The organism is Vibrio sp. B7, assembly GCF_963888765.1.
GTDB lineage: Bacteria > Pseudomonadota > Gammaproteobacteria > Enterobacterales > Vibrionaceae > Vibrio > Vibrio anguillarum.
Genome location: NZ_CAWPKR010000011.1, coordinates 288,356 through 490,758, shown reverse-complemented (window position 1 = coordinate 490,758; position 202,403 = coordinate 288,356). Strand labels below are relative to the sequence as shown.

The following is a 202,403-nucleotide window of genomic DNA, read 5'->3' as shown; positions in this document are numbered from 1 at the left end:
GAGGGGGACGGATTCGAACCATCGAAGGCGGAGCCGGCAGATTTACAGTCTGCTCCCTTTGGCCACTCGGGAACCCCTCCGGGTGTTTTCCTATTCTAAAAATAGGCTTGAATGATGTTTTCCCAACGTATCAATCAAGGTTTCTCTTGCGAGAGAATATGGTGGAGGGGGACGGATTCGAACCATCGAAGGCGGAGCCGGCAGATTTACAGTCTGCTCCCTTTGGCCACTCGGGAACCCCTCCAGAGGGTTTTCATACAATGTGATTTATAGTGCTTATAAGGACACTATTGGCTCACAGTATGCTTAAACAACGTTTTCCCAACGCATTGCTCAAGTGCGGAGCGCATGATAGCAAACTCGCTCTCTCTGTAAAGCCTTTTTCTTATGATTTTGAATTGAATGCTGCCTTTTTGGGCAAAGGGGGGCGGAATGGATAGTTTTGCTCTATTTATACCCTTCCCAGTTGAAGCTGCAGCGGTGTTGGCTACGTTCGCTCACCCCAATCACATAGTTTATCTATGCTCATGGGGATGAACTTACTTGCCGCCTACCTGCAACTTCAAGTTGTTTGGGTATAGCCTGTGTGTGACGCCTAAAAAACAGCTGGAGGAGGCTAAGTTATGACGCACGTTACAGATATTTAATAAGATTTACACTCCTTGACGTTCGAGCGTCGTATAAGCAGTTACAATTCAATCAGTCTATTTATTGTTGAATAAAAACTATGAAAAACACGTCTATTCTTTCGTTAATGATGGTTACCTTGCTTACCACACCTTTAAGTGCGTTCGCTGCGCAAGCACCACAAGCCGTTGCGGTGGTCGCAGAGCGTGTGGCAACTCATCAAGTGTCTCAGTCTCTTTCACTGATTGGTAAATTAGAAGCTGAACGAGCAGTGGAGATCTCATCTGAAGTTTCGGGAAAGGTCAGCCATATTGCGATTAAAGCCAATCAAGAGGTCAAGAAAGGTCAGCTCTTAATTCAGCTTAATGATGATAAAGCCAAAGCCGCACTTTCAGAGGCTCAAGCCTATTTGAACGATGAACAGCGTAAGTTGAAAGAGTTTGAACGTTTGGTCAAACGGAACGCCATTACCCAAACGGAAATCGATGCGCAAAAAGCGAGTGTTGATATTGCTCAAGCACGTTTAGATGCAGCAAACGCAAATTTAAACGATCTGCGCATTAGCGCGCCATTTAATGGCACCGTTGGGTTTATTGATTTTAGTTTGGGCAAAATGGTCAGTGCAGGGACGGAATTGCTGACTTTAGATGACCTATCGGTGATGCAACTCGATATCCAAGTGCCAGAGCGTTACCTTTCGTTAATCAGTAAAGGTATGACGGTGACGGCGAAGAGTAATGCTTGGGCAAAAAACGAGTTTACCGGCAAAGTTGTGGGTATTGATTCACGCATTAACCGTGAAACCTTGAATTTGCGTGTCCGTATCCATTTCGATAACCAAGATGGCAAGCTAAAACCCGGAATGTTGCTTTCTACTAAGTTGAATTTCCCAGCGATTGAAGCGCCCATTATTCCCGTTCAAGCACTCGAATATTCAGGCACTAAACGCTATGTCTATGTGATTGATAGCAATAATAAAGTAATACGCACGGAAGTTTGGCTTGGCGCTCGGATCGACAATCAAGTGGTGATTGATAAAGGTTTAGCCATTGGCGATAAGATTGTGGTGCAAGGTATCGTGAATATGAGAAACGGCATTGTCGTTACTGAAGTCAATGTGGATGGCTCACCGATACAAAAGGATGACAAATAATGTGGTTATCCGATGTTTCAGTGAAGCGCCCTGTGGCGGCGGTGGTATTAAGCTTACTGTTGTGCGTTTTTGGTCTAGTGTCATTTTCTAAGCTTTCGGTCCGGGAAATGCCCGATATTGAAAGCCCGGTGGTTTCAATCAGTACTCGCTATGCAGGGGCTTCAGCTACCATCATTGAAAGCCAAATCACTTCTGTATTGGAAGATCAACTGGCAGGCATTAGCGGGATTGATGAAATTGAATCCACCACGCGTAATGGCATGTCACGGATTACCGTTACATTTGAACTGGGTTACGATCTCAATACTGGTGTGAGCGATATCCGCGACGCCGTTGCGAGAGCACAGCGCTCATTACCCGATGAAGCAGATGATCCAACCGTATTCAAAAATAATGGCTCTGGTGAAGCTTCTTTGTACATTAATCTCAGTTCTTCAGAGATGGATCGAACCCAACTGACCGATTATATCGAACGAGCTTTGATTGACCGTTTTAGTTTAATCTCTGGCGTCAGTTCTGTGGATGTGTCTGGTGGTCTTTATAAGGTGATGTATGTCAAGCTCAAGCCGAATCTGATGGCTGGGCGTGGTGTCACGACTTCTGATATATCAAGTGCATTGCGCAGTGAAAATATTGAAAGCCCGGGCGGGGAAGTGCGTAACGATTCGACAGTAATGTCGGTGCGTACCGACCGAGCGTACAAAACGGCTCAAGATTTTGACTATCTGGTGGTTAAGCGCGCAAGTGACAATTCGCCGATTTACTTAAAAGATGTCGCGGATGTCTTCATCGGCGCTGAGAACGAAAACTCAACCTTCAAAAGCGACGGTGTGGTTAATGTGAGCATGGGCATTGTACCACAGTCAGATGCTAACCCCTTGGATGTGGCGCAGCGTGTCCATCAAGAAGTCGATAATATTCAGCAGTTTCTACCCAAAGGAACGCGCTTGGCCATTGACTACGACTCGACCGTCTTTATTGATCGCTCAATTTCGGAAGTGTATAGCACACTGTTTATCACGGGTGGTTTAGTGATTTTGGTACTGTACATTTTTATCGGCCAAGTTCGGGCAACGCTAATCCCAGCCGTTACTGTGCCAGTATCATTGATCTCTTCTTTTATTGCCGCTTACTATTTCGGATTCTCTATTAACCTTATCACCTTGATGGCGCTGATTCTTTCCATCGGTTTGGTTGTTGATGATGCGATTGTGGTGGTGGAAAATATATTTCATCACATAGAACAGGGAGAGAAGCCACTGCTGGCGGCTTATAAAGGGACGCGCGAAGTCGGCTTTGCCGTGATTGCCACCACATTGGTATTAGTGATGGTCTTTTTACCGATCTCTTTTATGGACGGTATGGTCGGCCTGTTGTTCACCGAGTTCTCTGTACTTTTGGCCATGTCGGTTCTCTTTTCATCGCTAATAGCGTTAACTTTAACGCCCGTTCTCGGTAGTAAGATTTTAAAGGTCAATGTCAAACCAAACCGTTTTAATCGCTTTGTTGATCGTGTTTTTGGCCGTTTAGAAGCGAGTTACAAATCCTCTTTACGTTTTGCTATCAGTTGGAAATGGGCTGCACCGCTCGTCATCCTTACATGCGTTGGTGGCAGTTATTTTCTGATGCAGAAAGTGCCTTCTCAGCTCACGCCTTCAGAAGATCGCGGCGTTATTTTTGCCTTTGTGCGCGGAGCGGATGCGACCAGTTATAACCGGATGTCGGCCAATATGGATCTTGTTGAGCAGCGGTTAATGCCCTTGGTTGGCAAAGGTTTTCTCAAGTCGTTTAGTATTCAATCGCCCGCGTTCGGTGGGCAAGCGGGTGATCAGACGGGTTTTGTTATCATGATTTTGGATGACTGGAACGAACGAAGCATCACCGCTCAACAAGCATTAGGGCAGGTAAAAAAAGCGCTAACGGGAATTCCCGATGTACGAGTTATGCCCTTTATGCCCGGCTTTCGTGGTGGCTCTAACGAGCCTGTTCAGTTTGTGTTGGGTGGGTCAGACTATCCTGAACTCAAAAAATGGGCTGAATTGCTAAAAACGGAAGCTGAAAATTCCCCCTTTATGGAAGGTGCTGACACCAATTATTCCGAAAAGACACCTGAACTGGTGGTGACGATTGATAGGCAGCGTGCCGCGGAATTGGGGATCAGTGTCGCGGATATTTCAGATACGTTAGAAGTGATGCTCGGCGGGAAGAGTGAAACCAGCTTTGTTGAGCGTGGCGAAGAGTATGATGTTTATCTCCGTGGGGACGAAAATAGCTTCAATAACGCCTCCGATTTAAGCCAGATCTACATGAGAACCGCATCCGGTGAGCTTGTTACACTGGATGCACTTGCGAAAGTGGAAGAAGTGGCATCATCAATCCGCTTGTCTCATTACAATAAGCAAAAGGCGATCACGGTTACTGCAAATTTATCAGCTGGTTACACGTTGGGCGAAGCGCTTGATTTTCTGGATCAGAAAGCCATTGAAACGCTACCTAGTGATATTTCCATTAGTTACTCAGGTGAGTCAAAAGATTTTAAAGAAAACCAATCGAGTGTAGCCATTGTATTTGCGTTAGCGCTGCTTGTCGCTTATTTGGTACTAGCCGCCCAATTTGAAAGTTTTATCAACCCGTTAGTGGTGATGTTGACGGTGCCGATGGGTGTGTTTGGCGGCTTTCTTGGTCTATCAATTATGGGACAAGGTATCAACATCTATAGCCAAATTGGGATGATTATGCTGATCGGTATGGTGACCAAAAATGGCATTTTGATCGTTGAATTTGCCAACCAGCTGCGTGACCGAGGGGTTGAGTTTGAAAAAGCAATTATTGATGCTTCAGCGAGGCGCTTACGGCCAATCATGATGACCGCATTTACTACTTTAGCAGGTTCAATCCCATTAATTATCTCGACAGGAGCAGGCTATGAAAGCCGAGTTGCGGTGGGTACGGTGATTTTCTTCGGTATGGGTTTTGCCACTTTAGTCACTCTGTTTGTTATCCCTGCTATGTATCGTTTGGTCTCGGCATCAACACGCTCTCCAGGTCATGTTGAAGCTGAACTTAATCAAGAACTGCTGCATGATGTTAAAACCAGAAGTGTTCACTGATTAACGTATCAAGAGCCTGCGCCCTGCAGGCTCTTCTTTGTTCACCGTTCACACCTATTCCATTCACCGTTATCTATGCCCATTAGATGAACTCACATGCGGCCGGCTTATCACATCAAGTTATTTGAATATACAAGCGAGATATCAAATGGTTAATGCCATTTTCGATAATCCATCAAAATAGCCAGTTCATTTTTCCTATTTAAATCTTAGGTATTAATTATAGATAGACTCAATTTTGAGACACCCATTGCAATGCGCCTTGCGATACTCTATCCACCTCTTTAATACAGAGACAAAATGAAGTGAATGCATCAGTAATGGCCATGGAAAATAAAAAACTCTCTATCCTCATCGTATGCATGGGAAATATATGCCGTTCTCCCCTTGCTGAAGCTGTTTTACGCCAAAAAGCGCAACAATGCGGAATCGATTTAACCGTAGAGAGTGCCGGTACTGTTAACTTTCAAGTTGGCAAAGCGCCTGATCCTAAAGCTGTTTTCGTCGCAAATCAGCGAGGCTTGGTTATGTCTGGCATGCGAGCTCGACAAGTCTGCGTCGAGGATTTTGAGAAATTTGATTTCATCTTTGCCAGTGATAAAGCAAACCTAGCGGATCTTGTTGATATTTGCCCGGCAGAATATCGATACAAACTTTCCCTCTTTTTAGCGCATAGTCATATTGGTGTCACCGAAATTCCAGATCCTTATCAAGGAAATGTTCGTAAGTTTGAGCAAGTTCTTGAACTTATAGATAGCGGGGCTCAAGACATCATTGAGTATATTTCCAAGTACGACCAATTCAAGGAAAGTGAGATGCGGCTTTGTGTAACAACATAGCGGATTTTATATTTCAGATAATATTTTTACTCCCCAACATATAAAGCGGTAGCGGCTTTACAAAATGAATTACTTTCCATGCAGAGCGTATGGGAATAGGTTTTTTGCGCCTTATATAAGGCCAGTTTATTAAAAATAATGGGTTTAAAGACGCAGTCTAGAGGCGACATCTAGTGGCGGTAGCGTACTTAAAATCACCATCAATCAGTTGGGTTTACAAAGAAGTGACATTGACCCTGGTTCTAAAATGTCTCTTGGCTTTAATTATAGGAAATAGAGAAAGTGAAAAAAATTCTAATTGCGTTTGGTACAAGACCTGAAGCGATCAAAATGGCGCCATTGGTCCATCAGTTAAAGCAAGATGAGCGTTTTGAAACAAAAGTTTGTGTCACGGGGCAGCACAGAGAAATGCTTGATCAGGTGCTCGATTTATTTGAAGTCACGCCAGATTTTGACCTCAATATTATGGAACCAGGTCAGACGCTAACCACAGTTACCACCAAAATTTTAGTCGGTATGGAAGGTGTGCTAAAAGAGTTTCAACCGGATGTAGTGTTGGTTCACGGTGATACAGCGACAACTTTTGCTACATCACTAGCCAGCTATTATCAACAAATTGCGGTTGGGCATGTTGAAGCGGGTTTGCGTACCGGAAATATTTATTCTCCTTGGCCAGAAGAAGCAAATCGAAAATTAACAGGCTCGTTAACTCAATATCACTTTGCACCGACAGAAACGTCAAAACAAAACCTATTAGATGAAAATTACGCTGACGAGAATATCTATATCACAGGTAATACCGTCATCGATGCACTGTTTATGATTAGAAATAAAATTCACAGTGAAGCCGATCTCAAAGCAACTTTGGAACACCATTTTCCAATGCTGGATAAAGAGAAAAAATTGATCCTCGTGACAGGCCACCGTCGTGAAAGTTTTGGTGATGGTTTTGAACGTATTTGTGAAGCATTGCTTACAACTGCGAAGAAGCATCCAGATAGCCAAATTCTCTATCCTGTACATCTTAACCCTAATGTTCAAGAACCAGTGAATCGTCTATTACGTGGTGTCGACAATATATTCTTAATCGAACCGCAACAGTATCTACCATTTGTTTACTTGATGGACCGAGCTCACATCATCCTAACCGACTCCGGCGGCATTCAAGAAGAAGCACCATCACTAGGTAAACCGGTACTTGTGATGCGAGATACTACCGAAAGACCAGAAGCAGTGAGCGCAGGTACAGTGAAATTGGTGGGAACCAATACTCAGCTGATTTGCGATGAATTGAGTAAGTTGCTCTCAGATCAAGATGCTTACCAATTGATGAGTCAAGCACATAATCCATACGGTGATGGCCAAGCCTGTCAGCGTATTGCAGACGTTTTAGCACTATAAAGATTTAAGGAAATAAGATGTTTAATAAAGTATCAGTAATTGGTCTAGGTTATATCGGTTTACCAACGGCTGCCGTCATTGCTTCTCGTGGTATTGAAGTTATTGGTGTTGACGTTAATCAACATGCGGTTGATACCATCAACAAAGGTGAAATTCACATTGTTGAACCCGATCTAGATATCGTGGTTCGTAGTGCGGTCATGACCGGCAAACTAAAAGCAACCACAACACCAGAGCCAGCCGATGCATTTATGGTGGCGGTTCCAACCCCATTCAAAGGGGATAATCACGAACCTGATCTTAGCTATATTGAAGCCGCAGCAAAAGCGATTGCTCCTGTGATCGAAAAAGGCAACTTAGTGGTACTTGAAAGTACTTCTCCAGTTGGTGCTACGGAAAAACTTTCCGCTTGGTTAGCAGAAGCACGTCCTGATTTAACCTTCCCACAGCATAAAGGCGATGCGGCCGATATCAAAATTGCGCACTGTCCAGAACGTGTGTTGCCAGGTTATGTCTTACAAGAATTAGTGAGTAATGACCGTGTCATTGGTGGGATGAGCAAATCGTGTAGCGAAAAAGCGATGTCACTGTATAAGACGTTCGTCAAAGGCGAGTGTATTGTCACCAATTCACGTACAGCAGAAATGGCTAAGCTAACAGAAAACTCATTCCGCGATGTTAATATTGCCTTTGCTAACGAGCTATCTCTTATTTGTGAGAAATTAAAAATCAATGTGTGGGAATTGATTAAACTGGCTAATCGCCACCCTCGAGTGAACATTTTGAACCCAGGACCGGGTGTTGGCGGGCACTGTATTGCAGTTGACCCTTGGTTTATTGTTAACAGCTGCCCAGAAGAAGCAAAACTGATTGCTGCTGCTCGTCATGTTAATGATGGTAAACCACACTGGGTCGTTGATCAGGTAAAACAAGCCGCAGATCAGTTCAAAAAACCAGTCATTGCCTGCTTAGGTTTGGCCTTTAAAGCCGATATTGATGATTTACGTGAAAGCCCAGCTTTAGACATCACTTTGCATTTAGCACAAGACAATATTGGACAAATTCTAGCGGTAGAGCCAAATATCCACCAATTACCGGGTAAGTTAACAGAACATGATGTTGAACTAGTCTCGCTAGAGCGTGCTTTAGAGTTAGCCAATATCGTTGTGGTGCTGGTTGATCACCGAGATTTTAAAGAAGCAGATAAAACGGCATTTGCTAAGAAAGTCGTGATTGATACTAGAGGTGTGGTTGCTTGAGTTCAGCATTCGATCTAATTAAAGCTGATCTGTATCGTCATACAGGGAAGTTGTCGACGGGGTTACTCATCAAGAATCTGATGTTTAACCCTGGCTTTAAGTATATGTTTTGGTTCCGATTATGCCGAAGTAAGAATCGTCTCTTACGTTCATTTGCTAGGCTAATGCATAAAAATTTATCCATTAGGTACCAAATACAAATACCGAAAGAAACCGATGTTGGCCCTGGGTTATACCTAGGGCATGGTACTGGGATAATTATCAACAGTACCGCGAAGATTGGCGCCAATTGCAATTTGAGTCCTTTTACTGTGGTTGGCTCTAATCACAGTAAAGCGGCAACAATTGGTGATAATGTTTACATAGGCCCTCACGTTACTATCGTTGAATCAGTGCATATTGCCAATGGTGTTGAAATCGGTGCAGGTAGTGTGGTGGTAAAAGATATACCAGAATATGGCGTTGTTGTCGGTAATCCAGGCCGAGTACTCAATCAAGGAAGTGTTTGCCGTTATATACAAAACCCATATCTGAAAAAGGAAGAATGATGAGGAAAATATTGCTTGTAGTTCCTCTCAGTACGGTTAAATGGGGGAATGATAATGCTGGTGGTGTTGATAGTGTTTGCCAGCAAATTATTCGTTTCTTGGCTGAAAATCCCCCAGACGGCTATATTTATGAAATACTTGCCATTAAGGTTGGAGTCTCAGATGTTGAATTTTTTAAAAAACAAGAGTTGCATGAACGCGTTACATTAACGTTTATTCCTAACAAAGGTAAAGTTAACGGGGTTAAGCTTCCTGGATTTCTTTTCCAAAATTATCATTTAAATAAAATCTGCAAGCGATTCAAGCCGGATATCGTCCATAGCCATCTATTGAGTTTACCTCTGTATCTACAAGCGGGAATCAAATCTGTAGTAACACTTCATTCATATGGAAAAATCGCAAGAACTCCAAGAGGGAAAATGAATGATATCTTGTTTGAACATATACTCCCACGTAGAACATTGCATTTAGCTAATAAGATTACATGTGTTGGTGATATTCTTTGCGATGCAATAAGAGAAATATATCCAAATAAAATAATAAAAATCGGTAATCCTATTGATGATGCGTTTTTTAACGGTTGTAATGACAGGGGGGTAAACAATTCAACTCTCCGGTTAGTGACGTGCTCAATTATCACTCCGAGGAAACAAATTGACAAAATGATAGAGCTTATGAGCGAATTATCTAAACATATAGATATAGAGCTTATTGTCATTGGACCCGGTGGAAGTGCATATTTAGCTGAATTAAAGCGTAAAGCATCCGATTTGATGATTGATAATAAAATTCATTGGTTAGGTTCTATGTCACAACCTGAAATTTTTGAACAGTATAAAAAGTCTGATGCTGCCATTTTTTTATCTAAAGAAGAAACTTTTGGATTAGCACCGTTAGAAATGTTAGCTACAGGTCTCCCCCTCATTTCTACCAGAGTCGGTATTTTAGATGAACAATATGCATTTTTTAAAGAAAGCGGTGTATTGTTTGTAGATCTAGAAAATGTCACTAATTCTGTAAAGGACTGCTTGGGTTTTTTAAATAAACCACATGAAATTGACCGAGAATTATTGGCTAATCGATTTTCTGCAAATAGTATTGTTCAGCAGTATCAGAGTGTGTATCGGGAGTTAGAAAGGTGATCAATAAACTTTTCAAATACGCACCTGTACAACTATTCTCAGCACTAAGTCTATTTGTCCTGATTTCAATTCAAACTCGTTTTTTAACCCCTAAAGAGTATGGCTTATTAGCCATTCTGCTTGTTTTCTCCGAAGGTGCTAGATCCGTACTAATACAGTGGGTAAATAGTTGCCTAATCAGATTTTATTCAACTTCTGATGCGGATGTTAAGCCCAGCTTTCAATCTCAAACCACCCGGTGGCTAATTTATAATTTACTAATATCTAGTGTCGTTATCGCTGGTTGTATGCAGGTGTTTTCTAATTTTTCTTGGGTCAATTTCTCTGCAATTTATGCATTACTTATCAGTAAAAGTATTTATATGTACCTAATCGAGTGTGCCAGAGTTGAAGAGCGAGTGTCGCTATACCGTCGCACAGTATTCTTGCAGGCAATGCTGGTTATGATCACTAGTTTTGTTATTCTAAATTGGCATGCACACATTTTGTCTGCAATTTTCGCATTAGTGTTGAGTTATTTTATCTCAATTATTATCGCTGGTTATAGTGGAAAAATTACTCTTAAATTAGATAAACCGATGCGTAAGGAAGTGCTTAATTATGGTATTCCTTTCATGGTCTCAGGTCTACTCGGCATTTTAGCGTCTCGAAGTGATAGAGTATTGGTAGCCACTCTTGCCAATTTAGAGCAAGCCGGCCTATATGCCGCCATTGCAAATTTACTGCTAGGTATCATGGCGCTTGTTTTTATGATTGTTGCACTACCATTATTTCCAGAGTTAACTAAAGTTGTTGATGATAAAGAGAAGCTCTATCAACAGCATCGCTATTATGGTGGTGTGTTATGCGCCTTAAGTCTACCTGCAACCATTGGAATTTGCTTACTTGCTTCTTCATTTGTGGAAGTGTTTTTGGGTAAATCCTATCATGTAATGGATTTGAAAATATTCTACCTTTTAGCGTTTTCAGCTTGGTTTTTAAATATTAGAGGTCATTTTTTAGATCATGGTTTTCAATTTATATTGAAAACAAAATGGATGCCACTTTTGACATTCTGTACTTTGGTCACTCAAATGGTGCTCTCGTTCATCCTGATTCCCCAATATGGTGCCTTAGGTGCGGCAGGGAGTTTAGCTATAGCATTTTTTATCGGTGCAATATGCAGTCTTTGTATGGGAACATTCTTAGGCTACCGTTATCCATTACCTCAATGTTTACTCCAAACAGTCATTGCATCTAGTATTATGTCATTAAGTATTTTTTGTGCTAAGTACTATGTGGCTGAATTTATTCCAGTAGTTAAATTGTTATTACTCGTTGCTGTTGGTTGTTTATCATATACTGGTGCTCATATCGTACTGAATAGCTTTTCTGTTCGAGGTCATTTCAATGATTGGAGAAGAAAACGTGCGAAGTGTTAATACCTATGTGCCTATTTTAATAGCGATCATAGCTTCTGTTTTTTTAGGTAGCTACCTTCTTGAGAACTTAGGAATTAATTATGTTTCGGATGGTGGTTCTGCGCTACTTAAAATACATTTGTATACATATATTATTTTCGGTATGTTTACTGTTTTAGCAATGAAATTTGGACCAACATGGTTTTGTGAACGACTTGGTTCATTTAATAAAATATGGTGGATTGCTATATTTTCTTTATCATTTGTCATTATATACGGATATTTCAGGCATGGAACGTCTGGAATGGCATACTTGATCAATACATTTCTTGCTCCAATGTTGTTTATTCCTTTGCTTTCTAGCCTAGATGATTTTCAAAAAGATAAAGTTATTAATCTGATTTCATATTTGATATTACTTAACTCAGTGATTGCAATTTTTGAATACTTAACAGGCTCTCGTGTAGTTGATATTGACTTTCAGGCATTTTCATTCTTTCGGTCAAGTGCCCTACTTACTCATCCACTTAACAATGCGCTAATTACGGCTAGCTTAGGGTTATTAATATTTAAACGGACTTTATTGCCTGGTTTTCTTTACATATTGATTACTCTATTAGGTTTATTCGCTTTTGGTGGGAGAGCAGCGTTAGTTATATTCTCATGTATGTTTATTTTGTATTGCATTCCAAGTGGTTGGAAGTTTATAACGACAGGGGTTAGAGGTGATAAAAGAAAGATAGCGTTATTTATGTTTTTAGGATATTTCGCTTTTATGTTCTTTGTCTTTATCATCGTTGGTTCTGGCATTACTGAAAGAATTATGTCTAAACTTTATATTGATGGAAGCGCATCAGCGCGTATCGATGTATTTTTCCTTTTTGATCAATTGACAGTGTCGGAATGGATTTTTGGTGCTAGTCACCGATTACTAGAGTCCATAGAGTTATATATAGGCATAAATGTTATTGAAAATTACTTTATAGGTTGGATTTTTACATTTGGTCTAATGGGGACGATTCCTTTATCAATATGTGTCTTTTTAACACTATATTATTTTGCTAAAAATGGAGATGTAGCATCTAGACTTGTTGTTGTTACATTTATGATTGTCGGTCTTACAAATAATTCATTAACAACGAAGACTCCAGTTCTACTCTTACTTTTTAGTGTGTTGTATTTGAACTCTGTTAGAAAAACACAGGTTAATACTTATTAATAATCAAAATATCAGGAGCTAGACTTTTAATGCCTAATGCTATCTTTTTCTATCGAATTTCTAGGTGGCTCTATCTTAAGAAAGTTCCATTTTTACCAAAGCTACTTCAGCTCGTTATATTCATATTATACAACTCGAAAGTTCCACCAGATGCAGATATTGGTAAAGGATCGTTTCTAGTCGTAAAAGGTGTTGCTGTTGTTATTATTAATGGCGCAAAAATCGGCAAGCGCTGTCGGATAGGTATTGGCTGTAGAGTCGTTGGAAAAGGTCCATATAAAAAGGTTCCAGTTATCGGAAATGATGTTTTCTTAGGTCCAGGTTGTGTAATTGTTGGGCCCGTGATTATTGAAGATAATGTGGTCGTTGCGCCTAACTCTGTTGTCACAAAAAGTGTACCGAAGGGTTCTATTGTTGCTGGTGTTCCAGCCAAAATCATTGGCAATGTGTCTAATTTAGATTATGACATTTTGAAGAATGAGAGCTATTTAGATGACAATGCACCTTTTATGAACTAATTTGAGGTTGTGAGATTATGTTTTTAAGTAAAATATATAGAAATTCCCCTTTATTAATTCAGAACCTTCTTCTTAGTTGCCGGGCTATTATTAGGAAGTTTATTAGAGAAAATGGACATCAACAGTCATTAACTCGAGAATTATTACAGCATGATTATAATAATGATCTTTTGAAACGATATAGCGAACTTCAATTGGAATTAGCGTTAAAAAATGCATTGAAAGCTAAGTTTTATAAAGATCGTGTAAAAACCATTTCAGAAAGTGAAGGGTTAGCACATTTTCCAATGATTAATAAAAATGAAGTTAGAAATTGTGCTGAAGATTTTATTAATTCCACAGAAAAAACGACACCGATTAAAGGTGCAACCAGTGGGACGACTGGTACACCTTTGTCAATTAGTCAAAATATGGAATCCGTGATTCGTGAGCAAGCTTTTGTTGCAAGGCATCTTCAGTGGGCCGGATATAAAAAAGGTGACAAACGTGCTTGGATCCGTGGTGATATGATCGTGCCAATGGAGCAAAAAGGAGCCCCTTTCTGGCGTTATTCATGGTTTGAAAATATGATCATGTTATCTTCATTTCATATGACTCAACAAGCTTTACCGCTATACATCAAGGCAATGGTTGATTTTGGAGTAGACATAATTCAAGCCTATCCATCGTCGATTGTTGCTTTGGCTAAATATTTAGAGTCTAAGAATGAATATTATCCTTCCAATATTAAATCAGTGATTACATCGTCAGAATCTTTGTCTGATGATGACCGTAAAGTCATTGAGGAACGATTTAAATGCAAAGTGTTCGATTGGTATGGACTTTTTGAAAGGGTTGCTGCAATTGCTAATTGTGAGCATGGTCGTTACCACGTTCTCACCGATTACTCGCAGGTTGAATTTTTAGATGCAGGAAATGGTACTCATGAAATTGTTGGCACTAATTTCAATAATAGCTACTTTCCTCTAGTTAGATACAAAACTGGTGACCATGTCGTACTGTCTGACGAGAAGCTGTGTCCATGTGGGAGATTCTACCCAATAATTGAACATATTAAGGGACGGGTTGGTGATTATCTCGTCGGCGAAGATGGTCAAAAAGTGCATATCCTGAACCATATACCTAAAGGTGTCGCTGGGATTATAGCATGCCAATTTGTTCAGAGTGAACATGAGCAGATTGTAGTGAAAGTGGTGGCGGATGCTGAGCAATTTAATGAAGAGCAGCAACAAAAGTTAATCAGTAATACTCAAGCTCGCTTAGGAAGCTCGTTCAATGTCACGATAGACATAGTGTCAGCACTTAAGCGCACGGCAAACGGTAAGATTCGCCAAGCGATTTGTACTATCAAGGATGTATTGTGAGAAAAGCGATTAATCTAATGGTTGCCACCGATCGCAAAGGTCAAGGTGGTGTGGCAACAGTGGTCTCAACCTACGCGGATTGTGGTTTTCTAGAAGAAAACCACATTAAGTTGATTGCCTCACACTCAAGTTTGGACCACGGGCAGAAATGGCGAATGACATTGCGTTTTATGCTGGCACTCTGCGAATTGTTGTACTGCTTTATGCGTTACCGAGTCGGCATAGTGCATATTCACATGTCATCAAGGGGAAGCTATCGACGTAAGTCTGTGATTGTGCGTCTGGTTAATATTTTGAAAGGTAAGGTTATTTTGCATTTGCATGGTGCTGAGTTTCGTGATTTCTATCGAGATGAGTGCAATGTGGATCAGCAAACTCACATTCGACGTACTTTTGCTCTAGCTGATCATGTACTGGTACTATCCACTCAATGGCTGACATGGCTACAAGAGGTGATAGGACGAACACAAGGTGTTTCTGTGCTGTATAACGCTGTACCCAGTTTGGCTTTAGATCGCCATCTTGCTCAACCAGGTCGTATTGCCTTCCTTGGTCGTTTAGGCACGCGCAAAGGTGTGGGTGACCTGATTCAAGCTTTTGCGTTAGTCAAACAGCGTTGTCCTGAGGCGCAGCTTTATCTCGCTGGCGATGGCGATATTGAAATTTATCAAGCTATGGCTAATAAAATGGGGCTCGCTGACTCTGTGTACTGTTTAGGCTGGATTGCTGGTGAGGCGAAGACCAACTTATTGACTCAAACGGATATTTATTGCTTACCCAGCTATAACGAAGGCTTTCCAATGGGAGTGATAGAAGCCATGTCGGCAGGCATTCCTGTGGTAGCAAGCCGAGCGGGCGGGATTCCTGATGCAATTAGTAATGGTGAAGAAGGGCGTTTAATTGAGGCTGGCGATGTGGTTGCTTTAGCGCAAGCACTAGGAGATTTGATTGAGCAACGTGCGGAAAATCGACGTATTGCTACGGCCGCTAAACAAAAGTTTGCCGAAAACTTCTCTTTGCAGGCGGTGATCCCGCGTCTACAAACACTCTACGATGAGCTATTAAAATCATGAAATCGACGACTGTAGCTGACATTAGCCAATGTTTATTGAATAAAGCTCGTACAGAACAATTCGCTGGATATGACCCTTTTGATGGACTCAATTCAAGCTGGTTCAAGCGCTTGCCGATAAGCAAAGACTCGACTTTCGGCTTAGCATGGATCCAGTTGTTCAAACGCTCTCCCCTTAATCTTCGGCCATGGCTAGGTGTGCCCAAAGCGCGAAACCCTAAAGGCGTGGCTCTGTTTATTCTCGGATTAATCGAAGAGTATCAAGTGACAAAAGATCCCGCTTTGCTCACAGAAGCGGAGCAACTTGCGCTGTGGCTAGTGGCTCAGCGTTGTGATGAGCAAATCTGGCATGGTGCCTGTTGGGGGTATCATTTTGATTGGAAAGCGCGTGCATTCTTTGTTCCTAAGGGGAAGCCAAATGTGATCACGACAGTCTATGTCAGCCGTGCCTTACACCAATTGGGGCAACTGACGGGGCGAGCTGACTGGGTCGAGTTGGCGCTGCGCAGTGGTGATTTTATTGCTGGCCATTTATTGACTCAAAATGAGAGCGGGGAGTTTTTTGCGTATATCCCCGGGGAAACGGCGTTTGTGCACAACGCCAGTTTGTGGGCGGCAGCTTGGCTGGCCGTGGTCGGTCGAGAAACGTCTCGCCCAGACTACACTGAGTTGGCATTACGCATTGCGCGTAACAGTGCTCAGGCTCAGGCAGACGATGGCAGTTGGGCTTATGGTACTCGTCATCACCACGGATTTATTGACGGATTTCATACGGGCTACAACTTAGAAGCGCTACATCTCATACGAACTACTTTAGCGACAAAGGAATTTGATGAGGTGATTGCACGCGGTTTTTATTTTTACAAGCAGCATCTATTTGAAGCCGATGGAACAGCGAAATATTACCACAACAATCCTTATCCACTGGATCCGCACTCAGTATCACAGGCAATTATTACCTTACTCAGTGTTGGAGGTGAGGAGAGTGATGTTGTTTTGGTTAAACGCGTCATTCAGCGTGCTATTCAAACGCTGTACATGCCCGAGCGGGATCAGTTTGTTTATCAACGTAACAAACGTTTGGTTAATCGAATTCACTACGCGCGCTGGACACAGGCGTGGATGTACTTTTCATTCCGTTTTTATTTAAGAATTACCAATGAGGAATAACCGATTGAAACGCATTAATTTTCTTGGTAGCCCAATGGATGTGGCTTCGATGAGTGAAACTGTTGCTCTGATCCGCGATCGCATTTTGCGACAAGAGTTTACCCAGCATGTGGTCGTCAATGTTGCTAAGTTAGTCAATATGCGTAAGGATTCTGAATTGGCTCAGTCCGTGACCGAGTGTGACATTATCAATATCGATGGTATGGGTGTGGTTTGGGGCGCGCGCTTTTTAGGTCACCAAGTTCCCGAACGAGTGGCGGGTGTTGACTTGTTTCTAGAGCTCAATGCGATGGCTGCACAAGAACAAATGCCAGTGTTCTACCTAGGCGCAAAGTCGGAGATTGTTGAAAAAACGGCTGCGGCCATGCAGGCAAAGCATCCACAATTAGTGATTGCGGGTTATCACCATGGCTATTTTTGGGATGATGAGCACGCGATAGTTGAAAAGATCCGTCAATCAGGGGCGAAACTACTGTTTGTGGCGATCACGTCGCCGAAAAAGGAAAATTTTATCAACCGCTGGCAAGAGCAGTTGGGCGTGTTATTTGTGATGGGGGTAGGGGGAACATTTGATGTTGTCGCAGGTCATGTTTCTCGTGCACCCTTATGGATGCAAAAGTCTGGCTTGGAATGGTTATATCGTGTATTACAAGAACCTGGAAGAATGTGGAAGCGTTATTTAGTGACTAATAGTCGTTATGCTTGGCTACTACTTAATGAAAAAATAAAACGAAAGAATTAAATTGACTGTATTAAAGTAAACCTTAGTTTATTTTTAGGGAGCTTATTAGTTGAATAAATTTTGTTTATTATTATTAATACTTAGTCAATGTAATTGTCTTAGATTTGATAAAATCTGATCCTTTAATAAAAAGCGGATGTATTTTCTATAGTTATCAATTAGCCTTAGCGCCAGTTGTAAAAACAAATGGTTGTCTAACTTTAAAGGATCTATCATGAACAAACGTCATTATTATCTGGCCTCATGCTTGGCATTGTTATTTTCAACTGCTTCTTATGCGGAAGTGGATTGTGAGTTACAGCCAGTGATTGAAGCAAACCTTTCATTAAATCAAAACCAGTTGGCAAGTAGCGGTGGATACATTTCTAGCCAGCTAGGGATTCATAATGAAAGCTGTGAAACAGTGAAGTTCAATTACTGGCTATCTATTAAAGGTCCAGAAGGTATCTACTTCCCAGCCAAAGCGGTAGTTGGAGTTGATACAGCGCAGCAAGAGTCTGATGCTCTTACTGATGGTCGCATGTTGAATGTTACACGTGGTTTCTGGGTTCCAGAGTATATGGCTGATGGTAAATATACTGTTTCTCTTCAAGTCGTTGCAGAAAATGGAGAAGTATTTAAAGCTAACCAAGAATTTGTGAAAGGGGTCGATTTAAATAGCCTACCTGAACTCAATGGTTTGACTATTGATATCAAAAATCAATTTGGTATTAATAGTGTGGAAAGTACCGGCGGTTTTGTTCCATTCACCATTGATTTAAATAATGGCCGTGAGGGAGAAGCTAACGTCGAGTTCTGGATGACAGCGGTAGGTCCTGATGGTTTGATTATTCCTGTCAACGCGAGAGAGAAATGGGTTATTGCTTCAGGTGATACTTATTCAAAAGTGCGTGGAATTAATTTCGATAAAAGCTATCCCGAAGGTGAATATACCATTAATGCTCAGGTTGTAGATACTGTCTCTGGTGAGCGAGTTGAGCAGTCAATGGTAGTGGTAAAAAAATAGTTTTATCTAGTGACCTAACCTTATGTGTATAAAAACCGCCTTTGGCGGTTTTTATTGTATTATTTGAATGGTATAAGCAATATATTCTTAACGTTGAATTGCATAGTGGTCGCTTACTCTTGAACTCGATTAAATAGTTGCATCTTGCTGGTGGTGTCACTTATCAATCTTTAATAACATCCTGTATATGACAATTTCCATTATAAAGTTGTTCATTGTTTTTAATGTTAATAAGCTTGCTTTTATCGTCAATTGAGATGAATTTACTATATGGTGTTAATTGATACTGATTTCCAGTAATGTTGACATTTTCAAATGAAACCAAATCATCTTGGCTGTTAGTTCGGATAATCGATTTATATTTTTTTTCTATTTCAGAACCAAAGTAAATCCTTTCAAATGTATTATTGCTAATTTGAATGTTTTTAATGGATTGATTGGTCGGGTTATTTTTACTAAAGCTTTGTAAGCGTATTCCTTGTTGAGCAGTATCAAAAAAATTGCCAATAATTGAAATATTACCCCATTGAATGTTTTGCTCTGTTCTAGAGTTAGGGTAAATATTTATGGCAAATCCATTTATGTTATGAAAAGTGTTTCCTGAATAATAAACATCAGAATAATAACTGACTTCATTTGAAGTACCATTAATATTTTCAAATTGGTTATTAATGACTTTGGCGCTTTTGGTATCGGCCCGTGCTGATAATTTTAATTTACACGCATTAAATTGATTATTGTCAATAATAATATCTTGCGTGCCTGGCCTTTCTGTTCCCACAGCCGCTTGCGTTGTGGTTACTTGAGCACAATGTTCAAAGCGATTGTGGCTAACTCTGATTGACATCGACCCGGGTGGTATAGAGTAGTCCTGGCTTGCTGTGGTCATACGCAATGCTGCGTCACCAAAGTTGATAAACTGATTTTGAACCACTAAAGATCCTTTGGTGCTACCAAGGTAAACCCCCTGTTCTCCCCACATAGGTTTTAGATCGCCATTATAAAGTCCCTCAAAACTAAGACCTTGTAGCTTGAAGTTTTGTGTATATGTTATATGGAGTAAATATTCACCATTAAATGGACTACATTTCTTTAATTTACTGTGTATGGAGCCAATAATTTCAATGTTATTCTTTTCCTTTAAATAAAGGGTTTTACAAATCTGATATTCGCCAGAGGGAATAATCAGTACATTATTATCATTTAATTGATTCAGTGCATTTTGAAATGCGGATGAATCATCCTCTCCATCATTTGCGATGGCACCATATTCTATTACATTATGAGAAACGACTTCAGCGATAATAGCTGGGCTTAGGCTGAGTAAGATAAGTGAAATAAATATGTAACGCAAGATGCCACCCTCTTTATCTAATTGCTTTAAGTATAACAGCACCTATAAAACGCTTCTTGAAAAAACAGAGAGATATTCACTGTAGTCGGTTCGTTTCTCAATTTTGAGATGTCTCATTAGTGAGGCGTAAAAATAGGCGTGTTGTGTTGAAATATCCCTTCCATTTACTGATAATTCCGTCGGATTTTTATTGGCAATTCACGATACCAGTTCACCAGTTCCTAGGTTTGAAAAATAATAATTACAAAAAAATCAACCAGATGCATATCGTTTCTGGCTTTGAAAAAATTAACCCCAAGTAAAGGGAGTCTTACAGATGACGTCTCAATATATTGCACTTGCTGTCAGTCTTTTGTCGCTAAGTAGCACCGTGGCTCAAGCCACAACGAATGAAGCCGAAGGGTGTATTATCAGCCGCCTGAATGGCGAAAAATATTGTTTGAATGTAGGAGAGCGCTCGGGATACTCCCTACCTAGCTGGATTTATGCTCATCCAGTCGATGTACAGGCTCCGAGTGGTGTCTCTGTCATGCTGAGTGATTGGGACAACCTGTCTTATAACCGTTTGGCTGTGTTCAATCGTTATACTGGCAACGAAGATCTTAAGAATGTTAAGGCCTACAACGGCGCTTATTTAGATTTTTCTAAACCACGCTCAATGCGAGTGCTGGCTTCTGAAACTTATCCTGAGGCTTGTATCGTTAGCCGCCAAACGGGTGAGCGTTTCTGTTTGAAAGAGGGTGAGCGCTCAGGCTACTCATTGCCTGCTTATATCTATGCTCATGAAGTGGATGTGGAAGCGCCACAAGGTTTAGGTGTCATGCTGAGTGATTGGGATAACCTCTCTTATAACCGTTTAGCGGTATTTGGTGGTCATACTCAAAATGAGCAGATGCGAGCAGTCACAGCCTACAATGGCGAAACTCTTGATTTCTCAAAGCCTCGTTCAATGCGTGTTGTTCCTTATGAAGGTGACAGCTCTGCACTCAATATGAAGCTTAAGTGGTCTTGGCAAGGCAGTGCTTTCCAACCTAATTCTAACCAAGTGATGGTTACGCCGGTTGCCGCGCAACTGAATGATGACAATGGCGATGGCAAGATTGATGAAAAAGATGTCGCAGATTTGATCGTAGTGACATTTGAAGGAAACAAATATGCCAATGGCGGTTTAGTGCGTGCTTTAAGTGGTGTGGATGGTTCTGAGTTGTGGAGTTATGCGAATGGTGGTGTGATCGCGGATGCGCGTTATTCTCCTGCCGTAGGCGATCTGGATGGTGACGGAATCGTTGAAATTGTTACAACCAACAATCGCGATCAATTCATCACGATTTTGGATAACCAAGGCAACATCAAAAAACAGATCCCAACCACAGAAAGTGGCTGGCGTATTGTTGGTGATATCACGTTGGCTGATTTAGACCATGATGGCAGCGTCGAAATTCTGGCTGCAGATGGTGTGTATAACTACCACACAGGGCTGATTTTTAACCACCCTTGGGCACCGTCATCGATCAACGTTGATGTCGATGGCGATCAGCAACAAGAAGTCTTTTCAGGTGGTACTCTATTTCAAAATAACGGCGCGATCAATTGGCAATATCATGCCAATGATGCAGTTTGGTTCTCTTCGCTGGTTAACCTAGATAATGATGCTGAGCCAGAGATTATCGCTTCAGTTCCTGCTTCTGCATCAACTGGGCATAACGCACGTTTTGCTGTGCTAGAACACGATGGCACCATTAAGTGGGAAATCAACAATACTGCCAATCCAGGCGGTGGCGTGCAGGCGGTATCTAACTTTTTAGGCAAAGCTCAAGCAGTTGAAACGACTGAGTTCTCAAAAATCTACGGTTATCAACCTAATAGCAATCCTGCTTCTATTGTTTTGGCGGTCGATGGTAAAATCTCTGTTCGTTCAGGATTCGCGATTGATGCGATTGGTGCCTCTGCTTCGACTTTAGTCGGTGGTACGGGAGGCAATCTTAATGCCGCAGTTAACGTCAAAGATATTAAAGCGATTGATCTGACTTGGGGTAAATACTATTGGGGTGGTTATCATTTATTGGCGCTCGATTTTAGAATGAGCAACGGTAGCGTGATTTCTATGGGCTCTAAAAACCATGCTTATTCCAAGCAGACCGAGCGCTTTACTGTACCAGCAGGTAGTCGTATTAAAGGCATTAAAGCTTGGAGCGCTGGTTGGCTGTTGGACGGTGTTCAGTTTGAGTTAGCTACGCTAAATGGTACCAATGATCTGGATGTAAAAGGGATTGTTTACGCGGGTTATGCCGCTGTCGATATGTATAACAGCAAAGGTGAGCGCGTTTGGTCTGTTGCGAACGATGATACTGGCAGCGGCAAAATTGGTGTGTCTGCCTATGACTTTGATAATGATGGTATCGATGAAGTACTCGTGCAAGACCATGCTCGTGTACGTGTGTTAGATGGCAAAACGGGTAAAGAACGTGCTTCGTTAGCGCACTCAACGGCGACACTTTGGGAATATCCTATCGTGGTCGATCTGGAAGGTGACAATAATGCAGAGCTGATTGTTGTTGCTAATGATTTTGATAAAAACTATGTCGTTAACCATGGTGTGTTTGTTTATGAATCGGCGGACAGTGCAAAACCTTGGAAGAATGCGACTCGTATTTGGAACCAGCACGCTTTCCACCTGACCAACATCAATCAAGATGGCACTTTACCTACTTTTGTTGAGCCAAGTTGGTTGAGCCATAATACATACCGTTCGAGTACATTACGTGCAATGGTGGGTGGTGAGTCTCCAATTTTTGGTTACTCAAATACTCAGCAATCGCAACGTGTCGTGACGGCGGATAACCAGATGTATCTGCGTTCTGGTTTTGCGATCGATGCGATCGGCACGACGGCCAGCAACTTGGTGGGCGGCCCGGTACAAGGTACTAACGGTGGTGCGTTAAGAGCACCGATTGCTCTTGAGCAATTGCAATCCGTGGAAGTTACCTCTGGTCTTTATAACTGGGGTGGTTACCACATAGTGGCGATTAAGTTCACGATGAAGGATGGCTCTAGCGTGTTATTGGGTTCAACCCACTATGCGAGCAACAAAAAAGTTGAAACGTACACTGTGCCGCAAGGTAAACGCATCAAGCAGATTAATGTTTGGACTGGTGGTTGGTTAGTGGAAGGCTTACAGTTTGTATTCGATTAATTGATATCGTTTTAATTTAATAATTGAAAATCCCTCGAGATAATCGAGGGATTTTTTTATTAATAAGAATGGAGTGGGAATTGTTCTGGACGTATAGCATTCCTACTTGAAGCTGCGCGGTCTTGGATACATTCGTTTACCTGCAACTTATATATCAGGAATATTTTGAACGAGTGACTAGACTCGGCATTGAATTTGACCAGTGTCCCATCAATAAACACAGCAAGAAATAAAGTGTTGTTGCGGGAGCTTGAAGTGGGAAATCAACACTCATGTGTATCAACATACCAATAATAGCCATCATGGATGATAATCCGATTCCTTTCATCAATCTATTTCTGCGGTTTTTAAACGCATAAAATGCGCGTTGGGCGGCGACTAAGATCATTACACCTAATATCGAAACCATGACAAGGCCTGATTCTAATGTGAATTGGATGTAGTCATTATGAGCATGATCGTAAAACAGTTTTACTTTTCCTTGATTGTAGGAAGGAAAAGTGGAGTAGAAAGTACCAGCCCCAAAGCCAGTCAGAGGCCTTTCTTGTATTGCAACTAGGGAATATCTGACAACATCATCTCTTGATTCACTTTCCAAGCTAGTTTCAATAAGACGTTGTTTGACTTTCTCCAATCCAAACCATTGGCTCACGATGAACGTATCAATGATGAATAAACTGATTATGAGCACATAAACACTTTTGGGTTTCGGTTTGTAAAACAATAGTAACAGCACACAACCTACGGTTAGGGCGATAAAGAAAGCCATATTTCCCATTCTTGAGCGTGTTAAGACTAATGCAATCACCATGATCACGAGCCCTAAACGTACAAAGGCTTTATCAGACAGCAACACGGCTAAAAACTGTTTAGTGATATTTCTAAATCCGGTTTTGTGTGAGCTATCGAGTTTTGCAATTAATAAGCCAAATCCAATGCAGAGATTCAGCATCAAGAAGTTTGCCAGATGATTATGATAGACAAAGCTTCCGGAGGCTCTATTTCCTAGTGGCAGCTTGAAAATTATCGAATGATCTAGGTTGAGTAGCAAAATCACGCCAGCGTAAAAGCCTTGGCAAATTCCACTGCTAACCATGACTACTGCGAGAAGTTTTAATTTTTTAGGTGTATCGATGAGGACAAGAGCAATAAGACAAAACTGGAAATAGTGGAGCGATTTGATTGCAGAGACAAAGACTAAACTAGGATCCTGAGTTATACCAAGTTGTGGAATACTTTGGATGAATGACCAGCAAGTGATAAGTGCGATGGGAATGATGACTAATTTTCCCCTTATCAGACAGTTTTTCCAATGCTCAAAAGAGTAGTTGAATAAACAGGCAATAAGCAGCAATGCAATCCAGATTTCATTGAATGACCATGCTAATGGGCGATTACTACCTAAAGGTATGGGCAGCCAAAATACAAAAATGAGAAATATTGGGAAAATGGATTTTTCTATTAGACGCATACTATTAATATCAATTAAGAAGGGCAGGAATATACCTGCCCTAAACTGGATGAAAGTATCGAATTAAACGATCAGTTTGGTGAAGCGGTACCACCACCACTGCCATTGCCGGTTCCAAGTGTGGTGGTGTTACCTGGCACCGTTGCGACTGGAGGTAAGCCACCAGGTAAAGCCGATGGAGTACCTGCCGCTGTCGGTTCAGTAATGGTCGCTGGGTCAGCGCCACCGGAGATTGCAGCAACAATCACATCGGTTGAGTCCATTAAATCCATTGCAACAACAGCATCAACGATAGCTTGAGCTGACTCTGGTGATTTAGTGACAGCAAGCTGAATGACTTCAGAACGCATCTCTTGAGGTGCATTTTTAACGAGTATTGCAGTCAAAGCTGCGACTTGGTCACTCGATATATGGTCAAATACTGTATTGAAGATATCGAGTGCTAGTTGTGGGTGTAGAGTAGACGCTAGGTCCGCCATTTCTAGTGCCATGCTTGGGCATAGTTTCATTAAAGCTTGCAGAGAAATAATGGCGTCGTCTGCTTGTTCTAGGCTGGCTCTTATTGTGTCTGTGGCCACTTTATGGTTTTTATAAAGTGAACAAGTAATTTCTGTTTCGGCATATAACCTTGAACTAGCCAGCAAAGCTGAAATAGCAATCCAAAATATCCATAGTGATTTTTTCATTGGTAAGTCCTAAAAGCCTACGATTTACTGTTGCGATGATTATAAGTGAAGTAGTACATCCAGTGATATCGTACTTCTGTTAATAAGGGTTCGATTCTCATTCTTAAGGCGTTTTTATGCGCGAGGTTGTCTTAGTTTGGAGCATAAGTTTGAAGATTGAAGTCTGCTAGTAACGTAATAGATTATTGAGGCCATTGTTATACCAAGTAAGCTTGCCCCTAAATCGAGCAAAGAGAATGATCGTGAACTCGATAACATTTGTAAACTTTCATCAATTACGCAACAGGTCGAGACGATAACTATGGCGAGAAAGATGCTCTGTATAGGGGAAAGAGTGGCGGAAATTACTCGGATAAAAACCAAGGTAATGAATAGCGCAAGTGTAAAGTGGAGATAAATATCACCGCCGAGTGACTTTTCCAAAAATATCGGTATCTCAGCATGAATATTCAGTGTTTTTGCCAGTGATAGCGAAGCCGTACCAAGAGAAAGCAAGGCTAACATGAACAAGGCGATAGGCCGGTTTATTGAATAATGTTTTATCATCGAGATCACTCTAGCGCTCTCTTGCAGAGACTATTTTTCTCAGTATAACGTTGAGGGTTATAAATAATAGCTGCACAGGTAAATTTTAAGAGACCGTTTGATTTTAGATACTGGTAGGCTTCTCCTCGGCTTTGAGGATGAGCTAATGCTCTTGCGGCGTGATCAATAATGATAGTTCGCTGCGGCACTGAAAAAATAGACCAATGGTTAAGGCCAATCTGGGAAAGTGTGTTGTTCACTTTGGGTGTAAAAGGCCCATATCTGTTGGCTTGTGCAAAATAGAGATCAATATTTTCCCCTTTCAACTGAGTTTCAATCACCAATAAATCAGCCCATGTGTCTGACCAAGTGGGTCTCAATAATGCACTTTCCAAGTAGGCCTTTTTTGCATTGAGCAAGCGGCTCTCTTTATCTACATCATCGCCCAAATAGGCTTCCCACTCATACACCTTACCCAGTAAATTGTGGTAATGAGGATGGTCGCTGTGGTGTTGTAGGGCCTTTAGTATCATGAGTTTTGTCTCATTCACTTGCTCTAAAGTTACACCATCACTGTGCTTTGTCCAGTAGTCGATATTTCTTTCTGTTGCTAGAGCGTAAATGGACGCCGTCAAAAAATGAAATGCAAAATAGAGAGTCACGAGTGCAGTTAGCCCAATGCTCAAACGCAAAGCATGGGCTAAAAAAGGGTGATTCGCGACCTTCATGGTTATTTTTCTGGGCCGTAATAGGATTGATATTGATGATAACCGCTATAATTAGAGGCTTTTTTGGTGTTCAGTTTGTTCAATATGACGCCATCAATTCTCGCTCCTTGCTGCGTTAAGCGTCCGACCACATCTCTAGCCACTTTAGTACGTGTGTGTGGAGCATTGATCACGAGTATGGTCGAGTCCACGTACTGCGACAGCATAAATGCATCGCTAACGGCTAAACATGGAGGTGTATCAATCACAATTCTGCTATAGCGTGTCTTTAGCTCTTCGAGTAGTGAGGCAAACTTAGGCGAGGAGATAAGTTCAAGAGGATTGTCTGTCACGACTCCTGCTGCCAAAACATCAAGCCCTGATTCTTCATCGGTATAGAGACACTCTTCTATGGTATGCGTACCTATGAGCAAGTTGCTCATTCCTGGCTGTGAACCAGAGATGCCAAAACGGTGTGCAACCGACGGTTTTCTCAAATCGCAGTCAATCAGCAGTGTTTTTTCCATTTGTGCCAGTGAAAAAGCCAAATTGATACTCGAGGTTGTTTTTCCTTCCTCAGGTAGTGAAGAAGTAACCATTACCACATGATGATCTTTGTTGGTGTTGGCAAGTAAATAACCAGTCCGAACGGTTCTAATCGCTTCTGTGAGCTCTCGATGTTTCGAATCAAAATAGGTTTTTAGCGTTAGGGGGCCTCGAGTTTTAATTGCCGGTATAATACCGAGCAAGCTTAGTGATAACTGTTTTTCGACCTGTTTTACATCAAGGAATGTATCGTTTACCGCATCAGCAATGAAAGCAACAACACATGCCAAACCAAACGAAGCGACGAACGCTAATAATACAATCAGTTTACGGTTCGGTTTACTTGGGGCGAGGGGCGGATTGGCAAAATCGGTAAAACGAGCAATCGTAGCATTAAAGTCGCTCGATGCACTGGTCTCTTTTTGACGACTTAAAAAGAGATCAAACAGCTCTCGGTTTGTTTGGACTTCGCGCTTTAGCTCTGAATATCGTGCATTTTTTACGGAGAGGCTTTGAAACTCTGATTTGCGTTTCTCAAGTTCCCTGTGTAAAGAACTCTCTGCTTGCTTAGCAGCCTGTAACTCATTGTTGATCCCGTTTAGTAGCTGTTTTAGTTCGGAATTTAAATTGCGTTTAACAGAGGCTAGTTCGGCTTGAGCTGATTTTAGCTTTGGGTGTTTGTCACCATAACGTTTTGATAGTTCCGAGACTTTCTTTTCAGCTTGCACTTCAGCCAATTTGACATCTCGTATCGTCGGGTGGTTAGATATCTCTGGGATAGATGCAAGGGCAGAGAGGTCACCATCTTGACGGCTGTACGTTTGAGCGACCAAATACAGAGTCTCAGCTGCAACGCGTCTGTCTCTCGTTTTATTCAATTGAGAGGTCAGTTCTTCAAGTTCTTGAGATGCTAGGCTTTCAACGCCTTGGATATCAACCAGTCCTTCAGATTTTAAAAATGTTTGTAGTTGAGCTTCTGACTTTTTTAGTTGTTCGCGCAAATCACCCATGCGGTTGTTGAGCCAGCTATTCGCCTTCAGTTCAACTTGAAGTTTGTCTTCGATATGACTATCCATAAAGACGTTACCAATCTCATTGGCAATTTGAGCCGATAATTTAGGGTCTTTACTGGTGTAGAAAATATTCACTAGTTGAGTTTTTCTTATTGGGCTAACTTCTAGCCCACGCTTAAACTTAGCCAGAACCAATCGGCTAGTTCGATAGTTTTGGTCTTCCTGTGATATTTCCGCTGGCTCTTTCTTGAACGATTTTAGAACAGGAAACCATTCCAATACATCGAATTTAAACCCAGTTTTTTGATTATTTTCTACAGTAGGGTCAAATTCTGGGTGGCTGGCAAGGTTAAGGCGTTTAATGACTTCCTCTGCGACTCGGTCTGATTTCAAGATCTCTATTTGAGTCAAATAGTATTCTTGGCTTTTGGTATCTAAACCATAGATGTCTTCAATCGAAACAGCTTTTGCTTGCTTCGATTCGATGATCAGTGAGGCGCGAGCGGTATATTGCGAAGGAATTGATAATGCAATCAATACGGCGATGGCGGTAACCATTGTAGAAAAAAGTAGAATACGCCATTTATAGTTGAGAAGAACATGAAAATACTGACGAATATCAATAACTTCATCTGAGTTCAAGTGATTTTTAATTAAAGAGTTTTCCATACAACTAAGTTACCTAAAAAAAGCTTTCTTCTACGGTGAGAATGTCACCAGGCTGAATTTTATGAAGCAATGTTACTTTTACTGGCTTGGCCTCAGGAGCATCACTTGATGATATATAGATCTTAGTTTTAGAGGCTCGCTCAGTGAATCCACCCGCAATCGTAATGGCTTTGTTTACGGTTAACCCCGGATGATACGGATAACTCCCGGATATTTTCACTTGTCCGTTGATAAAATAGGGACGATATTCGACTATGCTGACAAAAACATTGGGGTTAACCAGATACCCATCGATTAAACCATTGTGGATAGCAGTTTTTACTTCCTCAATCGTTTTTCCTTTCAGTTTAATTCGTCCCAAAAAAGGGTAATCAATGTTACCACTGTCACCCACACGCGTTTCAATAGATAACTCTGGTTCATCATAAACTTGAATCCGAATTTGATCCCCAACGCCTAACTTATAAAAACTCTCATTGGCCAATGTTGACCAGGAAAGACAACTCAATAGAATGACTAAGAAGTACTTCATCGTAAGTTACATCACACCTTCAATAGCAAAGTAATAAACATTTTGATCGTAGCTTAACGAACTGATGCTGGAATCTCTTGATTCAAGTTGGTAGCCGACTTTGAATGTTAGCCAACGACGAAAATCGTAGCTTAATGAAAGTGTTACCTTACTGGTGTCATCGTCGCGAGCAGTGCTGGTGTAATTCTCGCTTAATAGAGAATAATCGACGTTAGAAGAGATGATGTCACTCCAATTGTGTGTCCAATTTGCGTTATACACTTTGGTATCGATTGAATCACCTGTACCGTCAGTATCGGTTGATTTACGATTTGTTTTCAACTGCACTGCAGAGTATGTGCGGATGAGATAAGTGACATCAATATCCCATGAAAAAGAGTCGAAATCTTCCCTAGAAGAGGATTCAAAATCTTTATGTTGCATACCGACCTTGGCATTTCCCTGCAGTTTCCCTGTTGCGTCCCACGAGGTACCAACATATCCCATATAATGGGTGCTGTCTTTGAGAGTTGAGCCTGGGGCTATATCACTATAATGCCTATCATTAACGATAATTTGGAAAACCAACGATGTTTTTGGCAGCGCTTTATAGTATAGAGAGCTGTTGAATCGTAATTCATCCCAATTTTGGTATTGAGTAATATTTTGGTTGTTTTTATAGTCCAAATTGCCCCAACCAAGGTTGGTTTCTATTCGACCTTTGGCGTCTTCACCACCAAAACCGTAACCGAGGTTGACGTTATTGGTGTTGTATTCGTTGTACGACAAATTGAGTGTCGTATCGTTATCACCACGCTGTTCATGAGTTAATGCAAGAGCATAGCTGAAGTCAAATCGATGCTTGGAATTGAGCTCCCAGTCACTGGCTAAATCAAAGAAATGGTCAGTGTAGTTATCTTTGCTAGAGCTGAAAAAATCGCCTCTTTGTAGTCGATAACCTACGCGATGTTTCTGGCCACTTGTCGGCTCTATTGCTAAACCGATACCAGGTTCGAACACTGAATATTGGGAATGTTCGAGATCTTGTGACGCTTTTGCTAAGTTGTCGTTATAACCCGTTGATAAGTTTAAAAACGGTACAATAGCAATCCCTGACTCAGTCATAATTGGGTTGGGTTGCGGTTTTGCTTGTACGGCTGATAACGCAAAAAAAGCCAAACCAAAGGACGCGATTCTATTTAAATTAGTTGTTTTCATATGAGTATGCTTTATCCATTCTAGTAAGCATTCTTGCCTACAAATCCTTTAAATACGGTAAGAAATACGATTTTGATGTCGAACCACAACGACCATCTGTGTATATAGTCCAAATCAAATTGGACACGTTTTTCCATTTTATCTAGCGTATCGGTTTCACCACGCCAGCCATTAATTTGTGCCCAGCCAGTAATTCCTGGTTTTACTTTATGTCTCAGCATGTAGCGGTTAACTATCGTTCGATACTCTTCGTTGTGCGCTACGGCATGAGGGCGAGGGCCGACAATAGACATTCGACCTTGAAGCACATTAATAAACTGTGGTAGCTCATCTAGTGATGTCTTCCGAATAAACGCACCAAAAGGAGTCACTCGGGGATCATTTTTTGTGGCTTGTGTTACTTTGTTCCCATTGTCCATGGCACGCATGCTTCTGAATTTCCATACTTTGATAGACTTTCCATCCAGCCCATAACGCATCTGTTTGAAAATAATAGGGCCGGGCGAGCTGAGTTTTACGCCTACTGCAACCGCAATAAGGACAGGACTGATTAAAATCAAGATAAGACTACTTAAGACTAAATCTTCAAAACGTTTTAGCCACGTACCTAACCCATTGAACGGTGTATCAAAAATACTAAAAGCATTAACATCGCCGATGGTATACCAACGCGAATGCAGTAAATTGAAGGTGAAAAAATCCGGCACAATATAGGTATTCACTGTGCTATCCGAAAAGGCCTCTAGAATCTTGCTGATTCGATGCTGGGCTTGCATTGGTAGTGCTATGTACACACTTTTTACTTCACCGTTTTTGGCAAGTGTTAATGCATCATTAACTTTACCGAGCACTGGAATATCACTTGCGATACGTTCATCACCCCTATCATCGTAAAAGCCAGTCAGTTTAATACCTAACTCAGGGTTATTGATGAGATTTTTCGATAGTTCTAGGCCCTGCGGTGTCATGCCGATAATGACAGCTTTAGTGGTGTGATAACCTTTTTTATGTAGATAGTAAATGACTGTAAATGCGACGAAGCGCCAAAGCAGTAATAAAATAAATGATCCGACAAACCAAAAACCTAAAATTAAACGTGAGAAATCGCTTCCAGTTTTTGTGAAATAACCAACTAAAGTTAAGCAACCAACAGTTGAAGCCCAACAAAAAGCAGTGTGTAGAGTTAAAACTCTAAGTTTTGTGGTTCGCCAACCGCTGTATATATCAAGGCTTTCAGCAATAAATGAATAAAAAATAACCCCTAAAAGTCCCACAGATATATAAGACATCGTAACGATATGTGAGTGAAACTTTAGTGTAATATACATTGTGATCAGTATTACTAAGCAATCTATCAGGCGGTAGAAAAATTTACCTTGATAGTTAGAAATACGGATCCTTCCTCTTTCACCCATTGTAGAAGCTCCTAACCGCTCAATTATTAAGGTAACGAATAATAATTATTTTTTAGCAGTGCATTCTCATATTAAGCTCCGACGACTTCAACTGATCAGGTGCATCAAAAATAAGACGCGATGTGTGATATACGGAATGGGTGACTGTATTTTGGGTTTTTCAATTTGAGATAGAGTACGGAGAGTCGGATAAGGTGATGTAATCACTTACTATTACTGCATTAACTTAATGTGGTCACCTTGTTAGACGACCTTTATATAAGAGCTAGCTAATGTTTAAATGAAAATAATGGAGGGTATTTACGGTGTAAGAATTAAAGCTAAATTTGATTGTGTTTTTATCTCTTCTTAATCTTATGGATATTGCGACAGCTTAAGGGTAAGTCACGCTATATCGTGTGGGTTTATGATTCATTGCTAACACAAGGTTAAGTGAGACAGCCCCGAGCACAGACAGTGTGGCAATGGAAAACGAAACAAAAAAGGCAGAAGCAGCTAAAATTGAGCAATCTATAACCAACTGACTTTTGCCAACAGGGATCCCAAATTTATCTTGAATAAACAAACACAAGACATTAAAGCCACCCAAGCTGGAACGGTGACGAAAGAGAATTAACATGCCAAGACCCATTAATAATCCCCCGGCAATGGCGCAGTAAATTTCATTGACCATTTCCAAAGAAATTACCAAATAAAGATGGTCTGCAAAAATAGAGACTAATGCGCCGGATAGCGCGCTGTTGATGGCAAAGCGATGACCGAATCGTTTCCAAGCCAAAATGTAAAAAGGGGTGTTAGCCAAAAAATAAATGCTACCAAATGAGGCTGGGACTAACTGGCTGATCAGCAGTGCTAAACCAGCGGTTCCACCTGTTAGTAAATGAGCGGACTGGAGAAAGAAGACGCCTTGTGCGACCAAAAAGGTTCCCGTTAAAATGGCAACCCAATCTTCTTTACGTGTGTGTGTTCGCATCGATAAATAATTTTAATAGCTAAGAATGGCGAGCATAGTAAAGAAAAAGTAATATTTTCGGTAGATAGAGAGTGAAAATTGAGGTAAACCTATGTAATTGCAGCTTTACAAGGTGTAAAGCAGAATGGTTGACATACTAACTCATCATTATCCAACTTACTGTTTAGCATGAGTTACCTCACTATCCATTATGACAAAACTGCATGATTATTTCTGTAATTTGTTCTTTATGACCCAGATCAAATTATGTAGAATGTGCGCCATATTACGGTGACGAAAACGTTTGCTTTTAGTCGTTGTGTGGTTTTTTTGAAACTTTCAGTAAAATCTGAGTCAGGAGATACAGATGCTTAAGCGTGATATGAACATCGCAGATTACGATGCGGACCTGTTCGCAGCTATTCAAGAAGAGACTCTTCGTCAGGAAGAACACATTGAACTTATCGCTTCGGAAAACTACACAAGCCCACGTGTAATGGAAGCACAAGGTTCACAGCTCACCAATAAATACGCTGAAGGTTACCCAGGTAAACGCTATTACGGTGGTTGTGAGTTTGTCGATAAAGTAGAAACACTGGCGATTGAACGTGCGTGTGAACTGTTTGGTGCAGACTATGCGAACGTGCAGCCGCATTCAGGCTCACAAGCAAACAACGCGGTTTATATGGCTTTGCTTAACGCAGGTGATACCGTATTAGGAATGAGCTTGGCACACGGTGGCCATTTGACTCACGGTTCTCCTGTCAACTTTTCTGGTAAGCTGTACAACATCATTCCTTATGGCATTGATGCAAAAGGTCAAATTAACTACGAAGAGATGGAAGCATTAGCGGTTGAGCATCAGCCAAAAATGATCATCGGTGGCTTCTCTGCTTATTCACAAGTTTGCGACTGGAAAAGAATGCGTGAAATTGCTGATAAAGTGGGCGCTTACTTGTTCGTTGATATGGCGCATGTAGCTGGTTTGATTGCGGCGGGTGTTTACCCTAACCCAGTTCCTCATGCCCACGTAGTGACGACCACTACCCACAAAACACTGGCAGGTCCTCGTGGTGGGCTTATTCTTTCGAATGCAGGTGAAGACTTATATAAGAAGCTTAACTCAGCCGTATTCCCTGGTGGTCAAGGTGGTCCTTTAATGCACGTTATCGCAGGTAAAGCGGTTGCGTTCAAAGAAGCTCTAGAACCAGAGTTCAAAGAGTATCAAAAACGCGTAGTCGCCAATGCGAAAGCGATGGTGGCCGAGTTTTTGGCTCGTGGTTACAACATTGTTTCAGGTTCCACAGAAAATCACCTGTTCCTTGTCGATTTGATCGATAAAAATATTACAGGTAAAGATGCTGATGCGGCATTGGGTGCGGCTAACATTACAGTGAACAAAAACTCTGTACCGAATGATCCGCGTAGCCCATTTGTCACCTCTGGCATCCGCGTGGGTTCTCCATCAATTACTCGCCGTGGTTTTACTGAAGCTGATGCGAAAGCACTAGCTGGATGGATGTGTGATATTTTGGACAACATGGGTGATGAATCTGTGATTCAAGCAACGAAGGCAAAAGTGTTAGAAATTTGTAAGCGTTTGCCTGTATACGCGTAGTTTTACGCACAATAAAATAAAAGCTCCTAATATTCAGGAGCTTTTTTATTTGGTCATTATTTATTTTATTGAGCACCAATAAGAAGAGTGGCCTCTCGCTGTTGAATGTGCTCTGCAGAACTATTTTGCAATGCTGAGCAATGTGCCTGACTTACATTGAAAAGAGTAATATTTAGTGCTCTCGTTAAATTTGCCTAAACCTTCACCATCACAATACTCAATATTAATATTGCGCATAGTATCAAGTGTCTTTTCGCTATTTAAGGCAAACTTAGAGCCGTCAGCGCAGACAATACGAACGCGGCCATCATCACTCACAGAGTAAATGTTGACTTCAGTATTACAAAGCTCAAAGGAGGCTTCACGATAGTTATCTTGCTGAGTATTAGACGCACAACCGGCCATTAAAGTGGCTGTAACAAGTGCTAATGTACTGATCGTTTTCATATTAATAAATCCCTAGCTTTGTTATCTATTTTCTATGTCGTTAGCCTATAGAACATAGAATCAATATTCAAGCTTCAATCATTAACCGAGCAGAGTCTCAAAAACCGATGAGTGAACATCGGCTTGATTGAACTTGTTCTGTGTGGTTATTTCACTTCTAGCCCTTTGGCTTGCATATCCGCATGATAGGAGGAACGTACGAACGGACCACAGGCGGCGTGAGTAAATCCAAGCTCTAGTGCGATCTCTTTAAGTTCGTCAAATTCAGACGGTGGAACGTAGCGTTCAACTGGCAGGTGATGGCGACTCGGTGCTAAATATTGGCCAAGAGTAAGCATTGTGACGTCGTGAGCTCGAAGATCTTTCAATACTTCCACGATCTCTTCTTTTGTTTCACCAAGCCCCATCATGATGCCTGATTTGGTAGGGATACTTGGATGTTGTTGCTTGAATTTCTTCAACAGTTCCAGTGACCATTTATAGTTTGCCCCAGGACGCGCCTTACGATATAGGCGTGGCGCGGTTTCTAAGTTGTGGTTAAACACATCCGGTGGGTTATCTTTGAGTAGTTCAAGGGCGATATCCATTCGGCCACGAAAATCCGGTACTAACGTTTCGATACGGATCTCTGGGTTTAATGCTCGAATTTCACGGTTACAGTCGGCAAAATGTTGGGCACCACCATCACGTAGGTCATCACGGTCAACTGAGGTGATAACCACGTATTTCAACTTCATATCCTTAATGGTTTGCGCCAGTTTTTGTGGTTCGTTTGTCTCTGGGGCATTTGGCCGTCCATGAGCAACGTCACAAAATGGGCACCGTCTTGTGCAGATGGCGCCTAAAATCATAAAGGTGGCGGTTCCGTGGTTAAAGCATTCTGCTAGGTTAGGGCAAGACGCTTCTTCACACACCGAATGGAGATTATTTTTACGCATTGCCGATTTGATCTCTTGGATGCGTTGGCTATCACTCGGCAGCTTAATTTTCATCCACTCGGGCTTACGCAAAACTTCTTTTTGTTCGGCGGCTGGCATATTTTTTACAGGAATTAATGCCATTTTATCAGCGTCGCGGTATTTAACGCCTTTTTCCATTTGGATCGGTTTGCTCATGCTTTTTACCTTTGAAGAGGTGCTTCTGTGCTGAATTCTACTTGCTCGTAAGCCAATATGTTAACGAGTTCTATTATAAGTTGTTTTTCTACGGTTTGTAGTTCTGTCGGGCCGCCCAGTTCACTGACTTGGGCCATTTCTAAACCCTGATAACCACAAGGGTTAATGCGTAGGAAAGGGGAGAGATCCATGTTGACGTTTAGCGCTAAACCATGAAACGAACAACCTTTACGGATCCGTAACCCAAGAGAGCAGATTTTTTTCCCTTTGACATAGACACCAGGGGCATCTGGTCTTGCGGCTGAGTCAATACGGTATGCTTGCAAGGTATTGATCACGATCTGTTCAATTTTGGTCACTAACTCTCTTACACCTAATTTTTTGCGGCGTAAATCGATCAAGAAATAAGCCACTAGTTGGCCTGGACCATGGTAGGTAACTTGGCCGCCTCGGTCACTTTGTACCACTGGAATATCGCCAGTATTGAGAAGATGCTCAGCTTTACCTGCTTGGCCTTGGGTAAAAACTGGTTGATGTTCGACAAGCCAAATCTGATCCGGTGTGCTTTCGGTTCTTGTATCGGTAAATTCATGCATAGCTTCCCATACAGGAAGGTATTCTTGGCGCCCCAGACGTTTTACAACAAGCGAATTTAACATCAGCGTGACTCATCTACCGTATAAATAAAGTTTTTGGATTATAAACTTCTTCCAGCGAATGGACTACTAATGAGGACGATAAATTTGTCCTTAGTGTGATGGGGTATATGCTAGCTATATGATTTATATTAAAAAAGCAGCCTAAGCTGCTTTCAAAAAAAATTGAATAAATCAAAAAATGAGAGGCTAGGCATCTCAATCACGGTTTTTGGGCTACAGAACCATACGTACGATATCGATCTCGCCTAGCTCTTTGTACAGTATTTCAACTTGCTCGATAGAGGTGGCGGTAATGTTAATCGATAAGGAGTGATAAGTCCCTTTTGCACTGGGTTTAACTCGTGGGCTGTAATCACCTGGAGCGTGACGTTGGATAACTTCAAGAACCTTCTCTGGAAGTTCGGGCTTTGCGTGGCCCATCACCTTGTAGGTAAATGAACAAGGAAACTCGAGTAAGTCTTTGAGTTTTGCATCAGAGTTGATAGTCAGCATAATGGAAACTCCCGTTGATAATTCGATTAGCGGTGGCGAATACTACAGCGAATGTTGATGGAACTCAATAATCACAAAGCCGCGGTAAGGCGGCTTTGTTTTATCTTCTACAAGGGATATCAGAATAATCCTTTGAAAAGTAATACAATGTAGTCCCAAAGACGGCTAAATATGCTGCCTTCATCAACATTTTCTAATGCCAAAAGAGGGTATTCAGCCACGTCTTTGCCATCAAGCTGGTAGTAAAGCTTACCGACCACATCGCCTTGGCTTATTGGCGCTCTGAGCTCTTTTTCAAGAACAAAGCTTGCGCTGAGATCCTTCGCTTGACCGCGAGGGAGTGTAACGTAAGTATCTTCATTGACACCAAGCGCCACTTTATCCTTGTCACCCATCCAGATTTTTTCTTCGACGAATGTTTCACCTGCTTTGTGTGGCGCAACGGTTTCGAAGAATCTAAAGCCATAGCTCAGAAGTTTTTTACTTTCTGATTTACGAGCATTTTCATCTTTGGTACCCATAACCACAGCAACGAGGCGCATTTTCCCTTCCGTTGCAGAGCTAACTAAACTGTACCCAGCATTACTCGTATGACCGGTTTTAATACCATCTACGTTCATACTTTTATCCCACAGCAAACCATTTCGGTTGTACTGGGTAATCCCGTTATAGGTATATTTCTGCTCTGAATAAATACGGTACTCGTTTGGTACATCACGAATCAACGCTTGACCTAGTAGCGCCATGTCATATGGAGTTGAATAGAGATTTGGGTTATCTAGACCGTGTACGTTAGCAAAGTGCGTATTGCTCATTTTTAGTGAACTTGCCCACGCATTCATTAGGTCAACAAAAGCGTCTTCTGAGCCAGCAATGTGTTCAGCCATCGCCACGCAAGCGTCATTACCAGACTGAATGATGATACCTTTGTTCAGTTCTTCTACGGTAACTGTAGTGCCGACTTCAATAAACATTTTAGACGAGTCAGGGAAGTTTTTAGCCCACGCATTTTTACTGACCACCACTTTATCTTGTGGAGAGATATTGCCACGTTTAAGTTCTTGGCCAATCACGTAGCTGGTCATCATTTTCGTCAAACTTGCAGGTGAAAGTTTGGTGTTCATCTCTTTTTCTGCCAGCACTTTACCTGAATGGTAGTCCATCAACACATAGCCTTTAGCGGCAATTTGAGGAGCATCAGGTATCACGATAGGCGCAGAAAATACTGAGCTAGTAAAGGTTGCAGAAAGCGCAATAGAAGACGCTAGAATCGGTTTTAAGAATGTGTGTTTTTTCATGAGGAATGCAAATTATCTTATTAACTGTCCATATCTTAACAGAAACGACCTATCAAACCAGAGCTTGAATCAAGATCACTGGATTTGATAAGTCACTGAGTGACGGGTTGCGCTTTGATGAAGGCGGTCTCGTAACCGAGTAATTTAACTTTTTCTAGCGTTTGTTGAGTCAGGGCATCGTCATTAAATGGCCCTAAAAATACGCGATGACTGCCATTCACACTGTCTACAAAGCTTTCAACCGTCAATGTTTGACTCAATTGTTCGGATAAAGTTCGTATTCTTTGCTCTGATTTTGCAGAGGCAACTTGGATGAGATATTGAACCTTCTTTTTCTGTGGTGACGTCGTGATGGGTTTATCGATGGTGATGACTTCGATAGCCACATTCGCAGTCCCGGTTTGAACTACACCTAATTTGTAAGCGGCAGCGTAACTTAAATCAATAATTCGTCCCTCATGAAAGGGACCGCGATCGTTTACCCGAACGATCGCGGTTTTTTTGTTATCTAAATTCGTTACTTTAACGTAGCTGGGTAACGGCAACGTTTTATGGGCGGCCGTCATCGAATACATGTCGTAGATTTCACCGTTGGATGTCAGATGTCCATGAAACTTTTTTCCATACCACGAGGCTTGGCCTTTCTCTGTAAATCCTTTGGCCTCTTTGACAATGGTGTAGTTTATGCCTCTCAAAGTGTAATTCTTGTTGCCGCCCAAACTATAGGGTTCGTATTGCGGATGTGCATCTTCAATATGCTCAACCGAGAGTGGCGTGTTAGGGGCCACGTCGTCTGTTATTGAATAGCGGCTTGAAGAGCTACAACCGATGAGAAATAGACTCGTTAATATAAAGATAAATAGGGAGTTTCTCATGCTTAGGTTGCCTTAGAAAATGCTTTTCGGTGAGTGTGGATAGACATCAGTATGCCAAAGCCAGCCATGAGAGTGACCATGGAAGTGCCACCATAGCTGATGAGGGCTAAGGGAACACCAACCACGGGTAAAATACCACTGACCATACCTATATTTACAAAAACGTAAACAAAGAAGCTGAGTACAATACTTCCAGCCATCATTCGCCCGAAAGCTGTTTGTGCGTTGCTCGCGAGGTATAGACCACGTCCGATGATAAAGAGATAAATAGCGAGTAAACACAAGATGCCAATCATGCCCCACTCTTCAGCAATGACGGCAAAAATGAAGTCGGTGTGCCGCTCAGGTAAGAATTCAAGTTGCGACTGTGTACCGTGTAGCCATCCTTTTCCTGACAACCCACCAGACCCAATGGCTATTTTACTCTGAATGATATGATAACCTGCACCGAGAGGATCGGATTCCGGATTGAAAAGTGTTCTGACTCGGGTTTTTTGATATTCACGCATCAGAAAGAACCAAAGCACAGGTATGAAGCCACCCAAAGCCACGGCGGCAGAAAAAATGATTCGCCAGCTTATTCCAGATAAGAAAATGACAAAAATGCCGGAGGCTGCAATCAATATTGAAGTGCCAAGATCGGGCTGCTTCGCGATTAGCACGGTAGGGATAAACACCATTAACAGCGAAACGACTAGGGTTTTAAAGGTGGGTGGAAGAGAACGTTTCCCTATGTAGCGAGCGACCATGAGAGGCACTGCGAGTTTAAGCAATTCTGAGGGCTGAAAACGAACAAAGCCTAAATTTAACCAGCGCTGAGCTCCCTTGGACGATTCGCCAAAAAACAGCACGCCGAGCAACAGCAGTACGCCGCAGAAAAACATAAAGGGTGCAAGAGACTCATAAGTTCTTGGGGAAATTTGAGCAAGAAAGATCATCACACCGAGAGCCAGTACCATGCGCATGGCTTGGCGATCCATCATAGTTAAGCTCTGACCGCTGGCGCTGTACATCACGACCAGCCCAAACCCCATCAATAACAAAATACCCAGCAGTAATGGCAAGTCGATGTGCAAACGCTCAAAAAGCGCTCGATTTTGTCCTGTTGAAGGATCCAGTTCCATTATTTTTCAGCCTCTTTACCTAGAATGGCGCGATCAAATATTTTCCTAACAACGGGTCCACCATTGCCAGAACCTCCCCCTGCGTTTTCGAGTACCAGAGTGACAATAAGCTGCGGGTCATCTACAGGCGCAAAGCCTGTGAATAGGGCATGGTCACGAAGGTGTTCGGCTAATTCATCGGCCTTATACACTTGGTTTTCTGCCAAGCCAAACACTTGCGCAGTTCCAGATTTTCCAGCGCTGACATATTTCATATTGGTAAATGAGCGCCGTGCGGTTCCTTTTTTGCCGTGGTTTACAAGACGCATGCCATTGATTGCGATGTCCCAATAGCGTTTCGGCACCCCTTCGATCGGTGGCGAAGTTTCTAATTCTGAAAGCTCTTGCCTGCTAAACTCTTCACCATTTTTGAGCGTCGAACGCAATAAATGCGGCGCAATCACTTTGCCGTGATTAACCAGCACGGAAGTCGCTTTGGCAATTTGCATCGGTGTTGATGTCCAATACCCTTGGCCAATGCCGACCGGAATCGTATCACCTTGATACCAAGGGGTTCGGTGACGTGCCATTTTCCACTCACGCGTTGGCATGTTCGCTTTGCCTTCTTCATAAATGTCTAAACCTGTATAGTCACCAAAGCCAAATTTCATCATCCAACTAGAGAGACGATCAATACCCAAATCGTAGGCGATTTGGTAAAAGAAGGTATCGACAGACTCTTCGAGCGCCTTATTAATGTCCACTCGACCATGCCCCCAGCGCAACCAGTCTCGGAAGGGCCGCGTTTTGGAGTTTGGTATCACCCAATAACCAGGATCATTACGTGTTGTTGTTGGGGTTATAACCCCTTCTTGAAGTGCAGCGACGGCAATAAAAGGTTTAATCGTTGAGCCGGGAGGGTAAATACCAAGTGTCGCTCGATTGACTAACGGGCGGTCTGGGTCATTGAGAAGTTCGTTGTAGGCGGCGCTAGAAATACCATGTACGAATGGGTTTGGATCGTAGCTTGGACTTGATGCCATGGTAAGGACACCGTTATCTTTTGGATCGAGCACTACAATTGAACCTCGACGGCCATCCAACAACTTGTGCACATAAAGCTGCAGATCAATGTCCAAGCTTAATACAATGTCTTTCCCTGCCACGGGAGGGACGTATTTTAAGGTGCGAATGATGCGTCCTCGGCTATTGACCTCAACTTCTTGGTAGCCAGCCGTGCCGTGCAGCACATCCTCATAAAAGCGTTCAATCCCCAGTTTGCCAATATCACGAGTGGCTTGGTAATTGGCTGAGCGCTCTTCGCGTTCTAGACGTTCCATATCTCGGTCATTGATCCTGGATACATAACCGATAACATGAGTGAGAACTTCACCATAGGGGTAGTAGCGCTTTAAGCTTGCGCTTACTGATACACCGGGAAACTTGTGCTGATTGACCGAAAAAATAGCCACTTCTTCCGGTGTTAACTGTGTCAAAAGCGGCACTGAATTAAACCGGCGTGTCTGACGACGCTCTTTTTCAAAGGTGGCAATTTTTTCTGGTGAGATGGTCAGGTATTGCTGTAAGCGCGTGATCGTATCATCCATATCGCGCACTTGCTCAGGTGTGATCTCTAAGTTGAATACTGGGCGGTTTTCCGCTAGTAGCACACCATTGCGGTCATAAATTAACCCTCGATTAGGCGCAATCGGGACGATTTTGATTCGGTTATCATTGGATCGCGTTTTGTAATCTTGATATTGGTTAATTTGAATATGGTACAAATTGGTAAGCAGAACGCCCACCAGCATGATGATCGCAATAAAAGAGACAATTGCTCGGTTGCGAAACAGCCGAGCTTCTGATTGGTAGTCACGAATTTGGCTACGCTTACGTAACATGAATAGTTATTCTCGGTGATAAGGGTGATTAGCCGTAATACTCCAAGCGCGGTACAAACTCTCTGCCATGACCACTCGAACCAAAGGGTGAGGAAGTGTCAACGGCGAAAGCGACCAGCTCTGCTCTGCGGCGGCTTTGCATGCAGGAGAGAGCCCTTCAGGGCCACCAATTAAAATCGATACATCACGGGCATCGAGCTTCCAACTTTCAAGTTGTTCCGCCAGTTGTTCGGTATCCCAACGCTTACCTGGAATATCGAGAGTAACAATTCGATTGCTTTTTGGCACGGCCGCGAGCATAGCTTCGCCTTCTTTTTGCAAAATTCTTGCAATATCCGCATTTTTGCCACGTTTGCCCGCTTGTATCTCCACTAATTCAAGCGGCATATCGTGTGGAAAACGTCGGCGGTACTCTTGAAAGCCTTCTTCTACCCATTTAGGCATTTTGGTACCAACGGCAATCAACTGAATTTTCAAAACTTAACTCCAAAGTTTTTCAAGCTGGTACAGATCACGATGCTCTTCTTGCATAACATGCAACATGCTGCTGCCCATGTCTAGCACGACCCATTCGCCTTCACTTTCGCCATCCATACCCAGTGGTTCCATGCCCACTTTTTTGACTTCAGTTGCGACATGTTCGGCAATCGAGGCTACATGTCGTTTTGATGTGCCTGTGCAAATGATCATGTAATCGGTGATGCTAGATTTTCCCTTAACATCTAAGGTTTTGATATCAATGGCTTTCATATCGTCGGCTTTATCGGCAAGAAAGCCTTTCAATTCGTGGTGTTGCAAGCGTCATCTCCTTTAAAAATTGGTCTGGTTACTGACAAAATGGCGCGGAGTATAACACGCCTTCAAGCCAACTTTGATACAACGGACTGTGGCAAGCAAAATTCGACACTGATTTGCTGCAATATTGGCCAAGTTGAGGTTTCATACTGAGTTTTAGTTACTCTTTCGGCTTGGGTGAGTAATGCAATCAGCTGTTTGAGTTTATCTCTCGATAGTCTTTTTAAGCTTGCCGCGTACCAAGGTCGCTTGGATTGCCAAATTCGGTACTTATCAAAGATTGAGCCAATCGGCATCTGGGTTAAATCTTGATGCATTTGCAGCAGCAGCAGCAGCTCTTTTTGTAGGCTACGTATCAGAATCACAGGCTCAGTGCCTTCGGTAATGAGCTGGCGTAAAATACGTTGTGACCGATTCGCTTGCCCTTCGAGCAGCGCATCGACCCAGTGAAAGACAGTGAAGTGGTTATGTCGGCTTAATGACTCTTCTAAGCGGATCAGCGTCAGTAAGCCATCTGGATAGAGTAGCGCGAGTTTTTCTAAGCTTTGAGATAGTGCGAACAGATTGCCTTCATGCCATTGCGCCAGCATCTGCACTGCTTCTTGATCAGGTTTTAGCCCCAATGCGCGGCAGCGCATCATGACAAATTGTGGCAGTTTGCTGATGTCCGGGGTTAAGCAACTCACCCAACATCCTAGGCTTGAGAGTGTCTTAAACCATTTAGTGCTTTCTTGTGCTTTGGTCAATTTCTCACCGATGATCACAAGTAGTACGTCAGGATGAAGCGATTGACCTAGGGCGACGAGCTCTTTCGCTGTTGCCGCATTTGCACCCGTTTCAGGTAATTCAATTTCAATGATTTTTTTGCTGGAAAATAAACTTAAAGCTTGGCAGCAGTCATAGACTTGATCCCAGTTTAAATGGGCATCGGCACTGAAACGATGGCGTTCTTCAAATCCTTGTTCTAATGCTTTTTTCTCTATCGCCACGCGTGATTCTTGCAGCAATAGCGGTTCGTTGCCAAACAGTAAGTAAAGCCCCATCAAGGGCTTGTTTAAGTGATCGGCCAGCTTGTCAGCAAATATTCTCATTACTCGCCTTTAGTTTGTCGCAGGAGCCGTGAATTGTGACGGTTCACTTTCCACGGTGTTTATCTCATAGGCCTGCTGGTCTGTTTGCTGCTGTTCATTTTCTTGTTGTTCAAGTTGATGTTCATTCGCTGCAATATCGGCTTTTAGACGTGCCATTTGGCGTAGAATTTGAGTTGCAGCTAGTTTACGCATCTCATCTTCAATCATGTCTCGCTCTACCGATTTGGCGAGAGCGGTTAATGGGTTATCAAGATAGCTACGAGTCACACTGGTTGAAAACGTTTTTATCCCCACTTCAGGTAGGGTGACGCTATAGGAGGCGTTGAACGTCAATTCCAATTCAGCAGCACGAGTATTTTGATAAAGCGAAAGCGTCCGTTCACCAACACTCTCGTTTATTAGATAGATGTTTGGCACCGTCTCTGAGGGGGAAACAATCTCAATGTCACTCATTCGTAATTGATTTTTTACCATACGAGTGAAGGTACTGTATTGGTCGTAGCTGGTGACAGAGACTCGATTGAGTTCTTCTGGAACGGAGTAATCGCCACGAAGATGAAAGCCGCAAGCGGAGAGTAGGCTGCTCATAATAACAATTAACGATAATTTCAGAGAGTAAGACGAAATTTGGCGCATTGGGGTTAAGTTCTCATATATTTAGGTGACTTATCTTAGCGCTCTATAGCTCTGTGGGTAAGAACGCTAAGATAAATCAACAGGGCAGCGAGCTACCCTGTTGATAAACCAGTTATTACGACATTAGGCTGCGATATTAGTTCGCAACGATGTTCAGTAACTTACCTGGTACATAGATAACTTTACGAACGGTTAAGCCATCCGTAAATTTCATGACGTTCTCGTCCGCTAAACCGAGTACTTCAACCTGATCTTTACTTGCATCAGCGGCTACGGTCAGCTTACCACGAAGTTTTCCGTTAACTTGTAGGACGATCAGTTTTTCATCTTCCACTAGGGCGGATTCGTCGTAGGTCGGCCACACGGTATTATCTACATCACTCTCACCCAGTGCATTCCACAGTTCAAAGCTGATATGAGGAGTGATTGGGTAAAGCATGCTGACAACCGCTTTTAAAGCCTCGTCGAGAATGGCCCGATCTTGCACGGATTCTTGTGACGCTTTAGTGAGTTTATTCATCAACTCCATAATCGCAGCAATGGCGGTATTGAACGTCTGGCGGCGTGCAATATCGTCAGTCACTTTGGCGATGGTTTTATGCACATCACGACGCAGCGCTTTTTGTTCACCAGTAAGAGAGGCGCTATCTACCGCTTCAGCCACACCTTTAGCGCTATGTTCTGCAACCAGTTTCCAGACGCGTTTTAGGAAGCGGTTAGCACCTTCTACACCAGACTCTTGCCATTCAAGCGTCATGTCAGCCGGAGAGGCAAACATCATGAATAGACGAACCGTATCGGCGCCATACTTATCAACCATCTCTTGCGGGTCGATACCGTTGTTTTTCGACTTAGACATTTTGATCATGCCTGAGTGCTCAACGTTGCGGCCTTGGTTGTCTACGGCTTGAGTGATGCGACCTTTACCGTCGCGTTCCACTTTTACGTCAGTTGGCGCTACCCACTCTTTGGTGCCTTTCTCGTTCGTGTGGTAGAACGCATCTGCCAATACCATGCCTTGGCAAAGTAGTTGCTTGAAAGGTTCATCTGAAGTGACATAGCCTGCATCACGCAGTAGCTTATGGAAGAAGCGTGAGTAGAGCAGGTGCATACAAGCATGCTCAATACCACCGATGTATTGGTCTACTGGTAACCAGTAGTTTGCCTTCGCTGGGTCTAAAATATCGTCCGCTTGTGGTGAACAGTAACGAGCGTAATACCAAGACGACTCCATAAACGTATCGAAGGTATCGGTTTCACGTAGTGCAGGCTCGCCATTAAAGGTGGTTTTGGCCCACTCTTTGTCGGCTTTGATTGGGCTAGTTACACCATCCATCACAACATCTTCTGGTAGAATGACGGGCAGTTGATCAATTGGCACTGGGTGAACTTGGCCATCTTCAGTGGTCACCATAGGAATCGGCGCGCCCCAGTAACGTTGGCGAGAAACCCCCCAGTCACGTAGACGGAAATTAACGGTTTTCTTGCCTTTACCTTCAGCCTCCAGCTTGGCTGCAATAGCATCAAATGCTGCTTGGAAGGCTAAACCATCAAATTCGCCAGAACCAAACAGGACTCCTTTTTCAGTGTACGCAGCGCTAGACACATCGACTTCAGAGCCATCTTCTGGTTTGATGACTGGAATGATGTCTAGGCCATATTTGGTGGCGAACTCAAAGTCACGTTGGTCATGAGCAGGTACGGCCATCACCGCGCCTGTACCGTAATCCATCAGCACAAAGTTGGCGATATAAATAGGCACTTCACGACCATTTAAAGGATGAATGGCCGTTAAGCCTGTATCCATGCCTTTCTTTTCCATGGTCGCCAGTTCAGCTTCTGCAACTTTAGTGTTCTTACATTCGTCAATAAAAGAAGCTAAAGCAGGGTTATTTTGCGCTGCAATGGTCGCTAATGGATGACCAGCCGCAATGCCCACATAAGTGACACCCATCAAGGTATCAGGGCGAGTGGTATAGACGTCGAGATCTGAATGACCGTTGACACCAAACTTGAGCTCTACGCCTTCTGAGCGACCAATCCAGTTACGCTGCATGGTTTTGACCATTTCAGGCCAACCTTCTAAGTTCTCTAAATCGTCCAACAGTTCTTGTGCGTACGCGGTGATCTTAATAAACCATTGTGGGATCTCTTTTTGTTCTACTGGTGTATCACAACGCCAGCAGCAGCCATCTTCAACTTGCTCGTTAGCGAGAACGGTTTGGTCGTTTGGACACCAGTTAACGGAAGAGGTTTTCTTGTAGACTAAGCCTTTTTGATACAGCTTAGTGAAGAACTCTTGTTCCCAGCGGTAATATTCTGGCGTGCAAGTGGCGAATTCACGGCTCCAATCGTAGCCAAAACCCAGCAGTTTTAACTGGTTTTTCATGTACTGAATATTTTCGTAGGTCCAAGGTGCTGGTGCCGTTTTGTTTTTTACAGCCGCATTTTCAGCGGGTAGGCCAAATGCGTCCCAACCAATGGGCTGCATGACGTTTTTACCTTGCAGACGTTGAAAACGAGAGACTACATCACCGATAGTATAGTTACGCACGTGACCCATGTGCAGTCGGCCACTTGGGTATGGGAACATAGAAAGACAGTAGAATTTTTCTTTATTTGGGTCTTCACTTACAACAAAGGTCTTGTTGTCATCCCAGTGCTGTTGAACTTTTTGTTCAATATCTTGCGGGTTATATTGCTCTTGCATCGATGATATCCGGTTATCTTGGAATTTGTGAGTTCGGTTAGAACAGAGTCTAATAGATCGACATAGAATACCTAAAGCAGGGGTACACAACAATAGCCAATCTGGTTTGATGGAGGTGGGTGATGCCAAAACGTAAAACAAGTTACGAAGAGATTGTGGATGACGTGATTGAAACGCTCAAACATAGTCCTGATGAAATGTCCCAAGTTTTGCAGACATCAGGTAAGGTTGTTGATGCTGCCAATAATCTCACTAAAGATGAATTGGCGCTTATTTCTGCCTATGTAAAAGCGGATCTCAAAGAATTCGCGGATAGTTTTGAAGAGAGTAGAAGCAGCCTATTTTCATTGATGATTACCAATTCAATTTGGCAGGGGCTTTTTGAAATCACTGATAAAACAAAAGTGGAATGGGTGGAATTGTTTCAAGATTTAGAACGACAAGGTTTGTATCAAGCGGGGGAGATGATAGGCCTTGGGATGTTAGTGTGTGACCATTGTGGGCATAAAACCCAGTATAATCATCCAACTGAAATTATGCCTTGTATTCAATGTGGGCAAACGGCTTTTACTCGTCAGCCATTAAAACCTTAAGTGTTGCTGATAGAAAACCTCAAAAAGGCGCTGAAATGCGCCTTTTTGAGGTTAAGAGTGAGGTGAGTGACGTCTTGTCCATCCGACGATAAAACTGAGTAACACCCAGACGTAGAGCGGCCAAGTGCCGACAGCGTGATACGGCGTCTCTCCTTTGGTCGACGTGATGGTTGCTTTCAATACGGCCGTTTCAAATTGTGGGATCTGCTGCGTTATTTTACCTTTGTGATCCGTCACGGCGGTGACACCATTGTTGGTTGAACGAATGAGCGGTTTACCCAGCTCTAAAGCTCTCATCCGAGCAATCTCCATATGTTGCAATGGGCCATTTGAATGCCCAAACCACGCATCGTTAGAGAGGGTTAAGATAAAATCTGTTTCATCGGTGACATTCGCTCTGACTTGTTCATTGAAGATGATTTCATAGCACAGTGCCGCGGTTAGGTGTCTACCCTTGGCAATCAGATTCGGTTGAATATAGTCACCACGGCTAAATGAAGACATCGGCAAGTTGAAAAAGGGTGCGATGGGCCTGAGCCAATCTTCAAATGGCACAAACTCACCAAATGGCAATAAATGATGCTTATGGTAGCGAGCGTCAGAGTCATAACGGTAGTCGCCATAAGGGTTGGTGCCAAGTACCAGAATGCTGTTGTAAAAAGATCGCTCTGGGCTTTGGTTGAGCACGCCTGTGACAATCGCACTGTCGTTCATTTTTGCCGCAGAATCTAAGTTACTCAAATAGGAAGGGATCTCGAATTCAAATGCGGGAATCGCTGCCTCTGGCCATACGATAATATCTGCGTCCCAGTTTTCTCGACTGAGATCGGTGTAGGCCATGATGGTTGGCCAGCGCTGATTGGGAAGCCATTTTTCCGCTTGCTTAATATTACCTTGAATCAGTGCAACGCGAGTTTGTGTGCTGGGATCGGGAGTGACCCAATCGAAATTGCGTAGTCCAAACCCCGTCGCCAATATGGTCAGAGGAATGAGCACGAGTATCCAAGAGCGCTTAAGCCACGTCATGGCTAGAGCGCTAGAACAGAGGAGCGTGAAAAAGGTGACCAGCTCAACGCCTCCCAGTGGTGCGAAACTGGCGAGCGGGCTATCAATTTGGCTATAACCAAGCCATAACCAAGGAAAGCCGGTCATTACCCAGCCTCGAAGCCAATCGGTAATTAGCCAAAGCGCAGGGGTGGCTAATAAAAAATGGCTGATGGTGTTATGATGGAAAAAACGGTTGAGTAAGCCAGCGAAAAGCCCAGAATAAAGGGCTAAATAACCGACCAATAATGACATCAGGAACAGGCTGGCAATTTTGGGCATACCACCAAAGGTATCAATACTGACGTGTACCCAACTGATGCCAAAAGCAAAAAAACCTAAGCCCCAGCAGTAACCGATCCACGCTGCTTTTTTAGCTGGTTGCTGATTAATGAGCAACAATAGCAACATGGGGGTGAGTATGGCCAGCGGCCAAAACTGATAAGGAGCAAAAGCGAGTGGGGTTAATGCGCCAACAAAAGCGGCCGCAAGCGGCCGCATTAGGCGATGAAAAAGTGTTTTAATCATCTATCTCATTCTGCTGATGTGAATGGGGTTATGTCACTCTTCTGCTATCACTGAAAGTGATTCAAGATCAGGAATAGTGACTTGCAGTTGAACCACTCGGCGGTTATCTGCTGCGGTGACTTTAAAGCTGTATTTGTCGATCTCTACAACTTCGCCACGGCTTGGCAGGTGGCCAAAGGCCGTCATCACCAATCCCCCTACAGTATCCACTTCTTCATCGCTGAACTTAGTACCAAAGGTTTCGTTAAACTCTTCGATGGTGGTCAGCGCTTTAACTGCAAAAGTATGTTTGCTGAGCTTACGGATATCCAATTGTTCTTCATCATCGAACTCGTCTTCAATGTCGCCAACGATTTCTTCCAAAATATCTTCAATGGTCACTAAGCCAGACACGCCACCGAATTCATCCACGACGATCGCCATGTGGTAACGCTCCTCTCGGAACTCCTTCAATAAGCGATCAACCCGTTTACTTTCTGGTACCACGACTGCCGGGCGGATCACTTCTAAAATGTTAAAAGGTGCACTGTCTGAACCTAAATATTTGAGTAAGTCCTTCGCTAGTAGAATGCCTTCAACATGGTCTTTATCTTCACTGATCACTGGGTAACGTGAGTGCTGAGCATCGGTGATCAGCGCAATTAAGGTATCCAAGTCATCGTTTTTATCGATAGTGACCATTTGTGAGCGTGGGATCATAATATCACGCACGCGCATCTCAGAAATCTCCATCACACCTTCAAGCATATCTCTTGTGTCATGGTCGATAAGGTCATTGATTTCAGAGTCGCGGATCACATCCACAAGCTCTTGGCGATCTCTCGGATCACCTTGAAATAATTGGCCTAGGCGTTCAAAGAAGGACTTTCTACTCGGACCTTCAGAATTCTGGGGGTTATCTTCGTTCATTGTTTCTCTAATTTTCCTCGCTATCAGATGTGTGATAGCACACGTATCGTACCGACTTTAGCGGTACTAGCTTCATTGTCTGGAGCTATTCCTTCTCAGCAATATACGGGTCTTCAAAGCCCATTTTTTGCAGAATTTCAGTTTCAAGAGATTCCATCTCTTCGGCTTCATCATCATCGATATGATCATAACCTAGCAGATGTAGACTGCCGTGTACAACCATATGAGCCCAGTGTGCCATCAACGGTTTTTGTTGCTCATCGGCTTCTTGTTCCACCACTTGACGGCAAATAACAAGGTCACCGAGCAGATCCAACTCTATGCCCGGAGGCATCTCAAAAGGGAAGGATAGCACGTTGGTCGGCTTATCTTTTCCTCGATAATCGCGATTGAGCTGTTGACTCTCTTCGGAATCAACAATTCGCACAGTGACTTCCGCTTGTTCCTGAAATGGGGTCACCGCGTGAGTTAACCAATGGCTGATATCATCAAAAGTAGGTAACCCTTGCTCATTTTTGACCGCTAATTGTAAATCTAGTTCGATACTCATTATTCACCAACGTTTTTTGTTGCGGTTACTGTATTCACTTCAGTAGAAACATCCACAGACTTTACTTCTCGCTCTTCACGACGACGTTGCTCTTGAGCTTTATGCTCTTTTTGGTCCTGAGCTTCCCATTTTTCGTAAGCGTTGACGATACGAGCAACCACTGGATGACGTACGACATCATCAGACAAAAAGAAGTTGAAGCTGATTTCGTCAACTTCATTGAGCACTTCAATGGCATGGCGAAGACCTGAACGAGCGCCACGTGGCAAATCGATTTGTGTCACATCACCCGTAATAACGGCTCTTGAATTAAACCCAATCCGTGTCAGGAACATTTTCATTTGTTCAACGGTAGTGTTTTGACTTTCATCTAAAATAATAAAAGCATCGTTGAGCGTACGTCCGCGCATGTAAGCGAGTGGCGCAACTTCAATCACATTGCGTTCAATGAGCTTTTCTACTCGCTCAAAGCCAAGCATTTCAAACAACGCGTCATAAAGCGGTCGTAGGTACGGGTCGACTTTTTGGCTTAAATCACCGGGTAGGAAGCCCAATTTTTCACCTGCTTCAACCGCCGGGCGTGTTAACAAAATTCGACGAACTTCTTGGCGCTCTAGCGCATCAACTGCAGCGGCAACGGCTAAGTAGGTTTTACCTGTCCCTGCAGGGCCAATACCAAAGCTGATGTCGTGCGCCACCATGTTAACGAGATACTGAGCTTGGTTAGGCGTACGCGGCTTTATCAGCCCTTTCTTGGTCTTAATGAAGACTTCTTTGCCATGTTGAATACTTGATTCAGACGGCTGCTCAAGGATCCCTGAATCTTTGATGGCTAGATGAATTTGCTCTGGTTCGATATCAGGAATTTGACCACGTATGGGTGAGGTATTAACGTACAAAGATTTGATAATATCCAACGCAGCAGCGGCAGTGTGTGGTTTACCGACTATGGTGAAAAACTGGCTGCGGTGATTAATTTCAACACCAAGACGGCGTTCTAATTGTTTGATGTTGTCATCGAATGGACCGCACAGGCTAGCAAGACGGCGGTTGTCTGAAGGTTCTAGATCTATCTCTAGCGTAACAATTTTATTGCTCAATGTTGCCTCTCAGTTTGCCATGGTACAGTGCCCGATTATGATCGAGCACTGTATGACATTATGCTTAAACCTAAGGTGTAAAAGTGGCTACCCCTAGCTCATTTTCTCGACGTGTTTTCGCCATCATTTGCGTTGGTGAAATCACGGTGCGAAGATCCATATCTTGTTCAGTGCGAACCAGTTCACCACGCAGTGAGTTGGCAAACACATCGACAATTTTTACATCGACAAATTGGCCAATCAGATCGGCGGAGCCTTCAAAGTTAACGACACGGTTATTTTCGGTACGGGCGCGAAGCTCCATTAGATTTTTCTTAGATGGGCCTTCGACTAATACGCGTTGTTCTGTACCTAACATCAAACGTGAGTAACGCATCGCTTGTGCGTTGATTGTTTGCTGCAGTTCATATAAGCGCTCTTTTTTGGCGTCTTCTGATAAATCACATGGGTAATCAGCGGCTGGCGTACCCGGGCGAGGGGAGAAGATAAAGCTGAAGCTCATATCAAAATCAACGTCTTTAATCAGCTTCATTGTATCTTGAAAGTCTTTATCTGTTTCACCGGGGAAACCGACAATAAAGTCAGAACTAATTTGGATCTCTGGGCGCGCCTTACGCAGTTTGCGAATAATGGATTTGTACTCAATCGCGGTGTGTGGGCGCTTCATCATGGTTAAGATTCGATCTGAACCACTTTGTACCGGAAGATGCAGGAAACTCACCAGTTCAGGTGTGTCTTCATAAACGGCAATAATATCGTCGGTAAATTCGAGTGGGTGGCTGGTGGTGAATCGAATGCGATCAATGCCATCAATGGAGGCGACTAAGCGTAACAGATTGGCAAATGAACAGATTTCACCATCGTGCATAGGGCCACGGTATGCGTTAACGTTTTGTCCTAAAAGATTGACTTCGCGTACACCTTGCGCCGCGAGTTGCGCGATTTCATACAACACATCATCCATCGGGCGACTGACTTCTTCACCGCGAGTGTAAGGTACTACGCAGTAAGTGCAGTATTTTGAACACCCTTCCATAATAGAGACGAATGCAGTTGCGCCGTCTGCTTTTGGTTCTGGTAAACGGTCGAATTTTTCAATCTCTGGGAACGAAATGTCCATGACTGGCGCATCGTTGGTTTGCGATTGTTTTATCATTTCTGGCAAGCGGTGTAGGGTCTGCGGGCCAAAAATAACATCAACAAAGGGAGCGCGTTCACGAATGTGATCACCTTCTTGGGTTGCAACACAGCCGCCAACGCCAATCACGACGCCTGGTTTTTTATCTTTCAATGTTTTCCAACGACCCAGTTGGTGAAAGACTTTCTCTTGTGCTTTTTCTCGGATCGAACAGGTGTTAAGTAATAATACATCTGCTTCCTCTGGCTCTTCCGTTAGCTCGTAGCCGTTTGCAGCGTTAAGCAGGTCGGCCATTTTTGATGAATCGTATTCGTTCATCTGGCAGCCCCAGGTTTTAATTAGCAGTTTCTTACTCATCTCACTTTCGCTCGTCTTATTGGTCTAAATTGGTTGAACTAATGCTCAAATTGTAGCCGCCATCTCGGCGGTAAGCCGCGTATTGTACTGCTTTAAAAAGTCACTGACTAGTCATCCAATAAAATCTCTCGCATGTTCCGTCATCTCTAGATTTTTACCATAGAAAGTGCAGGGTTTTTGTGTAAAAAAATTCGCAAAAAAGAGCTGAAAACGTACAATGAAAATCGACTCAAAACTCAGACGATTAAGTGTAAACAATGAACAATTTTGACGTGGTGGTGATTGGCGGTGGCATGGTTGGGGCGGCAGTGGCTATAGGCTTTGCTAAGCAAGGTCGCACGGTTGCTCTGGTCGAAGGTATAGAGCCTGAAGCGTTTACAATAAACCAAGCAATGGATCTGCGCGTTTCAGCCATTTCGCAAACTTCGGTTCAGTTACTTACTGACTTAGGCGCATGGGATGAAATTATGCAAATGCGTGTTTGCCCTTATCGCCGCCTAGAAACCTGGGAGCACCCAGAGTGCCGTACTCGTTTTCATAGCGATGCATTGGGCCTCCCTCAGCTGGGTTATATGGTCGAAAATCGTCTTATTCAGATCGGATTGTGGGGGCAATTTGTGCACTATCCGAATTTGCAGGTTTTTTGTCCTGATAAGCTCAAGCACATTGTGTTTGGCCAACAAAATAGCGTGCTTTTAGAGTCAGGCGCAACTCTTACTGCAACTTGGGTGATTGGTGCGGATGGTGCAAATTCTCTTGTGCGGCAGCTGGCGGGAATTGGTATTACCGCGTGGGATTATCGACACCATTGCATGTTGATCAATGTCGAAACTCATCAGCCTCAGCAAGATATTACTTGGCAGCAATTTTTTCCATCCGGCCCGCGCTCGTTTCTTCCTTTGCCGGGTAATCAAGCTTCTTTGGTATGGTATGACTCACCAAAACGAATTCGCCAATTGTGTGCGATGAACAAGCAGCAGTTAAGGGAGCAAGTGTTGGCCTCTTTTCCTGAGGAACTAGGCGATATTAACGTGTTGCAGTGTGGGGCATTTCCCCTCACTCGTCGTCATGCTCAGACGTATGCGAAACGGCAATGTGTTTTGGTTGGCGATTCAGCACACACGATTAACCCTCTGGCTGGGCAAGGGGTGAATTTAGGGTTTAAAGATGTAAAAGCGTTATTAGCTGTGACACAAAATCAAGAAGCTTTAACACAAGCGCAATTACGGAATTATGAAACATGCAGAAGGCCGGATAACTTAGTGATGCAATCAGGAATGGATCTGTTTTATAAAACGTTCAGCAACGAGGTTTTGCCAGCAAAGTTGGTGCGCAACGCGGTATTGAAGTTGGCCGAACATTCAGGCCCAGTGAAGGAAAAACTGTTGAAATACGCGTTAGGTTTGTAGTGCGATTTGAGCTGTTTTTGTAGAAACAAAAAACGCTGCAAATCAGCAGCGTTTTTTACGTAAAAAAATTTTAACGAATTACTTAGTTACACGTAGAACCGGTGTTTCACCAACAACGACAGTGCCAGAAAGCTTGTTCAGCTCTTTGATTTCGTCCATGTTAGAGATAACAACAGGTGTTAGTGTTGATTTTGCTTTCTCTTCAAGAAGCGCTAGGTCGAATTCGATAACAGTATCGCCTGCTTTAACCGCTTGGCCTTCTTGAGCGATACGAGTAAAACCTTCACCTTTTAGCTCAACTGTGTCGATACCAAAGTGAACGAATAACTCAACACCGTCATCAGACTCGATTGAAAACGCATGGTTAGTTTCGAAAATCTTACCGATAGTGCCGTTAACTGGAGCTACCATTTTGTTGCCTGATGGTTTAATCGCAATACCATCACCAACAATTTTCTCAGCGAAAACAACATCTGGCACATCTTCGATATTGACGATTTCACCAGAAAGAGGGGCAATAATTTCAATCGCACCTGCATCTGAGCTGTCGTCAGATACTAGCTTCTTAAGTTTATCAAACAGACCCATTGTGTCATGCTCCTAACGTTTAATTTTATTCTGTCGAATTATAGTATACCAATCGCCAACAATAGACGACCTATTTTTAGTCGTCTATTTCATTGGTATTAGCGAATTATTGCGTTTTCTCTGCGATGAATTTTTCCACACAAGCTTCGATTTCAGCTGCGGTTGGGAAAGAGAGTGCTTCTTCTGCCATCGCTTTAACTTCGGCGAAGTTTGAGTTGCGGATCACTTTCTTCACTTTAGGGATAGAGATACCGCTCATAGAGAATTCATCGAGTCCCATACCAAGTAGAAGTAGCGTTGCACGTTCATCACCCGCTAACTCGCCACACATACCCGTCCATTTACCTTCAGCGTGTGAAGCATCAATCACTTGCTTAATCACGGTTAAAACCGCTGGAGAAAGTGGGTTATACAGGTGTGAAATCATTTCGTTACCACGGTCAACCGCAAGAGTGTATTGGGTTAAATCATTGGTACCGATAGAGAAAAATGACACTTCTTTTGCCAAGTGGTGCGCAATTGCCGCTGCCGCTGGTGTTTCAACCATAACGCCGATTTCGATATTTTCATCGAACGCTAAGCCTTCAGTGCGAAGTTCTTCTTTGTATTCTTCAATAGCGTTTTTAAGCTCACGAATTTCTTCTACAGAGATGATCATCGGGAACATAATACGCAGTTTACCATGCGCAGATGCACGCAGAATGCCACGAAGCTGATCTCGTAAGATGTCACGACGGTCTAAGCTGATGCGAATCGCGCGCCAGCCCAAAAATGGGTTCATCTCTTTTGGTAGATCCATGTACGGAAGATCTTTATCACCACCGATATCCATGGTACGGATAATCACCGCTTCACCACTCATCGCTTCTGCAACTTCTTTATAAGCTTGGTATTGCTCATCTTCAGTTGGTAGCGCGCTGCGGTCCATGAATAAAAACTCAGTACGATATAAGCCAACGCCTTCACCACCGTTGCGTAAAATACCATCGCAGTCTTTTACTGTGCCGATGTTACCGCATACTTCAACTTGGTGGCCATCGAGTGTGATAGCAGGTAGGTCTTTTAGTTTTGCGAGCTCTTCTTTTTCCGCAGCAAAATCATCACGAATTTTTTTCGCTTCTTCAAGCTGTGCTTCTGAAGGATTAATGATGATTTTGTTGTTCATGGCGTCAAGAACAAGCATGTCGCCATTCTTTACTTTCTTAGTGATGTCGTTAGTACCAACAATCGCTGGAAGCTCAAGTGAACGTGCCATGATTGAAGTATGAGATGTACGACCACCGATATCACAAGCAAAACCCAGCACGTAATCAAGATTGATTTGTGCAGTTTCAGAAGGCGTTAAATCATAAGCAACAAGAATTACTTGTTCGTTAATATCACTCAGTGAAACGATATTGATGCCGAGAGCATTTTTAACAAAGCGCGTACCGATATCGCGGATGTCTGTCGCGCGTTCTTTTAGATATTCATCATCAAGAGATTCTAGGGCAGCAGCCTGCTCTTCGATCACGGTATAGATCGCGTTGTCTGCATGCATTTTGTCATTTTTGATGAGTGCTAAAATTTCTTCTTCTAGCTCTTCATCTTCAAGCAACATGATGTGGCCTTCAAAGATGGCTTCTTTTTCTTCACCAAATGTTTCAAGTGCTTTTTGTTTGATCACTTCTAGCTGAGCAGAAGATTTGTTACGAGCGTCATAAAAACACTGAACTTCTGCTTCTACTTGGTCATCTGAAATAGAGTGAGTATTTAGGACAATTTCATCTTCTTGAAGTAGCAGTGCTTTACCAAAAGCAATGCCTGGAGATGCTAGGATGCCTGAAATCATAGCGTTACCTTAAATTGGTCAACTGTAAACGGGAGAATGTGGACTATTGCGCTAACGGTAATTAGTAGCTCAAAATGTAGACTATTTCCAACAAAGCCATTTTGTTTTGACAAAATGGCTTTGAAAATAGTGGACCGGATTAATGTAGTTGGTCCATGAGAGCAACTAGGTGATCTACCGCTTGCTTAGCTTGAGGGCCTTCAGCAGAAATAGTCACAACGGTACCTTTTACTAGGCCAAGAGTTTGAAGTTTGAATAGGCTCTTAGCACTTGCGCTTTTGCCGTTAGAAGTCACTGTGATGTCTGCATCGAATACTTTTGCTTCTTTAACGAACTGCGCAGCAGGACGAGTGTGAAGGCCGTTTTCTGCAGTGATTTCTACTTGCTTCTCGTACATGTTATATACCCCAATTGATTTATTTTTTGTTAGTTTCTTCACCAGAACAGCTTAACTGCTAATCAACGGTTCTGCTAGCAGAGTAACGCTGTTTTAGTGTCATAGCTGATACTGATTTAAATTTCATAATCACGATTTCAATCTATGTTGTCATTCGTCATTATAGTTAATACGTTTCTGACTTCTTTATTTTGAAGCTTAAAATAAAACGAGGTGATATTACCAAAGGTGAGGCAAGGATCAACAAAAAAGCCCCTGCATGGGGCTTTTTTAAACGAAAATTTGATTTAACCACCTATTACTGTTGGTTCTCTTTCTCGGTAAATAGGCCAGAAAATAGTGCGGTGCTCAGATAACGCTCACCTGAGCTTGGTAGTACCGCTACAATCGTTTTTCCTTCAAATTCAGGTAGTTCTGCTAATCTATTCGCGGCTACAATCGCTGCGCCTGATGAAATTCCAGCCAAGATTCCTTCCTCTTCCATGAGGCGTCTTGCCATTTCAATCGCTTCTTCTGAAGTGACGGCTTCAACACGATCAATGAGGGATAAATCGAGGTTGCCAGGAATAAATCCCGCTCCTATACCTTGGATTTTGTGTGGCGCAGGTTTGATTTCATCTCCAGCAAGTGCTTGAGCAATGACTGGCGACTCCGCAGGTTCAACCGCAACTGAGATGATAGCCTTGCCTTTTTGGCCCTTAATGTAGCGGCTTGTGCCCGTTAAAGTACCACCGGTTCCGACACCTGCAACGAACACGTCAATCTCACCATCAGTTGCATCCCAGATTTCCGGCCCTGTTGTTTTTTCGTGGATTTGTGGGTTGGCTGGGTTATTGAATTGCTGCAGCAACAAGTATTTTTCAGGGTTGCTGGCAACAATTTCTTCTGCTTTAGCAATTGCGCCTTTCATGCCTTTCGCCGCTTCGGTGAGTTCAAGGTTGGCTCCTAAAGCTTTAAGCAGTTTACGGCGCTCTAAACTCATTGATTCAGGCATAGTAAGTGTCAACTTATAACCACGAGCAGCTGCAACAAATGCAAGAGCAACACCGGTGTTACCGCTGGTTGGCTCTACAAGTTCAACGCCAGGTTTCAGTGTGCCAGCTTTTTCTGCTTCCCAAATCATGTTGGCACCGATACGGCACTTCACGCTAAAGCTTGGGTTGCGCGCTTCAATTTTCGCCAGTACCTTACCTTTGCTGACTTTGTTTAAGCGAACAAGAGGAGTGTTACCAATAGTCAGAGAGTTGTCTTCGTAAATTTTGCTCATTGCGATATTCCTTTATTACACACGTTATATGTGCCTGGCGGTCTGATAAGACACGTGAGTGGATACAGATGCAGAATAGGTGTTAACCTTAAAACGTAAAAGGATTAAAAAGTTATAACTTATAGAGGGATATGCAGGTTGAATCTCCCTCGCACCATCACTGCAGTTTGTTTTTAAATTCACCAACCCACATGGCTGTTGCCCCGCATACAGCAACCGGCATGACGATTAAGTTAACAATGGGTATGGTGGTAAAAATCGACACTAAAACACCAAAGCTATACGCCTTGGTCTGTTTTTGTTTCAAATTGTGTCTCATCTGGTTAAAGCTCACTTTGTGGTTGTCAAATGGGTAGTCACAGTATTGGATGGCTAACATCCATGCAGTGAAAATGAACCACAGCAAAGGGCCTAAGGTTTGTCCTAAGGCAGGAATTAGGAGCAATAAGAACAAACCGATTGCTTTGGGTAAGGTATAGATTAATTTTCGCCACTCTCTTGCGAGGATACGTGGGATATCTTTGACCATAGACCAGATGCCATCGCTGTTGATTGGAGCGCCAATTAATCTTTCTTCCACTTTTTCTGCGAGTAGCCCATTAAATGGTGCAGCGACGAAGTTAGCCAGCGTACTGAAGAAATAGGAGAACGTGGCTAAGATAGTGATCGCGAGCAATGGCCATAAAACGTAACTTAGCCAAGATAAAAAATCAGGGATTTGACCAATAAACTGTTCTATCCACGTATTGAGATGATTGAATAAGTAAAAAAGAGCGCTGCCGACGAGAATGATGTTGATGAGTAATGGCAGAATCACAAAGCGTCGAATGCCGGGGGTGAGTGCTAGCTCTAGACCAAAAAAGAAGTATCCAAAACCTGAACGTTGCTTAAGTGTCATACCGTTATCCATGTGAATATCTGTTAATCAATGCTAAAAAGCTATTCTACTCAACCTGCCGAAGAAGAAAAGCGTGGTGAAAATCACATCATGTATTGAACTTCTCACATTAAGTTGTTCTAAATCGGTACAAACTTTTGGTAAAGTACCCCGATAGACCGATATAACCCACGTTGGTGACACGTTCAATTCAAGCTGGTAAAGCTGAGAATAACCATGCATCGAGAAACTGAGAGTGAAACATGCAGGAATTGCGATTCGTACTCATAATTGTTGGCGCGCTAGCGATAGCCGCGTTGCTATTTCATGGTCTTTGGACCAGTAAGAAAGAAGGGAAGTCCAAGTTTGAGGATAAGCCTCTTGGTAAAATTGATGTTGATCACGATGATACACAATCTGCGACCCAGCGTTCATTTGCTCCGGAAGATGATTTCGAAATTATTCGCAAAGTACGTAAAGAGCCAGATTTTAGTGAAGCGGTTGACCCTCTCATTGACGGTTATTCACCAAGCTTTGAACCTGAAAATGTGCTTGATGAACTCGATGATGTGCCCTCAATATCGATGAAAACCGAATCCCCAAGTCTCAGTGAACAAGATGATGTCATTGCTGACGATAATCAAAAATCCGACGTTCAAGAAGCCGAAATGGAAGTGATTGTGCTGAATGTGCATTGTGCGGGAAATGATCCCTTTGTCGGCACTAAGCTTTTTGACAGTATGCAGCAAAACGGCCTTCTTTATGGTGAGATGGATATTTTCCACCGGCATGCCGATCTGTCAGGTACAGGGAAAGTGCTGTTTAGTGTTGCCAACATGATGCAACCCGGTACATTGGCACATCATGATCCTGCGGAGTTTACTACTCGCGGTATCTCATTCTTCATGACACTGCCTTGCTACGGCGAGCCTGATCAAAATTTCAAATTAATGCTTAAAACCGCTCAACAAATCGCTGATGATTTAGGTGGCAATGTATTGGATGATGCGCGTAATTTAATGACGCCAGATCGATTGGCTGCCTACCGACGCCAAATCCAAGAGTTTAAAAGCGCACGCAACGCGTAGACGCGTAGAATAAACATCGACCATTAAGGGCTCCTAGTCGGAGCCTTTTTTCATGATCCGAGAGAATTATGATGCAAACAATAGAACACAAATTAAGCCAACTTCGTGAGACGCTGCATTATCATGCTGTACGTTATTATGTAGAAGATAACCCTGAAATTCCTGACGCTGAGTATGATCGTTTGATGCGTGAGCTGCTTGAGTTGGAATCGCAGTATCCGGAGTTAGTCACAGCGGATTCACCCAGCTTGCGTGTTGGAGGTAAGCCTTTAGAGGGTTTTGCCCAGGTGACTCATGAAATTCCAATGCTCTCTTTAGATAATGTGTTTGATGAGAATGAGCTTGATGCCTTTCACAAGCGGATGCAAGACCGGATACCGAGTGCCCACTTTAACGCTTTTTGCTGCGAACCTAAGCTTGATGGTTTAGCCGTGAGTTTGCTTTACGAAAATGGTGTGTTAGTACAGGCCGCCACGCGTGGGGATGGCGCGGTCGGTGAAAACATTACGGAAAACGTGCGAACGATCAGTGCTATTCCACTGAAGTTACAGGGAAAAGGGTGGCCCGTTCGTTTAGAAGTTCGTGGTGAAGTGTTCATGCCTAAAGCCGGTTTTGAGCGATTGAACCAACAAGCACTCAAAAAAGGTGAAAAAACCTTTGTTAACCCAAGAAATGCAGCCGCAGGGAGCTTGAGACAGCTCGACTCAAAAATCACAGCTCAAAGGCCGTTGAATTTTTATGCTTACAGTGTTGGTGTGATTGAAGGCGCTGAGTTAGCAAGCAGTCATTATCAGCGCTTTTTGCAGTTAAAAGGGTGGGGGCTGCCGATGTGCCCTGAAACACGTCTAGTCTCTTCAATGGATGAAGTGAAAGAGTACTACCAAAGTATCTTAACTCGTCGCGCCCAACTAGCGTATGAGATTGATGGTGTGGTAATTAAAGTTGATGATATTGAACTGCAACAAAAGCTCGGTTTTGTCGCGCGGGCGCCTCGCTGGGCGATTGCTTATAAATTTCCTGCCCAAGAAGAAATAACGCTCCTGAACGATGTTGAATTTCAAGTGGGCCGTACCGGGGCTATTACACCTGTTGCGAAGTTAGAACCTGTATTTGTGGGGGGAGTCACCGTCAGCAATGCGACATTACACAACGCTGATGAAATTGAGCGCCTAGGCGTGAAAATTGGTGATAGCGTTATTATTCGTCGAGCAGGCGACGTTATCCCACAGATTGTTTCTGTGTTGTTAGACAGACGCTCTGATACAGTGGTCGATATTGTTTTCCCGCAGTACTGCCCGGTGTGCAACTCTGACATTGAGCGTGTTGAAGGTGAAGCTGTCGCCCGTTGTACAGGGGGGTTAGTGTGTCAAGCTCAGCGCAAAGAAGCATTAAAGCACTTTGTCTCTCGCAAAGCGTTAGACGTGGATGGTTTAGGCGAAAAAGTGATTGAGCAGCTTGTTGATAAAGAGATGGTGAGCACGCCCGCGGACCTCTTCCGTCTAAAAGCAGGGCAGCTAACGGTGTTAGAGCGTATGGGACCAAAATCAGCACAAAATATCGTTAATGCACTGAATGCCGCCAAAATGACCACATTACCCCGTTTTTTGTATTCATTGGGCATACGTGAAGTCGGGGAAGCGACGGCGGCGAATCTTGCGCTCCATTTCGGGTCATTAGACAAAATTCGCCAAGCGACCCATAAAGAACTACTTGAAGTTCAAGATGTTGGAGTTATCGTTGCGAGTCATATCACATCTTTTTTTGAGCAAGATAAAAACCAACAAGTGATTAATGAATTGATCGAACTCGGTATCCAGTGGCCTAATATCGAAAAGCCGAGCCAAGATGCGATTCTCCCTTTACTTGGTAAAGTGGTGGTTTTGACGGGGAGCTTGTCGAAACTCTCTAGAAGTGATGCGAAAGCGGCGCTACAAGAGCTTGGCGCAAAAGTAACGGGAAGCGTCTCTAAAAACACCGATATACTATTTGCCGGAGAAGCGGCCGGTTCAAAATTAGTAAAAGCGCAAGAACTAGGGATCGAAATTCGCAGCGAACAAGATTTGCTTGAGTTAATGAAAAGCTAATTTTTTAAGCATCCCTTCTTTCATAAAGCCTCAAAATTAATTTTGAGGCTTTATTTTTATCTCAAACCGCCACATTAAAATGTCCAGTAATTAGAAAAAAAGCTCTCATTTTCTTCGATACCAATCAAGAAGAACTTTACTCTCTTTCAATTTATTATTGCGATGCACTTCAAGCTATTAGTGTAATTGTTTTTTTATCGTTTTGAAAATTAATGAGTTTTTTGTTTTTATATTTTGTTTTATGACTTATTAGATCTTGATCACTTACTTGGTCAAAGTTTGCCGTAGCTCATATTTTTTTAGATAAAAATTAAGTTCTCATTGATGTTTTCTGTTGCGAAGTTAGTCTAGTGAACATGGATACACGATGTGTATGCAGGAAAAGAGAAAATCAGAAAATTAATGACTAATTTAGGTTTTCAACATAGGAAATGATTTCTCCCTTCGGCGGCCAACTTAAGGGGGAAATAAAAAACAGCTATATCTATTTTTAGGAGTTTTTCCATGGACAAAATGTTTAAACGTACTCTTTTAGGCGCTGCAGTTGCTATGGCGTCAACTGGTGCATTCGCAGCGTCTGAAACAGGTGCAATTGGTGTGCTGTCTGATTTTAACGTGCAAGCGTACGGCGTTGCTGCTATTTCTGCTTTTTATCAAGAAGATAGTAATGGTTACGATTATGAAAATGAATCACGCATAGGTTTCCGTGCTAGCAAAGATATGTTTGATAATGTGAACGTATTTATGCAAATTGAATCAGGTTATGTTGGCGAAGATGGTAAAGGTAACACTTTAGGTGCCCGTGATACTTTCCTTGGTTTGCAAGGAGATTGGGGTAAAATTCGTTTTGGTCGCATGCTTACCCCTCTATATGAAATCGTTGACTGGCCATACTCTAACCCAGGTTTAGGTCGTGTATTCGATTGGGGTGGCGATGTTGCAGGCCATTATGATCGTAAAGGTGATATTGCTCGCTACGACTCACCAGCCTTCGGTGGTCTAACATTTAACATTTCTGCTGGTCGTGGTGATGTAGGCACTAAGGGTTCAAATCACTTTGGTGCAGCTGTTCACTATAATGCAGCTGATATCGTAACTTTCCATGTCGGTTACGAAAATAACTCAAAATACCAATTAACTTTAACAGAAGACAAAAAAGATGATATTAAAGCTGCTGCTGACGCAACAGCGTATATCGTAGGTTTTGAACTTCCACTGCCAGCAGGCTTCGGCTTAGCTGGGGCTTATAAGTATACGGAAGGTGTTTCTAAACACTATAGCAATGCTGGTAAAGAAGGTGAGCAAGGTCAATACTCTCTGATCGGCCAATACTGGAATGGTCCATGGGGCTTCAAAGTAGGCTATGCAGCTAACCTTGATTCTGAAGTGAACGGTGTAGATCAAAATGATGATGATGAAGTATTGTCTGCACAGCTGATGTACGTGAAAAATGGTTTCGTGCCATACATTCGTGTTGGTCAGCACGATGCATACAACTCTGATGATAAGAAAGGATTTGTACGTGTAGGCTTGGAATACGGCTTCTAATTTGACAAACCTCGCCTTTCTTTAATAAAACGCCGGCCTTGTGCCGGTGTTTTTACTCCATAAACAAGGACATAAATGATGAATTTATTTAAAACGACCATATTATTTTCAACCATCACAATGGCCGTTGGATGCAGTAATTTAGACAGTTCTAGTGTGTTCAATGATGTGGCGAAGAATGTCAAAGAAAGGCACAACTATGTTCAAGTTGTAGCAAAAGACATTACACCAGGAGCTAAGGCAATTTTAGGACCTGATATTGTAAAATCTGAGCTAAGCTATGTCGGTAATTTCCCTAAATCTGAAGGGGTAAATATTGAATATTCATATGTTGATATGAATGTCACTTATTTTAAAAATTATGACCAATTTGACACAGTTACTTACTCATCACAGAAGTTTCAAGTAGAAACATATCGTCCATTGGCTGAGACTTGTACCGAGCATTGTACTACGACGCAATGGTTTAAGTTTCCATTATCTCAAGAATATATTCATCAGCTGAGCTCGGATTCGGTTGTGTTTACGCTGACTTCATCAACAGGCAAAAGCCAAGTAGAATTTTCGGTGCCTAAAGCCTACTTCTTAGCCGTGATTGACGAGGCGAATTTCACCTTAGGCAGTTCAACTATACCTTCCAGTATCACTCACTCGGTGCAAGAGCAAGCGACTAAACCTATTGAAATGGTTCAATATTGGTTTGCTGAAGCTGATGTTAACGATCGGAAAATATTTGAAAACTGGGCATTTAGCAATCGAGATAACATTAGCCAACCTCTGACGGCAGAAAATAAGCCATTAGATATGCTAGGGTACTGGTATGAGAAAGCGAATAAAGCTGAGAAGTCTCAGATTCTGAGCTGGTTACTAAATCAATAATCAAGCTTGCGATTTATCGTTATAAAAGGCATGGTTAAACCATGCCTTTTAAGTATTACACTTACTATGAATATTAGCCAAGTTTCTCAGTTAACAGCACTTACTGCTAAGTCCATTCGTCTTTATGAAGAGAAGGGGCTGATATCGCCGCCCCTTCGTTCAGAGAATGGTTACCGTCATTATCAACAAGCGCATATTGATGATCTTTTACTTATTGCGCGATGCAAGCGCGTTGGTTTTAGTTTAGAGGAATGTAAATCTTTACTCGCCCTTGCCAACGATCCGTCCCGGACCAGTTTTGCAGTCAAAGAGAAAGCGCAAGAGAAGTTGAAACAAGTATCACAGAAGCTGGCAGAGCTTTCATTGATTAAGTTGCAACTAGAAGAGTGGATTACCGAATGTCCAGGCGACGGCGGTAGTGAATGCCCGATCATAGATAATTTGAAGGGGCAGTGTTGCCATAACGACTTGAACAAGTCAGTGTGAAAATGAGCTCATTAGCTAATGAGCTGTCGAGGCACACACTACAATTGGGCTGCCCATAAATGAAAAAACCAAAAGCAATTCATCACTTTTGGTTTTTATGTACTTTCTTACTGATGTTTACTCAATGAAGCTAGCTCTCTTTAGGCTCAACAATCAACACTATTCCTTCGACATCTACGACTTTAACCACAACATCAGCTTCTAGGTTTTGCTGGCATTTTGCTGTCCACGTCGTATCGCCGAGCTGCAATCGAAAAGTTGCCCCTTCTTGAACGCTCTCTTTAAGACGAGCTGTTTGTCCGATCAGCTGTTTCTGTTTCTGGTTCAGATCACGAGTCTCGTCACCATCGTGGTCTGATTTAAATTGTTTACGCCACCATAACCAAGTCGTGACGAGTGATAAACTTGCAAAAGCCATCCACTGCAGTTGCCAACTGATGGGGAGCATCGCAAAGATAAGGCCAACGATGAGTGCGGAAATACCTAACCAAAGAAAATACCCAGCAGTTCCAAGCAGTTCCAATGCAACAAGCACTAAGCCTAATGCGAGCCAGTGCCAATAATTCATTTGTTGTATTAGCTCAATCACGTTAGGCCTACTTATCTTGTGAGGATTTCAGGTTGAACATTTCAGCAATGCCAGCAACCGAACCCATCAACCCAGTTGCTTCTAATGGCAGCATGATGATTTTGCTGTTTTCTGCTTGACCAATGGCTTTAAGTGCTTCGGTATATCCTTGAGCGATAAAGTAGTTAACCGCTTGCATGTCACCTTGCGCAATCGCATTCGAAACCATCTCTGTCGCTTTAGCTTCCGCTTCGGCAGCGCGTTCACGTGCTTCTGCTTGAAGAATAGCCGCCTGCTTTTCACCTTCAGCTTTAAGTATTTCAGACTGCTTTTGGCCTTCGGCGCGTAAAATTTGTGCTTGACGTACGCCTTCGGCTTCTAACACTTCAGCACGTTTATTTCTCTCCGCTTTCATTTGCGCGTTCATCGCCGCGGTTAAATCCGCTGGTGGTTGTACATCTTTAATTTCGATGCGAGTGACTTTTACACCCCAAGGGTTAGTCGCCTGATCGACTATCGATAACAATTTAGTGTTGATCATGTCACGCTGGCTGAGCATTTCATCCAGCTCCATCGAGCCCAGTACGGTACGCATATTCGTTAGAGTTAAGTTGCGAATGGCGTGTTGTAGTTCGCTAACTTCATAGGCGGCTTTCGCAGCATCAATCACTTGCACGAAGCAAACCGCGTCGATAACAACATTGGCGTTATCTTTGGATATCACTTCTTGTGCTGGGATATCAAGAACCTGTTCCATCATATTAATTTTTTGTCCGACACGATCAATGAACGGAATAATGATATTTAAACCGGGGCGTAGGGTGTGTGTGTAACGTCCAAAACGCTCTACTGTCCAATTGCTCCCTTGTGAAACGGTTTTCACTGCAGAAAAGATAAATGAAATAACGACGAATACAAATATGCCAACGGCGACGAGTGAATCAATAGCCATAACGGTTCCTTTTTAGTATTAAATAATCCTAATGTTGATGTTCCTTTCTCTATTGAAACGGCCGCTGTGTTAGCTAAGTTCGTTCACCCCAATCATAGAGCTTATTGTGCTCATAGGGATGAACTCACTTGCCGACTGCCGGTATCTCCAAGTCATTTGGATATAGGAGCGATTCTCATCAACGTTTGAGCTTTGCTATTGATCATTCTCTATCAGTTATCGATATGGAACAAATGAAATAATGAGATTTGATACTGGTTTTTTAAACAATCAAAGCAGAACGTTTCCAGTTTAATTGCTTGATATTATTAATATAATAGTGAATACAGCTTTCTGCGATAGAGATTTGCCACACTATTTCCTTGTCCAAGAGCACTTAAGATGTCCATAAACACTTTTTTGAGCCCGCCATCGAGGCAATTGAGGTCGCTTTGTAAAAATGACCATAACAGCTCGAGAGCTTCTTCATTACGGTTAACTTGATGATATTGAAGCGCTAACTCACTTGCTATGTGAGCGTTGTTTGGCTCAGCGGAAAAAATCTCTTCTAATGCTTGAATCTCTGGGCTGTCAGCGGCTTGCTTGTGCAGCTCCAGTTTGGCGATTAAGCCTTTGTAGTAACCATCTTGATACTCTAGTGGGATGCGTTCCAGTTCTGTTTCTGCCGCTTCATACTGCTGAGTTTCCAGAAACACATCAGCGAGGGCCAGTTTGACCTCTGCTTTTGCTTTCATATCGTCAGGTAGACTTAGTAGCAAGGGTAGTGCTTGTGAATGTTGTGTTTGCTCTATCAGTGTTAAGGCTTGCTGTAGCGCAACTTCATCGTGGCTTGGCAAATGTTTGCTTAACATTGCATTCACTGTTTCTATGGTCTGAGCACCTGCTAAACCGTCGACCGCTTGACCATTAATAAACAGAGCGATTGTTGGCAGGGCTTGAACACCAAATTGTGCTGCCACTTGCTGTTCTTGTTGGCAGTTGAGAAGAGCCAATGTGAATGCGCCACTGTGCTGTTGCGCTACGCTTTGTAATTCAGGAATGAGTTGTACGCTCTCTTGATTCATGGGTGCCCAAAAATAAAAGAGAATAGGAGCCTCAACTGAGCGTTCGAACACCTCTCGAAAGTTGTGCTGATTGACCTCAACGATGTAAGGTGATTGCATGATATTTTCCTTGCGATAATCAAGTTTATAGTCTTAGAAATAGGGGTGAAAATTGGAATATCAAGGGCAAATGAAAAACGCTACCGTTAAAGTAGCGTTTTTTATCTCTCAAAGAGAGGGCAAGCAAAGGTGTCTATAATATTAAAAATAGTGTCAGCGCAACACCGACACTGAGCCAATTTAATTGGTGTAATGTCATATTCGTCGTACCACATGTAACGCTTTATATTAGATTAACTGGGATATCCAGAGTTGTATCATGTCACATGAATGTTACGAATTAATGACAATTGAGTTGATTGTGCTACTTTATGCAACCGTCGGTTTATCCACTGATAAGTATCGCTTTTGTCATTATCGTATACCTTGCTATTCACAAAAAATATAGGCCAGTTTTGGTTAAGCACGATGTTGTAATATATTTTTCAACGCAGGTTCTAGGTGTGAAAACTGGAAGTGAAATCCTAGCTCGGTTAGCTTTTTAGGTTTTGCTCTAATACTATCAAACAGTAAAACAGCCGCTTCACCCATTGCAAGGTTTAGAACCCATTTGGGAGTGAATAGTATATGTGGTCGACGTAATGTTTTCGCCAATAGCTGGCTAAAATGCTTATTAGGTACGGGATGTGGAGCACAGAGGTTAAAAGCACCTTGTGCATGTGGCGTGTCTAATAAATAGGCTATCGCTCGTGCCATATCTAATAAGTGGATCCATGGCATATACTGTTCACCCTTACCAAGAGGGCCGCCCAAGCCTAAACGGTAAGGTGGCAGCATTTTCTTTAAAGCACCACCATCGCTAGCGAGCACGATCCCCGTACGCAATAGGCACACTCGAGTTTTTTCTGATTGCGCTTGGAGGGCGATGCGTTCCCATTTTTCGCAAACGTGATGAGGAAAACTTTGTTGGTGCACATGTAATGTTTCATCAAACGGATGAGACTGTTGGTCACCATAATAGCCGACGGCCGAGCCACTGATGAAAACGGAGGGTGGTTCAGTACTGGCATGGATGAGTTCAACTAACCGCTCTGTTATTTCCCATCGACTAGCGCAAATGATCGCTTTTTGCTGTTTGCTCCAACGTTTGTCGGCGATCGGTTCTCCTGCAAGATTGATAATGGCGTCAAATTGATTCGCGTCTTTTAAACTCGCTAGGGAAGTCAGGTAGGTGATACTACCTTTGTCTACATGGGCGAGCTGCTGCTTAGCTCGCTCTATATCGCGCGTGAGGAGGTAGATATTGTGCGTGAAAATCTGTTTCATCAGCTCTTTACCGATAAAGCCAGTCCCTCCCGTTAATAGTATTTTCATGTTTCTACCTCATTGGTCTGTGCGATATCACCTAAATGGTGGTGATGAGAACGATAGCCATGTTAGTTAAGTGGCGATGCTTGTTTGCCATCTAACCTAATATAGGAAACTTATTTAGCATACGTGAATTGTTCGTGGTGATAAATGACAATGTTTATCCATAACTAAAGATGACGAAGTGTGCTGAAATTCGTACAATCTGTAGCTCCAAAATACGGAGATAAAAGTATGAAGTTGTTTTTTGCTTCGGATTTACACGGTTCACTGCCTGCTACTGAAAAAGTACTCAGTCTATTTGAACAGTCAGGTGCAGACACTTTAGTACTGCTAGGAGACCTTTTAAATCATGGTCCACGTAATCCTATTCCCGATGGGTATAATCCGACCGCAGTTGCGGAGTGCTTGAATCGATGGGCGCCGCATATTGTGGCGGTCAGAGGCAATTGTGATAGCGAAGTCGACCAAATGCTGCTCGACTTTCCGATGATGATGGATTTTTGTTGGGTAGTTTTGGAGTCAGGAACTCGTTTTTTCTTAACGCATGGCCATCAATATAATGCTCAAAATAGGCCACCATTAAAAAAAGGTGATGTTTTGATCCATGGCCACTCGCACATCCCTATGGTGCAAGGTCAAGATGATGTCATTATTGTCAACCCGGGGTCCGCGACCTTTCCACGTAATGAATTTCCCCCAAGCTACGCTATTTATACGGATGGATTATTTCAAGTAATGGGGCTAGAGGGGCAAGGACTAGCGCAATATCGTTTAGCGACTAGCTCTTAAACCGGTCGCTATCTGATTTACCTGTTGTCTGAATGACCCAGATCTCGCTCTGGGTCAATGATATCTCTGACTCGTTGCTTAAGAACTTTTGCTTCAGGGAAACCACCATCATGTTTACGTTCCCAAATACGTTGCCCATTGCACATGATTTCAAATCGTCCCCCTGTATCAGGGTAGAGACGCACAGATTCAATTTCTTCACTAAAAGTATGCAGTAACTCTTGGCTTAGCCAAGTGGCTCGAAGCATCCAATTACACTGGCGGCAATAGTAGATCTCAATATTGGCTTTTTCCATGGTGTACCTTTTGTGAAGAAGTAAGGGCCATTCGCAACAAAGGACCTTTCGACCCTTCAGTAAAGTTACAGATTACTCGATGGCTAATTGATAAACAGCACTGTCGAACCATGGCTTAGGCTGGTGAGCAATAATGTTTTTTCATTGACGACATCAATACGTCGGCTTTGTTGAGCATCCATCTTGAAAAATTGAGTAATCAGTTCTAATTGCTCAGGGGTAAAGTCCTTACTTTGACTAGAACTAATGTTTTTAAATTCGCTAGGCGATATCAATAAGTAGCTATCACTGATATCCCAGGTGCCGGTTTCTGAGATATTAATGAAACTTTCACTTTCACCACCCACGGCGAATAACTTCACATTTGACATTCTAATATAAGTACCGTTAGGTAAATATTTTACATTCGAATTGACATCAACCCGACGGATTGGCCCAACAGAATCATTCTGTTGACTGCGTTTTACCACAGTGACCATTTTAGATTGCCATTCTTGCGCCGTTAGGATTTGTTCTATTTTTAAATCACTGCCCCAGTATAACCAACTACTGAATAGTGCAGAGATAGCTAAGATGAGGGTTGCCACTTTTGGATTCATATTTATGCCCTTATTTACACACGTTGGCCAAATCATCTTGGTTAGCTAAAATTCGTAAAGTGACATTTTCACCCGAGAACTCAGAACTATGGATGTAATTCAATACGAGCTGATTATTTTGACCACCAGTCGCAATCACCTGCTTAGGTGCCAGTTCTCCAGTATGTGATTCATTGTATTTTTTTACGCATTTTTCAATAGAAGGTAACCATTTGTTTAGGTCTGGATGATTGATGGGCGTATTCACAACTATGTTGTTATAAACCGCAATCTGTTTAAATTTTGATTGTGCAGGGCTAGTCAATAGGAGAGCCAGAATAGGTAAGAAAAGAGCCACAACCAACATCAATTTGCTTTGCAGTGTTAACTTTTCTTTCCCTATTTTTACTTTCGCGAGTGGATCTGTCGTCACGGTTTGGGATGTTGTCTCTTCGGGTTGCGAAGTGGTATCCGCGTCAATGTCTTGGATAGACTCACTGGCCAGTAACGGTTCCTCTTCAGGCTCGTTGGTGGTGTTTTTTTGTGAGTAGGGGGTTGCTCGAGTCACCGAGGCGATCATTTGATAACCTCGTTTCGGCACGGTTTTGACGAATTCTGGTGATTTGGTTTGATCTTTCAACATCTTACGAAGTGTTGAAATCGCTTGAGTTAAGCTTGAGTCATCAACTTCAAAACCTTGTTCACGCCACACAAACTCATGCAGTTCATGGCGTGTAATGACTTCATTTGGGCGTTCACAAAGTAGAAGTAGAATTCGACTTTCGTTACTACCAAGGCGAACAGCCTCTTGTTCGTTTTCTTGTTCAAGCAAAGAGTTACTATTGGGATCAAACGTGAATCGGTTAGCAAGGATGAATTTTGTGCCTATGTTACTCATGATAATCTTCTTATTGTTGGCATGTTTAACCGTCCATCAACCTAGCCTGCTTGGGGAAGCAATTGATGAAACATTATGCTAGTTTTTATTTTCTTTGATAAAAATTACGGCAAGCATAATCAAAATAAATGAAAAAAACAGTGTTTTTATGATTATTGACCTTGAATTTACAATTGCCAGCCTCATCTTACTAGCAAATCATCCTTGGTTGCACACTCTGTGTGTGAATGAAAATAACTCAGATGTTATGGAGCTAGTATGAGCGAAACGGCTACTACCAATAAAGAAACTCGTGGTTTTCAATCTGAAGTCAAACAGTTACTTCATCTTATGATTCACTCTCTTTATTCCAATAAAGAGATCTTCCTTCGCGAATTAATTTCAAATGCCTCTGATGCTGCGGATAAACTTCGTTTTCAAGCGTTGTCTAATGCCGATTTATATCAAGGTGATGCCAACTTAGGCGTTAAATTATCGTTTGATACCCAAGCGAATACGCTGACCATTTCAGATAACGGTATTGGTATGAGCCGCGAAGATGTCATTGAACATCTCGGTACGATTGCAAAATCCGGCACAGCGGAGTTTTTCTCTAAACTATCCCAAGATCAATCTAAAGACTCTCAGCTTATCGGTCAGTTTGGGGTGGGTTTTTACTCGGCCTTCATCGTCGCTGATGCGGTCACTGTAAGAACTCGCGCTGCGGGTTTACCCGCTAACGAAGCGGTTCAATGGTATTCACAAGGTGAAGGTGAATATACAGTCGAAAGCATTAATAAAGAGTCTCGTGGAACCGATATCATTTTGCACATGCGAGAGGAAGGCAAAGAGTTCCTTTCTGAATGGCGTCTGCGTGATGTGATTTCTAAATATTCAGACCACATTGGAATTCCAGTTTCTATCCAAACCAAGGTTCGTGATGACGAAGGTAATGAGGCTGAAGAGACCCAGTGGGAACAAATCAACAAAGCACAGGCGTTGTGGACGCGTTCTAAGTCAGAAATCAGTGATGAAGAGTATCAAGAGTTCTATAAACACGTTTCCCATGATTATGCTGACCCACTGGTGTGGAGCCATAACCGTGTAGAAGGTAAAAACGATTATACCAGCCTACTTTATATTCCAGCGAAAGCACCTTGGGATATGATGAATCGTGATCATAAATCAGGCTTGAAACTTTATGTTCAGCGTGTATTTATCATGGATGATGCTGCGCAATTTATGCCGTCCTACTTGCGCTTTGTCCGTGGTTTAATCGACTCAAACGATTTACCGCTTAATGTTTCACGCGAGATTTTACAAGATAACAAGGTGACTCAATCATTGCGTAATGCTTGTACCAAGCGTGTATTGACCATGCTTGAACGTATGGCGAGCAATGATGCTGATAAATATCAAACCTTCTGGAAAGAGTTTGGTTTGGTACTCAAAGAGGGGCCTGCAGAAGATTTTGCTAATAAAGAGAAGATCGCCAGCCTATTGCGCTTCGCCTCGACCGAGGTTGACTCAGCAGAGCAAACGGTTAGTTTAGCGGCTTATGTTGAACGGATGAAAGAGGGGCAGGATAAAATCTACTACCTCACCGCCGATAGCTATGCAGCGGCCAAAAATAGCCCGCACCTAGAGCAGTTTAAAGCCAAAGGTATCGAAGTTATTTTAATGTTTGATCGCATTGATGAGTGGTTGATGAATTACCTCACTGAGTTTGATGGAAAAATGTTCCAATCCATCACCAAAGCAGGGCTAGATCTGAGCCAGTTCGAAGATGAAGCGGAAAAAGAGAAGCATAAAGAGACTGAAGAAGAGTTTAAATCGGTGGTTGAACGTACGAAGCAGTACCTTGGCGATCGTGTCAAAGAGGTTCGAACTACCTTTAAACTGGCAAGTACTCCAGCGGTTGTTGTGACCGACGATTATGAGATGGGTACGCAGATGGCAAAATTGCTTGCTGCGGCTGGTCAACCGGTACCAGAGGTGAAGTATATTTTGGAACTTAACCCTGAACATGCGTTAGTGAAACGGATGGCCGATGAAGCGGATGAGCAAGTATTTGGTCGCTGGGTTGAAGTTTTACTAGGTCAAGCGACGCTCGCTGAGCGTGGTTCGATGGAAGATCCGTCACAATTCTTAACCGCAATTAATCAGCTTTTGACTAAGGTTGAATAGCTAACTGGCTAACAAAAAGCTCGCAACTGCGAGCTTTTTGCTTTGAATAGCGATTCTCTGCTGAGAACGAGCGATATTTTAGGCAAACTTGCAGCGAACATCCGGCCAAGATTATATTCTTTAGTCTTAATCTGGTTAGTCGCTTAAATTTGTATGTTAGAATGCATCGCTTGAATGCGATCGGTAAGCTGTGTATGTTGCTTGCCGAATTATTATTCACTCATCTCATTACCGTTATACCGAAACTTACCGTTGGTTTTAAGTCTCATCTGGTTGTGAGCTTCGGTATAAATCATAATTTTCTAAAGAGGATTAAACATGCGCATCATTCTTCTAGGTGCTCCCGGTGCAGGTAAAGGCACTCAAGCTCAATTCATCATGGAGAAGTACGGTATTCCACAAATCTCTACTGGTGATATGTTACGTGCTGCGATTAAAGCAGGTACTGAACTTGGCAAAAAAGCGAAATCAGTGATTGATGCTGGTCAACTTGTTTCTGATGAAATCATCCTTGGCTTAATCAAAGAACGCATCACCCAAGCTGATTGTGAAAAGGGCTTTTTACTCGATGGTTTTCCTCGCACGATTCCTCAAGCTGATGGCTTAAAAGCAATGGGTATTAATGTTGACTATGTTATTGAGTTTGATGTTGCCGATGACGTTATTGTTGAGCGTATGGCGGGACGTCGTGCTCACTTGGCTTCTGGTCGTACCTACCACGCCATTTACAACCCGCCAAAAGTGGAAGGTAAAGATGACGTAACAGGTGAAGATCTTGTCGTTCGTGATGATGACAAAGAAGAAACCGTTCGTGCTCGTTTAGGTGTTTACCACGAGCAAACAGCGCCACTGATCACTTACTACGGTAAAGAAGCACAAATGGGTAATACGAAATACCTAAAATTTGATGGCACTAAGCCAGTTGCTCAAGTTAGCGCTGATATTGAGAAAGCATTAGCATAATTGGCTCAGTATAGGCTTGTTAACTTTGTTATAGTGAAAGCGACCTAAAGGTCGCTTTTTTTATGAACTTTCCTGCCGCGAATTCGTACTCAATAATTAACAATGAAATGGATGAATGGAAGTAATGCAAAATAATCAAAAACAGGGTGTGCTATTAGTTAACTTGGGAACGCCGAGTGAACCGACGGCATCGGCAGTAAAACGATTTTTAAGCCAATTTTTACATGACCAGCGTGTGGTTGATATGAGTCGTTGGATCTGGTGTCCATTATTACATGGTGTGATTCTTCCGCTGCGAGCTCCCAAGGTTGCTAAGTTATATCAATCTGTCTGGATGGAAGAAGGCTCTCCTTTGATGGTGTACTCTAAACGCCAAGTGCAAGCGTTAGAACAGTATCTCGGTACACCAGTGGAACTTGGTATGACCTATGGTTCACCAAGCCTTTTAGAGGGTATCAACGCATTATTGGAGCGTGGTGTTGAAGAGATTGTAGTGCTGCCTCTGTACCCTCAATATTCTGGTACTACTACGGCTGCCGTGTTTGATGGCCTTGCCAAAGCGATGAAACGTATCCCTGTGACGCCCAATTTACGTTTTATTCGTGATTATCATAATCACCCTGCTTATATACGATCTTTGGCGAGTAAAGTCCGTGACTCTTGGCAACGTAACGGGCAAGGTGACTATTTGCTTTGTTCCTACCACGGTATCCCTAAGCGATACGCCGATAACGGTGATATCTACCCACAGCACTGCCAAAAAACCACAGAACTTTTGGCACAAGAACTTGGTTTGAATGCTGACCAAATCGGCATGACTTATCAGTCTATTTTTGGACGTGAAGAGTGGCTACAGCCTTATACGGATAAAACATTAGAGGCTCTGCCAAGCCGCGGTATTAAAAAGTTGGATATCATCACACCCGCCTTCTCGGTGGATTGTTTAGAAACCCTAGAAGAGATAGCTGAGCAAGGTAAAGAAACTTTTATTCACGCTGGTGGAGAATTGTTTACCTACATTGAGTGCCTAAATGATTCGGCAATGCATATAGAAATGATGGCTTCCTTAGTTAAGCGCTGATGAGTTGAATTCTTTTCTGGTACAAAAACGGTCACTATAGCGTGACCGTTTGTCATTATTATTCTTGAATTACTACTAGGTGAATTTGAAGCTAAACCAACTGAGCTTGTTGCTCTTCAATTTCTTCAGCGTAGCTTGTGGTTCTTTCTGCACCGTGCATCCAACGAACGAGCGTGTTAGAGCACAACAGTAAAATGACGCCGCCAATGGTTGCTGTTACTGCAATACCGCTGAAGATAGCCATCGCACCAAGCTCTCCAACATGAGAACCTACATGGCCTGCTACATAATTCGCGATTGCGTTACAACCGAACCATGCTCCCATCATTAATGAAGCAAGGCGTAGTGGGGCTAGTTTAGTGACAAGCGATAGACCAATTGGTGATAGACACAGTTCACCCAAGGTATGGAAGAAGAAGGCACCGACAAGCCATAGCATTGATGTTTTTACGGTAGTGTCACCACCTTGCTCCATAACCGCACCAACCATACATAGGAAGCCTAGGGCTAAGAAGAACATCGCTAATGCAAACTTCATTGGAGAGTTTGGTTCACGCTTACCTAATTTTACCCATAATACGGCTAATACAGGGGCAAGAGTAATAATGAAAAATGGATTTAACGATTGGAACCAAGCCGCAGGTATCTCAAAACCGCCCATCATACGATCAGTGTATTGCTGCGTGTAAATGTTCATTAAACCACCAGCTTGTTCGAAACCCGCCCAGAAAACAATAGTAAACAAACTCATCACAAGGATAACTTTGATACGATCTACTTCTGCTTTCGTTAGTGGTTCTTTATTTGCTGATTTTTTCAGTTTTAGATCGCGCTTAGCTGCTGGTTCGCGGCCAATATTACCAAGCCATGATTGAGCCATTGCCATTTGCATCACAAGGCTGATCAGCATACCAATACCAGCGGCCACAAAACCGGCTCTCCAACCAAATGAGTTAGTAACAGAACCAGAGATCACACCAGCAAGTAGCGCACCTAAATTGATCCCCATATAGAAGATGGTGAACGCGCCATCACGACGGTTATCACCCTCATTATATAGGTCACCAACCATTGTTGAGATATTGGGCTTAAATAGACCGTTACCACAGATAAGCAGTGCAAGGCCTAAATAGAAAGTGTGTAGAGAGCCAATGCCTAGCACATCTGCAGGCAGTGCTAGCGTAAATTGGCCAATGGCCATTAACGCTCCACCCAATAAAATAGAACGGCGTTGCCCAAGGTAGTTATCTGCAAGGTAACCACCAATAAGCGGTGTGATGTAGACTAGCCCTGTATAGGTGCCGTAAAGATCGAGAGCATCTTTAGTCGACCAACCTAGACCGCCATTCATCGTTGCGTCTGTAAGATAAAGTACCAAAATGGCGCGCATCGCATAATACGAAAAACGCTCCCATAGCTCTGTGCCAAAAAGTAAAAATAGGCCCCTTGGGTGCCCAAAGTATTGATGTTGGTTTGTCATAAGAATTATTAGTATTTGAGATGAGAAAAATTGTGCTTTAGATATACATGGGCTTTTAGCGTATCGCAATGAGTAAAATCAGTATTTTATTCTGGTATTATTAACTAACTCATTGTTTTTAAAATGCATGTCTATCAATGCTCAAAGTTTTGTTGCGTTATGAAAACTTATCTTTCATTACTGATTATTTGAATTTGCCTTGTTCGGACATTAAGGGTTTATTTTTGTGTTCAGTTTATTAGCCGTTTATTGAGGAGGAGGATGGTGTTAGGATTCAAGAAAAAGAAAAGCAGTAGCTAGGAATAAAATGAAACGTTGGTATTTGTTGTATTGTAAACGTGGCGATCAGAGGCGTGCTAAAGCACACCTTGAAAACCAAGGTGTCGAATGTTTCTACCCAGAAATTGAACTGGAGAGAATTCTTCGGGGTAAGCGGCAAGTCGTCAAAGAGCCACTTTTTCCCTCCTATATGTTCATTTACTTTGATTTTGAAATTGGCCCAACCTTTACCAGTGTGCGCTCTACTCGCGGTGTGGTTGATTTCATCCGATTTGGTTCACATCCGAAGGAGTTGGACAGTGATTTGATCGAGGAATTGAAGTTACTCGACCAGTTAAAATTACCGGTAGCATCGTTCAATATTCCAGAAAAAGGGCAGGTAGTTCGACTTAAGGGTGGGCAGTTCTCAGGAATTGATGCCATTTACCAAGAGCCCGATGGTGAGACGCGATCGATTATGCTGGTTAAAATGATCAGCCAAGTGATACCGATGAGCATTGATAATAAGCATTTAGAATTAGATTCGTGATTGACTCTCTACAGTAAGCTCTTTAGACAAATAAAAGGCGCATTTTGCGCCTTTTATTTGCTTTATTAGCCAGCGTTTTGGTTAGTACGCTTCATTATGCACCGCTTTGACAGCTCGGCCTGACGGGTCAATACAATTTTTAAAGGATTCATCCCACTCAATTGCTTTGGCGGAAGAACAAGCTACAGAAGGACCTCCAGGAACGCATTGTGCAGCAGACTCTAACGGGAACAGCTCTTCGAAGATCTCGCGGTAAACATACCCTTCTTTTGTCGCTGGAGTATTATATGGGAAGCGGTATTTTGCTGTTTCCATCTGTTGATCGGTAACTTTTTCTTCAGCAACACTCTTTAGTGTGTCAATCCAGCTATAGCCCACACCATCGGAAAATTGCTCTTTTTGACGCCAAGCAATCGAGGCTGGCAGATAATCTTCAAAGCACTCACGTAGAATGTGTTTTTCCATCTTGCCATTGCCACACATTTTGTCAGCAGGGTTAAGCCTCATTGCAACATCAATAAACTCTTTGTCTAGGAAAGGAACGCGTCCTTCCACTCCCCAAGCCGCTAAAGATTTATTAGCGCGAGCACAGTCAAACAAGTTCAACGCCAGCAGTTTACGCACAGTTTCTTCGTGGAATTCTTGCGCGTTTGGTGCTTTGTGGAAGTATAAGTAACCACCGAAGATCTCATCCGCTCCTTCGCCGGAAAGTACCATTTTGATACCCATAGCTTTGATTTTCCGCCCCATCAAATACATCGGAGTAGAGGCTCGAATTGTCGTCACGTCATATGTTTCAATATGGTAAATAACATCACGAATAGCATCTAAACCCTCTTGGATGGTATAAGTCATTTCGTGGTGTACAGTGCCAATTTTTTCAGCCACTTCACGAGCCGCTTTAAGGTCTGGAGCACCGTCTAAACCCACCGCAAAAGAGTGAAGCTGTGGCCACCATGCTTCTGATTGTTCATCATCTTCAATTCGCATTGCGGCGTAACGTTTCGCAATGGCTGACGTAATTGAAGAGTCCAATCCTCCAGAAAGCAAAACACCGTAAGGTACATCTGTCATCAGTTGGCGCTTAACGGCCGCTTCTAATGCTTGTTTTAGCTCTTCTTTACTGCTGCTATTGCCTTGAACTGCCGCATATTCATTCCAATCTCGAATATAGTAGCGCTGTGCGCCTGCCTCTTTCGAGCTGTAGTAACTACCAGGAGGAAATTCACTGATAGTTTTGCAAATGCTTACCAAAGCTTTCATTTCGGATGCAATGTAGTAGTTACCGTGTTCGTCATGGCCTTGGTAAAGAGGAATGATACCAATATGGTCACGCCCGATGAGGTACTCATCTTTTTCTTCATCATAGAGCACAAAGGCAAAGATGCCGTTGAGTTCTTCAAGTAGCGCGGCACCCATGTCTGCATAAAGCGCTAATATCACTTCGCAGTCAGAGTCGGTTTGAAAATCGTATTTGCCTTGGTAACGAGCACGAATTTCTTTGTGGTTATAAATCTCACCATTGACCGCTAATATGTGCTTTTTATTTGGGCTGTAAAGTGGTTGTGCGCCGCTGTTTAAACCGACAATAGAAAGGCGCTCATGAGCCAAGATTGCTTTTTCTGAAGCATAGATGCCAGACCAGTCAGGGCCGCGGTGACGCATTTTTTTAGACATCTCTAGCGCTATTGGGCGTAACGCTGTTGCATCACTTTTAATATCAAGAATGCCAAATATAGAACACATACAACTTCCTTTTGATGATTTTTAATCTGTTGGACCTAATTTGCCATTCTGGTTAAAAAAAGCAACCATATGGTGTCGTTAGTATCACATAAGACGCATCTTGGTGAATTTTATTTAAATAATACGCACTTTGTGTGAATTTTTTCTATTTGTTTTCTGTTTTTGAGCGATGGTGGGTAAATTATGCCCAACTAAGCTCTGGGGCCGTATTGAGTTGGGCATAGAAATGACAATGTTTTACCTAAAAATTGCGATGGCTTACCTAGACATTATTACGGTTTAGTAAAATTAGGTTGGAGCTGTTTACATACGTGACGGGCAAAACCGCTACCCGCTTCGCTATAGATGTTGAATGCCGCATCAACACCACTTTCCAATAGTGATTCCAATTGGTCTGGGTATTCGGCGATGGCTGCGATTTGACCTTTAAAATTACGGTGTTGTAACTGCGATAGCGCGATTTGGTTACCCTGATGATGCGGCATAGCAAGCAGTACGAGTTTTACATTACCAGTGTCTAGAATGCGCTCCCAAAAATCAGGGTCGGTTGCATCACCAGCAATAACATTGCGCCCTTGTGAGCGGTGATCATGAGCAACTTCTTCTCGGACTTCTATGCCTAAACTTATTTTGCCATAACGAGAGCGCAACTCATCATATGCACCGGTACCGATGCGGCCCATCCCTAATATGAGTACCTGGGCATGGCCTGGATTAATTAATTGATCTTTGGTGTTGAGTTTTTCAGCGGCATGTTCTTTTAGCCATTGCCGTGAATGTTGATAGAGTTCATGGCCTTTACGGCTTATTGGGGCTGCGATTACAAATGAAATGGATACCGCAATGGCCAGTGCGACCAATATATCACCCGACATCCATCCCATTTTGAAAGCAAGCCCCCCCACAATCAGTCCGAATTCACTGAAATTGAATAAAGACAAGGTGGCTAACAGTGAGGTTCTCACTCGGAATTTAAAGCGGTTGAGTACCCAAAAATAGAGGATACCTTTGATGGGAAGCAGCAGTAAGAGCAACAATGCGAGCGCAAACCCAGTCATTGTGGGCTGTTCTGATAGTCCAATATTGAGGAAAAAGCAGACGAGAAACAGCTCTTTTAGATTAAAGAGTGATTTTAACAGCTCAGATGCTTTGCGATGGCCTGCTAGCAGCATGCCTAAAATCAGAGCACCAAGATCGGGTTTCATCCCAACCAATTCAAATGATCCTGCTCCGACCACTAAGGCAAAAAATATACCAAACAGAACAAGCATTTCACCGTGACCAACCCAGTCGAGCAGTTTGTAAAATAGTGGCCGCATAAAGGGTAGGATCAATAAAGTGGCAGCGTACCAATAAGGAAGTTTTCCTGTCGAGACGGTTAAAAATATGACAGCAAAGATATCTTGCATCACAAGAATACCGATGGCGATAGTGGCGTATGTCGCGTTCATTTCTCCTTTCTCTTGCAGTGATTTCACCGCAAAAACAGTACTGGAGAATGACAAAGCAAAACCAAGCAGAACTAATTGTTCAATTGACATGGAGGCCAGAGAGCTAACCCCTAAATATTTGAATATCAATAAAGCAATGCTGAAAATCCCTGTCGAAAGGAGGTTATGAACCGTGGCACCAGCCCAAATCTCTCTCGCAAGTAAGGTTTTAATCTCTAGCTTAAGTCCAATTGTGAACAGCAATAAGGTAACCCCTAGATCGGCTAGGGTCAGAATGGTATCGCTGCTGTGGTAGCCAGCAGCATTAAGGCCAAACCCAGCAACTAAAAAGCCAACCAACGGAGGTAAATTGCATTTCAAGGCAATAAACCCTGCGAAAAAAGCCGTTGAAATTAGGATAAGTTCCATAAATTCCTTTAGTAATGCTTTGGTTTAAAAATAATGTTTTGGTTGTAAAAAAGGCTGTGTCATGACGACACAGCCTTTTATTATAATTCAATCGGTTGCTTAATCGCCAAGTAATTTTTGAAGTAAAACACCATTTAACATTGCCCGTTTAATCATAGCAAATGCACCTATGGTTGGTTGTTTATCAATCTGCGACGCGACTATGGGTAAATTGGTGTGGAAAGTTTTGAGTGATTGATTCTCTACATTTCGTCGAATCGCGGGGAATACGATCTCTTGAGCGGCTGTAATTTGACCTGCAATTACCACTTTTTGTGGGTTAAACAAGTTGATGGTCATCGCAATGGCTTTACCGAGTTGATTACCCACTCGAATTAAGCTCTGTTTTGCTAGCTCATCACCGAGATTGGCGTGCTCACATACATCATTGATGGTAATGCTCTCTATATTCGCTAGGCTAGATTCATAGCCCTGAGCAATCAGTTTTTTAACACGAGATATAATAGCCGGGTTTGCGGCTACCGTTTCTAAACAGCCGAAATTTCCGCATTGACACTGTTCGCCGAGTGGGTCGATTTGGATATGACCAATTTCACCCACGTTACGGTTATAGCCTAGGAATACTTGACCATTGACGATAATGCCAGCCCCAGTTCCTCGGTGAACGCTGACTAGGATAGAGTCTTGACAGTCTTTGCTGGCACCAAAATAATGTTCGGCAAGCGCCATACCGCGCACGTCGTTGCCAACAAAACATTCAACATGAAAATTATCACGAATGATGTCACCTAAAGCGAGTGCATCAATAGCAATGTTGGGCATGTATTCTACGACACCCGTTTCTGGGTTGACTAAGCCGGGTAGGGCAATACCAATGGCAATGAACTGTTCGATTCGCTCTTGCTGTTGTTTGATAAAGGTATTGAGGTGGAAAAGGAGTCCCTCAATTAATTGTGTTTGGTGAGAATAGTGAAACTCGTGATAGTCCGACGCGAGTTCTTTGCCCCCTAAATTATACAGGCTGAGCTGAATGTAATCTCGACCTAAACGTACGGCGACAGAGTGAAAAGGGGCGACTTCGGTTGTTAAGGAGATGGCTCTACGTCCGCCAGTAGAGGCTTGTTGTGCGACCTCTTTAATGAGGCCGCGTTCTAGAAGTTGGCGGGTTATTTTTGTAACACTTGCTGGAGCAAGTTGGCTCACATCGGCAACTTGAATACGAGATATCGGACCTTGTAGGTCGATCAATCGGTACACTGCTGCGCTGTTGAGTTGTTTGACTAAATCTACGTTACCTATTTGTCCGCCATTCATTATCAATTGTGCTCGTATTGTCCGTTAACAACCGTCGCCTGAACATTGAAGTCTCTATCAAATGCAGTGAGGTTCGCCACCATGCCTTTTTTAACTCGGCCTAGTTTGTGATCCACACCAATTGCTTTTGCCGGATATAGAGTCGCCATCCGCAGAGCTTCGTCCAATGCGATACCAACGTGCTCAACAGTGTTTTGCACTGCCTCAATCATAGTGAGTGCTGAGCCGCCCAGTGTGCCGTTTTCATCAACACACTTACCATCACGGTAATATACTTTCTTACCGACAAAAATAAAGTAATCCATGTTAGCGCCTGCAGGAGCTGTGGCATCGGTCACTAATACAAGCTTTTCGCCTTTGATTTTGTGAGCAATTCTGATGTTAGCATAATCAACATGAAAGCCATCAGCAATAATGCCAGCATAAACTTCTGGGGTGTCATAAATTGCACCAACGACACCGGGTTCACGTCCAACCATCGGCGTCATGGCATTAAATAAGTGTGTGGCAAAGGTGATGCCTGATTCAAAGCTTTTACGTGCTTCAGTATAAGTTGCGTTAGTGTGACCAATCGATACCACAATGCCAGCTTTCACCAAACGTTCAATGTGTTCTGGATTGTTGTGCTCTGGCGCCAATGTCACTTTAGCAATCACATCGCTATTTTCACACATAGTGGCGATCATGTTGTCATCTGAAGGGCGGATGAAATCGACACTGTGAATGCCCTTTTTCATCACATTAAGATATGGCCCTTCAAGGTGTAAACCCAGTGATTGGTTTTTATATTGAGAGTGATATTCACGTGCGGCAGAAATCGCTTTGCGCATGTCTTCGTCTGAAGAGGTGATTAACGTTGGCAAAAAGCTTGTGCATCCTGATTTTAGGTTGGCTTTATGCATGATCTGCATCGTAGTCGCCGTTACTTCATCATTCAGCATCACACCGCCACAACCATTCAATTGCAGGTCGATAAAGCCTGGGCTTAGGTTTGCACCATTTAAATCTTGTGTCGCTATATCTTGTGGTAAATCCGCAATAGGACAGACCGCTTCAATCAACTCGTTGTTGATAATCACAGCATGGTCAACTAGCACATCATTGCCAGTGTAGATTTTACAGTTAGTTAGTGCGTACATAATCATCAAATCCTTATCTATCAATGCTTTATAAATTTGGCGAGGCGACGAAATGAAAGGTGGAATGTGCCAGTACGGTGCTTTCTTTTCTTACTTCAATTAGGTCGCGAATTATCTTGCTAGCAAACAGCCAATGCTGGATGACATTAAAATTAAGTGCTCGTTTTGACTGGGTTATTTGATGGTTATAGTTTGCATTTTATACGAAAAAAGCCAGTCAGGGTTGTTTAGCTTACATGCTATTCGACGATGAAATAGGCAAATATTATCGCCTAATTTCCATTTTTTTTAATTGTAAAATAAGTTTTATGATCTCGCTAGCAAAAACCTTGGTATTTGGCAGATTGTGGTGATTATGATCACAAATGATAAGGTTTTAATTTGCGGAGCAAAATTAATATCATAAACTGAGTTTGACTAAATTGAGCGACTAAAATAAGTGGCTCAACCAAATACAAAAAATCCTAAATCCTATAGGGGGAACTTAAGGTGAATATTCTTGGATACTTTCAAAAAGTAGGCAAGGCGTTGATGGTACCAGTTGCCACATTGCCAGCTGCCGCGATACTAATGGGTATTGGTTATTGGATCGACCCAAATGGGTGGGGTTCAAACAGTGCCTTGGCTGCATTCCTGATTAAAGCAGGTGCTGCAATCATTGATAACATGTCTGTACTGTTTGCTGTTGGTGTGGCTTACGGTATGTCTAAAGATAAAGACGGTGCTGCTGCATTGTCGGGGTTTGTTGGTTTCTTAGTCGTGACGACTTTGCTTTCTCCAGGAGCCGTTGCACAGATCCAAGGTATTGATCCAAGCGCAGTTCCTGCTGCTTTTGGTAAAATCAACAACCAGTTTGTTGGTATTTTAGTAGGTATTGTTTCTGCTGAAATCTACAATCGCTTCTCTACTGTAGAATTGCATAAAGCATTAGCCTTCTTCTCTGGCAAACGTCTAGTACCTATTTTGACGTCGTTTGCTGGTATTTTTATCGCCTTCGTTCTGATGTATGTATGGCCGCATGTTTATGGTGGTCTAGTATCGTTTGGTGAATCGATTCAAGGTCTAGGTTCTGCGGGTGCAGGTATCTATGCGTTCTTTAACCGCTTGCTAATCCCTGTTGGTCTTCATCACGCACTGAACTCAGTATTCTGGTTTGACGTTGCGGGTATTAACGACATTCCTAACTTCTTAGGTGGTGCAAAATCTATCGCTGAGGGTACTGGTATCCCAGGCGTAACGGGTATGTACCAAGCAGGCTTCTTCCCTATTATGATGTTCGGTCTACCTGGTGCGGCATTGGCTATTTACCACACATCTACAGCGAAGAATAAAGAGAAAGTTGCTTCTATTATGATTGCAGCTGGTTTTGCTTCATTCTTTACCGGTGTAACTGAACCTCTAGAATTCTCGTTCATGTTCCTTGCTCCTGCACTATATGTACTGCATGCAGCATTGACGGGTCTATCAGTATTCATTGCTGCTTCAATGCAGTGGATTGCGGGTTTCGGTTTCTCTGCAGGCCTTGTGGATATGGTATTGTCATCACGTAACCCACTGGCGGTTAATTGGTACATGCTAATAGTTCAAGGTATTGTGTTCTTTGCTCTCTACTATGTGATTTTCCGTACCGTTATTTTGAAATTTGGCCTTAAAACACCAGGTCGCGAAGATGACGACAGCGATAGCAAAGTATCAGGCGCGAAAGAGTCTTCTGAGCTCGCTAAACAATACCTTAAAGCTCTAGGCGGTCACAGCAACCTATCTAACATCGATGCTTGTATCACTCGCTTACGTTTATCTGTCAATGACATGAGCATTATCGACGAGAAAACATTAAAAGCATTGGGTGCAATGGGTGTGGTGAAACTGGGTACTAATAACCTACAAGTTATCTTAGGCCCTCTTGCTGAAATCGTTGCTGGTGAGATGAAGTCTATCAATGCAAACGAAGATCTTTCTAGCGTGAAACTTCCTTAGTCTTAATCGCAACGGATGATTAGGTTATTTTAAAGCCTCTGCTTCATGCAGAGGTTTTTCTTATTCATCAAATGAGCGCTATTCAAATTTAAGGCTGCCCACAACGGTAGCTTTTGCCTATTTCTTACGCCCTTTGCCTGAAATTTTGCTTAGCCTAGCCAGACAAAAGGCAATGTCTTGAAATAATCGCAGGAAATGCCCACTTTTTATTGTGCAAGAGCGGATAATTGTGGATCATTAGCGACAAACTTTCTGTTTCTGCAAGCATTACTGCTCTTACATACAGAAAAATCTTCTGACGATACTAAATAATTTTGAGGTGCTATAGATGAGTGAAGCTGAGGCTCGTCCATCGAATTTTATTCGCCAAATCATTGATAAAGATTTAGCGGATGGCAAACACACAAGTGTGCATACTCGTTTTCCGCCTGAGCCAAATGGTTACCTGCACATCGGTCATGCTAAATCTATCTGCTTAAACTTTGGTATTGCTCAGGACTATCAGGGACAGTGTAATTTACGTTTTGACGATACAAACCCTGAAAAAGAAGATATGGAGTACGTTGAGTCAATCAAAGCCGACGTGAAATGGCTCGGCTTCCAATGGTCTGGTGATGTTTGTTATTCGTCAGATTATTTTGACAAATTATACCAATACGCGGTTGAGCTGATCCAAAAAGGTCTGGCTTATGTTGAAGAGCTCAGTCCAGAAGAGATCCGTGAATATCGAGGTACATTGACTCAAGCAGGTAAGCCAAGTCCGTACCGCGATCGCAGCATTGAAGAAAACCTAGCGCTATTTGAGAAAATGCGCGCTGGTGGTTTCGAAGAAGGCAAAGCGTGTTTACGTGCCAAGATTGACATGGCGTCATCCTTTATGGTGATGCGCGATCCTGTGCTTTACCGTGTCCGTTTCGCTGAGCATCACCAAACGGGTAACAAATGGTGCATTTATCCAATGTACGATTTTACCCACTGTATCTCGGATGCCTTGGAAGGGATCACGCACTCAATTTGTACCCTAGAGTTTCAAGATAACCGCCGTCTGTACGATTGGGTGTTGGAAAATATCACGATTGATTGTCGACCACATCAGTATGAGTTTAGCCGTTTAAACCTTGAATACACGGTAATGTCTAAGCGTAAACTAAACCAGCTGGTTACGGAAAAATTAGTGGATGGTTGGGATGACCCACGTATGCCGACGATTTCAGGTTTACGCCGCCGTGGATTCACACCAGCATCGATTCGTGAGTTTTGCAAACGCATAGGTGTGACAAAACAGGAAAATATGATCGAATTCAGTTCGTTAGAGTCTTGTATCCGTGAAGACTTAAACGAACATGCGCCTCGCGCCATGGCGGTTCTTGACCCTGTAAAAGTGGTGATAGAAAACTTTGAGGTGGGTAAAGTCGAGACGTTAACGCTGGCAAATCATCCAAACAAGCCTGAAATGGGCGAGCGTGAAGTTCCATTCACTCGCGAATTGTGGATTGAACGTGAAGATTTCCGTGAAGAAGGAAACAAGAAATACAAACGTTTAGTGCTAGGCAAAGAAGTTCGCTTACGCGGCGCTTATGTAATAAAAGCAGAGCGCATTGAAAAAGATGCACAAGGCAATATTACGACAATATTCTGCACTTACGATGTGGATACTCTGGGTAAAAACCCGGCTGATGGACGCAAAGTGAAAGGTGTTATTCACTGGGTATCTGCCGATAAAGCCTTGCCAGCTGAAATTCGTTTGTATGATCGCCTATTTACCGTTCCCAACCCGGCGGCGGCTGACAACTTTGCTGAAACCATTAACCCAGATTCATTGGTTAAAATTAATGGTTTTGTAGAGCCTAGTTTGGTGGCGGCACACGCGGAGCAAGGTTATCAGTTTGAGCGCATGGGTTATTTCTGTGCTGACTCGAAAGATTCTAAACCAGAGGCGTTGGTTTTTAACCGCACAGTGGGTCTACGTGACACTTGGACAAAAATAGACGCAGAGTAAGCTTAAGTACTATTTAAAAAGGTCAGCCAATGCTGGCCTTTCTTTTTATTATGGTACTGTTTTTGTCTGAGCAAGCTCACTTAGCGGGGAAAAATGTGTGAGATTCCTGCGATTATCGTAGTCGTGACACATTTTTTACCTTGCGTCCTATAGTTTTGCTAGCGTTATCCGATATATTAAACAGATCATCGTATTTATTTATTCCAAGCACATAGCTGAGCCTTATATGCGTCAAATTTTTCAGCGTCTACTGTTGCCGATAGCAATGGTTGCCGTGACTCAGACTTCTATCGTTAGTGCCGAGAGCATTCGCCTGGTTGGGCCGAATGGTGAGATCCAGTCTTCTCCTCAATTTTCAGAAAATCTCACTCAAACTCGTAATCTTCAGCAGGCTAATAGCCAACCATCGACGTTTTTTGGGCCAACCTTAGACAGCGACACTTTGTGGTCTATTGCCACTCGACTACGTCCATCGAATAACGTCACTGTACAACAAACCCTGCTGGCCATTTATCGGCTAAACCCTCAGGCGTTCGAAAATCAAAATATTCACAGTTTGATCCCAGGTAGCAACTTACGTGTTCCATCATTGGCACAGGTAAATAGTGCGCCCACCCAAGAAGCGGTCAATATCATGGCCGCGCATCAAGCCAAATTGAATGCTAATACGGCGCAGCCAACAGCGCCTGTTACTGCTGCTTCTACAGCTTTGCCTGAAAAAACAATTGCCTCTACTGTCGCTCAACCAGTTGTTGAAAAGACGAAGAGTGAACCTGTGCTAAAAGATATTGGCACACAAGTTGCGAAATCTGATACTGAATTACTGGCGCTTGAAGAGAAAAATCATAAGTTACGTTTGATGCTGGCAGATGTTCAATCTGAAGTCGATGCACTCAAAGGAGAACTCGGTGACGAAAACCGCATTCGCTCTGAAGTTGAAAAGCTACTTGATGAAGAACGTAGAAAAGCATTAGAGGCGCAAAAGCTTGCACCAAGTGCACTTGATCAACTGCTTTCCAACTCTTGGTTGGTCGCCGCTCTCGCCCTTATTCCTGGTCTGTTAATTGGTTTACTGGTTGTGATGTTGCTTGGCCGCCGATCCAAGCCAACGGAGCAGCCTGTTGTCACTCAAGGTAATCAAGAGCCCATAACGCCAATGGCTGCTGGCAGCCTTGAAGATATTGACGATGATTTAATGCTGGATGATGACTTGTTTGGTGAGTCTGATGATAGTGAGAAGTTATTTGGTGACGACATCACACTGGATGATGAAATCGATGACAATGCTGAGCAAGAATCGGACATTTTTGCCGATTTAGACGATACAGATTTAGACTTCAACCTCGAAGGTGAAGATGGCGAAGACCCATTTTCGAGTATCGGCGATGATGGTGATCTTGCTGCGGATTTAGAAGATTTGACCGCTAGCAGTAACGGCATCAGTGTTGGTGCTGACGAAAAAGCTGTCGGTCTCGATGAGATGGCGCGAGCTTTAGACGAAGCGTTATTAGATGAAGATGATAGCGAAACAGAATTTGATTTATCCGATGATGATGATTCCATTTCTGAAGACGACATTGACGCGTTATTGGCTGGAGATGATAAAGCTGAAGATCTCGGAAGCGATACTTTAGATCAATCGCTACTTGACGATTTGTTTGCCGCCAATAGTGATGACGATCATCATGATAGTTTTGACTTTGATTCATTATTGGATGAGTCCGAAGATGATTTCAACTTGGATTCAGAAGAGCCCGAGCTAGCAAAAACCGGCGGTAACTTCGATTTAAAAGAAGCAGAGCTAGCGTCGGATAGTGAACTTGATGATCTATTCGCAACGATTGAAGCGCAATCTGACCTCACCTCAATAGAAACTGATTCCTCCACTGAAACAGCGCTGCTGGATGAATTATTAGAAGAGCAAGATGAAGACGTCCTAGCAATTGATAGTGACAGTGTCGAACTGCTCGATGAGCTACTCGGTGATGATGAAGAGAACGAGACAGACTTATCGGAAAGCACCGACTTACTTGAAGAACTTGTGCAGCCCGATAAAGACATCGCTTCGAGCGAAGAAGATATTGATGATGTTGACTTCACTGGTGATCAAACTCTGTATGAGTTATTGGGTGAAGAAGCTACGGAATCCGACATTGAAACCGAGCTGGATGAGAATAGTACAGAGCTATTGGACGAACTATTTACTGACAATGGTTCTGAATCACTTGAGTTTGAAAAGGCAGACCAAGAGCAAGAAGGTGCTGAAGATAAGGATAGTCTCGCTGAAGAAGATGGTACGGCATTATTTGAAGAGTTGCTGGAAATCGAGCAGCATGCTCAGAATATCGAAGAGACCGAACAGAAAAATAGCGAGTTGTTGGATAATGAAAACGATAGCGTTGAAGATTCCGAGTTTAACAGCGACATCTTCATTGACGATCTGCTAAGTGCCGCTCCTGAAAAAGATCCTCTACTGGATGATGAACAGATGGGAGTGGTTGATGGCGACATCGATGAAGAATTTATCGACGACTCATTTGATTTTAACCCAGAAATTGAAGGGGCAAGTTATCCGGATCTGAAGCCGAATGAGGAGCAACCTCTAGGCAGCTCGACATCCCCGGAAAAAATAGAACCCGCACAGGTTAGCAAACCAGAAGTCAGCCCTAACGAATTTGGAGTTCCACAAGATGAAGACTGGGACATTGGTGAGCTAGAAGACGAAGAACCAAGCCAAGCTGATGTTGAGCCGCTTCAAACCAATTCAGCAGAATCATCGGCAAAGGACCATGTTGATGATCTCCACGATGACAAGTTAGTGGAGTTCGAAGAAGAAGATCTCCTTGCTTCCTTTAATGAGCCATCGCTAGAAGAACAGTCACAGAGCGAGCTTTCCGAAGTCCAACTGCCAGAGCAGTCAGAAGAAGACGCGCTAGCGGATGCGATAGCTGAGCCTCAAGAGACGGCGTCAGAGCCTGTTGCTCAAGAAAGTTTTGAAGCGATTGACGAACAAGCCTTACCTGAATTTAGTGAAGAAGATGCACTTGCTTCAATTAACGAGCCTTCTCTAGAAGAAAAGGAAGACGAGAGCGAACTTACGGATCTTGAGCTGCCAGAGTACACAGAAGAAGAGGCGCTGGCGGATGCGATAGCTGAGCCTCAAGAGGCGGAGTCAGAGCCTGTTGCTCAAGAAAGTTTTGAAGCGATTGATGAAGAGGCGTTGCCTGAGTTCAGCGAAGAAGATGCGCTTGCTTCAATTAACGAGCCTCCTCTAGAAGAAGAAAAGGAAGACGAGAGCGACCTTACGGATCTTGAGCTTCCAGAGTACACAGAAGAAGACGCGCTGGCGGATGCGATAGCCGAGCCTCAAGAAGCGGCGTCAGAGCCTGTTGCTCAAGAAAGTTTTGAAGCGATTGATGAGCAAGCCTTGCCTGAATTCAGTGAAGAAGATGCACTTGCTTCAATTAGCGAGCCTTCTCTAGAAGAAGAAAAGGAAGACGAGAGCGACCTTACGGATCTTGAGCTTCCAGAATACACAGAAGAAGACGCGCTGGCGGATGCGATAGCTGAGCCTCAAGAGGCGGCGTCAGAGCCTGTTGCTCAAGAAAGTTTTGAAGCGATTGACGAGCAAGCCTTACCTGAATTTAGTGAAGAAGATGCACTTGCTTCAATCAACGAGCCTCCTCTAGATGAAAAGGAAGACGAGAGCGAACTTACGGATCTTGAGCTGCCAGAATACACAGAAGAAGACGCGCTGGTGGATGCGATAGCCGAGCCTCAAGAAGCGGCGTCAGAGCCTGTTGCTCAAGAAAATTTTGAAGCGATTGACGAGCAATCCTTACCTGAATTTAGTGAAGAAGATGCGCTTGCTTCAATTAGCGAGCCTTCTCTAGATGAAAAGGAAGACGAGAGCGAACTTACGGATCTTGAGCTGCCAGAATACACAGAAGAAGACGCGCTGGCGGATGCGATAGCCGAGCCTCAAGATGCGGCGTCAGAGCCTGTTGCTCAAGAAAGTTTTGAAGCGATTGACGAGCAAGCCTTGCCTGAATTCAGTGAAGAAGATGCACTCGCTTCAATTAACGAACCAGCACTAGAAACAGATCAACAGCCGCTTTTAGAAGATGATGACGCAGACCAATTGCAGAGTGTTTCAAAACAGGAGTTCGATGAGAAAGCCTTAAAAGATTGGCTAGATGAGGAAAGTGTATCTTCTGCGCCATTCTCTTTTGATCGACCATTAGATGCTCGTACCATAGATAGTGCTGGTATGAATATTGATGCAATGTTAGAGGTAGGCGGTGAAGATTGGAACGGTTTTAATTTAACGCCAGATCAACAAGCTTCCATCCCAGATGACGTGCCTGAAGAAGAGCTTGCCGTTTGGAACGATGATATCCAAACCGACGAGCCTCAAATTCTTGATGAAAACTGGGGAATTCAAGATGAACTCGATGATTTTGAAGCCCAAAAGAGCCAGTACATGACCATCGATGAGCTAATGGCTCAAGTTGAGGGTGAAGAGGGGATTAGCCCTGAAGATGAAGAACTCAAGTTAGATGTTGGTTTAAGTGAATTTCCGGATGTGATTGGTGACATTGGTGATATCGATGTAGACAATAACTCTGAGGCGGCGGGTAAGCTTGACCTCGCCAAAATTTACATCGAGATGAACGATGATAAAGGGGCGATAAAACTGTTAGAGGAAGCCATTGTTGATGGTAGTGATGATATTCGACGAGAAGCGAAATCCTTGATTGACAGCATTAATCGCCGAGCTTAAAAACAAACGAGGCCGTGAATATACGGCCTCGTTGTTATTGAATAGCCTTTTCTGACTTGCAGATGACCTGAACTTCACATTGAAAGTTGTCGGGGTAGATGGCTTGTCGATTAGAATTTTTTTTTGATTGCGATTATACTGCCCGACCCATTTTCAAAGAGAATCAGATGATGAGAATCGCTTTAGGTATTGAGTACAATGGTTCTCAATACTATGGTTGGCAGCGACAACGTGACGTTAAAAGTGTCCAAGAAGAATTAGAAAAAGCACTCACAGTTGTGGCGAACCATCCGGTTGAAGTATTGTGTGCGGGGCGCACCGATGCCGGGGTTCACGGCACAGGGCAGGTGATACATTTTGATACTACGGCTTGCCGAAAAATGGTCGCTTGGACAATGGGTGTCAATGCTCATTTACCAAAAGATATCGCTGTTCGTTGGGCAACTGAGGTTTCAAGCGATTTTCACGCTCGCTTTTCGGCTACAGCACGCCGTTATCGCTACATCATTTATAATCATGCTTATCGCCCTGGCATATTATCTTCAGGTGTCAGTCATTATCATGGCGATTTAGACGTTGAGAAAATGCAGCAAGCAGGGCAGCTTTTATTGGGCGAAAATGATTTCACCTCTTTTCGCGCTGTGCATTGTCAATCGAATAGTCCTTGGCGAAACGTCATGCATTTGAATGTGACTCGGCATGGCAACTATGTCGTCATCGACATTAAAGCAAATGCTTTTGTCCATCATATGGTGCGAAATATTACCGGTAGCCTCATCGTTGTCGGCCGTGGTGAGCAGCCTCCCGAATGGATAAAATGGTTGCTTGAAGCCAAAGATAGAAAACTGGCGGGTGCAACAGCCAAAGCGGAAGGATTATATTTGGTTGCTGTTGATTATCCAGAAGAATTTTCTTTACCAAAAGAGTCGCTTGGGCCGCTATTTTTAGCTGATAATTTGAACTAATAACGCGTAAAGTGTTCAAAACAGAGTCGTGACGTGTGTGAAAATGACAGCCAGAAAATAGGTACAACCAGTTTTTTGTCTACACTAAGCATTTTATATGTTTTAATCCTCACGCATAAATCCCAAATTTGTATCTTTCGCAATCACGCGAGAGAGTTAAGAGTAAAGGTCTTCCATGAGTTGGCTTGAAAAGATTTTAGAAAAAAGCAATATCGTAACTTCGCGTAAAGCATCCATCCCTGAAGGGGTTTGGACTAAATGTACTTCTTGTGAGCAAGTGTTATATCACGCTGAGCTTGAGCGTAACTTGGAAGTGTGCCCTAAATGTGATCATCACATGCGCATGAAAGCACGTCGCCGCTTAGAGACTTTTCTTGATGAACAGAATCGTGTCGAGATTGGTGACGAGTTAGAGCCGCAGGATAAACTCAAGTTTAAAGACTCAAAACGTTATAAAGAACGCCTTTCAGCCGCTCAAAAAAGCAGTGGTGAGAAAGACGCTCTTGTGGTGATGCAAGGCGAACTATTGGGTATGCCTTTGGTTGCTTGTGCTTTTGAGTTTTCTTTCATGGGTGGTTCAATGGGGTCTGTAGTTGGTGCGCGTTTCGTACGAGCTGTTGATGCCGCTATAGAAAACAACTGTGGTTTGGTTTGCTTTTCTGCCAGTGGCGGCGCGCGTATGCAAGAAGCGTTAATGTCATTGATGCAGATGGCAAAAACCAGTGCGGCGCTTGAACGTTTATCAAGCAAAGGCTTACCTTATATCTCAGTGATGACGGACCCGACCATGGGTGGCGTATCTGCAAGTTTAGCGATGCTTGGTGACATCAATATTGGAGAACCTAAAGCACTGATTGGTTTTGCAGGTCGTCGAGTTATCGAACAAACGGTACGTGAAGATCTACCTGAAGGTTTCCAACGCAGCGAATTCCTAATTGAGCATGGTGCGATTGATATGATTGTCGATCGCCGTGAAATGCGTCAACGCGTAGGTGGATTGATCGCTAAATTGACCAATCACAGCTCACCATTGGTCGTTTCTGTTGACGATTCACCGACTGAACCTGATTACGCTGTACCAGAAGCGCACGAAAAAGGGTAAAGTAGGCACTAACACACTAACTGCTTAATGGTTATAAACGTTAGATGACTCAAAACCTTATCCCACAAGCCACATCCTCTCTTGCGATGTGGCTTGATTATTTAGCGAATATTCATACCTCCGCTATCGACCTTGGCTTGGATCGTGTTCAAGCTGTGGCTCAAAAAGCGAATCTTATTAAACCTGCACCTACCGTAATCACCGTGGCTGGAACGAATGGCAAAGGCTCGACCTGTGCATTGATGGAAGCCATTTTATTGGATGCAGGTTATCGCGTGGGCGTTTATAGCTCACCTCATCTTATCCGTTATAACGAACGCGTGCGTATTAATGCGCTTGAGCTCAGCGATGAACAGCATACGCAAGCCTTCGCTTTTGTTGAAGCGCAACGGGGTGACATCAGTCTAAGCCTATTTGAGTTCGGTACATTGGCGGCGCTGCGTTTATTTCAAACGCAAGCGGTGGATGTCATTTTATTGGAAGTTGGGCTAGGTGGCCGACTTGATGCGACCAATATCGTGGATCACGATGTTTCTGTGATCACCAGCTTGGCGATTGATCACGTGGATTGGCTCGGCGATGACATCAATGTTATTGGCTATGAGAAAGCGGGGATTTATCGCGCAGGTAAACCCGCCATTTGCGGCCAGCCTAAGCCACCACCAACGGTTGCAGCGCATGCCGATGATATTGGTGCGGAGATGTACCAAGTCGGTATTCAGTTTTCCTATGAACTGGCCTCTGAAACAACGTGGAATTGGCGAAGTGGTCCATTTGAGTTATCTGATTTACCGCTCCCTCGCTTGCCCTTGCCTAATGCGGCTACGGCATTAATGGCACTCGGCTGCTCCGGTTTGGCTGTGAGTGATGTCAATATCGTCAATGGGCTTAGCAACGCAACACTTGCTGGGCGGATGCAAAAAATCAGTGATAGCCCAGAAATCATTCTTGATGTTGCACATAATCCCCATTCGGCCGAATATTTGGTGGCGCAGCTCAAACAGCGTTACGCACACAAAAAGGTCCATGTGGTGATTGGCATGCTGCACGATAAAGATGTGAAGGCCACGCTTCATCAACTGAAATCAATCGCTAACGTTTGGTATCCTGCTTCATTAAGTGGCCCTAGAGCCGCGCAAGCGAATGAACTGTGTCAGTACCTTGAGCCTGGCGTTAAACCGTTTGCTAACCCAGTAAGCGCTTTTGAAGCCGCGATGACACAAGCCGATAGCAATGATGTCATTATCGTGGTTGGGTCGTTTCATACTGTGGGTGAAGTATTAGAGCACTGGCAGAACAAAGGAGTATAAATGGCAAGTAAGTTTCAGAGCCGCTTGGTAGGAACAATTATATTGGTGGCGATAGGGGTGATAGTGTTGCCTGATGTATTGGATGGCAAAAAGACCCACTACAAAGAAGATATTGCCAGCATTCCAATTAAGCCTGAATTAGACAGCGACGTAGAGAAGTTTGAAATTCTCGACCCCGTTGAAGATCAAGTCGCGTTGCCCGATTCGCCTGTTGAAGTGATCGCACAAACTAACCAGAGCGACGCAGCAACGCAGAGCAAGCCACTCACTGTGAAAGTGAAAGAAACTGCGGAAAGAAATGATTACCAAGATAGTGCTTGGCTCATTCAGTTGATGGCATTAAAGAATGCCGAAAATGCAAAAACCGTGGTTAAAGATCTGCAAAAACGGGGTTATCAAGCTCATACTAAGCAAGAAAATGGCTTCACTCGGATCATTATTGGCCCAGATGTTTCCAAAACCAAGCTTGAGCGTCAACTCTTAGAACTGGAAAAAATTACCGGTGCAAAAGGTCAATTGCTCAAATTTAAACCACTAAACCCATAAGAAAACGTTTGCGTCGCGTTTTTTTCTGTTAAAATGCGCGCCAACTTAAGATGTAGAACTCATGAATTGGTTAGATATTGTCATTTTAAGTGTGATCGGCCTATCGGCATTGATCAGTTTAGTCCGTGGCTTTGCTAAAGAAGCGTTGTCATTAGTGATATGGTTCGGTGCATTTTTTATTGCCAGCCAATACTACGCAAAACTTGCGGTGTATTTTTCAAATATCAAAGATGACATGTTTCGTAATGGCGCGGCCATCGCAGCACTGTTTGTTGCAACACTCATTGTCGGAGCGATCATTAACTATGTGATTGCTCAATTGGTACAAAAAACGGGCCTATCAGGAACTGATCGGGTACTGGGCATTGTTTTTGGAGCATTGCGTGGTGTGTTGATTGTTTCAGCTGCCTTGTTTTTTATGGATGCGTTTACCGCATTTCCAAATTCAGAGTGGTGGAAGAGCTCGCAATTGGTACCGGAATTTAGCCGTATCATTGCGCCGTTCTTTGAGCACTTACAAGCAACATCAAGTTTTCTCTCTGGCGCGATTTAGCGCCAGTTACTGTCGCAAATCGAGGATCAGGACATGTGTGGTATTGTTGGAATCGTGGGTACAACGCTGGTAAACCAGTCAATTTATGACGCGTTAACGGTATTGCAGCATCGTGGCCAAGATGCCGCTGGTATTTGTACCATAGAAAGCAATCGTTTCCGTCTGCGTAAGGCGAACGGTTTAGTGAAAGATGTCTTTGAAGCAAAACACATGCAGCGTCTTCAAGGAACGGTGGGTATTGGGCATGTGCGTTATCCTACTGCGGGTAGTTCGAGTGCCTCAGAAGCTCAACCTTTCTACGTTAACTCCCCGTTCGGTATCACGCTTGCTCATAACGGCAACCTCACCAATGCCAACGAAGTACGCCAGAAGTTGTTTGAAAAAGATCGTCGCCATATCAATACCACTTCAGATTCCGAAGTGCTGCTTAACGTCTTGGCGCATGAAATTGATACAGTCAGAGGCAATGTAACCGCAGAAGATGTGTTTCGCGCTGTCGCTAATGTACATCGCACCATTCGCGGTGCTTATGCTGTTGTCGCGATGATCATTGGGCATGGGATGATCGCGTTTCGTGACCCGCATGGTATTCGTCCTATCTGCTTAGGTAAACGTGAAGTCGATGGCCGTACTGAATATATGGCCGCTTCGGAGTCGGTGGCGCTAGATGCTGTCGGCTTTGATTTTGTGCGTGACCTTGCCCCCGGGGAAGCGGTGTATGCGACCTTTGATGGCCAGCTATTTACTAAACAATGTGCCGATAATCCAACACTTAACCCATGCATTTTTGAATTTGTCTACTTCGCCCGCCCAGATTCGTTTATCGACAAAATTTCGGTTTACAGCGCGCGCGTAGAAATGGGTAAAAAGTTGGGTGAGCGCATCAAGAACGAATTTGCTGACTTAGATATTGATGTCGTGATCCCCATTCCTGAGACTTCGTGTGATATCGCATTGCAAATTGCACAAGCGATTGATATTCCATATCGCCAAGGTTTTGTTAAAAACCGCTACGTTGGCCGCACATTTATTATGCCGGGCCAGCAACAGCGTAAAAAGTCAGTGCGACGTAAACTCAATGCGATTCGTTCTGAATTTAAGGGCAAAAACGTGTTGCTAGTGGATGACTCGATAGTGCGTGGAACTACGTCAGAGCAAATTATTGAGATGGCTCGTGATTCTGGTGCAAACAAGGTGTACATGGTGTCAGCCGCGCCTGAGATCCGTTTCCCTAACGTTTATGGCATTGATATGCCAAGTGCTAACGAGTTGATTGCTCATGGCCGAGATGCCGATGAAATTGCGCAGCGAATTGGTGCCGATGCTCTGATTTTCCAAAATCTGGAAGATTTGGTGGATGCCGTCGGTATGGGTAACCGCGATATTGCAAAATTTGAAGCATCTGTATTTAACGGCGAATACGTCACGGGCGATATTGATCAGCAGTATCTTGATTTTCTTGAATCGATGCGCAGCGACGATGCAAAAACGGTTCGAGAAATCCAGCAAGATCTCGCCAACCTAGAGATTTATAACGAAGGCGCGTAATCGAGCGCATCTCCCCAAATAGGCTGCAAAGAAAAAGGCTTCCATCTAGGAAGCCTTTTTTGTGCTCGTTAACAGGGTTTGACTAAAGGATCATTGCCGCAATCCAGCCAAACACAATCAGTGGAATATTATAATGGATGAAGGTTGGAACCACTGTTTCCCAAATATGTTCGTGCTGGCCATCTGCATTTAGGCCTGACGTTGGCCCCAAGGTGGAATCTGACGCTGGAGAGCCAGCATCGCCCAACGCAGCAGCGGTACCCACTAGCGCAATGGTCGCCATAGGCGAAAAGCCAAAGGCGAGGGCAAGGGGCACGTAAATGGTTGCGATGATTGGAATCGTTGAGAAGGATGAACCAATGCCCATAGTGACCAACAAACCGACGATCAGCATTAATAAAGCGGATAAAGCTTTATTGTCGCCGATGCTTACTGATAAGGCTTCTACCAGAGACTCAACGCCACCGGTGGCTTTCATCACGGCGGCAAATCCGGCCGCTGAAATCATAATAAAGCCAATCATTGCCATCATATGTACACCTTTGGTGAATACATCGTGCGTCTCTTTCCATGCAATCACACCACCAAAAGTGAAGACCATAAAACCAGCCAGTGCGCCGATGATCATCGAACCTGTGGACAGTTGCACGGCAAGTGCCGTGATAATACCGAGCGCGGCAATCAAAATATGCTTTTTGTTGATCGCTTTTGGTTCGGTATTAATGACAGTATGTTCCGTCTCTTGATACTGGCGAGGTTTACGATAGGTAAAGAAAATGGCGACCAGTAAGCCAAAAATCATCCCAGCGGCGGGTAGCAGCATGGCTATCGGCACTTGGCTTGCCGTCACGTTTTCAAGGCCATTATCGCGTAAATTCTTGAGTAAGATGTTATTGAGGAAAATCCCACCAAAGCCGACAGGCAAGACCATATAGGGCGTGATAAGGCCAAAAGTGAGCACGCAAGCAATCAGCCTGCGGTCAAGCTTCAGCTTGGCAAAGACGCCCAATAGCGGTGGAATTAAAATCGGAATAAAGGCGATATGGACAGGAATGATATTTTGCGATGACATGGTAACTAGAACCAGCGCGACCAGAACCGCATACTTCAAACCTGTGGTGGCCGCACCATGCTCTTTGCCATGGATACGCTTAATCACGCTTTGCGCCAGTAAGTCAGTAATACCAGATTTAGAAATCGCGACGGCAAAGGTGCCTAGCATCGCATAACTTAGTGCGATGGTTGCACCACCACCTAAGCCACTTTCAAATGCAGAAACAGCGTCATTTAAACTCATCCCTGCAACTAAACCACCGACGATCGCACTAAATGTCAGTGCGACGACGACATTGACCCGCATCAGCGCAAGAAGCAGCATGATGCATACAGAAATTACTACAGGATTCATATATTTCTCGGTTAGTTGTGTTTACTTGTTATTGTTTTCTGAAGGTTCAACAAGTGGCCATCCGCCAAGGGCCTTCCATTTGTTGACGATACCGCAAAAAAGTTCGGCTGTTTTTTGCGTATCGTATAGCGCTGAATGCGCTTCTCTATTGTCAAATTCCATCCCAGCGGATTTGCACGCTTTGGCCAAAACGGTTTGGCCATAGGCTAAACCACTTAGCGCAGCGGTATCAAAAGTCGCAAAAGGGTGGAAAGGGACTCGTTTTAGCTTGCAGCGTTCACTGGCTGCCATCACGAAATTCAAGTCAAAGGTAGCATTGTGCGCCACCATGATCGCGCGGCTACAGTCATTGTCGCGTTGCTCTTTTCGGACTAGCTTATAAATTTCTCTGAGTGCTTCGGCTTCGCTGACGGCACCGCGTAATGGGCTAAATGGGTCACGAATGCCATTAAACTCAAGCGCCTCTTTTTCAAGGTTGGCACCTTCAAAAGGCTCAACATGAAAGTGAATCGTCGATGCTGGGTGCAGATCACCTTGTTCATCCATACGCAACGTAATCGCGCAGATTTCTAATAGTGCATCGGTCTTTGCATTGAAACCGGCTGTTTCGACGTCGATGACGACGGGAAAATAACCGCGGAAACGCTTTTTCAGTGTCAATGCTTCATTTACTTCAGTCATGCTAGCTCTTGGTTGTGTGACAGGGCTGGCATTATTACAGATTCTTTCTACGATAAAAACCAAACACGTTAATAAATGCAGGTTTCACTATGCGTTGGATAGTGCGGTGATGTGGCTAGATTTTTGCATTAACTTAGTCAATAGAAAGCGAAGCGGCAATTTTCCGCCATCGTTTTAGTATCGCTCGGAGAATAAAATCGTTATGAATAAATGGGTTACTGCCACTATTGTGATGACCAGCATACTGACATCCTTTGCCCCTATGGCGATGGATAAACGTTATGTGGCAACACCACAGCAGTCTACGTGGCAGATGGTGACGAATACCCCTTTAGAGTGCCGTTTGGTCCATCCGATCCCCAATTACGGTGACGCTGAATTCTCTTCACGTGCGAATAAGAAGATTAACCTCGATTTCGAACTCAAAATGCGTCGTCCAATGGGTGAAACTCGCAACGTAAGTTTAGTGTCATTACCACCGAGTTGGCGTCCGGGTGAGAGTGCAGACCGCATTACCAATTTGCAATTCTTCAAACAGTTCGATGGTTACATCGGTGGTCAAACCGCTTGGAGCCTACTCAGTGAATTGGAAAAAGGACGCTATCCAACCTTTAGCTACCAAGATTGGCAAAGCCGAGATCAGCGCATTGAAGTGGCTCTCTCGTCGGTTCTTTTTCAAGAGAAGTACAACGTGTTTAGCGATTGTGTGAGCAATTTACTGACGTACAGTTTTGAAGATATCTCATTTACGATTCTGCATTACGACCGCGATAATGTACAACTTAATAAAGCTTCGCAAAAACGGCTTGCGCAAATTGCCGACTATATTCGCTATAACCAAGATATTGATTTGGTGTTGGTTTCTACCTATACCGACTCTGTTGATAGTCGAGGAGTGAGTCAGGATCTTTCTGAGCGTAGGGCTGAGGTATTAAGAGATTACTTTAAATCACTGGGGTTACCTGAGGATCGTATCCAAGTGCAAGGCTATGGTAAACGCAGGCCGATTGCCGACAATGCATCACCAATTGGCAAAGATAAAAACCGTCGCGTGGTTATTTCACTGGGTCGAACAATTATCTAATAACGTTAGAGTAAAAAAGCAGCCCATTTCAAAGGCTGCTTTTTGTGATGTTATCCGGGAAACCGTACGCATCTAGTTTATATAACTAGCCGATGCCGCAAAGAGACTTATCCTTCTAAACCTGCTGATGCTTGTTTGTTTTGGATAAGTTCAATCATGTAACCATCAGGATCTTTCACAAAAGCGATATGCGTGGTGCCCCCTTTTACTGGGCCAGCTTCACGGGTCACATTACCTCCAGCCGCTTTAATCGCGTCACAGGTGGTATACACATCTTCAACACCAATGGCGATGTGGCCAAAAGCATTACCTAGGTCATAGCTTGTGGTGCCCCAGTTATAGGTCAGTTCGATCACCGCACCCTGAGATTCATCGCCATAACCCAGAAATGCCAATGTGTATTTGTATTCTGTATTTTCATTAGTACGAAGCAGTTGCATACCCATGACCTTGGTGTAAAACGCGATCGATTTTTCTAAATCGCCTACGCGTAGCATGGTGTGCAAAATACGACTATTTGACATGTTGAGCTCCTAACTTTCTGATGAAATATCTATCCCCACCCGACCACTGTGGCGATGATGTTGGCTTACGTTCACCCACTCCAATCACAGAGTTTATCTATGTTCAAAGGAATTCGTTTACTTACTGCCTACTTGCAGAGTTGAGTCTTTTGGGGATCTGGTTAAATTTTATAGGTCAGTTTTATCAGAGAATTCGCAAAGATCTTCAATGATACAACTGCCACAACGCGGCTTTCTTGCGACACAGGTGTAGCGACCATGTAAGATCAACCAGTGATGAACATCAACTTTGAATTCTTTAGGGACGACTTTGAGCAGCTTTTGTTCCACTTCATCAACGTTTTTACCCACCGCAAACTTGGTTCTATTTGAAACTCGGAAAATATGCGTGTCAACGGCGATGGTTGGCCACCCGAAAGCGGTGTTCAATACCACATTGGCCGTTTTTCTGCCAACGCCGGGCAGCGATTCTAATGCTTCACGGCTCTCAGGTACTTCTCCTGCGTATTGATCCAATAAGATGCGGCAAGTTTTGATAACGTTTTCTGCTTTGGAATTGAATAAACCAATGGTTTTGATGTATTGCTTTAGCCCATCAACGCCAAGCTCAAAGATGGCTTGTGGCGTATTAGCAATAGGGTAAAGTTTGTCAGTGGCCTTATTAACGCTGACGTCAGTCGCTTGAGCAGAAAGCAGTACTGAGATCAGTAACTCAAACGGTGTGCTCCATTTAAGCTCGGTTTCTGGCTTCGGGTTATTGGCCCGTAAACGTTCGAGGATCTCGACTCGTTTGACATTATTCATCGTTTGGAAAACTTCCTTATGATTTCGTTAAGCGTTAGTGACGCGTGCTCGTTCTATGACGGGCTTTTGTTCTTTAGGTTGGCGAGCAGCCAGATTTTTATCGATGATATTTTTAGCTGCAATCAAAAAGCCAACACCAATAAACGCTCCAGGCGGCAAGAGCGCAAGCAAGAAGCTGTTGTCAAAATGGAAGACCTCAATGCGTAAAATGGTTGCCCAATGACCCAGTAATAAATCAGCACCATCAAACAGTGTGCCATTGCCAATTACTTCACGCAGTGCGCCCAAAATGACCAGAATAGTGGTCATTCCCATGCCCATCCAAAATCCATCTTGTGCTGAAGGCAACACTGCATTTTTTGAGGCAAATGCTTCGGCGCGACCGATGATGATACAGTTGGTCACAATCAGAGGAATGAAGATCCCTAGCGATAGGTACAGGCCGTAAGCGTAGGCATTCATTAACAGTTGTACGCAAGTTACTAGTGCGGCGATGATCATCACAAACACAGGGATACGAACTTCTTTGGGGACATAATCTCGTACTAATGAGATGGTGACATTTGAACAGACGAGAACCAGCAATGTCGCAACGCCTAAACCTAGCGCATTCGTGACAGTGGAAGAAACCGCTAGTAAAGGGCACAGTCCAAGTTGTTGAACGAGCGCAGGGTTGTTGCTCCACATCCCGTTTTTAATCAGTGTCTTATGATCACTCATTGCTGGCTCCTTTACAGTCAAAAGGTTGTGCTAACAGTGCTTCTCGATGTTGATTCACAAACTGAGCGGTATTTTTCACCGCTTTGACGACGGCTCGCGGCGTAATCGTCGCTCCAGTAAACTGATCAAATTGTCCCCCATCTTTGCGCACTTTCCAAGTCTCGATATTTTGCTCAGTGACTTGCTTGCCAGTAAAGCTCAATATCCAATCAGTGACGCGTAAATCTATTTTGTCACCTAACCCCGGTGTTTCTTGATGAGACAGAACGCGAGTCCCTGTGATGGTGCCATCGTGCTTGATGCCAATAATTACCTTGATCGCGCCGTTATAGCCATCAGGTGCGATGGCTTCAATAGCCAGTCCACTCGGTTCACCGTTTTGTGTGGCAATATAAGCGTGCATAGGTTGGTCTGTACCAAGTGCAGGATCAGTCACCAGTGTACAGGATTTGTACAGTTCGTTGTCGTGCAAACTGTGCGGGATCACTTGGTTTAAAATCGATTGCAGTTGAACCTGCTCTTGCTTGGTTATTTGATCTTTTGTTAGGTATTGGGTTAACGCTACAACACCTGTTGAAGCACAGGCAAAGATAGCGAGAATCAAACCGTTATTGCGAATGGCGGTTAACATAGCGCTCCTTAATGCCCGTAGGTTCGAGGTTTAGTGTAGTAATCAATCAGTGGAACACACATGTTGGCAAGTAATACAGCGAATGCTACCCCGTCAGGGAAGCCTCCCCAACTGCGGATAATGAAAATCATCATGCCAATAAATGCGCCGTAAATTAAGCGACCTTTGACGGTTGTGGAAGCGGTGACTGGATCGGTTGCGATGAAAAAAGCGCCGAGCATAGTCGCGCCCGAGAGCAAATGAAACAAGGGTGAGGCGGTTGCTCCCGGTTCAATAAGCGCAGTGAAAGCACTTGCCATTACTAAACCACACAGCACCGCAATCGGGATATGCCAGTTGATCACACGTAGTTTGATCAATAATAAGCCGCCAGCTAAATAGGCAAGGTTAACCCATTCCCAGCCAAGCCCAGCTAGCCCACTAAATTGAGGGTGGCTCATCGCTTCATGCAGAGTCTCACCATTATGTAATCCGGTTTTTACGGCGTCCAATGGAGTGGCCATAGTGACACCATCGATACCCGTTCGGATTTGTTGTAGTGATAAACCTTCTACGTTGAAGCCACTGAAAATAAGTGAAAATGCATCACTAAACGAGATTGGATCCGGGGCTAATTCCGTTGGAGCAATCCAACTGGTCATCTGCACAGGGAAAGAGATAAGCAAAACCACATAAGCAATCATGGCGGGGTTGAATGGGTTTTGTCCTAGTCCGCCGTATAAGTGTTTTGCAATAATGATGGCAAAAATAAGGCCAATAAAGATAACCCACCAAGGGGACATCGGAGGAATGGCAATGGCCAGAAGCCAAGCGGTGACCACGGCGCTGTAATCTTTGATTGCCAACAGTGGTGAGCGCTTACGCAGTAGCATAACGGCAGATTCAAAAGCCAAAGCGATGATGATAGCGAGCATCAGTTGAATGAGAGTACCCCAACCAAAGAAGTAGCTTTGCGCGATAAGCCCCGGTAAGGCGCACAAGGCGACCCACTTCATCAGCTCTGATGTGTTGCGTTTGCTGTGTGCATGGGGGGAGCTGGCAATAAAAAAGGCCACTAATTATTCTCCTCAGAATTATGATTGTTTTTCGCTTGTGCCGTTTGCTGCTCTGCTTTGCGCGCTTTTGCGCGAGCAATGGCGGCAGCGACTGCCGCTTTTTTGGCATCCTCAGGTTGAGCAGGCACAGGTTCAAGCGTTGGCTGAGGTTCACTCTGCGCCGTTTGCTGCTCTGCTTTGCGTGCTTTTGCGCGAGCAATGGCAGCAGCGACTGCCGCTTTTTTGGCATCCTCAGGTTGAGTAGGCGCAGGTTCAAGCATTGGCTGAGGTTCACTCTGCGCCATTTGCTGCTCTGCTTTGCGCGCTTTGGCGCGAGCAATGGCGGCAGCGACTGCCGCTTTTTTGGCATCCTCAGGTTGAGCAGGCACAGGTTCAAGCATTGGCTGGGGTTCACTCTGCGCCGTTTGTTGCTCTGCTTTGCGCGCTTTTGCGCGAGCAATGGCGGCAGCGACTGCCGCTTTTTTGGCATCCTCAGGTTGAGTTGGTGCAGGTTCAAGCGTTGGCTGGGGTTCACTCGGCGCCGTTTGCTGCTCTGCCTTGCGTGCTTTCTCTCGGGCAATGGCAGCCGCGACTGCCGCTTTTTTATCATCACCAGTTTCTGCTGGTGGCGCATCAGCACTGGTTTGCTGCGCTTTTTTCTCGCGAGCTTGACGTTTGCGCTCTTCGCGCAATTTAACCATTTCAGCGTTATCAGGCTCGACTTGACCTGCTTGCAGTGCTTCGGCTTGCTTGGCTTTAGCGCGAGCAATAGCCGCAGCAACGGCGGGTTTTACGGTGCTTGGGTTGTTTTCTGTTTGTGCTTTTTGCGCTTGAACGCGAGCAATGGCCGCTGCAATCGCATCGTCGCCGCCTGTGTGTTTCATCTCTTGACGACGTTCATCGGCTGCTTTTTTGAAGCGATTCTCGCGATCGGCTTTATCGCGTTCTAAACGTGCTTTTTTCTCTTCGAAACGTACTCTGGCACGTTCAGCGGCTTCTGATTCTTGCTGGCGAGTTTTTATCTCGGCCTTGGCTTGACGATAGTATTGCACCAATGGAATTTCACTGGGGCAAACATAAGCACAAGCCCCGCACTCAATGCAATCTTTGAGGTTCAGTTCTTCACACTTATCATATTCTTCCGCTTTCGCGTGCCAGAACAGTTGCTGAGGCAATAAGGAGGCCGGGCAGGCTTCCGCGCACTGACCACAGCGAATGCAGGCCATTTCATGTTGTGAAGAGGCAATCTCTTTACGAGTGGGTGCCAGAATGCAGTTGGTGGTTTTGGTGATCGGAACTTGCGAATGAGGCAGGGTGAACCCCATCATCGGGCCGCCCATGATAAGACGCGGTAATTTTTTATCTGCCTTATAGCCAAATTGTTCGAGTAAATATTGTACGGGTGTGCCTAATAAAACCCAGACATTCCGGGGCTGTTTAAACGTATTGCCCGTTAAGGTGACTACGCGGTTAATCAGGGGTTCGCCATCCATGACGGCGCGTTTAATCGCGTAGATAGAGCCAACATTTTGTACCATCAAGCCAATATCGGCTGGAATTTTACCCGCAGGCACTTCTTGGTTGGTCAGCAATTTAATTAACTGCTTTTCACCACCTGAAGGGTATTTGGTTGGGATCACGCGGATCACGATGTCTTTATGTATTGCGGCGGCTTCTAACGCTTGAATTGCTTCTGGTTTGTTATCTTCAATACCGATGATGGTTAATTTGGGCTTAAGAATGTGCTCTACAATACTGATCCCATCGATGATCTCTGCGGCATGGTGCTGCATGAGTACATCATCGGCCGTGATGTAAGGTTCACATTCGGCGGCGTTGATGATCAAAATATCAGTGCGAGCGAGGCCTGATTGCATTTTTTTTGCAGTAGGAAAACCGGCGCCGCCCAACCCAGAGATGCCAGCTTGACGAATGATTTCAATCAATTGCTCTGGGGAGTGTTGTCGATAATTAGCCAGTGGTGCGCGCACTGCCCACTCATCTTGTTGATCAGGCGTGATGACAATACACATTTCACTTAACCCAGAAGGGTGCGCCGTAGTGCGCGGTTCAATGGCGGTAATGGTGCCAGAGGTTGAAGCGTGTACAGGCAACATGAAGGTTGAGGTGTATTGTGTTAGTGGTTGGCCTTTGAGTACTTTATCGCCAACGCTGACCAATAAATCACCGGCTCGGCCAATATGCTGTTTGAGTGGCAATACAATTTCTTGCGGTATACCGGCATGAGTCAGTGCCGTTTGATTTGATTGCTGTTTATTTTCTGGCGGGTGAATGCCTCCTGGGAAGTTCCAGAGAGTGCCAGCTTTGATTTGTTCTATTAATGACAACATACCAATCCTTAATTCACGCTTTTCTGCGCACGTGAGGCAGAGTCGGTAACATCAACAACAGGAATCGCGTTCATTTGCCACTTCCAAGTATCGGTCGTAGTTTCTACCGGGATCATTTCAATACAGTCCGTTGGGCAGGGAGCAACACACAGATCACAGCCAGTACATTCTGACTTGATCACGGTATGCAGAGCCTTAGTTCCACCAACAATGGCATCTACGGGACAAGCTTGAATGCATTTTGTACAACCGATGCACATATCTTCATGAATGAAGGCAACGGTTTTGACCTTATTATCAAGATCATGCGCAGACTCTTCAGCTTCAACGCCCATTAAGTCAGCCAATTTTTCAATGGTTGCTTGGCCGCCGGGCGGGCATTTATTGATTTTATCGCCATTGGCAATGGCTTGTGCATAAGGGCGACAGCCCGGATAGCCACATTGACCGCATTGTGTCTGCGGTAAAATCGCATCAATCTGATCGACGATAGGATCGGCTTCTACTTTAAAGCGGATAGAGGCAAAACCTAAGATAGCGCCAAACACAGCGGCCAATGCGACAAGTGCAAGAATAGCGATGAGTATTGTGCTCATATTACAACTTCACCAATCCTGTAAAACCCATGAAGGCGAGTGACATAAGACCTGCGGTTATCATAGCAATTGATGCGCCTTTGAAGGGCGTTGGTACGTCGGCTACGCCGATGCGTTCGCGCATGGAAGCAAACAGAATCAATACCAATGAGAACCCAACCGCGGCACCAAAACCATAAATAATGGATTGAATGAAGTTATGATTTTCGTTGATGTTGAGAAGCGCAACCCCAAGTACCGCACAGTTGGTGGTGATAAGAGGAAGGAAAATCCCGAGCAGGCGATATAACGTTGGGCTGGTTTTGTGTACCACCATTTCGGTGAACTGCACCACCACGGCGATCACTAAAATAAAGCTCATGGTGCGTAAGTACTCAATACCTAATGGTTTAAGAACATAGCTTTCTACTAAATACGCACACACTGACGCTAGAGTTAGCACGAAAGTCGTCGCTAACCCCATCCCTATTGCGGTTTCTAGTTTTTTTGATACGCCCATGAAAGGACATAGCCCTAGAAACTTTACCAGTACAAAGTTATTGACCAGCACAGTGCCGATTAATAACAAAAAATATTCGGTCATAGTTATATAAGTCTTAAGTTCCGATCTGGTGATTATCGTGCTTTGCCAAGCGAATAACAACCAAGGAAAGATAAGGTTTTATACCTTTGACGGAATTTTGTACGCTGCTACGCCAGTATTAGGTTGATATGGGGCGTTATAAAGCAGTGTCAGCCGGCTATTTTTTATGTGTCGAAAAATGGGCTTGACTTAAATAACACCAAGTCAGTACATACTCACTGTCAGGCCAGTGGTAACCAACGCTGATTGTGCATGACGGGTTTAAAAAAGGATGAAGATCAGTGTGAATCTGAAAAATGAGTCGTTTGGCGTGTTTGTCAACATGGATCAGTTCTACCACGTGAAAATCAAGAACCTGTTCAACCCATGGATAAATGGCTTTATAAATCGATTCCTTCGCGGAAAAAATCAACGTAATAAAGCTCGCTAATTGGGCAAAGTGATGAGCAAAAATGTGCTCTGCGGGTGTCATTACTTGCTGGCGAATATCACTGAGCCATTCATCTCGTATGAGTTGTTCAATATCAATACCAAGAGCGGCACACGCTTTAGTCTGGTGAGTGGCGGCTGCGATAGCGTAGCCATGGCAATGGGATATTGAGCCTACGATATTTTGCGGCCAAACCGCTTGATTCCCCTTGCCAATCTCCAACGTTAGCGACTGTGATTGATCCAGTTTGGTTAGGCAGTGTTTTGCACACATCCTGCCAGCTAAAAATTCACAATGGCGCTTTAGCACGGCTTGGTTTAAAGAAGAGGGCAGGGAGATCCCTTGCTCTTCAAGTTTATTTTTGTATTCAGGCAGGTACTTCACTTCAAGCTGGTGGTATTGGATGAAAGATGGCCAGTTTGGAATGATGAGCATGCCTATTTTACCTATCGAGTGAGTGAACTTGTTCGATGCGTCGCCTGCGTGGTGACGTTTATCTCAGATTGAGTGAAAAATCACTCCCCCAGTCAAAAACAAAGTGTTGATGTCTAGGAGAGTGAGTCAGAGTGACTAACTAGAACTGGTAATCAGCGACTATGCCAAAGGTGCGTGGACCGCCGACTTCGTAGAGATCACTTTTCTGGCGAATCACGTACTCTTCATCAGTGACGTTTTTCACGTAAGCGCGAATAGTCAAATCGTTGAGAGTGTAACCTGCATTCAGATTGAACACGGTGTAATCGCCAGCCGTTTTACTCTCTGTGTTGGCTAAATCGGTATAGTAATCGGAAACGTGGTTAACACGAGCACCAAAAAATAGACCAGAATCTAAGTGTTGAGTAAAGCCCGCACCTGCAGACAGTTTAGGAGCGTAACTGAACTCATTGCCTGAGAGATTGGTAGAGGTACCGGTTGGTCCTTCGCTGATGTCCGTTTTAAGAAGACCGACAAACGCAAACAGGTCGAGCCCAGAATCAAACCAGTAAGAGGCTTCAACTTCCGTACCGTAAGTTTTCCCTTTCGGTATATTGGTGATATAGGTGTCGAAGCGTTTTCCGCTGTCACCTGAGACCGAAGTTTGATAATTTTTGTAGTCGTTGTAGAACAGGTTAGCGGTCAGATCCAGCTTGTCATCCAGGAAGCTTGAACGAGAACTTAGCTCGTAGCTCCAGACTTTTTCTTGTTCAAAAACAAAAACTTCTTCTTTGTACTCGTTATAGCCTAATCCACCGGCATTGTAGCCTTTACGGGCCGTAAGACCGAGGGTGGAGTGATCTGAGACATCAAGTAATAGACCAATCTTAGGCAATAGGATGCCGTCATCTTCATCGGCTTTAAAATCGAGTGGTAGGGTAGCGTGATCGAAATCTCGCTTCAGTTCATCTCTTTCATAACGTGCACCTAATAATAGCTGCCAACGATTATCCAAACGAATTCTTGAGTCAAAGTAGATTGAGTTGGTTAAAACTTCATCTTTACGTTTTAATGAATCTGTTTCGGTGTATTGATCTTTGAAGAAGCTGGCTAGGCCTAGAATCGCATTGTACTTTTCATCAAGTGATTGATATGTAAGCTTTGCTTCTGCAGTGTAGTTATCTTCATCCACATCACCATACCAATTAGTATCAGGATAAGCTTTGAACTTGGTGGTGTAGTTACGATGGGCGACTAAAATATCCGTTGTCAGTTCATCATTAATCACATAATTGACGTCTAGGTTGATATTCCAGCTTTTGGTTTCTTGGCGACGCGTGCCACTTTTGCTATGCAGTTCAAGTGTGCCCGGCTTGGTAACGAAGTTGGTGTATTGTCCCTCTTCATTACGGCTACCAACCGTTAGCTTGGCTGTTAGCTTGTCATTTCCTTGAGGTTTCCACAATAATTTACCACGGACATTATAGGATTCGAGCTCGGAAGGATCCCAAGGGTACTGATCGCCGTTAGGCAGAGAGTAATCGATAGGGGTATTGCCTTTGGTACCTTCGGCGGCAAGACGAAACGCTAAAGTATCTTCAACCAGAGGTGCCGACACGACCCCTGCGAGATGATATTTACTGTCTTCATTTTCATAACCAGCGCGAACTTTACCCTCACGGTGGAACGTTGGATCCTTAGTTTTGATCACAACTGCACCAGCAATACTATTGCGGCCTTGGTTGGTGGATTGCGGCCCTTTATAGACTTCCACTTGTTCTGTATCCCACAGTCCAGCTTTACCAAACGCTTCTCCAGACCAAGATTCAGACACGCCGTCTACCGTGGTATTGACGCGCGGTGTTGCGCCTGTCATGAAGGTCAGAAAACCTTCGCCAGGGCCACGTCCATCGACCCCACGAATGTGTGGAATGCCCGAAGGTGCATTGAGTACGTTTGGTACGCGGTCGAGCAGATCGTAGTAATCTCGGCTTTCACCATCATCCACTTCATCGGTGAATAGGGTGAGCGAACTGGTGTTTTCGGCCAGTGTTCCTCCCAATTTCTCACCCACCACAACCACAGTATCCTGCTTTTTCTGTGGCTCTTTTTTTTCGAGCTGTTCCGCGACAACATTTGCGCTAGTACTAACGCAGAGGATGCCAATCAGTGTGGCGAGTTGAGTCTTATTGATATTTCTGACTGCCTTACCGTTATTCATATCCATGGGCTTCATGACCTAAAAGTTCCTTAATAGAAAAAATGATGTTGCTGCAACCATTATCAAATCAACTGTTGCTGGTTGTAATGTTAATGATAATTGTTATTATTTGCAATATCATCAATGCGGTTTTATGCTACTTAGTTTCTATGTTTCAAAAATACTAGGCTTGATATGGGGTGGTTTTAGTAATGATTGTTAATCAGGAGAGCTCACAAGAGAGGGCTGAGCTCAATGGGGTATTGGCCCGTTTTATTCAAGAGGGCGGCTCTATTGGTGACGAGCTTTGGTGGGCACATGTGCAATCGATCGGCATGCCTTATGTAATTGAAATAAATGGCGAATATGCAAAAGTGCTTTTTTTATGGCGTGGGTCGAAGCCGAGTGTGGCCGCAAATCAAGCGATCTACGTTGATATTAATGGTGTCACCGATCATCACAGTTTTTCGATGGCGAAGTTTACTCATATCGATAATACCGATGTGTGGTTTTATATCGGTAGCGTCAAACAGAGTTGGCGAGGAGGGTACTCTTTTATTCCTGTCCCAGAAGCGTTAGTGCAGCCGAGTTACCAAGGTTCATACGATGCAATGCGCCACCAACATCGGCAATGGCTACGCTCCATTTTTCCACTGAGTTGCGCTGATCCACTGGCTCAAAATGATTTGTCAAAATGCGAGTGGGGGCGCGCGAAAACACCTTGTCATATGCCTAAAGCGCTTACGCAAACAGAGTGGCTCGGTTTCGATTCAGCGCAAGGTCAGTGCTTCAAAAGTGCTGATTCGACCTTTACTTGGAGCAGCACTTTGCTCGGTACATCGCGCGAGATTTGGCTTTATTCGACCGCGCAAAGACCCACCACTGAGCCGTTACCTTTGGTGTTGATGCTGGATGGCCGTTTTTGGTCTCAATCGATGCCGGTTTATGAGGCTCTTTCACAGGCGACCCACAGTGGAAAGCTTCCAGTGGCGCTCTATGTGTTGATTGATGAAATTAGCGCTCAACAACGCAGTGATGATCTCAGCTGTAATCCGCTGTTTTGGCAAGCCGTGATGGAAGAGTTACTCCCCTCGATTAACGAGCGCGTCAGAGTAACCCGCGATGCAGACCAAACGGTGATCGTAGGCCAGAGTTTAGGAGGCTTAGCGGCAATGTACGCAGCATTACACTGGCCGCAGCGATTCGGTTCTGTGGTTTGTCAATCGGGTTCATTTTGGTGGCCCGATTTCTCGATCGTTAAACCCCCCAGTGAATATTGTCCACCGAAAAGCGACTCGCGATTAAGCAAAATGAGCCAAGAGGTACATCAAGGTTTAGGTGCCAATTCACGTCTTGCGCTTTTCCTCGAAGTGGGTAGCGGCGAAGACATCATGATCGATTTAAGTCGAGATCTATACCAACAGTTGGCTTCACAACAGCATCGGATTCAATTTCGTCTGTTTGACGGCGGTCATGATCGACTCTGTTGGCGCGGCGGGATCATCGATGGCTTGTCATATGTTTTAGAACCTTATCTTTAATTTTCATCGGTAGAGAGAAATATGTCAGAAAAATACACCAACCCTTTTGATGAATCTAAGCATCAATTTTTAGTGCTGATCAATTCGCATAATCAATACAGTTTATGGCCAGAATTCAAAGCCATTCCCGCTGGTTGGCAAGCCATCCTTGGACCGAGGTCAAAACAAGAGTGTTGCAACTACATCGAAGCTCAGTGGTTAGATATTCGAGCTTAAACCAAACGAGTTTTGACTCCTGCAATAGCGGCGCTGTTCATTCATGCTTGTTAAGCGGGGTAACAAAAAGGGACATAGGCAATGACTTTTGTTAGGAATAAAGAGATGTACAACTCATCAGTGCAAGAGGATCAGTGGCCTCTTATCGGCACACAGCAAGGTATTTGGTTTGCCGAGCAGATGATGACCAATCCAGAGCAATTTAATGTTGCCCACTACGTGGTTATTCAAGGTCAAATCGATATTGAGTTATTTTCAAACGCGGTAGCCATCGGCTTGCAAGGCGTTGATTCCCTCCACTGCCATTATCTAGAGAGCGATGGCAGCGTGAGGCAGCAGTTTTATCCAGCGGATGAAGAAGGGCAGAGGCTTGAGATTCTCGACTTTTCACAAGCCGCCTTGCCAGAAGAGTCGGCTCGGGAGTGGATGAAGCACGATCTTGCGCAGCGGTTGGACATTTCATCAAGAAAGAGGCGTTTCCGACACTGTTTAATTGATGTTGGTTCAAGCAATGTACCGCAATGGTTTTGGTATCAACGTTACCATCATATTGACGTGGATGGGTTCAGCGTGAATGCCATCAGTCAATACATCTGCCAACTATATAACCATTGGCGGATTGGCGCTGCGAAACCTCAAGAGTTCAGCGCTTTTAGTGATGTAATTCAAGAATATCAGCAATTTTTAGACTCAGCAGCGCGCCAGCAGGCGTATGACTTTTGGCAAACGCAAGCGGATCATTTACCCAATGTTATTTCGCTCACCACAGGTAGCGCAGCCAATACATCCTCGAGCACGATCACTCACACCGAGCCATTAATCGGTGGAGAGTGGTTAACTCGCTATAGTCCACAGTTGTTACCCGCCGAGCTTGCGATGGCGATGGTATTTGCTTATCTCCATTTACATTCTGGGCAAGAGCAAGTGTGTGTGGGTGTCCCCTTTATGCGCCGAATGGGCAATGCCGCCACTTGTGCCGCTGGTGCGGTAGTGAATGTACTGCCGGTGGCGCTGTCACTTCATCCACAAATGAGCATTATTGATGTGGCGCGAGAGATGAATAAAACTATCCGCCAAGTTCGTCGCCACCAGATGTATGACGCTGAGCAGATCCAGCGTGATTTGGGATTAGTAGGCCAGCCGCTCTATGGCCCGATACTCAACTTTAAACCCTTTGAAGCTGCACTGAATTTATCTGGCGTAGAGACTGAGACACATATCCTCTCGGCAGGTCCGATTGATGAGATTGAATTTTCGCCAGTGCTCGATGGTCAGACACTGAGTGTTAATATCACGGCCAACCGCACCAAATATAGCCAAGAGTCATTAGAACTTCATGCCGCTCGTTTCGTTGCGATGGTAGAGCAGATTGCCAACCATCCAACACAGCCACTTGATTTGGTAGAGTTAATCCCGCCGAGCGAGAAGCAGCAGATTGCTTTGTGGTCGGTGGGGCCACAACATGAATATGAAACAGAGCAAACTGTGCTGGATGTATGGCAGCAGACTGTTGAGAGCAAGCCAAACGAAGATGCCTTGGTGTTTAAACAGCAGCGTTGGACATTTGATGCCTTCAATCACCGCATTGAAACTCGAGCGGATCAACTGATTACCGCAGGCTTGCGCCAAGGCGATATTGCCGGTGTCGCGTTACGACGTGGGCCTGAAAGCGTCGTGACTATGCTAGCCATTTTGCGAGCGGGTGCGATTTACCTGCCTATCGATCTTGATTATCCCGTTGAACGTATTGAATCGATTGTTGAACAAGCACGTCCTTGGTGCTTAGTTGTGGAGGAGGATGAGCAAAACATGGCTTATTCATCGATAAGCTACGTTCCTAGGTTTATTGCTCTTCCTGAATTGGCTCGCATTCACACAGCGCCACAACCCAAACCGACGATCAGTCACAGCGACGTGGCTTATATCATTTTTACTTCAGGGTCGACTGGCCACCCCAAAGGGGTCATGAATACACATGGAGCGCTGTTGAATTTACTGCGCTCTCATCAAGGTTCGATTTTTTCTGCGGCCATCAGAAAACTGGCGACACGTCGTCAGTTACCAGAACAAGCTATTACTGTTCGTGCGGCGCATACGACGTCATTCTCCTTCGATGCTTCTTGGGAGCAAGTACTCTGGATGTTGTCTGGCCATACTATGTATTTGTATGACGATGAACAACGGAAAGACGCCTACGAACTGGTTCAGTGTGTTGCTGAAGATAATATTGATGCTCTTGATTTACCGCCTTTACTGTTTGATCAAATGCTCGATAGTGGATTAATGACGAACGATCACGTGCCGACGTTAGTTTTGATTGGTAGTGAAGCCATACCACAAAAGCTTTGGTCCCGTGTGAGTGAGTTTCCCGAACTGCTGGTGGAAAACTTTTATGGACCAACAGAATTTACGGTTGATGCGATCAGCGCTTCGCTTGATGCAGATGCATCGCCTGTCATTGGTCGACCGATTGCCGGTGCTTGTGTTTACGTGCTTGATGAAAATTTAGAGTCTGTCGCTATTGGTGAGGTGGGTGAGCTTTATTTATCGGGTGCGGGGTTAGCAAAGGGCTACCTCAACCAGCCAAGTATGACAGCAGAACGTTTTGTGGCGAACCCCTTTGCGTATGGCAAGATAATGTACCGCACTGGTGATTTGGTGAAGTGGCGAGACAATGGGTTACTGGATTTTGTTGGCCGGTGTGATCACCAAATCAAAATTCGCGGTTTTCGTATTGAATTGGGCGATGTAGAAAGTGCTATTAATGCGATTGATGGTGTCAATACAACGGTAGTCGTGGCAGAGCCTGTTCGCGATACTCATCGTTTATTGGCTTACTGTACTTTAGAGAAAGGGGCTCAGGGTGAGTCAGTTCAACCCGCGTTCACAGAGCAAAGACTGCAAAGTCTTATCGCACAGGCGCTGCCTGACTATATGCAGCCAGCCAATGTGATGATCTTGGATGCTTTCTCTTTGAATGTGAATGGGAAAATCGATAGAAAAGCGCTCCCTAAGTACTCGGCAGGCACGCGTAGCGAACGCGTGGCCCCAATAACCCAACCAGAGCAGCTGTTATGTGATGCGATCACCGAGCTACTCGGTGTCAGTGACGTAGGAATGTCAGATGACTTCTTTAACCTAGGCGGGGACAGTATTTCGGCAATGAGCCTTGGGACGCGATTGCGAACGGCGGGCTATGATCTACGACCCAAAGCTATTTTTGCAGCCCGTCAACTGGGTATGATGGCGGGCCAAATGGTGCCACTACAGCAACAACAGCGCGAGAAACAAGAAGGCATTATTCGGCCTCTACCTATGTGGCAATGGTTTGAGGAGACATTTTCTAATACAACCAGTTATGTGCAAAGTGTGCTTGTTGAGGTGGAAAGCGAAACCCAATTAGCGCACTTGCAAGCCAGTTTAGTGCAACTGGTCGCCAACCATTCCGTATGTCGCTTGGTCCAAAAAGAACAGCAATACCATATTGAGGCGCTGCAAAATCTTGATGTAAAAAACTGGGTTGAATCGGTTTCGGTTGAGAGGCTAGATGGCAACGTGTTGGACGGTCTGTTTAGCCAGCGAAGTCAGTCGATGTCAATATCATCGGGTCAGCTATTACGCTTGGTGATGATAACGGAGCGCAGTGGGCGTAAAAGTCTCATGATCCTTGCTCACCATTTCCTTATCGATGGTGTCTCTTGGCGAATATTGCTTCCGCAGTTGCAGGCATTAACTCAAGCACAAGTCACAGGTGAAGTGGCGGTGATTTCTGAGGAGGTTACCGGTATCCATTGTTGGTCAAAAGCGCTGTATCAACATTTAGCGGTCGCTGCTGCGCAAATGCCATTTTGGCGAGCGCAGGCACAGCGTGCTGTTGCTCCCATCAAGGATCCTGTCGATAAAATACGCATGACGCATTGGCGTATGCCACTCTCTCATGCCGTTACGCAGCCGTTATTGGAATTACCCACACACCAGACGAATCTCGATATTGAAGAGATGCTATTAGCCGCGGTCACGGGGGCGATCGCAGGACTTTATGGGTGTGAAGAGATTAAAGTGAACGTCGAATCTCATGGCCGTGAAGAGTGTAAAGAGGAGATCGATCTCAATCAAACCCTAGGGTGGTTTACCACCGAATATCCGTTGATCATTAGCGTGCCAAAGCAGGGTGATTACCGCGAGCGGTTACGTGAAGTGAAGCAAAGTAAGCGCAGTGTGAAAGATAAAGGGCTAGGTTATATGGTGCTGCGCTATCTTGATAATCCGTATCGAGATGAGTTACGCACGTTGGCGAATACACGCCAACCGTCATTGCTGTTTAATTACCTTGGCCGTTTCCAAAGCAGCGATGGTCAGTGGTCACCACAGCAATATAGTGGGCAGTTTGCCGATACATTTGCCGTCACCTTAAACAGTGAACGGGCTTTGCAGCATCCCTTAGAACTAAATATTTTCGTCGAAGAATCGGCAACGCCACGATTGGTGCTCAACTGGTCTTGGAATGCTCACCTGTTCAGCCAACAGGAAATGGTGTCGCTGAGCCAACAGATTGAAAGTGAGCTGCTCAAAATACAGCAAGCGCTACAAGTTGGCGATAGTGCTGAGTTGGACCTCTCTGTACCTGCTGACTATACCGAGCCGGGAATCACACTGAGACAAGCGAGCCTATTGCAACACCACTATGGCAAGTTAGCGGATGTACTGCCAGCATTGCCTTTGCAAGAAGGATTACTGTTCCAATCTCAATTAGGGGATAAAAATAGCAGTTATAACTCCACCACGCGTCTTACCTTCCAAGGTCAACTGTCTGAGCATTGCGTGAGCGAAGCGCTTAATGCGGTGATTAGGCGTCATCCGCAGTTGCTCGCTCGATTTGATAGTTCGATATTAGGGCGCACTGTACAGGTGATGACGCAGGTTAACCCAAGCTGGCCACTGACACGTTATGACATAACAAATATGAGTGGTGATGAGCAAAGCGCGTTGATTGATCAGTTAGAGAAGCAAGAGCTAAGCCGCCAGTTTGACCTTAACGATCCTACCCACAGCCTGTTGCAGGCCCAGTTGATTTTTCATGGCGATCAGCAAAGCACACTGCTCCTTTCAGCACATCATCTGGTGGTCGATGGCTGGTCAACGCCGATTTTATTGAATGATTTTCTTAGTGCATACGCCCAAGGGGTCTCGAACTTACCTCCGGTAACCGTCGGTTATGCTCACGTTGTGAGCCAGCTAACGCAGCGCGATAAAACTGTTGCGACCGAGCTTTGGCGCAAAGTATTAGCTGATGTTCAGCCGTGTATGGCTTTTGATGATATTCCACTTAGCGAGGAAGTTAACGAGCATCAGTTATGGCTATCAAAGCATAAAACGGATCAGTTAAATCAGTGTTTACGACATCATGGCTTAACCATGAGCACCTTAATGCAAGGCCTTTGGGCGAGTATTCTCGCCAGCATGACGGGCCGTGAAGAGGTGGTTTTTGGTACGCCAATCTCTGGTCGGTTCAGCCGTATTGCCGGTATTGATGAACAGATAGGGTTATTCAGTAATACCGTGCCTGTCCGTGTGACACTGCAACCTCACCTTAGTTTGAGTGAGCAATTAAAATCGCACCAAGCGATCCAAATCCAATTACTGGAGCACGATGAACTTGGCTTGGGTGAGATCCAGCAACTGGTGGGGGGAAAAACACTCTTTGATACCTTGATGGTGGTCGAAAACTATCCAGATCATAGCCGTTGGTACCAGCAAGACTTTAGCGGCGCGAAATTAATGGCTATCCACAATCGTGGCTATACCCATTATCCATTAACCATTCTCGTCTTACCGGGAGAGCAACTGCATATCCTGTTTGAATATCGAGACCGAGTCGGCGTAGTAAAACAGATCGTACAACGATTTGAGCAAATGCTGGATGAGTTTATGGTTTCGAGTGATAAGCCTTTCGCTGAATGGGATCTGCGGTTAAGTGGCGAAATTGAATTGCAGCAACGCGTCAACCAGACCAAAACCGCCGTTGAACGCACGACACTGCGTGATTTGATGATCACGCAGCAACAACGTTCTCCACATCAGTTGGCTTTAATTGATAGTGAGCACCGTTTTACCTATCAAGCACTGGCTGAGCAGGTGGCCGCTATTGCCGATTTGCTGCTTCAGCAAGGTGTTAAGGCCGGGGATATTGTTGCAGTTGCCTTGCCACGCAGCACAACCTTGAGCTTGGCGATCTACAGTATTATTGAATGCGGTGCGGCTTATTTACCGTTGGATGTTGGTTATCCAGATGAGCGCTTGGCCTACATGATCAATGATGCTAAGCCTGCGCTGATCATCACTTGCTCTTCATTCACCTCACGTTTTGAAGGTTTAGCGACACTATTGTTGTTGGATAAGTTACCAGCCCCCGTACGCGCAGAGCGGCAGAACCGCGCAGATGGGCTTACTCCCTCAAATGCGGCCTACTTGCTTTACACTTCAGGTTCAACAGGTAACCCCAAAGGGGTGTTGGTTTCTCATCAAGCGATTGTCAACCGATTGAAGTGGATGCAGCACCAATATCCCTTGAGCTCTGAGGATGTGGTATTGCAAAAAACGCCGTGCAGTTTTGATGTCTCCGTGTGGGAGTTTTTCTGGCCCTTACTGGAAGGGGCGAGCTTAGTGATGGCTCCGGCTGAAGCGCATAAAGACCCTGAATGGTTATTGCAAATAATTGACGATTATCACGTGACCACGATGCATTTTGTACCTTCAATGCTGGCAGCTTTCATGGCCTCAATTGAAGCGAATCAGCCAACGGGTTTCACCGTAGCACCAAGCCTCAAGCAAGTATTTTGCTCAGGAGAAGCGCTTGCGAAAGAGCTCTGCCATCAGTACGCACGTAGAATTAATGCACCGCTGCATAACTTGTACGGCCCGACGGAAGCGGCGGTTGACGTGACTTATTATCCAGCTTACGGCGAGGCATTAAACGCAAGCGTTGGCCGTAGTGCACCGATTGGTTTACCGGTATGGAACACCCAAGTTTATGTGCTCGATAGCTTTTTAAGAGCTGTACCAATCGGTGTGCCGGGCGAGCTCTATCTTGCTGGCGAGCAATTAGCCATCGGTTACTTTAATCGCAGTGCGTTAACGGCGGATCGGTTTATCGCCAATCCATTTACTTGTGGCGAGCGAATGTACCGCACTGGTGATGTCGTACGTTGGTTAGCGTGTGGCTCGATTGAGTATTTAGGACGCAGTGATGATCAGATAAAAATTCGCGGGCAGCGTGTGGAACTGGGTGAAATTGAAAGCGCATTACAGGCACTTCCTGCGGTAAAACAAGCGGTGGTCTGTGCTCAGACGCTCTCTACTCATTCAGGTATGTTAGGCGCTGATGAACGGCAAATTATCGGTTACGTCATCGCGCATGATATGAGCGTAACGAATGGCGAGAAGCTACGCGCTGAACTTTCCGAACATTTACCAGCCCATATGGTTCCGGCGGCTATCGTGTTACTGGATCACTACCCGCTGAGCGCCAACGGTAAGCTAGATAAAAAAGCATTACCGCGGCCAAATGACGTCGCAGCACGGGTAGGGCGCAAGGCTCATCCGGGCCTTGAAACACAATTGGTGACGCTATTTGCTCAAGTATTGGCTGTCGAAACACTGTTTGCTGATGATGACTTCTTTACGCTCGGCGGGCATTCACTGCTGGCGATGAAATTAGCGGCAGATATTCGAAGAGCGCTAAACCTACCTGTCACAGTTGGTCAAATCATGGTCAATCCTACGGTGGAGAAACTGGCGAGTTTGTTGCTGGATGAAGATGCTTTTAACGACCCCACCTTAGCTGGTTTTGGTGAAGTGCTGCCTATCCGTGCCGGAAGTGGCCCAGCACTTTTTTGCGTCAACTCTGCTTCTGGCTTTGCTTGGCAATACACAGGGCTACCTAAATATCTGACAGGACATTATCCCATTTATGGTTTGCAATCACCTCGGCCCGGCGGAGCGATGGCGACCAGTGAAACGATGGAAGAAGTGTGTGATCGTTTATTACCCGTCTTAAGAGAGGTACAGCCATTTGGACCTTACCATCTATTAGGCTATTCATTTGGCGGAATTGTGGCACAAAAATTGGCCGCGAAGCTTCAACAGCAGGGTGAAGAGGTGCACTTTTTAGGGTTATTGGATACCTATCCACCGGAAGGTCAGAGCTGGGATGGCCCGATGGATGAAGAAGAGCAGTACGAAATTGAGCGTGAAAAAGAGCAGTTTCTGGCCATCAATGAGCTAACCGATATTGAATTAGATGAGCAACGTTTGGCGATGTTCAATGAGATTACCGCTAACTATGAAGATGCGGTACGTCTACTTGCACAGGCACAAACGTCTGATTATCAAGGTCCGGCCCACCTTTTTGTGGCGCAACGTACGGTGCCAGATGGTTATGATATTGATGCTCATTGGCAATCTTTTGTCGGCCAGTTGATTAAGCATCAGTTTGATTGTTCACATGAAGATATCTTGGCCCCAGAAAATGTACGCCAGATTGGCGAATGTTTAAATACGCTGCTGGAGTCGACGGCTGCACTGAAAAAATAACAAAAACCACCATCGACGAAACCAGTGCTTATCAAGGCTGGTTTCGTCTTAATTTTCGCGATGTTTTGAAAGCATTACATTCTGGTTTGAATAGATAATAGTATGAATATAAAGAATATATTTTTAGATTTTAGCCTACTGAAAAACAACCCACATTTCCGAATGGTCTTTATGGCCCGCATGATGTCAGTGCTTGCTCTTGGCATGATGACGGTCGCGGTGCCGATACAGATACATCAAATGACCGGTTCGACCTTGCAGGTAGGTCTTATCATGGCATTGGATGGTATCGGGATGTTTGTTGGCCTGCTGCTAGGAGGCGTATTGGCCGATAAGTACGATCGCCGTCGATTGATTTTGTTCGCACGCGCGACCTGTGGTATTGGGTTTGCTGCATTAGCATTGAATAGCATAGTCGCGCAATCCTCCTTAGTGGCTCTCTATATACTCTCGGTGTGGGATGGTTTTTTTGGCGCTATGGGTATGACGGCCTTGATGGCTGCTTTACCGACCATTGTTGGGCGACAAAAATTACCTGAAGCTGCCGCATTGAGCATGCTAACGGTTCGATTGGGTATGGTTCTTTCGCCAGCGATTGGCGGCTTACTGATCACTGTCGGTGATGTCAGTTGGAACTATATTGCGGCTTCTGTTGGAACGCTTTGTACGCTGATCCCACTGTTTAGATTACCTTCGATGAAACCGCAACATCATACGCCAGAGAATCCATTTCAATCACTGTATGAAGGTGTTCAATTTCTATTTTCAAACAAAGTGGTTGGTTGTGTGGTGCTGTTTGGCACACTCGAAACATTAGCAACTGCGATTAGAGTGATGTTCCCTGCGTTAGCTTTAGTCTCATTTCAGGGCACCGCCGCTAACGCAGGTGTGATGTATTCGGCCATTCCGTTAGGGGCGATGTGTGGCGCATTGACTTCAGGTTGGGTGAAACAGTCGCAAAAGCCAGGAATGGTCTTAATCTACGCGACGTTAGGCTCATTTTTAGCGATTGTGGCTATGGGGCTTGTGAATAATTTTTGGTGGTTTGCTCTCATCTTAGTTGGCTATGGTTATTTGGGTTCGGTCGCTTCTTTGATTCAATATTCGATCGTACAAGGACACACTCCAGATCACCTGTTAGGCCGCGTAAGTAGCTTATGGACGGCGCAAGATGTATCGGGAGACTCGATAGGAGCACTCGGTTTAGGGGCGTTGGGTAAAGTGCTAGCACCAACGATGTCGATCCTCACTTTTGGTTTGGGTGCAACGGGAATTGGTGCGTTGATGGTGATGGCATTTCGCTCATTACGCCAAGCGACTCTGTTTGATCCAGCGCTTATCGTTAACACAAGCTCAGAACCTAACGTCTCCTCAGATGAGGTCACTTCCCAACCTGCGGCGCAAACGATGAATTAGCTATTCGTTTTGCGGTGGGCTCTTGTTGCGTTGCCGTGAGTCGAGAGCGACATGTTACGCACATAATTGAGAATTAATCTCATTAACAATTGATTTTTATGCGTAGACTGCTTTAGTATTAATGAAATGATAATTGTTACCATTTATGTGGCGGTTGTCGACGAATACGAGCCTCTTATTTCTGAAGTCGTTATTGGCTTTAAGGCATCACGAACGAGAAAAGCCTCTTTTAACAAGGATTACATTTATGGCGATTCCCAAAATAGCCAGCTACTCCATTCCGTTGGCTGAAACATTTCCGAAAAACAAAGTTCATTGGCATGTCCAAGCGGATAGAGCGGTACTGCTCATTCACGATATGCAAAAGTACTTTATCAACTTTTTTGATCATTCTCAGGCACCCGTTCCTGAGTTATTAGCGAATATTTCAGAGCTGAAATCACTGGCTCGTCAGGCAAATATCCCCGTGGTGTACACAGCACAACCTCCTAACCAAGACCCAGTAGAGAGAGCGCTGCTGACTGATTTTTGGGGAACAGGGCTGACAAAAGATACTGAGATTGTGTCTGAGCTTTCACCTGAAGACGGGGATATCCAATACACCAAATGGCGTTATAGCGCGTTTAAGAAAACGCCGTTGCTGGAGTGGATGAAAGAGACACAGCGTGACCAGTTGATCATTGTGGGTGTCTATGCACATATAGGTATCTTATCTACGGCGTTAGATGCCTTTATGTTGGATATACAGCCTTTTGTGGTCGGTGATGCTGTGGCTGATTTCTCTTTGGAAGATCATCATCATACGTTGAAATACATCACGGAGCGTGTTGGTTGCGTGACTTCGCTTGAGGCATTAAAACCACAAATGATCCACAGTCAAGAAACCAGATTATTAAGCCTTGAACAGATGCGTCAGCAAGTGGCTGAGCTATTGGATCTCGATTTAGATGAAGTGGATGTAGATGAGAAGCTCACTTTTCTTGGCTTAGATTCTATCCGCGCGGTTACCTTATTTGAATCATGGCGCAAGATGGGCATAGAGTGCGCCTTTTCAGAGATGATTAAATATTCAACTTTAAGAGAGTGGTGGCATGTGATGGAGCCTAGTGTTGTTGCTCAGTCGTCACATCAAGTAACGGACATGCGTTCTACTGAAGAGCAACCAGTTTGAGTATACTGGACCACTAGAATAGGGAAAGAGAACGCATCGCCCAGCAAAAGCCGATATCGACGATATCGGCTTTTTCATCTTCACGTTATTTTGAGCGCCTGTGTTGCCATGATTAGTGAGAGTATTGCGTTCTTAACCATTTTTTGTTGACTTTGCCCACAGGGGTTTTGGGTAATTCATCGACGAAATGGATGTGATCAGGGATCTTAAATTCTGCTAATCCTTGAGCATGTAAAAATCGTTTGAGAGTAATGGGTTTGAGCGTTTTACCGTTATCTGGAACGACAATGGCGCAACTGCGTTCACCAAGAAACTCATCAGCAATAGCAACCAAAGCCACATCATGAACATCCTGATGTTGAAGTAGCAGGTTTTCAACCTCTTCGGCTGCGATTTTTTCACCACCACGATTGATCTGATCTTTCTCTCGTCCCGTGACGATAATATTGCCTTCAGCCGTCCTACGCACTCTGTCACCTGTGATATAGAAGCCTTGGTCGGTGAATGAGCGTTGGTTATGTTCTGGAGCTTGGTAATAACCTCGAATCGTATAAGGGCCTCTGGTCATGAGCAAGCCTTCCTCACCCACCGCAGCGGGCTCACCCTCATCGTTGATTATCATCACTTCATCATCAGTTGAAATTGGGCGTCCTTGAGTAGTAACAATCACGCTGAGTGGGTCATCAAGTCGTGTGTAATTAACCAACCCTTCAGCCATTCCAAACACTTGCTGTAATTGACAGTGGAGAGTCGTCGGTAAGCGCATTGCTGCGGCCTCACTAAACTTCGCTCCGCCGACTTGTACCAGAGTGAGGCTCGCGATGTTTTCTGTAGCGGACTCGGCGTATTTCATCCACAGTAGCGCTAACGGTGGCACTAGCGCTGCGACAGTAATGTGGTGCTTCTCAATTAAACGGAAAGCGGTGTGCGGTGTGGTATCGGAAGCGAGCACGACACAACCGCCAGCGTAAAAGACGCCCAATGCGCCGGGTGAGCTGAGTGGAAAGTTATGCGCAACGGGAAGAACACACAAATACCTCGTTTGTGAACCAAACTGACAAATTTGAATGCTACCAAGTACGCTATAAGCGTAGTCATTGTGCGTACGAGGGATCAATTTGGGAGTGCCAGTTGTTCCGCCGGAAAGCTGGAAAAAAGCCACTTGATCAGCCAAGACCGAATCAGTAACAGGATCGTCTCCCGCGCAGTGGTAAAGCGTATCTAACTCCTGAATTTGCTCGTGTGAGGATTGACCGCAAACAATGGTATGCAAGAGAGAAGGGCAATTACTTCGTAGTTTCTGCGCGGTTTGCTGCGCTTCAAAGCCCACGATATCGTCTGAAAAAATATAGGCTTTGGCGTGAGTATGTTGGCAAAAATAGCTCAGTTCTAGATAGCGGTGCGCTGGCAGAGCTAGAACCGGTTTAATGCCCCGCATGGTCAAGGCAAAAAAGCAGAGATAGAATTCAGCACGATTGGCCATTTGTAGTACGACATTATCACCCCGCTGCAGACCTAGGGAGCTCAAGCCAGCCGCAAGGCTGATCATTTTCTGATATAAATTTTGATAGCTGTACTGGCCGAAATCATCAATCAGTGCGATGGCGTCAGGGCTTTTTTTTACGGAATCACTGAAATAATCAAATAAGGTTCTTTGTTGCCAGTAGCCTTGTTCACGATAGCGCTGGCTGAATTGCTCTGGCCAAGGGGTAAAATCGGTCGGGTTAAGATTATTCATGACCACTCCTTAGGCGGTAAGTAATTCATCAATTTCAATACCAGCGGCTTTCAAAATGGTACTCATTTTTGCCCCTGTTTCATCGAGTTCACTCTGCGGTGAGGATTCATTCACAATGCCAGCTCCAGCGAACACACTCATCTCATTTTGGCTCACTTCCGCGCAGCGTATCGTGACAACCCACTCGCCATTCCCCCGAGCGTCGCACCAACCGATCATGCCAGTGAAGTAGCCGCGGTCGAAGGTTTCGATCTGCTTAATCGCTTGGTAAGCCGATAATCTTGGATAACCACACACTGCGGGTGTGGGGTGTAACTCTGCTGCAATGCGCAGCGAGTTAATCATCGGATCATCGGCTTGTCCTTCAAGCACTGTTGATAAATGCAGCATCGTTTCGGTTTCAATCACTGATGGAACCATAGGGGTAAATAAGTTATGGCAGTAGCGGCTGAGTACTTTCTCGACTTCCTCGACGACGAAGGCATGTTCATTCAGATCTTTTTGCGTATCAAGTAATGAAGCGGAGCGCTGTTGGTTTTGCACCGCGTTGTTTGATTTAGGCCGCGAGCCCGCTAGGGGGTTAGAAACGATAAACCCGCCTTTCTTCGCCAACAACAACTCGGGACTGGCTCCCATTAACTTGGCGTTAGGGCCAATTTCAGTAGAAAAAGTGTAGCCATTGCGATTGATGGACAACAGATTACGCAATAAACGAGTTTGATCGATGTGTTGTGGAGTCGAGAGTTTCACTAAACGTGATAGCACCACTTTTGATAGTTCGGTGGTATTAAACAGCTCAAGTAAGGTTGTGACTCCTTGTTTGTAGTCGTTGCCCGTTGGCGGTGAAACAATGGTCGCTTTGTGGCTCTGCTGCCCTTCTTTTTCACTGGCACGTGGGCTACCAGAAACATAAAGCTTTTCTGGAATAAAGAAACGCGTCGCCGTCTCTTCATTAAAAGGAATCGTCGCAAATAAAATAGGATTGTCGTACTCATCTGTTTTTGCTGCTTCTAGCATCTTTGTTGCTTGATCCGCCAGCTCACAGAATGGGATTGCTTGATTGAACTGATGAGCAATTCCCACGCCAAGCATGGTGTTGTGAGGCGAAGCAAAAAAGAAGGGAGATTCTTTTAAGTGCTCATCCAATAGCTGATTAGCCATTTTTGAAAACCCAATAACTTCACGTTTCATCACCAAAACTCCATTAATAACGTGTTACGCCTAATTGCTTATTATTTTACAAACCACTAAAGTACGCAGATTATATATGATAATAATTATCAATAACAAATGATAATTAATGTTATTAACTAAGGCTGAGATTCAGTTATGGCTATGGTTTAGTGTGGATTTAACGGAGTAAAGTTAGGAAAATGATGAAATTAGACGAAACGGTTTTATTGACTGGAGCCGGGCAGGGGATTGGTTATGCCGTATTGGAATCTTTACTAGCGAGCGGTTATCGAGTTGTAGCGACGGATAAAAATCACCACCAATTAACTCAGCAATTAGCGAGTTTGAACGAGCGCTATACCGAGCAGCTTCATTGCTATGAGCTTGATTTACAGCATCATGACGACGTAAAAAAAAGGGTACAAGAACTGAATGAGCGCTATCAGTTTGATCATTTCATCAGCTGCGCGGGCATATTGCACCTTGGTTCAATCACCGAATTATCGATGTCAGAGATCAAAGCGATGTTTGATGTCAATACGTTTGGCACCTTAGCCGCTTTGCAAGGGGTTGCGATAGGAATGAAAGTGCGCCAGCGTGGCAATGTTATTGTGATTGGCTCTAATTCAGCGAATACGCCTCGGCTCAATATTGGAGCATATGCGGCATCTAAATCGGCTTTGCATATGTTGGTCAAGTGCGCAGCTCTTGAGCTTGCAAACGATGGAATTCGATGCAATATCGTTAGCCCAGGCTCAACACGCACCGAAATGCAAACGCAGTTATGGAACAGCGAATATGGTGAAAGAGAAGTGATAAAAGGTAATCTTGAACAGTACCGTTTGGGGATACCCCTTGGCAAAATGGCGGAGCCCGAAGACATTGCTGGGGTTGTTATGTTTTTGATGTCGAATGCAGCAAGTCAAATCACCATGCATGATTTGAGAGTGGATGGCGGCGCTACGCTCGATAATTAGGTGAAGGCCACTGACGATAGGCAAGGTGAAGCAAACGGGAGCTTCACCTTAGTGGTCGTTTACACTGGAGCGTGACAATATTGCTGCTGTTGAAGTGTTGCAACCGCATCATCGAGCGTATTTAAAAAGCACATTGTATCCTCCCAACTTAAGCACTCATCAGTGATGGATTGGCCGTAGCAGAGCGGACTTTTATTCAAAGCTTGGCTACCGCCTTGCAAAAAGCTTTCGCACATTACCCCCGCAATGCGGCGCTCTCCAGACAGCAGTTGCTGGGCAATGTTATTTATTACATCCAATTGATTCTTAGCGATTTTTCCGCTATTGCCGTGGCTGCAGTCAATTACTAGCCTACTGTTGAGCTGGCTATGGTGTAATTGATAAGCCGCACTTTTAACACTGTGACTTGCATAGTTTGGCGTGACACCACCACGTAAAATGATATGGCAATATGGATTACCTTGAGTTTGCACCGCAACCGGTTGCCCATTCTCACCCGCCATAATCAACAGATGTGAATCGTTAGCGGCATGAATCGCATCGATTGCAATTGTCGTATTGCCGTCAGTACCATTTTTAAAACCAATAGGGCAGTGCAATGCTGACGCGAGTTGGCGATGTGGTTGTGATTCAGTGGTTCTTGCGCCAACCGCACCCCAACAAATAAGGTCCGCGATATACGGTGCGATATGCGTATCTAAAAACTCAGTTGCTGTTGGTACACCCAGCGCTAAGACTGACTTGAGTAATTCACGGCTAGAGCTTAGCCCTTTGAGTAAGTTAAATTGACCGTTGAGATCAGGGTCAACCATGTATCCTTTCCAGCCAGTCCGCGTTCTCGGTTTTTCAAAATAAGTTCTCATCACCAACTTGAGAGTGCTGCTGAACTGTTTTTGTGCCTTTGCGAGTCGTTGTGCATAGTCAATTGCAGCCTCAGGGTCGTGGATTGAACATGGCCCAGTAATCACCAACATCCTTGAGTCACGACCCGACAAGATATTTTGAATGTCTTGGCGGTGTTGGTGAACGGCCATTGATCGTTGATTATCGGTTTCTGATGATTGGTCTAGAAGGTATAGATTGGGTAAAGGAGTGATTGATGAAGCGTTCATCACATTATGTAGAGATTTCATGGGCACTATCCGCATAAACATTACGACGTAATGATAATTATTATCATTAATTATTTTCGATAGTGTGAAACATTTGTACAATTGTCAATATGTAAACAGATTTAAATCAAAATGGGGGAACGCGTTTAAAATGAGCTGTTAGCAATGATCAATCACTATTACGTTTGTGATGATTGTGCTTTTTGATCTCCTGCCGTAGATCAATACATTAATGCCCACGGTGATTGGTGAGCGTTTGGGGTTACCAATAGAAGATTTTTACCATGGTCGTTTAGTCCAAGAGTACAAGCTGGTCTTATGCTCATATCAAAGGTCTAGATAGTTAGCCGGGCTCAAGAGCATGTTGTAAAGGCCATAAAGTTAGTTTACCCCCCGATTGATATAATTGTTCGCTAGAGCACAAGTCAATTTATCGATGAGATTTCCTTGAAACAGATTCATCACCTTAGAGGTAAGTGCTAGCAGTATCACGAAGAGAGAAATAGGCGTTTTTAGAACGGTTCTTTTGTGCTCAGACATCTACTTATTAGCCATGAAAATCGCTTAATTTCAATGGTGTTGTAATTTATATGTCTAGGAGTAAATATGCATAAATTCAAACTATCATTGGCAACAATACTCATTCTTTCATCGTGTTTTGCTTATGCAAATGAGCAAATTAAGAACGGCAAATTTAACGGGAATATGGATGGTTGGTGGAATGCTGGTGCAGATGTAAAAATCAAAAATGGCGAAGCATGTCTTGAGATTAGAAGTCCAGGAGAGAACCCTTGGAATGTGATTTTAGGACAGGGCGGGATTGGGTTGGCAAACAAAGCAGATTATGAAGTTTCATTTGATGCTTATGCAACCGTTGATACTCAAATGAGAACGCTTATTCAGCATGAAGGTCCTCCTTATACCAACTATTTTGTGGATGATACAAAAGTCTCACTGAAGAAGAAGAGCTATAAGTTTAAGTTCAGCCATGATGTTGAAAGCGATGCTAAAACTGAGTTCCAGTTTCAAATGGGCGCCCAGAAAAAGGGAACCGTATGCGTTAGCAATGTTTCAGTCGTCGGTGAGAAATACATTGAAGAGCTGAAGATAAATTCTGTTCGTGCTAACCAAGTCGGTTACCTTCCTCAAGCAGATAAGTTTGTGTTTGTCGCGAATGAATCTAAAGAGCCATTAAAGTGGGTGCTAACAAACAACAGCAATATCAATGTCGATTTAGGTAAAACGGAAGTTTTTGGTCTTAATAAGGCATCAGGCGAGTTTATTCACCGTATTGACCTATCGAACTACAGATCAGATATGAGTGGCTTGAAAGTAAAAGTCGGTGAAGACGAGAGCTTGCCATTTAGCATTAGCAAAGATATCTACAGTCAGTTGAAGTACGATGCATTGTCTTACTTCTACCAAAACCGTAGTGGTATTGAGATTGATAAGGCTCTGGTACAGCGTGACGATCTAGCGCGTCCCGGCGGGCATATGAGCGATGTGGTTACCTGTTTTAATAAGACTGACAGCTGGGGTAATAAATGGCCAGGCTGTGATTTTTCTGTCGATGTAACTGGCGGTTGGTATGACGCTGGCGACCATGGTAAGTATACGGTTAACAGCGGTATCTCGACTTGGACCCTTTTGAACCTGTTTGAAAGAGGTAAATGGCTAGATAACGCACCAATTCCTTTTGCAGAAGGGAAAGTGAAAATTCCAGAAGCTGGAAATGGCGTTAATCCTTTGTTGTCTGAGGCTCGTTGGAATATCGAATTTATATTGGCAATGCAGATCCATAGTGACCAACCTGTAGCGGCTCCTGTTGGTGACCAGTCTGAAGACAAAACACTTAAACTGACTAAGATTGACGCAAAAGGTATGGCTTTCCATAAAGTTGCTGATGAAGCTTGGACAGGTATGCCACTGCCACCTCATATGGACACCCAAAAGCGATATGTGGGTTATCCAACCACTGCGGCTACGTTGAACTTGTCAGCAATTGGTGCTCAATGTGCGCGAATTTGGAAAGAGATTGATCCTGCGTTCTCAAAAAACTGTTTGAATGCGGCGCAAGAGGCTTGGGAAGCCGCGAGCAAAAATCCTCATATTCTTGCCTATGATAACTTCACAGGGTCGGGCCCATATGATGATAAAGAGCTTTCAGACGAGTTCTACTGGGCTGCAAGTGAACTTTATATCACCACTGGTGACAGCAAGTACCTTAAAGCACTGAAAGCTTCTCCTCATTATCTAGAGACACCAAAAGGTAACATTGAAGCAGATGGCGAAATGTTCTGGGGGTACACAGCGCCTTTAGCAACAATAAGCTTGGCCGTTGTGCCTAATGGATTGGGTGATGATCAAATTAAAGTTGCAAGGAAAAACTTAATCGCAACCTCTGATAACTTTGTGGGCCAGATTAATAACGAGGGTTATCATATTCCTTACACGGTAGAAGAGTATCCGTGGGGATCGAACTCGAGTTTTGTAAATAGAGCTATCTTCTTAATCTATGCGAATGATTTCACCGGCGATATTAAGTATGTAAAAGCGGCTGCAAATGCGATGGATTACTTACTAGGCGCGAACCCAATGAACCTGTCTTATATTACAGGTTACGGCACCAATGCGGCTAAAAGTCCACATCACCGTTTTTGGGCACATGCTGCGGATGAAAAGTCGCCAGCTCCAGCACCTGGCGCACTAGTAGGTGGACCCAACTCAGTGAGTTACAGTGATCCAGTCGCTGCGACATTGAAGGGGCAGTGTGTTGGCCAAACCTGTTATAGAGATAACATTAATGCATGGTCGTTTAATGAGATCACGATTAATTGGAATGCTCCTCTCGTTTGGGTTTCTTCTGCTTTGGATGAAGGGCAATTATATTGATTAACGGGTCACTTTTTTGGGGAAAATATTTATGTACCTAAACTTCTAAGCCAGTACGAGTCAGGAAAAGACGTTAAGAGAATACAATCCCTTGAAATAGCTAGGTTTAGATACAAAAAAAGACGTCCTAGGACGTCTTTTTTCTTGAATTTGGCTCCCCCTGCAAGACTTGAACTTGCGACATACGGATTAACAGTCCGCCGTTCTACCGACTGAACTAAGGGGGAATTGCTTTGAGCGGTGCGAATGGTAGCGAGTGGGGTGTCCAGTGTCAACCTTTCCAGCCGAAGAAAAAGTAAAAATATTTCCCTGAAAATACTTTACTTTTCTGTACCCCTTATCGGCATTAGGCTAGGTTTAGTTATCCACCAAAATTGTGGATAAGTGTGTTGACGAATCCTGAGCAATTCGTTTCATCAATGAATGTTGAGTTATTACTCTACTCATTTTTTGAGTTTATTTTTTATATAACACTATGTTTTTTATTTTATTTTTTGATTTATCAACTGAAATTATCAATAAGAAATGAAAATGAATGGCGATGAGAAAAAGGGAGTCATTTTGAAATTTTGGGGAAAACAAGTGGATTATTTTTGAAAGTTAGGAGTGGTTTTTTACGAATCAGGCCCAAGATGGTAGCAAACGTATGGAGAAGAAACTAGCATTTTTTCAAAACAGGGGTGATTTACGACGCAACTATTTTGAACAATTACTTGCAACAAAACATGGCTAACAGCGAGAATGCCTATTCAGTTATAGAGGACAACGGCATTATGAGCAAAACGTTTGAATTGGTATCGGGTTATCAACCGTCAGGCGATCAACCTACGGCGATCAAGCAATTGTTTGATGGGCTAGATGCAGGTCTTGCTCATCAAACCTTATTGGGTGTGACGGGTTCAGGGAAAACATTCACCTTGGCTAATGTGATCGCCAAGGCGCAGCGTCCGGTTATCTTGTTGGCACCGAATAAAACGCTCGCAGCACAGCTGTATGGTGAGATGAAGTCATTTTTCCCCAATAATGCGGTTGAGTATTTCGTCTCTTATTACGACTACTATCAGCCAGAGGCGTATGTGCCGACCACGGACACATTTATAGAAAAAGATTCCTCGATTAACTCACACATAGAACAAATGCGACTCTCCGCGACTAAAGCGCTGCTTGAGCGTACAGATGCGATTATTGTGGCTTCTGTATCGGCGATCTACGGTTTGGGTGATCCTGATTCTTATCTGAAAATGATGCTGCATGTTCGCCGTGGCGATGTAATGGATCAGCGCGACATTATCCGCCGTTTAGCCGAGCTCCAATACACACGTAACGATATGGCGTTTGAACGTGGTCAATTTAGAGTTCGTGGAGAGGTGATCGATATCTTTCCCGCGGAATCGGATTATGCGGCCGTGCGTGTTGAAATGTTTGATGACGAGGTAGATTGCATCAGTTTGTTTGACCCATTGACGGGCGCAATGATTCAGCGAGATCTTCCTCGCTATACCATCTATCCTAAAACGCACTATGTTACGCCAAGAGAGCGCATTGTCGATGCGATAGAGCACATCAAAGAGGAGCTGCGAACTCGCCAAGCCTACCTGTTGGAAAACAATAAACTACTCGAAGAGCAGCGCATATCGCAGCGTACTCAATTTGATATTGAAATGATGAATGAGCTCGGTTTTTGTTCAGGTATTGAAAACTATTCACGTTATCTTAGTGGGCGAAAAGAGGGAGAGCCGCCTCCGACCCTGTTTGACTATCTACCGCATGACGGTTTATTGATTATCGACGAATCACACGTAACCGTGCCGCAAATTGGCGCGATGTTCAAAGGCGATCGTTCACGCAAAGAAACGTTAGTGGAGTTTGGTTTCCGGTTGCCTTCCGCTTTAGATAACCGTCCATTAAAGTTTGAAGAGTTCGAATCACTTGCGCCGCAGACGATTTTTGTTTCTGCTACCCCGGGCAACTATGAGCTAGAAAAATCAGCCGGACAAATTGTGGATCAAGTGGTGCGCCCAACCGGATTACTGGACCCCGTGCTGGAAGTTCGACCAGTTGCAACACAAGTGGATGATGTGCTGTCAGAGATCCGCATTCGCTCAGCGAAAGATGAACGTGTGCTGATCACGACATTGACTAAACGCATGGCTGAAGACTTAACTGAGTATCTTCATGAACATGGGGTTAAGGTCAGATATCTGCACTCAGATATTGATACTGTTGAGCGGGTTGAGATTATTCGCGACCTTCGCCTAGGCGAATTTGATGTGTTAGTGGGTATTAACTTACTGCGTGAAGGTTTGGATATGCCTGAAGTCTCTCTCGTCGCAATTCTTGATGCGGATAAAGAAGGCTTTCTACGTTCAGAACGTTCATTAATTCAGACCATTGGCCGTGCGGCACGTAACATTGAAGGTAAAGCGATTCTCTATGCTGATCGCATTACTAACTCAATGAAGAAAGCGATGGATGAGACCGATCGTCGCCGTGAAAAGCAGCAAGCACATAATGAAGAACAAGGGATAACACCTCAGGCGCTGAAACGTAATGTCAAAGATATTATGGAGTTAGGTGATATTACTAAGTCCAAGCAGCAGAGGATGAGCAAACAAGTACCTTTGTCGAAGGTGGCAGAAAGCTCGCAAACTTATGAAATATTCACGCCGCTACAACTGGAAAAAGAGATCGCCAAACTAGAAGGGTTAATGTACAAACACGCACAAAACCTAGAATTTGAATTGGCTGCCGAAAAGCGTGACCAAATTGAAAAACTGCGTCAGCAGTTCATTACCAACAGTTAAAAAAATAGCCAATAGAAAAAGGTCTATTGGCTGTTATTTGTGAACACTTTATTCACTAACAACGTCAGTTGGCTAGGTGACCCCTAAGGGTCATATTGAATAGAGCACATATCGTGCCAATTAATTTTATGCAAAAAGGGCTATTAACTAACGAATTAGTGCCTTTTTGTTATTTTATTTTGCAAAATGCGAACCTTAATGCAATAGTTAAGGCAAAGTGCAAAATAATAATGGCTAGAATATGCAACCTGACTTTTCTCTACAAAAGGCTAAATACCTTTTGATGGTGGAAGATACGGCTTCCGTTGCGGCGCTGTATCGTTCATACCTCACCCCCCTTGAAATCGATATCAATATTGTTGGTACAGGTCGTGATGCGATAGAGAGTTTAGCTTACCGAGAGCCGGACCTCATATTGCTGGATCTTCGATTACCCGATATGACGGGCATGGACGTTTTACATGCTGTGAAAAGTCACTACCCCAATGTGCCAGTGATATTCATGACCGCTCATGGTTCGATCGATACCGCAGTGGAAGCGATGCGTCACGGTGCCCAAGATTTCTTGATCAAACCTTGTGAAGCAGACCGCTTGCGCGTCACGGTTAACAACGCCATACGTAAAGCTAGCAAACTAAAAAATGAGGCTGGTAACCCGGGTAATCAGAACTACCAAGGTTTTATCGGCAGCAGTCAAACCATGCAATCAGTCTATCGAACCATTGACTCAGCGGCCTCCAGTAAAGCCAGTATTTTTATTACTGGCGAAAGTGGTACGGGTAAAGAGGTGTGCGCAGAAGCGATTCATGCGGCCAGTAAACGTGGCGATAAACCCTTCATTGCGATTAACTGCGCCGCCATTCCTAAAGACTTAATAGAGAGTGAACTCTTTGGCCACGTGAAAGGCGCATTTACTGGCGCAGCGACCGATCGCCAAGGCGCAGCCGAGTTGGCTGATGGCGGCACACTGTTTTTGGATGAACTGTGTGAAATGGATTTGGATTTGCAGACCAAGCTGTTGCGCTTTATCCAAACGGGCACATTCCAGAAAGTGGGCTCATCGAAGATGAAAAGTGTCGATGTTCGTTTTGTCTGCGCTACCAACCGCGATCCATGGAAAGAGGTACAAGAGGGCCGTTTTCGTGAAGATTTGTACTATCGTCTTTATGTGATCCCATTGCATTTACCACCGCTACGCGAGCGAGGCGATGACGTTATTGAAATTGCTTACTCTTTGCTCGGCTTTATGTCTAAAGAAGAAGGCAAAGGTTTTGTCCGCTTAGCGCCAGAGGTTGTGGAGCGTTTTACGCGCTATGAATGGCCGGGTAATGTGCGTCAACTGCAAAACGTGTTGCGGAATGTGGTGGTATTGAACCACGGCAACGAGATCGAACTGAGCATGTTACCCCCACCGCTAAATCAAGTCGTGGATAACAAGATCCGATTAGCAAACCTAACGACGGATACGCGCAAGGAAAATATAACCGTGCACGATATTTTTCCTTTATGGATGACGGAAAAACAAGCCATCGAACAAGCGATAGAAGCGTGTGATGGTAATATTCCTAAAGCAGCCAGTTATTTAGACGTTAGCCCTTCAACGATCTACCGCAAGCTTCAAGCGTGGAACAGTAGAGAGAACTCATAGAGATATGGAACTGATCAATAAAAACAAAATTGCGCATTTGGCCCAAGAAATTGGAGAAGAGAATGTGCCAATATTGCTCGATATTTTTCTCAGCGAGCTGAGCGCCTATACACAGAAGCTAGCTGATCAAAATCTGCCGGATAAAATCGAATATTTAAAAGATATCAGCCATGCTCTAAAAAGCAGTGCCGCCAGCTTTGGTGCGGATAGATTGTGCGCTAAAGCGGTGGATATCGATAGCAAAGGAAAGGCAAACTGCATTTTTGATGAGGCTGAAGAAGTGGCGGCGATGCGCGCTCTTATCGAAGAGACGCATCGTTGCTACTGCCACTTGATGGATTAGCTTGTGAGTTGATTCTCAATGGCTTTTTGAAGTTTAACTCGGTCGTGCCGCCAGTCACGATTGGATGATGCTAGCTCTGTAGTGACACAATGCCAGTGTTCAGCCAGCTCCGGATGTGGTGTATCGCCGATCACCACATCGATTTTTCGCGCGTGGCAGGCGCGCTCACACCATTCCAATTTCTGCCGTAGCGACATGCGACCAGCAGGTCCTTGCTCGGGAGACAAGTTCTCAACAAAAATCAGCTTTGCTTTTACGTTTTGCTCAATGGCATTGCCAATTTCGGGCAGCAGTAGTGGTGGCATCACACTGGTGAGAAAGCTTCCCGGGCCAAGGATGATGCAGTCTGCTGCACTGATGGCGAGTATGGCTTCTTTGGTTGCTGGCACTTCAGGTGATAAATCTAAGCGCCTTAAATCTTCCGTCATCTCGTCCACGTTCGTTTCACCCGTGACCCAGTGACCATCCATAGAAAGTGCACTAAGATCAGAAGGATGCTCTGACATAGGTAAAATATTAACATCGACTTTGAGCATGTTTCGGATCAAGTTGATCGCGTCTAAAGGGCGCACAGATAGGTTATCTAATGCAGTCAGCATCAAATTACCGAGATTATGGCCATTGAGTTCTCCCGCACCTTTAAAGCGATATTCAAACATCATCGAACTGATTGAAGGCTCAGTGATCAACTGGTTGATACAGTTACGTGTATCGCCCCATGCAATGCCACCTTGGCAGTGGCGAATGCGCCCAGTGGAACCGCCGTTATCTGTGGTGGTTACAATCCCTGTCGCATTGGAGCCAAAATCTTTTAACGCCGCTAGCATGCGTCCAAGCCCATGTCCTCCGCCAATGGCGACGACTTTCTTTGAAGTGTATAGAGTCATCTGTTCTTCTTATTTTTTAATAATTAACTACAATTTAAATCAGCTTGTTCACAACCCATACTCATTAGGAGGTAAATTGGGTAATGGACTCTTTTTTTTTACGATAAGGGTAGAATCACTTACTAATATTAAGTATTTTACTTATCAGCTGCTGTAGAGATAGTTAATTATACTACCTCAACGGCTGCCATAGCTCCGAGCTTAACTGGCTAAGTCTCATTTTTGTGAGATAGGGTGGTTAAGCCAGTGGTCTAATACCACAAGGGCATAATTGGAAATGATTATGCCTCCCGTATTTGGAAAGGTGTTCCGTGGCGCAACAGTTCGAAGATAGATTCCAACGTAAATTTTATTATTTACGTTTATCTGTTACAGATGTCTGTAACTTTAAATGCACATATTGCCTGCCTGATGGTTATCAACCTTCGGGGCAGAAAAACTCGTCTTTTTTAACCCTTCCTGAAATACAACGCGTCGTGCGAGCCTTTGCCGACTGTGGTACGTCGAAAGTACGCATCACAGGGGGGGAGCCGACTTTGCGTAAAGACTTTAACGACATTATTGCTTGTGTGGCGAATACCGCTGGTATAGAGAAAGTGGCGACCACCACCAACGGTTACCGTATGGCCAAACAAGTAGAAGGTTGGCAATCGGCCGGGTTAACGCATATCAATGTCAGTGTCGATAGTCTTGATCCAAGAATGTTCCACCAAATCACGGGTGAAAACAAATTTACGCAAGTGATGGCGGGGATTGATCGCGCTTTTGAAGTCGGTTACCAGCAAGTTAAAGTCAACGTTGTGCTGCTAAAAGACCTTAATCATCAGCAGTTACCTGCTTTTTTAGATTGGATTAAACATCGCCCTATTCAACTTCGTTTTATTGAACTAATGCAAACTGGTGAAATGGACTCGCTGTTTGAGCGTCACCATATTTCAGGTGTTGCCATTCGTAATCAACTGATTGCCAATGGTTGGGTGCTGAAAACCCGAGCTCACAATGATGGGCCAGCGCAAGTATTTGTTCATGCCGATTACCAAGGTGAAATCGGCCTTATCATGCCGTATGAGAAAAACTTTTGCCATAGCTGCAACCGCTTACGTGTTTCGGCAAAGGGGAAGTTACACCTGTGCCTTTTCGGTGAGCAAGGCGTTGAATTACGCGATCTGCTCGCCCAAGATAATCAACAGCAAGCCTTAATTGAGCGAATTCAAGCGCAATTACAGACCAAGTCGGTCAGCCACTTTTTACAAGATGGCAATACGGGTATGACACCTAATCTCGCCTCCATTGGCGGCTAAATTCTTTTTGTCACTGGCTATTGTTTAGCGGGTGATGTTGGTACACATTTGAACAGTAGGTGAACACATGGGTCACGCAGAAAGCGCATTTCAACCAGCACATATTGCCGTACTGACGGTTTCCGATACTCGTACTGAAGAAAACGATACTTCAGGCGGTTACTTAGCTGAGCAACTTCAACAAGCGGGACACATTCTGGCCGATAAGCAGATTGTTATTGATGATCAGTATAAAATTCGCGCGATTGTTTCTCAGTGGATCGCGGATGAAAACGTGCAAGCCGTGCTGATCACGGGTGGAACGGGTTTTACCTCACGCGACAGCACACCAGAGGCATTAAAGCCCTTGTTTGATAAAGAAGTTGAAGGTTTTGGCGAGCTGTTCCGATTGGTCTCTTACGATGAAATTGGCACTTCAACCATTCAGTCTCGCGCCATTGCAGGTTTTGCCAACCATACGGTTATTTTTGCCATGCCAGGTTCAACAGGAGCGTGCAAAACCGGTTGGACGAAAATCATCAAACAGCAGTTAGATGCCAGCCATCGCCCATGCAACTTTATGCCACATCTTTCGGTTTAACGGGGTTTCAATGAGCGAATTTACTCATATTAATGCCTCAGGCGAAGCCAATATGGTCGATGTCTCTGCCAAGGCTGAAACCGTACGTGAAGCACGTGCGGAAGCCTTTGTGAAGATGTCACCACAAACGCTGCAACTGATCCTTTCTGGGCAACACCACAAAGGTGATGTGTTTGCCACCGCAAGAATTGCGGGCATTCAAGCGGCGAAGAAAACGTGGGATTTAATCCCACTGTGCCACCCATTGCTGCTTACTAAAGTAGAAGTGCAGCTTGAAGCCATCGAAGCACAAAGCAAAGTTCGAATTGAATCATTGTGTAAATTAACCGGTAAAACAGGGGTTGAAATGGAAGCCTTAACCGCGGCATCGGTGGCGGCGTTAACCATTTACGACATGTGTAAAGCAGTACAAAAAGATATCGTGATTGAACAAGTGCGCTTACTTGAAAAAAGCGGCGGGAAATCTGGTTACTTTAGCGCTCAGCCACAACAAAAGGTCACGCATGATTAATGTCCTCTTTTTTGCTCAAACTCGTGAGTTGATCGGCCAAGACAGCATTCAACTCAAGGCACAGTTTGCTACGGTTGAAGCACTGCGTAGCCACTTAGCCTCGCAGCCTGGGAAATGGGATTTAGCCTTACGACCGGGAAAACTGCTGGTGGCAGTCAATCAAACCATCGTTGCCTTTGATTACCCGTTAAGTGATGGTGATGAGGTGGCTTTTTTTCCTCCAGTAACCGGAGGCTAGTGATGGATAGCCGTATTTCCGTTCAAATATCAGATTTCTCGGTAGACGCAGAATACCGTGATTTGTCGCAAGGTACTTCCGCTGGCGCTGTGGTTACCTTTATTGGCAAAGTTCGTGATATGAATTTAGGTGATAATGTTATTGGCTTAACGCTTGAGCACTATCCGGGAATGACAGAAAAAGCTTTGAGTGATATTTGTGATCAGGCTCAGGCACGTTGGCCGGTGCAAAAAATCCGTGTGATCCACCGAATCGGTGATTTAGATATTGGCGATCAAATCGTGTTTGTAGGCGTGTCGAGCTCACATCGTGGTGCGGCTTTTGAGGCGTGCGAATTCGTTATGGATTACCTTAAAGCCAAAGCACCGTTTTGGAAGAAAGAGCGCACCACCGAACAAACACGCTGGGTGGAGTCTCGAGATTCAGATGCCCAAGCCGCGCAACGTTGGGCTAATCATCACACCATCGACTAAGCCTTGTGTAGTATATGAATAGTTCCGCGCTGTTGATTCTTCGCGTGAAACAGCGCTTTATCGGCCGTTGATACAAACTGTTCTGGCGTCATGCCAGTCGGTATGTGTTCGCAATATTGGATGCCGATAGTAATCGATACATACAATGAGACACGAGAATAGCGGTGAGGGATTTGCAGCTCTCTCACTTCACTAAGTAGTTGTAATGCTTTTTGCTCGCACTGTTTAATATCAATATCCGCAATAAATAGTAGAAATTCATCTCCTCCATAGCGAAAGCAGAGGTCATCTTTACGTTTCCAATGCTGCAGAGTGCTCGCTATCTTGCGCAGCACAGTATCGCCATTCACATGGCCATAGTGGTCGTTATATTCTTTGAAGCAATCTAAGTCGATCATGAAAATTGCAGCACTACTTTGCTCACGTTTGATCTTATCTAACGCTTTGGGCAGCAATGAGTCCATCGCATAACGGTTATAGACCTGAGTTAAATGATCCACATTGGTCAGTTTTTCTAACTCAAGTTGGTGTATAGAAAGCCGCTCTAACGTGCGCTTATAAGCGGTAATATTTCTCACAATCCATAGCACGTACTCAGTATTTTTCAGCGGGATGACCAATGCGTTAAAAAACTGAATATCGATAGGGCCAGAGCTGCCTTTAAATTGAGCTATCACCCTTAGGTCGAGATCGTATTCAAACTCTCGCATTTGTCCGTTATCAATGACTTCTTGGATAATTTGATGAAACCAAGCGGCTTTTTTTTCGGGTAATACCTGGTATAGATTGAGACCAATGAGAACTCTTGGGTCGTGGTGTCGGCTGCGATCCGTGCCTCCTAAGGCCTCCACATATACGCCATCGCGGTTAATCAGAAAAGTGGGTTCGGGTAATGACTCCAACAAGCTGCGCATCAGTGCTGGGTTTTCTATAATCTCGGAAAACAGTGGCGAATTCACCATGCCCAGTCCTTATTAATAAAACGGTCAATGTTTAAGATATAAATGATATTAACTGTAAAATCTTGCGAGACATCGTGTTCTTAACGTGTTGTTTGATTCAAAAATGAGACGTTTTGATAAAAGATTTTGCCATTTACCCTTGATAAAAATTAACTATTTGTAATATCGATAGTTTGTGCCGATGAGCAAAATCGATTTTTTCCATTTAGTAAAACGGTGAAATTAGTCAACACTTAACTTAAGGCAGCATACCGTTGCAACTAAGGAGACAGATATGCAATCGCTAATAGTTAAAGATTATATGACATTACAAGCCATCACCTTCAAACCGGACATGCCGATGACAGCGGCTTTAGAAAAAGTGATGCGTTCGGAGCATCTTGGTGGTCCTGTTATTAACGACCAAGAACAAGTGATTGGCTTTCTATCAGAGCAGGATTTGCTCGATAAATTGGTGAAGGTGAGTTATTTCTGTGAAGACACCCATTTAGTCCGTGACTGCATGCACCCTGAAGTGCTGTCCGTTTCATCAGACACCTCTATTATTGAGCTTGCTGACATGATGAAAGTAGGAAAACCGAAAGTTTATCCCGTGATCGATCAAGGTAAATTGGTTGGCATTATTACGCGCAGAGATGTACTGAGAGCATTAGGGAAAAACTTAACGCATTGTTTTAAAAAACCAACATAGCAAACTATACCCTTCCTACTTGAAGCTGCAGCAGTGTTGGCTACGTTCGTTCACCCCAATCACATAGTTTGCCTATGCTCATGGGGACTCACTCACTTGCCGCCTACCTGCAACTCCAAGTTGTTTGGGTATATCAGCAGGAATAAATAAAATTCTAGAGGTGCAGTGCACCTCTTTTCCATCTAATCAAGGTGAATGTGCGTTAAGTTCAGGTTTGATAAAAATGCGCTTGACCTTGGAGTTAACTCTAGGGTTTAAGCTTTGTGCATCAGAGAAGGAGAATCCTATGTGCACAAAACATGAAGCTTGCAGTACTACAAAAAATAGCATGGCAAACCCGCAGGCGGTGTCATGCTCTAGTCTTAAAATTACCGCGATTAGGGCTGCGGGCGTTGATTCAAATGAAGAGGGGTGCTGCGGGTCACGAGAGTGCGCAAGCAATGATCCTGATGATGAACCCGCGCAGCTCACATCCGTTAAAACACAGTTTAACCAAAGCTGGAAAATTGAAGGGATGGATTGCCCATCTTGCGCACGTAAGGTTGAAACGGCGCTTAAAAAAGTGGGTAATGTGATCGACGCCAAAGTGCTGTTTGCCACTGAAAAATTGGTGGTCAAGTTTAATACCGAAGAGGCAGCGCTTGAAATAGAGCAAGCGGTTCGTAACGCAGGTTTTACGGCTCACCGCATTGATGCGGCTAATCCAGTTTCTGCCCCCATTCGTAGCGATTGGAAGTCAGTCATAAAACAGAACGCGCAGATCCTCTCCATTGCTGGCGCCATGGTACTCGCCGCTATTGTGCAGCCTTATTTCCCTCAAATCAGCGATGGGATGTTCATTTTGACCTGCCTTGCCGGTTTGTATCCTATCGGTAAAAAAGCGATTCAACTGGCACGCTCAGGCACACCTTTTGCGATTGAAACCTTAATGAGCGTTGCGGCGCTCGGAGCGCTCTATCTTGGTGAAACGGTTGAAGCAGCGATGGTGCTATTACTCTTCCTCATCGGAGAGCGGCTAGAAGCTTTTGCCGCTTCTAAAGCGCGTAGCGGTGTACAAGCTTTAATGGCACTGGTGCCTGAAACGGCAACAAAAATTGTGGCAGGAGAACGCATCACGGTGGCGGCACATGAGCTAAAACCGGGGGATGTAGTGGAAGTTTCTCCCGGCTCTCGGCTACCCGCGGATGGTCAATTGCACGAAGCGTCGGCCAGTTTTGATGAGAGCGCGTTAACGGGCGAATCACTGCCTGTCGAACGCTATCAAGGTGACAGTGTCATGGCGGGTGCTGTGGTCGCGGATCAGGTGGTGTGTTTCACCATCACCTCCAAACAGGGTGAAAACGCGATTGATCGCATTTTGCATCTGATTGAAGAAGCGGAATCTCGCAAAGCGCCGTTAGAACGTTTTCTTGATAAATTTAGTCGTTGGTATACCCCATTAATGATGTTGGTTTCATTAGCCGTGGTTGTGATACCGCCGACACTGTTTGCGCAGCCATGGGAAACATGGGTTTACCGTGGCTTAGCCTTACTGCTGATTGCTTGTCCATGTGCGTTGGTTATCTCAACTCCGGCGGCCATTACTTCTGGCCTTGCCGCAGCGGCGCGTCGTGGTGCACTGATCAAAGGGGGCGCGGCGCTCGAACAGCTTGGAAAAATAGAGAGTATTGCTTTTGATAAAACGGGTACTTTGACCAAAGGTAAACCGGAAGTTGCGGATGTGGTTGCGCTCAATGGCTGGGATGAAGAGCAATTGTTGCGCTATGTCGCAGCGGTTGAAATGGGCTCGAGCCATCCTCTGGCAACCTCTTTAGTGAAAAAAGTGCAAGCGATGGCTTTGCCCATTCCAGAAGCGATAGAGAAGCGAGCGTTAGTTGGCAGTGGGGTTTCGGGGGTTGTGGAGGGGAAATCACTGCGCGTATTAGCGCCAAGCAAAGCGAATGTTCCGTTTTCTGATGCATTTAGCGCGCAAGTGGAAGCGCTAGAGATGCAAGGCAAAACAGTGGTGGTGGTTTTTGAGCAAGAGAACATTGTCGGTTTAATCGCATGGCAAGATACCTTGCGTGAAGATGCCAAAGCCGCCATTGAAGCACTGCGCCGTTTGGGGATCGACACTATTATGCTCACTGGCGATAACCCTAGAAGCGCTGCGACGATGAGTGCTCAATTAGGGATAGATTTCAAAGCCAGTTTATTACCGCAAGATAAAGTGGAATACATTCAACAGTTGGCGCAACAAAAACAAGTGGCGATGGTCGGGGATGGCATTAATGATGCACCAGCAATGAAAGCAGCCAGCATTGGTATTGCGATGGGGGGGGGGACCGATGTTGCGTTGGAAACGGCCGATGCGGCAATTACTCATAATCGATTGGTCGAGCTCGCCACCATGATCGAGCTATCACAAGCTACCCTCGCCAATATTCGCCAGAATGTCACGCTAGCGCTAGGCTTAAAAAGTATCTTTTTAGTCACGAGTTTACTCGGTATTACGGGCTTATGGGTGGCGGTGCTGGCTGATAGTGGAGCTACCGCGTTAGTGACGCTCAATGCGTTGCGTCTATTGAAATTTAAAAAATAGTCCGAGACTAAAACCCAAAAAGCTCAGCAAGGCATGGCGGGTCGTTATCTCTCATGCCTGTTGGGTTTGCACCCTATTGTGGTAATAGTGTGAAATGCGTCGATATTGCGCTTGTATTTTGTTATGCAGTGTTGGAAATCATCTTTTAGGGTTGGGTGTTATTTCATCAATCTTGCTGTTTTTTGTGATGCAAACCGTTTTTATGAGAATGTATTCGTTACATTGCGTCATTCATTGTGAATTTGATCACTCTTTGTTGGTGCGTGGTTCGCTAGAGTAGCTGCATACCCGATGTATATCTATGAGCTGAACAAGCCGCAATAAGGAGTCACTTATGTCTCAAGCCGTTTTCCATCTAGGTGTTACCGAAGCCGATCTGAATGGTGCTACTTTGGCCATTATCCCTGGGGATCCAGCCCGCGTACAAAAAATCGCTGAAGAGATGGAAAATCCAGTCTTTCTTGCTAGCCACCGTGAATACACTGTGTACCGCGCAGAGTTAGACGGTAAGCCAGTCGTTGTTTGTTCTACTGGTATCGGTGGTCCTTCTACGTCTATTGCGGTTGAAGAGCTTGCTCAACTTGGCGTGCGTACTTTCCTACGCGTAGGTACTACTGGTGCAATCCAACCTCATGTCAATGTGGGTGATATGATTGTCAGCACAGGTTCGGTTCGCCTTGACGGTGCAAGTTTGCACTTTGCGCCAATGGAATTCCCTGCTGTGGCTGATTTCGATGTCGCCACTGCAATGAAAGCGGCTGTAGTTGAAAGTGGTGCAACCGTGCACATGGGTGTTACCGCATCAAGTGATACTTTCTACCCAGGTCAAGAGCGTTATGACACCTTCACGGGTCGTGTTGTGCGTCGTTTCCAAGGCTCGATGAAAGAGTGGCAAGACATGGGCGTATTGAACTTTGAGATGGAATCCGCCACTTTGCTAACCATGTGTGCGAGCTCAGGTTTGAAAGCAGGTTGTGTGGCGGGTGTGATCATCAACCGTACTCAAAAAGAGATCCCAGATCACGCGACACTCAAAGAGACCGAGGCTCGTTCAATCAAAGTGGTTGTCGAAGCTGCGCGTAAAATGCTGTAATTGAGTTCTGAATTTACACTGATGTATCTATGTACACGGTGAGTGATTAGGCCACTTTTGAATAAAGTGGCCTTTTTACTTTCTAAATAATCACCAGTCAAACAGTCACCAGCTAAACAATTACTCACTAAGCAATCGCCAATTTAGGCAACGGAATGTACAAGCTCTCGGTTAAGTCGCTGAGCATCTGGTCGTAAACGTGAGAGATGCTGAGTGAAATATCCGAAGTGATTTGGTACATCGCGCCAGCTTCTATTTGAAAGGCAGGATGATCATGCAGTTCGCTCAGGCTATGCAGCGCGGCTGAGCAGCTTGGCGAAGCTACCGTTAAAGGGCTGATTAAGGCGAGTTGATTCATCCTACGCCTGACAACCTCACTATAATGCTGCAAGCGTATGCGGCCATCTTGAGTATCCATTTCATCAATGCTGATGCGTAACTGAGTTAGCGCGTCCATCGCATCAATGACCTGTTGCCAATTAACATGGTATTCATCGCTGAGATCTTCGCGGTTGGATTCCACCAACCAAGCCAGTATCACCTCATCCATTAAGAACATACAGTGACGAATTATTTTACCATGCATCATTTGGTTACGAGCCACAGAGCGCTCTGGCCACTCCTTCATGAGTGCTTTAAGCTTAATTTGCAGCACACGGTACATTGGTTTGTTGTCAAAGTGTGCGATAGCAATTAAGTGATTACTTTTTTCGTATAGCGTATCTTGCAATTCATTCAACTCAGTGTCGCGTCTTTGACCAGAGGCTAGTGTTTGATGGGTAATGTTACGGTGCTGACGGCATAAAAACAGTAGCTGGCGAAGGTCGATCAGCAGTTGATATTTACGTTGTAATGTGGATTCACGCTGTTTTGCCAGATAAAACATCAGCCACAATATACCGATAGAGATAAGCATTGAGATAAAAACAAACATAACCAACTCCTTGTTAATGTTATACCAATCTAGAGTTAGCAGGGTTAATGCCAGTTTTTTGTTTGTTTAAATTCAATGGGTTATGTATTTTCGCGTTGAAGTGATGCATCTTATTGGTGCATTTTGAACTAAAAGTGTGAGCTGGATCGATTTTGAGCAGTATGGTGATAAAAAATCCCCAACACACTCTGTGTTGGGGATGCTATCGTGAAGATTGATGTATTACAGGATGCGCATGCCAGCTTGAGCACCTTCATGTGGCTCAAGAATCCATAACTCGCTGCCACCAGGGCCTGCGGCTAAGATCATGCCTTCTGACATACCAAACTTCATTTTACGCGGTTTGAGGTTCGCTACCATGACAGTGTACTTGCCTACTAACTCTTCGGGTGAATAAGCGGCTTTAATACCTGAAAACACTTGGCGAGTTTCGCCACCAATATCCAATTGGAATTTAAGCAATTTGTCCGCTTTTGGCACCGCTTCGCAAGCGATGATCTTAGCAACGCGTAAGTCCACTTTAGCAAAATCATCAAATTCGATTTCAGCTGCAATAGGGTCTTTACTTAGCTCAGTTTCAACTGTGGTTGGTTGCGCGCTCTCAATCGCAGCTTTTTCTGCTGCCGCTTCTTCTTTAGACGCTTCAATCATCGCTTCAACGTGTTTCGGATCAATGCGATTAAACAGCGCTTTGAATGGCGTGAGTGTATGGCTTGTTAATGGTGTTTGTACGCCTTCCCAAGTGAGTTCTTGGTTTAAGAATGCTTCGGTGCGCGCCGCTAGTGCTGGCATTACAGGTTTTAAGTAAGTCATTAACACGCTGAATAGGTTGATACCCACTGAGCAAATGTCTTGTAGCTCTTGCTCTTGACCTTCTTGTTTAGCCACAACCCAAGGCGCTTTTTCATCCACGTATTGGTTCGCTTTGTCCGCCAATGCGGTGATTTCACGAATGGCACGGTTAAATTCACGGCTTTCGTAAAGATCAGCAATGCGATCCGCTGCAGCGGCAAATTCTGCGTACAGCTCTGGTTCGGCAAAGGTTGCAGACAACTGATTTTCAAAACGTTTGGTGATGAAGCCTGCATTACGCGATGCAAGGTTGACGATTTTATTGACCACATCGGCGTTCACACGTTGGGTGAAATCCTCAAGGTTTAAATCAAGATCGTCGATGCGGCTATTGAGTTTTGCGGCGTAGTAGTAGCGTAAGCATTCTGGGTCTAGGTGGTTTAAGTAAGTGCTTGCTTTGACAAACGTTCCTTTAGACTTCGACATCTTCGCGCCATTGACTGTGACATAACCGTGCACGAAGACGTTATTAGGCTTACGGAAACCACTGCCATCAAGCATCGCTGGCCAGAATAGGCTGTGGAAGTAAACAATATCTTTACCGATGAAATGGTACAGTTCGGTTTTACTGTCTTTATTCCAGTATTCGTCAAAGTCTAAGTCATCGCGTTTGTTACATAGGTTTTTAAATGAACCCATGTAGCCGATAGGCGCGTCTAACCACACGTAGAAGAATTTGTTCTTTTCGCCGGGGATTTCAAAGCCAAAGTATGGCGCATCACGTGAAATATCCCACTGTTGCAGGCCGCCTTCGAACCACTCTTGCATTTTATTGGCGGTTTCTGTTTGTAGCGAGCCAGAGCGAGTCCACTCTTTGAGCATGCTTTCAAATTGAGGAAGGTCAAAGAAGAAATGCTCGGAATCCTTCATTACTGGCGTCGCGCCAGAAACGGCCGATTTCGGGTTGATAAGCTCTGTTGGGCTATAGGTTTCGCCACACGCATCGCAGTTATCACCGTATTGATCTTCTGACTTACATTTTGGGCAAGTGCCTTTCACGAAGCGATCAGGCAAGAACATCTCTTTTTCTGGGTCAAACAGCTGAGAAATGGTGCGGCTTGAAATGAAGCCATTTTTTTTCAGCTCAAGATAAATGTGAGAAGCCAGTTCGCGGTTCTCTTCGCTGTGAGTGCTGTGATAATTGTCAAAGCTGATATCAAAACCTGCAAAATCTTTTTGGTGCTCTTCACTTACTGCGGCGATCATCTCTTCAGGTGTAATACCCATCTGTTGTGCTTTAAGCATAATTGGCGTGCCGTGAGCATCGTCTGCACAGATGAAGTTTACAGTGTTGCCGCGTAGGCGTTGGTAACGAACCCAAATGTCAGCTTGGATATGCTCAAGCATATGACCAAGGTGGATCGAACCGTTAGCGTACGGAAGGGCACAAGTTACCAGCAGTTTCCTTGAAGAAACGTTTCTTGGGTCAGTCGCCATACTTAATATTCGCTTTTTTGATAGGTATGAAAAATAGAGACCAATACTACCTTATGCAGCGAGCGACTCCAAGGCGTGAGCCTAAGGAATCCCGCAACTTTTTTGGGGTTCAGTCTGACAATAGAGAGTGATAGCATGAGCAAAAAGGAGAAGCTATGCAGCCGTTCACATCTAAACAAGATTTTTGCGATTGGTTAAACCAATTTGAACACCCTCATCTTATTGCGGGGTGGGCAAACCAACCGCATTGGGTTTCGGTTACAACAGCGGGGCGTTTGACGGTTCATATTCCATTTGCCGCTAAAAATCTGCTGAATGAGCTTTCCGAATGGGTCGTCTCCAAGCAGCAAACCGATGCGCTTGCTCCATTCAGTGTTGAGATCATTATTGCGCCGAAAGCGCTAGCGACGACGGTGGCTCATAGTGTTAATGGTGTTAAAAATATTATTGCGGTGACTTCAGCCAAAGGGGGCGTCGGCAAATCAACCACAGCCGTCAATCTTGCTCTAGCCATTGCTCAATCTGGGGCGAAAGTTGGCTTGTTGGATGCGGATATTTATGGCCCTTCAGTGCCGATGATGCTTGGCAAGCAAGAAGCAAAGCCAGATGTGCGTGATAATAAGTGGATGCAGCCCGTTGAGGCATTTGGCATTTTCAGCCATTCGATTGGCTATCTGGTTGATAAATCTGAAGCGGCGATTTGGCGCGGGCCGATGGCATCGAAAGCACTGGCGCAATTGCTCAATGAAACCGAGTGGCCAGATGTGGATTATCTGGTCATCGACATGCCACCGGGGACAGGTGATATTCAACTCACCTTGTCACAACAAATTCCGGTAACGGGCGCGGTGATCGTCACCACTCCGCAAGATCTGGCACTAGCGGATGCGCGCAAAGGGGCGGCCATGTTCGAAAAAGTCGACGTTCCGGTTATCGGGCTTATTGAAAATATGAGCTATCACATCTGCAGTCATTGTGGAGAGAAAGAGCATATCTTTGGTGTCGGTGGCGCGCAGAAACTGGCCAGTGAATATGGGTTGGCGCTGCTTGCACAAATTCCTCTGCACATTGCCCTGCGTGAAGACATCGACCAAGGTCGTCCTACCGTGGTTGCTCAACCAGAAAGTGAGCATACACAGCGTTATCTTCAACTGGCGGAACGAGTCTGTTCAAGCCTATATTGGCAAGGAAAGCCTAAGCCAGATGCAATCAGTTTTACATTGGTAGACTAGTGTTGGTCCACAGTGCTGTGAAAGTAGCACTGTGGTGATCTCTTCTGAAATGCGACGAAAACGTTTGCTTGGTAGTTTGTTATTCAAACCTCTTCCAAAGTCTAAATCGAGACTGGTATCAGGTGGTTGAAGTCCCTATAATCGGGCAGTTTATCTATTTTCATCACCAAACCATCACCGGGTGCAAAAATAATGTCTGAGAATAATCAATGCGTCATCGTAGGTATTGCTGGCGCTTCAGCTTCTGGAAAAAGCCTGATTGCAAGCACGATTTATAACGAACTTCGTGCCAAAGTAGGCGACCACCAAATTGGTGTGATTACGGAAGATTGCTATTACAACGACCAAAGCCATCTCAGCATGGAAGAGCGCGTTAAGACAAACTACGACCACCCGAATGCACTTGACCATGATCTACTTTGCCAACATTTAGAACAATTAACCCGTGGCGAAGCGGTTGAAGTGCCAGAGTACAGCTACACTGAGCATACTCGCACCGCGAATACAACGCTATTAACACCCAAGAAAGTGATTATTTTAGAAGGTATTTTACTGCTGACAGACCCACGTTTACGTGACTTAATGCATGCGACCGTATTTATGGACACTCCGCTGGATATCTGTTTATTACGCCGAGTGAAGCGTGATGTAGAAGAGCGCGGCCGCACCATGGATTCGGTATTGAAGCAATACCAAAAAACGGTTCGCCCTATGTTTATGCAGTTTATCGAACCGTCAAAACAGTACGCGGACATCATCGTTCCTCGTGGCGGTAAAAACCGTATCGCCATTGATGTATTAAAAGCCCACATCGCGAAATTGTTGAAATCTTAACTTTTGTGGTCTTTATTTTTAAGCAGACAAGTGGCACTTTAGGTGCCACTTTCTTTTTCTAATTAAGCAAGGAAAAAGCTGATGAAAAAACTGTTTCTTTTCATTGCCATTATTATCGGTGCGTTAATCGCTGCCGCGCTCGCACTTGTCCTGTTGGTCAATCCTAACCAATTTAAGCCCTTGATTGTAGAACAAGCCAAACAGAAAACGGGGTTGGACTTAGTCATTGAAGGAGATATCAGTTGGAGTTTCTTCCCTTCGCTTGGCTTTGAGTTGGGCAAAACTGAACTCAGAAACCCACAAGGTTTCAGCGCTCCAAACCTGTTTAAAGTCGATCAAGTTGGTATTGAAATTTCGGTGATGCCATTGCTGGATAAGCAACTGGAAATTGGCAACATCCGCCTAAATGGTGCTGAGTTCCATCTTGAAACCCTTAAAGATGGCCGTTCAAACTTAGATAGCTTAACTCAAGCCGCGCCTCAACCAGCCGCCTCTTCCGCCGTAAACGAAACAAAACCAGAACAAGAAGAGACAAGCAGCGTCAATGCGAGCAACCCTGTTCAAGAGTGGACGATTAACTTAGCGGGCGTTAGCGTCGAAAACGCATTACTGGAAATACAAGACCGTAAAGCCGGTACACATACCAAGCTGTATGACGTGGCGGTAAATCTTTCAGAGTTTGCGGTGGACAAATGGACGTCAGCAACTTTTGCCGCCAAAGGTAAAAATAACCAACAAAACTTTGCCGCAGAAGGGCGAGCTGAATTCAAATTAGCCGCTGGTTTCAAGGATTATACGGTGAAGAACGTTGTGTTTGATGCGAGCTTTAGTGACCCATCAAACCAGATTGATTCTGCGAAGATTGAATTAGCCACGTTCGAGTTTGATAAGAAGAATGCGCTGTCATTCAGCGTGAAAGGAAAGGCGGCTGATCTAAAACTCGATGCGAAGGGGAGTGCGCAACTGACTCTCGATAAAGCCATGAGCTTGGTGAAGATTGATACGCTGGTGTTGGATACTAATCTAGAAGGAACCAGTTTGCCACAAAGCCCAATGCAGATTGGTTTAACTTCGAACATTCGTTTTGATCTCTCTAAAAACCAACTGGATGTCTTACTCAGTAAATTAACCGCAAATGCATTAGAATTTGATGGTGATGTCAAAGTGACGTTGGCTGAGATCCCTAAAATCCGCTTCAATATGCATAGCCCAAATATCGATTTGGATGAATTTTTAGGGCTTGCGAATCCAGCAACGGCAAGCAGTGCCGTGAGTGAAAGTAAGGCATCGTCAGGTTCAACGTCAGCTGCGCCTGCTACAGTGAGTGCTGAAGTGGAACCGGATCTCAGTGCATTAAAAACGTTGGATGTGCAAGGCAAGGTCACCATAGACAAGTTCAAAGCCAATAATGCTCGATTACAGAATGTACAAACCAGCTTTAGCGTCGATCGTGGCATCGTGAATTTAACCTCATTCAGTGCCAACCTTTACCAAGGTACTATTCAGGCGACCGCTCAACTAGATGCAACCAAAGTACCTGCCACTTATAGCGCTAAAAAAAGCGTTAAGGGAGTACAGGTGCTGCCGCTATTAAAAGATGTACTCAATAATGAGATGTTACAAGGCACGGGTAACATCGATGTGGACGTAAAAGGGCGCAGTTTGACGCCAACGGGCATTCAACAAAACCTTGTCGGAACCGTGAACATCAACTTTGCCGATGGTGCCGTCAATGGTATTAACGTTGCTCACCTTATCCGTAGCAATTACGCCAAAATTAAAGGTAAGAAAGTTGATGACGACCCAGTGAAGAAAACCGATTTTAGCGCCATGACCGCTACGCTGAAATTGAACAAAGGGGAAGTCACCACCAATAACCTCGCCATGCAATCACCACTGTTGCGTATTCGTGGTGAGGGTAAAGCGAATTATCTGCAACAAACGGTTGATTTCTTGGTGAGCACTTCTGTGGTGGGAACACTAGAGGGGCAAGGTGGCAAAGACATTGATGAGCTGCGAGACGTCACGATTCCTATCAACATCTCAGGGCAATGGAGCGATCCTAAATTCAAATTGGTTTTTGATGATGTGTTAAGACAAAAAGCGGAAAAAGAGATTGACCGTGGCTTGGAAAAGCTCGGCGTTGAGATAAAAGACGAGAAAACCAAGAAAGCGGTTGATGGCTTATTAAAAAGTCTTTTTAAGTAATTTACTGGGTTGATTTCATTATGATTGATCAAGCCTCCTCGATTTAGAGGAGGCTTTTTTATCACCAGTCGATGCCTTTTCGTGCTTTGATGCCCGACTCAAAGGCGTGTTTCACATTTTTGACTTCCGACACCGTATCGGCGATTTCAATCAAGCTGCGGTGTGCTCCTCGGCCCGTGATCACCACCGACTGCATTGTTGGCCGTGTTGTTAAGGCTTCAATCACTTCGTCTAATTCGATATAGCCATAGCTCACCATGTAGGTCAGCTCATCAAACAACACCACATCAATCGACTCATCTTTAAGCATGCGTTTGCATTCTTGCCAAACCCCTTGCGCCGCTGCGGTATCGGCTTCTTTGTTTTGTGTTTCCCAAGTAAAGCCCGTCGCCATGACTTGAAATTCGACGCCCAGTTTTTCAAGCAGATTACGTTCACCGTTTTCCCAGGTTCCTTTAATGAACTGGGCTACCGAACATTTCAAACCGTGCCCTACAGCGCGCGCAATGGTGCCAAAACCTGAGGTAGATTTCCCTTTGCCATTGCCGGTAATGATCAATAACAACCCTTTCTCTTGCTGGGCCGCGGCAATTCGTGCATCGACTTGCTCTTTTACTTTCTGTTGTCTCGCTTTATGGCGTTCATTTTTAATTTCTTCAGTCGACATGCTCAATCCTGTTCATTAATAGCGTTGCCGCTATCATAGCTCAACTACTCGGCAGCAAAAACCATCGAAATTACAAGGAATAAAAAAGCCAGAGCAGTGCTCTGGCCTTCTGGAGTGTTTCTAATGAGTTTAGAAGCGGTAATTGGCTTGTGCGCCGATAAGCCAAACATTACCCGTCGTTGTACCAGAAAATTGGCCTCCAACGGCTTGCGCTGCATCATCTGAAGCATAACCACGAGATTCCACAATGTTGGCATCTTTGGCAAAAATGTAAGTAAAGCCAGTGTCTACGGTGAATTGTTCCGTGAAGGCATACTCCGCACCAACGCTTAACCAAGTTCGATCAGTTTCAGGGATGGTAATGGTACGGTTTTTATCGTTAACTGCCGCCATATCGTAAGCAATGCCTGTACGCAGTGCTAATTTTGCATCGACTTGGTAAGTAGCACCCAGAGCAAAACGGTAATTGTCTTCCCAGTTTTCTTCTTTAACCATCACTGAGCCAAGAGTGTTTAAATCCGCTTCAAGCTTTTCGAAACTGCTCCAATCGGTCCAGTTAATACTGGCATGTAGTGCCAACTGTTCACTTAGTTGGTGGTAGCTAGCCAGTTCAGCGGTGGCAGGCATAGTGAGCATCATTGAACCTGTATCATTCACTACCTTGCCCGATTCTTTCGAAAATATATTCGCTGTGCCAGTAAGCTTTAGGTCAACTTCGGATTTATAAGTAAAGCCAATGCGATTGCTATCATTGATCTGCCATGTCGTACCCACTTGCCAACCCCAAGCTTTATCTTCACCTTCCATGTACTTTAGTGTTGTACCTTGTGGAAGAGGCTTAGTTTGAGCTGGAGAGGTCGCACCGAAATGGCCTTCTCCAATCACATAACGAATGCCACCGCCAACGGTAACCGCATCAGTAAGTTGGTAGCCGATGTTGGCATTGACTTCCATTGTTTTAACCATCGCTTGATTACCAAAGTGGCTCGCGCTGAAATTACGGTCAAGCTCGGTCTCCATGCCATAGTTAGTACCGAGTGCTAAACCTAGCACCATTTTATCGTTCACTTGATGTGAGAGGTAAAAATTGGGGATGACGGCATCATTTGCGAAGTCATTTGAGCTTGCTTCTAATGCGCCGTTGATTTTTCCATTCACATCAACATTCGGATTAACGTAAATTGCACCAACAGAAATTTGCGTACCTTTCAAATAAGTCAGCATGGCAGGGTTACGCCATTGTGCACTGGCGTTATCAGCCATAGCCGCTTCACCGGCGTAAGCACGCCCAAGGCCCGTTGCAGAGTATTCTGCCAATTGGAAACCGGCGGCTTGAGATGCGTTTGATATGCTGAATAGTCCACATGCCACTGCAAGTGAAAGAAGAGTTTTATTTGATTTCATTATAATGTTCGCTGAAATATTTGAATTCGGTGTGGGGATTTTAAGGTTAGAGCTAATGCTTTAAAAATATAAAGCAGTGAATTTGTTGTTTTTGAAATTAAAATCTATTAAAGGTTTAATTATAAGCGGAATGCTCTGCTTGTTATGAAAGTGTTTCTGATTTTTGGCGAACACTTGTAGTGTGGTTTAAGGCCCAAAAGGTACAGTTGTTAGCTGAATTAGGCGAGGAGATGATATTACAAGCATTAAAAAGGGCTGGAAAACCAGCCCTTTTTAATGCTATGCTAATAAACGTTGCGCTTAGAAGCTGCGGCTATATTGTAAGCCGACTAGGATTGCATCTGCGTGAGTCGTTGCCGTCAGAGTTGAAAGATATTGAGGTGAACCAAGAGGATTAGGTGTTCCTTCAGATACTTGTACATCATCACCCAGTAAGTAGGTGAAACCAAAATCAATATTTGATTTTTCATCTAGGTTATAAGTAAAGCCAGCAGAGAACCATTGGCGGTCAGAGTCAGGTACTGATACTGACGTTAATGAATCTTGAGCGCTGGTGTCATACATATAACCAGCACGTAAAGTCCAATCTGTATTTAAATAATACGTTCCGCCAATAGCATAATGCCATCCATCTTGCCATTTATATGGTTTGTTGTAAGTAGAACCTAGTGGGGAGTTTTTGAGGTCACTAAATTCAATTTGATCAAATGTGCTCCAGCCGATCCATTGTACGCTGTAATGAACTGCAAAATTGGTATCTTTTATTTTATGGAATCCAGAAAACTCAAAAAGGTCAGGCAATGGTAAATTGATTTTTTGTCCTTTATCATCTTTTGCTTCCATTTCAGGACTGTAATGATATGCGGCACCGAAACGGTTATTTTCGTCTAGCTCAAAGACAGTACCAAAGTTGAATCCGATAGCCCAAACATCAGCACCATCTACGTTGACTAAATCTTTACCACCCAAACTTGCGACATCAGAACTAGCCGTACGTTTCATGGTTCCTTTACCATAGATTAAATCTAGTCCAGCGCCAACACTCCATTGAGAATCTATTCTGTAAGAACCAGCAAGGCCTAAGTTAAAGCTCTTGACGTCTGTTAAACCGCCATATTCACTAGCAGAGTAACTATCTGAAAATTCAGTTTTTGTACCAAAGTTAGAATAGGCATTGACGCCCCACGCAAACTTATCATTGAGAGGGACAATGAGATGGATATTTGGAGCAATAGATGTACCGCCTGCTTCATCATAATTTGCGTTTTTTGGAGCCGATAGCTGTGGTGCAACTTGGCAAGTTGTACCACAGTATTTCGCATCCTTGACTTTAATTTTTGTCGTTATGGATTCAAAGCCCAAAGAGAGTGAGGTCTCGTCAAACAGTGCCATTGCGGCAGGGTTACGAGCCATCACCGATGCGTTATCGGCAATAACAGCATCACCAGCAAATGCACGACCTAGGCCAGTCGCAGATTGTGCATTGAGCTGAAAGCCCGCTGCCAGTGCTTGTTGTGAAGCGAGAGCTACCGTTACGGCAAGTAACGATTTTTTAAACAGACGCGTCTTGTTCATGGTGCTTTTCCTTTTTGATTTCATCGCCTCTAATGGACGTTGTTTTTGAGCAAATGCTCAATTGGTGGCTGATACTAGAGGCAAGTATAGAAGATAGAAATCCGACCATTGTCTAATTGAATGATAAAATTGCAGAAATGATGTCTATTTGGCAGGAAAAAGGCGGAAAATGCTTGTTTATAGAGTTTAAGCTCTATTTTTGTCTAGGGAACCTGGCCCGCATTATATACAGGCCAGGAATGGTTTTAATGGGAAGGTTTTAGCATAGGCATTAGTTTTTTAGCGATGTTCGTGACATCTTCGCCATTTTCACCGACAAGGATCAGGCTAGCATCACCGACGGGTTCGATGATTCCTGCCATGCCTTGCTCATTAAAGTTCACGGCTTGTTCACTGGCAATGCCTGTGAAAAAGAGCGTCACTTTCCCGCTTTCACCTTGAAAAACCATGTGCAGAGCGTTTGCCTTGCCAAAACCACAGTGGTTTAGGTAATAAACGTGGTAAGGGAAGTTACTGCTTAACTGATAAGCGAATGGCAGCATTTTGGCGTTGATCTGCGTTGAATTCACTTGTTCATCCAGTTGGTTGACAAAGCCTTCTTCATCAATGACGTGTTTGATGGCGGTGTCCATTAGGCTTGCCTGCGCCGGTGGAATGAGCACATTTCGCCAATTGATTTGGCCAACCAATAAACCAAACACAAAAGCAATCGATGCAGCCAATGTCATCGCTTGCTTGGCAAAAGTAGGTCGGATGACATTGCTTGCCATTGTGGTTTGACTAAATAGAATACGGTCTGCGAGATCGTCAGGCACGTCTACATTCATTGCAGTAGCAATCGTTGTATCTAAGCTCAATATGTCCTCTAGGAACTGACGATTAGTATCACTAGTGGATGCCGCTTGGATAATCTCTTGGTCATGCTGTTTTGGATCGGACATAACTCGGCGGCGAAATTCTAATTCATCCATTTTGCTGCCCCTTATACGCTTCTGATGAATCCAATTGTTCTTTTAATTGATTACGAGCTCGAAACAGACGAGTCATGACCGTGTTCTTATTGAGTTCGAGGATCTCGCCAATTTCATCACCACTAAAACCACCAATGACTTGTAGGAAAAGAGGTTCGCGGTATTCAATATCCAGCTTCATTATCTGTGCCTGCAACCACTCTTGTTGATGATGAGGATCATCGTTGACTTTTACGTCACCGCTGTAGTCATCAATATCGACCAACTCAAACTGCTTGCGCTCAAAGCGGCGCGCGTTCTCGCGACGAAGAATAGTTATAAGCCACGATTTGGCCGCTTTCTCGTCGAGCAAACTATCGAGAGATTTCCAAGCCCTCAAGCAGGTTTCTTGGACTAAATCTTCAGCAATGCTTTTATCTTTACATAGCCAATAGGCATAACGAAAAAGATCTCGGTGATAAGCACGCACAAGCGTTTCATATTTTCTCTGTCTGTCAATATTACTATTGACCGGGCTGCTGGACTTTTTCTTTCCAAACATGGTTATTATCGACACATGAGTCTCCGTTTGCTCTGTGATTTCTTCTTTGTTTAGGCCATTTTATGGTCGTCTTGCGATGAACGCTTCGCGTATTCGTTCGCTTTCGATCCGTTCAAGTTGTTCGGTAACATCAATTCAAGCGTCGACGGCTTTTTAATTTCATAGTATGGAATAAATCAATATAAAATTGATCTACTTCAAAATCTCATAGCACGAAGTGGCTATAGTACACCTTGTCATCTCGTTAGTCATTGCGACTAACATGTTGAGCAAGATGACACTTCCTTTTGAAGGCTGACTTTACTTTCTCCTAATCAGGAAACTGATTATTTCAATTGGCGTAAGTTAATTGCTTTATATATTCCGACCACACATTATTGTGTGGTTTTTTTTTTGCTTATATACCCTTCCTACTTGAAGCCGCAGCGGTATTGGCTACGTTCGTTCGTTTGCCTATGCTTATTGGGACTCACTCACTTGCCGCCTACCTGCAACTCCAAGTTGTTTGGGTATAACTCCGTTATTCATTTAAAGATTAAGTGATTATCCATCTCCTTTACCTACATTACTTTCTTCGATTCGATGCGAATATCACGTTTATTTAAACACTTGTTTGATTGTTTTAACAACCTCGTTACAATGTGCCAGGTCAGACCTCTATTCTAAGGAGAAACAATGGGCAAACAGGAAGTCAAAACGCGCTCTGGTGAGCGTGTGGCTATCGTCGCGGGATTGCGTACCCCTTTTGCGCGTCAAAGTACCGAATTTAGTCAAGTTCCTGCAGTCGATTTAGGCAAGATGGTGGTGAGTGAACTGCTTGCGCGAACGGAACTCGATCCTAAATTGATCGAACAACTCGTCTTTGGACAAGTCGTGCAAATGCCTGAGGCACCAAACATCGCGCGTGAGATCGTTTTAGGCACAGGAATGAGCATCCATACCGATGCGTACAGCGTCACACGAGCGTGCGCTACCAGTTTTCAGGCGGCGGTGAATGTGGCTGAAAGCATAATGGCTGGCACGATTGATATTGGTATGGCTGGTGGTGCCGATTCGTCTTCCGTTTTGCCGATTGGAGTGTCTAAAAAATTAGCCGCTAGCTTACTCGCTTTAAGTAAAACCAAAACCGTTGCTCAGAAACTCAGTATCTTAAAATCATTATCTTTTAAAGATTTAATGCCAGTCCCCCCCGCGGTCGCTGAATATTCAACGGGCCTTTCGATGGGGCAAACGGCTGAGCAGATGGCAAAATCTCATCACATAAGCCGACTGGATCAAGATGCTTTGGCACATCGTTCTCACTCTCTAGCTTCACAAGCTTGGAAAGAGGGCAAAATCCAAGGCGAAGTCATGACGGCATTCCCAGAGCCCTATAAAAAGTGGATCGCTGAAGATAACAATATTCGTCATGACTCGACTCTGGAAGGTTATGCCAAGTTACGTCCAGCGTTTGATAGGCAATATGGTAGCGTGACGGCCGCCAACAGCACACCACTAACCGATGGCGCTGCCGCTATTCTATTAATGCGTGAAGGCCGTGCTAAAGAGCTTGGTTTGGAGATTATGGGTTATATCCGTTCTTACGCTTTTTCAGCGATTGGTGTTGAACACGATATGTTAATGGGACCGTCTTATGCGACACCGTTAGCCTTACAACGTGCAGGTATTGAGCTTTCCGATCTCACATTGATTGACATGCATGAAGCGTTTGCCGCGCAAACCCTCTCTAATATGAAAATGTTCGCCAGTGATAAGTTTGCACAGGAACATCTTGGTCGAGCAAAAGCGATTGGCGAAATTGATATGGATAAATTTAATGTGCTAGGTGGTTCTATTGCGTATGGTCACCCCTTTGCGGCGACGGGTGCGCGCATGATCACACAAACACTGCGTGAACTAAAACGACGTGGTGGTGGTTTAGGGCTGAATACCGCTTGTGCAGCGGGTGGTTTGGGCGCGGCAATGATTTTGGAGGTTGAATAATGAGCACAGAGAGAGCTTTTCATTTAACAATTGATGAACAAAATATTGCGTGGCTGGCGATTGATGTTCCCGGCGAAAAAATGAATACGCTACAAGCGGCGTTTGCCCAAGAGATGCAAGAGGTTTTTGCGACCTTGGAGGCTCAAAAAACCAGCCTAAAGGGGATGGTGATTCACTCGCTTAAGCCAGATAATTTCATTGCTGGAGCGGATGTCCGTATGCTGAACGCTTGCCAATCGGCCAGCGAAGCACAAGCATTGGCCAAGCAAGGTCAGGAGATGTTTCAAACCTTATCGGATTTGCCATTCCCAGTGGTTGCCGCGATTCATGGCCCATGCTTAGGTGGTGGTTTAGAGCTAGCGCTGGCTTGTCACTACCGGGTGTGCAGCGACGCGGATATCACGCGTTTGGGTTTGCCCGAAGTGCAATTAGGCTTGCTACCAGGCTCCGGTGGAACGCAGCGGTTGCCACGTTTGATTGGTTTGTTACCTTCTCTTGATTTGATTTTGACGGGTAAACAGCTGCGCGCAAAAAAAGCAAAACAGCTGGGTGTTATTGATGCTTGCGTAGCAGAGACTATCTTGCTGGATGTGGCCAAGAAGTATGTGCTCGATAATTCTGGAAAAAAACGTCATCAGGCCAATACGTCGGCCAAAGAGAAATTAATTTCTCATACGCAGCTTGGTCGCAAATTAATTTTTGATCAGGCCGCTAAAAAGACTAAGCAAAAAACACGAGGTAATTACCCAGCCGCAGACGCGATTTTAGAGGTGATCCGTCACGGTTTAGATCGTGGTTTTAAAGCCGGGTTAGAGCTTGAAGCGAAGCGATTTGGTGATTTGGTGATGAGCTCGGAATCCAAAGCACTGCGCTCGATTTTCTTTGCCACCACCGAAATGAAAAAAGAGACGGGCAGCGACGCAAAACCTCAAACCGTGAAACGTATCGGCGTATTGGGCGGTGGTTTAATGGGGGCAGGGATCAGCCATGTTAGCGTTGCAAAAGCCAAGGTTCCCGTACGAATCAAAGATGTTTCGAATGATGGAGTATTAAACGCGCTCAATTACAACTACAAATTATTCGATAAACAGCGCAAGCGTCGCATTTTATCCAAAGCGCAGATGCAGACAAAAATGGCGCAATTGTCTGGCGGGATTGATTTTACCAGTTATCAGCATATCGATGTTGTCATTGAAGCGGTATTTGAAGATCTCACGCTTAAGCAGCAAATGGTGGCTGATGTTGAAGCGAATGCCAAAACCAGCACCATTTTTGCGACGAATACTTCCTCGCTTCCAATCCAGAAAATTGCAGCGAAGGCGGCGCGTCCAGAGAATGTGATTGGATTGCACTATTTCAGTCCTGTTGAAAAAATGCCTCTGGTGGAAGTGATCCCTCATCAAACCACATCGCAAGAGACGATAGCCACAGTGGTGGCCTTGGCGAAAAAACAGGGCAAAACGCCGATTGTGGTCAAAGATTGCGCTGGTTTTTATGTTAACCGTATCCTTGCACCTTACATGAATGAAGCGGCGCAGATCCTGATGGCGGGTGAGTCGATTGAAAAGATAGATACGGCTTTGCTCGATTTCGGTTTCCCAGTCGGCCCTATCACGTTATTGGACGAAGTGGGCATTGATGTTGGCTCGAAAATCATGCCAATTCTAGTGCAAGAACTCGGCCCACGTTTTCAAGGACCAGACGTATTTGATTTGCTGCTCAATGACAATCGCAAAGGGCGTAAAAGTGGTAAGGGATTCTATACCTATAAAGGTAAGAAAAAAGAAATCGACAAATCTATCTATAAATTGCTGAAAATAACGCCAGATGCCAAACAGAGTGATAAGGAGATCGCGCTGCGTTGCGTGCTACTTATGCTGAATGAAGCCGTACGTTGTTTGGATGAGGGCGTAATTCGTTGTGCGCGAGATGGCGATATTGGTGCGATTTTCGGTATCGGTTTCCCGCCGTTTTTGGGCGGCCCATTCCGTTACATAGACCAAATTGGTATCAAGAAATTAGTGGAAATGATGAATCAACATGCTGAGAAGTATGGCGATAAGTTCGCTCCTTGTGATAGGCTACTGACTCGCGCTGGGGTTGAAGCACGTTTTTATCCGTAGTCATCTCGGCTGTTTTCATTCATATGTTTGCTTAAATTAGGCGAGGGAATATCCTCGCTTTTTTTCATTTATAGCCAATGAGGTCATCTCTTTATGCGAGTTATTCTCAGTTTGGTATAAGATTATGGAAAATCATCAATAAGGAATCGAAATGGATGCACTAGAGTTGCTGCTTAACCGTCGTTCAATCGCCAATCTCACATCGCCTGCACCTGAAGGTCTGGTCTTGGAAAATATTATTAGAGCAGGCTTGCGAGCGCCCGATCATGGCGGTTTAACCCCTTGGCGTTTCGTGATTGCTCAGGGAGCGGGTTTGCAAAAGTTGTCGGGTATTTTGGCGTCTGCTGTGCGAGCGGATAGCGGCAGTGATGCTGAGATAGAAAAAGCGAAAAATGCACCGTTTCGAGCACCCATGGTAGTCACAGTGATCGCGAAAGTTACGGAGCATGAAAAGGTGCCAGCGATTGAACAGCATCTCTCTGCGGGATGCGCAGTACAAGCGATGCAAATGGCTGCGGTAGCCCAAGGTTTTCAAGGTTTCTGGCGTTCGGGAAGCTGGATGTTCCACTCTCACGTTCGGCAAGCATTAGGTGCTAAGGGCGACGATCAAATCGTTGGTTTCTTATACCTAGGAACTGCAGGGTGCACGCCAATGAAAGTGCCTGAACGTGATTTGAGTAAATTTATTGAGTTTCTATAGCGAGTTTATTGACTATCTGCCGCTGCGATAACTCATGGCCCAGCAATGCTGGGCCTAAAATCTAGTGGATGTGATAGGCAATCACAAAATCAATAAATAGCCTGACTTTTTCAGGTAGATGATCCTTGTGGTTATACAGCATATAAATATCACGAGGGTTGGAAACCCAGTCTTCCAGTACTCTGACTAAGCTGCCTTCTTCGATAAATTCTTTAATCATCACATCTGGCATTAAGGTGATACCCAGCCCCTCAGAGCAAGCGCTGCGCACTACGTTTAAAGCGTTGGCCTGAAAACGACCAGTATCACAATTGACCACGCATTCCCCTTTATTGTTGGTCAACTGCCATTTTACTAGAGGATATCCCTTCAATAATGAATGATTGCTGAGCTCTTCGGCATGAGTTGGTGCAGGGTGTTTCGCTAAATACCCTGGGCTTGCGACTAACACATCTTTCACTTCATTAATTTTTCGCGCAATCAAACTGGAGTCTCGTTGAGGGCCAACTCTAAAAATGACATCCCATTCGGTTGGGTCGAGTTGATCGGCCTGATTGCTGGTGGTCAGTTCTATGTTGATATCTGGGTACTGCATCATGAAGGCATTGAAGATAGGCATCATCATGCGTTTCGTGACATTAGATGGTGACGATATTCTTAGTTTGCCTGAAGCGCCACGACATTCATCGGTGAGCTCTTCTGCTGTTGCAGCTAAGCGATGCAGCAACGGTGAGCACTCTTGAAAAAAACGTTCACCCGCTTCAGTCAGCGAAAGTTTTCGAGCATGGCGATTCAACAACCTAAGATTCAGAGAATCTTCCAATGCTTGAATGCGTCGGGTAATGGTCGCAACGGGGATCATTGTTTTACGAGAAGTTGCGGTATAGCTTCCATTTTCGACAACCAGTCGAAAGAGGTTTAGGTCATCTAATTTCATTGTTCCTGACACATTATTTTTCGAATTTGAGTAATTTATACGTATATCATTTGTCAAATCTTGAGTCATATCAACTTGTTTGACGAAAGTAACATTCCGTACAATCCATACATAGCCCATATATATAGTATGCAACCGAGTTACAAAGTGGAACATTTGTATAAATCTTATTTTGCGACTACTTTATAAAGTAACCTATCAATTTATCCTATAACAATAAAATGACTGCTTTTTAAAAGCATTGTGAGGCAGGATTATGTATAAATCTCACATTCAGGCTAGTGAGTTCTTGGCGAAAAAACCTTCAGATAATCAGCACGTCGAGCAAAAACTGATCATGCTCGTTGATGATGACCCAATTTTTAGGCGAATAACCAGTGGTTATTTGTCGGCTCAAGGCTATAAAGTGCTTGAAGCTGAAAATGGCTTAGAGGGGTTGCGCAAGTTAAAAGATGCGGAGCCTGACCTTGTTGTGTGTGACTTAGCAATGCCAGTACTGAATGGCATTGAGTTTGTTGAAGAGGTGAGCCTTGAGTATCCCTCGCTGCCACTGATTGTGGTCTCTGCAACTGATGAAATGGCTGATGTTGCAAAAGTGCTGCGATTTGGTGTTAAGGATTTTCTTCCTAAACCGATTGGTAACCACCAGTATTTAAGCAGTGCAATAGAAAGTACGCTCGAAGATACGTTTAGCCGTTTATCTGATCAGCGTGATTTTTCGACGCAATGGTTCCGGGTCGATGATGGTGGTGATATTCCAGAAGAACAAGAGTTGCATTGGCATCTGGAGTATTTACGAGAAAACCCCAGTACCGCGAAAGATTTGCTGCACGCGTTATTACCAGAAAAGGATACTTCACAAGGCAGTTGGAAGTGTAGTTACCGTCTTTTACAATCGGCGGATGTGATGCCGCTGGTATTTGACTATGCATGGTTGATGAACGGGCAGTTTGCCTTTTACTTGGTCGATTCAGATGCCCATTATGAAAATAGTGTGGCTTCAACATTGCTCGTTCGTGCTCTGTTTCACGATTATCTTCGCAACTTAAAAAGCTTCAGTGCCGATCTGAAAGACCTTGCCGACATACTGGAAAAAGGTATTGAATGCTCAGAGTGTGCTAATCCAATCAACGCGGTATTCGGTATTGCGGATTTAAGCGAAGGTACACTCTCTATCCTGCCGGCTGGGCTCGACAGTCAATGGTCAAATGGCTACTTAACTCAACATATTGCCGCGGGTGTTAGCCTTGGGCAGAACTGTTTAAAAAACTTTATCACTAAAGATTTACCGATCAACTCAACTTGTCAGCTATCAACTAATCGCTTAGGTTCGAGTAGTTTCAAACTCAATATTTACCAAGGTGGCAGCAGTTAATAACCTTATCTTTAGTCGGTGTTTGCGGTGATTTGTTTGAGGTATAGTTCGCGTCTAGAACAACAATCACCCAATTCGTTTACGTTACATTAACTTTGTTTATGGTGCCAAAACGAACGGAGTCATCCAACACTAGAGAAGTTATGATGGAAGAGCAGAATTTTAAAGAACCTTACAACATTTTTTATTTTTTAGGCTTTATTGCCGTACTTTCGATCCCTACATTGCCAGCAATACTGACTTGGATCCGTGTGTTTAATGGTTATTCAACTTTCTGAGTTGGATAGTACGTTGGGAGTTCACCATCAATATTCGTCATTTTCTTCTTACGGTGGCTGGTGGGCTCTGCCTTCTGTTAGGCGTGATAGGCATATTCTTACCGCTACTCCCCACAACCCCTTTCATACTTCTTGCTAGCGCTTGCTTCTTACGAAGTAGCCCTCGTTTTCATGCTTGGTTGCATCAACATCAGACGCTAGGCCCAATACTGGATAATTGGCAGCAACATGGCGCTGTTTCGCGGCAAGTGAAACAACGGGGATGTTTGTGGATTATTCTAAGCTTTATTTTTTCCATCTGGGTTGTCCCACACTTTTGGCTCAAAATTATGTTGTTTACTATGCTTGTGGTCCTGATCACTTGGTTTATTCGACTTCCCACTCATGAGCAGGTTGCTAACCAACAAGAAAATCACTAGCATTATGGGGAAGTGTGCCCATTCTTCGAATGGGCGTTTGTTTTTTCAGCGGCTAAGATATTGTGGCTTATCTATGTTGCTGAGAGCTCACGCTCTATCATTCTGATACGTAAATGTATCGTGAGAAATGAAGAGCCAATCTAAGTAAATGTAAGTTATGACAACCGAAACTATCTCTTTGATCAAATCGAGCATTCAAAGCATCCCTAACTACCCAAAACCTGGCATTTTGTTTCGTGATGTAACTAGCCTGCTAGAGGATGCAAAAGCCTATCAAGCAACCATTGCTTTATTAGTCGAAAAATATAAAGACATGGGCTTTACCAAAGTTGTGGGTACAGAAGCGCGTGGTTTCCTATTTGGTGCGCCATTGGCTTTAGAGCTTGGTTTGGGGTTTGTACCTGTACGTAAGCCGGGTAAGTTACCACGCGAAACGTTAGCCCAATCTTACGAATTGGAATACGGTACTGACACATTAGAAATTCACGTTGATGCGATCAAACAAGGTGATAAAGTGCTGGTGGTGGATGATCTACTGGCAACGGGTGGTACGATTGAAGCGACGACTAAATTGATCCGCCAGCTTGGTGGTGAAGTTGAGCACGCGGCTTTTGTCATCAACCTGCCTGAAATTGGCGGAGACAAACGTTTACAAGGTTTGGGCCTGAACGTTTATAGTATTTGTGAATTTGAAGGTCACTAAGCTAATCAACTGGACGTACTCATGAGTTATCTTGCCTTAGCGCGAAAATGGCGACCAACAAAATTTAATGAGGTGGTGGGACAAGCACATGTCTTAACTGCACTAGAAAATGCGTTGGCCCAAAATAGATTGCACCATGCGTATTTATTCAGCGGTACACGTGGTGTCGGCAAGACGACGATTGGTCGCTTGTTTGCCAAGGGGTTAAACTGTGAAACCGGTATTACGGCCACACCTTGTGGCCAATGTGATACTTGCCGAGAGATTGACCAAGGCCGTTTTGTTGATCTTTTAGAAATAGATGCGGCATCACGAACCAAAGTCGAAGATACGCGCGAATTACTTGATAACGTGCAGTACAAGCCTGCTCGCGGTCGCTTCAAGGTGTACTTAATCGATGAAGTACACATGCTGTCGCGCCACAGTTTTAACGCTTTGCTTAAAACGTTGGAAGAGCCGCCTGAGTATGTGAAATTCTTGCTCGCTACGACAGATCCGCAAAAGCTGCCGGTTACGATTTTATCGCGCTGCTTACAGTTTCATCTTAAGCCGATCAGTGTTGAAAATATCCACGATCAGCTTGAGCATGTTTTAGCGGCAGAGCAGATCCCTTGTGAAGCGAGAGCATTAAGAATGATCGCGCATGCTGCCGATGGCAGTATGCGTGATGCACTTAGCTTAACTGATCAAGCGATTGCACTAGGTAATAACCAGGTGATGGCCGATGTAGTCGCCCCAATGCTTGGCACGCTAGACACAGATCAAGCACTCCATTTACTGCAAGCCATTAGCAGTAAACAGCCTCAAACGGCGATGGATAGCGTTGCACATTTAGCACAAAATGGTGTGGATTGGGATGGATTACTACAACAACTCGCGGCGCAGTTACACCGTATTGCGATGTATCAAGCGTTGCCAGCAACACTGGACAAAACCCAACCCGATGCAGAGAAGGTACAACTGCTTAGCAAAGCGCTGAGCCCACAAGATGTGCAGCTCTATTATCAAATTGCTTTAAAAGGGCGTGAAGATTTAGCACTCTCGCCAACCGCTCGAACGGGGCTGGAAATGATTGTGCTACGTATGATGGCGTTTCGTCCTGCTTCTGTATCGTTGGTGAATACGTTCAGTACTGAAGTGAGTTCAGATGTCGCAGTGCCAAGCCACGGCACTCCTTCACTACAACCCGCATCAGCGGCAACGCCTCTAACTGAACCTAAGCAAACATCGGCGGCTCCCGTATCGGACAGTCAGGTTAATGAGCCACAAAGGCATGAGGATACTCAGCCTGATTATGGCATCGTTCAAGATTACGATAACCGCTATGCGGATATGAATGATGACATGTCCAGTGCAATGGAATATGCCCCAGAATCGTATGAGCCTGCACCAGTTCCTCAACCACCGGCACCTTCTTCAGCTCCACGTCCCTCACCGATTGCAGGGCTGCGACACCAGTTGCGTTCACAGCGCCAAGGAGTTGCTCAGCCAGCAAAAGGAGTGAATGAAACAAAGAGCAACGGGACAAAAAAGCCTAATGCGGCATCGACTAAATCTGAATCTGTGCTTGAGCGTGTTGCCTCGCATGGAAAATCAGCTCGAGTGTCGCCTTTGTCAACATCCGCTCCTGAAGCTGCCCCAACCTTGGACAACGAGCCTTATCAGTGGCGTCCAACGCTGCAACCTGTGGTGGTTGAACAACAAAAAACAGAGCTGACACCGACACAAATTAAGCAAGCGCTAGAACATATTAAAACGCCAGAGATGGCAGAAAAGTTACTTGCAGAATCGATAGAACAAAATGAGTGGGCAGCTCTGATCCACCAGCTCGATATTGCCAAGTTAGTGGAACAATTAGCACTTAATTCTGTCTACCACAAATCGGGCTCATCAATTGAGCTAGTGCTGCGGCCAAGTCAGGCCCATCTTAATACCGATAAAGCACAAAGCGAGTTGTTAGAAGCGCTCAATGAGACATTAGCTGAAGAGTGCCACCTTAGCGTGACAATTGGTGAGCAAGGTGAGACTCCATTGGAGCTTAGAGAGCGTCTTTACCAACTCAAATTAGAGCAAGCATTGAACAGCTTGGAGGCCGACCCTCACGTAATGTTCTTCAAGCGACGTTTTGATGCGGAACTTGATCGCGACAGTGTGCGGCCGATTTAATCAATTAAGCGAGTGTGGGGTTGAATCTATATGTTATGACCCCACCTTATGTGAAACACTCAATTCAACCAGAGAGATAAACATGTTTGGTAAAGGCGGTATGGGCAACCTAATGAAGCAAGCCCAACAAATGCAAGAGCGCATGCAAAAGCTACAAGAAGAAATTGCGAATATGGAAGTGGTTGGTGAGTCTGGTGCTGGTCTGGTCAAAGTGACCATTACTGGTAGCCACAGCGTACGCCGTGTAGAGATTGATGAAAGCTTAATGGAAGACGACAAAGAGATGCTAGAAGATCTGATTGCCGCCGCTTTCAATGATGCTGCACGCCGCGTGGAAGAGACTCAAAAAGAAAAAATGGCTTCTGTCACTGGCGGTATGCAATTACCACCAGGTATGAAGATGCCGTTTTAACGAACGACTTTTTTAACAAACAACCTTTTTAACAAACAAAATAGGTTACTAATGCGTACCAGTCATATGCTGGAGCATTTGATGGAGGCCTTACGTTGTCTGCCTGGGGTGGGTCCCAAGTCAGCACAGCGTATGGCCTTTCATTTGTTACAGCGCGATAGAAAAGGCGGCTTACAGCTCGCCGATGCTTTAAGCCAAGCCATGACAGAAATTGGACATTGCAGTGAATGTCGAACTTTCACTGAAGAAGAAACTTGTCATATTTGTAGCAACCCTAAGCGGCAGGATAACGGCCAACTCTGTGTAGTCGAAAGCCCTGCTGATATTGCGGCCATTGAAGCTACAGGCCAATATTCTGGACGTTATTTTGTTCTGATGGGGCACTTATCACCTTTAGATGGTATCGGCCCGAGTGATATTGGTTTAGATACGCTGGATTACCGTTTGCAACGTGGTGGCATTGCCGAAGTCATTCTTGCTACTAACCCAACCGTTGAAGGTGAAGCCACCGCGCACTACATTGCGGAATTATGTCGCGCCCATCAAGTCTCTGCGAGCCGTATTGCTCATGGTGTGCCTGTTGGCGGTGAGCTTGAGCTTGTTGATGGCACGACGCTATCACACTCTTTGCTTGGCAGACAAAAGCTGTAGTACCTTTCGAATCATTGCCCTAGCTGCTGGGGCAATTTTGAGTGACGCCATCAATTAAGGCAAACAAAGCAGTGCCATCAAGTGATTTTTTCGAGTTCGGTAATGTTGCTCAAAGCTTCTTGGTTCGTGTTGCCACAGACCATCGGGCAAGGCTTAAATTCGTGGCATACTTTTGGACGTTCAGGCTTACCAAATAACTTGCACAAATTAGCGTCATTAAGTTGAATGCAACGTACACCTGCTGGCTTTCCTTGCTCCATACCCGGGATGGAGGAAGAAATACTAGGGGCGATACAACACGCACCACAACCAAGTCTGCATTCCATAATTGAGTACCAGTAAAAAGAAAAGGGTGACGATCCTAGCAGATGTGACCGAAGTGTACAGCAATAGCTTCCTAAATTAACAAGCCGTTTTTATCCTTGAACTTTGCTTGGTGTGGAGGTATAACACGCACCCCATTCGTTAAGTAAGATAGAGACTCATGAGCACACCATTCTGGCAAAATAAGAAATTAGAACAAATGACGGAATCGGAGTGGGAGTCGCTTTGTGATGGATGCGGTAAGTGCTGCTTACACAAGTTAATGGATGAAGATAGTGATGAGGTCTATTACACCAATGTCGCTTGCAGTTGGTTAAACAGCGATACCTGCTCATGCAAGGATTATCCAAACCGTTTCAATTCTGGTGAGGAGTGCTTAAAACTGACGCGTGATAAAATTGATGAATTTAACTGGTTGCCGGATACGTGCGCCTATCGTGTACTGTCAGAAGGCAAAACATTGCCGCAATGGCATCCTTTGATTACCGGCTCCAAAGAGGCGATGCACGCCGCGCAAGAAAGTGTTCGCAACAAAGTCGTTTATGAGATTGATGTTATCGACTGGGAGGACCACATCATCAATCATCCAAACCGCAATTAATATCCAATAGAAATCTAAAAGACTAGAGAAGCAGTAACAAACCTCCTACTGTTGCCGCGGCGGAAAAATATTTCCCTGCGGAATAGGAGCTATCGTCTTCTTCTGGTTTTTTATCTGGATGATCTAACCCCAAAGCACCATGAGCAAATGACTCCACTTTGCCTGTCACGGTTTTCTCTTTGTTTTCTAACTTACTCTCTTTGTCGAGTTGTTGCAGCGCTGCGAGCAAGGCTTTGCCTTCATCAGACAAAGTGACGGTATTCTGCTCCACTTTGAGCGGGGCAGAGGGGGGGGATGCCGCTGTAGAATTTGCTTGAGCTTTAACTTGCTGGAGTGAATGCAGTTGCGCTGAGCTTGTCCCTACCGGTGTCATACTTCTCTCCTATAAATGCCATCAGTTAATGTATCGACAGATTTATGAAAAACTTGTGCAAAAAATTCGCAATTTGTATGAGGTATGTACAAGCAAAAAGCGCGCCTACTTTATATGAAAAGAATAAGCAGGCCCGTTATTCACCGCTAATTAGTCGCAAGTGAGATCTGTATTGCGATTCTTTATCTGTTGATAGGCTTGCATGCGATGCTCTGCTTGAACATAGGCGGTGGGAATTGGCAGTACAGTGAGTTGGAAATCAGGATACGACGTCTGGGTATCCTCTACGGGCGTGATGATGGCAATCTTTAAATCAGGATTTCGACGAAGGATAGAATGCGCCGTGCCTAAACCCTGCTCGGTGTGGAACTTGCCTGCGATGTGCATCACCTGATCTGTCGGGTGGTTTTGTAAATAATCCACCATGCTTTCTGCCATCGTTTCATCCCAAGTGAGCTGAGCTGCGTACTGTTTTTCAGTTTGCTCTTTTGAACCGTGGTGCATTGATTCCATGAACTTCGCTTTGTAGGGAGAGGCTGAGGTGTCAATTTGGTGTGCAACCTGAGCCCGCTCTACTGGCGTTAATTTATCAAGGTATTTGATTCCCACTTTGCCGATACAACGTACGAAAGGTTTAGGCGCATTAGCGGCAATGACATTCAACTGCTGTGATTTTGCAAATTCAACCAGTGGGCGGTAGTCACTTTGGTAGTTTGGCCACGCTCTGGTCTGAGAAATAAGGTATTGTTCGCCGATTTCTCCTGCTAGATAGCGGTTCAGTATCTCTTGTTCATCGCGTGAAAATTGTTCCATAGACAAGGCTACATGGGTGTTTTCGCGGCTGAGTTGTGCCAATAGCTCGGTTTGGAAGCGATGAATGGCTGGGTGTGTATGCCACTCACCGACTAAAATGATATCGGCATTTTTTATCTCATTCGGCAGCGAATTGAGATTCAATGGTTTGCCGCTAGAGGTGGATAATTGGTAATCATAAAAGTGAGCAATGGGCTTCGGCTGGTGCGAAGCACAGCCAAAAAGTGGTAATAGTAGAGCCAGAGAAGTAACTAAGCGCATGAGGGTCTCCATTTTGAATTTGGCATAATAATGGAGACACTGTGGATTTGCAATATAATGAGAATTATTATCAACTAACTTTGCGATAAACGCTGATCATAAAATCGGCCTCACAATTAAATTGCTCAGCTTGCTTTAATTGCGCTCTTAGCTCGTCACTGGCCCGCCATGCAAACGGCGTCATCTGTAATAAATCAAAAGCATCGTTACCGCTTAATGCCATGGTGTAGTGCAGTTTTTGTTGCTCTACTAATGTAAACCCAGCTATCTCTTCTGCGGTTTCATCATGCAGTTGAACATTAGGATAGATCCCTTCTTTTAACTGATAGAGGTGCCTTGCCGCGGGTGTAACGGTAATCACCACTCCTTGCTTTTGAATGCAGCGGTAAAGCTCTTGTGCTTTACAGGGCGCATAAATTCGTAATATACCGGCTAGGGAAGCATCGTCAAAGGGCAAGCGGTGGCTGGAGGCAACGACAAAGTTGACCATAGGGTAGCGCTTTGCTGCATAACGGACGGCGATTTTAGAGATATCTAACCCATAGGTGACCGATTGTGTCGAGTGTTGTGCAAGCGTTTGAGCGACAAATTGGGTGTAGTAACCTTCGCCGCAGCCGATGTCTAAAAACTGATAAGAAGAATCTTGCAGATACTTACTGCACAACTGAGCGACCGTCTGACGCATCAGATCGTAATGTCCACCTTCAAGAAAACGGCGACGAGCTTGCATCATCTCTTTATTATCACCCGGATCTTTTGAGCGTTTATGATGTGCAGGCATCAAATTGACGTAGCCCTCTTTGGCTATATCAAATTGATGATTATTTTCACATTTCAATATTTGCTGCTGTTGCAACAGAGGTTGCTGGCAAAGGGGGCACAGATACGCCATGAAAATCTCGCTTGAAAAACAAAGGCGCCAGTTTAGCGTCTGCGGCTAGAAATAAAAAGGACAGCGTGATTTCACTGCCCTCAGCATGAGTATGATGACGGAAAATTCGCCAAAAAAGCTTAGTTGGAAAAAACCGTCGTGACGAGCTGATGGCTTTCACCTGGTTGCAAGGTTTTTCCTGCGGACAAGCAAGGGGCATGCAGTGTAGATTCAACACACAGCATCGTTTGATAACCATCGTCAGGCATATCTGCCATTGATTGAGCGCCTTGAGCCCATGGGTTCCACAAGACGGCAGAGTTGTGTCCAGTGTTTTCAACCACTAACGTGCGATTCAAAACAGGATCTTGGACCTGAATTTGTGCTTCAGGCGCGGTATAGACGCGATCAATCGTATCGGTGAGGACCAGTGTTGAACCACCTTGACACATTTTTGCATCTTGTAAGCTGTCTATATATTCAACGCCCATACCTGTAGTAGTGGTCTGGGTAATATTACCAACCTTGAGGTAGCTGTGCAGCGCTGCAGAAAACGTCCATGCTTTCTCATCCGTATTGGTCGTTTCTAAAGTGACTTTTAACTTGTCACCGATTTCAACATAAAGACGGGTTTGGAATTGAAATGGCCAAATAGCCAGTGTTTGGGGCGAATGGTCGAGCCCTAGCACGATAATGACGCCCTGCTCGTTTTCTCTATGTTCAATCAATGCCCATTCACTGGTGCGTGCGAAACCATGGGCTGGTGCAGCAATACGGCCAAACCATGGCCAACAAACAGGGATCCCGCCTCTTAGAGCGGCTTTACCGTCAAAAATGGCCGTGTCACTCATCCAAATGAGCTCATCTTGTCCTTTAGGAGTGAATGAGATGACATGGCCGCCATGCAGTGTAATTCCGGCGGTCGCTTTGTCATGAATAACGCGAACAATTTTAACGCCCTCTTTCTCAACGATGGTGACGTTGTCAGAAAGATAAGTCAGGGTAGGGAGAGATTGCAGATCCATAAATTCGATACCTCATACCATTCCTACCGGATAAATAAGTGAGGAACGGCTCGGATTGTCTAACGCAGTCCCATTAATGAAAGGGACAGATACTAAAAAGGCGACACAATGGCCGCCTTTTTGTTCTCAACGAATTTCTTCGCTAAACACTACGATTATTTAGAAACGTGAGCGATTAGGTCTAGAACTTTGTTTGAGTAACCGATTTCGTTGTCGTACCAAGATACAACTTTAACGAATTTGTCAGTTAGTGCGATACCAGCTTTAGCATCGAATACAGATGTGTTGATCTCGCCGATGAAGTCTTGAGAAACAACTGCATCTTCAGTGTAACCTAGAACGCCAGCGAATTCGTTTTCAGAAGCGCGCTTCATTTCAGCACAAATTTCTGCGTAAGATGCTGGGTTTTGTAGGTTAACAGTTAGGTCAACTACAGAAACGTTCGCTGTAGGTACGCGGAAAGCCATACCAGTCAGTTTGCCGTTTAGTTCTGGGATTACAACGCCAACCGCTTTAGCTGCGCCAGTTGAAGATGGGATGATGTTTTGAGAAGCACCACGACCACCACGCCAGTCTTTCGCAGAAGGACCATCTACAGTTTTTTGAGTCGCTGTAGTTGCGTGAACAGTAGTCATAAGACCAGACTCGATGCCCCACTTGTCGTTAAGAACTTTAGCGATAGGTGCTAGGCAGTTTGTAGTACAAGAAGCGTTAGAAACGATGTCTTGGCCAGCGTAAGAAGCGTGGTTAACACCCATTACGAACATTGGAGTCGCGTCTTTTGAAGGACCAGTTAGAACAACTTTTTTCGCGCCAGCAGTGATGTGCTTACGAGCGGTTGCATCGTCTAGGAATAGACCTGTTGCTTCAGCAACCACGTCAACACCGATTGCATCCCATTTTAGATCTTCTGGGTTACGCTCAGCTGTTACACGTACAGTTTTGCCGTTTACAACTAGGTTGCCAGCTTCAACTTCAACAGTACCGTTGAAACGGCCATGAGTTGAGTCATACTTTAACATGTATGCCATATAATCTACGTCGATAAGGTCGTTAATACCTACAACTTCGATGTCGTTGCGCTCTTGCGCTGCACGGAATACGAAACGACCGATACGGCCAAAACCGTTAATACCTACTTTGATAGTCATTATAGTTGCTCCACAACTTAATTTCTGATTAAAGATAACTGGTAGTAAAATTACAGAATCCAGTAAATGTCTGCAACAGATAATCGGACTTAACTTGTTTAAAGTCAAAAAAAAGCGACGCTTTTTTTCACAATTAATCGTAAGTGATTAAATTTTAAACTTTATACCGCTTCTGTTTACTTTCAGTTGGCGTAAAATACTTTAGCCTTCTAAGGCAGTTAGAAATCACATACCTACCATTTCATGGTGAGAAAGTATGTGCTACAAAGAGTGGAGTATGCAAGTTTTTGGCATAAAAAGTACCAGTGCAATATTGAGAAGAAGGGAAGTTTTGTAAGTGAAATCGAAGATTGAGAATAATGTTAAGCCTGATGAATACTGGCGTGAAAGACTAACGGATGATGAGTTTTATGTTTGCCGTCAACGCGGTACAGAAGCCCCGTTTAGTGGCAAGTTATTACATAATCGTGACACAGGTGTGTACGCGTGTGCCTGTTGCAGCAGCCCGTTATTTGTCTCCAACAATAAGTATGATTCGGGGTGTGGTTGGCCAAGTTTTGATGCACCGATCAATGATACTGCAATCCGCTATCTTGAAGATTTAACGCATGGAATGATTCGAACTGAGATCCGTTGTGCGGTGTGTGATAGCCATCTAGGGCATGTTTTTCCTGATGGACCTCAAACAACAGGTGAACGATTTTGTGTCAATTCAGTGTCGTTAATTTTCAACAAAAAGTGAAAAAGCGGTGAACTTATCACCGCTCTTTGTTTTATGATTACATTTTGTTAGTTGGCAAAGTCGAGAGGAATGAGCTCTGGTTTAAACTGTCCATTTTTGATAGCGTCAACGATTTTTTCGGCGATATCGTCGAGTGCATCAAATTTTTCTTGATCAAACCCATACAGCAATTTGAGTTCTGTCTCTGAAGCAACCGGCACATTGAATGTTTTTCCTACCATCGCCCAAATGTAAGCTTTTTCTTTCTGTTTGAGAATTTGGTTGGTACTGGCAAGAGATTTGATAGCATCAAGGTTGATACTGCCTTTTGGGCTGAGTTCTAAGGTTCGATGGAGCAAATAGATTGCTTTTTCTCGATCCCGTTGAACATAAAAAGTAGCGAGAGCGTATTGCATTTCTGCTGTATCTAGCTCGGGTTTACCTTCACGTTGTAAGAATTTTCTTTGTGCACTTTTATCACCAATCTGACTCCAGAGAAAGTATAAGGTTTCCGCGGAGCTGGATGACTGAAGCTCTTTTTCAATCTGCTCTAAATCTTTCCCTGTATTGACGAGTGCTGAAAATCGACGTTGTTTCAGTTCCGTTTGATCAATAGCTTGAATTTGTGAAGCGAGCTCGAGACATTTTCGATAAGCTTGAACTAATCCGTATTCTTTAATCTTGTTGCTATCGCTTGGATTTTTAAGTACTTCAAATCGATGCCAGATGAGGTCCGTGCGTGGAACTCTACATTGCCCATCATTTATATTGAGCCTTTCACAGCGCAAATTAGGATTATCTGCACATAGCTTGTCGGTATCTCTGTTATTCTCAAAGCAGCCACTTATAAGAAGTGATAGGCTGAGAATCATGGGCACTTTTATCAAATTCATAATATTAGCTTGTGATCAAATACACTTATTTATTGGGCTTGTCTTGACTCAATATCATGGCAAGTTATGTTTGTGACGAATTCGTTAATTAAGGATAGACCATGGATGCCGATCAACTCATTAACGCCATCACCCCCGAAGCTTACAAGCGATTAATGCACGCTGTTGAAACGGGTAAGTGGCCCGAAGGTACACCACTTTCACAAACACAGCGAGATTCATGCATGCAAGCTGTGATGTTGTATCAATCTAAGCATAATGTAGAAGCGGACCATATGACAGTTGCCGCCGGTGGAGAAATCAGTTTTAAGTCAAAAAATGAGCTTAAAAAGCGCTTTCAAAACGGACAAGACGATATTGTTCGAGTCAATCCAAACCACGAATGAGTCTATTTGACTTGTACAGAATACAAAAATCCCCAATTCATTGAGTTGGGGATTTTGTTAATGAAGGGAAAATATATTGTGGGTGCTTAAAGCTATAAGCTCATTTCACCACGTAATACTTCCTGCATTTTCTGCTTCACTTCTTCATAAGAAAGATTCTGGCTCAGTAAATAGTGAAGCTTGGCTAAAGCGGCTTCGGGTGTCATGTCGTAGCCGCTGATCACGCCTGCTTCTGCAAGGGCACAGCCTGTCGCGTAACCACCCATGTTGACTTTACCTGCTAAGCATTGAGTTAAGTTCATGACGATGACGCCACGTTCTGAGGCTTCTTTTAAATGCGCTAATAGTTGCGCATTTTGAGGTGCATTTCCCACACCAAAAGTCAGCAAAATCATCGCGTTGACTGGCTGTAATAAGGTATTGCGGATCACTTCGTGAGAGATGCCAGGGTACATGGTAATCACACCGATCGGTTGTGGTGTAATGTTATGGACTCGGAAGGCTCCTTGCGGCTGTTCGCCAACTTTAACGTTACTGCTGATTTGAATATTGATCCCAGCTTCTAACAGCGGAGGAAGGTTCGGCGAGGTAAACGCATTAAAACCATCGGCGTGTGATTTGACACTGCGGTTACCCCGCATCAACTGATTATTGAAGAATAACGTCACTTCATTGATGGGGTAATTAGCGGCGATGTGCAATGCATTAAGTAAATTCGCTTGTCCGTCAGAGCGCAATTCGGCCAACGGAATTTGTGAGCCTGTCACAATGACGGGTTTACCCAAGTTTTCCAGCATGAAAGAGAGTGCCGATGCCGTGTAAGCCATGGTATCCGTACCATGTAAAATCACAAAGCCATCGTATTTATCATAATTATCTCGAATATCGTTGGCGATTTGTTGCCAATCTTCAGGTGTCATGTCCGAGGAGTCAATCAGAGGGTCATATTCATGAATGGTGAACTCAGGCATTTCAGGGCGCTGAAACTCAGGCATACCTGCGAGTTGTTTTTCCATGAAGCCCGCAATAGGGACATAACCATGGTCGGATTTTAGCATGCCGATAGTACCGCCAGTGTAGGCGATGTAGATATGTTTTCTTGCCATAGCTAGAAATCACTCGTGTAGGGGAACAGAGCGGGGGATTATAGCGTATTCACTTAATATAAAAAGGGGCGCTCAACACAAAGCGCCCCAATGGTTTTTAGTCATTACAGATTGATATTGCTACTGAACTTGGCAGTTTAGGCAGAATGCATATTGCCCTTTCGGATCATTAAAATGGTTGAGTAAGCTGGCATCTTGCACCCATTGTTTTGCTACAGGTTGCAGCGACGCTGGCACTAGTGTTGATACATCAAAACCGAAGCGAACTTGCACTTGATTCATGATGTCTTGCAAGAACTGCTCAGCGGGTGAAAGGGGTTCTTCTACCCAATAAATATTGTAGGTCTCTAATTTTGCCAGTTGTGCTGCGAGCTTAATGGCATCATCAAAGTCACCCATTTGATCGACTAAACCATGATCCATCGCATCTTGTCCTGTCCATACGCGGCCTTGCGCGACCTGATCGACTTGTGCCAATGAAAGGCCACGGTTCTCTCCCACCAAACTGATGAAACGCTGGTAACCATGGTTAATGCCCAGTTGCAGTGCGTCGGCCACGCCTTTTGTTAGCCCTGTGGTGACACCGACACCAGAAAAAGGTGAGGTTCCTACGCCATCGGTATAAACCCCCAATTTATTGAGTCCTTTTTCGAATGTGGTGATGACACTAAAAATACCAATTGAACCGGTTAACGTGGTTGGCTGCGCGACAATTTTATCTGCACTCATTGAAATCCAATAACCGCCAGATGCTGCAAGGCTCGACATTGAGACGACAACCGGTTTGCCTGCGTCTTTTAACGCTTGAATTTCATTACGAATAACTTCGGAGGCAAAGGCGCTGCCTCCTGGGCTGTCCACACGCAATACGACGGCTTTGACTTTATCATCGTTACGCGCTTGGCGAAGTAATGCGGCGGTGGTATCACCACCGACTGTGCCTCGTGGGTGATCTCCATCCATGATGGTACCACTAGCCACGATTACGGCTACATCGTCCATATCAGCGTTAAACTGTGGCCTAATGGTGGCTTGATATTCGTAGTAACCTACGGCGTTGTAGCTATCTTCTCCATTGCTGCCAAATGTTTCGGCGAGCGATAGGCGCATTTGTTGGCGAGTGGCCAATTCATCCACTAACCCTAATTTTAATGATAAAGCAGCGAGATCACCCTCGGTCGCTTTTAATTGCGTCAGAAATTCATCCATTGATGGGTTTAACGTTTTCCCATCAATCTTACGGTTGGTCGCTACGTCATCAACGTACGCTCCCCACAACTGCGTTAACCAGCGAGAGGCGGACTCTTTCGCCGCGTCGGACATATCGTCACGAATAAATGGCTCAATGGCTGATTTATAAGTCCCGACACGGAAAACGTGCGTATTGACATCCAGCTTTTCCAGCAAAGTTTTGTAGTACATTGAATAGGCACTGTAGCCTTTTAGCATCACTGCGCCATCCGGTGCCAAATAGACTTTATCGGCGTAGCTTGCCAAGTAATATTGGCTTTGATTATAGAAATCTCCCACCGCGTAGATGGGTTTGCCCGTGGCTTTAAATTCGTTCAGCGCTTTAGCAATGTAACGTAGCTTAGTGAGGTTGGTTTCAGGCATTTCTCCGAGAGCGAGCACAAGGCCTGTGATTTTCGCATCGTCTTTCGCATGGCGAATGGTCTCTACTACATCAAATAATACATTTTCTTTGGGTAAGTCTTTGCCAAAAAATGAACCTGTCATTGAATCCATCGGATTGATGTAAGAACTCTGTTCAACAATCGGTCCCGATAAGTTCATTACTAATGCGGACTCTTTTTCTATGGTAGGCAGGGGAGAATCGGCATGCACATACAAGAAATAAATCAGTGCAATACTGAGCAAAAAGAACAGGTTGGTTAAGGCTAAACGAATAAAGGTAATGATTTTCCAAAAACCTTTAAATATCAAACCGATAAATCGAAATAGTGATTTCATTGTTTCTCCACTGCGGTTATTCGCAAGCGTGTTTAAATGAATCAAGGGATTAACCTTGAGATATTAATGGCTTACATCCTACGTGATCTAGTATACCCAAACAACCGCAAGATTGATCGGTGTTACAAAAATGTAAACACTTGTTTGATTTTTTTTGTGGGCAATAATATTCTGGTCAGACCATAACGCATAATTATAAAAGTGAAGTCGCCATGTACCCACATCTGTTAGAGCCTTTGGATTTAGGATTTACTCAGTTACGCAACCGTGTATTGATGGGATCAATGCACACGGGATTAGAAGAGCACAAGGAAGGGCTCCATAAGCTGGCCGCTTTTTATGAAGAGCGCGCAAAAGGTGGGGTTGGGCTGATTGTGACGGGCGGGTTTTCGCCTAATTTGCGCGGTCGACTGCACCCTTTCAGTGCTGAATTTAGCAAGGCAAAACATGCGCGTGCACACCAAGTTGTGACTGAGGCAGTGCATCGCCAAGGTGGAAAAATCGCCTTGCAATTGCTGCACGCAGGCCGATACGCAATGCACCCTTTTGCCCAAAGTGCTTCGGCGATTAAAGCACCTATTGCGCGTTTTGCACCGAGTGAAATGAGTGCCCGTCAGATAAAAAAAACCATTGATGCCTTTGCCAGTAGTGCTGAATTAGCTCACCTTGCAGGATACGATGGTGTGGAAGTGATGGGCTCGGAAGGGTATTTGATCAACCAATTTATCTGTAAACGTACCAACATGCGTTACGACGATTGGGGCGGTAGCTACGAAAATCGTATCCGTTTACCCATTGAGATAGTGAAAGCGATTCGCGCAGTGGTTGGTAAAGAGTTCATCATCATTTTCCGCCTTTCAATGCTGGATTTAGTCGAAGAGGGCAGTACTTTTGAAGAGGTTTTAATGCTCGCTAAGGCACTTGAACAAGCTGGCGTGACCATTATCAATACGGGCATCGGTTGGCATGAAGCGCGCGTTCCAACGATAGCGACTCAAGTACCCCGTGCTGCTTTTACTTGGGTAACGGAAAAAATCCGCCCACATCTTTCTGTGCCCGTCGTGACCTGTAATCGCATCAACACTCCAGAAGAAGCAGAAAAAATATTAGCAACGGGTCAAGCGGATATGGTGTCGATGGCGCGTCCGTTTCTTGCCGATCCAGAATTTGTTGCCAAAGCCGAGCAAGGAAAAGCCGCGCTGATCAATACGTGTATCGGCTGTAACCAAGCCTGTTTAGATAACGTATTTAAAGGCAAACGGGCCAGTTGCCTCGTCAACCCGCGGGCCTGCTATGAAACGGAAATGGTTATTCGCCCTGCGGCTCAGCCGAAAAAAATGGCGGTGATTGGCGCAGGTCCGGCGGGGCTTGCTTGCGCGACTACCTTGGCTGAGCGTGGGCATCATGTTGATCTGTTTGAAAAAAATGATCGCATTGGTGGCCAGTTCCGTTTGGCGATGCAAATTCCCGGCAAAGAAGAGTTTAGAGAAACCATTCGCTACTTTGCAAATCGTATTGATCAAACCGGTGTGCATCTGCATTTAGATACTGACGTCAATTTTGAGATGCTCGAACCGTACGATGAAGTGGTGATGGCGTCGGGTGTCGAGCCGAGAAAAGTAAAAATTGATGGTATTGATAACCTAGAAAAGGTGGTGGATTACCAAACGCTGATCCGTGAAAAAACACCCGTTGGCGAAAAAGTCGCGATTGTTGGTGCTGGCGGAATTGGTGTCGACGTCGCCACTATGTTGACTGAGCCGACAGAGCATACGCTTGATGATTGGCTGCATGATTGGGGCATCGATAAAGAGATTGCTTATCCCGGAGGTTTGTACCCATTTCCCGATTGTATGAGTGAGAAAACGGTATGGCTATTGCAGCGTCGCAAAGGACGAGTAGGTAAAGGCCCCGGTAAGACCACAGGTTGGATCCATAAACGCACCTTAGAAAAGCGTGGAGTGAATCTACTGGGTGGTGTCGGTTATGAAAAAATTGCCGCTGACGGTTTACATATCACGCTTGACGGTAATCCTTTGCTGTTAGACGCCGATAAAATTGTGATTTGTGCCGGGCAAGAATCGGTACGTCCTTTTGAAGATAAATGGGCATCATTGGGTGAGAAGATGCATGTGATTGGTGGTGCCGATTATGCTGGTGAGCTTGATGCTGTGCGTGCGATTCGTCAGGGGGTCGAACTGGCGATTAAGTTATAATCTATGGTCCAAGCTAGCCGGTGGTGTTATCACTTGAAGTGATCAACCAGCAATCGTAAAACAACAAAAGGCGCAAATCGCGCCTTTTGTCTTTCCTACGTTCGTGAAGAACAGTCTTCGCTTTGCTATAAAATGACCGTTTTGTTGCCATAAACAAAAACGTGATCGTTGATGACTTTGTTCAAGGCTTTACTCAGCACATTTTTCTCAACATCCCGTCCAGCTTGCGCCATGTTTTGCGCGCTGAATGTGTGATCAACCGGGATCACATCTTGCTTAATAATCGGGCCTTCATCTAAATCATTAGTGACAAAGTGCGCCGTCGCACCAATGATTTTTACACCGCGCTCGTATGCTTGCTGGTAAGGTTTTGCACCAATGAATGCCGGTAAAAAGCTGTGGTGAATATTAATAATTTTGTGATGGTACTTATCGACAAACCCAGGAGTGAGTACCCGCATGTATTTGGCGAGGACCAAATAGTCGGCGTGATATTGGTCCAGCACTTCTAACAATTTCTGCTCATGTTCCTCGCGGTTTAGCCCTTCATGAGAGACATGGTGATACGGGATATCAAACTTTTCGGTCAGATTTTGCAGGGTATCGTAATTGCCAATCACTGCAGCAATATCGACATCCAAGCTGCCATCATAATTCTTAATCAAAATATCACCCAAGCAATGTGCTTCTTTAGTCACCAAAATAACGATGCGTTTGCGCGAAGAATCAATCAGTTTACGTTTTGCGTGTGCAGGCAAGGCTTGGTCAAGGTCGGCTAAAAGGGTGGTGTCGTTAAAGTAGCCTTCCAATTCAGTACGCATAAAAAAGTGACCACTGATGTTATCAACATACTCATTATTATGAATAATATTGAGTTGATGTTTATAACAAATGTTCGTGATTTTAGAGATAAGTCCGGGCGCATCACTACAATGAGTGAGCAGTGTTTTTCTTTCCATTATTAATTACTTCCGTGCATGATTTTTTTCGTTCTAAAAACTAATTCGTGAGCGTGTGAACGGTGAGGCGCCCCGCAATATAAGGGCTATAATTAATCTATTATCAAGTTGGTTTCAATATATAAACGGGTTCACCGTTAGGCTTTTACTAATTTTCTTCCTCACAGAGTGTCTTAAGGCGGTATTTATGGATAGAGAACTCCTCGCACGAAAGCTGTATATGGAAAGAGTGAGTGCATTGATGGGAGACCATCAAATTGACGAAATCATTTTGGAAGACATGTGGGAGAACCGAGCGTCACCCGCCGAGGCGGCAAAAGCAATGACCCAAACGGAGAATGGGTACGAAGGACCAGCTTGGTTATCTCGTTACCTCAATCGCAAATAGAACACACCTAACTGGCGCGGGTTGCACTTGGATTCGCGCCAGCTCATCAAACCTGACATAATGCCCCGCAACGAATACTGATACCCACTTTTTGATGATTGCAAAAACCTTCTCTTCACAAGGCGCATTAGGTAAAGCCATTGCTGGTTTTCAAGCGCGGCAGGCGCAAATTGACATGGCTGAAGCGGTCGCTAAAGCGATTGCCCAGCAATCGCAATTAGTGGTTGAAGCAGGAACTGGTACAGGCAAAACCTTTGCGTATCTGGTACCGGCGCTGCTCAGTGGTAAAAAAGTCATTATCAGCACGGGTTCTAAAAACCTGCAAGAGCAGCTTTTTCATCGTGATTTACCCTTGATGATTGATGCGCTCGGTTTCTATGGCAATGTCGCGCTATTGAAAGGTCGAGCAAACTATCTGTGCCTTGATAGGCTGAGCCGCCAGATGGTAGAAAGCCACACCAACCAATCTGATCCACAGCTGCTGACTCAATTAGTGAAAGTGCGTCGTTGGTCATCGGAAACCAAAAGCGGTGATTTAGGCGAATGTGAAGAACTGCCTGAAGACAGTGCCATTATTCCAACGATTACCTCGACCAACGACAATTGCCTTGGCAAAGAGTGCCCAAGTTACGTCGATTGTTTTGTCTCGAAAGCGCGCAAAAAGGCGATGGACGCTGATGTGGTGGTGGTCAACCATCACCTTTTTCTGGCCGATCTGGCGATCAAAGAAACCGGGTTTGGTGAGTTGATCCCCGAAGCCGAGGTCTTTATCTTCGACGAAGCGCATCAGTTGCCGGATATCGCCAGCCAATATTTTGGTCAATCAGTCTCCAGTCGCCAAGTTCAAGAGCTGGCGAAAGATATTGAAATCGGCTATCGCACTGAAGCAAAAGACATGCGCCAATTGCAGAAAGTGGGCGATAAACTGGTGCAGTCAGCGATGGATTTACGCATTGTGTTGGGTGAACCCAGTTTTCGAGGCAACTGGCGTGAGGCGTTAGCTTCACCATCGATTTCGCGAGAATTAGCGCGTTTGCGAGACAGCTTAGATTTTGCTATCGATGTGTTAAAGCTTGCGTTAGGTCGCAGTCAGTTATTGGATACCGCATTTGAGCGCGCTAACTTAATTAAAGGACGAATTGATCGAGTGTGTGATGTCTCCATTACCGGTTATTCCTACTGGTATGACACCACGCCGCGCCATTTTAGTTTACACATCACCCCACTTTCGGTGGCCGATAAATTTCACGAACAGGTGCAACAAAAGCAGGGCGCATGGATTTTCACCTCCGCAACTTTGGCTGTAAACGACGATTTTAGCCATTTCACTCAGCGTTTAGGGCTAAAGCCCCAAGCTCAGTTTTCATTACCAAGCCCGTTTGACTATCAGCAGCAGGCGCGGCTGTGTGTGCCACGCTATTTACCCGAACCCAATAGCCCTGGCCTTGCCGATAAATTGGTGCGTATTTTGTCGCCAGTGATTGAGCAAAACCAAGGCCGCTGCTTCTTTTTATGTACTTCCCACAGCATGATGCGCGAGTTAGGTGAACGTTTTCGAGAAGTGTTAACCGTGCCAGTGCTGATGCAAGGGGAGACGAGTAAACAAAAAACGTTGGCCGAATTTATGGAATTAGGTAATGCCTTATTGGTCGCGACAGGGGCGTTTTGGGAAGGGATAGATGTTAGAGGTGACGCATTAAGCTGTGTTATTATCGACAAACTTCCATTTACCGCGCCGGATGATCCGCTGTTGAAAGCGCGAATTGAAGATTGCCGAATGCGCGGTGGCGATCCATTTGCGCAAGTACAACTACCCGATGCCGTCATCACCTTGAAACAAGGGGTCGGGCGTTTGATCCGCGATAAACATGACAAAGGTGTACTGATCATTTGTGATAACCGTTTAGTCACCCGTGACTACGGTGGGCTATTTCTTGCCAGTTTACCGCCCATTCCACGCACGCGGGATTTGGACAAAGTAAAAGATTTCTTAAGTCAAATTTCAGTCACGACACCCGTAACTATTAACAACAATTAGAGACAGTAATGAGCGCAAAGATCCTTGCCTTAGACACAGCAACAGAGAACTGTTCTGTTGCTTTAATGATGAACGGCAAACTGTACGTTCGCAGTGAAGTTGCCCCTCGCGATCACACCAAGAAAATTCTACCCATGGTGGATTCCGTCCTCAAAGAAGCGGGCATCACCTTACAGGAACTAGACGCGCTAGCCTTTGGCCGTGGTCCGGGCAGTTTTACCGGAGTACGGATTGGCATTGGAATTGCACAAGGTTTAGCATTCGGCGCTGATTTACCTATGATAGGTATTTCGACCCTGGCAGCGATGGCGCAAGGCAGTTATCGTTTACAGGGTTACCAGCAGGTGGCGTGTGCAATTGACGCCAGAATGAGTGAGATTTACTGGGGTCGTTATACACGTCAAGAAGATGGCTCTTGGCAAGAGATAGATGCAGAGTGCGTCATTGCTCCTAATACTCTTGCTGAGCAAATCAAAGCTGACAGCATCACTTGGGGCTGCGCTGGAACGGGTTGGGCGGCTTATAAAGAAGAGTTAGATACGTTGCCTATCTCGTGTCAAATGGGGGAAGTATTGTACCCAGATGCACAGGATATGGTGTTTCTTGCTCAGTATGAGTTTGCTAAAGGAAACACGCTAACAGTGGAAGAGTCGAGCCCTGTTTACCTGCGTGATAACGTGGCTTGGAAGAAGTTACCGGGCCGAGAATAATCAGTGAAAGGCAAGGCGTTGCATTCGTCTTGCTCTAATTGAATAGGAACAGTATGGTTTCAATTAACGGTTTACCTCCTGCGATAGTGCCCGGTAGCAATAGGGCTAATCGCGCAAATAAGAACAATGGGGTAAAGAAAGGTGATGTCAAAACCGGAGTAGGCCAACCTACTAAGGTGGCGAATGCTGTTTCTCATTCAATTCGTCATGTTGATCCATCAGAGATTCATCGGGCTAATCTGGAATACGATCTTCCTGAAGGCCGATCAAGAAAGGCGATGGAAGAGTACATGGACGTGATGAACCAAGCAAAAAAAGAGGAACTTGCTCAACTGCTTGGAGTCGATATCTACATCTAATCCAACAAGGTCATTATGATGCGATCTTTTTCCACTTCTAAAACGCTACTGCTGTTATCGTCCACATTGTTGCTTGGTGCATGCTCAAGCTTACCGGATGATCTTCGTGCCAGTAGTGAGGCCGTGATCACCGATTACGCCACTTGGGTCAATACGCCAACCAATGAACAAGATGAAGTCCGGCTGGGCGGCGTCATCGCCAGTGTGACTAATTTGGCGGATAAAACACGGATTGAAATAGTCAATTTGCAGATTAGCTCATCAGGCCGACCGGATATCGACCGTGAACCGCAAGGGCGTTTTGTTGGCTATGTTGACGGGTTTGTTGACCCAGTGGCTTATGCGAAAGATCGTTTGGTGACGCTAGTGGGAACTAGCCTTGCTCCAGAAAAAGCCAAAGTGGGTGAGTTTGAATACACTTTCCCAACCATGTCCGTAAAAGGGCTACATTTGTGGCGAGTTGAAGAAAGAGTGGTCGTGAATGATCTCGGTACTTATATGTACCCTTGCCACAGCTTATATTGTCGTCAAATGTACATTGGTGCTCGTGAAGGGCGCGTGGTACAAGAAGTGAAATAGCGATGCAACAAAAACAGTACTCTCTTGTGCAAGGAATGATTGCGACTCAAGAGTTGGGAAACGCACAAACGGCCGACTTATCGGTCGTTTTTTTGCATGGTTGGTTAGACAATTCATCCAGTTTTCTTACCGTTATCAAAGCGTTAAGTCACCTTAATCCACAGTTACACCTTTGCGCAATCGATTTACCGGGACATGGCCTTTCAAGCCATAAAGCCGACGGTCATTTTTACCCATTTCATGACTATATTGATGATATTTACTCATTTTTGCTCAACTTATCACCAAACAGGTTAGTGATCGTAGGGCATTCCCTTGGTGCTTTAATCGCAAGTTGCTATAGTGCCGCCTTTCCTGAGCAAGTCGCAGGATTAGTTCAAATCGAAGGAATGGCTCCATTGGCTGAATCGCCACTAGAGAGTGTGGCCAGGCTGCGCAATGGCGTACTCAGCCGCCAGCGGATCCGGCGTAAGCCTCGTCGTAGGTTACCGAATTTAGAATACGCTGTTGCTCGCCGAGCCGAAGTCAACCAGTTAGAAGCAGCCTTGATCCAACCCATCGTTATTCGAGGGGTTGAGCGGCGCAATGACGAGTGGTATTGGCGTCATGACCCACAGTTAAACAGCGATTCCTTGTATCGCATGTCGTATGAGCATGCTCAGCACATCATGGCGCACATCCAATGCCCACAACGTGTGATTCTCGGTACACACGGTTTTTCTGAGTTACGAGCCGCTCGAGGCTATTTCGCCGATGATCGGCAAGAGATGTTCACTATTTCTGGTGGTCATCATTGCCATCTTGAGCAACCTTCGCAAGTCGCCGAACTAATTTTTGGCTTAGTTAACAAAATTTAAACAAGTGTTTGAGTGTTTCGTGCTCAAGCGCTTTGGCTGTGCTGTAATAGCGAGCATTAAAATATCGCCGTAGAGCAGCCGCCAATAACGAGGAGTATTACCGTGGAGAAACCTTGGCTTTCACGCTATCCAACTGACGTACCTGAATTCATCAACCCTGATCAGTACCTCTCTTTGGTCGAAATGTTTGAGCAATCGGTTCATAAATATGCCGATCAACCAGCCTTTATGAATATGGGTTCGGTCATGACTTTTCGTAAACTGGAAGAGCGCAGCCGAGCATTTGCCGCCTATTTGCAAAATGAGCTGAAGCTGAAAAAAGGTGATCGTGTCGCCTTAATGATGCCTAACCTATTGCAGTATCCGGTCGCGTTATTTGGCGTATTACGAGCCGGGTTGATTGCGGTGAATGTTAACCCGTTGTACACCCCGCGAGAGCTTGAACATCAACTGAATGACGCCGATGCAAAGGCGATCGTCATCGTCTCGAATTTTGCCAATACCTTAGAGCAAATTGTTGAAAATACCTCGGTAAAACATGTGGTATTGACCAGCCTTGGACAGATGTTACCTAGAGCAAAAGGGACGTTGGTTGATTTCGTTGTGAAATATGTGAAAGGGATGGTGCCAAAATATGACTTACCAGGTGCCATTTCCATGCGTAAGGCGTTGCACAAAGGTCGCCGTTTACAGTATGTGAAGCCTTTTATGTCTGGCGACGACATTGCATTTTTGCAATATACCGGTGGTACAACCGGTGTGGCAAAAGGGGCAATTCTGACCCACCGCAACATGATTGCGAATGTGCTCCAAGCAAAAGGGGCATATGGCCCAGTATTGGCCGAAGGCCGCGAACTGGTTGTGACGGCATTACCGCTTTATCACGTATTTGCACTGACCGTAAACTGTTTACTGTTCGTCGAAATGGGTGGGCGTAACCTATTGATTACTAATCCACGCGATATTCCAGGCTTTGTTAAAGAGTTGCAAAAGTACCCATTTACTGCCATTACGGGGGTGAATACGCTGTTTAATGCGTTGGTCAACAACGAAGATTTCCATGAACTTGATTTCAAAAATCTTAAGCTTTCTGTTGGTGGTGGCATGGCGGTACAGCGCGCGGTGGCCGATCAGTGGAAAAAAGTGACGGGTATCCACCTGCTTGAAGGTTACGGTTTGACTGAATGTGCACCACTGGTGACAGGTAATCCTTATGATTTAAGTGATTATTCGGGAGCAATTGGTTTACCCGTTCCTTCAACCGAAGTGCGTATCGTTGATGATGAAGGCAAAGTGTTGGCTTATGATCAAGTCGGTGAGTTGCAAGTGCGTGGCCCACAAGTGATGCAAGGTTATTGGCAAAGACCGGAAGCGACGAAAGAAGTGATTGATGCCGATGGTTGGCTCTCTACAGGCGATATCGTCAAGTTTGATGAGCAAGGAATGGTCTATATTGTCGATCGCAAGAAAGACATGATTTTAGTCTCTGGATTCAACGTCTATCCTAATGAGATTGAAGATGTGGTTGCACTGCATGGCAAAGTATTAGAAGTGGCCGCTATCGGCCAGCCTCATGAAGTGTCGGGTGAAATCGTCAAGATTTATGTGGTTAAGCGTGATCCGAGCTTAACCAAAGATGAAATCATTGCCCATTGCCGTAAACATTTGACTGGCTATAAAGTGCCTAAGTTGATTGAGTTTAGGGAAGATTTACCAAAAAGTAATGTGGGTAAAATTTTACGCCGCGTACTTCGTGAAGAAAATGATGCGGCAATTGAACAAACAAAACGTGCCTAAGCATCAACTCAGTATGAAAAAATAGTGCTAGAATGCCGACTCAAACCGTCGGCATTTTTATGTCCCCTCTAGTAGGGTTGCCCAAAGTGAGCCATTAGTGAACTACCAAATAATTACCCAGCCTAACGACCTACAACGTGTATGCCTTGCCGCGCGAGATGCCGATGTGGTGATGCTCGATACCGAGTTTGTCCGAGTGCGTACCTTTTACCCACAGCTCGGATTGATCCAGCTTTATGATGGTGAAAACCTCTCTTTAATCGACCCACTTGCCTTTGATGACATGGCCCCTTTTGTCGAGCTACTGCAAGACACCTCCGTGCTCAAAGTGCTGCATGCGTGTGGTGAAGATCTCGAAGTGTTTCATAATGCATTTGGCTGCACACCGTTTCCAATGGTCGATACACAAGTAATGGCAGCCTTTCTCGGCCATGGACTGTCTACCGGATTTGCCGCATTGGTCAATGAATTCTTAGGGATTGAAATTGATAAAAGTGAATCGCGTACTGATTGGTTAGCAAGGCCTTTATCGCAAAAGCAGTTGGATTACGCTGCCGCCGATGTGTTTTATTTGCTGCCGATTTACGAGAAATTACTCGATAAAGTGACGCAGGCGGGCTGGTGGCAAGCGGCGCAGCAAGAATCTGAACTATTGAGCGTCAAACGCATTAAACAGACTAATCCCGATTTGGCCTATTTGGATATCAAAGGGGCATGGCAACTAACACCGCAAGAATTAGCGATTCTCAAACCCTTAGCTACTTGGCGCTACGAAGAGGCGGTACGCCGTGATTTGGCGCTCAATTTTGTGGTCAAAGAGACAGATTTGCTGACTATCGCTCGTTTGGGATTGACGAGTGCAAGCCGTATGATTGATGAAGGGGCCGATCCGAGATCGATTCAACGTCACAGTGCCAAAATCATTGCATTGGTGAAAGCGGGCCAGCAGACTCCGGCTGATCAATACCCACCTAAAATCGACCCTTTGATGGACTATCCCGGCTATAAACAGTTGTTTAAACGGTTGAAAGATGAAGTTAAATCAGTGTCTCAAACCACGGGTTTAGCGACTGAATTTTTAGCCTCTAAAAAACAGCTCAACCAGCTATTGAGTTGGGTGTGGAAGAAAGAGAGAGATCCCGCGCAATTGCCGGATGTGATGCAGAGCTGGCGCTTACCTATTCTCGGTGAACGGCTCAACAAATTGGTTTAGTAAAGAGAAAGAGCCTGCAATTTTGCAGGCTCTTTTATCATAAGAATTACTTTTCTTCGTCTGGCAGTTTCACGTTCAATTCCAGCACAGAGATATCATCATCTTTGTGCTCAAAAGAGACTTCAACCATCGAAGGGTCAACCGCGACGTATTTGGCGATCACCTTGAGAATGTCTTCTTTCAATTGAGGCAAATAGGTCGGTGCAGGGTCATTTTCACTACGACGTTCGGCGACGATAATTTGCAAACGCTCTTTGGCAAGGCTTGCTGAGGTCGTTTTCTTTTGTGGTCGGAAAAACTCAAGTAGAGACATAATATTAACCCCCGAAAAGTCGTTTAAAGATGCCCTTTTTCTGCTCCGTTAGAAAACGAAACTCGACTTCTTGCCCTAATAAGCGCTCGACAGCGTCAGCATAAGCTTGGCCTGCGTCTGATTGATCGTCAAAAATAACCGGAACACCTTTGTTGGAGGCATTAAGCACCGCTTGGCTTTCTGGGATCACGCCAAGTAAAGAGATATGTAAAATCTCTTCAACATCTTCCACGCTCAACATTTCACCTTGTGTCACGCGAGTAGGGTTATAACGAGTCAATAAAAGGTGCTGTTTAACAGGCTCTAACCCTTGCTCTGAGCGCATTGATTTGGAATCCAAAATCCCTAAAATGCGGTCCGAGTCGCGTACGGAAGAGACTTCAGGGTTCGTCGTTACAATCGCTTCATCAGCAAAGTACAAAGCCATCAATGCGCCTTGCTCAATACCTGCTGGTGAGTCGCAAATGACGAAATCAAAGCCCATCGTATCGAGTTCATCCAAAACGCGCTTTACGCCCTCTTTGGTGAGCGCATCTTTATCACGGGTTTGTGAGGCAGGCAGAATAAACAAGTTTTCGGTGCGTTTATCTTTGATCATCGCTTGGTTAAGCGTCGCCTCACCGTTGATGACGTTAACAAAGTCGTACACCACGCGGCGCTCACAACCCATGATTAAGTCAAGGTTACGCAGACCGATATCAAAATCGATGACCGCTGTCTTTTTACCTTTTAAAGCCAAGCCAGAAGCAATTGCTGCGCTTGAGGTTGTTTTACCAACGCCGCCTTTTCCTGACGTTACAACAATAATGCGTGCCATTATGTTTTCCTTGTTAATTTTAAATCGTGAGCGTTTCAAAATGCAGTGAATCATCAACCATGCTGAGCATCACTTTCTTCTGCCAAAACTCACTTTCAATTTGATCGCTAAGCCAATAATTTCCAGCAATGGAGACCAGCTCTGCTTGTAAATCGTGACAAATAATTTTTGCTTCCGTTTGGCCGCTGGCACCGGCAATGGCCCTTCCGCGCAGTGAACCATGAATGTGAATTGAACCATCGGCGATCACTTCGGCCCCCGCGCTGACGTGATTGAGGATCACTAAATCGCTATCTTTGGCATACACTTGCTGGCCAGAGCGAATGGGCGTGCGAATCACCTTGGTTGGCGCGATTTGAGCGGGAGCTTGAGAAGGCGACTTGCTTGCCGCCATCACGGCAAAGCCAGCTTCTGAGGCTAAGTTTTGGCTGCGTTTATCACGGCAACCTGTCACACCGACCGGGATCATTCCCGCTTCAGTGATGCCTTGTTTAAGTATCGCAAAATCAATATCGCCAATCACTTTAGCAATATTGATCACCACAGGTGCAGAGGCAAAAAAAGCAGGAGCTTGGGCGACTTTTTCCTTGAGAAACTCAACGGTATTGGCAACTTCACTGTCGCAAAGGTGTAACACTGACAAAGTAAAACTGCTACCTTTTAGGTCAGGAGTATTCGACATCTTATATTGACCTCAATAACTAATGGCTTCACTAGAAAGGGCGTTGCCTGAAACTAGGGTTGTCATGTTATATTCCCTGACTTAGCTCAGCAAGTTATCTTGCGGTCAAATGTTTGTTTTAATCTCAAATTTGGTAAAAGTTTAACGTTTCTAACTTAATTGGCTCGAAAAGCCAGTTTATTACAATAAAAGGTTTGTCATGCTTTGCTCTATCTACAAAAGCTCTAAAAAAGAAGGTACCTATCTCTATATCCCCAAAAAGGATGACTTTTCACAGGTTCCTGACACATTAATGGCGATGTTCGGTAAACCTACTTTAGTCATGGTAGTGAAACTGGAAGGGCGTACACTTGCCCAAGTGAACATTGAAAAAGTAAAAGAGTCTCTAGAAAATGAGGGCTTTTTCCTACAGTTACCGCCACCGCCACAAAATTTATTAGAACAATATAAGCAGCAAAAGGCTCAGCAAAAAGATAGCTAAGTTTTCAGCTCAAGGAGGACGATTTGAGAAAGTTATTGTCAGTCGTATTGGGATTAAGCCTCTCCACGCCATTGATGGCGAATGAGGTTAGTTTTGAACACTATGTCGAAGGCTTGAAGCAGCAAGCACGAAATGAAGGCATTTCAGAGCAAATTTTAATCGATGCGTTTAAAAATGTGGAGTACAAGCCACGTGCTGTGACGGCCGATCGCAATCAACCAGAAAAGAAACTAACGCTGGATGAATATATCCCACGCGCGGTTCCAGAATGGAAAGTGAACCAAGCAAAGGCGCTGTATGAAAAGCACTATGCAGAGCTTAGCCGCATTGGCGAACAATATGGCGTACAGCCGCGCTTTATCGTGGCTTTGTGGGGCGTAGAAAGTAATTTTGGTGCGTTGACCGGTGGTTTTAGTGTTATTGATGCGCTGACGACTATGGCTTATGACGGTCGTCGAGAAGAATTTTTCCGCAAGGAGACGATGGCCGCGTTGCAAATTCTACAGCAAGGTCATATCCAAGCTGATGAGATGAAAGGGTCTTGGGCTGGCGCGATGGGACAATGCCAGTTTATGCCGAGTTCGTTTTTGGCGTTCGCTTCCGATGGTAACGGCGATGGCAAAAAAGACATTTGGCGCTCAAAGGAAGATGTATTCGCGTCGACGGCCAATTATCTCAGCCAATCGGGATGGGATGATAAATACACTTGGGGCCGTCAAGTTAAAGTTCCGCATGGGTTTGACCGAACTCTAGAAGGGCGACAGCCCGAAAAAGGGAAATCACTGAGAGAGTGGAACAAGCTCGGTATTACTCGTTACGAAGGTAAACCACTTCCTAATTTAGACAACGTTCAAGCTTGGCTTATCATGCCAGATGATGAAAATGGCCGCGTTTACTTGGTATACAACAACTATAATGTGTTGATGAAGTGGAACCGTTCATATTATTTCGCCCTCGCGGTGAGCCATTTGGCGGATAGAATTACCTATTGATTTGAACCTTAATTGAACGCAAAGGGCTCATCATGAGCCCTTTGCTATTTCTGGAGAGCGTGTGCTAGTTGAACGTGCAGGGCAAATGGTGATATTTGCTGCGTTAATCAAACATCAAGGCTTTACCGCTGCGGCCAAAAGCTTAGGCGTATCAGTATCGCATGTTAGTAAGCAGTTGGCCTTACTGGAAGCCTCGCTCGGGGTGAAGCTCGTTCAGCGAACCACCCGCAGCTTCACCACAACCGAGGCTGGAGAGGCTTTTTATCGCCATTGTATTGCGGTCGTTGGGTTGATGGATGCTGCGCAGTCTGAAATGGAAAGCCAGCGTGATGAGGTGTCTGGGCTAATTAAGCTTGGTCTTTCACAGTCGTTTGGTTCTTTGCACATTTTGCCAGCACTGGAGGCGCTTCGTCAGCGTTATCCAAAACTGCAAGTGGAAGTGCATTTGTTCGATTATCGAGTCGATATGCTCGAAGAAGGGCTTGATTTGTGGGTGACCAACAACGAACATTTGCCGGAAGGGTACGTGGCGCAACGTCTCGCCGATTGCCAATTTGTGCTGGCGGCGTCACCGGAATACTTATTAAACCATTCACCCCCTCAGACACCCAGTGATCTGTTAGGTCACAACTATCTTATCTACCGTAGTTGGGAGCGAGATTACACCAGTTGGTCGTTTGCCAATCCAGAGCAAAAGGTCAACATCAATGTGTCGGGTAACTATTCGGTGGATTTAGCCGAAGCCGTGCGTGACGCCGCCGTGGCAGGGTGGGGTGTTGCTTACTTGGCGACTTATTTAATTCGAGATGAATTTCGAACTGGTAAACTGATCCAGTTGTTGCCAGATTGGCACGCAAATCAAAGCATGCCTTTTTATGCGGTTTACCCGAGCCGACAACATATGCCGAAGAAAACCTCAGCCGTGATTGAATTTATCAAGGCTTTAATCGGTACACCTTGCTACTGGGATACTCAGTTAGAGCCTTACATCCGTTTGACAAAAGTGTAATGAGCACGGTTTATTATTTCCAAACTCAGAAACATCTTTTCTATATGGAAAAGATAAGCCTAGGCAATCGTTTAGCTTGTTACAAATCAACAGCTTGAAACAAGAGGCTTAAGGCTGCTATTTTTAAGCACACCTCTGTAACATTTGCGACTTGCGCATTCGTTTTCGCACGATAGAATGCGCGCCTTTCCTATCCCCGTTATCTGGATTGACAGCAAATGAACTCATTACTTGGCGTCGTCGCCATCTTATTTACGGCTTGGCTACTTTCTACCAATAGAAAAAACATCCAACTTAGAACCGTGTCGCTCGCTTTTTTATTGCAAGTAGGCTTTGCACTATTGGTTCTGTATGTCCCTATGGGGAAAGAAGTACTCAACAGTGTCACGGGTGCGGTATCGAATTTGATCAATTATGGGCAAGAGGGAATTGGCTTTCTCTTTGGCGGTTTAGCCAATGGTAGCGTTGGTTTTGTGTTTGCGATTAATGTGCTTGGCATCATCATTTTCTTCTCCGCTTTGATCTCCGGTTTGTACCACATTGGTTTGATGCCTAAAGTGATTAATTTGATTGGCGGTGGTTTGCAAAAATTATTGGGTACGGGGCGTGCAGAGTCACTGTCAGCCACGGCGAACATTTTTGTCGGCATGATTGAAGCGCCGTTAGTCGTTAAGCCTTATTTAAAGCACATGAGTGATTCGCAATTTTTTGCGGTGATGACGTGTGGCTTAGCCTCGGTTGCGGGCGGTACGTTAGTCGGCTATGCCTCACTGGGCGTTAACCTTAACTATCTTATTGCGGCGGCATTTATGTCAGCTCCAGCCGGTTTGTTGATGGCGAAAATTTTGCTGCCGGAAACCGAAGCGCAAAGTCAGCAGGTGGCCAATGAAGAGGTTGAGATACCAAAAGCAACCAATGTGGTTGAAGCCGTAGCTGATGGTGCAATGTCTGGGCTTCGTATCGCGGTTGCGGTTGGGGCAACGTTACTGGCCTTTATCAGTGTGATTGCGCTACTCAACGGCCTATTGGGCTGGGTGGGCGGTCTGTTTGGCTTAACCCTTAGTTTTGAGTTGATTTTAGGCTACCTATTTGCTCCAGTTGCGTGGCTGGTGGGCATTCCATGGAGCGAAGCGATGACGGCAGGCTCACTGATTGGTAATAAAATTGTCGTGAACGAGTTTGTCGCTTTCATCCAATTGATGGACGTAAAAGATTCGCTCAGTGAACATTCTCAAGCGATTGTAACTTTTGCTCTGTGCGGCTTTGCCAATATTTCGACCATGGCAGTATTGATCGGTGGTTTGGGCAGTTTGGTGCCAGAGCGTCGCAGCTTCATCTCTCAATATGGTTTTCGAGCGATCAGCGCTGGCGTGTTGGCTAACTTGATGAGCGCTGCGCTTGCTGGGGTTATTTTGTCGCTATAAACGTAGCGTTTCTATTGGTTACGAAAACCCACCATACATTTTGTATCTTCGATGCCGGCTAACAGAGCTGGCATTTTTATCCATCCATCTCACCAAAATAATATTGACCATATCAATTTCTCAACGACGTGTGATTAGGTAAGTTCGTGAAGTCCGCCGAAAAAGATTTGCAAGCGGTGTTGATGTTGAAATCATGCCGTGATTTTGAGCTGAGATAATTAAAATTATCAGTTATTTAGAGTGCAATTCTCGTCCTCTAGCTTATTAGTTATATACCCTGCCTACTTGATGTTGCCTTGTCTTTATCTCGCGTATTGCAGGCCACCACGTCAAGTTACTTGGGAACGGGTTAATTATTCATAAGCAAAGGAGAGAACAATGAGTTCTTATCTACTCAGAGCTGCCATCATTACAACGTTAGGGATAAGCTACCAAGCTCAAGCCTATAACTGTGATGGCTTGGGCTCTTGGGATACGGCCGCCATTTATACGTCCGGCGATAAAGTGACGCAATCTAACGCAGCCTATCAAGCTAACTATTGGACGCAGGGAAATGATCCTGCAAGCAATAACGGCCCCTGGGCATTTTGGCTATCACTCGGGCAGTGTGACAGCGGTGGTGGCAATGTTCCACCCACGCTAAATCTCGTTTCTCCTGCCAATAATGCACAAATCCCACAAGGCAGCTTAATCACGCTGCAAGCCACCGCGTCTGATAGCGATGGTAGCGTGGCACAGGTTGAATTTTTGATTAATGGCGTGTCGATCGCCGTCATCACACAAGCGCCTTTCCAAACCGATTGGACTGCCGCTTTAGGCGCAACCCAAGTGACTGCAATTGCCACTGATAATCAGGGTGCGACTACGTCAACAGAGTCAACCATCTCGGTTACGCCTGTTGGTGGTTTAGTGCCTCCTTCCATCTCCTTAACCAGCCCAACAGGTGCTGAGCAGCTAGCGGCTGGTGACTCATTGACGCTAAGCGCTAATACCACCGATTCGGATGGAACCGTCACGCAAGTTGATTTTTATGTGGATGGACAACTCGTCGCTTCAGATACTTCAGAACCTTATGCCCACGATTGGACTGCTGTCTCAGGCTCTCACACCTTTAAAGCCAAAGCGACGGATAATGATAACCAAACGACTCATAGCCAAGAGGTCGCCTTGGTTGTATCTGGAGGCTCAAGTGGTGGTTGTGCAGGTTTAGCAACCTATGTGGCGGGTAGCAGTTACGCTGCGGGCGAACTGGTGCAAAACAATAATCAAAAGTTCCGTTGTGATATCGCAGGTTGGTGCTCTTCCAGCTCAGCGTGGGCCTATGAGCCGGGCAAAGGAAGTTATTGGCAAGAAGCGTGGACAGGAATGGGCGCGTGCGCCACGCCACCTACCGTTTCATTGACGAGCCCTGCTGACAATGAAGTGATTCTGGCTGGTTCTACCATCCTGCTCAGCGCACAAGCTAATGATGCCGATGGCAGTGTAGTACAAGTGGAATTTCTTGTTGATGGCACGAGCCTTGGCGTAGTAAACCAAGCGCCTTATTCGGTTGAGTGGGTTGCGAGCAAGGTCGGAAGTACCACACTCAAAGCCATCGCAACCGATAATGACAATAATAGCGCTGAAAGTCAGATTAACGTTTCAGTAAGCGATCAAGCGTTAGTGGTGTCGTTAACATCGCCAACGCCAGGGCAAACCGTCGGTTTAGGTAAACCAGTCAATATTGCTGCCAATGCGACGTCACTCACTGGTGCTGTTTCTAAAGTCGATTTCTTAGTGAATGGAGCGGTGGTCGCAACTGATACCAGTGCGCCTTATGCCTACACTTGGACACCTACGGCTATCGGCGAATACACAGTGGCTGCGCAAGCTTATGATGCAGGCAGTAGTGTATTGTCAGACGCGGCTGCCGTGAAGGTGGTTGAACAGACACAGAAAAAGCACAAATTGATCGGTTACTGGCATAATTTTGTCAATGCTGCTGGCTGCCCAATGCGTCTCGCTGATATGTCTGATGCGTGGGATGTGATCGATATTGCATTTGCCGACAATGACCGCAACAGTAATGGAACCGTGCATTTCAATCTTTTCGCAGGCGATGCGCATAGTAGCTGTCCCGCCTTAGATGCTACCC

The 202,403-nt window shown here is 44.5% G+C and carries 168 protein-coding genes, 2 tRNA genes and 1 riboswitch (1 of these 171 cut by a window edge); of the genes, 86 read left to right on the top strand and 84 right to left on the bottom strand.

Annotated elements, in window-relative coordinates:
• Nucleotides 1-159: 159 nt before the first annotated feature.
• Nucleotides 160-244, bottom strand: a tRNA-Tyr gene (locus AACV32_RS07190).
• Nucleotides 245-727: 483 nt separating this feature from the next.
• Here AACV32_RS07190 and AACV32_RS07185 point away from each other — a divergent pair.
• The 15 genes from AACV32_RS07185 to AACV32_RS07115 all read left to right on the top strand — a co-directional run bounded on the left by AACV32_RS07185 (nt 728) and on the right by AACV32_RS07115 (nt 18,570).
• Nucleotides 728-1,780, top strand: a complete 1,053-nt coding sequence (locus AACV32_RS07185; RefSeq protein ID WP_094127336.1) for an efflux RND transporter periplasmic adaptor subunit — start codon at nt 728-730, stop codon at nt 1,778-1,780.
• Nucleotides 1,780-4,890 carry a vibriobactin export RND transporter permease subunit VexH gene (gene vexH / locus AACV32_RS07180; protein ID WP_170894833.1) on the top strand — a complete coding sequence of 1,037 codons (3,111 nt, stop codon included), beginning with the start codon at nt 1,780-1,782 and terminating at the stop codon, nt 4,888-4,890. Before AACV32_RS07185 ends, vexH begins: the two co-directional genes overlap by 1 nt.
• A gap of 326 nt (nt 4,891-5,216) precedes the next feature.
• Nucleotides 5,217-5,729, top strand: a complete 513-nt coding sequence (locus tag AACV32_RS07175; RefSeq protein ID WP_373568402.1) for a low molecular weight protein-tyrosine-phosphatase — start codon at nt 5,217-5,219, stop codon at nt 5,727-5,729.
• A 282-nt stretch (nt 5,730-6,011) separates the two neighbouring features.
• Entirely contained in the window at nt 6,012-7,130 is a 1,119-nt protein-coding gene (gene wecB / locus AACV32_RS07170; RefSeq protein ID WP_080996335.1) for a non-hydrolyzing UDP-N-acetylglucosamine 2-epimerase, read from the top strand.
• A gap of 17 nt (nt 7,131-7,147) precedes the next feature.
• Entirely contained in the window at nt 7,148-8,389 is a 1,242-nt protein-coding gene (vpsB, locus tag AACV32_RS07165) for a UDP-N-acetyl-D-mannosamine dehydrogenase VpsB (protein WP_170894831.1), read from the top strand.
• Entirely contained in the window at nt 8,386-8,937 is a 552-nt protein-coding gene (gene vpsC / locus AACV32_RS07160) for an exopolysaccharide biosynthesis acetyltransferase VpsC (RefSeq protein WP_170894830.1), read from the top strand. Before vpsB ends, vpsC begins: the two co-directional genes overlap by 4 nt.
• The gene (locus AACV32_RS07155; RefSeq protein ID WP_249339475.1) at nt 8,895-10,079 is read left to right on the top strand and encodes a VpsD family glycosyltransferase; all 1,185 of its coding nucleotides are present in this window, start codon (nt 8,895-8,897) and stop codon (nt 10,077-10,079) included. The genes vpsC and AACV32_RS07155 overlap by 43 nt, the downstream gene beginning before the upstream one ends.
• A complete protein-coding gene (locus AACV32_RS07150) occupies nt 10,076-11,500 on the top strand; it encodes a lipopolysaccharide biosynthesis protein (protein WP_170894829.1) in 1,425 nt (474 codons plus the stop codon). Before AACV32_RS07155 ends, AACV32_RS07150 begins: the two co-directional genes overlap by 4 nt.
• Nucleotides 11,469-12,698, top strand: a complete 1,230-nt coding sequence (locus AACV32_RS07145; RefSeq protein WP_212752671.1) for a VpsF family polysaccharide biosynthesis protein — start codon at nt 11,469-11,471, stop codon at nt 12,696-12,698. The genes AACV32_RS07150 and AACV32_RS07145 overlap by 32 nt, the downstream gene beginning before the upstream one ends.
• Nucleotides 12,699-12,727: 29 nt before the next feature.
• Nucleotides 12,728-13,216 (top strand): serine O-acetyltransferase, encoded by a 489-nt coding sequence (locus AACV32_RS07140; RefSeq protein WP_053310299.1) that lies wholly within the window; start codon nt 12,728-12,730, stop codon nt 13,214-13,216.
• Nucleotides 13,217-13,233: 17 nt separating this feature from the next.
• The gene (locus AACV32_RS07135) at nt 13,234-14,580 is read left to right on the top strand and encodes a phenylacetate--CoA ligase family protein (RefSeq protein WP_170894828.1); all 1,347 of its coding nucleotides are present in this window, start codon (nt 13,234-13,236) and stop codon (nt 14,578-14,580) included.
• Nucleotides 14,577-15,653, top strand: coding sequence for an exopolysaccharide biosynthesis glycosyltransferase VpsI (vpsI, locus tag AACV32_RS07130; protein WP_306690442.1), 1,077 nt, complete (start codon nt 14,577-14,579; stop codon nt 15,651-15,653). Before AACV32_RS07135 ends, vpsI begins: the two co-directional genes overlap by 4 nt.
• A complete protein-coding gene (gene vpsj / locus AACV32_RS07125; protein WP_017045446.1) occupies nt 15,650-16,822 on the top strand; it encodes an exopolysaccharide biosynthesis protein VpsJ in 1,173 nt (390 codons plus the stop codon). The genes vpsI and vpsj overlap by 4 nt, the downstream gene beginning before the upstream one ends.
• Nucleotides 16,812-17,564, top strand: a complete 753-nt coding sequence (gene vpsK, locus AACV32_RS07120; protein WP_017045445.1) for an exopolysaccharide biosynthesis glycosyltransferase VpsK — start codon at nt 16,812-16,814, stop codon at nt 17,562-17,564. The genes vpsj and vpsK overlap by 11 nt, the downstream gene beginning before the upstream one ends.
• 214 nt (nt 17,565-17,778) lie before the next feature.
• Nucleotides 17,779-18,570, top strand: a complete 792-nt coding sequence (locus AACV32_RS07115) for an RbmA family biofilm matrix protein (RefSeq protein ID WP_017049474.1) — start codon at nt 17,779-17,781, stop codon at nt 18,568-18,570.
• 163 nt (nt 18,571-18,733) lie between these two features.
• Here the strand turns inward: AACV32_RS07115 and AACV32_RS07110 are convergent, their stop codons facing one another.
• A complete protein-coding gene (locus tag AACV32_RS07110; protein ID WP_017045837.1) occupies nt 18,734-19,966 on the bottom strand; it encodes a glycosyl hydrolase family 28-related protein in 1,233 nt (410 codons plus the stop codon).
• A gap of 274 nt (nt 19,967-20,240) precedes the next feature.
• Here AACV32_RS07110 and AACV32_RS07105 point away from each other — a divergent pair, with 274 nt between their 5' ends.
• Nucleotides 20,241-23,117: a beta-prism lectin domain-containing protein gene (locus AACV32_RS07105; protein ID WP_170894827.1), complete on the top strand. Its 2,877-nt coding sequence runs from the start codon at nt 20,241-20,243 to the stop codon at nt 23,115-23,117.
• A 154-nt stretch (nt 23,118-23,271) separates the two neighbouring features.
• Here the strand turns inward: AACV32_RS07105 and AACV32_RS07100 are convergent, their stop codons facing one another.
• The 8 genes from AACV32_RS07100 to AACV32_RS07065 form a co-directional block, all read right to left on the bottom strand.
• Nucleotides 23,272-24,588 carry an O-antigen ligase family protein gene (locus tag AACV32_RS07100; protein ID WP_017048002.1) on the bottom strand — a complete coding sequence of 439 codons (1,317 nt, stop codon included), beginning with the start codon at nt 24,586-24,588 and terminating at the stop codon, nt 23,272-23,274.
• A 71-nt stretch (nt 24,589-24,659) separates the two neighbouring features.
• The gene (locus AACV32_RS07095; protein ID WP_017048003.1) at nt 24,660-25,274 is read right to left on the bottom strand and encodes a hypothetical protein; all 615 of its coding nucleotides are present in this window, start codon (nt 25,272-25,274) and stop codon (nt 24,660-24,662) included.
• A 551-nt stretch (nt 25,275-25,825) separates the two neighbouring features.
• On the bottom strand, nt 25,826-26,527 hold the full coding sequence (locus AACV32_RS07090) for a VpsP family polysaccharide biosynthesis protein (protein ID WP_170894826.1): 702 nt from the start codon (nt 26,525-26,527) through the stop codon (nt 25,826-25,828).
• A gap of 2 nt (nt 26,528-26,529) precedes the next feature.
• On the bottom strand, nt 26,530-28,734 hold the full coding sequence (gene vpsO, locus AACV32_RS07085; protein ID WP_088721035.1) for an exopolysaccharide regulatory tyrosine autokinase VpsO: 2,205 nt from the start codon (nt 28,732-28,734) through the stop codon (nt 26,530-26,532).
• Nucleotides 28,735-28,747: 13 nt separating this feature from the next.
• Complete coding sequence (gene vpsN, locus AACV32_RS07080) at nt 28,748-29,266, bottom strand: exopolysaccharide export protein VpsN (RefSeq protein ID WP_017045832.1); 519 nt, start codon at nt 29,264-29,266, stop codon at nt 28,748-28,750.
• Between the two features lie 6 nt (nt 29,267-29,272).
• Nucleotides 29,273-30,463, bottom strand: coding sequence for an outer membrane beta-barrel protein (locus tag AACV32_RS07075; RefSeq protein WP_170894825.1), 1,191 nt, complete (start codon nt 30,461-30,463; stop codon nt 29,273-29,275).
• Between the two features lie 20 nt (nt 30,464-30,483).
• Nucleotides 30,484-31,878, bottom strand: coding sequence for an exopolysaccharide biosynthesis glycosyltransferase VpsL (vpsL, locus tag AACV32_RS07070; protein ID WP_069211921.1), 1,395 nt, complete (start codon nt 31,876-31,878; stop codon nt 30,484-30,486).
• A 373-nt stretch (nt 31,879-32,251) separates the two neighbouring features.
• Nucleotides 32,252-32,851 (bottom strand): YitT family protein, encoded by a 600-nt coding sequence (locus AACV32_RS07065; protein WP_013857347.1) that lies wholly within the window; start codon nt 32,849-32,851, stop codon nt 32,252-32,254.
• 346 nt (nt 32,852-33,197) lie between these two features.
• Here AACV32_RS07065 and glyA point away from each other — a divergent pair, with 346 nt between their 5' ends.
• Nucleotides 33,198-34,448: a serine hydroxymethyltransferase gene (gene glyA, locus AACV32_RS07060; protein WP_013857345.1), complete on the top strand. Its 1,251-nt coding sequence runs from the start codon at nt 33,198-33,200 to the stop codon at nt 34,446-34,448.
• 120 nt (nt 34,449-34,568) lie between these two features.
• Here glyA and AACV32_RS07055 read toward each other — a convergent pair whose 3' ends face one another.
• The 13 genes from AACV32_RS07055 to leuS form a co-directional block, all read right to left on the bottom strand.
• The gene (locus tag AACV32_RS07055; RefSeq protein ID WP_013857344.1) at nt 34,569-34,895 is read right to left on the bottom strand and encodes a hypothetical protein; all 327 of its coding nucleotides are present in this window, start codon (nt 34,893-34,895) and stop codon (nt 34,569-34,571) included.
• Between the two features lie 146 nt (nt 34,896-35,041).
• On the bottom strand, nt 35,042-36,010 hold the full coding sequence (gene lipA / locus AACV32_RS07050) for a lipoyl synthase (RefSeq protein ID WP_013857343.1): 969 nt from the start codon (nt 36,008-36,010) through the stop codon (nt 35,042-35,044).
• Between the two features lie 5 nt (nt 36,011-36,015).
• Entirely contained in the window at nt 36,016-36,669 is a 654-nt protein-coding gene (gene lipB, locus AACV32_RS07045; protein ID WP_013857342.1) for a lipoyl(octanoyl) transferase LipB, read from the bottom strand.
• Nucleotides 36,670-36,882: 213 nt separating this feature from the next.
• Nucleotides 36,883-37,161: a DUF493 family protein YbeD gene (gene ybeD / locus AACV32_RS07040; RefSeq protein WP_010317329.1), complete on the bottom strand. Its 279-nt coding sequence runs from the start codon at nt 37,159-37,161 to the stop codon at nt 36,883-36,885.
• Between the two features lie 119 nt (nt 37,162-37,280).
• Nucleotides 37,281-38,459, bottom strand: a complete 1,179-nt coding sequence (locus AACV32_RS07035; RefSeq protein ID WP_088728720.1) for a serine hydrolase — start codon at nt 38,457-38,459, stop codon at nt 37,281-37,283.
• 92 nt (nt 38,460-38,551) lie between these two features.
• Nucleotides 38,552-39,334 carry a septal ring lytic transglycosylase RlpA family protein gene (locus AACV32_RS07030; protein WP_017045827.1) on the bottom strand — a complete coding sequence of 261 codons (783 nt, stop codon included), beginning with the start codon at nt 39,332-39,334 and terminating at the stop codon, nt 38,552-38,554.
• A 2-nt stretch (nt 39,335-39,336) separates the two neighbouring features.
• Nucleotides 39,337-40,458: a rod shape-determining protein RodA gene (gene rodA, locus AACV32_RS07025; protein WP_013857338.1), complete on the bottom strand. Its 1,122-nt coding sequence runs from the start codon at nt 40,456-40,458 to the stop codon at nt 39,337-39,339.
• Entirely contained in the window at nt 40,458-42,338 is a 1,881-nt protein-coding gene (gene mrdA, locus AACV32_RS07020; protein ID WP_013857337.1) for a penicillin-binding protein 2, read from the bottom strand. The genes rodA and mrdA overlap by 1 nt, the downstream gene beginning before the upstream one ends.
• A gap of 6 nt (nt 42,339-42,344) precedes the next feature.
• Nucleotides 42,345-42,815 (bottom strand): 23S rRNA (pseudouridine(1915)-N(3))-methyltransferase RlmH, encoded by a 471-nt coding sequence (rlmH, locus tag AACV32_RS07015; protein ID WP_013857336.1) that lies wholly within the window; start codon nt 42,813-42,815, stop codon nt 42,345-42,347.
• A 3-nt stretch (nt 42,816-42,818) separates the two neighbouring features.
• Nucleotides 42,819-43,136, bottom strand: coding sequence for a ribosome silencing factor (gene rsfS / locus AACV32_RS07010; protein WP_017049482.1), 318 nt, complete (start codon nt 43,134-43,136; stop codon nt 42,819-42,821).
• 62 nt (nt 43,137-43,198) lie between these two features.
• Entirely contained in the window at nt 43,199-44,224 is a 1,026-nt protein-coding gene (gene holA, locus AACV32_RS07005) for a DNA polymerase III subunit delta (RefSeq protein ID WP_013857334.1), read from the bottom strand.
• 9 nt (nt 44,225-44,233) lie between these two features.
• A complete protein-coding gene (locus AACV32_RS07000; protein WP_017045823.1) occupies nt 44,234-44,860 on the bottom strand; it encodes an LPS-assembly lipoprotein LptE in 627 nt (208 codons plus the stop codon).
• A 136-nt stretch (nt 44,861-44,996) separates the two neighbouring features.
• Nucleotides 44,997-47,570 carry a leucine--tRNA ligase gene (gene leuS, locus AACV32_RS06995; protein WP_170894824.1) on the bottom strand — a complete coding sequence of 858 codons (2,574 nt, stop codon included), beginning with the start codon at nt 47,568-47,570 and terminating at the stop codon, nt 44,997-44,999.
• A 122-nt stretch (nt 47,571-47,692) separates the two neighbouring features.
• Here leuS and AACV32_RS06990 point away from each other — a divergent pair, with 122 nt between their 5' ends.
• Entirely contained in the window at nt 47,693-48,163 is a 471-nt protein-coding gene (locus AACV32_RS06990) for a zinc ribbon-containing protein (protein ID WP_026028475.1), read from the top strand.
• Between the two features lie 51 nt (nt 48,164-48,214).
• Here the strand turns inward: AACV32_RS06990 and lnt are convergent, their stop codons facing one another.
• From lnt to miaB, 5 genes are all read right to left on the bottom strand, one after another.
• Nucleotides 48,215-49,735, bottom strand: a complete 1,521-nt coding sequence (gene lnt, locus AACV32_RS06985) for an apolipoprotein N-acyltransferase (protein ID WP_017049484.1) — start codon at nt 49,733-49,735, stop codon at nt 48,215-48,217.
• Nucleotides 49,736-49,768: 33 nt separating this feature from the next.
• Nucleotides 49,769-50,644, bottom strand: a complete 876-nt coding sequence (gene corC / locus AACV32_RS06980) for a CNNM family magnesium/cobalt transport protein CorC (protein ID WP_170894823.1) — start codon at nt 50,642-50,644, stop codon at nt 49,769-49,771.
• A gap of 85 nt (nt 50,645-50,729) precedes the next feature.
• A complete protein-coding gene (gene ybeY, locus AACV32_RS06975) occupies nt 50,730-51,194 on the bottom strand; it encodes an rRNA maturation RNase YbeY (RefSeq protein WP_013857329.1) in 465 nt (154 codons plus the stop codon).
• Nucleotides 51,194-52,294 carry a PhoH family protein gene (locus tag AACV32_RS06970; RefSeq protein WP_170894822.1) on the bottom strand — a complete coding sequence of 367 codons (1,101 nt, stop codon included), beginning with the start codon at nt 52,292-52,294 and terminating at the stop codon, nt 51,194-51,196. The genes ybeY and AACV32_RS06970 overlap by 1 nt, the downstream gene beginning before the upstream one ends.
• 70 nt (nt 52,295-52,364) lie before the next feature.
• Nucleotides 52,365-53,789: a tRNA (N6-isopentenyl adenosine(37)-C2)-methylthiotransferase MiaB gene (miaB, locus tag AACV32_RS06965; protein WP_017049486.1), complete on the bottom strand. Its 1,425-nt coding sequence runs from the start codon at nt 53,787-53,789 to the stop codon at nt 52,365-52,367.
• A 257-nt stretch (nt 53,790-54,046) separates the two neighbouring features.
• Between miaB and AACV32_RS06960 the strand changes: the two genes are divergently transcribed.
• The gene (locus tag AACV32_RS06960) at nt 54,047-55,198 is read left to right on the top strand and encodes a 2-octaprenyl-3-methyl-6-methoxy-1,4-benzoquinol hydroxylase (RefSeq protein ID WP_094147013.1); all 1,152 of its coding nucleotides are present in this window, start codon (nt 54,047-54,049) and stop codon (nt 55,196-55,198) included.
• A gap of 78 nt (nt 55,199-55,276) precedes the next feature.
• Here the strand turns inward: AACV32_RS06960 and crr are convergent, their stop codons facing one another.
• The 5 genes from crr to cysZ form a co-directional block, all read right to left on the bottom strand.
• On the bottom strand, nt 55,277-55,786 hold the full coding sequence (crr, locus tag AACV32_RS06955; RefSeq protein WP_010317358.1) for a PTS glucose transporter subunit IIA: 510 nt from the start codon (nt 55,784-55,786) through the stop codon (nt 55,277-55,279).
• A gap of 106 nt (nt 55,787-55,892) precedes the next feature.
• Nucleotides 55,893-57,617: a phosphoenolpyruvate-protein phosphotransferase PtsI gene (gene ptsI / locus AACV32_RS06950; RefSeq protein ID WP_017043449.1), complete on the bottom strand. Its 1,725-nt coding sequence runs from the start codon at nt 57,615-57,617 to the stop codon at nt 55,893-55,895.
• 139 nt (nt 57,618-57,756) lie between these two features.
• Nucleotides 57,757-58,014 (bottom strand): HPr family phosphocarrier protein, encoded by a 258-nt coding sequence (locus AACV32_RS06945; protein ID WP_026027491.1) that lies wholly within the window; start codon nt 58,012-58,014, stop codon nt 57,757-57,759.
• A gap of 298 nt (nt 58,015-58,312) precedes the next feature.
• Entirely contained in the window at nt 58,313-59,281 is a 969-nt protein-coding gene (gene cysK, locus AACV32_RS06940) for a cysteine synthase A (RefSeq protein WP_013857323.1), read from the bottom strand.
• A gap of 157 nt (nt 59,282-59,438) precedes the next feature.
• Nucleotides 59,439-60,191, bottom strand: a complete 753-nt coding sequence (gene cysZ / locus AACV32_RS06935; protein WP_013857322.1) for a sulfate transporter CysZ — start codon at nt 60,189-60,191, stop codon at nt 59,439-59,441.
• 230 nt (nt 60,192-60,421) lie between these two features.
• On the opposite strand from cysZ, the gene zipA reads away from it, so the two are divergent.
• The 5 genes from zipA to cueR all read left to right on the top strand — a co-directional run bounded on the left by zipA (nt 60,422) and on the right by cueR (nt 66,243).
• A complete protein-coding gene (gene zipA / locus AACV32_RS06930) occupies nt 60,422-61,246 on the top strand; it encodes a cell division protein ZipA (RefSeq protein WP_013857321.1) in 825 nt (274 codons plus the stop codon).
• A 68-nt stretch (nt 61,247-61,314) separates the two neighbouring features.
• Nucleotides 61,315-63,330, top strand: a complete 2,016-nt coding sequence (gene ligA / locus AACV32_RS06925) for an NAD-dependent DNA ligase LigA (protein ID WP_170894821.1) — start codon at nt 61,315-61,317, stop codon at nt 63,328-63,330.
• Nucleotides 63,331-63,834: 504 nt separating this feature from the next.
• Nucleotides 63,835-64,878 (top strand): chitoporin, encoded by a 1,044-nt coding sequence (gene chiP / locus AACV32_RS06920; protein WP_017045465.1) that lies wholly within the window; start codon nt 63,835-63,837, stop codon nt 64,876-64,878.
• A gap of 75 nt (nt 64,879-64,953) precedes the next feature.
• A complete protein-coding gene (locus tag AACV32_RS06915) occupies nt 64,954-65,757 on the top strand; it encodes a hypothetical protein (protein ID WP_026028476.1) in 804 nt (267 codons plus the stop codon).
• Between the two features lie 66 nt (nt 65,758-65,823).
• Entirely contained in the window at nt 65,824-66,243 is a 420-nt protein-coding gene (gene cueR, locus AACV32_RS06910; protein WP_017043453.1) for a Cu(I)-responsive transcriptional regulator, read from the top strand.
• A gap of 130 nt (nt 66,244-66,373) precedes the next feature.
• On the opposite strand, the gene AACV32_RS06905 is transcribed toward cueR, so the two are convergent.
• From AACV32_RS06905 to AACV32_RS06890, 4 genes are all read right to left on the bottom strand, one after another.
• Nucleotides 66,374-66,832, bottom strand: coding sequence for an NfeD family protein (locus AACV32_RS06905; protein WP_017049492.1), 459 nt, complete (start codon nt 66,830-66,832; stop codon nt 66,374-66,376).
• 7 nt (nt 66,833-66,839) lie between these two features.
• A complete protein-coding gene (locus tag AACV32_RS06900; protein ID WP_013857314.1) occupies nt 66,840-67,763 on the bottom strand; it encodes an SPFH domain-containing protein in 924 nt (307 codons plus the stop codon).
• Between the two features lie 308 nt (nt 67,764-68,071).
• Nucleotides 68,072-68,926, bottom strand: a complete 855-nt coding sequence (locus AACV32_RS06895) for a thioredoxin family protein (RefSeq protein ID WP_017045491.1) — start codon at nt 68,924-68,926, stop codon at nt 68,072-68,074.
• Nucleotides 68,927-69,325: 399 nt separating this feature from the next.
• Entirely contained in the window at nt 69,326-70,240 is a 915-nt protein-coding gene (locus AACV32_RS06890) for a TIGR01777 family oxidoreductase (protein ID WP_013857312.1), read from the bottom strand.
• 228 nt (nt 70,241-70,468) lie between these two features.
• Between AACV32_RS06890 and yfcE the strand changes: the two genes are divergently transcribed.
• Entirely contained in the window at nt 70,469-71,026 is a 558-nt protein-coding gene (yfcE, locus tag AACV32_RS06885) for a phosphodiesterase (RefSeq protein ID WP_170894820.1), read from the top strand.
• 17 nt (nt 71,027-71,043) lie between these two features.
• Here the strand turns inward: yfcE and AACV32_RS06880 are convergent, their stop codons facing one another.
• From AACV32_RS06880 to AACV32_RS06870, 3 genes are all read right to left on the bottom strand, one after another.
• Nucleotides 71,044-71,322, bottom strand: a complete 279-nt coding sequence (locus tag AACV32_RS06880) for a SelT/SelW/SelH family protein (protein ID WP_017045494.1) — start codon at nt 71,320-71,322, stop codon at nt 71,044-71,046.
• A gap of 83 nt (nt 71,323-71,405) precedes the next feature.
• Entirely contained in the window at nt 71,406-71,921 is a 516-nt protein-coding gene (locus AACV32_RS06875; RefSeq protein WP_026027495.1) for a regulatory protein ToxS, read from the bottom strand.
• A 10-nt stretch (nt 71,922-71,931) separates the two neighbouring features.
• Nucleotides 71,932-72,798 (bottom strand): winged helix-turn-helix domain-containing protein, encoded by an 867-nt coding sequence (locus AACV32_RS06870; protein WP_017045495.1) that lies wholly within the window; start codon nt 72,796-72,798, stop codon nt 71,932-71,934.
• A 258-nt stretch (nt 72,799-73,056) separates the two neighbouring features.
• On the opposite strand from AACV32_RS06870, the gene htpG reads away from it, so the two are divergent.
• The 3 genes from htpG (at nt 73,057) to hemH (ending at nt 77,008) form a co-directional block, all read left to right on the top strand.
• Complete coding sequence (htpG, locus tag AACV32_RS06865; RefSeq protein WP_170894819.1) at nt 73,057-74,964, top strand: molecular chaperone HtpG; 1,908 nt, start codon at nt 73,057-73,059, stop codon at nt 74,962-74,964.
• A 318-nt stretch (nt 74,965-75,282) separates the two neighbouring features.
• Nucleotides 75,283-75,927 carry an adenylate kinase gene (adk, locus tag AACV32_RS06860; RefSeq protein ID WP_013857306.1) on the top strand — a complete coding sequence of 215 codons (645 nt, stop codon included), beginning with the start codon at nt 75,283-75,285 and terminating at the stop codon, nt 75,925-75,927.
• A 115-nt stretch (nt 75,928-76,042) separates the two neighbouring features.
• On the top strand, nt 76,043-77,008 hold the full coding sequence (gene hemH, locus AACV32_RS06855) for a ferrochelatase (RefSeq protein ID WP_170894818.1): 966 nt from the start codon (nt 76,043-76,045) through the stop codon (nt 77,006-77,008).
• A gap of 91 nt (nt 77,009-77,099) precedes the next feature.
• On the opposite strand, the gene AACV32_RS06850 is transcribed toward hemH, so the two are convergent.
• Nucleotides 77,100-78,488, bottom strand: coding sequence for a peptide MFS transporter (locus AACV32_RS06850; RefSeq protein ID WP_170894817.1), 1,389 nt, complete (start codon nt 78,486-78,488; stop codon nt 77,100-77,102).
• Between the two features lie 307 nt (nt 78,489-78,795).
• Between AACV32_RS06850 and rfaH the strand changes: the two genes are divergently transcribed.
• On the top strand, nt 78,796-79,296 hold the full coding sequence (rfaH, locus tag AACV32_RS06845; protein ID WP_013857303.1) for a transcription/translation regulatory transformer protein RfaH: 501 nt from the start codon (nt 78,796-78,798) through the stop codon (nt 79,294-79,296).
• An 81-nt stretch (nt 79,297-79,377) separates the two neighbouring features.
• Here rfaH and asnB read toward each other — a convergent pair whose 3' ends face one another.
• The 4 genes from asnB to nagA all read right to left on the bottom strand — a co-directional run bounded on the left by asnB (nt 79,378) and on the right by nagA (nt 85,354).
• Nucleotides 79,378-81,042 (bottom strand): asparagine synthase B, encoded by a 1,665-nt coding sequence (gene asnB, locus AACV32_RS06840; RefSeq protein WP_017045499.1) that lies wholly within the window; start codon nt 81,040-81,042, stop codon nt 79,378-79,380.
• A 272-nt stretch (nt 81,043-81,314) separates the two neighbouring features.
• Nucleotides 81,315-82,901 (bottom strand): cation:proton antiporter family protein, encoded by a 1,587-nt coding sequence (locus AACV32_RS06835; RefSeq protein WP_170894816.1) that lies wholly within the window; start codon nt 82,899-82,901, stop codon nt 81,315-81,317.
• A gap of 99 nt (nt 82,902-83,000) precedes the next feature.
• The gene (nagC, locus tag AACV32_RS06830; protein WP_026028479.1) at nt 83,001-84,215 is read right to left on the bottom strand and encodes a DNA-binding transcriptional regulator NagC; all 1,215 of its coding nucleotides are present in this window, start codon (nt 84,213-84,215) and stop codon (nt 83,001-83,003) included.
• 2 nt (nt 84,216-84,217) lie between these two features.
• Nucleotides 84,218-85,354, bottom strand: a complete 1,137-nt coding sequence (nagA, locus tag AACV32_RS06825) for an N-acetylglucosamine-6-phosphate deacetylase (RefSeq protein WP_094151681.1) — start codon at nt 85,352-85,354, stop codon at nt 84,218-84,220.
• 489 nt (nt 85,355-85,843) lie between these two features.
• Here nagA and nagE point away from each other — a divergent pair, with 489 nt between their 5' ends.
• The 9 genes from nagE to purF all read left to right on the top strand — a co-directional run bounded on the left by nagE (nt 85,844) and on the right by purF (nt 100,137).
• The gene (gene nagE / locus AACV32_RS06820; RefSeq protein ID WP_013857296.1) at nt 85,844-87,331 is read left to right on the top strand and encodes an N-acetylglucosamine-specific PTS transporter subunit IIBC; all 1,488 of its coding nucleotides are present in this window, start codon (nt 85,844-85,846) and stop codon (nt 87,329-87,331) included.
• A gap of 328 nt (nt 87,332-87,659) precedes the next feature.
• The gene (glnS, locus tag AACV32_RS06815; protein WP_170894815.1) at nt 87,660-89,330 is read left to right on the top strand and encodes a glutamine--tRNA ligase; all 1,671 of its coding nucleotides are present in this window, start codon (nt 87,660-87,662) and stop codon (nt 89,328-89,330) included.
• Nucleotides 89,331-89,556: 226 nt separating this feature from the next.
• The gene (locus AACV32_RS06810) at nt 89,557-94,113 is read left to right on the top strand and encodes a FimV/HubP family polar landmark protein (protein WP_170894814.1); all 4,557 of its coding nucleotides are present in this window, start codon (nt 89,557-89,559) and stop codon (nt 94,111-94,113) included.
• Nucleotides 94,114-94,283: 170 nt separating this feature from the next.
• Nucleotides 94,284-95,078 (top strand): tRNA pseudouridine(38-40) synthase TruA, encoded by a 795-nt coding sequence (gene truA / locus AACV32_RS06805; RefSeq protein ID WP_026027499.1) that lies wholly within the window; start codon nt 94,284-94,286, stop codon nt 95,076-95,078.
• Between the two features lie 175 nt (nt 95,079-95,253).
• Nucleotides 95,254-96,180 (top strand): acetyl-CoA carboxylase, carboxyltransferase subunit beta, encoded by a 927-nt coding sequence (gene accD / locus AACV32_RS06800; RefSeq protein WP_017043471.1) that lies wholly within the window; start codon nt 95,254-95,256, stop codon nt 96,178-96,180.
• Between the two features lie 44 nt (nt 96,181-96,224).
• Nucleotides 96,225-97,490: a bifunctional tetrahydrofolate synthase/dihydrofolate synthase gene (gene folC / locus AACV32_RS06795; RefSeq protein ID WP_094149160.1), complete on the top strand. Its 1,266-nt coding sequence runs from the start codon at nt 96,225-96,227 to the stop codon at nt 97,488-97,490.
• Nucleotides 97,491-98,036: an SPOR domain-containing protein gene (locus tag AACV32_RS06790; RefSeq protein ID WP_013857291.1), complete on the top strand. Its 546-nt coding sequence runs from the start codon at nt 97,491-97,493 to the stop codon at nt 98,034-98,036. It begins immediately after the preceding gene.
• Nucleotides 98,037-98,097: 61 nt separating this feature from the next.
• The gene (locus tag AACV32_RS06785) at nt 98,098-98,589 is read left to right on the top strand and encodes a CvpA family protein (RefSeq protein WP_013857290.1); all 492 of its coding nucleotides are present in this window, start codon (nt 98,098-98,100) and stop codon (nt 98,587-98,589) included.
• A gap of 33 nt (nt 98,590-98,622) precedes the next feature.
• Entirely contained in the window at nt 98,623-100,137 is a 1,515-nt protein-coding gene (purF, locus tag AACV32_RS06780) for an amidophosphoribosyltransferase (protein WP_170894813.1), read from the top strand.
• An 82-nt stretch (nt 100,138-100,219) separates the two neighbouring features.
• Here purF and AACV32_RS06775 read toward each other — a convergent pair whose 3' ends face one another.
• On the bottom strand, nt 100,220-101,545 hold the full coding sequence (locus AACV32_RS06775; RefSeq protein WP_170894812.1) for a Na+/H+ antiporter family protein: 1,326 nt from the start codon (nt 101,543-101,545) through the stop codon (nt 100,220-100,222).
• Nucleotides 101,546-101,566: 21 nt separating this feature from the next.
• Nucleotides 101,567-102,226, bottom strand: coding sequence for a ribonuclease T (gene rnt, locus AACV32_RS06770; protein ID WP_010318472.1), 660 nt, complete (start codon nt 102,224-102,226; stop codon nt 101,567-101,569).
• 202 nt (nt 102,227-102,428) lie between these two features.
• On the opposite strand from rnt, the gene motY reads away from it, so the two are divergent.
• On the top strand, nt 102,429-103,310 hold the full coding sequence (gene motY, locus AACV32_RS06765) for a flagellar protein MotY (RefSeq protein ID WP_013857286.1): 882 nt from the start codon (nt 102,429-102,431) through the stop codon (nt 103,308-103,310).
• Nucleotides 103,311-103,417: 107 nt separating this feature from the next.
• Here motY and gloA read toward each other — a convergent pair whose 3' ends face one another.
• The 10 genes from gloA to fvtA all read right to left on the bottom strand — a co-directional run bounded on the left by gloA (nt 103,418) and on the right by fvtA (nt 113,633).
• A complete protein-coding gene (gene gloA, locus AACV32_RS06760) occupies nt 103,418-103,834 on the bottom strand; it encodes a lactoylglutathione lyase (RefSeq protein ID WP_013857285.1) in 417 nt (138 codons plus the stop codon).
• A 168-nt stretch (nt 103,835-104,002) separates the two neighbouring features.
• Nucleotides 104,003-104,638 (bottom strand): endonuclease III, encoded by a 636-nt coding sequence (gene nth / locus AACV32_RS06755; RefSeq protein WP_010318469.1) that lies wholly within the window; start codon nt 104,636-104,638, stop codon nt 104,003-104,005.
• Between the two features lie 27 nt (nt 104,639-104,665).
• Nucleotides 104,666-105,358 carry an electron transport complex subunit E gene (locus tag AACV32_RS06750; RefSeq protein ID WP_010318468.1) on the bottom strand — a complete coding sequence of 231 codons (693 nt, stop codon included), beginning with the start codon at nt 105,356-105,358 and terminating at the stop codon, nt 104,666-104,668.
• The gene (gene rsxG / locus AACV32_RS06745; RefSeq protein WP_170894811.1) at nt 105,351-105,989 is read right to left on the bottom strand and encodes an electron transport complex subunit RsxG; all 639 of its coding nucleotides are present in this window, start codon (nt 105,987-105,989) and stop codon (nt 105,351-105,353) included. Before rsxG ends, AACV32_RS06750 begins: the two co-directional genes overlap by 8 nt.
• Before the next feature lie 8 nt (nt 105,990-105,997).
• Complete coding sequence (gene rsxD, locus AACV32_RS06740) at nt 105,998-107,044, bottom strand: electron transport complex subunit RsxD (RefSeq protein ID WP_170894810.1); 1,047 nt, start codon at nt 107,042-107,044, stop codon at nt 105,998-106,000.
• A complete protein-coding gene (gene rsxC / locus AACV32_RS06735; RefSeq protein ID WP_170894809.1) occupies nt 107,044-109,374 on the bottom strand; it encodes an electron transport complex subunit RsxC in 2,331 nt (776 codons plus the stop codon). The genes rsxD and rsxC overlap by 1 nt, the downstream gene beginning before the upstream one ends.
• A gap of 8 nt (nt 109,375-109,382) precedes the next feature.
• Nucleotides 109,383-109,970 carry an electron transport complex subunit RsxB gene (gene rsxB, locus AACV32_RS06730; RefSeq protein ID WP_013857280.1) on the bottom strand — a complete coding sequence of 196 codons (588 nt, stop codon included), beginning with the start codon at nt 109,968-109,970 and terminating at the stop codon, nt 109,383-109,385.
• Nucleotide 109,971: 1 nt separating this feature from the next.
• Complete coding sequence (gene rsxA / locus AACV32_RS06725) at nt 109,972-110,553, bottom strand: electron transport complex subunit RsxA (RefSeq protein ID WP_010318463.1); 582 nt, start codon at nt 110,551-110,553, stop codon at nt 109,972-109,974.
• A gap of 157 nt (nt 110,554-110,710) precedes the next feature.
• Nucleotides 110,711-111,418, bottom strand: coding sequence for a 4'-phosphopantetheinyl transferase family protein (locus tag AACV32_RS06720; protein ID WP_170894808.1), 708 nt, complete (start codon nt 111,416-111,418; stop codon nt 110,711-110,713).
• Nucleotides 111,419-111,557: 139 nt separating this feature from the next.
• Nucleotides 111,558-113,633: a TonB-dependent siderophore vanchrobactin receptor FvtA gene (gene fvtA, locus AACV32_RS06715; RefSeq protein ID WP_170894807.1), complete on the bottom strand. Its 2,076-nt coding sequence runs from the start codon at nt 113,631-113,633 to the stop codon at nt 111,558-111,560.
• Between the two features lie 164 nt (nt 113,634-113,797).
• Between fvtA and vabH the strand changes: the two genes are divergently transcribed.
• From vabH to AACV32_RS06690, 5 genes are all read left to right on the top strand, one after another.
• The gene (vabH, locus tag AACV32_RS06710) at nt 113,798-115,138 is read left to right on the top strand and encodes a vanchrobactin esterase VabH (RefSeq protein WP_170894806.1); all 1,341 of its coding nucleotides are present in this window, start codon (nt 113,798-113,800) and stop codon (nt 115,136-115,138) included.
• Between the two features lie 21 nt (nt 115,139-115,159).
• Complete coding sequence (locus AACV32_RS06705; RefSeq protein ID WP_013857274.1) at nt 115,160-115,354, top strand: MbtH family protein; 195 nt, start codon at nt 115,160-115,162, stop codon at nt 115,352-115,354.
• Nucleotides 115,355-115,459: 105 nt separating this feature from the next.
• Nucleotides 115,460-123,946, top strand: a complete 8,487-nt coding sequence (gene vabF / locus AACV32_RS06700; RefSeq protein WP_170894805.1) for a vanchrobactin non-ribosomal peptide synthetase VabF — start codon at nt 115,460-115,462, stop codon at nt 123,944-123,946.
• 102 nt (nt 123,947-124,048) lie between these two features.
• Complete coding sequence (gene vabS, locus AACV32_RS06695) at nt 124,049-125,362, top strand: vanchrobactin export MFS transporter VabS (RefSeq protein WP_094129647.1); 1,314 nt, start codon at nt 124,049-124,051, stop codon at nt 125,360-125,362.
• A gap of 247 nt (nt 125,363-125,609) precedes the next feature.
• Nucleotides 125,610-126,533, top strand: a complete 924-nt coding sequence (locus AACV32_RS06690) for an isochorismatase family protein (RefSeq protein WP_170894804.1) — start codon at nt 125,610-125,612, stop codon at nt 126,531-126,533.
• Nucleotides 126,534-126,645: 112 nt separating this feature from the next.
• Here the strand turns inward: AACV32_RS06690 and vabE are convergent, their stop codons facing one another.
• Together vabE and AACV32_RS06680 are read right to left on the bottom strand one after the other, a co-directional pair.
• Nucleotides 126,646-128,277: a 2,3-dihydroxybenzoate-AMP ligase VabE gene (vabE, locus tag AACV32_RS06685; protein ID WP_170894803.1), complete on the bottom strand. Its 1,632-nt coding sequence runs from the start codon at nt 128,275-128,277 to the stop codon at nt 126,646-126,648.
• 3 nt (nt 128,278-128,280) lie between these two features.
• On the bottom strand, nt 128,281-129,468 hold the full coding sequence (locus AACV32_RS06680; protein WP_017045628.1) for an isochorismate synthase: 1,188 nt from the start codon (nt 129,466-129,468) through the stop codon (nt 128,281-128,283).
• Between the two features lie 176 nt (nt 129,469-129,644).
• Between AACV32_RS06680 and AACV32_RS06675 the strand changes: the two genes are divergently transcribed.
• Nucleotides 129,645-130,421 carry a 2,3-dihydro-2,3-dihydroxybenzoate dehydrogenase gene (locus AACV32_RS06675; RefSeq protein ID WP_017050150.1) on the top strand — a complete coding sequence of 259 codons (777 nt, stop codon included), beginning with the start codon at nt 129,645-129,647 and terminating at the stop codon, nt 130,419-130,421.
• A gap of 59 nt (nt 130,422-130,480) precedes the next feature.
• Here AACV32_RS06675 and AACV32_RS06670 read toward each other — a convergent pair whose 3' ends face one another.
• Entirely contained in the window at nt 130,481-131,554 is a 1,074-nt protein-coding gene (locus AACV32_RS06670) for a 3-deoxy-7-phosphoheptulonate synthase (RefSeq protein ID WP_017050149.1), read from the bottom strand.
• A gap of 585 nt (nt 131,555-132,139) precedes the next feature.
• Between AACV32_RS06670 and AACV32_RS06665 the strand changes: the two genes are divergently transcribed.
• The gene (locus AACV32_RS06665) at nt 132,140-134,425 is read left to right on the top strand and encodes a glycoside hydrolase family 9 protein (protein WP_170894802.1); all 2,286 of its coding nucleotides are present in this window, start codon (nt 132,140-132,142) and stop codon (nt 134,423-134,425) included.
• A 151-nt stretch (nt 134,426-134,576) separates the two neighbouring features.
• Here the strand turns inward: AACV32_RS06665 and AACV32_RS06660 are convergent.
• Nucleotides 134,577-134,652: transfer RNA gene (locus AACV32_RS06660), tRNA-Asn, on the bottom strand.
• A gap of 546 nt (nt 134,653-135,198) precedes the next feature.
• On the opposite strand from AACV32_RS06660, the gene uvrB reads away from it, so the two are divergent.
• The 3 genes from uvrB to luxU all read left to right on the top strand — a co-directional run bounded on the left by uvrB (nt 135,199) and on the right by luxU (nt 139,220).
• Nucleotides 135,199-137,229 (top strand): excinuclease ABC subunit UvrB, encoded by a 2,031-nt coding sequence (gene uvrB / locus AACV32_RS06655; protein ID WP_026028244.1) that lies wholly within the window; start codon nt 135,199-135,201, stop codon nt 137,227-137,229.
• A gap of 241 nt (nt 137,230-137,470) precedes the next feature.
• Nucleotides 137,471-138,877, top strand: coding sequence for a quorum-sensing sigma-54 dependent transcriptional regulator LuxO (gene luxO / locus AACV32_RS06650; RefSeq protein WP_026028620.1), 1,407 nt, complete (start codon nt 137,471-137,473; stop codon nt 138,875-138,877).
• A gap of 4 nt (nt 138,878-138,881) precedes the next feature.
• The gene (luxU, locus tag AACV32_RS06645) at nt 138,882-139,220 is read left to right on the top strand and encodes a quorum-sensing phosphorelay protein LuxU (protein ID WP_017048414.1); all 339 of its coding nucleotides are present in this window, start codon (nt 138,882-138,884) and stop codon (nt 139,218-139,220) included.
• Here luxU and AACV32_RS06640 read toward each other — a convergent pair.
• Nucleotides 139,217-140,107: a YvcK family protein gene (locus AACV32_RS06640; protein ID WP_013857260.1), complete on the bottom strand. Its 891-nt coding sequence runs from the start codon at nt 140,105-140,107 to the stop codon at nt 139,217-139,219. The two genes, luxU and AACV32_RS06640, sit on opposite strands and share 4 nt — an antisense overlap.
• A 179-nt stretch (nt 140,108-140,286) precedes the next feature.
• Nucleotides 140,287-140,430: riboswitch (molybdenum cofactor riboswitch) on the top strand.
• Between AACV32_RS06640 and moaA the strand changes: the two genes are divergently transcribed.
• The 5 genes from moaA to moaE all read left to right on the top strand — a co-directional run bounded on the left by moaA (nt 140,419) and on the right by moaE (nt 143,210).
• Nucleotides 140,419-141,408, top strand: a complete 990-nt coding sequence (moaA, locus tag AACV32_RS06635; RefSeq protein ID WP_026028246.1) for a GTP 3',8-cyclase MoaA — start codon at nt 140,419-140,421, stop codon at nt 141,406-141,408. It overlaps the preceding riboswitch by 12 nt.
• A gap of 67 nt (nt 141,409-141,475) precedes the next feature.
• On the top strand, nt 141,476-141,988 hold the full coding sequence (moaB, locus tag AACV32_RS06630; protein ID WP_010320682.1) for a molybdenum cofactor biosynthesis protein B: 513 nt from the start codon (nt 141,476-141,478) through the stop codon (nt 141,986-141,988).
• A gap of 10 nt (nt 141,989-141,998) precedes the next feature.
• Nucleotides 141,999-142,499, top strand: coding sequence for a cyclic pyranopterin monophosphate synthase MoaC (gene moaC, locus AACV32_RS06625; RefSeq protein ID WP_010320681.1), 501 nt, complete (start codon nt 141,999-142,001; stop codon nt 142,497-142,499).
• Complete coding sequence (gene moaD, locus AACV32_RS06620; RefSeq protein WP_017050147.1) at nt 142,492-142,737, top strand: molybdopterin synthase sulfur carrier subunit; 246 nt, start codon at nt 142,492-142,494, stop codon at nt 142,735-142,737. The genes moaC and moaD overlap by 8 nt, the downstream gene beginning before the upstream one ends.
• Before the next feature lie 2 nt (nt 142,738-142,739).
• Nucleotides 142,740-143,210: a molybdopterin synthase catalytic subunit MoaE gene (gene moaE, locus AACV32_RS06615; protein ID WP_038148363.1), complete on the top strand. Its 471-nt coding sequence runs from the start codon at nt 142,740-142,742 to the stop codon at nt 143,208-143,210.
• On the opposite strand, the gene AACV32_RS06610 is transcribed toward moaE, so the two are convergent.
• Entirely contained in the window at nt 143,207-144,172 is a 966-nt protein-coding gene (locus tag AACV32_RS06610) for a sensor domain-containing diguanylate cyclase (RefSeq protein ID WP_013857257.1), read from the bottom strand. The two genes, moaE and AACV32_RS06610, sit on opposite strands and share 4 nt — an antisense overlap.
• Before the next feature lie 274 nt (nt 144,173-144,446).
• On the opposite strand from AACV32_RS06610, the gene AACV32_RS06605 reads away from it, so the two are divergent.
• The 3 genes from AACV32_RS06605 to udp all read left to right on the top strand — a co-directional run bounded on the left by AACV32_RS06605 (nt 144,447) and on the right by udp (nt 148,537).
• A complete protein-coding gene (locus tag AACV32_RS06605; RefSeq protein WP_013857256.1) occupies nt 144,447-144,863 on the top strand; it encodes a CBS domain-containing protein in 417 nt (138 codons plus the stop codon).
• 286 nt (nt 144,864-145,149) lie between these two features.
• A complete protein-coding gene (locus AACV32_RS06600) occupies nt 145,150-147,444 on the top strand; it encodes a zinc/cadmium/mercury/lead-transporting ATPase (protein ID WP_170894801.1) in 2,295 nt (764 codons plus the stop codon).
• A 334-nt stretch (nt 147,445-147,778) separates the two neighbouring features.
• The gene (gene udp / locus AACV32_RS06595; protein ID WP_010320675.1) at nt 147,779-148,537 is read left to right on the top strand and encodes a uridine phosphorylase; all 759 of its coding nucleotides are present in this window, start codon (nt 147,779-147,781) and stop codon (nt 148,535-148,537) included.
• A gap of 127 nt (nt 148,538-148,664) precedes the next feature.
• Here udp and AACV32_RS06590 read toward each other — a convergent pair whose 3' ends face one another.
• Nucleotides 148,665-149,477 (bottom strand): hypothetical protein, encoded by an 813-nt coding sequence (locus AACV32_RS06590; protein ID WP_017044551.1) that lies wholly within the window; start codon nt 149,475-149,477, stop codon nt 148,665-148,667.
• Between the two features lie 216 nt (nt 149,478-149,693).
• Entirely contained in the window at nt 149,694-151,760 is a 2,067-nt protein-coding gene (gene metG / locus AACV32_RS06585; RefSeq protein WP_170894800.1) for a methionine--tRNA ligase, read from the bottom strand.
• A 155-nt stretch (nt 151,761-151,915) separates the two neighbouring features.
• Between metG and apbC the strand changes: the two genes are divergently transcribed.
• The 3 genes from apbC to AACV32_RS06570 all read left to right on the top strand — a co-directional run bounded on the left by apbC (nt 151,916) and on the right by AACV32_RS06570 (nt 156,034).
• Entirely contained in the window at nt 151,916-152,992 is a 1,077-nt protein-coding gene (apbC, locus tag AACV32_RS06580; protein WP_017048342.1) for an iron-sulfur cluster carrier protein ApbC, read from the top strand.
• A 192-nt stretch (nt 152,993-153,184) separates the two neighbouring features.
• Entirely contained in the window at nt 153,185-153,826 is a 642-nt protein-coding gene (gene udk, locus AACV32_RS06575) for a uridine kinase (protein ID WP_010320672.1), read from the top strand.
• A gap of 81 nt (nt 153,827-153,907) precedes the next feature.
• Nucleotides 153,908-156,034, top strand: a complete 2,127-nt coding sequence (locus AACV32_RS06570; RefSeq protein WP_170894799.1) for an AsmA family protein — start codon at nt 153,908-153,910, stop codon at nt 156,032-156,034.
• A gap of 61 nt (nt 156,035-156,095) precedes the next feature.
• Here AACV32_RS06570 and cobO read toward each other — a convergent pair whose 3' ends face one another.
• The 5 genes from cobO to AACV32_RS06545 all read right to left on the bottom strand — a co-directional run bounded on the left by cobO (nt 156,096) and on the right by AACV32_RS06545 (nt 161,192).
• On the bottom strand, nt 156,096-156,701 hold the full coding sequence (gene cobO / locus AACV32_RS06565) for a cob(I)yrinic acid a,c-diamide adenosyltransferase (protein ID WP_026028813.1): 606 nt from the start codon (nt 156,699-156,701) through the stop codon (nt 156,096-156,098).
• Nucleotides 156,702-156,830: 129 nt separating this feature from the next.
• Entirely contained in the window at nt 156,831-158,105 is a 1,275-nt protein-coding gene (locus AACV32_RS06560) for an outer membrane protein transport protein (protein ID WP_017050592.1), read from the bottom strand.
• A gap of 300 nt (nt 158,106-158,405) precedes the next feature.
• The gene (locus tag AACV32_RS06555) at nt 158,406-159,704 is read right to left on the bottom strand and encodes an outer membrane protein transport protein (protein WP_017050593.1); all 1,299 of its coding nucleotides are present in this window, start codon (nt 159,702-159,704) and stop codon (nt 158,406-158,408) included.
• Nucleotides 159,705-159,925: 221 nt separating this feature from the next.
• Complete coding sequence (locus AACV32_RS06550; protein WP_170894798.1) at nt 159,926-160,651, bottom strand: DUF3379 domain-containing protein; 726 nt, start codon at nt 160,649-160,651, stop codon at nt 159,926-159,928.
• Nucleotides 160,644-161,192 (bottom strand): sigma-70 family RNA polymerase sigma factor, encoded by a 549-nt coding sequence (locus tag AACV32_RS06545; protein WP_088717986.1) that lies wholly within the window; start codon nt 161,190-161,192, stop codon nt 160,644-160,646. The genes AACV32_RS06550 and AACV32_RS06545 overlap by 8 nt, the downstream gene beginning before the upstream one ends.
• 675 nt (nt 161,193-161,867) lie before the next feature.
• Between AACV32_RS06545 and fadI the strand changes: the two genes are divergently transcribed.
• The 3 genes from fadI to AACV32_RS06530 all read left to right on the top strand — a co-directional run bounded on the left by fadI (nt 161,868) and on the right by AACV32_RS06530 (nt 165,998).
• A complete protein-coding gene (gene fadI / locus AACV32_RS06540; protein ID WP_017044558.1) occupies nt 161,868-163,175 on the top strand; it encodes an acetyl-CoA C-acyltransferase FadI in 1,308 nt (435 codons plus the stop codon).
• The gene (gene fadJ, locus AACV32_RS06535) at nt 163,175-165,298 is read left to right on the top strand and encodes a fatty acid oxidation complex subunit alpha FadJ (protein ID WP_170894797.1); all 2,124 of its coding nucleotides are present in this window, start codon (nt 163,175-163,177) and stop codon (nt 165,296-165,298) included. The genes fadI and fadJ overlap by 1 nt, the downstream gene beginning before the upstream one ends.
• Before the next feature lie 151 nt (nt 165,299-165,449).
• On the top strand, nt 165,450-165,998 hold the full coding sequence (locus AACV32_RS06530) for an NAD(P)H nitroreductase (protein ID WP_017050595.1): 549 nt from the start codon (nt 165,450-165,452) through the stop codon (nt 165,996-165,998).
• A 61-nt stretch (nt 165,999-166,059) separates the two neighbouring features.
• On the opposite strand, the gene AACV32_RS06525 is transcribed toward AACV32_RS06530, so the two are convergent.
• Entirely contained in the window at nt 166,060-166,935 is an 876-nt protein-coding gene (locus AACV32_RS06525) for a LysR family transcriptional regulator (protein ID WP_026027659.1), read from the bottom strand.
• A 256-nt stretch (nt 166,936-167,191) separates the two neighbouring features.
• Between AACV32_RS06525 and AACV32_RS06520 the strand changes: the two genes are divergently transcribed.
• The 6 genes from AACV32_RS06520 (at nt 167,192) to recR (ending at nt 172,939) form a co-directional block, all read left to right on the top strand.
• A complete protein-coding gene (locus AACV32_RS06520) occupies nt 167,192-168,310 on the top strand; it encodes a response regulator (RefSeq protein ID WP_017044561.1) in 1,119 nt (372 codons plus the stop codon).
• A gap of 331 nt (nt 168,311-168,641) precedes the next feature.
• A complete protein-coding gene (locus AACV32_RS06515) occupies nt 168,642-169,007 on the top strand; it encodes a YbaN family protein (RefSeq protein WP_017044101.1) in 366 nt (121 codons plus the stop codon).
• A gap of 157 nt (nt 169,008-169,164) precedes the next feature.
• Nucleotides 169,165-169,710 carry an adenine phosphoribosyltransferase gene (gene apt / locus AACV32_RS06510; protein WP_013857239.1) on the top strand — a complete coding sequence of 182 codons (546 nt, stop codon included), beginning with the start codon at nt 169,165-169,167 and terminating at the stop codon, nt 169,708-169,710.
• A 21-nt stretch (nt 169,711-169,731) separates the two neighbouring features.
• Nucleotides 169,732-171,876: a DNA polymerase III subunit gamma/tau gene (gene dnaX / locus AACV32_RS06505; protein WP_170894796.1), complete on the top strand. Its 2,145-nt coding sequence runs from the start codon at nt 169,732-169,734 to the stop codon at nt 171,874-171,876.
• A gap of 82 nt (nt 171,877-171,958) precedes the next feature.
• The gene (locus AACV32_RS06500) at nt 171,959-172,288 is read left to right on the top strand and encodes a YbaB/EbfC family nucleoid-associated protein (protein WP_013857237.1); all 330 of its coding nucleotides are present in this window, start codon (nt 171,959-171,961) and stop codon (nt 172,286-172,288) included.
• Between the two features lie 51 nt (nt 172,289-172,339).
• Nucleotides 172,340-172,939: a recombination mediator RecR gene (recR, locus tag AACV32_RS06495; protein WP_013857236.1), complete on the top strand. Its 600-nt coding sequence runs from the start codon at nt 172,340-172,342 to the stop codon at nt 172,937-172,939.
• 77 nt (nt 172,940-173,016) lie between these two features.
• Here the strand turns inward: recR and AACV32_RS06490 are convergent, their stop codons facing one another.
• Complete coding sequence (locus tag AACV32_RS06490; protein ID WP_013857235.1) at nt 173,017-173,265, bottom strand: YkgJ family cysteine cluster protein; 249 nt, start codon at nt 173,263-173,265, stop codon at nt 173,017-173,019.
• 158 nt (nt 173,266-173,423) lie between these two features.
• Here AACV32_RS06490 and AACV32_RS06485 point away from each other — a divergent pair, with 158 nt between their 5' ends.
• On the top strand, nt 173,424-173,864 hold the full coding sequence (locus AACV32_RS06485) for a YcgN family cysteine cluster protein (RefSeq protein ID WP_010317229.1): 441 nt from the start codon (nt 173,424-173,426) through the stop codon (nt 173,862-173,864).
• 22 nt (nt 173,865-173,886) lie between these two features.
• On the opposite strand, the gene AACV32_RS06480 is transcribed toward AACV32_RS06485, so the two are convergent.
• The 5 genes from AACV32_RS06480 to gap form a co-directional block, all read right to left on the bottom strand.
• Nucleotides 173,887-174,237 (bottom strand): hypothetical protein, encoded by a 351-nt coding sequence (locus AACV32_RS06480; RefSeq protein ID WP_017044563.1) that lies wholly within the window; start codon nt 174,235-174,237, stop codon nt 173,887-173,889.
• A gap of 150 nt (nt 174,238-174,387) precedes the next feature.
• Nucleotides 174,388-175,323 (bottom strand): ChaN family lipoprotein, encoded by a 936-nt coding sequence (locus AACV32_RS06475; protein WP_170894795.1) that lies wholly within the window; start codon nt 175,321-175,323, stop codon nt 174,388-174,390.
• Nucleotides 175,324-175,381: 58 nt separating this feature from the next.
• A complete protein-coding gene (rlmA, locus tag AACV32_RS06470; protein ID WP_013857231.1) occupies nt 175,382-176,203 on the bottom strand; it encodes a 23S rRNA (guanine(745)-N(1))-methyltransferase in 822 nt (273 codons plus the stop codon).
• Between the two features lie 119 nt (nt 176,204-176,322).
• Nucleotides 176,323-177,207 (bottom strand): D-hexose-6-phosphate mutarotase, encoded by an 885-nt coding sequence (locus tag AACV32_RS06465; protein ID WP_094125885.1) that lies wholly within the window; start codon nt 177,205-177,207, stop codon nt 176,323-176,325.
• A 155-nt stretch (nt 177,208-177,362) separates the two neighbouring features.
• Entirely contained in the window at nt 177,363-178,358 is a 996-nt protein-coding gene (gap, locus tag AACV32_RS06460) for a type I glyceraldehyde-3-phosphate dehydrogenase (protein ID WP_010317219.1), read from the bottom strand.
• Between the two features lie 337 nt (nt 178,359-178,695).
• On the opposite strand from gap, the gene msrB reads away from it, so the two are divergent.
• Entirely contained in the window at nt 178,696-179,100 is a 405-nt protein-coding gene (gene msrB, locus AACV32_RS06455; protein WP_105977450.1) for a peptide-methionine (R)-S-oxide reductase MsrB, read from the top strand.
• A 47-nt stretch (nt 179,101-179,147) separates the two neighbouring features.
• On the opposite strand, the gene AACV32_RS06450 is transcribed toward msrB, so the two are convergent.
• Nucleotides 179,148-179,972: a DUF2989 domain-containing protein gene (locus tag AACV32_RS06450; RefSeq protein ID WP_013857227.1), complete on the bottom strand. Its 825-nt coding sequence runs from the start codon at nt 179,970-179,972 to the stop codon at nt 179,148-179,150.
• A 101-nt stretch (nt 179,973-180,073) separates the two neighbouring features.
• Here AACV32_RS06450 and AACV32_RS06445 point away from each other — a divergent pair, with 101 nt between their 5' ends.
• Complete coding sequence (locus AACV32_RS06445) at nt 180,074-180,358, top strand: YeaC family protein (RefSeq protein WP_013857226.1); 285 nt, start codon at nt 180,074-180,076, stop codon at nt 180,356-180,358.
• A 92-nt stretch (nt 180,359-180,450) separates the two neighbouring features.
• On the opposite strand, the gene ansA is transcribed toward AACV32_RS06445, so the two are convergent.
• A complete protein-coding gene (gene ansA, locus AACV32_RS06440) occupies nt 180,451-181,464 on the bottom strand; it encodes an asparaginase (RefSeq protein WP_013857225.1) in 1,014 nt (337 codons plus the stop codon).
• 120 nt (nt 181,465-181,584) lie between these two features.
• On the bottom strand, nt 181,585-183,435 hold the full coding sequence (sppA, locus tag AACV32_RS06435; RefSeq protein ID WP_170894794.1) for a signal peptide peptidase SppA: 1,851 nt from the start codon (nt 183,433-183,435) through the stop codon (nt 181,585-181,587).
• 212 nt (nt 183,436-183,647) lie between these two features.
• On the opposite strand from sppA, the gene AACV32_RS06430 reads away from it, so the two are divergent.
• Nucleotides 183,648-185,651: an NADPH-dependent 2,4-dienoyl-CoA reductase gene (locus AACV32_RS06430; RefSeq protein WP_019282282.1), complete on the top strand. Its 2,004-nt coding sequence runs from the start codon at nt 183,648-183,650 to the stop codon at nt 185,649-185,651.
• 125 nt (nt 185,652-185,776) lie between these two features.
• On the opposite strand, the gene purU is transcribed toward AACV32_RS06430, so the two are convergent.
• The gene (gene purU, locus AACV32_RS06425) at nt 185,777-186,610 is read right to left on the bottom strand and encodes a formyltetrahydrofolate deformylase (protein WP_010317194.1); all 834 of its coding nucleotides are present in this window, start codon (nt 186,608-186,610) and stop codon (nt 185,777-185,779) included.
• Between the two features lie 187 nt (nt 186,611-186,797).
• Between purU and AACV32_RS06420 the strand changes: the two genes are divergently transcribed.
• The 8 genes from AACV32_RS06420 to rnd all read left to right on the top strand — a co-directional run bounded on the left by AACV32_RS06420 (nt 186,798) and on the right by rnd (nt 194,551).
• On the top strand, nt 186,798-186,998 hold the full coding sequence (locus tag AACV32_RS06420; protein ID WP_013857222.1) for a hypothetical protein: 201 nt from the start codon (nt 186,798-186,800) through the stop codon (nt 186,996-186,998).
• Nucleotides 186,999-187,092: 94 nt separating this feature from the next.
• On the top strand, nt 187,093-189,036 hold the full coding sequence (locus AACV32_RS06415; RefSeq protein WP_010317190.1) for an ATP-dependent DNA helicase: 1,944 nt from the start codon (nt 187,093-187,095) through the stop codon (nt 189,034-189,036).
• A gap of 8 nt (nt 189,037-189,044) precedes the next feature.
• Nucleotides 189,045-189,746 (top strand): tRNA (adenosine(37)-N6)-threonylcarbamoyltransferase complex dimerization subunit type 1 TsaB, encoded by a 702-nt coding sequence (gene tsaB / locus AACV32_RS06410; RefSeq protein WP_017047797.1) that lies wholly within the window; start codon nt 189,045-189,047, stop codon nt 189,744-189,746.
• Nucleotides 189,747-189,799: 53 nt separating this feature from the next.
• Nucleotides 189,800-190,105, top strand: a complete 306-nt coding sequence (locus tag AACV32_RS06405; RefSeq protein ID WP_170894793.1) for a chromosome partitioning protein ParA — start codon at nt 189,800-189,802, stop codon at nt 190,103-190,105.
• 15 nt (nt 190,106-190,120) lie between these two features.
• Complete coding sequence (locus AACV32_RS06400; protein ID WP_170894792.1) at nt 190,121-190,684, top strand: Slp family lipoprotein; 564 nt, start codon at nt 190,121-190,123, stop codon at nt 190,682-190,684.
• Nucleotides 190,685-190,686: 2 nt separating this feature from the next.
• Nucleotides 190,687-191,541 (top strand): alpha/beta fold hydrolase, encoded by an 855-nt coding sequence (locus AACV32_RS06395; RefSeq protein WP_170894791.1) that lies wholly within the window; start codon nt 190,687-190,689, stop codon nt 191,539-191,541.
• A 102-nt stretch (nt 191,542-191,643) separates the two neighbouring features.
• Entirely contained in the window at nt 191,644-193,338 is a 1,695-nt protein-coding gene (gene fadD / locus AACV32_RS06390) for a long-chain-fatty-acid--CoA ligase FadD (RefSeq protein ID WP_026028639.1), read from the top strand.
• A gap of 97 nt (nt 193,339-193,435) precedes the next feature.
• Nucleotides 193,436-194,551 carry a ribonuclease D gene (gene rnd / locus AACV32_RS06385; protein WP_094125711.1) on the top strand — a complete coding sequence of 372 codons (1,116 nt, stop codon included), beginning with the start codon at nt 193,436-193,438 and terminating at the stop codon, nt 194,549-194,551.
• A gap of 46 nt (nt 194,552-194,597) precedes the next feature.
• Here the strand turns inward: rnd and minE are convergent, their stop codons facing one another.
• Genes minE through minC form a run of 3 tightly spaced genes read right to left on the bottom strand, consistent with a single transcriptional unit; the run spans nt 194,598 to nt 196,363 of the window.
• On the bottom strand, nt 194,598-194,864 hold the full coding sequence (gene minE, locus AACV32_RS06380) for a cell division topological specificity factor MinE (protein ID WP_010317176.1): 267 nt from the start codon (nt 194,862-194,864) through the stop codon (nt 194,598-194,600).
• Between the two features lie 4 nt (nt 194,865-194,868).
• Nucleotides 194,869-195,681: a septum site-determining protein MinD gene (gene minD, locus AACV32_RS06375; RefSeq protein ID WP_013857214.1), complete on the bottom strand. Its 813-nt coding sequence runs from the start codon at nt 195,679-195,681 to the stop codon at nt 194,869-194,871.
• A gap of 19 nt (nt 195,682-195,700) precedes the next feature.
• Nucleotides 195,701-196,363, bottom strand: a complete 663-nt coding sequence (gene minC / locus AACV32_RS06370; RefSeq protein WP_013857213.1) for a septum site-determining protein MinC — start codon at nt 196,361-196,363, stop codon at nt 195,701-195,703.
• A gap of 199 nt (nt 196,364-196,562) precedes the next feature.
• Here minC and AACV32_RS06365 point away from each other — a divergent pair, with 199 nt between their 5' ends.
• The 5 genes from AACV32_RS06365 to AACV32_RS06345 all read left to right on the top strand — a co-directional run.
• Nucleotides 196,563-196,844 (top strand): YcgL domain-containing protein, encoded by a 282-nt coding sequence (locus AACV32_RS06365; protein ID WP_017044579.1) that lies wholly within the window; start codon nt 196,563-196,565, stop codon nt 196,842-196,844.
• 23 nt (nt 196,845-196,867) lie between these two features.
• On the top strand, nt 196,868-197,836 hold the full coding sequence (locus tag AACV32_RS06360) for a lytic murein transglycosylase (protein WP_013857211.1): 969 nt from the start codon (nt 196,868-196,870) through the stop codon (nt 197,834-197,836).
• A gap of 61 nt (nt 197,837-197,897) precedes the next feature.
• Nucleotides 197,898-198,845 (top strand): LysR family transcriptional regulator, encoded by a 948-nt coding sequence (locus AACV32_RS06355; RefSeq protein ID WP_170894790.1) that lies wholly within the window; start codon nt 197,898-197,900, stop codon nt 198,843-198,845.
• Nucleotides 198,846-199,063: 218 nt separating this feature from the next.
• Nucleotides 199,064-200,269, top strand: a complete 1,206-nt coding sequence (locus AACV32_RS06350) for a NupC/NupG family nucleoside CNT transporter (RefSeq protein WP_170894789.1) — start codon at nt 199,064-199,066, stop codon at nt 200,267-200,269.
• A gap of 378 nt (nt 200,270-200,647) precedes the next feature.
• Nucleotides 200,648-202,403: the 5' portion of an Ig-like domain-containing protein gene (locus AACV32_RS06345; protein ID WP_170894788.1), read on the top strand. 785 nt of this gene lie beyond the right edge of the window; only the first 1,756 of its 2,541 coding nucleotides appear in the window; it begins with the start codon at nt 200,648-200,650; its stop codon lies beyond the right edge, outside the window.

Coding starts and splice junctions, on each gene's coding strand:
- AACV32_RS07075 (WP_170894825.1), bottom strand. CDS start 30,463: ATGAAAACAACTAATTTAAATAGAATCGCGTCCTTTGGTTTGGCTTTT.
- adk (WP_013857306.1), top strand. CDS start 75,283: ATGCGCATCATTCTTCTAGGTGCTCCCGGTGCAGGTAAAGGCACTCAA.
- AACV32_RS06750 (WP_010318468.1), bottom strand. CDS start 105,358: ATGAGTGATCATAAGACACTGATTAAAAACGGGATGTGGAGCAACAAC.
- folC (WP_094149160.1), top strand. CDS start 96,225: ATGACTCAAAACCTTATCCCACAAGCCACATCCTCTCTTGCGATGTGG.
- moaD (WP_017050147.1), top strand. CDS start 142,492: ATGATTAATGTCCTCTTTTTTGCTCAAACTCGTGAGTTGATCGGCCAA.
- AACV32_RS06640 (WP_013857260.1), bottom strand. CDS start 140,107: ATGACTCTATACACTTCAAAGAAAGTCGTCGCCATTGGCGGAGGACAT.
- purF (WP_170894813.1), top strand. CDS start 98,623: ATGTGTGGTATTGTTGGAATCGTGGGTACAACGCTGGTAAACCAGTCA.
- glnS (WP_170894815.1), top strand. CDS start 87,660: ATGAGTGAAGCTGAGGCTCGTCCATCGAATTTTATTCGCCAAATCATT.
- rsxA (WP_010318463.1), bottom strand. CDS start 110,553: ATGACCGAATATTTTTTGTTATTAATCGGCACTGTGCTGGTCAATAAC.
- AACV32_RS06400 (WP_170894792.1), top strand. CDS start 190,121: ATGATGCGATCTTTTTCCACTTCTAAAACGCTACTGCTGTTATCGTCC.
- AACV32_RS07135 (WP_170894828.1), top strand. CDS start 13,234: ATGTTTTTAAGTAAAATATATAGAAATTCCCCTTTATTAATTCAGAAC.
- ansA (WP_013857225.1), bottom strand. CDS start 181,464: ATGGCAAGAAAACATATCTACATCGCCTACACTGGCGGTACTATCGGC.
- AACV32_RS06415 (WP_010317190.1), top strand. CDS start 187,093: ATGATTGCAAAAACCTTCTCTTCACAAGGCGCATTAGGTAAAGCCATT.
- AACV32_RS06550 (WP_170894798.1), bottom strand. CDS start 160,651: ATGGATGAATTAGAATTTCGCCGCCGAGTTATGTCCGATCCAAAACAG.
- minC (WP_013857213.1), bottom strand. CDS start 196,363: ATGTCGAATACTCCTGACCTAAAAGGTAGCAGTTTTACTTTGTCAGTG.
- AACV32_RS06850 (WP_170894817.1), bottom strand. CDS start 78,488: ATGACAAACCAACATCAATACTTTGGGCACCCAAGGGGCCTATTTTTA.
- AACV32_RS06530 (WP_017050595.1), top strand. CDS start 165,450: ATGGATGCACTAGAGTTGCTGCTTAACCGTCGTTCAATCGCCAATCTC.
- fvtA (WP_170894807.1), bottom strand. CDS start 113,633: ATGAAGCCCATGGATATGAATAACGGTAAGGCAGTCAGAAATATCAAT.
- ptsI (WP_017043449.1), bottom strand. CDS start 57,617: ATGATTTCAGGCATCCTAGCATCTCCAGGCATTGCTTTTGGTAAAGCA.
- udp (WP_010320675.1), top strand. CDS start 147,779: ATGTCTCAAGCCGTTTTCCATCTAGGTGTTACCGAAGCCGATCTGAAT.
- AACV32_RS06520 (WP_017044561.1), top strand. CDS start 167,192: ATGTATAAATCTCACATTCAGGCTAGTGAGTTCTTGGCGAAAAAACCT.
- hemH (WP_170894818.1), top strand. CDS start 76,043: ATGGAAGTAATGCAAAATAATCAAAAACAGGGTGTGCTATTAGTTAAC.
- holA (WP_013857334.1), bottom strand. CDS start 44,224: ATGAGAATATTTGCTGACAAGCTGGCCGATCACTTAAACAAGCCCTTG.
- AACV32_RS06405 (WP_170894793.1), top strand. CDS start 189,800: ATGGTTTCAATTAACGGTTTACCTCCTGCGATAGTGCCCGGTAGCAAT.
- htpG (WP_170894819.1), top strand. CDS start 73,057: ATGAGCGAAACGGCTACTACCAATAAAGAAACTCGTGGTTTTCAATCT.
- AACV32_RS06570 (WP_170894799.1), top strand. CDS start 153,908: ATGAAAAAACTGTTTCTTTTCATTGCCATTATTATCGGTGCGTTAATC.
- uvrB (WP_026028244.1), top strand. CDS start 135,199: ATGAGCAAAACGTTTGAATTGGTATCGGGTTATCAACCGTCAGGCGAT.
- cysK (WP_013857323.1), bottom strand. CDS start 59,281: ATGAGCAAAATTTACGAAGACAACTCTCTGACTATTGGTAACACTCCT.
- moaB (WP_010320682.1), top strand. CDS start 141,476: ATGGGTCACGCAGAAAGCGCATTTCAACCAGCACATATTGCCGTACTG.
- AACV32_RS06720 (WP_170894808.1), bottom strand. CDS start 111,418: ATGCTCATCATTCCAAACTGGCCATCTTTCATCCAATACCACCAGCTT.
- cueR (WP_017043453.1), top strand. CDS start 65,824: ATGAATATTAGCCAAGTTTCTCAGTTAACAGCACTTACTGCTAAGTCC.
- tsaB (WP_017047797.1), top strand. CDS start 189,045: ATGAGCGCAAAGATCCTTGCCTTAGACACAGCAACAGAGAACTGTTCT.
- vpsO (WP_088721035.1), bottom strand. CDS start 28,734: ATGGAAAACTCTTTAATTAAAAATCACTTGAACTCAGATGAAGTTATT.
- accD (WP_017043471.1), top strand. CDS start 95,254: ATGAGTTGGCTTGAAAAGATTTTAGAAAAAAGCAATATCGTAACTTCG.
- sppA (WP_170894794.1), bottom strand. CDS start 183,435: ATGAAATCACTATTTCGATTTATCGGTTTGATATTTAAAGGTTTTTGG.
- yfcE (WP_170894820.1), top strand. CDS start 70,469: ATGAAGTTGTTTTTTGCTTCGGATTTACACGGTTCACTGCCTGCTACT.
- vpsL (WP_069211921.1), bottom strand. CDS start 31,878: ATGGGTGAAAGAGGAAGGATCCGTATTTCTAACTATCAAGGTAAATTT.
- rsxB (WP_013857280.1), bottom strand. CDS start 109,970: ATGAGCACAATACTCATCGCTATTCTTGCACTTGTCGCATTGGCCGCT.
- recR (WP_013857236.1), top strand. CDS start 172,340: ATGCGTACCAGTCATATGCTGGAGCATTTGATGGAGGCCTTACGTTGT.
- fadJ (WP_170894797.1), top strand. CDS start 163,175: ATGAGCACAGAGAGAGCTTTTCATTTAACAATTGATGAACAAAATATT.
- AACV32_RS06560 (WP_017050592.1), bottom strand. CDS start 158,105: ATGAAATCAAATAAAACTCTTCTTTCACTTGCAGTGGCATGTGGACTA.
- moaE (WP_038148363.1), top strand. CDS start 142,740: ATGGATAGCCGTATTTCCGTTCAAATATCAGATTTCTCGGTAGACGCA.
- AACV32_RS06430 (WP_019282282.1), top strand. CDS start 183,648: ATGTACCCACATCTGTTAGAGCCTTTGGATTTAGGATTTACTCAGTTA.
- lipA (WP_013857343.1), bottom strand. CDS start 36,010: ATGAGCAAACCGATCCAAATGGAAAAAGGCGTTAAATACCGCGACGCT.
- AACV32_RS06775 (WP_170894812.1), bottom strand. CDS start 101,545: ATGAATCCTGTAGTAATTTCTGTATGCATCATGCTGCTTCTTGCGCTG.
- mrdA (WP_013857337.1), bottom strand. CDS start 42,338: ATGTTACGTAAGCGTAGCCAAATTCGTGACTACCAATCAGAAGCTCGG.
- AACV32_RS06880 (WP_017045494.1), bottom strand. CDS start 71,322: ATGGAAAAAGCCAATATTGAGATCTACTATTGCCGCCAGTGTAATTGG.
- AACV32_RS06990 (WP_026028475.1), top strand. CDS start 47,693: ATGCCAAAACGTAAAACAAGTTACGAAGAGATTGTGGATGACGTGATT.
- metG (WP_170894800.1), bottom strand. CDS start 151,760: ATGGCGACTGACCCAAGAAACGTTTCTTCAAGGAAACTGCTGGTAACT.
- nth (WP_010318469.1), bottom strand. CDS start 104,638: ATGAATAATGTCAAACGAGTCGAGATCCTCGAACGTTTACGGGCCAAT.
- vpsB (WP_170894831.1), top strand. CDS start 7,148: ATGTTTAATAAAGTATCAGTAATTGGTCTAGGTTATATCGGTTTACCA.
- vpsN (WP_017045832.1), bottom strand. CDS start 29,266: ATGAAGTACTTCTTAGTCATTCTATTGAGTTGTCTTTCCTGGTCAACA.
- AACV32_RS06445 (WP_013857226.1), top strand. CDS start 180,074: ATGGATGCCGATCAACTCATTAACGCCATCACCCCCGAAGCTTACAAG.
- glyA (WP_013857345.1), top strand. CDS start 33,198: ATGCTTAAGCGTGATATGAACATCGCAGATTACGATGCGGACCTGTTC.
- AACV32_RS06785 (WP_013857290.1), top strand. CDS start 98,098: ATGAATTGGTTAGATATTGTCATTTTAAGTGTGATCGGCCTATCGGCA.
- rsxG (WP_170894811.1), bottom strand. CDS start 105,989: ATGTTAACCGCCATTCGCAATAACGGTTTGATTCTCGCTATCTTTGCC.
- crr (WP_010317358.1), bottom strand. CDS start 55,786: ATGGGTCTGTTTGATAAACTTAAGAAGCTAGTATCTGACGACAGCTCA.
- gloA (WP_013857285.1), bottom strand. CDS start 103,834: ATGTCAAATAGTCGTATTTTGCACACCATGCTACGCGTAGGCGATTTA.
- AACV32_RS06600 (WP_170894801.1), top strand. CDS start 145,150: ATGTGCACAAAACATGAAGCTTGCAGTACTACAAAAAATAGCATGGCA.
- vabF (WP_170894805.1), top strand. CDS start 115,460: ATGTACAACTCATCAGTGCAAGAGGATCAGTGGCCTCTTATCGGCACA.
- truA (WP_026027499.1), top strand. CDS start 94,284: ATGAGAATCGCTTTAGGTATTGAGTACAATGGTTCTCAATACTATGGT.
- vpsj (WP_017045446.1), top strand. CDS start 15,650: ATGAAATCGACGACTGTAGCTGACATTAGCCAATGTTTATTGAATAAA.
- AACV32_RS06465 (WP_094125885.1), bottom strand. CDS start 177,207: ATGGATCTGCAATCTCTCCCTACCCTGACTTATCTTTCTGACAACGTC.
- AACV32_RS07095 (WP_017048003.1), bottom strand. CDS start 25,274: ATGAAAAAATCACTATGGATATTTTGGATTGCTATTTCAGCTTTGCTG.
- rnt (WP_010318472.1), bottom strand. CDS start 102,226: ATGACTGAAGTAAATGAAGCATTGACACTGAAAAAGCGTTTCCGCGGT.
- AACV32_RS07065 (WP_013857347.1), bottom strand. CDS start 32,851: ATGCGAACACACACACGTAAAGAAGATTGGGTTGCCATTTTAACGGGA.
- rsxC (WP_170894809.1), bottom strand. CDS start 109,374: ATGTTGTCATTAATAGAACAAATCAAAGCTGGCACTCTCTGGAACTTC.
- purU (WP_010317194.1), bottom strand. CDS start 186,610: ATGGAAAGAAAAACACTGCTCACTCATTGTAGTGATGCGCCCGGACTT.
- AACV32_RS06485 (WP_010317229.1), top strand. CDS start 173,424: ATGAGCACACCATTCTGGCAAAATAAGAAATTAGAACAAATGACGGAA.
- AACV32_RS07175 (WP_373568402.1), top strand. CDS start 5,217: ATGGAAAATAAAAAACTCTCTATCCTCATCGTATGCATGGGAAATATA.
- AACV32_RS06525 (WP_026027659.1), bottom strand. CDS start 166,935: ATGAAATTAGATGACCTAAACCTCTTTCGACTGGTTGTCGAAAATGGA.
- AACV32_RS06610 (WP_013857257.1), bottom strand. CDS start 144,172: ATGGTGAATTCGCCACTGTTTTCCGAGATTATAGAAAACCCAGCACTG.
- dnaX (WP_170894796.1), top strand. CDS start 169,732: ATGAGTTATCTTGCCTTAGCGCGAAAATGGCGACCAACAAAATTTAAT.
- AACV32_RS07105 (WP_170894827.1), top strand. CDS start 20,241: ATGACGTCTCAATATATTGCACTTGCTGTCAGTCTTTTGTCGCTAAGT.
- AACV32_RS06420 (WP_013857222.1), top strand. CDS start 186,798: ATGGATAGAGAACTCCTCGCACGAAAGCTGTATATGGAAAGAGTGAGT.
- moaC (WP_010320681.1), top strand. CDS start 141,999: ATGAGCGAATTTACTCATATTAATGCCTCAGGCGAAGCCAATATGGTC.
- AACV32_RS06675 (WP_017050150.1), top strand. CDS start 129,645: ATGATGAAATTAGACGAAACGGTTTTATTGACTGGAGCCGGGCAGGGG.
- udk (WP_010320672.1), top strand. CDS start 153,185: ATGTCTGAGAATAATCAATGCGTCATCGTAGGTATTGCTGGCGCTTCA.
- minD (WP_013857214.1), bottom strand. CDS start 195,681: ATGGCACGCATTATTGTTGTAACGTCAGGAAAAGGCGGCGTTGGTAAA.
- AACV32_RS06945 (WP_026027491.1), bottom strand. CDS start 58,014: ATGTACGAGAAGCAAGTAGAAATCACTGCAGAAAACGGCCTTCACACT.
- AACV32_RS06705 (WP_013857274.1), top strand. CDS start 115,160: ATGTCAGAAAAATACACCAACCCTTTTGATGAATCTAAGCATCAATTT.
- nagA (WP_094151681.1), bottom strand. CDS start 85,354: ATGTACGCACTAACTAACTGTAAAATCTACACTGGCAATGATGTGCTA.
- AACV32_RS07000 (WP_017045823.1), bottom strand. CDS start 44,860: ATGCGCCAAATTTCGTCTTACTCTCTGAAATTATCGTTAATTGTTATT.
- AACV32_RS07035 (WP_088728720.1), bottom strand. CDS start 38,459: ATGAAAAAACACACATTCTTAAAACCGATTCTAGCGTCTTCTATTGCG.
- AACV32_RS06810 (WP_170894814.1), top strand. CDS start 89,557: ATGCGTCAAATTTTTCAGCGTCTACTGTTGCCGATAGCAATGGTTGCC.
- AACV32_RS07030 (WP_017045827.1), bottom strand. CDS start 39,334: ATGAGAAACTCCCTATTTATCTTTATATTAACGAGTCTATTTCTCATC.
- AACV32_RS06870 (WP_017045495.1), bottom strand. CDS start 72,798: ATGAGTAACATAGGCACAAAATTCATCCTTGCTAACCGATTCACGTTT.
- luxU (WP_017048414.1), top strand. CDS start 138,882: ATGGAACTGATCAATAAAAACAAAATTGCGCATTTGGCCCAAGAAATT.
- ligA (WP_170894821.1), top strand. CDS start 61,315: ATGATGCAAACAATAGAACACAAATTAAGCCAACTTCGTGAGACGCTG.
- AACV32_RS06475 (WP_170894795.1), bottom strand. CDS start 175,323: ATGGAGACCCTCATGCGCTTAGTTACTTCTCTGGCTCTACTATTACCA.
- AACV32_RS06545 (WP_088717986.1), bottom strand. CDS start 161,192: ATGTTTGGAAAGAAAAAGTCCAGCAGCCCGGTCAATAGTAATATTGAC.
- AACV32_RS06490 (WP_013857235.1), bottom strand. CDS start 173,265: ATGGAATGCAGACTTGGTTGTGGTGCGTGTTGTATCGCCCCTAGTATT.
- rodA (WP_013857338.1), bottom strand. CDS start 40,458: ATGGAACTGGATCCTTCAACAGGACAAAATCGAGCGCTTTTTGAGCGT.
- AACV32_RS06915 (WP_026028476.1), top strand. CDS start 64,954: ATGATGAATTTATTTAAAACGACCATATTATTTTCAACCATCACAATG.
- AACV32_RS06690 (WP_170894804.1), top strand. CDS start 125,610: ATGGCGATTCCCAAAATAGCCAGCTACTCCATTCCGTTGGCTGAAACA.
- vabS (WP_094129647.1), top strand. CDS start 124,049: ATGAATATAAAGAATATATTTTTAGATTTTAGCCTACTGAAAAACAAC.
- AACV32_RS06875 (WP_026027495.1), bottom strand. CDS start 71,921: ATGAATCCAAAAGTGGCAACCCTCATCTTAGCTATCTCTGCACTATTC.
- AACV32_RS06960 (WP_094147013.1), top strand. CDS start 54,047: ATGAACAATTTTGACGTGGTGGTGATTGGCGGTGGCATGGTTGGGGCG.
- apbC (WP_017048342.1), top strand. CDS start 151,916: ATGCAGCCGTTCACATCTAAACAAGATTTTTGCGATTGGTTAAACCAA.
- ybeD (WP_010317329.1), bottom strand. CDS start 37,161: ATGCTGACTATCAACTCTGATGCAAAACTCAAAGACTTACTCGAGTTT.
- AACV32_RS07090 (WP_170894826.1), bottom strand. CDS start 26,527: ATGAAGGTCGCGAATCACCCTTTTTTAGCCCATGCTTTGCGTTTGAGC.
- AACV32_RS07115 (WP_017049474.1), top strand. CDS start 17,779: ATGAACAAACGTCATTATTATCTGGCCTCATGCTTGGCATTGTTATTT.
- AACV32_RS06605 (WP_013857256.1), top strand. CDS start 144,447: ATGCAATCGCTAATAGTTAAAGATTATATGACATTACAAGCCATCACC.
- vexH (WP_170894833.1), top strand. CDS start 1,780: ATGTGGTTATCCGATGTTTCAGTGAAGCGCCCTGTGGCGGCGGTGGTA.
- motY (WP_013857286.1), top strand. CDS start 102,429: ATGAATAAATGGGTTACTGCCACTATTGTGATGACCAGCATACTGACA.
- cysZ (WP_013857322.1), bottom strand. CDS start 60,191: ATGGATAACGGTATGACACTTAAGCAACGTTCAGGTTTTGGATACTTC.
- AACV32_RS06480 (WP_017044563.1), bottom strand. CDS start 174,237: ATGACACCGGTAGGGACAAGCTCAGCGCAACTGCATTCACTCCAGCAA.
- chiP (WP_017045465.1), top strand. CDS start 63,835: ATGGACAAAATGTTTAAACGTACTCTTTTAGGCGCTGCAGTTGCTATG.
- apt (WP_013857239.1), top strand. CDS start 169,165: ATGACAACCGAAACTATCTCTTTGATCAAATCGAGCATTCAAAGCATC.
- AACV32_RS06450 (WP_013857227.1), bottom strand. CDS start 179,972: ATGAATTTGATAAAAGTGCCCATGATTCTCAGCCTATCACTTCTTATA.
- AACV32_RS06500 (WP_013857237.1), top strand. CDS start 171,959: ATGTTTGGTAAAGGCGGTATGGGCAACCTAATGAAGCAAGCCCAACAA.
- AACV32_RS07100 (WP_017048002.1), bottom strand. CDS start 24,588: ATGCGTCTAATAGAAAAATCCATTTTCCCAATATTTCTCATTTTTGTA.
- miaB (WP_017049486.1), bottom strand. CDS start 53,789: ATGAGTAAGAAACTGCTAATTAAAACCTGGGGCTGCCAGATGAACGAA.
- AACV32_RS06670 (WP_017050149.1), bottom strand. CDS start 131,554: ATGAAATCTCTACATAATGTGATGAACGCTTCATCAATCACTCCTTTA.
- AACV32_RS06835 (WP_170894816.1), bottom strand. CDS start 82,901: ATGGAACTTATCCTAATTTCAACGGCTTTTTTCGCAGGGTTTATTGCC.
- rlmA (WP_013857231.1), bottom strand. CDS start 176,203: ATGGCGTATCTGTGCCCCCTTTGCCAGCAACCTCTGTTGCAACAGCAG.
- AACV32_RS06900 (WP_013857314.1), bottom strand. CDS start 67,763: ATGGCTATTGATTCACTCGTCGCCGTTGGCATATTTGTATTCGTCGTT.
- AACV32_RS06555 (WP_017050593.1), bottom strand. CDS start 159,704: ATGAAATCAAAAAGGAAAAGCACCATGAACAAGACGCGTCTGTTTAAA.
- AACV32_RS06790 (WP_013857291.1), top strand. CDS start 97,491: ATGGCAAGTAAGTTTCAGAGCCGCTTGGTAGGAACAATTATATTGGTG.
- AACV32_RS06395 (WP_170894791.1), top strand. CDS start 190,687: ATGCAACAAAAACAGTACTCTCTTGTGCAAGGAATGATTGCGACTCAA.
- AACV32_RS06350 (WP_170894789.1), top strand. CDS start 199,064: ATGAACTCATTACTTGGCGTCGTCGCCATCTTATTTACGGCTTGGCTA.
- nagC (WP_026028479.1), bottom strand. CDS start 84,215: ATGAATGGCGGACAAATAGGTAACGTAGATTTAGTCAAACAACTCAAC.
- fadI (WP_017044558.1), top strand. CDS start 161,868: ATGGGCAAACAGGAAGTCAAAACGCGCTCTGGTGAGCGTGTGGCTATC.
- asnB (WP_017045499.1), bottom strand. CDS start 81,042: ATGTGTTCTATATTTGGCATTCTTGATATTAAAAGTGATGCAACAGCG.
- AACV32_RS07140 (WP_053310299.1), top strand. CDS start 12,728: ATGCCTAATGCTATCTTTTTCTATCGAATTTCTAGGTGGCTCTATCTT.
- corC (WP_170894823.1), bottom strand. CDS start 50,644: ATGAACGAAGATAACCCCCAGAATTCTGAAGGTCCGAGTAGAAAGTCC.
- rfaH (WP_013857303.1), top strand. CDS start 78,796: ATGAAACGTTGGTATTTGTTGTATTGTAAACGTGGCGATCAGAGGCGT.
- lnt (WP_017049484.1), bottom strand. CDS start 49,735: ATGATTAAAACACTTTTTCATCGCCTAATGCGGCCGCTTGCGGCCGCT.
- AACV32_RS06665 (WP_170894802.1), top strand. CDS start 132,140: ATGCATAAATTCAAACTATCATTGGCAACAATACTCATTCTTTCATCG.
- AACV32_RS06895 (WP_017045491.1), bottom strand. CDS start 68,926: ATGCAATCACCTTACATCGTTGAGGTCAATCAGCACAACTTTCGAGAG.
- ybeY (WP_013857329.1), bottom strand. CDS start 51,194: ATGAGTATCGAACTAGATTTACAATTAGCGGTCAAAAATGAGCAAGGG.
- leuS (WP_170894824.1), bottom strand. CDS start 47,570: ATGCAAGAGCAATATAACCCGCAAGATATTGAACAAAAAGTTCAACAG.
- AACV32_RS06365 (WP_017044579.1), top strand. CDS start 196,563: ATGCTTTGCTCTATCTACAAAAGCTCTAAAAAAGAAGGTACCTATCTC.
- luxO (WP_026028620.1), top strand. CDS start 137,471: ATGCAACCTGACTTTTCTCTACAAAAGGCTAAATACCTTTTGATGGTG.
- cobO (WP_026028813.1), bottom strand. CDS start 156,701: ATGTCGACTGAAGAAATTAAAAATGAACGCCATAAAGCGAGACAACAG.
- minE (WP_010317176.1), bottom strand. CDS start 194,864: ATGTCTCTACTTGAGTTTTTCCGACCACAAAAGAAAACGACCTCAGCA.
- zipA (WP_013857321.1), top strand. CDS start 60,422: ATGCAGGAATTGCGATTCGTACTCATAATTGTTGGCGCGCTAGCGATA.
- AACV32_RS07055 (WP_013857344.1), bottom strand. CDS start 34,895: ATGAAAACGATCAGTACATTAGCACTTGTTACAGCCACTTTAATGGCC.
- vpsK (WP_017045445.1), top strand. CDS start 16,812: ATGAGGAATAACCGATTGAAACGCATTAATTTTCTTGGTAGCCCAATG.
- AACV32_RS07185 (WP_094127336.1), top strand. CDS start 728: ATGAAAAACACGTCTATTCTTTCGTTAATGATGGTTACCTTGCTTACC.
- gap (WP_010317219.1), bottom strand. CDS start 178,358: ATGACTATCAAAGTAGGTATTAACGGTTTTGGCCGTATCGGTCGTTTC.
- lipB (WP_013857342.1), bottom strand. CDS start 36,669: ATGTTAAATTCGCTTGTTGTAAAACGTCTGGGGCGCCAAGAATACCTT.
- AACV32_RS07145 (WP_212752671.1), top strand. CDS start 11,469: ATGATTGGAGAAGAAAACGTGCGAAGTGTTAATACCTATGTGCCTATT.
- AACV32_RS06890 (WP_013857312.1), bottom strand. CDS start 70,240: ATGAAAATACTATTAACGGGAGGGACTGGCTTTATCGGTAAAGAGCTG.